At 69.6% G+C, this 226,204-nt stretch carries 194 protein-coding genes, 17 pseudogenes and 4 riboswitches (2 of these 215 only partly in view); of the genes and pseudogenes, 116 read left to right on the forward strand and 95 right to left on the reverse strand.

Annotated elements, in window-relative coordinates:
• The 13 genes from PKO50_RS16690 to PKO50_RS16750 form a co-directional block, all read left to right on the forward strand.
• Positions 1–296, forward strand: the 3' end of a protein-coding gene (locus tag PKO50_RS16690) for a class II aldolase/adducin family protein (protein ID WP_275630360.1). It extends 472 nt beyond the left edge of the window; 296 of the gene's 768 nt are visible here — the last part of the coding sequence; its start codon lies off the left edge, out of view; its stop codon occupies positions 294–296.
• Positions 297–307: 11 nt separating this feature from the next.
• Positions 308–1,285 (forward strand): NAD(P)-dependent oxidoreductase, encoded by a 978-nt coding sequence (locus PKO50_RS16695; RefSeq protein ID WP_275630361.1) that lies wholly within the window; start codon positions 308–310, stop codon positions 1,283–1,285.
• On the forward strand, positions 1,282–1,584 hold the full coding sequence (locus tag PKO50_RS16700; RefSeq protein WP_275630362.1) for a Dabb family protein: 303 nt from the start codon (positions 1,282–1,284) through the stop codon (positions 1,582–1,584). The genes PKO50_RS16695 and PKO50_RS16700 overlap by 4 nt, the downstream gene beginning before the upstream one ends.
• Before the next feature lie 808 nt (positions 1,585–2,392).
• A complete protein-coding gene (locus PKO50_RS16705) occupies positions 2,393–4,093 on the forward strand; it encodes a long-chain fatty acid--CoA ligase (protein WP_275630363.1) in 1,701 nt (566 codons plus the stop codon).
• Positions 4,094–4,248: 155 nt separating this feature from the next.
• Positions 4,249–4,923, forward strand: a complete 675-nt coding sequence (locus tag PKO50_RS16710) for an alpha/beta fold hydrolase (protein WP_275630364.1) — start codon at positions 4,249–4,251, stop codon at positions 4,921–4,923.
• Positions 4,924–5,051: 128 nt separating this feature from the next.
• Positions 5,052–6,668: a wax ester/triacylglycerol synthase family O-acyltransferase gene (locus PKO50_RS16715; RefSeq protein ID WP_275630365.1), complete on the forward strand. Its 1,617-nt coding sequence runs from the start codon at positions 5,052–5,054 to the stop codon at positions 6,666–6,668.
• Positions 6,669–6,755: 87 nt separating this feature from the next.
• A complete protein-coding gene (locus PKO50_RS16720) occupies positions 6,756–8,111 on the forward strand; it encodes an MFS transporter (RefSeq protein WP_275630366.1) in 1,356 nt (451 codons plus the stop codon).
• Positions 8,112–8,128: 17 nt separating this feature from the next.
• Complete coding sequence (locus tag PKO50_RS16725) at positions 8,129–9,232, forward strand: M14 family metallopeptidase (RefSeq protein ID WP_109936954.1); 1,104 nt, start codon at positions 8,129–8,131, stop codon at positions 9,230–9,232.
• The gene (locus PKO50_RS16730; RefSeq protein WP_275630367.1) at positions 9,229–10,665 is read left to right on the forward strand and encodes an amidase; all 1,437 of its coding nucleotides are present in this window, start codon (positions 9,229–9,231) and stop codon (positions 10,663–10,665) included. The genes PKO50_RS16725 and PKO50_RS16730 overlap by 4 nt, the downstream gene beginning before the upstream one ends.
• A gap of 195 nt (positions 10,666–10,860) precedes the next feature.
• Positions 10,861–13,308, forward strand: a complete 2,448-nt coding sequence (locus PKO50_RS16735) for a LuxR C-terminal-related transcriptional regulator (protein WP_275630368.1) — start codon at positions 10,861–10,863, stop codon at positions 13,306–13,308.
• A gap of 394 nt (positions 13,309–13,702) precedes the next feature.
• A complete protein-coding gene (locus PKO50_RS16740) occupies positions 13,703–14,650 on the forward strand; it encodes an alpha/beta fold hydrolase (RefSeq protein ID WP_275630369.1) in 948 nt (315 codons plus the stop codon).
• Positions 14,651–14,801: 151 nt separating this feature from the next.
• A complete protein-coding gene (locus PKO50_RS16745; protein WP_275630370.1) occupies positions 14,802–16,469 on the forward strand; it encodes a methyl-accepting chemotaxis protein in 1,668 nt (555 codons plus the stop codon).
• Positions 16,470–17,504: 1,035 nt separating this feature from the next.
• Complete coding sequence (locus PKO50_RS16750) at positions 17,505–17,675, forward strand: hypothetical protein (protein WP_009622326.1); 171 nt, start codon at positions 17,505–17,507, stop codon at positions 17,673–17,675.
• On the opposite strand, the gene PKO50_RS16755 is transcribed toward PKO50_RS16750, so the two are convergent.
• Both PKO50_RS16755 and PKO50_RS16760 read right to left on the reverse strand, forming a co-directional pair.
• Complete coding sequence (locus PKO50_RS16755; RefSeq protein ID WP_109933471.1) at positions 17,651–18,865, reverse strand: CynX/NimT family MFS transporter; 1,215 nt, start codon at positions 18,863–18,865, stop codon at positions 17,651–17,653. The two genes, PKO50_RS16750 and PKO50_RS16755, sit on opposite strands and share 25 nt — an antisense overlap.
• A complete protein-coding gene (locus tag PKO50_RS16760; protein WP_275630371.1) occupies positions 18,862–19,317 on the reverse strand; it encodes a nucleoside deaminase in 456 nt (151 codons plus the stop codon). Before PKO50_RS16760 ends, PKO50_RS16755 begins: the two co-directional genes overlap by 4 nt.
• 116 nt (positions 19,318–19,433) lie before the next feature.
• Here PKO50_RS16760 and PKO50_RS16765 point away from each other — a divergent pair, with 116 nt between their 5' ends.
• A complete protein-coding gene (locus tag PKO50_RS16765; RefSeq protein ID WP_275630372.1) occupies positions 19,434–20,297 on the forward strand; it encodes a LysR substrate-binding domain-containing protein in 864 nt (287 codons plus the stop codon).
• Here the strand turns inward: PKO50_RS16765 and PKO50_RS16770 are convergent.
• A complete protein-coding gene (locus PKO50_RS16770; protein WP_275630373.1) occupies positions 20,281–22,347 on the reverse strand; it encodes an EAL domain-containing protein in 2,067 nt (688 codons plus the stop codon). The two genes, PKO50_RS16765 and PKO50_RS16770, sit on opposite strands and share 17 nt — an antisense overlap.
• A gap of 171 nt (positions 22,348–22,518) precedes the next feature.
• Here PKO50_RS16770 and PKO50_RS16775 point away from each other — a divergent pair, with 171 nt between their 5' ends.
• A complete protein-coding gene (locus PKO50_RS16775) occupies positions 22,519–23,616 on the forward strand; it encodes an FUSC family protein (protein ID WP_275630374.1) in 1,098 nt (365 codons plus the stop codon).
• Positions 23,617–23,628: 12 nt separating this feature from the next.
• Here PKO50_RS16775 and PKO50_RS16780 read toward each other — a convergent pair whose 3' ends face one another.
• From PKO50_RS16780 to PKO50_RS16790, 3 genes are all read right to left on the reverse strand, one after another.
• A complete protein-coding gene (locus PKO50_RS16780; RefSeq protein ID WP_275630375.1) occupies positions 23,629–23,955 on the reverse strand; it encodes a helix-turn-helix transcriptional regulator in 327 nt (108 codons plus the stop codon).
• On the reverse strand, positions 23,939–24,193 hold the full coding sequence (locus PKO50_RS16785; RefSeq protein WP_109933475.1) for a type II toxin-antitoxin system RelE/ParE family toxin: 255 nt from the start codon (positions 24,191–24,193) through the stop codon (positions 23,939–23,941). Before PKO50_RS16785 ends, PKO50_RS16780 begins: the two co-directional genes overlap by 17 nt.
• Before the next feature lie 160 nt (positions 24,194–24,353).
• Positions 24,354–25,112: a 3-oxoacyl-ACP reductase family protein gene (locus tag PKO50_RS16790; protein ID WP_275630376.1), complete on the reverse strand. Its 759-nt coding sequence runs from the start codon at positions 25,110–25,112 to the stop codon at positions 24,354–24,356.
• Positions 25,113–25,232: 120 nt separating this feature from the next.
• Between PKO50_RS16790 and PKO50_RS16795 the strand changes: the two genes are divergently transcribed.
• Both PKO50_RS16795 and PKO50_RS16800 read left to right on the forward strand, forming a co-directional pair.
• Entirely contained in the window at positions 25,233–26,159 is a 927-nt protein-coding gene (locus PKO50_RS16795) for a LysR family transcriptional regulator (RefSeq protein WP_275630377.1), read from the forward strand.
• A 230-nt stretch (positions 26,160–26,389) separates the two neighbouring features.
• Complete coding sequence (locus tag PKO50_RS16800; protein WP_275630378.1) at positions 26,390–26,653, forward strand: hypothetical protein; 264 nt, start codon at positions 26,390–26,392, stop codon at positions 26,651–26,653.
• Positions 26,654–26,737: 84 nt separating this feature from the next.
• Here PKO50_RS16800 and PKO50_RS16805 read toward each other — a convergent pair whose 3' ends face one another.
• Positions 26,738–27,049, reverse strand: a complete 312-nt coding sequence (locus PKO50_RS16805) for an I78 family peptidase inhibitor (RefSeq protein ID WP_109933479.1) — start codon at positions 27,047–27,049, stop codon at positions 26,738–26,740.
• A gap of 212 nt (positions 27,050–27,261) precedes the next feature.
• Here PKO50_RS16805 and PKO50_RS16810 point away from each other — a divergent pair, with 212 nt between their 5' ends.
• The 4 genes and pseudogenes from PKO50_RS16810 (at position 27,262) to PKO50_RS16825 (ending at position 31,862) form a co-directional block, all read left to right on the forward strand.
• Entirely contained in the window at positions 27,262–27,624 is a 363-nt protein-coding gene (locus PKO50_RS16810) for a hypothetical protein (protein WP_089394318.1), read from the forward strand.
• Positions 27,625–28,844: 1,220 nt separating this feature from the next.
• Positions 28,845–30,181, forward strand: a pseudogene (gene potE / locus PKO50_RS16815) (putrescine-ornithine antiporter).
• Entirely contained in the window at positions 30,178–31,068 is an 891-nt protein-coding gene (locus PKO50_RS16820; protein ID WP_275630379.1) for an amino acid ABC transporter substrate-binding protein, read from the forward strand. The pseudogene potE and the gene PKO50_RS16820 overlap by 4 nt, the downstream one beginning before the upstream one ends.
• Positions 31,069–31,151: 83 nt before the next feature.
• Positions 31,152–31,862 (forward strand): TetR/AcrR family transcriptional regulator, encoded by a 711-nt coding sequence (locus PKO50_RS16825; RefSeq protein ID WP_275630380.1) that lies wholly within the window; start codon positions 31,152–31,154, stop codon positions 31,860–31,862.
• Between the two features lie 362 nt (positions 31,863–32,224).
• On the opposite strand, the gene PKO50_RS16830 is transcribed toward PKO50_RS16825, so the two are convergent.
• Positions 32,225–33,907 carry a 2-isopropylmalate synthase gene (locus PKO50_RS16830; protein ID WP_275630381.1) on the reverse strand — a complete coding sequence of 561 codons (1,683 nt, stop codon included), beginning with the start codon at positions 33,905–33,907 and terminating at the stop codon, positions 32,225–32,227.
• Between the two features lie 135 nt (positions 33,908–34,042).
• Here PKO50_RS16830 and PKO50_RS16835 point away from each other — a divergent pair, with 135 nt between their 5' ends.
• The 3 genes from PKO50_RS16835 to PKO50_RS16845 all read left to right on the forward strand — a co-directional run bounded on the left by PKO50_RS16835 (position 34,043) and on the right by PKO50_RS16845 (position 37,553).
• Complete coding sequence (locus PKO50_RS16835; RefSeq protein ID WP_275630382.1) at positions 34,043–34,807, forward strand: helix-turn-helix transcriptional regulator; 765 nt, start codon at positions 34,043–34,045, stop codon at positions 34,805–34,807.
• 238 nt (positions 34,808–35,045) lie between these two features.
• Positions 35,046–35,426 carry a RidA family protein gene (locus tag PKO50_RS16840; protein WP_109932232.1) on the forward strand — a complete coding sequence of 127 codons (381 nt, stop codon included), beginning with the start codon at positions 35,046–35,048 and terminating at the stop codon, positions 35,424–35,426.
• Positions 35,427–35,552: 126 nt separating this feature from the next.
• The gene (locus PKO50_RS16845) at positions 35,553–37,553 is read left to right on the forward strand and encodes a U32 family peptidase (protein WP_275630383.1); all 2,001 of its coding nucleotides are present in this window, start codon (positions 35,553–35,555) and stop codon (positions 37,551–37,553) included.
• A 54-nt stretch (positions 37,554–37,607) separates the two neighbouring features.
• Here the strand turns inward: PKO50_RS16845 and PKO50_RS16850 are convergent, their stop codons facing one another.
• Both PKO50_RS16850 and PKO50_RS16855 read right to left on the reverse strand, forming a co-directional pair.
• Positions 37,608–38,813: a cytochrome c biogenesis protein DipZ gene (locus PKO50_RS16850; RefSeq protein WP_275630384.1), complete on the reverse strand. Its 1,206-nt coding sequence runs from the start codon at positions 38,811–38,813 to the stop codon at positions 37,608–37,610.
• A 61-nt stretch (positions 38,814–38,874) separates the two neighbouring features.
• Positions 38,875–39,129 carry a DUF2790 domain-containing protein gene (locus PKO50_RS16855; RefSeq protein WP_089394325.1) on the reverse strand — a complete coding sequence of 85 codons (255 nt, stop codon included), beginning with the start codon at positions 39,127–39,129 and terminating at the stop codon, positions 38,875–38,877.
• Positions 39,130–39,352: 223 nt separating this feature from the next.
• Between PKO50_RS16855 and PKO50_RS16860 the strand changes: the two genes are divergently transcribed.
• The 4 genes and pseudogenes from PKO50_RS16860 (at position 39,353) to PKO50_RS16875 (ending at position 42,665) form a co-directional block, all read left to right on the forward strand.
• A complete protein-coding gene (locus PKO50_RS16860) occupies positions 39,353–40,093 on the forward strand; it encodes a response regulator (RefSeq protein ID WP_275630385.1) in 741 nt (246 codons plus the stop codon).
• A gap of 5 nt (positions 40,094–40,098) precedes the next feature.
• Positions 40,099–41,390: pseudogene (locus PKO50_RS16865) on the forward strand (HAMP domain-containing sensor histidine kinase).
• Positions 41,391–41,513: 123 nt separating this feature from the next.
• Complete coding sequence (locus PKO50_RS16870) at positions 41,514–42,155, forward strand: ferric reductase-like transmembrane domain-containing protein (RefSeq protein WP_275630386.1); 642 nt, start codon at positions 41,514–41,516, stop codon at positions 42,153–42,155.
• A 21-nt stretch (positions 42,156–42,176) separates the two neighbouring features.
• The gene (locus PKO50_RS16875) at positions 42,177–42,665 is read left to right on the forward strand and encodes a DoxX family protein (RefSeq protein ID WP_275630387.1); all 489 of its coding nucleotides are present in this window, start codon (positions 42,177–42,179) and stop codon (positions 42,663–42,665) included.
• Between the two features lie 806 nt (positions 42,666–43,471).
• Here the strand turns inward: PKO50_RS16875 and PKO50_RS16880 are convergent.
• The 7 genes from PKO50_RS16880 to PKO50_RS16910 form a co-directional block, all read right to left on the reverse strand.
• Positions 43,472–44,263: a putative DNA-binding domain-containing protein gene (locus PKO50_RS16880; protein WP_275630388.1), complete on the reverse strand. Its 792-nt coding sequence runs from the start codon at positions 44,261–44,263 to the stop codon at positions 43,472–43,474.
• The gene (locus PKO50_RS16885) at positions 44,256–45,101 is read right to left on the reverse strand and encodes a DUF692 domain-containing protein (protein WP_275630389.1); all 846 of its coding nucleotides are present in this window, start codon (positions 45,099–45,101) and stop codon (positions 44,256–44,258) included. Before PKO50_RS16885 ends, PKO50_RS16880 begins: the two co-directional genes overlap by 8 nt.
• A gap of 60 nt (positions 45,102–45,161) precedes the next feature.
• Complete coding sequence (locus PKO50_RS16890; protein WP_275630390.1) at positions 45,162–45,620, reverse strand: hypothetical protein; 459 nt, start codon at positions 45,618–45,620, stop codon at positions 45,162–45,164.
• A gap of 1,208 nt (positions 45,621–46,828) precedes the next feature.
• Positions 46,829–49,273, reverse strand: a complete 2,445-nt coding sequence (locus PKO50_RS16895) for a TonB-dependent siderophore receptor (protein WP_275630391.1) — start codon at positions 49,271–49,273, stop codon at positions 46,829–46,831.
• A gap of 121 nt (positions 49,274–49,394) precedes the next feature.
• Positions 49,395–50,369 (reverse strand): FecR domain-containing protein, encoded by a 975-nt coding sequence (locus PKO50_RS16900; RefSeq protein WP_275630392.1) that lies wholly within the window; start codon positions 50,367–50,369, stop codon positions 49,395–49,397.
• The gene (locus PKO50_RS16905) at positions 50,366–50,881 is read right to left on the reverse strand and encodes a sigma-70 family RNA polymerase sigma factor (protein ID WP_109936968.1); all 516 of its coding nucleotides are present in this window, start codon (positions 50,879–50,881) and stop codon (positions 50,366–50,368) included. The genes PKO50_RS16900 and PKO50_RS16905 overlap by 4 nt, the downstream gene beginning before the upstream one ends.
• A 114-nt stretch (positions 50,882–50,995) precedes the next feature.
• Positions 50,996–51,313: a DUF2388 domain-containing protein gene (locus tag PKO50_RS16910; RefSeq protein WP_275630393.1), complete on the reverse strand. Its 318-nt coding sequence runs from the start codon at positions 51,311–51,313 to the stop codon at positions 50,996–50,998.
• Positions 51,314–51,470: 157 nt separating this feature from the next.
• On the opposite strand from PKO50_RS16910, the gene PKO50_RS16915 reads away from it, so the two are divergent.
• The gene (locus tag PKO50_RS16915) at positions 51,471–51,731 is read left to right on the forward strand and encodes a hypothetical protein (RefSeq protein ID WP_109936966.1); all 261 of its coding nucleotides are present in this window, start codon (positions 51,471–51,473) and stop codon (positions 51,729–51,731) included.
• Positions 51,728–52,052, forward strand: a pseudogene (locus tag PKO50_RS16920) (hypothetical protein); the annotation flags it as partial. The gene PKO50_RS16915 and the pseudogene PKO50_RS16920, both read left to right, overlap by 4 nt.
• A 5-nt stretch (positions 52,053–52,057) precedes the next feature.
• Here the strand turns inward: PKO50_RS16920 and PKO50_RS16925 are convergent.
• From PKO50_RS16925 to PKO50_RS16935, 3 genes are all read right to left on the reverse strand, one after another.
• On the reverse strand, positions 52,058–52,549 hold the full coding sequence (locus PKO50_RS16925; protein WP_275630394.1) for a BCAM0308 family protein: 492 nt from the start codon (positions 52,547–52,549) through the stop codon (positions 52,058–52,060).
• 91 nt (positions 52,550–52,640) lie between these two features.
• Complete coding sequence (locus tag PKO50_RS16930; protein WP_275630395.1) at positions 52,641–53,174, reverse strand: hypothetical protein; 534 nt, start codon at positions 53,172–53,174, stop codon at positions 52,641–52,643.
• A gap of 48 nt (positions 53,175–53,222) precedes the next feature.
• On the reverse strand, positions 53,223–54,122 hold the full coding sequence (locus tag PKO50_RS16935) for a universal stress protein (RefSeq protein ID WP_109936964.1): 900 nt from the start codon (positions 54,120–54,122) through the stop codon (positions 53,223–53,225).
• Positions 54,123–54,326: 204 nt separating this feature from the next.
• On the opposite strand from PKO50_RS16935, the gene PKO50_RS16940 reads away from it, so the two are divergent.
• Entirely contained in the window at positions 54,327–54,896 is a 570-nt protein-coding gene (locus PKO50_RS16940) for a phosphoribosyltransferase family protein (protein ID WP_275630396.1), read from the forward strand.
• 6 nt (positions 54,897–54,902) lie between these two features.
• Here the strand turns inward: PKO50_RS16940 and PKO50_RS16945 are convergent, their stop codons facing one another.
• From PKO50_RS16945 to PKO50_RS16960, 4 genes are all read right to left on the reverse strand, one after another.
• Positions 54,903–55,574, reverse strand: coding sequence for a phosphoribosyltransferase (locus PKO50_RS16945; RefSeq protein ID WP_275630397.1), 672 nt, complete (start codon positions 55,572–55,574; stop codon positions 54,903–54,905).
• Positions 55,575–55,598: 24 nt separating this feature from the next.
• Positions 55,599–56,063 (reverse strand): CBS domain-containing protein, encoded by a 465-nt coding sequence (locus PKO50_RS16950; RefSeq protein WP_109936961.1) that lies wholly within the window; start codon positions 56,061–56,063, stop codon positions 55,599–55,601.
• Positions 56,064–56,199: 136 nt separating this feature from the next.
• A complete protein-coding gene (gene fnr / locus PKO50_RS16955) occupies positions 56,200–56,946 on the reverse strand; it encodes a fumarate/nitrate reduction transcriptional regulator Fnr (RefSeq protein WP_275630398.1) in 747 nt (248 codons plus the stop codon).
• A gap of 108 nt (positions 56,947–57,054) precedes the next feature.
• Positions 57,055–57,597 (reverse strand): Hsp20/alpha crystallin family protein, encoded by a 543-nt coding sequence (locus PKO50_RS16960; protein WP_109936959.1) that lies wholly within the window; start codon positions 57,595–57,597, stop codon positions 57,055–57,057.
• A 206-nt stretch (positions 57,598–57,803) separates the two neighbouring features.
• Here PKO50_RS16960 and PKO50_RS16965 point away from each other — a divergent pair, with 206 nt between their 5' ends.
• Complete coding sequence (locus tag PKO50_RS16965; protein ID WP_275630399.1) at positions 57,804–58,517, forward strand: hypothetical protein; 714 nt, start codon at positions 57,804–57,806, stop codon at positions 58,515–58,517.
• Positions 58,518–58,608: 91 nt separating this feature from the next.
• Positions 58,609–59,505 (forward strand): universal stress protein, encoded by an 897-nt coding sequence (locus PKO50_RS16970; protein ID WP_109936957.1) that lies wholly within the window; start codon positions 58,609–58,611, stop codon positions 59,503–59,505.
• A 75-nt stretch (positions 59,506–59,580) separates the two neighbouring features.
• On the opposite strand, the gene PKO50_RS16975 is transcribed toward PKO50_RS16970, so the two are convergent.
• Both PKO50_RS16975 and PKO50_RS16980 read right to left on the reverse strand, forming a co-directional pair.
• Positions 59,581–59,766 carry a hypothetical protein gene (locus PKO50_RS16975; RefSeq protein ID WP_109936956.1) on the reverse strand — a complete coding sequence of 62 codons (186 nt, stop codon included), beginning with the start codon at positions 59,764–59,766 and terminating at the stop codon, positions 59,581–59,583.
• 15 nt (positions 59,767–59,781) lie between these two features.
• Positions 59,782–60,342, reverse strand: coding sequence for a GNAT family N-acetyltransferase (locus PKO50_RS16980; RefSeq protein WP_275630400.1), 561 nt, complete (start codon positions 60,340–60,342; stop codon positions 59,782–59,784).
• A 267-nt stretch (positions 60,343–60,609) separates the two neighbouring features.
• Between PKO50_RS16980 and PKO50_RS16985 the strand changes: the two are divergent.
• The 3 genes and pseudogenes from PKO50_RS16985 to PKO50_RS16995 all read left to right on the forward strand — a co-directional run bounded on the left by PKO50_RS16985 (position 60,610) and on the right by PKO50_RS16995 (position 64,405).
• Positions 60,610–61,967 (forward strand): annotated as a pseudogene (locus PKO50_RS16985) (glutamine synthetase family protein).
• A 42-nt stretch (positions 61,968–62,009) separates the two neighbouring features.
• The gene (locus PKO50_RS16990) at positions 62,010–63,095 is read left to right on the forward strand and encodes a polyamine ABC transporter substrate-binding protein (RefSeq protein ID WP_275630401.1); all 1,086 of its coding nucleotides are present in this window, start codon (positions 62,010–62,012) and stop codon (positions 63,093–63,095) included.
• 14 nt (positions 63,096–63,109) lie between these two features.
• Positions 63,110–64,405, forward strand: a complete 1,296-nt coding sequence (locus PKO50_RS16995; protein ID WP_275630402.1) for an FAD-binding oxidoreductase — start codon at positions 63,110–63,112, stop codon at positions 64,403–64,405.
• 281 nt (positions 64,406–64,686) lie between these two features.
• Here the strand turns inward: PKO50_RS16995 and PKO50_RS17000 are convergent, their stop codons facing one another.
• From PKO50_RS17000 to PKO50_RS17030, 7 genes and pseudogenes are all read right to left on the reverse strand, one after another.
• Positions 64,687–65,568, reverse strand: coding sequence for a helix-turn-helix domain-containing protein (locus PKO50_RS17000; protein ID WP_275630403.1), 882 nt, complete (start codon positions 65,566–65,568; stop codon positions 64,687–64,689).
• Positions 65,569–65,703: 135 nt separating this feature from the next.
• A pseudogene (locus PKO50_RS17005) lies at positions 65,704–66,380 on the reverse strand (DUF2931 family protein).
• On the reverse strand, positions 66,367–67,020 hold the full coding sequence (locus PKO50_RS17010; protein ID WP_275630404.1) for a DUF2931 family protein: 654 nt from the start codon (positions 67,018–67,020) through the stop codon (positions 66,367–66,369). The pseudogene PKO50_RS17005 and the gene PKO50_RS17010 overlap by 14 nt, the downstream one beginning before the upstream one ends.
• On the reverse strand, positions 67,013–68,911 hold the full coding sequence (locus PKO50_RS17015; protein ID WP_275630490.1) for a PAAR domain-containing protein: 1,899 nt from the start codon (positions 68,909–68,911) through the stop codon (positions 67,013–67,015). The genes PKO50_RS17010 and PKO50_RS17015 overlap by 8 nt, the downstream gene beginning before the upstream one ends.
• A gap of 258 nt (positions 68,912–69,169) precedes the next feature.
• Positions 69,170–70,366, reverse strand: coding sequence for an MFS transporter (locus PKO50_RS17020; protein WP_275630405.1), 1,197 nt, complete (start codon positions 70,364–70,366; stop codon positions 69,170–69,172).
• A 96-nt stretch (positions 70,367–70,462) separates the two neighbouring features.
• Positions 70,463–70,891 (reverse strand): nuclear transport factor 2 family protein, encoded by a 429-nt coding sequence (locus PKO50_RS17025; RefSeq protein ID WP_109936449.1) that lies wholly within the window; start codon positions 70,889–70,891, stop codon positions 70,463–70,465.
• A 136-nt stretch (positions 70,892–71,027) separates the two neighbouring features.
• Positions 71,028–71,531, reverse strand: a complete 504-nt coding sequence (locus PKO50_RS17030) for a GNAT family N-acetyltransferase (protein ID WP_109936448.1) — start codon at positions 71,529–71,531, stop codon at positions 71,028–71,030.
• Between the two features lie 155 nt (positions 71,532–71,686).
• Here PKO50_RS17030 and PKO50_RS17035 point away from each other — a divergent pair, with 155 nt between their 5' ends.
• Positions 71,687–72,118 (forward strand): GNAT family N-acetyltransferase, encoded by a 432-nt coding sequence (locus PKO50_RS17035; RefSeq protein WP_275630406.1) that lies wholly within the window; start codon positions 71,687–71,689, stop codon positions 72,116–72,118.
• Positions 72,119–72,349: 231 nt separating this feature from the next.
• On the opposite strand, the gene PKO50_RS17040 is transcribed toward PKO50_RS17035, so the two are convergent.
• From PKO50_RS17040 to PKO50_RS17055, 4 genes and pseudogenes are all read right to left on the reverse strand, one after another.
• Positions 72,350–72,874: a thioredoxin family protein gene (locus tag PKO50_RS17040; RefSeq protein ID WP_275630407.1), complete on the reverse strand. Its 525-nt coding sequence runs from the start codon at positions 72,872–72,874 to the stop codon at positions 72,350–72,352.
• A gap of 62 nt (positions 72,875–72,936) precedes the next feature.
• A complete protein-coding gene (locus PKO50_RS17045) occupies positions 72,937–73,350 on the reverse strand; it encodes a cupin domain-containing protein (RefSeq protein ID WP_275630408.1) in 414 nt (137 codons plus the stop codon).
• Positions 73,351–73,460: 110 nt separating this feature from the next.
• Positions 73,461–74,974, reverse strand: a pseudogene (gene ilvA, locus PKO50_RS17050) (threonine ammonia-lyase, biosynthetic).
• 11 nt (positions 74,975–74,985) lie between these two features.
• The gene (locus tag PKO50_RS17055) at positions 74,986–75,414 is read right to left on the reverse strand and encodes an SgcJ/EcaC family oxidoreductase (RefSeq protein ID WP_089394356.1); all 429 of its coding nucleotides are present in this window, start codon (positions 75,412–75,414) and stop codon (positions 74,986–74,988) included.
• A 537-nt stretch (positions 75,415–75,951) separates the two neighbouring features.
• Between PKO50_RS17055 and PKO50_RS17060 the strand changes: the two genes are divergently transcribed.
• Entirely contained in the window at positions 75,952–76,116 is a 165-nt protein-coding gene (locus tag PKO50_RS17060) for a hypothetical protein (protein WP_158546406.1), read from the forward strand.
• A gap of 37 nt (positions 76,117–76,153) precedes the next feature.
• On the opposite strand, the gene PKO50_RS17065 is transcribed toward PKO50_RS17060, so the two are convergent.
• Positions 76,154–77,038, reverse strand: coding sequence for a Dyp-type peroxidase (locus PKO50_RS17065; RefSeq protein WP_275630409.1), 885 nt, complete (start codon positions 77,036–77,038; stop codon positions 76,154–76,156).
• 488 nt (positions 77,039–77,526) lie between these two features.
• Here PKO50_RS17065 and PKO50_RS17070 point away from each other — a divergent pair.
• From PKO50_RS17070 to PKO50_RS17085, 4 genes and pseudogenes are all read left to right on the forward strand, one after another.
• A pseudogene (locus PKO50_RS17070) lies at positions 77,527–78,992 on the forward strand (sodium:solute symporter family protein).
• A 315-nt stretch (positions 78,993–79,307) separates the two neighbouring features.
• Entirely contained in the window at positions 79,308–80,111 is an 804-nt protein-coding gene (dkgB, locus tag PKO50_RS17075; protein WP_275630410.1) for a 2,5-didehydrogluconate reductase DkgB, read from the forward strand.
• Between the two features lie 76 nt (positions 80,112–80,187).
• Positions 80,188–80,952 (forward strand): SDR family oxidoreductase, encoded by a 765-nt coding sequence (locus tag PKO50_RS17080; protein WP_275630411.1) that lies wholly within the window; start codon positions 80,188–80,190, stop codon positions 80,950–80,952.
• 314 nt (positions 80,953–81,266) lie between these two features.
• A complete protein-coding gene (locus tag PKO50_RS17085) occupies positions 81,267–82,166 on the forward strand; it encodes a LysR family transcriptional regulator (RefSeq protein WP_275626697.1) in 900 nt (299 codons plus the stop codon).
• Here the strand turns inward: PKO50_RS17085 and rhtA are convergent, their stop codons facing one another.
• Positions 82,167–83,051 (reverse strand): threonine/homoserine exporter RhtA, encoded by an 885-nt coding sequence (gene rhtA / locus PKO50_RS17090; RefSeq protein WP_109933349.1) that lies wholly within the window; start codon positions 83,049–83,051, stop codon positions 82,167–82,169.
• 50 nt (positions 83,052–83,101) lie between these two features.
• Between rhtA and PKO50_RS17095 the strand changes: the two genes are divergently transcribed.
• Positions 83,102–83,704, forward strand: coding sequence for an XRE family transcriptional regulator (locus PKO50_RS17095; protein ID WP_275626698.1), 603 nt, complete (start codon positions 83,102–83,104; stop codon positions 83,702–83,704).
• 539 nt (positions 83,705–84,243) lie between these two features.
• Here PKO50_RS17095 and phnX read toward each other — a convergent pair.
• The gene (gene phnX, locus PKO50_RS17100) at positions 84,244–85,071 is read right to left on the reverse strand and encodes a phosphonoacetaldehyde hydrolase (protein WP_109932070.1); all 828 of its coding nucleotides are present in this window, start codon (positions 85,069–85,071) and stop codon (positions 84,244–84,246) included.
• Positions 85,072–85,123: 52 nt separating this feature from the next.
• Complete coding sequence (locus tag PKO50_RS17105) at positions 85,124–86,239, reverse strand: 2-aminoethylphosphonate--pyruvate transaminase (RefSeq protein WP_275626699.1); 1,116 nt, start codon at positions 86,237–86,239, stop codon at positions 85,124–85,126.
• A 144-nt stretch (positions 86,240–86,383) separates the two neighbouring features.
• Between PKO50_RS17105 and PKO50_RS17110 the strand changes: the two genes are divergently transcribed.
• Positions 86,384–87,253 (forward strand): LysR substrate-binding domain-containing protein, encoded by an 870-nt coding sequence (locus PKO50_RS17110; RefSeq protein WP_275626700.1) that lies wholly within the window; start codon positions 86,384–86,386, stop codon positions 87,251–87,253.
• Positions 87,254–87,421: 168 nt separating this feature from the next.
• On the opposite strand, the gene PKO50_RS17115 is transcribed toward PKO50_RS17110, so the two are convergent.
• The gene (locus tag PKO50_RS17115; protein ID WP_275626701.1) at positions 87,422–88,306 is read right to left on the reverse strand and encodes a LysR substrate-binding domain-containing protein; all 885 of its coding nucleotides are present in this window, start codon (positions 88,304–88,306) and stop codon (positions 87,422–87,424) included.
• A gap of 269 nt (positions 88,307–88,575) precedes the next feature.
• On the opposite strand from PKO50_RS17115, the gene PKO50_RS17120 reads away from it, so the two are divergent.
• The 4 genes from PKO50_RS17120 to PKO50_RS17135 all read left to right on the forward strand — a co-directional run bounded on the left by PKO50_RS17120 (position 88,576) and on the right by PKO50_RS17135 (position 93,096).
• Entirely contained in the window at positions 88,576–89,934 is a 1,359-nt protein-coding gene (locus PKO50_RS17120; RefSeq protein ID WP_275626702.1) for an MFS transporter, read from the forward strand.
• A 99-nt stretch (positions 89,935–90,033) separates the two neighbouring features.
• Complete coding sequence (locus PKO50_RS17125) at positions 90,034–91,422, forward strand: FAD-dependent oxidoreductase (RefSeq protein ID WP_275626703.1); 1,389 nt, start codon at positions 90,034–90,036, stop codon at positions 91,420–91,422.
• Positions 91,423–91,577: 155 nt separating this feature from the next.
• The gene (locus PKO50_RS17130) at positions 91,578–92,099 is read left to right on the forward strand and encodes a sigma-70 family RNA polymerase sigma factor (protein WP_275626704.1); all 522 of its coding nucleotides are present in this window, start codon (positions 91,578–91,580) and stop codon (positions 92,097–92,099) included.
• 61 nt (positions 92,100–92,160) lie between these two features.
• A complete protein-coding gene (locus PKO50_RS17135) occupies positions 92,161–93,096 on the forward strand; it encodes a FecR domain-containing protein (protein WP_275626705.1) in 936 nt (311 codons plus the stop codon).
• Here the strand turns inward: PKO50_RS17135 and PKO50_RS17140 are convergent.
• The 7 genes and pseudogenes from PKO50_RS17140 to paaY all read right to left on the reverse strand — a co-directional run bounded on the left by PKO50_RS17140 (position 93,093) and on the right by paaY (position 99,467).
• On the reverse strand, positions 93,093–93,470 hold the full coding sequence (locus PKO50_RS17140; RefSeq protein WP_109932086.1) for a cytochrome c3 family protein: 378 nt from the start codon (positions 93,468–93,470) through the stop codon (positions 93,093–93,095). The genes PKO50_RS17135 and PKO50_RS17140 overlap by 4 nt on opposite strands.
• On the reverse strand, positions 93,467–94,180 hold the full coding sequence (locus PKO50_RS17145; RefSeq protein WP_109932088.1) for a ferric reductase like transmembrane component: 714 nt from the start codon (positions 94,178–94,180) through the stop codon (positions 93,467–93,469). The genes PKO50_RS17140 and PKO50_RS17145 overlap by 4 nt, the downstream gene beginning before the upstream one ends.
• A gap of 78 nt (positions 94,181–94,258) precedes the next feature.
• Positions 94,259–95,749 carry an aldehyde dehydrogenase family protein gene (locus tag PKO50_RS17150; protein ID WP_275626706.1) on the reverse strand — a complete coding sequence of 497 codons (1,491 nt, stop codon included), beginning with the start codon at positions 95,747–95,749 and terminating at the stop codon, positions 94,259–94,261.
• 67 nt (positions 95,750–95,816) lie between these two features.
• Positions 95,817–96,218: a c-type cytochrome gene (locus PKO50_RS17155; protein ID WP_275626707.1), complete on the reverse strand. Its 402-nt coding sequence runs from the start codon at positions 96,216–96,218 to the stop codon at positions 95,817–95,819.
• Between the two features lie 593 nt (positions 96,219–96,811).
• On the reverse strand, positions 96,812–97,729 hold the full coding sequence (feaR, locus tag PKO50_RS17160) for a transcriptional regulator FeaR (RefSeq protein ID WP_109933810.1): 918 nt from the start codon (positions 97,727–97,729) through the stop codon (positions 96,812–96,814).
• Positions 97,730–97,875: 146 nt separating this feature from the next.
• A pseudogene (gene paaX, locus PKO50_RS17165) lies at positions 97,876–98,790 on the reverse strand (phenylacetic acid degradation operon negative regulatory protein PaaX); the annotation flags it as partial.
• A gap of 80 nt (positions 98,791–98,870) precedes the next feature.
• A complete protein-coding gene (gene paaY, locus PKO50_RS17170; RefSeq protein WP_275626708.1) occupies positions 98,871–99,467 on the reverse strand; it encodes a phenylacetic acid degradation protein PaaY in 597 nt (198 codons plus the stop codon).
• 512 nt (positions 99,468–99,979) lie between these two features.
• Between paaY and paaF the strand changes: the two genes are divergently transcribed.
• The 15 genes and pseudogenes from paaF (at position 99,980) to paaZ (ending at position 115,628) form a co-directional block, all read left to right on the forward strand.
• Positions 99,980–100,753: a 2,3-dehydroadipyl-CoA hydratase PaaF gene (gene paaF, locus PKO50_RS17175; RefSeq protein ID WP_275626709.1), complete on the forward strand. Its 774-nt coding sequence runs from the start codon at positions 99,980–99,982 to the stop codon at positions 100,751–100,753.
• Between the two features lie 42 nt (positions 100,754–100,795).
• Positions 100,796–101,587 (forward strand): 2-(1,2-epoxy-1,2-dihydrophenyl)acetyl-CoA isomerase PaaG, encoded by a 792-nt coding sequence (gene paaG, locus PKO50_RS17180; RefSeq protein WP_089394729.1) that lies wholly within the window; start codon positions 100,796–100,798, stop codon positions 101,585–101,587.
• A gap of 1 nt (position 101,588) precedes the next feature.
• The gene (gene paaH / locus PKO50_RS17185; RefSeq protein ID WP_275626710.1) at positions 101,589–103,106 is read left to right on the forward strand and encodes a 3-hydroxyacyl-CoA dehydrogenase PaaH; all 1,518 of its coding nucleotides are present in this window, start codon (positions 101,589–101,591) and stop codon (positions 103,104–103,106) included.
• Positions 103,099–103,548: a hydroxyphenylacetyl-CoA thioesterase PaaI gene (paaI, locus tag PKO50_RS17190; protein WP_275626711.1), complete on the forward strand. Its 450-nt coding sequence runs from the start codon at positions 103,099–103,101 to the stop codon at positions 103,546–103,548. The genes paaH and paaI overlap by 8 nt, the downstream gene beginning before the upstream one ends.
• Positions 103,541–104,767 carry a 3-oxoadipyl-CoA thiolase gene (pcaF, locus tag PKO50_RS17195; protein ID WP_275626712.1) on the forward strand — a complete coding sequence of 409 codons (1,227 nt, stop codon included), beginning with the start codon at positions 103,541–103,543 and terminating at the stop codon, positions 104,765–104,767. The genes paaI and pcaF overlap by 8 nt, the downstream gene beginning before the upstream one ends.
• A gap of 128 nt (positions 104,768–104,895) precedes the next feature.
• Positions 104,896–106,212, forward strand: coding sequence for a phenylacetate--CoA ligase PaaK (gene paaK / locus PKO50_RS17200; protein ID WP_109933804.1), 1,317 nt, complete (start codon positions 104,896–104,898; stop codon positions 106,210–106,212).
• A gap of 310 nt (positions 106,213–106,522) precedes the next feature.
• Positions 106,523–106,828: a DUF485 domain-containing protein gene (locus tag PKO50_RS17205; protein ID WP_275626713.1), complete on the forward strand. Its 306-nt coding sequence runs from the start codon at positions 106,523–106,525 to the stop codon at positions 106,826–106,828.
• Positions 106,825–108,458: pseudogene (locus tag PKO50_RS17210) on the forward strand (cation acetate symporter). Before PKO50_RS17205 ends, PKO50_RS17210 begins: the two are co-directional and overlap by 4 nt.
• A gap of 345 nt (positions 108,459–108,803) precedes the next feature.
• The gene (locus PKO50_RS17215) at positions 108,804–109,157 is read left to right on the forward strand and encodes a DUF1428 domain-containing protein (RefSeq protein WP_043271751.1); all 354 of its coding nucleotides are present in this window, start codon (positions 108,804–108,806) and stop codon (positions 109,155–109,157) included.
• A gap of 373 nt (positions 109,158–109,530) precedes the next feature.
• Positions 109,531–110,522 (forward strand): annotated as a pseudogene (paaA, locus tag PKO50_RS17220) (1,2-phenylacetyl-CoA epoxidase subunit PaaA).
• A 20-nt stretch (positions 110,523–110,542) separates the two neighbouring features.
• The gene (paaB, locus tag PKO50_RS17225; RefSeq protein WP_009622486.1) at positions 110,543–110,824 is read left to right on the forward strand and encodes a 1,2-phenylacetyl-CoA epoxidase subunit PaaB; all 282 of its coding nucleotides are present in this window, start codon (positions 110,543–110,545) and stop codon (positions 110,822–110,824) included.
• Positions 110,825–110,834: 10 nt separating this feature from the next.
• Positions 110,835–111,608 (forward strand): 1,2-phenylacetyl-CoA epoxidase subunit PaaC, encoded by a 774-nt coding sequence (paaC, locus tag PKO50_RS17230; protein ID WP_275626714.1) that lies wholly within the window; start codon positions 110,835–110,837, stop codon positions 111,606–111,608.
• Positions 111,595–112,128, forward strand: coding sequence for a 1,2-phenylacetyl-CoA epoxidase subunit PaaD (gene paaD / locus PKO50_RS17235; protein ID WP_109937254.1), 534 nt, complete (start codon positions 111,595–111,597; stop codon positions 112,126–112,128). Before paaC ends, paaD begins: the two co-directional genes overlap by 14 nt.
• Before the next feature lie 25 nt (positions 112,129–112,153).
• On the forward strand, positions 112,154–113,230 hold the full coding sequence (gene paaE / locus PKO50_RS17240) for a 1,2-phenylacetyl-CoA epoxidase subunit PaaE (protein ID WP_275626715.1): 1,077 nt from the start codon (positions 112,154–112,156) through the stop codon (positions 113,228–113,230).
• Between the two features lie 346 nt (positions 113,231–113,576).
• The gene (gene paaZ / locus PKO50_RS17245; protein ID WP_275626716.1) at positions 113,577–115,628 is read left to right on the forward strand and encodes a phenylacetic acid degradation bifunctional protein PaaZ; all 2,052 of its coding nucleotides are present in this window, start codon (positions 113,577–113,579) and stop codon (positions 115,626–115,628) included.
• A gap of 414 nt (positions 115,629–116,042) precedes the next feature.
• On the opposite strand, the gene PKO50_RS17250 is transcribed toward paaZ, so the two are convergent.
• The 7 genes and pseudogenes from PKO50_RS17250 to PKO50_RS17280 form a co-directional block, all read right to left on the reverse strand.
• Positions 116,043–116,657 carry an START domain-containing protein gene (locus tag PKO50_RS17250; protein ID WP_089394742.1) on the reverse strand — a complete coding sequence of 205 codons (615 nt, stop codon included), beginning with the start codon at positions 116,655–116,657 and terminating at the stop codon, positions 116,043–116,045.
• Entirely contained in the window at positions 116,575–117,447 is an 873-nt protein-coding gene (locus tag PKO50_RS17255; protein ID WP_275626717.1) for a transcriptional regulator, read from the reverse strand. The genes PKO50_RS17250 and PKO50_RS17255 overlap by 83 nt, the downstream gene beginning before the upstream one ends.
• Positions 117,444–117,935: a sigma-70 family RNA polymerase sigma factor gene (locus PKO50_RS17260; RefSeq protein WP_275630491.1), complete on the reverse strand. Its 492-nt coding sequence runs from the start codon at positions 117,933–117,935 to the stop codon at positions 117,444–117,446. The genes PKO50_RS17255 and PKO50_RS17260 overlap by 4 nt, the downstream gene beginning before the upstream one ends.
• A gap of 152 nt (positions 117,936–118,087) precedes the next feature.
• A complete protein-coding gene (locus PKO50_RS17265; protein ID WP_275626718.1) occupies positions 118,088–118,648 on the reverse strand; it encodes a tetratricopeptide repeat protein in 561 nt (186 codons plus the stop codon).
• A gap of 1,037 nt (positions 118,649–119,685) precedes the next feature.
• Positions 119,686–119,972: pseudogene (locus PKO50_RS17270) on the reverse strand (hypothetical protein).
• A 69-nt stretch (positions 119,973–120,041) separates the two neighbouring features.
• Positions 120,042–120,494: a GNAT family N-acetyltransferase gene (locus PKO50_RS17275; protein WP_158546438.1), complete on the reverse strand. Its 453-nt coding sequence runs from the start codon at positions 120,492–120,494 to the stop codon at positions 120,042–120,044.
• A 70-nt stretch (positions 120,495–120,564) separates the two neighbouring features.
• Complete coding sequence (locus PKO50_RS17280; RefSeq protein ID WP_275630492.1) at positions 120,565–122,229, reverse strand: sensor domain-containing diguanylate cyclase; 1,665 nt, start codon at positions 122,227–122,229, stop codon at positions 120,565–120,567.
• A gap of 278 nt (positions 122,230–122,507) precedes the next feature.
• Between PKO50_RS17280 and PKO50_RS17285 the strand changes: the two genes are divergently transcribed.
• The 4 genes and pseudogenes from PKO50_RS17285 (at position 122,508) to PKO50_RS17300 (ending at position 131,386) form a co-directional block, all read left to right on the forward strand.
• On the forward strand, positions 122,508–124,199 hold the full coding sequence (locus tag PKO50_RS17285) for an EAL domain-containing protein (RefSeq protein ID WP_089392335.1): 1,692 nt from the start codon (positions 122,508–122,510) through the stop codon (positions 124,197–124,199).
• Between the two features lie 31 nt (positions 124,200–124,230).
• Positions 124,231–128,711 (forward strand): annotated as a pseudogene (locus PKO50_RS17290) (CHASE domain-containing protein).
• Between the two features lie 126 nt (positions 128,712–128,837).
• The gene (locus PKO50_RS17295; protein WP_109935951.1) at positions 128,838–130,013 is read left to right on the forward strand and encodes a GGDEF domain-containing protein; all 1,176 of its coding nucleotides are present in this window, start codon (positions 128,838–128,840) and stop codon (positions 130,011–130,013) included.
• Positions 130,014–130,510: 497 nt separating this feature from the next.
• Positions 130,511–131,386, forward strand: coding sequence for a bestrophin family protein (locus PKO50_RS17300; RefSeq protein ID WP_275626720.1), 876 nt, complete (start codon positions 130,511–130,513; stop codon positions 131,384–131,386).
• A gap of 15 nt (positions 131,387–131,401) precedes the next feature.
• Here the strand turns inward: PKO50_RS17300 and moaB are convergent, their stop codons facing one another.
• Entirely contained in the window at positions 131,402–131,941 is a 540-nt protein-coding gene (moaB, locus tag PKO50_RS17305; protein ID WP_089392340.1) for a molybdenum cofactor biosynthesis protein B, read from the reverse strand.
• A gap of 325 nt (positions 131,942–132,266) precedes the next feature.
• Between moaB and PKO50_RS17310 the strand changes: the two are divergent.
• Positions 132,267–133,165: pseudogene (locus tag PKO50_RS17310) on the forward strand (LysR family transcriptional regulator).
• Positions 133,166–133,206: 41 nt separating this feature from the next.
• Positions 133,207–133,386 (forward strand): DUF2474 family protein, encoded by a 180-nt coding sequence (locus PKO50_RS17315; RefSeq protein WP_275626721.1) that lies wholly within the window; start codon positions 133,207–133,209, stop codon positions 133,384–133,386.
• Between the two features lie 7 nt (positions 133,387–133,393).
• Here PKO50_RS17315 and PKO50_RS17320 read toward each other — a convergent pair whose 3' ends face one another.
• From PKO50_RS17320 to PKO50_RS17335, 4 genes are all read right to left on the reverse strand, one after another.
• Positions 133,394–133,780 carry a DUF1801 domain-containing protein gene (locus PKO50_RS17320; protein WP_109935289.1) on the reverse strand — a complete coding sequence of 129 codons (387 nt, stop codon included), beginning with the start codon at positions 133,778–133,780 and terminating at the stop codon, positions 133,394–133,396.
• Positions 133,781–133,864: 84 nt separating this feature from the next.
• Complete coding sequence (locus PKO50_RS17325; RefSeq protein ID WP_275626722.1) at positions 133,865–134,608, reverse strand: PAS domain-containing protein; 744 nt, start codon at positions 134,606–134,608, stop codon at positions 133,865–133,867.
• Positions 134,609–134,619: 11 nt separating this feature from the next.
• On the reverse strand, positions 134,620–135,252 hold the full coding sequence (locus tag PKO50_RS17330) for a response regulator (protein ID WP_089392344.1): 633 nt from the start codon (positions 135,250–135,252) through the stop codon (positions 134,620–134,622).
• On the reverse strand, positions 135,221–136,351 hold the full coding sequence (locus PKO50_RS17335) for an ATP-binding protein (protein WP_275626723.1): 1,131 nt from the start codon (positions 136,349–136,351) through the stop codon (positions 135,221–135,223). Before PKO50_RS17335 ends, PKO50_RS17330 begins: the two co-directional genes overlap by 32 nt.
• 244 nt (positions 136,352–136,595) lie before the next feature.
• Between PKO50_RS17335 and PKO50_RS17340 the strand changes: the two genes are divergently transcribed.
• From PKO50_RS17340 to PKO50_RS17375, 8 genes are all read left to right on the forward strand, one after another.
• Complete coding sequence (locus PKO50_RS17340) at positions 136,596–137,126, forward strand: dimethylamine monooxygenase subunit DmmA family protein (RefSeq protein ID WP_089392346.1); 531 nt, start codon at positions 136,596–136,598, stop codon at positions 137,124–137,126.
• Positions 137,123–138,049, forward strand: a complete 927-nt coding sequence (locus PKO50_RS17345; RefSeq protein WP_275626724.1) for a PDR/VanB family oxidoreductase — start codon at positions 137,123–137,125, stop codon at positions 138,047–138,049. The genes PKO50_RS17340 and PKO50_RS17345 overlap by 4 nt, the downstream gene beginning before the upstream one ends.
• Positions 138,050–138,062: 13 nt before the next feature.
• The gene (locus PKO50_RS17350; RefSeq protein ID WP_275626725.1) at positions 138,063–139,079 is read left to right on the forward strand and encodes a DUF3445 domain-containing protein; all 1,017 of its coding nucleotides are present in this window, start codon (positions 138,063–138,065) and stop codon (positions 139,077–139,079) included.
• 32 nt (positions 139,080–139,111) lie between these two features.
• On the forward strand, positions 139,112–140,242 hold the full coding sequence (locus PKO50_RS17355) for an aminomethyltransferase family protein (protein WP_275626726.1): 1,131 nt from the start codon (positions 139,112–139,114) through the stop codon (positions 140,240–140,242).
• A 52-nt stretch (positions 140,243–140,294) separates the two neighbouring features.
• Entirely contained in the window at positions 140,295–141,152 is an 858-nt protein-coding gene (purU, locus tag PKO50_RS17360; RefSeq protein ID WP_089392350.1) for a formyltetrahydrofolate deformylase, read from the forward strand.
• A 25-nt stretch (positions 141,153–141,177) separates the two neighbouring features.
• A complete protein-coding gene (locus PKO50_RS17365) occupies positions 141,178–142,548 on the forward strand; it encodes an NAD(P)/FAD-dependent oxidoreductase (protein WP_275626727.1) in 1,371 nt (456 codons plus the stop codon).
• A 49-nt stretch (positions 142,549–142,597) separates the two neighbouring features.
• Positions 142,598–144,943, forward strand: coding sequence for an aminomethyltransferase family protein (locus PKO50_RS17370; RefSeq protein WP_275626728.1), 2,346 nt, complete (start codon positions 142,598–142,600; stop codon positions 144,941–144,943).
• Positions 144,944–145,014: 71 nt separating this feature from the next.
• The gene (locus PKO50_RS17375; RefSeq protein WP_109934971.1) at positions 145,015–145,989 is read left to right on the forward strand and encodes a methyl-accepting chemotaxis protein; all 975 of its coding nucleotides are present in this window, start codon (positions 145,015–145,017) and stop codon (positions 145,987–145,989) included.
• A gap of 281 nt (positions 145,990–146,270) precedes the next feature.
• Here PKO50_RS17375 and PKO50_RS17380 read toward each other — a convergent pair.
• The 7 genes and pseudogenes from PKO50_RS17380 to glnT form a co-directional block, all read right to left on the reverse strand.
• A pseudogene (locus PKO50_RS17380) lies at positions 146,271–146,594 on the reverse strand (multidrug efflux SMR transporter); the annotation flags it as partial.
• Positions 146,595–146,660: 66 nt separating this feature from the next.
• Entirely contained in the window at positions 146,661–146,999 is a 339-nt protein-coding gene (locus PKO50_RS17385; RefSeq protein WP_089392355.1) for a P-II family nitrogen regulator, read from the reverse strand.
• Between the two features lie 11 nt (positions 147,000–147,010).
• Complete coding sequence (locus PKO50_RS17390) at positions 147,011–148,300, reverse strand: ammonium transporter (protein WP_256595902.1); 1,290 nt, start codon at positions 148,298–148,300, stop codon at positions 147,011–147,013.
• Between the two features lie 711 nt (positions 148,301–149,011).
• A complete protein-coding gene (locus PKO50_RS17395; protein WP_275626729.1) occupies positions 149,012–150,337 on the reverse strand; it encodes an FMN-binding glutamate synthase family protein in 1,326 nt (441 codons plus the stop codon).
• Between the two features lie 20 nt (positions 150,338–150,357).
• Complete coding sequence (locus tag PKO50_RS17400) at positions 150,358–151,032, reverse strand: protein glxC (RefSeq protein WP_089392358.1); 675 nt, start codon at positions 151,030–151,032, stop codon at positions 150,358–150,360.
• 34 nt (positions 151,033–151,066) lie between these two features.
• A complete protein-coding gene (locus PKO50_RS17405) occupies positions 151,067–151,972 on the reverse strand; it encodes a glutamine amidotransferase family protein (RefSeq protein ID WP_109934974.1) in 906 nt (301 codons plus the stop codon).
• Between the two features lie 91 nt (positions 151,973–152,063).
• Positions 152,064–153,398, reverse strand: coding sequence for a type III glutamate--ammonia ligase (gene glnT / locus PKO50_RS17410; RefSeq protein ID WP_109934975.1), 1,335 nt, complete (start codon positions 153,396–153,398; stop codon positions 152,064–152,066).
• A 286-nt stretch (positions 153,399–153,684) separates the two neighbouring features.
• On the opposite strand from glnT, the gene PKO50_RS17415 reads away from it, so the two are divergent.
• The 10 genes from PKO50_RS17415 (at position 153,685) to PKO50_RS17460 (ending at position 163,792) form a co-directional block, all read left to right on the forward strand.
• Positions 153,685–154,278 carry a cupin domain-containing protein gene (locus PKO50_RS17415; RefSeq protein ID WP_009622552.1) on the forward strand — a complete coding sequence of 198 codons (594 nt, stop codon included), beginning with the start codon at positions 153,685–153,687 and terminating at the stop codon, positions 154,276–154,278.
• A gap of 453 nt (positions 154,279–154,731) precedes the next feature.
• The gene (gene purU / locus PKO50_RS17420) at positions 154,732–155,598 is read left to right on the forward strand and encodes a formyltetrahydrofolate deformylase (RefSeq protein ID WP_275626730.1); all 867 of its coding nucleotides are present in this window, start codon (positions 154,732–154,734) and stop codon (positions 155,596–155,598) included.
• The gene (folD, locus tag PKO50_RS17425; RefSeq protein ID WP_109935281.1) at positions 155,595–156,482 is read left to right on the forward strand and encodes a bifunctional methylenetetrahydrofolate dehydrogenase/methenyltetrahydrofolate cyclohydrolase FolD; all 888 of its coding nucleotides are present in this window, start codon (positions 155,595–155,597) and stop codon (positions 156,480–156,482) included. The genes purU (PKO50_RS17420) and folD overlap by 4 nt, the downstream gene beginning before the upstream one ends.
• Positions 156,483–156,487: 5 nt before the next feature.
• Positions 156,488–157,729, forward strand: a complete 1,242-nt coding sequence (locus PKO50_RS17430) for an FAD-dependent oxidoreductase (RefSeq protein ID WP_089392363.1) — start codon at positions 156,488–156,490, stop codon at positions 157,727–157,729.
• Between the two features lie 10 nt (positions 157,730–157,739).
• Positions 157,740–158,042: a sarcosine oxidase subunit delta gene (locus PKO50_RS17435; protein WP_089392364.1), complete on the forward strand. Its 303-nt coding sequence runs from the start codon at positions 157,740–157,742 to the stop codon at positions 158,040–158,042.
• Positions 158,039–160,942, forward strand: a complete 2,904-nt coding sequence (locus PKO50_RS17440; protein ID WP_275626731.1) for a 2Fe-2S iron-sulfur cluster-binding protein — start codon at positions 158,039–158,041, stop codon at positions 160,940–160,942. The genes PKO50_RS17435 and PKO50_RS17440 overlap by 4 nt, the downstream gene beginning before the upstream one ends.
• Positions 160,943–160,945: 3 nt before the next feature.
• Positions 160,946–161,629: a sarcosine oxidase gene (locus PKO50_RS17445; protein ID WP_275626732.1), complete on the forward strand. Its 684-nt coding sequence runs from the start codon at positions 160,946–160,948 to the stop codon at positions 161,627–161,629.
• Positions 161,630–161,672: 43 nt separating this feature from the next.
• A complete protein-coding gene (locus PKO50_RS17450; protein WP_275626733.1) occupies positions 161,673–162,428 on the forward strand; it encodes an IclR family transcriptional regulator in 756 nt (251 codons plus the stop codon).
• Positions 162,429–162,549: 121 nt separating this feature from the next.
• Complete coding sequence (locus tag PKO50_RS17455; protein WP_275626734.1) at positions 162,550–163,041, forward strand: MarR family transcriptional regulator; 492 nt, start codon at positions 162,550–162,552, stop codon at positions 163,039–163,041.
• On the forward strand, positions 163,034–163,792 hold the full coding sequence (locus tag PKO50_RS17460) for a class I SAM-dependent methyltransferase (RefSeq protein ID WP_275626735.1): 759 nt from the start codon (positions 163,034–163,036) through the stop codon (positions 163,790–163,792). The genes PKO50_RS17455 and PKO50_RS17460 overlap by 8 nt, the downstream gene beginning before the upstream one ends.
• Positions 163,793–163,798: 6 nt before the next feature.
• Here PKO50_RS17460 and PKO50_RS17465 read toward each other — a convergent pair whose 3' ends face one another.
• From PKO50_RS17465 to PKO50_RS17475, 3 genes are all read right to left on the reverse strand, one after another.
• Positions 163,799–164,425, reverse strand: a complete 627-nt coding sequence (locus PKO50_RS17465) for a DUF502 domain-containing protein (RefSeq protein WP_275626736.1) — start codon at positions 164,423–164,425, stop codon at positions 163,799–163,801.
• A 135-nt stretch (positions 164,426–164,560) separates the two neighbouring features.
• Positions 164,561–165,448, reverse strand: a complete 888-nt coding sequence (locus PKO50_RS17470) for a hypothetical protein (protein WP_275626737.1) — start codon at positions 165,446–165,448, stop codon at positions 164,561–164,563.
• A 227-nt stretch (positions 165,449–165,675) separates the two neighbouring features.
• The gene (locus PKO50_RS17475) at positions 165,676–166,341 is read right to left on the reverse strand and encodes a TIGR04211 family SH3 domain-containing protein (protein WP_275626738.1); all 666 of its coding nucleotides are present in this window, start codon (positions 166,339–166,341) and stop codon (positions 165,676–165,678) included.
• 308 nt (positions 166,342–166,649) lie between these two features.
• Between PKO50_RS17475 and PKO50_RS17480 the strand changes: the two genes are divergently transcribed.
• Positions 166,650–166,829 (forward strand): hypothetical protein, encoded by a 180-nt coding sequence (locus PKO50_RS17480; protein ID WP_089392371.1) that lies wholly within the window; start codon positions 166,650–166,652, stop codon positions 166,827–166,829.
• Positions 166,830–167,157: 328 nt separating this feature from the next.
• Here PKO50_RS17480 and PKO50_RS17485 read toward each other — a convergent pair whose 3' ends face one another.
• From PKO50_RS17485 to PKO50_RS17525, 9 genes are all read right to left on the reverse strand, one after another.
• On the reverse strand, positions 167,158–168,465 hold the full coding sequence (locus PKO50_RS17485) for a cytochrome c (protein ID WP_275626739.1): 1,308 nt from the start codon (positions 168,463–168,465) through the stop codon (positions 167,158–167,160).
• A gap of 11 nt (positions 168,466–168,476) precedes the next feature.
• Positions 168,477–170,264, reverse strand: coding sequence for a GMC family oxidoreductase (locus PKO50_RS17490; protein WP_275626740.1), 1,788 nt, complete (start codon positions 170,262–170,264; stop codon positions 168,477–168,479).
• A 4-nt stretch (positions 170,265–170,268) separates the two neighbouring features.
• A complete protein-coding gene (locus PKO50_RS17495; RefSeq protein ID WP_275626741.1) occupies positions 170,269–171,027 on the reverse strand; it encodes a gluconate 2-dehydrogenase subunit 3 family protein in 759 nt (252 codons plus the stop codon).
• A 366-nt stretch (positions 171,028–171,393) separates the two neighbouring features.
• Positions 171,394–172,560, reverse strand: a complete 1,167-nt coding sequence (locus PKO50_RS17500) for a lactonase family protein (RefSeq protein WP_275626742.1) — start codon at positions 172,558–172,560, stop codon at positions 171,394–171,396.
• 60 nt (positions 172,561–172,620) lie between these two features.
• The gene (locus tag PKO50_RS17505) at positions 172,621–173,607 is read right to left on the reverse strand and encodes a D-glycerate dehydrogenase (protein ID WP_275626743.1); all 987 of its coding nucleotides are present in this window, start codon (positions 173,605–173,607) and stop codon (positions 172,621–172,623) included.
• A 12-nt stretch (positions 173,608–173,619) separates the two neighbouring features.
• Complete coding sequence (locus PKO50_RS17510; RefSeq protein WP_275626744.1) at positions 173,620–174,897, reverse strand: MFS transporter; 1,278 nt, start codon at positions 174,895–174,897, stop codon at positions 173,620–173,622.
• Positions 174,898–174,963: 66 nt separating this feature from the next.
• Complete coding sequence (locus PKO50_RS17515; protein ID WP_275626745.1) at positions 174,964–175,917, reverse strand: sugar kinase; 954 nt, start codon at positions 175,915–175,917, stop codon at positions 174,964–174,966.
• Positions 175,910–176,686 carry an AP endonuclease gene (locus PKO50_RS17520; RefSeq protein WP_109936267.1) on the reverse strand — a complete coding sequence of 259 codons (777 nt, stop codon included), beginning with the start codon at positions 176,684–176,686 and terminating at the stop codon, positions 175,910–175,912. The genes PKO50_RS17515 and PKO50_RS17520 overlap by 8 nt, the downstream gene beginning before the upstream one ends.
• Positions 176,687–176,768: 82 nt before the next feature.
• Entirely contained in the window at positions 176,769–177,791 is a 1,023-nt protein-coding gene (locus PKO50_RS17525; RefSeq protein ID WP_109936266.1) for a LacI family DNA-binding transcriptional regulator, read from the reverse strand.
• A gap of 125 nt (positions 177,792–177,916) precedes the next feature.
• Positions 177,917–177,978, forward strand: a riboswitch (Fluoride riboswitch).
• A gap of 32 nt (positions 177,979–178,010) precedes the next feature.
• On the opposite strand from PKO50_RS17525, the gene PKO50_RS17530 reads away from it, so the two are divergent.
• Together PKO50_RS17530 and PKO50_RS17535 are read left to right on the forward strand one after the other, a co-directional pair.
• On the forward strand, positions 178,011–179,615 hold the full coding sequence (locus PKO50_RS17530; protein ID WP_275626746.1) for a DNA mismatch repair protein MutS: 1,605 nt from the start codon (positions 178,011–178,013) through the stop codon (positions 179,613–179,615).
• A complete protein-coding gene (locus PKO50_RS17535; protein WP_275626747.1) occupies positions 179,612–181,123 on the forward strand; it encodes a DNA mismatch repair protein MutS in 1,512 nt (503 codons plus the stop codon). Before PKO50_RS17530 ends, PKO50_RS17535 begins: the two co-directional genes overlap by 4 nt.
• Here PKO50_RS17535 and PKO50_RS17540 read toward each other — a convergent pair.
• On the reverse strand, positions 181,120–182,385 hold the full coding sequence (locus PKO50_RS17540; RefSeq protein ID WP_275626748.1) for an MFS transporter: 1,266 nt from the start codon (positions 182,383–182,385) through the stop codon (positions 181,120–181,122). The two genes, PKO50_RS17535 and PKO50_RS17540, sit on opposite strands and share 4 nt — an antisense overlap.
• A 69-nt stretch (positions 182,386–182,454) precedes the next feature.
• Positions 182,455–182,907, reverse strand: coding sequence for a Chromate resistance protein ChrB (locus PKO50_RS17545; protein ID WP_275626749.1), 453 nt, complete (start codon positions 182,905–182,907; stop codon positions 182,455–182,457).
• Between the two features lie 240 nt (positions 182,908–183,147).
• A riboswitch (Fluoride riboswitch) is annotated at positions 183,148–183,209 on the forward strand.
• Positions 183,210–183,333: 124 nt separating this feature from the next.
• Between PKO50_RS17545 and crcB the strand changes: the two genes are divergently transcribed.
• The 8 genes from crcB (at position 183,334) to zapE (ending at position 190,804) form a co-directional block, all read left to right on the forward strand.
• A complete protein-coding gene (crcB, locus tag PKO50_RS17550) occupies positions 183,334–183,717 on the forward strand; it encodes a fluoride efflux transporter CrcB (RefSeq protein ID WP_275626750.1) in 384 nt (127 codons plus the stop codon).
• Between the two features lie 13 nt (positions 183,718–183,730).
• Entirely contained in the window at positions 183,731–184,075 is a 345-nt protein-coding gene (locus tag PKO50_RS17555) for a DUF190 domain-containing protein (RefSeq protein WP_275626751.1), read from the forward strand.
• A 20-nt stretch (positions 184,076–184,095) separates the two neighbouring features.
• Positions 184,096–184,635 carry an inorganic diphosphatase gene (gene ppa, locus PKO50_RS17560; RefSeq protein WP_275626752.1) on the forward strand — a complete coding sequence of 180 codons (540 nt, stop codon included), beginning with the start codon at positions 184,096–184,098 and terminating at the stop codon, positions 184,633–184,635.
• A gap of 47 nt (positions 184,636–184,682) precedes the next feature.
• On the forward strand, positions 184,683–186,521 hold the full coding sequence (gene ilvD / locus PKO50_RS17565; RefSeq protein WP_275626753.1) for a dihydroxy-acid dehydratase: 1,839 nt from the start codon (positions 184,683–184,685) through the stop codon (positions 186,519–186,521).
• Positions 186,522–186,564: 43 nt separating this feature from the next.
• A riboswitch (Fluoride riboswitch) is annotated at positions 186,565–186,630 on the forward strand.
• Positions 186,631–186,760: 130 nt separating this feature from the next.
• Entirely contained in the window at positions 186,761–187,183 is a 423-nt protein-coding gene (locus PKO50_RS17570; RefSeq protein WP_275626754.1) for a hypothetical protein, read from the forward strand.
• Entirely contained in the window at positions 187,180–188,340 is a 1,161-nt protein-coding gene (gene cfa, locus PKO50_RS17575; RefSeq protein WP_275626755.1) for a cyclopropane fatty acyl phospholipid synthase, read from the forward strand. Before PKO50_RS17570 ends, cfa begins: the two co-directional genes overlap by 4 nt.
• Before the next feature lie 40 nt (positions 188,341–188,380).
• Positions 188,381–189,664, forward strand: coding sequence for a phosphopyruvate hydratase (gene eno, locus PKO50_RS17580; RefSeq protein WP_109935497.1), 1,284 nt, complete (start codon positions 188,381–188,383; stop codon positions 189,662–189,664).
• Between the two features lie 51 nt (positions 189,665–189,715).
• Complete coding sequence (gene zapE, locus PKO50_RS17585) at positions 189,716–190,804, forward strand: cell division protein ZapE (protein WP_275626756.1); 1,089 nt, start codon at positions 189,716–189,718, stop codon at positions 190,802–190,804.
• Between the two features lie 1,022 nt (positions 190,805–191,826).
• On the opposite strand, the gene PKO50_RS17590 is transcribed toward zapE, so the two are convergent.
• From PKO50_RS17590 to PKO50_RS17615, 6 genes are all read right to left on the reverse strand, one after another.
• Positions 191,827–192,453 (reverse strand): histidine phosphatase family protein, encoded by a 627-nt coding sequence (locus PKO50_RS17590; RefSeq protein WP_275626757.1) that lies wholly within the window; start codon positions 192,451–192,453, stop codon positions 191,827–191,829.
• Between the two features lie 19 nt (positions 192,454–192,472).
• On the reverse strand, positions 192,473–192,943 hold the full coding sequence (locus PKO50_RS17595) for an HAD family hydrolase (protein WP_109936948.1): 471 nt from the start codon (positions 192,941–192,943) through the stop codon (positions 192,473–192,475).
• Positions 192,944–192,964: 21 nt separating this feature from the next.
• The gene (locus PKO50_RS17600) at positions 192,965–193,384 is read right to left on the reverse strand and encodes a universal stress protein (RefSeq protein WP_275626758.1); all 420 of its coding nucleotides are present in this window, start codon (positions 193,382–193,384) and stop codon (positions 192,965–192,967) included.
• Entirely contained in the window at positions 193,381–194,631 is a 1,251-nt protein-coding gene (locus PKO50_RS17605; protein ID WP_109936946.1) for a cation:proton antiporter, read from the reverse strand. The genes PKO50_RS17600 and PKO50_RS17605 overlap by 4 nt, the downstream gene beginning before the upstream one ends.
• On the reverse strand, positions 194,624–194,971 hold the full coding sequence (locus PKO50_RS17610) for a DUF190 domain-containing protein (RefSeq protein WP_275626759.1): 348 nt from the start codon (positions 194,969–194,971) through the stop codon (positions 194,624–194,626). Before PKO50_RS17610 ends, PKO50_RS17605 begins: the two co-directional genes overlap by 8 nt.
• A 158-nt stretch (positions 194,972–195,129) precedes the next feature.
• Positions 195,130–195,190: riboswitch (Fluoride riboswitch) on the reverse strand.
• 57 nt (positions 195,191–195,247) lie between these two features.
• Positions 195,248–195,652 carry a hypothetical protein gene (locus tag PKO50_RS17615; RefSeq protein WP_275626760.1) on the reverse strand — a complete coding sequence of 135 codons (405 nt, stop codon included), beginning with the start codon at positions 195,650–195,652 and terminating at the stop codon, positions 195,248–195,250.
• A gap of 375 nt (positions 195,653–196,027) precedes the next feature.
• On the opposite strand from PKO50_RS17615, the gene PKO50_RS17620 reads away from it, so the two are divergent.
• Complete coding sequence (locus tag PKO50_RS17620) at positions 196,028–196,285, forward strand: hypothetical protein (RefSeq protein ID WP_275626761.1); 258 nt, start codon at positions 196,028–196,030, stop codon at positions 196,283–196,285.
• Positions 196,286–196,337: 52 nt separating this feature from the next.
• Here PKO50_RS17620 and PKO50_RS17625 read toward each other — a convergent pair whose 3' ends face one another.
• Together PKO50_RS17625 and PKO50_RS17630 are read right to left on the reverse strand one after the other, a co-directional pair.
• Positions 196,338–197,084 (reverse strand): CatB-related O-acetyltransferase, encoded by a 747-nt coding sequence (locus PKO50_RS17625; RefSeq protein WP_275626762.1) that lies wholly within the window; start codon positions 197,082–197,084, stop codon positions 196,338–196,340.
• A gap of 422 nt (positions 197,085–197,506) precedes the next feature.
• Entirely contained in the window at positions 197,507–198,283 is a 777-nt protein-coding gene (locus tag PKO50_RS17630) for an NAD(P)H-dependent oxidoreductase (RefSeq protein ID WP_275626763.1), read from the reverse strand.
• Between the two features lie 84 nt (positions 198,284–198,367).
• On the opposite strand from PKO50_RS17630, the gene PKO50_RS17635 reads away from it, so the two are divergent.
• Together PKO50_RS17635 and PKO50_RS17640 are read left to right on the forward strand one after the other, a co-directional pair.
• Positions 198,368–199,261, forward strand: coding sequence for a LysR family transcriptional regulator (locus PKO50_RS17635; RefSeq protein WP_275626764.1), 894 nt, complete (start codon positions 198,368–198,370; stop codon positions 199,259–199,261).
• 80 nt (positions 199,262–199,341) lie between these two features.
• The gene (locus PKO50_RS17640; RefSeq protein WP_089392393.1) at positions 199,342–199,605 is read left to right on the forward strand and encodes a hypothetical protein; all 264 of its coding nucleotides are present in this window, start codon (positions 199,342–199,344) and stop codon (positions 199,603–199,605) included.
• Here the strand turns inward: PKO50_RS17640 and PKO50_RS17645 are convergent.
• Positions 199,602–200,705 (reverse strand): exo-alpha-sialidase, encoded by a 1,104-nt coding sequence (locus PKO50_RS17645; protein WP_275626765.1) that lies wholly within the window; start codon positions 200,703–200,705, stop codon positions 199,602–199,604. The genes PKO50_RS17640 and PKO50_RS17645 overlap by 4 nt on opposite strands.
• 10 nt (positions 200,706–200,715) lie before the next feature.
• Positions 200,716–200,985, reverse strand: a complete 270-nt coding sequence (locus tag PKO50_RS17650; protein ID WP_275630493.1) for a MoaD/ThiS family protein — start codon at positions 200,983–200,985, stop codon at positions 200,716–200,718.
• A gap of 513 nt (positions 200,986–201,498) precedes the next feature.
• Between PKO50_RS17650 and PKO50_RS17655 the strand changes: the two genes are divergently transcribed.
• The 3 genes and pseudogenes from PKO50_RS17655 (at position 201,499) to PKO50_RS17665 (ending at position 205,214) form a co-directional block, all read left to right on the forward strand.
• The gene (locus PKO50_RS17655) at positions 201,499–202,863 is read left to right on the forward strand and encodes a glutamine synthetase family protein (RefSeq protein WP_275626766.1); all 1,365 of its coding nucleotides are present in this window, start codon (positions 201,499–201,501) and stop codon (positions 202,861–202,863) included.
• Positions 202,864–203,069: 206 nt separating this feature from the next.
• A pseudogene (locus tag PKO50_RS17660) lies at positions 203,070–204,382 on the forward strand (FAD-binding oxidoreductase).
• A gap of 454 nt (positions 204,383–204,836) precedes the next feature.
• Positions 204,837–205,214, forward strand: coding sequence for an NUDIX domain-containing protein (locus PKO50_RS17665; RefSeq protein ID WP_089392399.1), 378 nt, complete (start codon positions 204,837–204,839; stop codon positions 205,212–205,214).
• Between the two features lie 380 nt (positions 205,215–205,594).
• Here PKO50_RS17665 and PKO50_RS17670 read toward each other — a convergent pair whose 3' ends face one another.
• Together PKO50_RS17670 and PKO50_RS17675 are read right to left on the reverse strand one after the other, a co-directional pair.
• Positions 205,595–206,446, reverse strand: coding sequence for a CAP domain-containing protein (locus tag PKO50_RS17670; RefSeq protein ID WP_275626767.1), 852 nt, complete (start codon positions 206,444–206,446; stop codon positions 205,595–205,597).
• Between the two features lie 111 nt (positions 206,447–206,557).
• Positions 206,558–207,616, reverse strand: coding sequence for an AraC family transcriptional regulator (locus PKO50_RS17675; RefSeq protein ID WP_275626768.1), 1,059 nt, complete (start codon positions 207,614–207,616; stop codon positions 206,558–206,560).
• 101 nt (positions 207,617–207,717) lie between these two features.
• Between PKO50_RS17675 and PKO50_RS17680 the strand changes: the two genes are divergently transcribed.
• Both PKO50_RS17680 and PKO50_RS17685 read left to right on the forward strand, forming a co-directional pair.
• Positions 207,718–208,902 (forward strand): acetyl-CoA C-acyltransferase family protein, encoded by a 1,185-nt coding sequence (locus tag PKO50_RS17680; protein WP_275626769.1) that lies wholly within the window; start codon positions 207,718–207,720, stop codon positions 208,900–208,902.
• Positions 208,903–209,032: 130 nt separating this feature from the next.
• Positions 209,033–209,593: a TetR/AcrR family transcriptional regulator gene (locus PKO50_RS17685; protein ID WP_089392401.1), complete on the forward strand. Its 561-nt coding sequence runs from the start codon at positions 209,033–209,035 to the stop codon at positions 209,591–209,593.
• Between the two features lie 48 nt (positions 209,594–209,641).
• Here PKO50_RS17685 and PKO50_RS17690 read toward each other — a convergent pair whose 3' ends face one another.
• Entirely contained in the window at positions 209,642–211,765 is a 2,124-nt protein-coding gene (locus PKO50_RS17690) for a TonB-dependent receptor (RefSeq protein WP_275626770.1), read from the reverse strand.
• Between the two features lie 422 nt (positions 211,766–212,187).
• On the opposite strand from PKO50_RS17690, the gene PKO50_RS17695 reads away from it, so the two are divergent.
• The 10 genes and pseudogenes from PKO50_RS17695 to PKO50_RS17740 all read left to right on the forward strand — a co-directional run.
• Positions 212,188–213,786, forward strand: a complete 1,599-nt coding sequence (locus PKO50_RS17695; RefSeq protein WP_275630494.1) for an ABC transporter substrate-binding protein — start codon at positions 212,188–212,190, stop codon at positions 213,784–213,786.
• Positions 213,783–214,759 (forward strand): annotated as a pseudogene (locus PKO50_RS17700) (ABC transporter permease). The gene PKO50_RS17695 and the pseudogene PKO50_RS17700 overlap by 4 nt, the downstream one beginning before the upstream one ends.
• Positions 214,756–215,613, forward strand: coding sequence for an ABC transporter permease (locus tag PKO50_RS17705; protein WP_275626771.1), 858 nt, complete (start codon positions 214,756–214,758; stop codon positions 215,611–215,613). Before PKO50_RS17700 ends, PKO50_RS17705 begins: the two are co-directional and overlap by 4 nt.
• Positions 215,613–217,325 (forward strand): ABC transporter ATP-binding protein, encoded by a 1,713-nt coding sequence (locus tag PKO50_RS17710; RefSeq protein WP_275626772.1) that lies wholly within the window; start codon positions 215,613–215,615, stop codon positions 217,323–217,325. Before PKO50_RS17705 ends, PKO50_RS17710 begins: the two co-directional genes overlap by 1 nt.
• Positions 217,326–218,008: 683 nt before the next feature.
• A complete protein-coding gene (locus PKO50_RS17715; RefSeq protein WP_275626773.1) occupies positions 218,009–220,072 on the forward strand; it encodes a TonB-dependent receptor in 2,064 nt (687 codons plus the stop codon).
• Between the two features lie 129 nt (positions 220,073–220,201).
• Entirely contained in the window at positions 220,202–221,923 is a 1,722-nt protein-coding gene (locus tag PKO50_RS17720; protein ID WP_275626774.1) for an ABC transporter substrate-binding protein, read from the forward strand.
• Positions 221,920–222,852, forward strand: a complete 933-nt coding sequence (locus PKO50_RS17725; protein ID WP_109935574.1) for an ABC transporter permease — start codon at positions 221,920–221,922, stop codon at positions 222,850–222,852. The genes PKO50_RS17720 and PKO50_RS17725 overlap by 4 nt, the downstream gene beginning before the upstream one ends.
• A gap of 2 nt (positions 222,853–222,854) precedes the next feature.
• Positions 222,855–224,231, forward strand: a complete 1,377-nt coding sequence (locus PKO50_RS17730) for an acyl-CoA dehydrogenase family protein (RefSeq protein ID WP_275630495.1) — start codon at positions 222,855–222,857, stop codon at positions 224,229–224,231.
• Positions 224,228–225,573 (forward strand): annotated as a pseudogene (locus PKO50_RS17735) (LLM class flavin-dependent oxidoreductase). The gene PKO50_RS17730 and the pseudogene PKO50_RS17735 overlap by 4 nt, the downstream one beginning before the upstream one ends.
• Before the next feature lie 21 nt (positions 225,574–225,594).
• Positions 225,595–226,204: the 5' portion of an NADP(H)-dependent aldo-keto reductase gene (locus PKO50_RS17740; RefSeq protein WP_275626775.1), read on the forward strand. It continues 449 nt past the right edge of the window; only the first 610 of its 1,059 coding nucleotides appear in the window; the start codon lies at positions 225,595–225,597; its stop codon lies beyond the right edge, outside the window.

A 226,204-nucleotide genomic window follows, 5' to 3' on the forward strand; every position in this document is an offset into this window, starting at 1 on the left:
AGCCGCGCCTGCAGGCCGACCTCGGCGACAAGCTGTTCTTCATGCTGCGCAACCATGGCCTGCTCACCGTCGGCCGTAGCATCGCCGACGCCTTCCTCAACATGTACACCTTCGAGACCACCTGCCAGATCCAGCTGGCGGCCCAGGCCGGCGGCAAGCTGATCGAGGTAGACCCGCGGATCATCGAGGGCGTGGCCGAGGTGGCGCACAAGCAGACCGGCGGCCAGGGCGGCGACTTCGTCTGGCCGGCGCTGCTGCGCAAGCTCGACCGCATCGACACCAGCTACCGCGACTGAAGGAACGAGCGATGAGCGAAAAACCCTGCATCGCCCTGTCGCGCCAGGTGCCCGATGCGCTGTTGGGCAACCTGCGCGCCCATGCCGACATCCGCATGCCGGACCAGGGCATCCCCGAGGACCTCGCCGGGCTGCTGGGCGAGGCCGACTACGCCCTGGTGGTGCCCGGCGACCGCATCGACGCCGCGCTGCTGGCGCGCTGCCCGCGGCTGAAGGTGCTGAGCACCGTCAGCGCCGGCTTCGACCACATCGACGTGGCCGCCTGCACCGCCCACGGCACCCGCGTCTGCAACACGCCCAAGGCCGTCGCCGCGGCCACCGCCGACCTCGCCTTCGGCCTGCTGCTGGCCGCGGCCAGGCGCATCGTCGAGGCCGACACCTTCGTCCGCGGCGGCGGTTGGCGCGCCGACTCCTCGCCGTTGTTCGGCCAGGACGTGCACCACAAGCAGTTGGGCATCCTCGGCCTGGGCGGCATCGGCAGGGAGCTGGCCAAGCGCGCCCGCGGCTTCGACATGGACGTCACCTACTGCAACCGGCGCCGCCTGCCGGAAGCGGAGGAGGCCCGGCTGGGCGTGCGCTACCTGGACTTCGACAACCTGCTGGAACAGAGCGACGCGCTCATCCTGCAACTGCCCTACAACGCCGCCACCCACCACATCATCGACGCGAAAGCGCTGGCGCGGATGAAGCCCCAGGCCATCCTGATCAACACCGCCCGCGGCGGCCTGGTGGACGAGAACGCACTGGCCACGGCCCTGCGCGAAGGCCGCCTGGCGGCAGCCGGGCTGGACGTCGCCGAGGACGAACCGGCGGTGAACCCGGCGCTGCTGCCCCTGAGCAACCTGGTGCTGTCGCCGCACAACGGCGCCTCCACCCGCGAGACCCACCGGCGCATGACCCTCGAGGCCTTCGACAACCTGCTCGACGCCCTGCGCGGCGAACCGCTGCGCAACTGCATCAACCCCCTGCCAGAGGAACATTGCGCATGAGCGTGCAGAGCGTAGTCATCACCTGGCTGAAGGAGCCGGGCAACCTCGAACACATCGCCCGGCTGACCGCCGCCTGCGAAAACCTGCGGCAGATCCCGGGGGTGCGCGAGGTCCGCTTCGGCCCCCGCGCCAGCCTGGGCCGCAATGGGCCGGACGAGAGCTTCGACTTCGGCACCATAGTCACCTTCGAGTCACTGCAGGCGGCCCAGGACTACGGCCCCCATCCCATGCACCTGCAGGCGGCGCAGCTCACCCTGCAACTGGCCGAGCGCTTCCAGAGCTTCTATTTCGAAACCTGAGTTGGGGCTAGAAAATCGCGGACGGAGTCCCACACCGCCACCGCTGTCCCACCTGTAGGAGCGCGCCCTGCGCGCGATTCGCGGGCAGGGCCCGCTCCTACAATGGGGCGACATGGGAGACGCGAATTTCGATCCAGTCACTCCCGCGAACGACGGAGCCCAGAAGACAGTTGCTCCTACGTCCGCGCTCGACCGTAGGGCGAATAACCGTTCGCGGTTATCCGCCGCTCGCTGGCGCACCGGTACCCGGCGGCGGCGGATAACGCCGTAGGCGTTATGCGCCCTACGGGTTGGAAAGAGGCGGCGCAGCCTGCAAGACAGTTGCTCCTACCCCACGCCCACCTCCTGCAGGTTGACGCTGAACGTCTCATTCATGCCGGGCAGCCCCCTCTCCCGCTTGCGGGAGAGGGTTGGGGAGAGGGAGCGGAGCCAAGCCGATACGCCGAAGTCACGGGTGAATCCAATTCGCGAGCAAGCTCGCCCCTACGGGTGGCACCCGCTCTTGCCTGCCGCCTGCCGCCTGCAATGACGTAGGCGTTATCCGCCCTACGGTGCCTCCCCGGACTCCGTCCGCGATACCGCCGGCCAGGCCGACGCCAAGCGCCATCAGCCCCATGAATCCCCCGCCCTCCATTCCGCTGATTGCGCCACAAGGCCCGTCCCAGAGCCTCTCCGGCGCCCATCCATCAGCCTTTGGTACGAATCTCCAGCGCCCTCGCCGGCAGTTTCTCCACGCCGCAAATTCCGGACAGTTCATACCCCGGTACCAGCCTCACCATGCCTGCAAAACAATAAGGAGACACTTGCAGTGCAAACCCCCTGGACCCGCTCATACCCTGCCGGCGTACGCTGGGACAACGACCTCTCCGGCCTCAGCGTGCTGGACATGCTCGACGATTCCGTGCGCCGCTGGCCGGACCGCCCGGCCATCGACTTCATGGGGCGCAAGGTCGCCTACCGCGAGTTCGCCTCGCTGATCGACCACGCCGCCAAGGGCCTGCAGGACCTGGGGGTCGGCCCCGGCGTCCACGTCGGCCTCTACCTGCCCAACGTGCCGCAGTACGCCATCGCCTTCTTCGCCATCCTGCGCGCCGGCGGCACCGTGGTGAACTACTCGCCGCTGGATGCCGGCGACGTGCTGGCGCACAAGATCGAGGACAGCCGCACCGACATCCTCGTCACCCTCGACCTGGACAGCCTCTACCCGCTGATGGAGCGCCTGCTCCAGAGCACCCGCCTGCACACCCTGGTGGTGGGCTCGCTGGGCGACTTCGGCGCGCAGCCGCGGGAGACCCGCGCCCGCCTGCAGCAGGAGGGCCAGCTCGCCCAGGTGCTCTACAGCGAACAGTGCCTGCCCTTCGAGCAACTGCTGGACAACGACGGCAACTGGCAGCCCCACCCGCTGCCGCCGCTGGACCAGGCCCTGGCCGTGCTGCAGTACACCGGCGGCACCACCGGCCTGCCCAAGGGCGCCATGCTGACCCACGCCAACCTCGGCGCCGCCGCGGCCCAGGTGGCGATGATCAACGTCGACAACGACCAGCGCCTGCACGAGGGCCGCGAAAGCATCCTGGTGGTGCTGCCGCTGTTCCACATCTATGCCCTGGTCGGCTGCCTGCTGTTCCCGGTGGCGGTCGGCGCCGAGATGCGCCTGCACGTGCGCTTCGACGCCGGCGCGGTGCTGCGCGACATCCACGACAACCGGGTGAGCTGCTTCCCCGGCGTGCCGACCATGTTCACCGCCCTGCTCAGCCACCCGCAGGTGGGCGAGTACGACCTGCGCTGCCTGAAGATCTGCGCCTCGGGCGGCGCGCCGCTGCCGGTGGAGCTGATGCAGCAGTTCAAGGCCCTGACCGGTTGCCAGATCACCGAGGGCTGGGGCATGACCGAGACCTGCACCGGCGGCACCTTCACCCCGGCCGAGCGGCCCAGGGCCGGCTCCTGCGGCATCCCGCACATCGGCGTGGACATCTGCTTCCTCGACCTCGACGCCCCCGAACGCAAGGTGCCGCTGGGGCAGAACGGCGAGCTGGCCATCCGCGGGCCGAACATCATGCGCGGCTACTGGAACGCCCCCCAGGCCAGCGCCGAAGCCTTCACCGCCGACGGCTACTTCCGCACCGGCGACGTCGGCTACATGGACGAGGACGGCTACATCCACATCGTCGACCGTACCAAGGACATGCTCCTGTGCGGCGGCTACAACGTCTACCCGCGGGTGATCGAGGAAGCCATCTACGCCCACCCGGCGGTGGAGGAAGTCATGGTCCTGGGCATTCCCGACGCCTACCGCGGCCAGTCGCCCAAGGCCTACGTCAAGCTGCGCGCCGGCCATGCCCCCTTCGACCTCGACGGGCTCAAGGCCTTCCTCAAGGACCGCCTGGGCAAGCACGAGATGGTGCAGGCCCTGGAAATCCGCGCCGAACTGCCCAAGACCGCCGTGGGCAAGCTCTCCAAGAAGCTGCTGAAGGACGAGATCGCAGCTGCCCAATCACCCAGCAACACCTGACCCGTACCCCCGTACAAGGACACCGTCATGCCCTCGATCTTCCCCGCCTCCATCACCGCGCCCTTCCGCCGGCACCCCGTGGAGCGCCGCCCGTCCCCCTGCTCTGGGCGCTGGAATCGCGCGCCCTGCTGGAATGGGCCTCGATCCCGGCCGCCATGCCCTGGCTGCTGCTCAACGTGCCGCGCGGCGATGGCCACAGCGTGCTGGTGCTGCCCGGGCTGATGGCCAACGACTACTCCACGCTGCCGCTGCGGCGCTTCCTCGCCAGCCGCGGCTACGACGTCCATGGCTGGGGCCAGGGCCTCAACCGCGGGCCCGGCGAAGGCGTGGTGGACAGGCTGCTGGCCCAGCTGCAGCAGTTGCACGAGGATTCGGGACGCAAGGTCAGCCTCGTCGGCTGGAGCCTGGGCGGCATCTTCGCCCGCGAGCTCGCCCGCGCCCTGCCGGGCAACGTGCGCCAGGTGATCACCCTCGGCAGCCCGCTGTACGGCCCGCCGCAGAGCAGCACCAACGCCTGGGAGCTGTACCGCCTGGTGCGCAGCTTCAAGCGCGATGCCGAGGAACGCGGCGAGGAGGCGCCGCCGGTGCCCACCACCTCCATCTACAGCCGTGGCGACGGCATCGTCGGCTGGGGCGGCAGCGTGGAACGGCGCGGCCGCCTGACCGACAACATCGAGGTCAACTGCGCCAGCCACATCGGCCTGGGCGTGCACCCGCTGGTCTGGTACGCCATCGGCGACCGCCTGGCGCAACCGGAGGACCAGTGGCGGCAGTTCCGCCCGCGCGGCCTCAAGCGCGCCCTGTTCCCCTTCCGCGCGCCGAAACGATGAGGAACTGAACCGCCCGCCGCAACGGGCCTTGCGAGCAATTTCCCAGCAACGACAAGAACAAGGTTGGTGACGCGATGAAACATCTGAGCGGGATGGACGCCATATTCCTGCATATGGAATCGGCCGAGATGCCCACGCACATTGGTTCGCTCCATGTGCTGCAACTGCCTGAAGGCTACGAAGGCGACTTCTACGAAGAGGTCAAGCGGTACCTGGCCGGGCGCCTGCACCTGGCGACGGTCTTCACCCGCAAGCTGGCGTTCATGCCCTTCGACTTGTCGGACCCGGTCTGGGTCGAGGACGAACACCTGGACCTGGAGCACCACATCCGCCACATCACCCTGCCCAAGCCGGGCAGCAACCGCCAGTTGCAGCAGGTGGTCGCCCGCGCCCACTCGAGCCTGATGGACCGCAGCCGGCCGCTGTGGGAAATCACCATCATCGACGGCCTGCGCAGCGGCGAGGTGGCGCTGTACGCCAAGGTCCACCACGCCAACGTCGACGGCCAGGCCGGCATCGAGCTGGTCCGCGCGCTGTTCGACGACGTGCCCAGCGGCCGCGTCATCCCGCCGGCGCCGCCGCGGCTGCGGCGCAACCCGTACCAGCTCGGCGTCGCCGAACTGGCCGGGGCGGCCATCGGCAACGCCGGCCGCCAGTACGTCAAGCTGGCCCGGATGCTGCCGGACATGCTGCGCGCCGGCCGCAGCCTGCTGCCGGTGGTGGGCGACAGCAGCCTGCGCAACTGGCGCAACCTCGACCCGCGCAAGCTGCTGGCCCCGCGCACCCCGCTGAACGTGGCCATCACCAACCAGCGCAGCTTCGCCGGGCGCACCGTGCCCCTGGCGGAGATCAAGGAAATGGCGCGCCAGCTGGAGGTGAGCTTCAACGACGTGGTCATGGCCACCGTCTCCGGCGCCCTGCGCCGCTACCTCAAGGCCAGCGGCGAGCTGCCGGAGAAGCCCCTGACCGCCGCGGCGCCGGTGAGCCTGCGCGCCCCCGGCGACGACACCGCCAACAACCAGGTGAGCATGCTGGCCATCGACCTGGCCACCAACGCGGCCGACCCGCTGGAGCGCCTGCGCCGCATCAACGCCTCCTCGACGCAGCGCAAGGAGGCGATGAACCGCTTCCGCTCGGCCATCCCCATGGACTTCCCGATCTTCGCCGCGCCCTGGCTGCTCTCCGGCCTGGCCGCCATGTACGGCCGCTCGCGCCTGGCCAACTGGATGCCGCCGCCGGCCAACCTGGTGATCTCCAACGTCACCGGCATTCCCATGCAGCTGTACTTCGCCGGCGCCAAGGTGCTGTGCTACTACCCGGTGTCCATCCCCAGCCATGGCATGGCCCTGAACGTCACCGTGACCAGCTACCACGACCGCCTGGACTACGGCCTGATAGCCTGCCGCCGCGCCCTGCCCGACCTCAACGACCTGGGCGACCACCTGCTGGCCGAGCACCGCCGCCTGCTCGAACTGGCGCGCGACAAGGCCGCCGTGGCGACGCCGCAGGGCAAGGCAAGCGACACTCCCGCCGGGCCGAAACGCCCCCGCAGCGCCCCCAGGGCCGCCACCGCCAAGCAGGGCGACGCCCGGGGCAAACCGGCCGCCAAGGCCGGCCACCCCGTCAAGGCGCTGCCCAAGGCCAGGCCGGCCACCCCGCCGCGGCGCAAGGTGAACGGCGCCGCGGCGCAACAGCCCAGCCCCGCGCCGCAGCCGGCAGCGGTCGAAACCACCCAGGTCCAGTAGTCCCGGCGCCGGTCCGCCGCGCGGCGGCCCCACAAGGGCCAGGCGCGGCGGCCGGCACCCCGTGGTCGACCTCCCCCGGAGCCTCGCATGTCCACACTCATCAGCGCGCCCGCGGCGGCGCAAAGCGGCCTGGCGCCCCACGGCAACGTCGAAGCCGTCTACGCCAGGATCACCCGCCGCCTCATCCCCTTCCTGTTCATCTGCTACCTGCTGAACTTCATCGACCGTGCGAACATCGGCTTCGCCCAGCTGCAGATGAAGACCTCGCTGGGCTTCAGCGATGCCGTCTACGGCCTGGGCGCGGCCATGTTCTTCGTCGGCTACGTGCTCTTCGAAGTGCCCAGCAACATGCTCCTGCAGCGTATCGGCGCGCGCCTGACCATCATGCGCATCATGCTGCTCTGGGGCCTGGCCTCCAGCGCCACGCTGCTGGTCACCACGCCCACCCAGTTCTACCTGGTGCGCTTCCTGCTCGGGGTGTTCGAGGCCGGCTTCTTCCCCGGCATCGTCCTCTACCTCACCTTCTGGTACCCGCCGCAGCGCCGCGCCCGGGTGCTGGCGCTGTTCTGCATGGCCCAGGTGGCCGCGGCCTTCATCACCAGCCCGGTGTCGGGCTGGATACTGAAGAACATGCACGGGCTGCACGGCTGGGAAGGCTGGCAGTGGATGTTCTTCATCGAAGGCATGCCCACGGTGCTGCTCGGCCTGCTGGTGCTGTGGCTGCTGCCCAACGGCCCGCAGGACGCCAGGTGGCTGAGCGCGGACGAGCGCGAGCTGCTGCGCCAGGGCCTGCAGGGCACGGCCAGCGACAGCGAGGCCAGCGGCGGCCACGGCAAGGGCGCGCTGGCCGCGGTGCTGCGCGACCCGCGCATCTACCTGCTGGCCTTCGGCGCCTTCGTCTCCGGCTGCGCCGGCTACTTCCTGGCCTTCTGGACACCGACCATCATCCGCGAGCTGGGCGTGGCCGACCTGCAGATGGTCGGCCTGTACGCGGTCATCCCCAACGTCTTCGCGCTGTTCGCCATGTTCTGGTACGGCCGCCGCTCCGACCGCCGCAACGAACAGCGCCTGCACTGGACCGCAGCCTTCATGGCCGCCAGCGCCGGCTTCCTGCTGCTGGCCTGGGCCATCGGCAACGGCAGCCTGGCCTGGACGCTGGTCGCCATCACCGCCGGCGGCTCGGCCCTGGTGGCGGCCACCCCGGTGTTCTGGGCCATGGTCACCCGCTACCTGGAGCGCGAGCGCGCCGCCGTCGGCATCGCCCTGGTCAACACCCTGGCCAGCGTCGCCGGCATCAGCCCGGCCGTGGTCGGCGCCATCAAGGCCCGCACCGGCAGCCTGGACGACGCCATCTACCTGCTCTGCGCGCTGTTCGTGATCGCCGCCCTGGCCATGGCGCTGGGCATGCGCAAGGCCCTGGCGAACACCGAACAGCCGGCCTGAACCCCGAGGAGACACCCGTGAGCAACCCTTCCGAATACTTCGCCCAGGACTATCGCCAGGCCCGCCGGCAGTTCCTCGCCCGCGCCCACGCCGCGGGCCTCGAGGCCAGCAGCCACGTCCACCCGCTGCCCGGCCGCGACGGCGAGCAACTGGCCATGGACGTGGCCCGCTTCGGCGCCGCCGACGCCCAGGCCCTGCTCATCGTCAGCAGCGCCTGCCATGGCGTCGAGGGCTTCTGCGGCTCCGGCGTGCAGAACGCCCTGCTCGACGACCCGGGCTTCCACCAGCGGGCGAAGGCCGCCGGCGTGGCGGTGCTGTACATCCACGGAATCAACCCCTGGGGCTTCTCCTGGTGGCGCCGCTGGACCCACGAGAACGTCGACCTGAACCGCAACTTCCAGGACTTCGCCGGGCCCCTGCCCGCCAACCCGGGCTACGACGCACTCGCCCGGGCCCTGGTGCCGGACACCTGGCCGGCCCCCGAGGCCGACGAAGCGCTCTACGCCTACCTCGCCGAACACGGCCCGCGGGCCATACAGCAGGCCGTCAGCGGCGGCCAGTACAAGCACCCCGACGGCCTGTTCTACGGCGGCAACGCGCCAACCTGGAGCAACCTCGCCCTGCGCGCGATACTGGGTGAACACGCCAGCCGCTGCGCGCGCCTGGGCTGGATCGACCTGCACACCGCCCTGGGCCCCTGCGGCCACGGCGAGCGCATCGCCCACGCCCGCCCCGGCGACGCCGCCGGCCTGGCCCGGGCCCGCGCCTGGTGGGGCGCGGACGTGACCTCGCTGTACGAGGACGGCTGCGTGTCCGCCGAACTGGCCGGCAACATGTGGCACCTGGCCTACCAGGCATGCCCCCAGGCCGAATACACCGGCATCGGCCTGGAGTACGGCACCCTGCCGTCGGAGGACGTGCTGATGGCCCTGCGCGCCGACCAGTGGCTGAGCAACCACCCCGAAACCGACGCCGCCACCGCCGCGGCCATCAAGCAGCGCCTGCGCGACGCCTTCTACGTCGACACCGACCACTGGAAGCGGCGCGTCGTCGAACAGGCGCTGGACGCCGCCTTCCAGGCCCTGGACGGCCTGGCCGGCCAACCGGGAGCCCGCCCATGAACGATTCGCTGCACCTGCTCGACGCCACCGCCCAGGCGCAACTGGTCACCCGTGGCGAAGTCTCCCCGCTGGAACTGGTGGACGCCGCCATCGCCCGCATCGAACGGCACGACCCGGCGCTCAACGCGGTGATCTGGCGCCAGTTCGAACAGGCCCGCGCACGGGCCCGCGGCCCGTTGCCCGGCGGCCCCTTCCGCGGCGTGCCCTTCCTGCTCAAGGACCTGGCCGGCGGCGCCGAGGCCGGCCAGCCGCTGTCCTACGGCAGCCGCCTGGGCGTGCACAACCGCGCCGACCACGACACCGAGCTGGTGCGCCGCTACCGCGCCGCCGGCCTGATCACCGTCGGCCGCAGCAACACCCCGGAATTCGGCATCACCCCCACCACCGAGCCGGCGGCGTTCGGCCCCTGCCTCAACCCCTGGAACCTCGCCCTCTCCGCCGGCGGCTCCAGCGGCGGGGCCGCCGCCGCGGTGGCCGCGCGCCTGGTGCCCATGGCCCATGCCAGCGACATCGGCGGCTCCATCCGCATTCCCGCCTCGGCCTGCGGGGTGTTCGGCCTCAAGCCCAGCCGCGGGCGCAACCCGGTGGGGCCCAAGGTCGGCGAAGGCACCGGCGGCCTGCCCGCCGAGCACTGCTGCTCGATCTCGGTGCGCGACAGCGCCGCCCTGCTGGACGCCACCTCGGCGCCGGACTACGGCGCCCCCTACCTGGCCCCGCCCAGGAGCCGCCCCTACCTGCAGGAAGTCGACGCCCCGCACCGCCGCCTGCGCATCGGCCTGCTGCGCACGCCGCTCACCGGCGTCGCGGTGCACCCGGACTGCCAGGCCGCGCTGGAATCGGCCGCCCGGCTCTGCCGCGAGCTGGGCCACGAGGTCAACGACGAGGCGCCGACGGTGTCCGACGTGCCCGCCCTCGGCCAGGCCTTCGCCCGCCTCTTCGTGGTCTCCGCGGCGCTGCACCTGCGCAGCCTGGAGCAGCAGGTGGGCCACTCGGCCGGGGCCACCGACATCGAGCCGCTGACCCGCGTGCTGGTCGGGCTCGCCGGCCAGGTCAGCGCCACCGACTACGTCCTGGCCCAGCGCACCCTGCAGCGCATGGCGCGGGAAATCGCCGCCTTCCACGAGCACTACGACCTGATCCTCAGCCCGACCCTGGCCTGCCCGCCGGGCGCCATCGGCGAGCTGGCCTACCGGGAGGGCGAGCCCATCGACAGCTACTTCGGCCGTTCCGCGCCCCTTGCGGCCTTCACCTCGATCTACAACGCCACCGGCCAGCCGGCCATGAGCGTGCCGCTGTACTGGACCGAGGGCGGCACGCCCATCGGCGTGCAGTTCGCCGCGCGCCTGGGCGACGAAGGCACCCTGTTCCGCCTCGCCGCGGAACTCGAACGGGCCCGCCCCTGGGCCTCCCGACTGCCGCCGCTGCGCGGCTGAGCCGGCCACCGTACCCGCAATGCCGCCCCGGCCAGGTCCGGGGCCAGGAGCCTCGCAGATGAACCCGCACCCCAGCGTCCACGCCATCGCCAGCCGCGCCGCCCCCGCCCCCTGAGCGGGGCGCTGCCGCTGCTGCCGGCCCGCCACCTGGCGCGGCCGCGCCTGCTGCAGCGCCTGCTCGGCGGACGCCAGCGGGTGAACCTGCTGCACGCCCCCGCCGGCTTCGGCAAGAGCGTGCTGCTCAACGAGTGCGCGCGCCAGGCCGGCCCCCGCGGGCGCGTCGCCTGGCTCGACCTGCGCGGCCGACCGCTGCGCCCGGACGACTTCCTCCGCCGCCTGGCCATAGTGCTGGACCTCGACCCCGCCGCGCGAAACTGGCAGGACGACCTGCAGCGCCTGCTGGAAGGCGGCCCGCAGCCGCTCTGGATAGTGCTGGACGACTACCCGCGCCAGGCCGATGCCGAACTGGACGCCTGCGTGGCCGGGCTGCTGGAGAACAGCGCCGCCGACATCCGCTGGTGGATCGGCGCCCGCCGCCGCCCGGACTGGAACCTGCCGCGCCTGCTGCTGCAGGGCGAGCTGCTGGAACTGGGCGCCGCCGACCTGGCGCTGGACCGCGACGAACTGGAACAGCTGCTGCGCAAGCAGCCGGCCGACGCGGCCGAGGACGACGCCGACGAGTTGCTCGGCCGCAGCGCCGGCTGGCCGGCCCTGCTCGGCCTGCTAGCCCTGCAGGGCCGCCTGCGCTGGCCCGAGGCCGGCGGCGGCCTGCTGCACGACTACCTGCGCCGCGAAGTGCTCGCCCCGCTGCCGGCGCCGCTGCGCGAGGCCCTGCGGGTGCTGGCCCACCTGCCCCGCTTCAAGGCCGGCCTGTGCCGGCACCTGGCGCCGGTGGGCGAAGCGGCCTTCGCCCAGCTGGAGCAGATGCAGCTGCTCCGGCGCCTGGACGAAGGCAGCGGCTGGTTCGCGCTCTGGCCGCCGCTCGCCGAGCTGCTGCGCCAGGCCCACGACGAAGCGCCGCCCGCCGACGCCCTGCTGGCCGCCAGCCAGTGGTTCGCCGAGCACGGCGACCTGCGCCAGGCCACCCAGCTGGCCCTGGCCGCCGGCTCCATCGAGCGGGCCGTGGCGCTGCTGCAGGACGCCAACAGCGACCAGATGATGGTCGAGCACAGCGCCGTGCAACTGCTGCGCTGGCGCGACGAGCTGCCCGAGGGCCTGCTGCAGTCCAGCCCCAAGCTGATCCTCCTGGAAACCTGGGCGCTGATCCTCTGTGCCCGCCTGGACGAGGCCATGGCCTGCCTGCAGGGGCTCTCGCGCTTCCTGCCACGGCCGGACGCCCACCGCCAGCGGCTCTGCCTGGCGCACTACCAGGCCACCCTCGGCGTGCTGCAGCGCCAGTTCGCCCTGCCCGATGCGCGGCGCAACTGCAGCGACGCCCTGCAGCACCTGGAGGAACGCTTCTGGGGCCAGCACATCCTCTGCCACCAGGCCCTGGCCCAGCAGGCCATGGTCGAAGGCGACCTGACCGTCGCCCGCCAGCACTGCCAGGCCGGCCTGCGCCTGTCGCGGCGCCACGCCAACCTGTGCTTCGAGGCCCTGCTCAGCGTCGAGCACATCCACCTGCTGGCCCTTTCCGGCGAACACCGCCACGCCCTGGACTATGCCGAGCAGATGCTCGCCGAGTTGCGCAAGCACGCCCACGGCGGCCCCATGAGCGCCCGCCTGTACGTGCTGCGCGGCGAGCTGCTGGCCCTGCGCGGCGACGACGCCGGCGCCGAGGCCGGGCTCCAGCGCGGCCTGCGCGAAGCCGAGGAAAGCCAGGACGCCTACCTGCTGTACGCCTACCACGCGCTGATCAGCCTGGCCTGCGAGCGCGGCGAGGTGGAGCGCGCCCACCAGCTGCTGCTGGCCGCCGAGCGGCGCATGCAGCGCCTGTGCATCCCCGAGATCCGCTACCGCGAAGTGCTGCGCCTGGCCCGCGCCCGGCTGTGCCTGGCCAGCGGCGAACCGGCCAGGGCCCGCGACGAACTGTTCGGCGTGCTCGCCGAGCTGGGGCTCAACCCGCTGCTGGCCCCCACCGGCTTCTACGACCTGCAGTACCGCGTACGCCTGCTGCTGGCCCAGGCCCACGACGAGCTGGGCGAAACCACCCGCGCCAGCCACGAACTGCAGGCCCTGCAGCGCGACTGCCAGCGCCTGGGCCTGCGCAGCCTGGCCTGCGAAACCCAGCTGCGCCTGGCCGAGACCCTCCACGCCCTGGACCAGGCGGCCGCCGAGGAACACCTGCGCGAAGCCCTGCAGGACTGCCGCAGGCTGTCCCTGCTGCGGCCCCTGGCCCGGCTGCAGCGCAACGACGCCAGCTGGTCGCGGCAACTGCTGGCGCAACTCCCCGCCCTCGCCCCGGCCAACCGCGCGCCAGGCACCGCAGAGGCCCAGCCGGCGCCAGCGGAAATGCTCAGCCAGCGCGAACTGGAAGTGCTGGAACTGATCGCCCAGGGCTGCTCCAACCAGGAAATCGCCGAGCAACTGGAAATCTCGCTGCACACGGTGAAGACCCACGCCCGGCGCATCAACATCAAGCTCGAAGTGGAAAGACGCACCCAGGCCGTGGCCCGGGCCAAGGCGAGTGGGTTGTTGGCTTGATGGGGGTCTTGGTGGGTGTTTTTCCTGTGGTATCGGTGTACTGGGGCGAGTCCGCTCCCTCTCCCCAGCCCTCTCCCTGAAGGGAGAGGGGGCTTGTTCGTGCCGAGAGAAGGAATGGTTTCAGCCGGTAATCTCTGTGCTAGCCGGCTAACGCCGAAACACCCCTCTGCACCGCTTTTTCCCACCCCACCTGAACCTACCCCCAACCCCACTCCAGCGCACACTATCAACCGGATCAGCGAGGCCAACCGCCCCGCTGCCGATCTGCAGCCTCCGCCGCCCCAACCCCGGTCGCACCCGGGATGGGTGCGGCGGTTTTTTCCCGCAACTGTACTGGTAGCGCCCCATCGCCCGGCGCTAGAGTGCCTGCTGCACAACGGGAAAAGAGAACGCCATGGGCCAGCCACTGACCTTCGACGCCGCCGACGGCTACCCGCTCCAGGGCCGCCTCTGGCGCCATGCCGACGCGGCCGCGCAGCCGCGCCCGCTGGTGATCGTCAACCCGGCCACCTCGGTGCGCGGCGACTACTACGCGCGCTTCGCCGACTACCTGCACGGCCAGGGCTTCGACGTGCTCTGCTACGACTACCGCGGTATCGGCGGCTCGCGCCCGGCCTCGCTGCGCGGCTTTTCCGCCAGTTGGCTGGACTGGGGCCGCCTGGACTTCGAGGGTGCCCTGCGCTGGGCCGCGGCCAACGCCCCGCGGCAGCCGATCCTGGTGGTGGCCCACAGCGTCGGCGGCTTCCTGGTCGGCCTGGCCCCCTCCAACCATCTCGTCCAGCGCGTGTTCAGCATGGGCGCGCAGTTCGCCCACTGGCGCGACTATGCCCCGCGGCGGCGCCTGCGCATGCTGCTCAAGTGGCACCTGGCGATGCCGGTGCTCAGCGGCCTGTTCGGCTACTTCCCGGCCAAGCGCCTGGGCTGGATGGAAGACACCCCCCACGGCGTGGTGCGTGACTGGACGCACCCCGGCCCGCGCTTCGAAGACGCCTACCGGCGCGGCCCGCAGGCCATGAGCGCGGAAGAACGCTCGCGCCTGGCCGAGGGCTTCGCCGGCCTGCGCGGCGCCACCCTGGCCCTGAGCGTGACCGACGACGAATTCGGCACCGGCCCGGCCATCCAGCGCCTGCTGGCCTACTACCGCAACAGCCGCTGCCTGCACCTGCGCCTGCCGCCCCAGGCGCTGGGCCTGCAGGGCATCGGCCACTTCGCCTTCTTCCACAGCCGCTTCCAGGACAGCCTCTGGCCCATCGCCCTGCGCTGGCTGCGCGACGGCGAGCTGGACGACAGCCTCGCCGCCTACCTGGTGGCCCCCGCGCGGCAGCAGCCCGCACCGGCCTGAACGGCCTTTTTCCCAGGTGAATCAATGATCTGCCCGGCCGCAGGCAGTGATATCCCCTGGCCATTACACAAGACTGTCACACGGCTTTCATATGCTCTGCGCGTCCGAAACCCGCTCGCCAGAGCATCACAGCAGCCCGTGGTAGCCCGTGATGAAGAAACCCCAAGCCCTCCTCGGCCGATTCGCCCGCTGGGAGCCCCTGCGGCGCCTGCGCATCGGCCAGCGCACCCTGCTCTGCTTCCTGTTCAGCGCCGCGCTGCTGGGCGGCGTCGGCGCCTATTGCCTGTACCAGATGGCCGCCATCCGCGCCCAGGGCGAGGCCATCGACGGCGACCAGCTGCCGAGCATCGCCCTGGCCGACAGCATCGCCCTCAACCTCGCCCAGCTGCGCGTGCGCTCCATGCAGCAGGTGGCCAACCCCGAGCCCATGGTGCGCAGCGGCAACAAGGTGATCATCGAGCAGCTGGCCCTGGACATCGAAGAGGAATTCCGCGCCTACCAGGCGCTGATCAGCGACGACACCGAGCGTGGCGCCATCGAGGCGCTGCACCAGGCCTTCGGCCAGTTCATCCAGACCATCCGCGAGGAACAGCAGCTGCTGGAGCAGCAGAAGCTGGACGAGGCGCGCACCCTGCTGGTCGCCAACATCGACCAGCAGGGCGAAGCCATCGACACCCAGGTGCAACTGCTGCGCGAGCTCAACCGCCAGGCCGCGGACAGCGCCACCAGCGCGGCCGCCAGCGCCTACGCCCAGGCCCTGCGCATCGTCTGGGCGGCCCTGGGCGGCGCCCTGCTGGTCACCCTGCTGCTGGCCTGGCGCCTGACGCGCAGCCTGGTGCGGCCGCTGGCCGAGGCGCTGCAGGTGGCCGAGCGCATCGCCGCCGGCGACCTCAGCCAGGGCGTGCACAGCCAGGGCCGCGACGAGGCGGCGATGCTGCTGGAGCGCCTGGGGCGCATGCGCGACAACCTGCAGGGCACCATTCGCCAGATCGGCGAAGCCGCCGAGCAGCTGGCCACCTCCAGCGAGCAGATGAGCGCGGTGATGGACGAAGGCAGCCGCGGCCTGCACCAGCAGCACGGCGAGATCGACGACGTCAGCCGCGCCATGAGCCAGATGAGCGCGGCGGTGGGCGACGTCGCCGAGCACGCGCAGAGCACCGCCGAAGTGGCCCGGCGCTCCAACGACGAGGCCCTGGACGGCCAGCGCCAGCTGGCCACCACCCTGGGCTCGCTGCGCGAACTGGGCGAAGGCGTGCGCCACGCGGCGCAGCAGGCCCGCGGCCTGGCCGAGCAGACGCTGAACATCAGCAAGGTGCTGGACGTGATCCGCAACGTCGCCGAGCAGACCAACCTGCTGGCGCTCAACGCCGCCATCGAGGCGGCCCGCGCCGGCGAGGCCGGGCGCGGCTTCTCGGTGGTGGCCGACGAGGTGCGCGCGCTGGCCAAGCGCACCGGCGACTCCACCCGCGAGATCGAACAGCTGATCGGCGCCATCCAGCAGGGCACCGGGCGCACCGTCGAGGCGCTGCAGCACAGCGCCGAGCAGGCCGACCACACCCAGGGCCAGGCCAGCGCCGCCGACCGTGCCCTGGCGCAGATCATCGAGGCCGCCCGCAGCATCGACGAACGCAACCAGCGCATCGCCGAGTCGGTGGAACACCAGGCCACCATGGCCCGCGACATCGAGACCAACCTGGGCAACATCCGCGACCTGTCCAACCAGAGCGCCGCCGGCTCGCAGCAGACCAGCACCGCCAGCCACGAACTGTCGCGCCTGGCCGTGGACCTCAGCGGCCTCGTGCAGCGGTTCCGCCTGTAGGACCGGGGCGAAGCCCTACAGTTGCAGGAAAAGCGCCGGCGTAGGGCGCATAACCGTTCGCGGTTATCCGCCGTTGGCCATGCCACCGGGGCGTCCGGCGTGGCCGGTGAGTACATGGGAATCCGGGAGCTTCATGGTTCCGCATCGCACCGAACGGTCCCCTCTCCCGCTTGCGGGGGAGGGTTAGGGAGGGGGTGCGGCGTCAGGGTTGGCAGAGGTGCGCGAGCGAAGTCCGTCCCCTCTCCCCAACCCTCTCCCTGAAGGGAGAGGGGGCCGTTCGGCGTGCACGGATAACGCAGCGTCAGCCGGCAAACTCGTAGGGCGAATAACCGTTCGCGGTTATCCGCCGTTGGCCGATGCGCGACGCAAATGGCGGATAACGCCGTAGGCGTTATGCGCCCTACGAGCTATCGCGAACGCGGAAAACCAGGTTCGCGAGCAAGCTCGCTCCTACGAAGAGCATGCCCGCTCTTGCTCTGGTTTTTTTGGACTTCCAGAGAAACCTCCGCGCGCACCGGAACGCCCCTTCAGAAGGCCGAGCGAAACCGGCGCTCAGGAGGTCATGCGACATGGATGTCGCGAGAGCCCCGATGGGCTACAGGGACGTACCCTCGGGGCGGGCCTCCGTGGCGGGGGAATTCGCGAGGGTAGCCCGGCTTTATCGGGCCCGTATGCGGGGCAAGCCTTTTTGGTTCCTTTTTGCGGGGGTGGCCTTCCACCGTTTGACAAAAGGGACTCGCCCGAGGGGGCGAAACAAGAAGGTCGGGCAGACTCGGAGCGGCGCAGAAATACCCAAGCCGAGGCAGCTGGGTTTCCGCATTCGCGGGAATGGCAAGGTTGAAGCGCGGGAACCCAAGGTTCGCGAGCAAGCTCGCTCCTACAAGAGCGTTTCCAGCGAAACATCGGTGCGTGTTCGCGGTTATCCGCCCCACGGGGAAAACCCCGGCCATCACGCCGATTTTGCCCCGGATCAACCCCTTTCGAGCCGCGTCTGGCCTAGACTTGCCTTATCGACAGAATGGACAAGGACCCACCATGGATTCCTTCGGCGTCACGCTCGCAGTCATCATCTTCGGCATGTTCATGCTCGGCATCGGCTTCACCATCCGCGAGCGGGGGGCGGGCGTGCTGCTCATGTGGGTCGGCGTGCTGAGCATGCTGTCGATCATCACCTACCGCATCTACCTCGCCACCTCGGCGGTCTGAGCGCCGCGCCAGCCGTGCATCGCCCGGGCGTAGCCGGCCGGGGCGAAGCGCAGGGTCACCCCCAGCATCAGCAGCACCGACAGCGCCAGCAGCGTCCAGGAGGCCTGGAAGCTGCCGGTGGTGTCGCGCAGCCAGCCGGTGACGTAGGGGATGATGCCGGTGATGATGAAGCCGATGCCCTGCACGAAGGCCGCCAGGCTCCCCGCCGGGCCGGGTTCGGCCAGGTGGTCGAGGGTCAGCGTCAGGCTCAGCGCGAAGCAGGCGCCCAGGCCGTAGCCGATCAGCGCCACCCAGGCCGCCGGCAGCCCCAGGGGCGCCAGCAGCAGGCCGGCGAAGCCGCCGAGCTGGATCAGCAGGCACAGGCACAGCCAGGGCCGGCGGTCCGCCGAGCCGCGGCTCAGGGCCGGCATGCTCAGGGCGCCGAGGACCTGGAAGATGGTCATCAGGCCGATCAACTGGCCGCTGCCCTGGGCACTCCAGCCCAGTTGCCGGTAGAACATCGGCAGCCAGGCCACCATGCTGGTGTAGCCGCCGTTGATCAGCCCGAAGTACAGCGCCAGCAGCCAGGCCCGGCGGCTGCCGAAGAAGTGTTCGCCACGCCGCGCCACGCTGGGCACCGCCGCCTCGCGCGGGCGCGCCAGGGCCCACAGCAGCAGCCCCAGCACCGCCAGCGCCACCCAGGCGCCCAGGCCCAGCTGCCAGTGGCCGGAGCCGCCGGACAACACTGGCGCCAGCACCGCCGCAGTGCCGCCGCCGGCCATCAGCGAGGCCGAGTACAGGCCCATGGCCGCCGGCACCCGCTGCGGGAACCAACGCTTGACCACCCCCGGCACCAGGGCCTGGATGATCGCCACGCCGGTGCCGGCCAGCACCGCGCTGGCGATCAGCGCCAGGCCGCTGTCCAGCAGCAGGCGCCAGGCGCAGGCCACGGCGATGGCCAGCAGGCCGCCGAGCATGCCGCGGCTCTCGCCCAGGCGCGGGCCCACCCAGGGCAGCGCCAGGGCGAACAGGCCCATGCACAGCACCGGCAGCACCGTCAGCAGCGACGCGCCCTGGAAGCCCAGGCCGGTGGCCTGGCGGATCTCCGCGAGCAAGGGGCCGATGGAGGTGAGGATCGGCCGCAGGTTGATGCCCAGGGCGACGATCACCAGCAGGCCGATCCAGCCGACCCGCGCCTTGCCGGTGCTCATGGGCGGCGCTCCTGCCAGAAGCCGTACAGCCCCTCCTCGTCTTCCGGGCGCAGCGCCTGCAGGGGCAGCGACTGCCACTCCACGGGCTGCGCCATCTGCGCATAGACCGCCGCGGTGGACAGCCCGTAGGGCTCGCCGTCGGCGTTGGAATAGGCGTAGTAGGCGGCGCTGACGCCGCTCAGGTGCATGGCCGCCAGGCACATCGGGCACGGGTGGCCGCTGGCGTAGACCACGCAGCCGCCCAGGCGCGGGCTGCCCAGGGCGCGGCCGGCCGCGCGCAGCGCCAGCAGTTCGGCGTGGGCGGTGGGGTCGTGGTCCAGGTGGGTGCCGTTGGCGGCGCGGGCGATGACCTCGCCGTCGCGCACCAGCACGGCGCCGAACGGGCGGCCGCCAGCCTCGACGTTGGCCCGCGCCAGGGCCAGGGCTTCGCGCATGTATGCCAGGTGTTGCATGGGGGAATCCTCTTCGGCAGGGCCCATTGCGGCGCCCCCTTCGTCGAAAGGGATTATCCCGGCGCGGCCTTCCATGGTGAAATTAAATGGAAAAATGACTTCCAGTGGATTTCCGAATGCTAGACCCGACCCTGCTGCGCAGCTTCGTCATGGTGGTGGACGCCGGCAACTTCACCCGCGCCGGCGAGTGGCTGCACCTCACCCAGTCCACCGTCAGCCAGCAGATCCTGCGCCTGGAGGAACAACTCGGCTGCCGCCTGCTGGAACGCGGCCGCCGCCAGGTGCTGCCCACCGAGGCCGGCGAGCGCCTGCTGGGCTATGCCCGGCGCATCCTCCAGCTCGGCGAGGAAGCCCGCGCCGCCCTCGGCGAGGAACACAGCGAGGGCGTGCTGCGCCTGGGCATGCCCGAGGACTTCGCCGGCGAGCGCATGATGCCGCTGCTGGCGGCCTTCGCCTCCCAGCGCCCACGCCTGCGCCTGGAGGTGGCCAGCGGGCTCAGCCACGAGTTGCTGCGCCAGTACCGCAACGGCGAGCTGGACCTGGCCCTGGTCAAGCAATGGGGCGCCGACAGCGACTGCCTGGCGCGCTGGCCGGAGCCGTTGTGCTGGCTGGACAGCGCCGCCAACCCGGCGGCCGCCCGCGAGCCGCTGCCGCTGGTGGCCTTCCCGCTCGGCGCGCTGTACCGCCAGGAGATGATCCACGCCCTGGAAGCCCAGGGCCGGCGCTGGCGCGTCGCCTACGGCAGCGCCGCCCTGGCCAGCCTGTCGGCGGCGGTGGCGGCGGGCCTGGGCGTCAGCCTGCTGCCGCAGCGCTGCCGGTTGCCGGCGCACCGAGTGCTCGGCGCTGCCGAGGGCTTCCCGGAGATCACCGGCCTGGAACTGGCGCTCTACGCCCGCGCCGACCTGCCCAGCGCCGGCCGTAGCCTGTGCGAGCAACTGCGCGAGCTGTGCGCACAACTGAGCCTCACACCGGCTGGGTGAGGCAGCCGAGGAACTGCTCGGCCGGGCACGGCTGGCCAAGCAGGTAGCCCTGCAGCGAGTCGCAGCCCAGGCGAGTGAGGAAATCCTGCTGGCGCGGCGTCTCCACGCCCTCGGCGACGATGCGCAGGTCCAGCGCCTGGCCGAGGGCGACGATGGCCGAGACGATGGCGGCGTCGTCGCTGTCCTGCTCCAGGTCGCGGACGAAGCCGCGGTCGATCTTCAGCTCGTTGGCCGGCAGGCGCTTGAGGTAGAGCAGGCTGGAATAGCCGGTGCCGAAGTCGTCGATGGACAGGTCCACGCCCATGTCGGCCAGCTGGCGGAGGATCGCCAGGCTGTTGTCGGCATCGCGCATGGCGGTGGTCTCGGTGATCTCCAGGGTCAGGCAGTTGGCCGGCAGGGCGTGGCGTCGCAGGGTCGCGGCGACGCTCTCCACCAGCGCGGCATGGCAGAACTGCAGCGCCGAGAGGTTCACCGCCACGCGCCAGTCGACATGGCCCTGCCCGTACCACTGGCGCATCTGCCGGCAGGCCTCGTCCAGCACCCAGTCGCCGATGGGGATGATCAGCCCGGTGCGCTCGGCCAGGCCGATGAACTCGTCGGGCATCAGCAGGCCGCGCTGCGGGTGCTGCCAGCGCAGCAGCGCCTCGGCGCCGATCAGGCGCTGGCTGGCGGCGTCGAACTTGGGCTGGTAGTGCAGCACGAACTGGCCCAGGCCCAGGGCCGCGCGCAGGTCCTGGAGCATCTGCAGGTGGTTGCGCGCGTTGGTGTTCATCGACTGCTCGAAGAAGCTGTAGGCGTTCTTGCCGGCGCCCTTGGCGTGGTACATGGCGGCGTCGGCGTTCATCAGCAGTTCCTGCTGGGTGGCGCCGTTGCCCGGGTAGAGGGCGATGCCGATGCTGCCGGAGATGCGCAGCTCCTGCTCGCCGACGCGGAACGGCTCGGCCAGCAGGCCGATCTGCTGCCCGGCCAGGGCCGCGGCGTCTTCCGGCGCCTTCAGCTCCACCAGCAGGACGAACTCGTCGCCGCCGATGCGCGCCAGGGTGTCCTCGCCGCGCAGGCTCTCGCGCAGGCGCCGGGCCACGGCCTGCAGCAGCTGGTCGCCGATGTGGTGGCCGAAGGCGTCGTTGACCGGCTTGAAACCGTCCAGGTCGAGGAACATCAGCGCGAAGCAGCCGCCATGGCGCTGCACCTTGGCGATCAGCTGGCCGATGCGGTCCTCCAGCAGCAGGCGGTTGGGCAGGCGCGTCAGGTTGTCGTGCAGGGCCAGCTGGGTGAGCTCCTGGTTGGCCTGCGCCAGGGAGTCGGTGAGCTGCGCGGTGCGCGCCTCCAGGCGGGCGTCGAGCACCGAGGTGAGCAGCGCGATGGCGAGGATGGCCAGGGTCACGAGGATCACCAGCAGCGCCAGCCAGCCATTGTCCAGCCCGGCCGGCGCGGCGCCGCAGAAGCTGCCCAGGGGGAAGCGCGCGGCGGCCATGCCGGTGTAGTGCATGCCGACGATGGCCAGGCCCATCAGCAGCGCCGCGCCACCGCGCACCAGGCGCACGTAGGGGGTGTTGCGGCGCAGGCGGAAGGCGATCCACAGCGCGGCGCCGGAGGCCAGCGCGGCGACCACCAGGGACAGGCCGAACAGCAGCGGGTCGTAGTCGATGCCCGGCTGCATGAGCATGGCGTACATGCCCAGGTAGTGCATGCCGGCGATGCCGCAGCCCATCACCAGGGCGCCGGCCAGCAGCTGCCAGCCGGGCAGGTGCGGCTGGCCGACCAGGGCCAGGGCGAAGCCGGAGCTGAGCACCGCCAGGGCCAGGGACAGCAGCGTCAGGCTCAGGTCGTAGCCCAGCGGGATGGGCAGGCTGAAGGCGAGCATGCCGATGAAGTGCATGGACCAGACGCCGATGCCCATGGCCACGGCGCCACCGCCGATCCACAGCAGGGCCCCGGCGCCCCGGGCCCTGGCGATGCGCCCGGCCAGGTCCAGGGCGGTGTAGGAAGCCAGGACGGCAACGAAGAGGGAAATCAGCACCAGCGCAAGGTCGTAACGGCCTGTCAGCATCTCGAATCTCTGGAGCGCGGCCCGTAGCGCGCGCAAAAAGCGCAGATTCTAGCCAAGCGCCAGCACCTCGAACCAGATGCATTTTCATTGCGCGACAGCCGCGGGTTTGCCGCTCGTCGGCCACAGCACCTAAGCTGAGCGGGTCCGCCCCCGCGAGGAGAGCGCAGCGCCTTGGCGAAAGTCCTGCAATTCCTGGCCCGGCCCTGGCGCCGCCTGGCCAACCCCTACACCCGCTACCGCTACGCCGCGTGGATCCACTGCGTGCGCGTGGGCCTGGCGCTGCTGGCCTCCATCCTGCTCACCACCGGCATCGACATCCCCCACGGGCTCTGGGCCTCGGTCACGGTGCTGGTGGTGATGGGCGGCCTGGTGCACCAGGGCACCATCCGCGGCAAGTCCCGCGAGCGCACCCTGGGCACCCTGCTGGGCGCCGCGGTGGGCCTGGCGATCATCCTGGTGCACAACCTCACCGGCTCCGATCCGCTGGTCTATGTGCTGATGTCGGTGGCCGGCGCGGTCTCGGCCTTCTACGCCATCCGCCGCCCCGGCTACGTGGCGCTGCTGGCGGGGATCACCATGTGCACGGTGGCCGGGCATGGCGACAACAGCATGACCGAGGGCCTCTGGCGCATGCTCAACGTGCTGGTCGGCGTGGCCCTGGCGCTGGTCTTCGCGCAGATCTACCCGCTGCGCGCGGTCTACGTCTGGCGCTACCTGCTGTCGGACAACCTGCGCGCCTGCGCCCGCCTGTTCGGCCAGCTGAGCAGCAGCACCGACCTGCGCGCCGAGCACTTCGCCAGCCAGCTGGAGGAACTGGACCAGCGCCTGGTGGCGTCCCGCGCGCACCTGGCGCCGGTGGCGCGGGAAACCGGCATGCCGCTGCGCGAGCTGGAGCTGATCCAGCGCGCCCACCGGGCCATCATGGGCACCCTGGAATCGCTGCTGGCCTCGCGCCAGTTCGCCGCCCAGGCCGGCGGGATCGCCCCGCTGCCGGCAGACCTGGAACCGCTGCGGCAGGCCATCGGCCGCCTGCTGCTGCAATCGGCCCATGCCCTGAAGTTCAGCCGCACCTCGCGCCTGGTCCAGGAATGCCAGGGCACCGCCCACCTGCCGCCACGCCCGCAGAGCCTGGCCGGCGCCTTCGAGACGCAGGGCTTCTACTGGCTGACCCTGCGCCTGTACGAGCAGGTGGAGCAGCTTTCCGCGCAACTGGCCGGCAGCGCCGCGCACTGGAACATCCAGAGCCGGGAGCGGCCGGCGGCGCGGTGAGGTTTCGGGAACTCAAAGCTCCAATTGCGCCGGCGCAATGCCGAGTGCCCCGGCGATGCGCGCGCGGGAGGCTTTCCTCGGCCGTGTCGAGGCCTCCTGCTGCGCATAGGCGGACTGCGTCACCCCCAGGCGCTCGGCCACCTCCAGCTGCGTCAGCCCCAGGTGCTCCCGCCAGGCCCTGATCGCGCTTGCACCATCCACCATGCGGCTGACCACGTCATGGGGAATCAGGTTCTCGTCCAGGCGGTGCTGCGCCACGTAATCGGCATAGGGAATCACCACGAAGGCCGGTTTACCGTCTGCGTCATTGATGATCTGCACCTTAGTAGGTTCGCTCATCGCGCTTCCTCACTTCTTGCACCGCAACGATCCTGATTTCACCGTCCCAATCGAACAGTACCCGGTAGTTGCCGACGCGAAGCCGGTAACCGTAGGCGTGATCGCTCAGTGCCTTCACTTGCCGGCAGTCGGGCATCCGCCTCAGCTCGCCAACGGCGTCGCGAACCTGCACCTGGTGACGCCTGTCCAGCCTGAGCAACTGCTTGACCGCCTTCCGCGTCCAGTTGACGGAGTTCATCGGATATTAGCCTTTTATTAGAGTTCCGATAAATACCTTATATCCATGCCAATCCCCGGGACTGCACTCCTCGAAAGCGACTCATGCCTTGGGCATTGGTGGGATGACGGGCAAGGCAGGTGGCGGTATTGCTTGCCGCCACCTGCCTCCGCGAAAGGTCTCAGGCCGCGAAGCCGCCGTCGATCAGCAGGTTGGCACCGGTGATGTAGGCCGCTTCCGGGCCTGCCAGGTAGGCCACGAAGGAGGCGATTTCCTCCGCGCGGCCGTAGCGGTCCAGGGCCATCAGGCCTTTCAGCGACTCGGCGAAGTCGCCGCTGTCCGGGTTCATATCGGTGTCCACCGGGCCGGGCTGCACGTTGTTCACGGTGATGCCGCGCGGGCCCAGGTCGCGGGCGAAGCCGCGGGTCAGGCCGGTCACCGCGGCCTTGCTCATGGCGTAGACGCCGCCGCCGGCGAAGGGCATGCGCTCGGCGTTGGTGCTGCCGATGGTGATGATGCGGCCGCCCTCGCCCATGTGCCGGGCCGCGGCCTGGGTGGCGACGAATACGCTGCGCACGTTGACCGCCAGGGTGCGGTCGAAGTCTTCCAGGGTGAATTCGTCCAGCGGCGCCACGGCCAGCACGCCGGCGTTGTTCACCAGGATGTCGAGGCGGCCGAAGTGCGCGGCGGCGCGCTCGATGGCGGCCTTCAGCGAGTCGGCGTCGGCGCTGTCGGCCTGGATGGCCAGGGCGCGGCCACCGGCGGCCTGCACGGTGGCGGCCAGGTCCTCGGCCTTCTGCGCCGAGCTGACGTAGGTGAAGGCCACGGCGGCGCCGTCGCGGGCCAGGCGCTGGACGATGGCCGCGCCTATGCCGCGCGAGCCGCCCTGGACGAAGGCGACCTTGCTGGCGAGGGGAGTGTTGGGGGTGCTGTTGCTCATGTCGGTGCTCCGGGAATGGGGGAAGGTGAAGCGACGGGCACAGTCTCCTCCCGCGATTCATTACCCGGTAGCCGGTAATCGCTATATTCAGTCGATCCATCCGGTTTACACGAGCGCGCCATGGAAACCCTCAACAGCCTCGAATGCTTCGTCCGCAGCGCCGAGGCCGGCAGCTTCGCCGCCGCGGCCCGGCGCCTGGGCCTGACGCCGGCGGCGGTGGGCAAGAACGTCGCCCGCCTGGAGGCCGGCCTGGGCGTGCGCCTGTTCCAGCGCAGCACCCGCAACCTCAGCCTGACCGAGGCTGGCGAACGCTTCCTGGCCGAAGTGGCGCCCGGCCTGGGCAGCATCCGCAACGCCCTGGCCAACCTGGCCAGCGCCGACGGCCAGCCCGGCGGCACCCTGAAGGTCAGCATGGGGCTGGTGTTCGGCCGCGACTACATCCTGCCGCTGCTGGGCGAGTTCCTCGGCCGCTACCCGGCGATCCGCCCGGACTGGCACTTCGACAACCGCCAGGTGGACCTCATCGCCGAGGGTTTCGACGCCGCCATCGGCGGTGGCTTCGAGTTGCCGCCGGGGGTGGTGGCGCGGCGCCTGTCGCCGGCGCACCTGGTGTTGCTGGCCAGCCCCGCCTACCTCGACGGCCGCCGGCCGATCCGCACGCCCGCGGACCTGGCGCAGCACGACGGCATCCGCATCCGCTCGCCACAGACCGGCCGCGTGCGCCCCTGGGGGCTGAGCCACCGCGGCGACAAGGGCCAGGCGCCCATCGCGCTGGGCGAGCGCATGTTCATGAGCGACCCGGAGGCGGCCTGCCATGCCGCCCTGCAGGGCCTGGGCATCACCCTGGTGAGCATGCAGCACGCCCTGCCCTACCTGGAGTCGGGCCAACTGCGGCGGGTGCTGCCGGACTGGTACGTGGACGCCGGCATCACCAGTGTCTACTACACCGCCCACAAGCTGCTGCCGGCCAAGACCCGCGCCTTCGTCGACTTCGTCCTCGAGCACTTCCGTGCGCAGCAGCTGGAGCGGCGGTTTTCCGCGCTGTAGCGAAAAACGGCGGATAACGCCTGGGGCGTTATGCGCCCTACGGGATGGACGCGCGGATGGCGGGGGCGAAAAAAATGACACGAACGGCGCGGGGGCCGGTCGAAACAGGCGTCAGGTATTCCTGGCCACCTTGATCGACATCAGGTGAAGCGGCATCCACGGGCCCGCGGGCTTGCTCGCGCACGGCCCCGCCCCCAGGTTCACGATGAACCCGTTCAGGAGACAACCCCATGAAGAAGATCGTCCTCGTCCTCGCCGCCACCCTGGCCCTGCCGATGGCAGCCATGGCCGACAGCAAGCTCTGCGACGCCAACCTGACTCAGTTGAAGGACTTTCTCGCCACGGCCAGCAAGAACGCCACCGGCGTGAAGGTCAACGTGGTCCAGGACCATGTCGACCAGGCCGAGAAGGCCCGCGCCGCCGGCGACTACGAGTCCTGCGTGAACCACACCACCCAGGCGCTGCGCATCATCCGCAAACCGGCCAACCGCTGACCGGGCCCCGCCCGTGCGGGAGCCCGCGCCGGGCTCCCGTCACCCCGCACCCGGGCATTGCACGCCGGGCGCAGTTCTCCCACCTCAACCGCAGTTGAGCCCGCGCACCAGTTCGCGGTCGTCGACATTGATGTTCAGCCGCTGCGAGTTGTACTCCAGGGTCACCGCGTCATGGGGATGCAGCACGCGTGCGTTCTGCGCGCCGGCGTCGCGCCGGGCCTGCTCCACCAGCGCCTGGGACAGCGGCTTGCCGACCAGCGACTGCACCGCCCCGGCATTGCAGCGGCCGGCTTCGGGCGCGGCGGCCGGGGATTCGGCGGGCTTGTCGGCACTGCTGCAACCGGCCAGCAGGATGGCGCCGAACAGCATGGCCGGCAGGGCTCGATTCAAGGGCATAAAGCCTCCTTGGCTTGAGGGAAAACCCCAACCATAACAAGCCGCGCCGCCGCAGGCCCGGTTTTTGTGTTGCCGGCTGCATCGAAGAAACCCCGGAACGACCGTATGGCGCCCTTTACACAGGATTTACACAGCGCCGGTTACACTTTGCCTGAACAGAATGTCTTAGAAGTATCCGACCTCAAGGCCGGAACTTTCAGGAGGTAAGACAGATGATTCGCCGGATTCCGCAACTCGCCCTGGTGTTGTGCGCATCCTTCGCCCTGGCCGGGCAGGCATCGGCCAACAGCAACACCGATGCCGCGGCCATAGGCGCGGTGGTCGGCGCCGTCGTGGGTGGCGCTGTCGTCGCCGGCGCCTCCGCGCCGCCGGCACCGGTCTACGTGCAACCCGCCCCGCCGCCGGCCTACTACTACCCGCCGGCGCCGGTGTACTACGCCCCGCCGCCGCCAGTGGCCGTGGTGGTGCCGCCGCCGGTGCGCTACTACCGGCCGGTGTACTACGGGCCGGCGTACTATGGCCCGCGCTACTACGGGCCGCCGCATGGCTACTATCGTGGGTATCGCCACTGGTGATGGTGCGCGGGTCATGAGGAAACGCCGTTTTCTTTAGTAAGGGGAACGGCGTTTTTCATTTCCAACGAGGGGGCGAGGCTGTTGTAGGAGCGTGGGGGATGCCTGGTTCTTGCTCGCGAAGCTTGGGCCCGCACACCTCACTTCAACCTCGTCATTCTCGCGAACGCGGGAACCCAGTGGCTTGGGGCTCGGTGTAGCGCGCCGCTCCGAGTGCGTTGATATCTCTCGTTTCGCCCCCTCGGGCGAGTCCCTTTTGTCAAACGCCACAAAAGGAACCAAAAAGGCTTGCCCCGCATACGGGCCCGATGGAGCCGGGCTACCCTCGCGAATTCCCCCGCCACGGAGGCCCGCCCCGAGGGTACGTCCCTGTAGCCCATCGGGGCTCTCGCGACATCCATGTCGCATGACCTCCTGAGCGCCGGTTTCGCTCGGCCTTCTGAAGGGGCGTTCCGGTGCGCTCGGTTGTTTCTCTGGAAGTCCAAACGCCAGAGCAAAAGCGCTTTTGCTTTTCGTAGGATCGAGGGGGACGCCTAGTTCTTGCTCGCGAACCCTGGCTTCCCGCGTTCGCGGGAATGAGGACGGCGGTGAGGACTATCAGAATGACTCCGGACGCTCCGGCAGCTCGGGACAGCCCCTCTCCCTTCAGGGAGAGGGTTGGGGAGAGGGGACGGACTTCGCCCACGACCTCTGCCAACCCTGACGCCGCACCCCCTCCCTAACCCTCCCCCGCAAGCGGGAGAGGGGACCGTTCGGCGCAATGCGGAACCGCGAAGTTCCCGGGCTCCCCGTAGGGCGCATAACGCCTACGGCGTTATCCGCCAGATCGCGGACAGAGTCCGCTCCTACGGTTCCAGGAAGCACGGACGTAGGGGCCCTGCCCGCGATTCGCGCGCAGGGCGCGCTCCTACAGGGGATTGGCATGGCTCGGACGTAGGAGCGGACTCCGTCCGCGATTGGGCTCACCGGCCGCGCCAGACGCTCCGGTGGCGTGGCCGACGGCGGATAACCGCGAACGGTTATTCGCCCTACGGTAGCGGGGTGTGAGGATGACGCCGGGCTCTCCGCCTGCACAGGACAGCCCCCCAAAATGCCACTCCAGTCCCATTCCCGAAAAATCGCCCCCCGCGCCATGGCCGCTCCGCCGGGCCGTGCCTATCCTTTGAGCATTCCACCGCCGTAAACCACAGCGTCGCCACCGGTCACCGACCCAGGAGCCCTGCATGGCCGCGACCAGGAAGATGGGCCTCACCGGGCTGACCACCCTGGTGATGGTCAACATGATGGGCTCGGGGATCATCATGCTGCCCTCCAGCATGGCCCAGCTGGGTGCGGTCTCGCTGCTGTCGTGGGTGTTCACCGCCGTGGGCTCCATGGCCATCGCCTACTGCTTCGCCCAGTGCGGCATCTACTGCCCGCGCTCCGGCGGCATGTCCGCCTACAGCGAGGAGGCCCATGGCAAGTCGGCGTTCTTCCTCTGCTCGTACCTGTACTTCCTGTCCCTGGTGATCAGCAACGTGGCCATCAGCCTGTCCGCGGTGGGCTACCTGACGCCCTTCTTCCCCTGGCTGGGCAGCGGCTCGGTGCCCCTGTTCCTCGGGACCCTGGGGCTGATCTGGCTGACCACCCTGGCCAACTTCGGCGGCCCGCGGATCACCGGGCGGCTGGGCTCGGTCACCGTCTGGGGGTGATCATCCCGGTGGCCGGGCTGGGCTTCTTCGGCTGGTTCCGCTTCAGCCCGGAAACCTTCGCCGCCGCCTGGAACCCCAACAACCTGCCGGTCAGCCAGGCGATCACCGACAGCATCCCGCTGACGCTCTGGGCCTTCCTCGGCATGGAGTCGGCGGCGCAGAACTCCGACGCGGTGGACAACCCCAAGCGCAACGTGCCGCTGGCCTGCCTGCTGGGCACCCTGGGCGCCGCGGTGGTGTACGTGCTGTCCACCACCGTGATCCAGGGCCTGGTGCCGAACCCGGAACTGGCCAACTCCAGCGCGCCCTTCGCCCTGGCCTATGCGCACCTGTTCAACGACGGGGTGGGCAACCTGGTGATGGCCCTGGCGGTGATGGCCTGCGTCGGCTCGCTGCTGGGCTGGCAGTTCACCCTGGCCGAGACGGCCAAGGTCACCGCCGCCCAGGGCCTGTTCCCGCAGTTGTTCACCCGCGTCACCGGGCGCGGCGCGCCTTTGGCCGGGCTGGTCACCTGCGCGGTGCTGCAGAGCCTGATCGCCCTCTCGACCATCTCGCCCAACGCCACCGCCCAGTTCACCAAACTGGTGAGCCTGGCCGCGGTCACCAACATCATCCCCTACATCACCTCGCTGACCGGGCTGGTGGTGATCCTCTACAAGGCCGGCGTCGGCCTGGAGCTGGTGCGCCGCAACACCGCCGTGATGCTGGTCGCCGCCTGCTACTGCTTCTACGCGCTCTATGCCTCGGGGCTGGAGGCGGTGTTCGGCGCGGCCCTGGTGATGGTGGTCGGCTACCTGCTGTTCGGCTTCATCGCCAAACGCTTCGTCAAGGCCTACGAGCGCCTCGCCGCGCCGCCGGAGTCGCCATGAACCGCCTGTTCGCCGCCCTGTTCCTGCTGCCGCTGCTGCTGGCCCCCGGCGCCCGGGCCGACAGCCTGGCGCGCATTCACGCCAGCCATACCCTGGTGCTGGGCTTCCTGGCCGACAACGCGCCCTTCTCCGAGGGCGACGAGCACACCGCCAGCGGCTACGCCATCGACCTGTGCCAGGCGCTGGCCGCCCGCCTGCGCAGCGCGCCGGGCCTGGCCGACCTGCAGGTGCGCTACCAGCCGCTGCCCCTGGAACAGGCCCTGGCGGCCGTGAGCGGCGGCCAGGTCGACCTGTTCTGCAGCCCGCTGGTGGAAACCCTGCAGCGCCGCGAAAGCGTCAGCTTCTCGCTGCCGGTGTTCACCGCCGGGCTCGGGGTAATCCTGCGCCGCGACGCCGACGCCACCCTGCAGGCCGCGCTCAGCGGCGCCCCGCGCGAGCGCACGCCGACCTGGCGGGGGACCGTCAACCAGGGCCTGAACAAACGCAGCTTCGCCGTGCTCAAGGGCACCACCAATGTCCAGTGGGCGCAGCAGAGGGTGCGCGAGCTGGGGCTGCAATCGCGCCTGGTGGAGGTGGCCAGCTACCAGGACGGCGTCGACCGTGTGCTGCGCCGCGAGGTGGACGCCTTCTTCGGTGAACGCCTGTCGCTGCTCAACTACCAGGCCCGCTCGGCCCAGGCCGACCGCTTGCAGGTGTCCGACCACCTGTTCGAGATGGCCAGCGTCGCCCTGCCCCTGCCCCGCAACGACGACGCCTTCCGCCTGGAAGTGGACCATGCCCTCAGCGACGCGCTGCGCGGTGCCGCGGGCGAGGCGCTGTACAGCCGCTACTTCGGCCCGCCTTCGCCACAGCAGCGCCTGCTGCTGCGCCTCTACTCCCTGCCCTGAACCCGGGAAGCCCCCGCGGGACAAGCCCGCCCCTACCGCTATATACTTTTGTAAATAGCGATAGCCGTCTCCCCGGATTCCCCATGAGCGACCAGGCCACCCGCCCTGCCCGTACCCCCGCCAACCGCCGCAAGGCCAGCGTCGACGACAGAGAACCGCTGGGCATCCGCGAGCGCAACCAGCGCCTGATCCTCGGGGCCGCCAGCCAGGAGTTCGCCGCCAAGGGCTTCCAGGCCGCGCGCACCGAAGACATCGCCGCCCGCGTGGGGCTGCCCAAGGCCAACGTCTACTACTACTTCCAGAACAAGCGGAACCTCTACGCGCGGGTGCTGGAAACCCTGGTCGAGCCCCTGCTGCAAGCCGCCGCCCTGCTGCGCGCCGAACTGCCCCCGGAGCAGGCCCTGCCCGCCTACATCCAGGCGCGGATGCGCGTGGCCCACGAGCACCCGCACACCTACAAGGCCGTGCTCGGGGAAATGCTGCTGGGCGCCCGGCAACTGCCGGCCCCCTGTGGCGAACGCCTGCGCCAGGCCGCGCAGGACAACCTCGCCTGCCTGCGCAGCTGGATGGAACGCGGCCTGATCGCCCCGGCCGACCCGCAGCACCTGCTGCTGTTCCTCTGGTCGGCCACCCAGGCCCACAGCCACTTCGGCTGGCAGGCCTCGCTGATCACCGGCAAGGCCCGGCCGGTGGAGGCCGACTACCGCGCCGTGGCCGAAAGCGTCAGCCGCCTGGTGCTGGGTGCCCTTGAGGTGGATGGTGCGCGGGGGCGGTTGCGGCCTTTTCCGCTTTAGTGGGCAGCGGGCTTTCGTAGGCCGCTCCGGGGCGCTCTTCGTAGGAGCGAGCTTGCTCGCGAACCGGCTTCACTGGTGATTTCAGTGCACTCGGTTGACTCTGCTCCCTCTCCCTAACCCTCTCCCTGAAGGGAGAGGGGACCGTTCGGAGCGCTTGGGTGTTCTGGAGTTAGCTGGCAGCACCGAAAGTTTCCGACTGAACCATCACCTCTCTCGGCACGGACAAGCCCCCTCTCCCTTCAGGGCGGGGCGCGCAGCCGAGGGCTGGGGAGAGGGTGCTCTTGAACCCGACACCACAGCCACCCCGTTCGCGAGCAAGAACTAGGCGTCCCCCTCGCTCCTACGAAAAGCCACTCCAGTCGCTACACGTCCCCCAGCAACTCACCACTCCCAGCAAAGCGCGACACGGCGCAGAGCACGGCCTGGATCGAGGCACTGACGATGTTGGCGTGGCTGCCGGCGCCGAAGCGCGTGCCGGCCTCGCCCGGCCAGGCCACCTCCACCAGCGCCAGGGCCTGGGCGTCGGCGCCGCCGCCCAGGCTGCGCTCCTCGTAGCCGTCGACGCGTATCGGCAGGCCCAGGGCGGCCACGCAGGCGTCGATCGGGCCGTTGCCCACGCCCTGCAGGTGGCGCCGGCGGCCATCGGCCAGTTCCACCTCCAGCACCATGCCCTGCCCGCCATCGGCCTCGAACAGCCGGTGGCCGACGTAGGCCAGCTCACCGCCGGGCCGCGCCGGGGCCAGGTAGGTGCGTTCGAACAGCCGCCAGAGTTCCCCGCTGCTCAACTCGGTCTCGCTGCTGTCGGCCTGCTTCTGCACGATGGCGCTGAACTCCACCTGCATCCGCCTGGGCATCACCACCCCATGGTCGCGCTGCAGCAGGTAGGCAATGCCGCCCTTGCCCGACTGGCTGTTGACCCGCACGATGCTGTCGTAGGTGCGGCCCAGGTCCCTGGGGTCGACCGGCAGGTAGGGCACCTCCCAGAAGCCGTGCGGGTCCTGGGCGGCGAAGCCCTTGGCGATGGCGTCCTGGTGCGAGCCGGAGAAGGCCGTGAACACCAGATCGCCGACGTAGGGATGGCGCGGGTGGATCGGCAGCCCGGTGCAGGCCTCGGCCACCCGCGCCACGCCGGCGATGTCGCTGAAGTCCAGGCCCGGGTGGATGCCCTGGGTGTAGAGGTTCAGCGCCAGGGTCACCAGGTCGAGGTTGCCGCTGCGCTCGCCGTTGCCGAACAGGCAGCCCTCCACCCGCTGGGCGCCGGCCAGCAACGCCTGCTCGGCGCAGGCCACGCCGGTGCCGCGGTCGTTGTGCGGGTGCACGGACAGCACCACGTGCTCGCGGCGCTCCAGGCGTTCGTGCATCCATTCGATCTGGTCGGCGAAGACGTTGGGCGTAGCCACTTCCACGGTGGTCGGCAGGTTGACGATGATCGGCCGGCCGGGCCCGGCGTCCCAGGTGCGGATGGCGGCGTTGCACATGCGCAGCGACACGTCCAGCTCGGCCATGCAGAAGGTTTCCGGCGAGTACTGCAGCACCCATTCGGTCTGCGGGTGCGCGGCCACCCTGTCCTTCAGCAACTGCACGTGGCGCACTACCAGTTGCTCCACCTCGTCCAACGACAGGCCGAACACCACCCGCCGCCACACCGGGGCGATGGCGTTGTACAGGTGCACTATCACCCGCCGCGCGCCGGCCACGGCGCGCACGGTCTCGTCGATCAGGTCCTCGCGCAGCTGGGTCATCACCATGGGCGTGACGTCGTCGGGAATGCCGCCCTCGTCGATCAGTTGGCGGATGATCTCGAAGTCGGTGCGCGAGGCGGCCGGGAAGCCCACCTCGATCTCCTTGAAGCCCAGCCGCACCAGCTCGCCGAACAGGCGCAGCTTGCGCTCGCGGTTCATGGGTTCGAACAGCGCCTGGTTGCCGTCGCGCAGGTCGGTGGACAGCCACACCGGGGCCTGGGCGATGGTCTGCGACGGCCAGCGGCGGTTGGGCAGGTCAATGGTGGGGAACGGGCGGTACTTGGTTTGCGGGTTCGCTTGCATGGTCTGGCCTCGAACGGGTGTCCGGGCCCAGCATAGGCGGGGCGTAGCCGTCCAACTCGCGCCAAAGGGTCCATCGTTGTCGCAAAAGGGTCATCCTGCGCTAAGCTCGCCCTTCCCCCGCAACGGACGCGCCCCATGGTCGACCACGCCTGCCTGCCCTACGAATCCCTGGAGATGCCGGTCACCGGCGTCGCCATCGACTACCCCAGCGGCCACGTGGTGCCGCCCCACAGCCACCCGCGGGCGCAGCTGATCTACGCCATCGAGGGCGTGCTGGTGGTGGAGACCCCGGCCGGGCGCTGGGTGACGCCACCGACCCGCGGCGTCTGGCTGCAGGCGGGCGTCGAACACTCGCTGCGCATGCGCGGCGTGACGCGGGTGCGCAGCCTGTTCGTCAACCCCGATGCCATCGACGGCCTGCCCGCCGGGGACTGCGTGATCGACGTGTCGCCGCTGCTGCGCGAGCTCATCCAGGCGTCCACCCAGGTGCCCGCGCGCTATGCCGGCGACAGCCGCGACGGCCGCCTGATGCGCTTCCTCCTCGACGAACTGCGCAGCCTGCCGGTACTGCCCTTCCACCTGCCCTGGCCGGACGACGAGCGCATCGCCCGGGTCTGCCGCGCCCTGGCGGAAAACCCCGCCCGGGGCGGCAGCGCCGAGCACTGGGCCGGGCAACTGGCGATGAGCCCGAAGACCTTCCACCGCCGCTTCCAGCGCAGCACCGGCATCACCTTCGGCCGCTGGCGCCAGCAGGCGCGCCTGCTGCTCTCCCTGGAGGCCCTGGCCCAGGGCCTGCCGGTGCTGCAGGTGGCGCTGCAGCACGGCTACGACAGCCAGAGCGCCTTCGCCGCGGCCTTCCGCCGGCAGTTCGGCGTGGCGCCCTCGGCGTTCTACCACTGACCTGGGCGTAGGGCGAATAACCGTTCGCGGTTATCCGCCGCTACACCGCGGCCACAGTCAACGCCAAGGTCGGCCCCGGAGCCGCCGGGCATCAAGGCCAAACGGCGGATAACGCCGTAGGCGTCATGCGCCCTACGTCCCGCCCGGCGTTGTCCGGTGTGCGGGCCCGCGCGGGTGACGCCGCGGGCCCCGGCGGGTAAGCTGCCGCCCCTCGTATCACCCGCACAAGGAGGCCCCCATGGCTGACAACGACCTCACCTTCCTCCCCGACGCCGATCCCGAGTCGATCTCCTCCGACGTGTCCGGCTTCGGCGGCCTGCTGGTCTCCACCCAGATTCCCACCCGCGAAGACGGCAGCCTGGAGCTGGGCGGCATCGTCGAGCAGAGCGAATGCACCCTGCGCGCGCTGAAGGCCGCCCTGGAGCGCGCCGGCAGCTCCATGGATCGCGTGCTGCACCTGACCATCTACCTCACCGACATGGCCGATCGCGCCGCCTTCAACGAGGTGTACCAGCGCTTCTTCGCCAGGCCCTGGCCGGTGCGCGCCGCCGTCGGCGTGGCCGCCCTGGCCGTGGAAGGCATGCGCGTGGAAGTCACCGCGCTGGCCGCCAGGGCCTGACCGGGCCCCTTCGCCGTCCGGCGCCCCGCCGGGCGGCGCCACCACCGGGCAGCGCACGGGTGCCCGGCGGGCGTTTCGCCGCTACAATGCGCGCCTTGCCGTGCCACGCCTGATGAAGAAGAAACCATGTCCCTGCCCAAGAACCATCTGGAACTGCTCAGCCCTGCCCGCGATGTAAGCATCGCCCGCGAGGCCATCCTGCATGGAGCCGATGCCGTGTACATCGGCGGCCCGAGCTTCGGCGCCCGGCACAACGCCTGCAACGAGGTGAGCGACATCGCCCGGCTGGTGGAATTCGCCCACCGCTACCACGCGCGGGTTTTCACCACCATCAACACCATCCTCCACGACGACGAGCTGGAGCCGGCCCGCGCGCTGATCCACCAGCTCCACGACGCCGGCGTCGACGCGCTGATCGTGCAGGACCTGGGCGTGCTCGACCTGGACATCCCGCCGATCGAGCTGCACGCCAGCACCCAGACCGACATCCGCACCCTGGGCCGGGCCAAGTTCCTCGACCAGGCCGGCTTCTCCCAGCTGGTGCTGGCCCGCGAGCTGAACCTGAAGGAAATCCGCGCCATCGCCGACGAAACCGACGCGGCCATCGAGTTCTTCATCCACGGCGCGCTCTGCGTAGCCTTCTCCGGCCAGTGCAACATCTCCCATGCGCAGACCGGGCGCAGCGCCAACCGCGGCGACTGCTCCCAGGCCTGCCGCCTGCCCTACACCCTGAAGGACGACCAGGGCCGCGTGGTGGCCTTCGAGAAACACCTGCTGTCGATGAAGGACAACAACCAGAGCGCCAACCTCAGCGCCCTGGTCGACGCCGGCGTGCGCTCCTTCAAGATCGAGGGGCGCTACAAGGACATGGGCTACGTGAAGAACATCACCGCCTACTACCGCCAACGCCTGGACGGCATCCTCGCCGAGCGCCCGGACCTGGCCCGCGCCTCCAGCGGCCGCACCGAGCACTTCTTCCTGCCCGACCCGGACAAGACCTTCCACCGCGGCAGCACCGACTACTTCGTCAGCGAGCGCAAGATCGACATCGGCGCCTTCGACTCGCCGACCTTCACCGGCCTGCCGGTGGGCGTGGTGGAGAAGGTCGGCAAGCGCGACCTGATCGTCGCCACCGAGCAGCCGCTGTCCAACGGCGACGGCCTGAACGTGCTGGTCAAGCGCGAGGTGGTGGGTTTCCGCGCCAACATCGCCGAGCTGAAAAGCGAGTTCGAAGAAGATGGCCAGAAGCGCTACCGCTACCGCGTCGAGCCCAACGAGATGCCCGAGGGCATGTACCGCCTGCGGCCGAACCACCCGCTGTCGCGCAACCTCGACCACAACTGGCAGCAGGCCCTGCTGAAGACCTCCGCCGAGCGCCGCGTCGGCCTCTCCTGGGTGGCCCGCCTGCGCGAGGAACGCCTGGAGCTGAGCGCCACCAGCGAGGAAGGCGTCAGCGCCAGCGTCGCCCTGGATGGCCCCTTCGGCCTGGCCAACAAGCCGGAGCAAGCGCTGGAGCAACTGCACGACCTGCTCGGCCAACTGGGCACCACCCAGTACCACGCCGAAAGCATCGAGCTGGACGCGCCGCAGGCCTTCTTCATCCCCAACTCGCAGCTCAAGGCTCTGCGCCGCGAGGCCATCGATGCGCTCACCGCCGCGCGCATCGCCGCCCACCCGCGCGGCAGCCGCAAGGCCGAGACGAACCCACCGCCGGTGTACCCCGAGGCGCACCTATCGTTCCTGGCCAACGTGTACAACCACAAGGCCCGCGAGTTCTACCACCGCCACGGCGTGCAACTGATCGACGCGGCCTACGAGGCCCACGAGGAGGCCGGCGAAGTGCCGGTGATGATCACCAAGCACTGCCTGCGCTTCTCCTTCAACCTGTGCCCGAAGCAGGCCAAGGGCGTCACCGGCGTGCGCACCAAGGTCGCGCCCATGCAGCTGGTGCACGGCGACGAGGTGCTAACGCTGAAGTTCGACTGCAAGCCCTGCGAGATGCACGTGATCGGCAAGATGAAGGGCCACATCCTCGACCTGCCGCAGCCGGGCAGCGCGGTGGAGCAGATCGTCGGCCAGATCAGCCCGGAAGACCTGCTCAAGACCATCCGCCGCGCGCCGCACTAAGGCGCGACAGCCAGACAGGGCGGCCGCCACGGCCGCCCTGCCCGTCCTTCCCGGTCAGCCCGCCGGCTGCGCACGCTCCCCGAGCAACTGGCGGATGATCGCCTCCTGCCCTTCGTAGTCGCCCTCGCCCACGTGCAGGTGGCGGACGCGGCCCTTCGCATCGATGAAGTAGTGCGCCGGCCAGTACTGGTTGGCGAAGGCGTTCCAGATGCGGTACTGGTTGTCCAGCGCCACCGGGTAGTGGATGTCGTGCCGTTCCACGGCCTTCTGCACGTTCGCCGGGATGCGCTCGTAGGGGTATTCCGGCGTGTGCACGCCTATCACCACCAGCCCCTGGTCGGCATAGCGCTTCGCCCACTGGTTCACGTACGGCAGGCTGTGCTGGCAGTTGATGCAGTCGTAGGTCCAGAAGTCCACCAGCACCACCTTGCCGCGCAGGTCCGCGCTGGCCAGGGGCGCGCTGTTGAGCCACTGCACGGCGCCGTCCAGGCTGGGCATGGCGCCCATATCGGCCAGGTCAGCGGCGCTTGCAGTGGGCATCAGTCTGTCGAGCAGCTTCGGCACGCCGTCCAGCACCTTGTGCTCCAGGCCGGCCAGCACCCGCGAAGAACCCGGGCCGACCAGCTGCGCACTGGCGCCGCTGCCGATCACCACCACCGCCAGCAAGGCCAGGACCCCGGCCCCGCGGCGCAGCCATTCCAGCGCCCCCAGCGACGGGCGCAGGCGCTGGTACAGGCCGCGCCCGAGGAACAGCGCGGCGCCCAGGGCGACGGCGCTGCCCAACCCGTAGGCCAACAGCAGCAGGCTGGTGGAGGCGCTGGGCCCCTGGAGCATGGCCCCGGAGAGGATCAGCCCGAGGATGGGCCCGGCGCAGGGCGCCCACAGCAGGCCGGCGGCGAAGCCCAGCAGCCAGGCCGACAGCGCCGGCGGCAGGCCACGGGCCTGGCCGTGCAAACGGTCGCCGAGCCAGGCCCAGGGCCGCGACAGCCAGGTGCCGAAGCGCGGCGACAGCAACGCCACGGCGGACAGCCCGAGCAAGCCCAGCACCAGGTAGCGGCCGACCTCGCTGGCCTCCACCACCCAGGCGCTGGAAACCGCGGCCAGGCTGGCCAGCACGGCGAAACCGCTGGCCAGGCCGGCGAGGGTCAGCAGCGGCGACCAGGCCGGCCCGCCGGCGCGCTGCAACAACAACGGCAATACGGGAAGGATGCAGGGGCTGAGCAGGGTCAGCACCCCGCCGAGAAAGGCGATGAGCAGCATGGCGACCTCGTCTGCAGGGGGATCGGGGCGTTATGGCCATCCCTGGCCAGGGCACGGTGCATCAACCGCCTTCGTTGCAGTCGCTGGAGAACTTCTGGTAGGCCAGGCTGTGGGGCTGGCCGTTGGAGTCCAGGTAGTCCATGCGCGCCTGCACCACCTGGCAGCTGCCGGGCTCCTCGTGCAGGGCCAGGACCTTCTTCACGTCCAGGTGCTGGCCGTAGTGGTACTGCTCCACCGGTGCGGGGGCGCTGGCGGCGAAGCTGGCCAGGGGCGCGGCGAAGGCGAACAGGGCGGCGGCAAGGGTCAGGGTTTTCATGGCGGTATCCTCGGTGGTGGGTTCGTGGCACGGAGGCCTTGTGCCTTCCGCTTGGTGCCCATTTCACCGGCCGCGGGTATCGCGCCTGTGTCCGCCACGCCCGGCGAATGCCGCCCCAGGTATCCAGGTACCTCGCAGATACAGTGGAATACAAAGCCCGGCAGGCAAGCGCCGCCCCGCCCTATACACTCAGCCTCACGAGCGAAGCCCACGAGGAAGCCCCATGGAACACGTCGATCACGTCCTGATCGTCGACGACGACCGCGAGATCCGCGAGCTGGTCGGCAACTACCTGAAGAAGAACGGCCTGCGCGTCAGCCTGGCCGCGGACGGGCGGCAGATGCGCACCTTCCTGGACGCCAACGCCGTGGACCTGATAGTGCTGGACATCATGATGCCCGGCGACGACGGCCTGAAGCTGTGCCGCGAGCTGCGGGTGGGCAAGCACAAGGCCACCCCGGTGCTGATGCTCACCGCGCGCAACGACGAGACCGACCGCATCATCGGCCTGGAAATGGGCGCCGACGACTACCTGACCAAGCCCTTCTCGGCTCGCGAGCTGCTGGCGCGGATCAATGCCGTGCTGCGGCGCACGCGCATGCTGCCGCCGAACCTGTCGATCACCGAGAGCAGCCGGCTGATCGGCTTCGGCCAGTGGCGCCTGGACACCAGCGCGCGCCACCTGCTGGACACCGAGGGCACCCTGGTCGCCCTGAGCGGCGCCGAGTACCGCCTGCTGCGGGTGTTCCTCGACCACCCGCAGCGGGTGCTCAGCCGCGAGCAGCTGCTGAACCTGACCCAGGGCCGCGAGGCGGACGTGTTCGACCGCTCCATCGACCTGCTGGTCAGCCGCCTGCGCCAGCGCCTGCGCGACGACGCCCGCGAGCCGGACTGCATCAAGACGGTACGCAACGAAGGCTACGTCTTCTCGCTGCCGGTGCAGCTCATCGAACCCGCCGGGTGACCGCCATGCCCCGCACCCTGGCAGCGCGCCTGGCGCTGATCTTCCTCACCGGGCTGGTGCTGGCCTACGGCCTGTCCTTCAGCTCGCAATTCTACGAGCGCTACGTCAGCGCGCGGAGCATGATGCTCGGCAACCTGGAAAGCGACGTGAGCACCGCCGTCGCCCTGCTCGACCGCCTGCCGGCGAACGAGCGCGAGCAGTGGCTGCCCATGGTCGAGCGCCCCAACTACCGCTACCGCCTGGACGAAGGCGAACCCGGCCAGGCCATGGACATGGCCCGGGCGCCCATGGCCGCGACCAGCATCGAGAGCGCCATCGGCTCGCGCTACGCCCTGCGCTTCGAAACCCTCCCCGGCCCCGCCGCGCACTTCCAGGCGCACCTGCGCCTGGCCGACGGCAGGCCGCTAACCATCGACGTCACCCCCGCGGGGTGGCGGCGGTGGCGCGCTGGCTGCCGGTGGTGCTGGTGCTGCAGCTGGCCGTGCTGCTGGCCTGCACCTGGCTGGCGGTGCGCACCGCGATCCGCCCGCTGACGCGCCTGGCCCAGGCCGTCGACCACCTCGACCCGGACACCCCGGCCGCGCCGCTGGACGAGAACGGCCCGAACGAAGTGGCCTACGCCGCCCGCGCCTTCAACGCCCTGCAGGGCCGCATCGGCGACTACCTGAAGGAACGCATGCAACTGCTGGCGGCCATCTCCCACGACCTGCAGACGCCGATCACGCGCATGAAGCTGCGCGTCGAGCAGATGGACCCGTCGCCGGAAAGCGAGCGCCTGTGGAGCGACCTGGAGGAAATGCAGCACCTGGTCCGCGAAGGCGTGGCCTATGCCCGCAGCATGGACGGCGCCAGCGAGGCGCAGCGTCGCGTCGACCTCGACGCCTTCCTCGACAGCCTGGTGCTCGACTACCAGGACGCCGGCCAGCAGGTCAGCCTGCAAGGCCGCGCCGGCGTGCCCCTGGAAACCCGCCCGCATGCCCTGCGCCGGGTGCTGGGCAACCTGCTGGACAACGCGCTGAAGTTCTCCGGCGCCGCGCAACTGGAAGTGCGGCGCGACGGCGGCACCTTGTGTATCCGTGTACTGGACCGCGGCCCGGGCATCGCCGAAGCCGAGCTGGAAGAAGTGTTCAAGCCCTTCTACCGCGTGGAAAGCTCGCGCAACCGCAGCACCGGCGGCACCGGCCTGGGCCTGGCCATCGCCCGCCAGCTGAGCCAGGCCCTGGGCGGCCGCCTGAGCCTGGCCAACCGCGACGGCGGCGGCCTGTGCGCGCAGCTGGAGCTGCCGCTTTCGGCCTGAGGGCCTGTACACGGGGATACAAGGCGGCCCCGGCGGGACACATCCGGGACAAGCCGCCTTGCCAGCATGGCTCCACCGGCAGCGACGGCACCCCGCCGCTCGCGCCGGCCCCTGGAGCCCACCATGAACCCCACCGCACCCACTGCCAGCCTGCACGGCTGGCGCCTGTTCACCGCCCTAGCCGTCGCCGTGCTGGCGGTCACCGCCCTCTGCCTGCTCTGGCAGCCGCAGCTGGTGGAGGCCCTGCGCAGCGCCATCCGCGCCACCGCGCGGACCTCCTTCGCCCTGTTCCTGGCGACCTTCCTCGCCTCCGCCCTGGCCACCCTGGTGCCCAGCCCCGGCAGCCGAGCCCTGCTGCGCGAGCGGCGCTTCCTCGGCCTGGCCTTCGCCTTCTCGCACCTGGTGCACGGCGTGCTGATCATCGCCTACGTCAAGCTGTTCCCGGAGACCTTCTGGGCCGGCCGCACGGCGGCGGCGAACATCCCGGGCTCGGTGGGCTACCTGTTCATCCTGGCGCTGGCCCTGACCAGCTTCCCGGCCGCGGTGAAGGCCCTGGGCGCCCGCACCTGGAAGCTGCTGCATGGCACCGGCACCTGGGTGATCGCCGGCATCTTCTGCCTGTCGTTCTTCAAGCGCATCCCCATGGGGCCCTGGTACGTCCTGGGCTTCGCGCTGATCTTCAGCGCCATCGTCCTGAAACTCACCGCCAAGCTCGCCACCCGCCAACGCCGCGCCACCCCGGCCCTGCGCGGCGCCACCCGCTGAACGCCCCCAGGAGACACCGCCATGCAAAGCACCCTCGCAACCACCCTGCGTCCCCTCGACCGCCTCGGCGCCTGGGGCGCCGACATCCCCCTGCGGCTGTTCCTGGCCTGGGAATTCCTCGAATCCGGCCTGGAGAAATGGAACGGCGAGAACTGGTTCGCGCAGATCCACGGCGCCTTCCCCTTCCCCTTCGACCGCCTGCCGGCGAGCCTGGACTGGCAGGTCTCCATGTGGGCCGAACTGATAGCCCCGCTGCTCCTGCTGCTGGGCCTGGGCACCCGCTTCGCCTCGGCGGTGCTGATGGTACTGACGGTGGTAGCCATCGCCGCCGTGCACTGGCCGGCGCACTGGTCGAGCCTGGGCGAACTGGCCATGGGCTATTCCATCAGCGACAACGGCTTCGGCAACTACAAGCTGCCGCTGATCTACCTGGTGGCGCTGGTGCCGCTGCTGCTCAAGGGCGCCGGGCGGCTGAGCCTGGATGCGCTGCTGCGGCGGCGCCTTGCGTAGGTAAGTGCACCGTCCTGACGAACCCGCCGCATGGCGGGTTCTTCTTTTTCGTCCCCCTCGAACACAGGCGCCCTGGCCCACGTTGGGCACGTGCGCAGGAGCGGACTCCGTCCGCGCTTGGTCCCGTAGGGCGCATAACGCCTACGGCGTTATCCGCCGTCGCCCCCGAACACCGGTGCTTCGGCTTGTTTATTACGTAGGAGCGAGCTTGCTCGCGAACAGATATCGCCTGCCCCTCCGCTGCCTTGGCTTGAGTCCGTCCCTCTCCCCAACCCTCTCCCGCAAGCGGGAGAGGGGGCCGTCCTGAGCGGCGTCGAGATCAGGCGCCATCCTCCAGGCCAACCTGTATGGCGCTCTCCGTCATCGCCCCGAACACCGGCGCTCCGCCCCACGTTGGGCGCGTGCGTAGGAGCAACTGTCTTGCAGGCCGCGCCAGGGTGCTCTTCGTAGGAGCGAGCTTGCTCGCGAATGAGCCCCGCAGCGAAGTGTGTTCGCGAGCAAGCTCGCTCCTACGAGAAGCCATGTCCACCGGCATGGTAGGAGCGGACTCCGTCCGCGATTGGTCCCGTAGGGCGCATAACGCCTACGGCGTTATCCGCCATCGCCCCCGAACACCGGCGCTCCGGCCGGCGGCGGATAACCGCGAACGGTTATTCGCCCTACGCTGCCCCACCCGCACCGATTGCCCATCCGTTCGCCATCGTGCACTGCTTCCTCAACGAAAAAGCCCGCGCACCTGGCCAGGCATGCGGGCTTCTCGAACATCACCTCACTGCATCACGGAATGGTGCTGTCCGGTATGTCGGTCATCGCGGTGTCACCCTGGGGGCTGAGGAATGCTGTCGACGGTGGGTGGCGCACAGGTTGCGCGTGCCGAGCACCACGCCCTGTGCGTGGAGGGCCTGCAACAGGGCCAGGCCCTGCCGCAGGATGGGTTCGGGGTCGGCGCCAATGGCCTCGGCCAGCGCCTGCAGGTGTTCCCGGCCGCTCAACTGGCGGTCGCGCACGGACTCCAGCAACGCGTGGGCCAGCGGCGCCAGGCGGGCGAAATGCACCTGCTGGTCGTCGCCGCGGCGGGCCAGCAGCAGCGTCGGCTGCTCTGGCGGCTGCCCGGGCAGGTGGCCGGGGCCCAGGTCGCTCACCGGCCAGGCGTAGGCCAGTGGCCAGGCCAGGGACGACAGCAGCGGCACGCCCTCCAGCAGGTCGCCCTGCGGGTCGTGGGCCGGCTCCCGGCTGTCGCTGAGCGACAGGGCGGTCTCCACCCACTCGTAGTGCGCCAGTTCGACGGCCCAGGCCGGCGCGTCGGTCCCGCGCTGTTCGAGGAAGGCGACGAACTCGCCGGCCAGCTCGGTGAACAGCGGCGTCTGGCAACGGTAGTCAGCGTAGAAGCGCTCCGTCAGGGCACTCCACTGGTTGTCGGCCAGGCTGGCGCGCAGCACCGGGAAGCTGCCGGCCAGCAACGACTGCACATTGCCCAGGAACAGTTGGCGATACACCGCCAGGCGCCGTGCCTCGATGCCTGGCGGCGGCGCGTTGCGCTGCGGGTCGCGGATGTGCCGGGCCAGTTGCAGTTGCTGCTCGCGCAAGGTCTCAGCCATGGCTCACCTCCCGCGGCGCGGCGGCCTGCTGCAGGGTGCGGATGCAGTCCACTTCCGCCAGCAGCTCGGCCAGCGGCGGGAAGTTGAAGTCGCGTTCCAGCAGCGTCGGCACCACGCCGCAGCGGGCATAGGCCTGCGCCAGCAGGTGCCAGACCGGTTGTTGCACGCTAGCGCCGTGGGTATCGACCTTCAGGTCCGGCGCCTCGTCGTAGTGCCCCGCCACGTGGATGCAGGCCACCCGCTCGGCGGGCACCCGGGCCAGGAAGGCAGCGGCGTCGTAGCCGTGGTTGCAGGCATTGACCACCAGGTTGTTGACGTCCAGCAGCAGGTCGCAGTCGGCTTCCGCCAGCACGGCCCGGAGGAAATCTATCTCGCTCAGCGCCTGGTAGGGCGCGGCGTAGTAGGAAATGTTCTCCACCGCGATGCGCCGCCCCAGCACGTCCTGGGCCTGGCGGATGCGCGCGGCGACGTGGTGCACCGCCTCGTCGGTGAAGGGCAGCGGCAGCAGATCGTAGAGCTGGCCGTCGTCGGCGCAGTAGCTCAGGTGCTCGCTGAACAGGCCGACGCGGTGGCGGTCGAGGAACTGCCGGGTGCGCCGCAGCAGCTCGAGGTCCAGCGGCCCGGGGCCGCCGAGGGACAGCGACAGGCCGTGGCAGGCCAGCGGGAAGCGCTCGGCGAGCTGCGCCAGGCCATCGCCATAGGCACCGCCGACGCCGATCCAGTTGTCCGGCGCGCATTCGAGGAAGTCCACGGCTTCGGCGGGCATCGCCAGCAGCTCGGGCAGCAGCGCGCGGCGCAGGCCGAGGCCGGCCCCGCGCGGTAGGGAATGGGCATTCATGGCAAGGCTCCACGGGGGAGGAATGCCCTCCCCGCAGGGAGGGCCGGGTTGGCGGATGACTCAGTGGCGGTCGCCCTGGAACCTGGCGAACAGGCCGGCCGGCATCGGCTTGCCATGGGCCTCGAAGACGCTCTTCAGGTGCTGGTAGGCCTCGGCCTCGGAGATGAAGCCGTCGTGGTCGGCGTCGATCCTGTCGAAGTCGCCAGCGCGGTCCCTGGCCACGGCCAGGAACTCGTCGCGCGAAACCTTGCCGTCGTGGTCGCTGTCGGTACGCGAGAAGGAGGCGTCGCCGCACTTGCCCTCCCCGCACTTGCCTTCGGCCTGGGTCGCCTTGGCCTTGCTGGCGCCGCACTTGCCTTCGCCACACTTGCCCTCCCCGGCCTTTTCGGCGGCGGCGAGCTGGTAGCCCTGGGGCAGCGCCTCGACGGCGAAGGCCGAGGTGGCCAGGTTGGCGCCGCCCACCAGGGCGATGGCGAGCAGGCCGAGGCGGGTCTTGGTCTGGATCGGGTTACGGGACATGGGTGTTTCTCCGATGCTGGGCGCTTGGCGCGCGGGTCTGGGTTCTGGTCGAACCCGGACGAGCGGGGGGCCGGCTTTCGAAGCCCGCCGGGTCTCTCGTCCGGGTGTGGCCATTTGGCCCGCGCCATGTATCGGCGACGTATCGGAGGGTGGCCGGGTTTGTATGCCTGCCTCGTGCAGGGGCTGGCTGGATACATTGGGATACAGCGCCAGGATGCCCAATGGCTCATGCGGCCGGAGGCCATCGCGGACGGAGTCCGCTCCTACAGTTACCCTGAGGCGTGACATTCCCACCCGGAGCGGACCTTGTCCGCGATAGCCGGAGGTTCAGGCGCGATTCGCGGATAAGATCCGCTCCTACGCTGCCCCACCACTCCGTGCCCATGTAGGAGCGCGCCCTGCGCGCGATTTCGCGGGCAGGGCCCTACAACATCACCGGTTGGCAGCGCTTTTCGTAGGAGCGAGCTTGCTCGCGAACCGCATGGCACCGCGTTTGTTCGCGAGCAAGCTCGCTCCTACGAAGAGCATCTCGGCGCAGGCTGCAAGACAGTTGCTCCTACAATCCGCCATGACGCATGGCATCCCCCGTAGGAGCGGACCTTGTCCGCGATAGCCGGAGGTTCAGGCTCGATTCGCGGATAAGATCCGCTCCTACACTGCCCCACCACACCGTGCCCATGTAGGAGCGCGCCCTGCGCGCGATTTCGCGGGCAGGGCCCTACAACATCACCGGTTGGCAGCGCTTTTCGTAGGAGCGAGCTTGCTCGCGAACCGCATGGCACCGCGTTTGTTCGCGAGCAAGCTCGCTCCTACGAAGAGCATCTCGGCGCAGGCTGCAAGACAGTTGCTCCTACAATCCGCCATGACGCACAGCATCCCCCGCAGGAGCGGACCTTGTCCGCGATAGCCGGAGGTTCAGGTGCGATTCGCGGATGAGATCCGCTCCTACGCTGCCCCACCACACCGTGCCCATGTAGGAGCGCGCCCTGCGCGCGATTTCGCGGGCAGGGTCCGCCATGACGCACGGCATCCCCCGTAGGAGCGGACCTTGTCCGCGATGGCCGGAGGTTCAGGCGCGATTCGCGGATGAGATCCGCTCCTACGCTGCCCCACCACTCCGTGCCCATGTAGGAGCGCGCCCTGCGCGCGATTTCGCGGGCAGGGCCCGCTCCTACAGGTTTTCGTGAGGTACCTGGCCCTACGGCTCCTCAGAAGTTGTAGCTCAGCGAAGCCGTCACGTTGCGCGACGGGCCGTAGAAGCCGGAACCCCCGCTGTACAGGCTCATCAGGTACTTGCGGTCGGTGACGTTGTTCAGGTTCAGCGACGTGCTCCAGTGCTTGTCGATGTCGTAGCTGGCCATCAGGTCCACCAGGGCGTAGGCGTTTTGCCGCACGCGGCTGTCGTCGTCGAGCTGGATGGCGCTCTGCCAGGCCACGCGGGTGCCGAGCTTGGCCCGGGGCAGGCCCGGCAGCTGGTAGGTCAGGCTGCTGCGCAGGCTGTGGCTGGGCACGTACTGGCGCGCCTTGTGGCCGTCCGGGTCCTCGATGTGCACGTAGGTGTAGCCGCCCTGCAGTTGCAGGCCGGGGGCCAGTTGGCCGCTGGCTTCCAGTTCCACGCCATGGCTCTTGAAGTCCTCGCCGTTGTAGATGGTCTCGCCGCCGGGTAGGCTCTGGTCGGTGGCTTCGGCGACGTTGCGCTGGTCGGTCTTGAACAGCGCAGCCGACACGCTCAACTGATCGTCGAGCAGGCTGCCCTTGATGCCGGCCTCGTAGCTCTTGCCTTCCAGCGGGTCGAGCACCTTGCCCTGGGCGTCCATCACGTACTGCGGGTTGAAGATCTTGGTGTAGCTGGCGTACAGCGAGTACTGCTCGTTCAGGTCGTAGACCACGCCGGTGTAGGGCGTCACCTCGCCATGGATGCGCACGTCGCGGGCGCTGCCGTAGTCGGTGCCGTCGCTGTCGACGCTGAGCATGCGCGCGCCGAGGATCCAGTGCAGCCGGTCGGTGAGGTTCAGGCGGGTGCCGGCGTAGACGCTCTTCTGCCGGTCGGTGAAGCGCGCCATCTCGATGGTGTCGTTGGTGTAGGTCAGGCTCGGCCTGGGTACGGCGCCGCCCAGGGTCTGGCCCAGGTCGGCGTCCATGAACTCGTCTTCATTGTTGTAATAGCCACGGTCGCTGTGCCGCGAGCGGCCGTAATCCACGCCCAGTGTCAGGTCGTGCTGGCGCCCGCCGAGGCTGAACGGGCCGCTCAGCTGGGCCTCGCCCAGCAGCTGCTTCTCGCCGGAGTGGCTGTGGCTGGGGTCGGCCAGCCAGGGCGTGTCGGCGTCGTTGGCCATCAGGTAGTACATGTTCGCCTGCTGGCTCTGGTCCACGCCGGTGACGTTGAGCTTGCCCTTCCAGCCGGCGCCGAAGTCGTGGGCCAGCTCGACGAAGGCGCGCTGGGTGTGCACGTCCCAGTAGGTCCAGTCCTGGCCGATGTTGGCGCCGCGGCGGCTGTAGTGGATCAGGTTGCCGGCGTAGTCGGTCAGCGGCAGCGCGCCCCAGCTGCTGCCGTTGGAATTGCTCTTGTTGTCCGAGAAGCCGACGGTGAGGGTGTCCGCCGCCGAGAGGTCGAAGGCCAGCATGCCGCTGAGCACGTTCTTCTCGTGGGAGTAGCGGTCCAGGTAGGAATTGCCGGTCTCGTTGGCGTAGATGAAGCGGCCGCGCACGGTGCCCGAGTCGGTGAGCGGGCCGGCGGCGTCGAGGTCGACGCGGCGGGTGCCCCAGGAGCCCACCGACAGCTTCACCTGGGCCTGCGGGGTGTAGGTCGGGCGCTTGCGGATGAAGTTGACGGTGGCCGAGGGGTTGCCGGTACCGCTCATCAGGCCGTTGGCGCCATGGAGAATGTCCACCTGCTCGTACTCGGCCAGGTCCAGGTCGCCGCTGAGCAGGCCGGCGCTGAACGGCGAGCCGATGCCGTCGTACTCGAAGTTGTTGATGTCGAAGCCGCGGGAGGTGAAGTTGGTGCGGTCGGTCTCGTACTGCTCGACCGTCACCGAGGGCGCGCTGCGCAGCGCGTCCTTCACGCTGTTCATGTTGAAGTCGTCCAGTTGCTGGCGCGACAGCGTGGTGACGCCCTGGGGCGTTTCCCGCGGCGTCAGGCCCAGGCGCGTGGTGCTGCTGTCGCTCAGTTGCTGGTAGCCGCCCGGGGTGCCGGCAGCGCCGGCACTCGCCTGGATCACCGTCTCGGGCATGGCCAGGGCATCACGGCCCTTGCCGAGCACGGTTTCGGCCGGCATCTGCAGCGCGGTGCCGGAATCCTCCAGCGCGTAGATGCCCGCGCCGCGCTGCACCGGTTGCAGGCCGCTGCCGCGCAGCAGGCGCTGGAAGCCTTCGTCGACCGTGTAGCGGCCCTTCAGGCCCGGGCTGCTGCGCCCGGCCAGCTTCGCCGGGTCGAACACCAGTTGCACCCCGGCGCGCGCGGCGAAACGGGCCAGCACGTCGCTCAGGGCGCCGGCGCCGATGGCGTAGTCGCGCGCGTCCTCGGCGGCCATGGCCACGGATGGGGCCAGGGCCAGGCCGGCGCAACCCAGGGCCACGCCATGGATCGCCGCCGCCAGGGCCAGGTGGGTGATTCGGCCAGTGCCGGAATGCCGTCGGTGCTTCGAAGCCATGCTCATTGCCATCCTTCAAGCCGCGCGTCGCGCGGGCTGCCCACCCCTCCCCACGAGGCGTGTTCAGCCTCTTTCCCGGACGAGACGGAAAAAGTGCTCAGGGGACGTGAAATTTTTTTCGCTAGCGGGCGGAAACCGTCACCCAGTAGCGGCTCAGGCGCGACACCCGCACCGGCAGCGTCAGCTCCAGGGCGTTCAGCGCCTGGTCGGTGTCCGCCACCGACAGCGCGCCGGAGACACGCAACCCGGCCACCTCCGGGTCGCAACGCAGCAGGCCGTGGCGATAGCGCCCCAGCTCCGCCAGCACCTCCGCCAGCGGCTGGTCGCGGGCCACCAGCATGCCCTGCTCCCAGAGCGCGGCGCTGTCGTCCACCGCCACGGTGCGCAGCACGCCGCGGGCGTCGAACCAGGCCTGCTGGCCGGCGGCCAGGCGCAGCACGGCGCCGGCATGCGGGCGAATCTCCACCTGGTGCTCGAACACCGCCACCTGGCACTGCTCGCCCAGCTGGCGCACGCTGAAACGCGTGCCCAGCGCCTCGACCACGCCCTGCCGGGCATCGACCAGGAACGGCCGGCGCGGCGCCACCGGGTCGGCGTGGGTGGTCACCAGCACCTCGCCATTGCGCAGGCGCAGGCGGCGCGCCGTGGCGTCGAAGCGAACGTCCAGCCCCGATGCCGTGTTGAGCACCACCTGGCTGCCATCGGCCAGCGTCAGCGCCCTGCGTTCGCCGGTGCCGGTGCTGGCATCGGCCAGCCAGCCGTCCCAGGGGGCGCTGCGCGCCACCAGCCAGCCGGCCGGCGCGGCCATCAGCAGCGCGCTCAGCAGGCGCAGCGCGCGGCGCCGGCTCAGGCCCTTGAGCCCCTCCAGGCCATGCAGCGCCTGGCGGCCCAGTTCCGTGGGCACCGCGTCGAAGGTGCCGAACACCCGCTCGGCGCGCGCCCAGGCCTCGCGGTGCGCGTCGCTCTGCCCGCGCCAACGCTCGAAGGCTTGCCACTGCGCCTCGCCGGGGGCGTCGAAGCGCAGCGTCATGATCCACTCGGCCGCCTCTTCCAGCAGCCTGGCCGCGGGCGCGGCCCGGGCATCCCCGCGGCTCATGGGTCGCAGGCCGCCATGCAGGCCACCAGCGCCTTGTGGATGTGCCGGCGCACGGTGATCAGCGCCATGCCGGTGCGCTCGGCGATCTGCTGCAGGGTGAGTTCGTGGAACTGCGCCAGCAGGAACACCTCCCGCGTCTGGCGCGGCAGCCCGTCCAGCATCGCGTCGATGCGCAGCAGCGACTCGACGATCAGCCAGTGGGTTTCCGGCGCCGGCACCTGCGCCTCGGGCAGGTGCGCGATGGCCTCGCGGTAGGCGCGCTCCACGTCCTGGCGGCGCCACAGGTCGATGACCAGGCCCTTGGCCACCTGCACCAGGTAGCGCCGCGAATCGTCCGGCGGCGGCGTGCGCCCGGAGGTGAGGATGCGCAGGTAGGTGTCATGGGCGATGTCCGCCGCATCCGGGGCATTGCCCAGGCGCTGGCGCAACCAGCCGAACAGCCAGCCGTGATGGTCGCCGTAGAGGCGCTCCAGCGCGGCTGCCGGCGAAGCGTGGGACGAAGCGGGAAACATGCGCGGGCATCCTTGGCGGGACCGCCGAAAGGGTGAAAATGAGAAAGCGTCTCATTTTATTTCAACGCGACAGGTTTCCACAATGCGCGTCAACGCCCTGCCCCGGCACCGGGCTCAGCCCGGGCTGGCGATGGCCAGGGCCAGCTGCATGTCGCTCAATCCTGAGCGCGGATGCGCCTGCCGGTAGAGGCGCAGCGCCTGCTCCAGTTGCGCGCCATGGATGCGCCCGGCGGAGGCGACGTAGGCCAGCGCGTCGTCGCGGGCGGCCCGGTAGGTCCGCAGCGGCTGGCTGGAGGACTCGCTGGCCGCCGCGGTGCCCAGGCTGGTGGCGACGGTGAAGTGGTCGGACGAGTTGCCTTTTCCGTCCATGGCCCCCGCCTGGCCGGCAGCGGCCAGGAGCGTGGCGATCAGCAATGGGCTTGCGCGTTTCAAGGTGGGGGCTCCGGCAGCGGGCGACCGCTCCTTTTACCCCGCCCTGGCGTTGGCGGCCATAGGTGCCCCCAGATTCTCCTGGCCTCACGCTGATCGACAGCACCGGCGCGGGCCGGGCAGGCTTTGATGCTATGTTGCGAAAATGAATGGAGGGTTTATGAGCAAAGCCGCCACCAGTGTCGCCAGCCAGGTCCGCAAGCTTGCCAAGGCTCACGAGGTCACCGCAGAGCGCGACGAAATGAGCCGCATGGCGATGACCATCACCCGTCTGGCCGGCGACGTGGTCGAACTGGACAGCGTTGAGCAGTTGCTCGTCAACCTGAAGAAGAAAGGCATTCTGAGCAAGACGGAAACGCTTGCCCTCCAGGGGCGGTACCTCCAGGAAAAGAGGGGCTCGAAAAAGAAACTCAGTGCATGAGTTTCGACCCTTTCGGCGATTTCGAAACCGCCGGCTATCTGCGGAATCTTCAAGGCCTCAAGGACCCAGTCGAAGTCAAGGAGTCCGAGCACTTCATCTTCGAGCTGAGTATCGACGAGGCCTTTTCGTACCTGGCCCAGAAGAAGCCACTCGATTACCGGGCCGTCCTCGAGGTTCACAAGATCCTGTTTGGCGGTTTCTATCCGTGGGCTGGCCAGGATCGGAACGAACTCGTTCCGCACCTTCATGGAGCTCTGCTACCGCTCCGGGTTCGCGATCGACTGGTCCGCAACGGGCAAGGACGATTATCTCAGGGCGGTCGGCAGTCAATCCCGGTGCCAGTCGACGCTCAGGTAGTACTCGCTATCACTGTGGCGATAGCTGCTTTGCCCATCGTAGGCGGCTTCCAGGGCATGCCCGATGCGGTTGACCAGGTGAGTGCCGGTGGTGGTGGCCAGCAGTTCCTCGCCGTCCCTGACGATGGTGATCAACCGCTCGAGGGCGTGGTCGTGCTTCGCCCGCTCCTCTTCGTTGCGCATAAGGCGGATGATCTCGTCTTCATGGGCCTTCAGGAAGTTGCCGGATACCCGCACCTGCCCCGCCGGGGCCTGGTCGTCCACGCGGCGGCATGCCGGGCAGACGAAAGCCTCGACCGACTGCGCAGGCAGGTCGAGGTGCCAGGTCCACTGCCCCGCATGGTACTTGGCGCCGCAGCGTGGGCATTGCGCGAGGCCGCGGGGGCGATGGGCCTCGGCATAGGCATCGGGCCGGTCCGGCTTGAACAGCTTGTCTTTGTGGCTTTGCTGGTACTTGTCCATCTTCGCTCACCTGCTGCGTGAAACTGTCGAAGGTACGCCGCGCCTTTCCATGCCGGCGCATTCAGGCCCCCTGGCGGATGACCGAGGCCGGCTAGGGCTTCTGCGCCGGCACGCCGCTGCGGAAATGCTGCTGCCACATCATCTGGTCCATCATCTGCTGCTGCATCTCCAGGTACTGGTCCATCCGGTACTGGTGGTGGCGCATCTGCTCGGGCGTGAGGTGCGCGTAGTACCCACGCATGTGCTTCCAGCCGCCGTTGCCGCCCATCATGCCCGGGCCCATGCCCATCGCCCCACCGCCCATGCCCCCATGGGGCATGCCACCCCACAGGTCGTGCATCGCCGCCATGGTGTCGCGCATGTTGCGCCAATGCTCGTCCAGCAACTGCTGCCTTTGCTGCGGGTCCTGGGTTCGCTGGATCTTCTGCATCTGTTCCTGCATGGCGTTCATCTGTTGCCGGATCTTGTCCAACTGCTCGTCGAACCCGCTGCCATCCGGCGACTTTTCCGTAGGTTGCGCGGCCGGGCCCTGGCTGTTGCCGGCGGCGGCCTGGGCCCCCAAGACCGATGCCAAGGGCATGCTTGCCAGCAGGACCGTGGCCACTGTCAGTGCGATTCTGTTCATGCTGCCTCTCCAGTGAACGATGGGTTGGCCGGCAGGTTCGGCGCGGGATCATTCGCCCGGGCGCACGGCCAGCACGCTGCCCTCGACGTGCTCGATCAGGTGTTCGGTGGTGCTGCCGATCAGCCGGTCCACGGCCCGGCGGTGGATGCGGCCCATCACGGTCACGTCGATGGCGTTCTGCTCGACGAAGTTCGCGATGCCGCGCACCGCCGTGCCCATCAGGAAGTGGCGGCGCTCCTCGGGGACGCCGTACTGGTCCGCCAGGGCGAGGAAGGGCTTGTGCAGCGCGCCGCGCATCTCTTCGACCAGGTCGACCCAGGCCACGCCGCCCTCGCCGCCATTGGCCATGTAGGCCGGCATGCAGTCGTAGATGAACAGCAGGTGCAGCTCCGCGTTGCATTGCAGGGCCAGGCCATTGGCGGCCGAGATGACCCTGTCGTTGATGTCGCTGAGCTGGGTCTGCGGGTCGGACGGGTCGACCGCCGCGACTATCCGGCGCGGCAGGGGCTGGCGGATGTCGTTGACCAGCAGCAGCGGCGCCGGGCACTCCCGCAGCAGATGCCAGTCCAGGGGGGTGACGAAGGAACGCTTGAGCGCCGGCTCGTGCCGCACGTCCTTGATCACCATGTCCGGCTGCATCTCACGGATGTCCTGGAGCATCTCCTCGCGCAGGTTGCCCGCTGCCACGACCGAGGCCGTGACCTCCAGCCCACGCCCCCGCTGGGCCGCGCATTCGCTTTCCCAGGCTTGGCGCTGGGCCTGCAGCATGCTTTCGCGTGCCTGCTCCATGACCTTGCGGTCCAGCAGGAAGGTCGCGAAGGGCTCCACGTAGACGAGCACGTGAAGGGCCGCGTCGCAGGCCGATGCCAGGGCGAGCGCGCGCTGCAGGCCGGGAGAATGATGTTGCTCGGGATGGGTCACGAACAGGAGCTTGCGTAGCTGACTCATATCGCACCTCGTGATTGTCCGGCCGCGCGCCGGAAGGCAGGGGCAACCGCTTCCGGCTCGATGGAAGCGCCAGCAACGAGTTTCCGGCGCCCGGCAGGCGCAGGATTTGCGTTGGATCAAATTCGTCCATCGTCCGACGCGGGATGGTGGATGCCATGGCAGCCCCAGCCCATGGGCCCTGCCCCACTATTGCCCGGAGGCCCCATGGCGAACCCGAACGATGCGCAACGCCTGACCCTGTACGACGCCCGGGAGCTGGATGCGGTGCTCCTGGAAATGGCGCGCAGGGCCGCCCCGCTGCTGCCCCCGGGCGACAGCGCCCTGGTCGGCATCCTGCGGCGTGGCGAACCCCTGGCGCGGCGGCTGCAGGAACACCTGGTGCAGCACTGCGGGCACGCACCGCTGCCCGTCCACGCCCTGAAGGTGAAACGCTACGCCGACGACCTGAGCCTGCTGCACCCGGAGACGGCGCTCACGGAAAACCCGCAACTGGCCGGCATGGACCTCGGCCGCACCACGCTGCTGGTCGTGGACGACGTGCTCTACGAGGGGCACTCGCTGCTGCGCGCCTGCGCGTACCTTGCGCAACTCGGCGCGCGCCACGTCCTGGCCGCCGTGCTGGTCGACCGCTGCGTGAGCCGCCAGCCGGTGCATGCCGACGTGGTGGGGGTGCATCTGCAGGTGGCGCCGGACGACATCGTCGAATGCAACGTGCCGCCCTACGAGGCGGAGCTGCGCATCGACGTGCTCCGCCATGGCCGGCGCCGCACCTGACGGACGCTAGGCTCCGCCCGCCTCCCGCTGCCAGGCCCGCTGCAGCAGGTCCACCACCTCGGCGTCGCTGGTCTGGGAGAAGTCCAGGTACCAGCGGCCGATGGCGCTGAACGGCTCCGGGGTGAACGGGCAGACCACCTCGTCGACCTCCTCGCGCAGCTCCGCCAGCACCTCCGCCGGCGCCACGGGAACGGCGACGACTATGCCCGCGGGCGCCTGGCGGCGTACCGCCCGCACGGCGGACAGCATGGTGGCGCCCGTGGCCAGGCCGTCGTCGACCAATATCACCTGCCGGCCACGCAGTTGCGGCACGGGCCGCTGCCCGCGGTAGGCGCGCTCGCGCCTGTGCAGCTCGGCGCTTTCCCGGTGCTCCACCGCCTCCAGGGCACGCGCGTCGACGCCATATGTCCGCAGCACGTCCTCATTCAGCACCCGCACGCCGCCGCTGGCGATGGCGCCCATGGCCAGTTCCGGGTACGAAGGCACGCCGAGCTTGCGCACGATCAGCAGGTCCAGGGCCACATCCAGTTCATTGGCCACCTCATAGCCGACTGGCACCCCACCACGCGGCAGGGCCAGCACTATCACCCCGGGGTCGCCCCGGCGGGCCTGCAGCAGCCGCGCCAGGGCCCGGCCGGCATCGGCGCGGTCGACGAAGGGAAGTCTTGCGTCACTCATGGCAGCCACCTGGCCCGGGAGGGCCTAGTAATCCTCTTCGCGCTCGCCCTCTTCGCGCAGGTTCTGGAACCCCACCAGCCGCGAGAGGTCGCGCAGGTTGTCGGCCAGCACGCCGAGCAGGTCGTCCGCCGAGACGATCCCCACCAGCATCCCCTCGTCGTCGACCACCGGCATCCGCCGTACGCCGGCCTGGCGCATGCGGGTGATGACATCGAACAGGTCGTCGCTTTCCTTCACGGTGATCAGGTTGCGCAACTGGATGTCGCCGGCCTGGATGCTGCCCGGCTCCGGTTCGTTGTTGGCGACGACCTCCAGCACGATGTCGCGGTCGGTGATGATGCCCACGGGCCGGTAGCGCTCGCGCTCGACCTGCTCGGCGAGCACCAGGTCGCCGACGTGGTACTGGCTCATCAACTGGGCGGCGGTCAGGATGGATACGGTGGGCGCCGCGATGACGACGTCGCGGTTGCAGTATTCGCCGATGGCCATGGTGCGTCTCCTCTGCGGGCAAGCGGACATTCGCTTGCCTTGCACCATGGGCGCGGCGCAACGGCCTCACCTTGATCTCGATCAGATTGGCGCCGCCCCCGGCCCCCGCGCCCCGGCCAGCGGATGAACGGCCCGGTCAGCGCGATGCGCGTTCCTGCTGCGTTTCCAGGCCGCTCATCCGGCACAGGCCCTGGCGATCCAGCAGGCGCACCTCGCGGCCGTGGCATTCGATCAGGCCGGTCTGGACGAAACGGGTGAACAGCCGGCTGACCGTCTCCATGGTGAGGTCCAGGTAGTTGCCGATGTCGCCGCGGCTCATCGGCAGGGTGAAGCGCTCCTGCGACAGGCCGCGCTGGTGGTAGCGGGCCGACAGGCCGAGGAGGAAGCCGGCCAGGCGCTGTTCGGCGCGCTCGCGGCTGCAGCGGATGTGCGCGTGCTCGCCCTGGATGCTCTGGCTGAGGATATGCAGCAGTTGGTGGCGCAGGCCGGGGATGCGCCCGGAAAGGTCCTCCAGCTGTTCCAGGCCGATGCTGCACACCAGGGAAACCTCCAGCGCCACCGCATAGCCCGGAAAACGCGGCGAGCCGATGGCATCCAGCCCCAGCATCTCGCCGGGCAGCACGAAGCCGGTCACCTGTTCGCCGCCGTTGGCGTCGAGCAGGTAGCTCTTCAGCGCCCCGGAACGCACGGCGAACACGTGCTGCATCGGCTCGTCGGCGCGGAACAGGTACTCGCCCTTCTGCAGCGGGCGGCTGCGCCGGACGATGCGGTCCAGCTCCTCGACTTCGCCGTCGCTGAGGCTGGCCGGCAGGCACAGACGGCTCAGCGAGCACGCCTGGCAGTTGACCTGCGGGTGCGGCGTGGAGCGATGAGCGTCGGACATGGCGGGACCTCCGACAGGAAGGGGATTTTCCCACTATAGCCGTTTCGCCATGCCGCGCTTCGCCCCTCGACGAAGGGGCGCGCCTGCCGCCAGGCGCGCCCGGATGCGTCAATCGTTGGCCTTCACCGGGATGATTTTCTCCGGATGGACCGCCTCGGCGCGCTTGGGCAGGTGCACCTGCAGCACGCCCTTGGCGAACTGCGCGTGGACCTTCTCGGGGTCGACCTCCCGGGGCAGCCGGAACACCCGCTCGAAACTGCCGTAGTGGCGTTCCGACAAGTGGTATTCCTTGCGCTGCTCGTCCTTCTCTTCCTTCTTCTCGCCCTTGATGACCAGGTTGCCATTGGCCAGCTTGACCTCGATGTCCTTCTCATCCATGCCGGGCAGCTCGGCGCTGATGCGGTATTCCTCGGCCTGCTCGCTGACGTCCACCGCGGGCAGGCCGCGGGCGAAGGGCTCGCGCCGCCAGAACGGCTCCACGTCGAAGGCGCTGTGGCCGAAGGGCAGGCGCAGCGGCGTGCGGCCGAAGTCGTCGAACAGGCTGTCGATCTGCCGTCGCAGGGTGTCGAAGGGCCCGGCAGCGGGGGCTGGCGCCTTGGCGGGCTGGTTGGCGGACGGCGTGATGGGGACTTGCTTGGCGGGGTCGGACATGGGGAATTCCTCCGCAAGATGAAAACGCCTCGGAAATGGGGCGAATCGATTCTGCGACTGCCGCGGGCGCTGTCCTTGATCCCGGTCAAAACGCCGGCCGCGGCCCCCGCGGCGCAGAACTTGATGGCGGTCAAGGCGGCGCGGCCCGCGACGCCTAGCCTGGACCGGGAAGCCACGCGTCATCGACCTCGGCAAGGGGGCGCGCAATGGAACGGGTACGGCTACTGGAGGTGCTTTGCGTGCCGGGCACGGGGCAATGCCTGCGCCTGGCGCTTGAGGATGACGAAGGCAGCGCCGTCATTCCCGGCCAGTACTGCCTGCTCGGCCCCCATGGCGGGACGCTGCAGCCGTACAGCTACATCAGCCTGCCGGAGCACCACGGACCTTTCATCGTCAGCGCCAGCCATCCCGGCCGGTTCACCGCCACCGAGGGCTGGCTGGACTACCAGGGCCCGCTGGGCATCGGCTGGCCCCTCCCCCTGCGCGCCGGCCAGGTGCTGGTGCTGGCCAGCGGCAGCGGCCTGCTGTCGGTAGTCGCGGCGATCGACGAGCTGGCCTGCTGGATGCCCGGGCTGCACCTGGACCTGATCGCGGATGCGGCCAGCCTGGCAGGCCTGCCCCCGGAGTGCCGCCGCTCGTTGCACTCCCTGGGCCTGCTCGACGAAAAGGTGCACGGGGCCTGCCTGTTGGAGCGCCTGCACCGACAGTTGCTGGAGCGGCTGCCCGACGTGGTGTTCTGCGCCACCTCCGACTTTCTCGGCCGCAGCGCGGCACAGGCCTGCCTGCGCAGCGGGGTACCGGCAACGCGCATCTGGCTGCGCAGCGAGCGCCTGCCGTCGCCGCCCCCGGGGCAGGTGCCCGCGGAAGGGCCGGTGGTCCGTTTCGACCGGCTGCCGGCCCCTCTCCACCACCGTTCTTGATACGCATCAAAGTACCCCTGCCGGCCCCGGCCCAGGCTCACACCCACCCAGCCCGCGCCCGGTAGGCGCGGGCGCCGCTGCGGAGACTGCCATGAACGCCTACTCGCGCCTGCTCCTGATCTGCGACACCCACCTGCACTATTCCGCCGCCATGGCCCGCGCCCAGGCCCTGGCCGGCTCCGCCGGCGCCAGCCTGCACATGCTGATGCCGGACAGCCTGGCGCCGGCCCTGAACACCCTCGACTACGAACTGCAGCAACGCGCCCGGCGGACGATCCAGGAGCACCACCAGGGCTGGCTCGACGACCAGGTGGCGTTGCTGCGCGGCCGCGGCATCGAGGCCAGCGCCGAGGCGATCTGGAGCGACGACCCGCTGCAGGAAATCCTGCGCCTGGTGCGCGAGCGCGGTTTCGACCTGCTGGTCAAGGACGTGCACTACGAAACGGCAGTCAGCCGGGCGCTGATGACGCCGCTGGACTGGCAACTGCTGCGCCAGTGCCCGGTGCCGCTGCACCTGGTGAGCCACGCCGAGCATCCGCTGCCGCGCAAGGTGGCGGCGGCGCTGGACCTGTCCCAGGACGACACCCGGGTCGACGAGCTGAACGCGCGCATCGTCGAGTCGGCCCAGCAGTTGGCGCGGCAATGCGATGCCGAGCTGCACCTGCTGCAGGCCTACGACCTGAGCAGCAGCTTCCTCGCCTATGCCGTGGGGCCGGTGGCCTGGACCAGCGAGATCCAGGAACAGATGAGCGGCCGCGCCACCGAGCGCATGCAGCGCCTGGGTGAGCGCTTCGGCATCGAGCAGAAGTGCCTGCACCTGATCAAGGGCGCGGCCAACCGGGTCATCGCCGAGTTCGCCGACGACTACCGGATCGACGTCGTGGTCATGGGCACCCTCTACCACGCCGGGCTGGCGAAGATCGTCGGCAGCACCACCGAGCAGGCGCTGTACCGGGTGCACTCCAGCATCCTGGCGATACGCCCCTGAAGGCCAGGCGCATGGCCGCCCCGCGTGGGCGGCCGGGAGGGCCCAGGGCACAGTGCCCGTGGGCCGCGGGCAGGCTCAGCCGGCCTGGCGCTTCTCGGCGTCGCGGCGTTGCGCCTCGGCCAGCACGTGGGGCGCAGCGATGCGCTGCTGCAGGCACGCCAGGTAATCCCGGGCCTGCTCCGCGCCCTGGAAAGGCACGCGGATCTGGTCGAGCTGGACATAGCAGCGCCCGTCGCTGGTGCACAGCAGTTGGATGTGCATGGCTGCCTCCCCGCCTCAGGTCGCCGGCTGCAGTTGCAGGGTGTGGATCGTCTGCGTCGGGTCGTCCGGGTCCTGGTGGCTGTTGAAGCCGAGGAAGCGCACCAGCTCGTGCATCGGGGCGTTGGCCGCCGAATCGATCGAGTACATCTGCGTCATGCCGTTGCGCCGGGCGGTCTCGATCAGGTGGCGCATCAGGGCCGCCGCCAGGCCGCGGTGCCGCCAGTCGTCGGCCACCGTTACCGCGCACTCGCACTGGCCGGCGTCGGCGCCGCGGGCGTAGCGGCTGACGCCCACCTCCACCAGCTCGCCATCCTGGTGCACCAGGGCGACGTAGGCGACGCTGTCGTGGAAGTCCACCGCCATCAACTGGTCGAGCAGCGCCGGGCTGACCTCGCGCATGCTGCAGAGGAAGCGGAAGTGCCGCGCTTCCGGCGACAGCCGGGCGATGAAGTCCGCCTCGCGCTGGCGGTCCTCCGCGCGCAACGGCCGGATCAGCACGTGGCTGCCGTCGGGCAGGGCCTCGACCCAGTGCTCGTCGGTGGCTTGGGTGGGCTGTGAAGGCTGGGCGATGGGCATGGAAACCTCCTGGCGTGGCGCCGGCATGGGAAGGAACCGCCGGGTCACTTGTACGCCGCGGGGCGAACGGAAGTTTGACCCCGATCAAATCACACCGACGCCACCGCCCCCGGCGGTCGAACGGTACCCCACCCTGCCGCCTGAAGCCTGAAGCCTGCGGAAAATGGATAGAACGCCCCCCGCCCTACGGACGAAACTAGCCCCGCGGCCAGGCAGCGGCACGCTGCCGGCGCACCCACCAGAACCCATGGACCATCCGAGGCTTGTATGAGCACCCCCGCCGAGCAACTGGAGCAACGGCTGAAGCAACAGAAAATCACCGAAGTCGAATGCGTGGTCAGCGACCTGACCGGCATCGCCCGCGGCAAGATTTCCCCCACCAACAAGTTCCTCGGCGAAGGGGGCATGCGGCTCCCGGAAAGTGTGTTGCTGCAGACCGTCACCGGCGATTTCGTCGATGACGACGTCTATTACGACCTGCTGGACGAAGCCGACATCGACATGGTCTGCCGGCCCGACCCGAACGCCATCTTCCTGGTGCCCTGGGCGCTGGAACCGACCGCGATGGTCATCCACGACACCTTCGACAAGTACGGCAACCCCATCGAGCTGTCGCCGCGCAACGTGCTCAAGCGCGTCCTCGGGCTCTATGCGGACAAGGGCTGGAGCCCGGTGGTGGCGCCGGAGATGGAGTTCTACCTGACCAAGCGCAGCAGCGACCCGGACTTCCCCTGGAGGCCCCGGTAGGCCGCTCGGGCCGCGCCGAGAGCGGCCGGCAGAGCTTCTCCATCGACGCCGCCAACGAATTCGACCCGCTGTTCGAGGACGTCTACGACTGGTGCGAGCTGCAGGGCCTGGACCTGGACACGCTGATCCACGAGGACGGCCCGGCGCAGATGGAGATCAACTTCCGCCACGGCGACGCGCTGAGCCTGGCCGACCAGATCACCGTGTTCAAGCGCACCATGCGCGAGGCCGCGCTCAAGCACGACGTGAGCGCCACCTTCATGGCCAAGCCGATCACCGACGAGCCGGGCAGCGCCATGCACATCCACCAGAGCGTGCTGGACATCGCCACCGGCAGGAACATCTTCGCCAACGAGGACGGCTCCATGAGCGAGCTGTTCCGGCACTTCATCGGCGGCTTGCAGAAGTACATCCCCAAGGTGCTGCCGATGTTCGCGCCGAACGTGAACTCCTTCCGCCGCTTCCTGCCGGACACCTCCGCGCCGGTGAACGTCGAGTGGGGCGAAGAGAACCGCACCGTGGGCCTGCGCGTGCCGGCCGCCCCGCCCGCGGCCATGCGCGTGGAGAACCGCCTGCCCGGTGCCGATGCCAACCCCTACCTGGCGCTGGCCGCCAGCCTGCTCTGCGGCTACCTGGGCATGCTCGAGCGGCTCGAACCCAGTGCCCCGGTGCAGGGGCGCGCCTACGAGCGCCGCAACCTGCGCCTGCCGATCACCATCGAGGACGCCCTGGCGCAGATGGAAGACTGCGAGGTGCTCGGCGAATACCTGGGCCGCAAGTTCGTCCAGGGCTACGTCGCGGTGAAACGCACCGAGCACGAGAACTACAAGCGCGTGATCAGCTCCTGGGAGCGCGAGTTCCTGCTGCTGAGCGTCTGATCCGCCCTTCACGTCGATCACAACAACAATTCAGGAGCCGTCATGAGACTGCTGCGCTACCTTGCGCCCTTCGCCCTGGCCACGCTGGCCGCGGGCGCCCACGCCGAACCGACCGTCAGCGTCTACAACTGGACCGACTACATCGCCCCCGACACCCTCGGCGGCTTCCAGAAGGCCACCGGCATCAAGCCGGTCTACGACGTCTTCGACTCCAACGAGACCCTGGAAGGCAAGCTGCTGGCCGGCCGTTCCGGCTACGACGTGGTGGTGCCCTCCAACCACTTCCTCACCCGCCAGGTGCAGGCCGGGGTGTTCCTGGAGCTGGACCGCAGCAAGCTGCCGAACTGGCAGCACCTGGACCCGAAACTGCTCAAGCTGCTGGAGCAGAACGACCCGGGCAACAAGCACTCGGTGCCCTACCTGTGGGGCACCAACGGCATCGGCTACAACGTCGCCAAGGTCAAGCAGGTGCTGGGCGTCGACCACATCGACTCCTGGTCGGCGCTGTTCGAGCCGGAGAACATCAAGAAGCTCAGCGCGTGCGGCGTCGCCTTCATGGACTCGCCCGACGAGATGATCCCCTCGGTGCTCAACTACCTGGGCCTGGACCCCAACAGCACCAACCCGGCGGACTATCCCAAGGCCGAGGCCAAGCTGGTGGCGGTGCGCCCCTACGTCACCTACTTCCATTCCTCGAAGTACATCTCGGACCTGGCCAACGGCAACATCTGCGTGGCCTTCGGCTACTCCGGCGACGTATTCCAGGCCGCGGCGCGGGCCAAGGAAGCCGGGAACGGCATCGAGATCGCCTACGCCATTCCCAAGGAAGGCGCCAACCTGTGGTTCGACCTGATGGCCATTCCCTCGGACGCGACCCACCCCGAACAGGCCCTGGCGTTCATCAACTACATCCTCGACCCGAAGGTGATCGCCAGCATCAGCGAGTACGTCGGCTACCCGAGCGCCAACGGCGACGCCAAGGCGCTGCTGCCTGCCCGGATGCAGAACGACCCCGAGGTCTACCCGAGCCAGGAAGTGCTCGACAAGCTGTACATCGCCAAGGCGCCGCCGCCCAAGATCATGCGCCTGATGACCCGCAGCTGGAGCAAGATCAAGTTCAACCAATGAAGCGAGAGCGAGCCATGCGCCACACCGACGAGCAGGTCGCGTCCTACTACGCCGCGACCGCCCGGGACAAACAGCCGTATCCCTCGCTGGAAGGGGACGTCCGCGCGGACGTCTGCGTCGTCGGCGGCGGGCTCACCGGCGTCAACACCGCCCTGGAGCTGGCCCAGCGCGGCCACTCCGTGGTGCTGCTGGAGGCCCGGCGCATCGGCTGGGGCGCCAGCGGGCGCAACGGCGGCCAGCTGATCCGCGGCATCGGCCACGACGTCAGCGGCTTCGCCAGGTACGTCGGTGATGAAGGGGTGCGCTACCTGGAGCGGGCCGGGATCGACTCGGTGGCCCTGGTCGCCGAGCGCATCCGCGACCTGAACATCGAATGCGACCTGCGCTGGGGCTTCTGCGAGCTGGCCAACACCCCGGCCCAGTTCGCCGCCATGGCCGAGGAGCAGCAAGCCCTGAACGCGTCCGGCTACCCGCACCAGACCCGCCTTGTCGAGGCGAGCCGGATCCACGAGGTGGTGGCCAGCGACCAGTACGCCGGCGGCCTGGTGGACATGGGCTCGGGGCACCTGCACCCGCTGGACCTGGTGCGCGCCGAGGCCCGCGCGGCAGCCGCCCTCGGCGCCAGGGTCTTCGAGCGCAGCCCCGCCCTGCGCATCGAGCATGGCAGGCAGGTGGTGGTGCACTGCACGCAAGGCCGGGTGCTGGCGGACAACCTGGTGCTCGGCTGCAATGCGCACCTCGACGACCTGGAACCGCGGCTGACCGGCAAGGTGCTGCCCGCCGGCAGCTACGTGGTGGCCAGCGAACCGCTGCCCGAGGCGCTGGCGGCGCGGCTGATCCCGCAGAACATGGCGCTGTGCGACCAGAAGGTGGGGCTGGACTACTACCGCCTGACGGCCGACCGCCGCCTACTGTTCGGCGGCGCCTGCCACTATTCCGGGCGCGACCCGAAGGACATCGGCGCCTACATGCGGCCGAAGGTGCTCAAGGTGTTCCCGCAGCTGGCGGACGTGAGGCTCGACTACCAGTGGGGCGGCATGATCGGCATCACCGCCAACCGCTTCCCCCAGGTCGGGCGGCTCAAGGCACAGCCGAACGTGTTCTTCGCCCAGGGCTACTCCGGCCACGGGCTGAACGTCACGCACTGGTCGGCGAAGCTGCTGGCGGAAGCCATCCACACCGGCCACAGCCAGGGCCTGGACCTGTTCAGCGCGGTGCCGCACCTGACCTTCCCCGGCGGCAAGCTGCTGCGCTCGCCGCTGCTGGCCCTGGGCATGGCCTGGTACCGGCTGCGCGAGATGCTGGGCTGAGGACGCGCCGAAATGCTCTTCGTAGGAGCGAGGGGGACGCCTGGTTCTTGCTCGCGAACAGACTCCGCTGCGGGCTCATTCGCGAGCAAGCTCGCTTGCCGCTCCTACTAGTAAGAGCACCCTCTCCCCAACCCTCTCCCGCAAGCGGGAGAGGGGGCTGTCCTGAGTGCGCTGGTAGTTCGGCGCCATCCTCGCACTCCACCTTTCCCATACCGTAGGGCGCATAACCGTTCGCGGTTATCCGCCGCAGGCCGAAACGCCGATACCCAGGGTTAACGGTACTAAGGCCGTGCCCCCTGCCGGACAGTGGCCTTGGGGTACTCGCCGAACAGCGCGTGATAGGACTGGGAGAAGCGCCCCAGGTGCCAGAACGACCACTTCATGGCCACCTCGGCGACGCTCACGCCCGACCCGGCGGCGCCCAGCAGGTCGCGGCGGGCGGCGTTCAGGCGGCGGTTGCGCAGCCAGACGATGGGCGGCATGCCGGCGTAGCGCAGGAAGGATTGCTGCAGGGTGCGCGGCGAGACGCCCGCCTTCGCGGCCAGCTCGGCCATCGCGAAGTTCTCCTCGGGGCAGTCGTTCACCAGGTCCCGGACGCGCTGCACCACGCGCTTGGCCTGGACGATGGAGCGCGCGCGGTGCTCGTCGCCGGCCGGCGCCTCGCAGAGCAGGGAGAAGCAGTTGGCGACTATGGCCTGCACCACACCGGGGGCGTCCACCGGCTGCGCCCCGGCGCCCGAGCCGGTGAGCATGCTGCTCAGCGAAGCCGCCAGCGCGCGGAAGCCGTCGGAGCGCAGGGGCGTCAGCACCAGGTCGGCGAAGTCGTCCAGCGCCTGGTCCCACTGCCCCGCCTGCTTGATCACCACCGCCACCTCGCGGTAGTTCTCCGGCGTGACCCAGGCGTTGCGCGTCTCGCCATCGAGCAGGTAGAGGCTGTTCTCCGACATGTCGAAGCTGAACACCAGCGCGCCGGGCGGCGCATGGAACTCCTGTTCCACGCGCAGGTTCATCTGCTCCTCGTAGAGCTCGATGCCCTCGACCTCGGCATGCAGGATGCGCCCGGCGAACCGCCCGGCGGACATCTGCGTGTACTGCTGCTCCCAACCCGGAATGGCTATCCGCTGCTGATCGACTTCCTGCGCTTCGACAACCCTGATCACCATACCCGGGGCCTGTGTTCTTCTTAGGCCGCGAAGGCTACCAATGGCCGCGAACGCGACGCAAGCGGCAACGCCGGCCGGTGGCCCGGGATGGCTTCCCTGCGGGTCCGGGGGTGGTGTCACGCCGGGCCGGAGGGCTCACCAGGAGCCATAGGGAATCCCGTATTTCTCGATATAGGCTTTGGACTCCGGCTCAAGGGGTAAAGCATATTGACCGCCGCTCAGCCCACCGTCGGGTCCTTTCCTCACCACGGTGCCCTGCACCCGCGTGACATCGATCGGCGCCAAACACCCTCCCATAAGCCAGACCTTGGCGATGCCTCCCGGCGCCAAGCCTACCGTCAGCATGTCGCGATAGTCTTCGCGCCAAATCCCCTGGCCGGGCAATAGCCTGTCTCCGGTTTCACCATCGCTCTTCGGGTGGCCTCAGGGATTACGATATAGGCCTCGTAGGTCTGCGGCTCGGCCAGGGACTGCCAGCGCACGTAGATCAGGCGCGGCAGGTCGGCCCCCAGTACCTGTTTGCCTGCCCCGGCTCCAGGCCGGGTCGGCCAGCCCCGTGGATCACCCTTGAGGTTCTTCGGGGTATTGATCGCGGCAACCCCGTTCATGGCACGGCGAAAGACGCGATCCTGCACATCCACCGCATCGGCGGTTTCGATCCACACTTCCATGTAGTTGGGCGCGAACAAACCCAGGCGCCACGAGTCATAGGGCAGCCGGTGGGCGCCACCGGCGCAGCCGGCCAGCCCGAGCAGCAAGCCCAGCAGCACCAGCGTTCGGAGCCTGCGGTCAATGGGATCACCACGAACCATAGGGAATCCCATACTTCTCGATATAGGCTTTGGACGTCGCGGATAGTGGCCGGTGCTGGCCACCCGACTTGCCTCCATAGGGACCTTTCTTCACGACGGTACCCTGCACCCGCGTGACATTGATCGGCGCCAAGCACCCTCCCATGAGCCATACCTTGGCGATACCTCCCGGTGCCAGGCCTACAGTCAGCATGTCGCGATAGCCCGTGATCCACTTGGCATCGGCTCGGCAGAATGCCTTTTCCCCTATAACCATCAATTGCCGGGTGGCTTCGGGGATCACGATATAGGCCTCATAGGTCTGCGGCTCGACCAGGGACTGCCAGCGCACGTAGATCAGGCGCGGCAGGTCGGCGCCCACCACCTGTTTACCCGCTCCGGCTCCAGGCCGCTCTGGCCAGCCCCGTGGATCGCTTTTGAGATCTTTCGGCCTCTGGGTCGAGGCAATCCCACTCATGGCGCGATGGAAGACACGATCCTGCACATCCACTGCATCGGCGGTCTCGATCCACACCTCCATGTAATTTGGGGTACCGAAACCCAGGCGCCACGAGTCATAGGGCAGCCGGTGGGCTCCGCCGGCACAGCCGGCCAGCCCGAGCACCAAGCCCAGCAGTACCAGGATTCTGAATCTACTCATTGGGGTGCTCCTTGCGCTGCATACCCTCGGCTGGGCGATGGATGAACGCCACGTCCAGGGCGCTGTTGTTCCAGCCCTTGGCGGCATTCCAGTTGGCCGAGAGGTGGATGTAGCGACGGCGCAGCAAGGCGGTTTCCTCGGCGGTGAGGGGCGTGAAGGCTTCGCCCAGGGCGAAAGCCTGCAACTTGGCGGCGATGGGCTGCAGTTCTTGCGGCAAGGCCATGCGGTCGTCGTTCGGGTCTATCGGATCGAATGCCACCCCGGCACGCACCGCCCATTCCCGCATGATGCGCAGGTACACCAGCGACAGTTCGCCGCGCACCTCTCGCTCGCTGGCGATGGCGGCGTACACCCGCTTTTCCGCCACCGTGTCCCGTGCGCGATGGCGAACCTGTACCGACCAAGTGGCGACGCTCAACCCCTCGGGCGGTACATAGGCCGACCAGTGGCGCAACTCCCGGTCGAAGCGCTGCCTGGTGCGCCAGTGGGCCCCGCTGCGCTCGGTGGCGAGCGAGGCGATCTCGAGGCTGCTGTCGGGCTTGCTCAGCAACAGCTTCTCCCTGGCCAGGGGCAGGTAACCGCCACCGATGTCCGAATGGCAACCCGGGAGCACGATGTCCAGCTCGGCCTGGGTCAGGGAGAAGTTGTGGCGGTATTCATGATCGGCCACCAGGTGAACCACCTGGCGGGCCGTGCCCGGTGCGAGCCGCAGCTGCAACCCGGAATTCCTGGCATTGTGCGGGCTGAAATCGAGGGTCTGCGGCGAGACGATGCCGGCCACGGTATCGAACAACCCGATGAAGTTGAGGATGACGTCGCTGCGATGGCGCCAGACGAACCCGGGTACCAACAAGGACGAGCCGGCGGGCAGCGAGCGGGCCAGCAGGCTGTTCGCGCCCTTGAGCAGGTCGTTGGCGCAGTGCCGCGCCGCCGCCGCGCCCCGGCTGAAGCCGAACAGGTCGATCTCGATCCGACGAATTTTGAGGCCGGGGTTAGTATCTTGCAGTAACCGTAATTGCTTCAGAGTCAGCGCCGGCATCTGTTCGACCCGTGCCACCACACCGGTATCCCCGTGGCCAGTGCCCTGGCTATAGAGGGAGTCAGCCAGGCCACTGCTGGTGCCGATGCCTTCAAGATAAACCTTGATGTGAGCTTCTTCAGCTCCTGGAGGCAATTGCACGAGCGTATCGTCCGGATAGAGGCCATAGAGACGCGCGACATTACTGAGGTCATTGCCATAACTGTTGTCCGGCGCCCCGCCCTGGCCGTCATACCCCAGGGCCGCGCAATACTGGCGAATGTCCTCGGCGACTTCCGCAGCCAGCCCCACATCGGCGGCGAAGCAGCCGGCAGCGGCCGCGCTGTTGGCCTCGTTGTTGCCGGTGCCGTCGAAGAACAGGCCCAGGCGCAGCACGATGCCGGCCTCCTCCAGCTCTTCCTCTTCTTCCTCCTCTTCCTGAAAGTTGTTGACGAGCGGTTTTGGGGGCTTCAATGAAGCTGCGGCTAGCGGCATCGCGACAACGGGGGATGGCGGTGCGGCTGTCGCGGCCCTGAGGTCACCCTGGGCCGATCGGTAGGTAGCGCTGAACAACGATGGGATCAGCCTGGCCTTGCAGGGGCAGCCACTGATGCTGTCCAGAGAGCCCGCCACGAGTTTGCCGTGGCTGCGGATATGTGGAATCCCTCCGAGGATTCGGTAGGTCTTGCCGTCCTTGCCACAGGAAACCCGGTCGCCCTCACGCGCACGGGCAACGCCGAACATCATGACGCGCGTATCGGCTTCCAGCACCACACCACCACAGCTGGTCTTGTCCCCACAACGAATGAAATATCCGATAGCCACTGAGGCCCCTCTATTGGGAGCCCCACGCGAGCAGAGCGCCCTTCCCATTGACGATGGATGGCACCGGTCCGCCAGCCGAAGGCTGTCGGGCAACGCCAGGTCCAAGGTTCAGGGGGTGGGGCGTCACTAATAAATGGGAAAGGTCTGAGTTGTTCCCGGAAAGGACCAGAACTCGTCGGAAAGAGCCCTGCCCGATGCTCGCCAATACCGGGACATCACCACGCCGGAGGTCCGCCGATGACCCAGACCGCCCATGCCGAACGATTGCCGAAGGCCCTGGCCATCGTCGACCGCCCCGCCGATGCCTCAGGGTTGCCGGGGCGCCGCCGGCAGCGCCGCGCCCAGGCGGTAGAACACCCCGCCGGCGACGACGAAGGCGCCCAGCATCACGAACATCCAGTGCGCCGGCAGGCTCGCCAGCACCCAGCCGCAGAGCACCGGCCCCAGGGCGCCGCCGAGGTTGGAGAGGTTCTGCGCGCCGTAGTACATGCCGCGCAGCCGCGGCGGGGCGATGCGGTCGATGAACATGTATTCGGCGGGGAACACGATGATCTCGCCCAGGGTGAACACGGCCATCGCCAGCACCCAGTGCAGCACGCTGGTGGACAGCGCGAAGCCGATCACCCCGGCCAGGAACAGCGCCAGCCCGGCCAGCAGCCAGGTCTCCAGGCGGCGCTCGTCGATGCGCCGGCCCAGCGGATATTGCAGGGCGATCACCACCAGGGCGTTGACCGCCACCACGCTGCTGATGACCTGGTAGGCCGCCTCGGCGCCGCGGGTGGTGACCAGGTACTGCGAGAGGTAGGCGGTGAACTGGCCGAACACCACCGCGCTGAGCACGCCGCCGAAGGTGAAGCAGACCAGGCGCCGGTCATCCAGCAGCACACGGCCCAGGGCGAGGAAAGCCACCGGCGCCTGCCCGGTCGGGGCCGGGCGCTGGCTGCGCTCGCCATGGACCAGGTAGAGCAGCAGGAAGCCGCCGCCGAGCAGCGCGGAGACCACGAATGGCAGCTTCGGCGCCCAGTGGGCCAGCCCGGCGCCGAGGAAGGGGCCGACGGCATAGCCGATATTGATGAAGGTGTAGCGGATGGAAAAGGCGCGGCCCTGTTCCTGCGCCGGCAGCAGGCGGCCGAAGCTCGCCTTCACCACCACGTCCACCGCCGAGTAGGCGAAGTTGAAGGCCACCAGGAAGCCGAAGAACAGCCAGAGGTCGGCGGCCAGGCACATGCCGACGAAGCCGGCGATGAAGCACGCGGTATAGCCCAGGATGAGCCCGCGGCTGGAGAGGCGGTCGGTCAGGTAGCCGCCGTACAGGCTCAGCACGGAGCCGGCGATCAGCGCGCCGCCGACGATGGCGCCGATGCGGGCGATCGGCAGGCCGAAGGTCGAGGACAGGTAGACGACCAGGAACGGCAGGCTGATGGCCCGCCCCAGGGTCAGGACGAAGGTGGCGCAGAACAGCAGGTTCACCGACCGCGGGTAACGCTTGAGTGCAGCGAGCATCCCTGTTCACTCGGCTGGGGAGGACAACCGCCTCAGCCTAGCACAGGGCGCCGGCGCCCCGTGCGTTCGGCCCGGCTCGGCGCCGGGCCGTGTGGCTCAGGCCTTGGTTGCCGCCAGGTAGGCGCCCAGGCGCCGGCCCATTTCCTCGCCGAGGGCCTGCAGGCCGCTCATGGGGCGGACCATGACTTCGAACTCGACGATGCGGCCCTGCTCGTCGAAGCGGATCATGTCGATGCCCTTGAGCTCGCGGCCGTTGACCTTGGCGCTGAACTCCAGCACCACGCTCAGGCCGTCGGCGGTGGCCAGCTCGCGGTGGTAGGTGAAGTCGGCGAAGACCTGCAGCACGGTGTTGAGGATGGTCGCCGCCACCTTCGCCCCCGGGTAGGGCGTGTGGGCCATGGGCGAGCGGAACACCACGTCCTCGGCCAGCAGCTCAGGCAGCGCGCCGAAGTCGCGCCGCTCGATCATGCGGTGCCAGTGCTGGAGGGAAGCGGCAGCCTGGGGGTGCAGTTGCAATTCGCTCATCATCGGTTCCTCTGTCTTCTTGTCATGGAGAACCATCCGGCAGCGCCGGACGCCGTGGTCAGAGGAACCATAAGACCGGCCCCGGCGCGGCTCAATGATCGGAAATGACAGACCTATGACCCGGGCGCACAGTGCCTCAGTGGGTGACCGGCGTCACCAGGTAGCTCAGCAACTGCTCGTCGTCGACCGACTCGATGGGCCGCGCTGGCCGCGGCAGTTCGGCCAGCACCGCCTGCCAGAAGGCCCGGGCCGTTTCGTCCTGGCGGTAGAAATGCACCAGCCAGGCGCCCTCCCCGCGGGTCAGCACCTGGGTCGCCACGGCGCGGCCGATGCCCTGGTGGCGGTACTTCTTCAGGATGAACAGGTCGGCCAGCTCCAGGGCGTCGATGCCCGGCAGCTCGCTGCGCTCGATGAGCACGAAGCCGGCGATGAAGCCGTCGACCAGCACCAGCTCGGCGCTCCACTGCGACGCCTGCCAGTAGCGCGCCAGGTGTTCCTCGTGGATGTAGAAGCGGCCGTCGGCCTCGACGTCCTCCTGCTCCCAGTCCGAGGACTCGTAGGCATAGAACTGGTAGAGGTTGCGGATCAGCTCGCTGTGTTCGGGGCCGGTACGCACCAGCTCGACGGTGGCGGTGCTCATGGGCGGTGCTCGCGGATGGCGGTCATGGGAAAGCTCGGTATGGGGCGGCGGGCGCGCATTCTTCCCCAAAGCGCGCGCCGGTGCCAGCGCGGGGCACCGGACACGGGCCCCGCTTAACCTCTAGACTAGGCGCTTTCCATCCGCCAGGAGGCGCCATGTCGCAAGCCAGCTACCAGTTCACCCCGGGCGCCGATCCCCAGGCCCGGGCCGTCGTGGAGGAAGGCCTGCGCGCCTACAACATCGAGCAGATGGGCGAGGCCTACGGCTACGAGGACTTCGAGCTGTACGCCCGCGACGCCGGGGACCGGGTGGTGGGCGGGATGTTCGGGCATTCGGGGATGGGGTGGTTGTACGTGGACTATCTGTGGCTGGATGCGAGGCAGCGCGGCGCAGGGTTGGGTGCGCAGTTGCTGGCGCTGGCCGAGGAGGAAGCGCGGCGCCGCGGCTGCGTGGGGGTGTTCCTCTATACCTACAGCTTCCAGGCGCCGGAGTTCTATCGGAAGCAGGGGTTCGAGCCGATGGGGGTGCTGGAGGATTGCCCGCCGGGGCATCAGCGGTTTTATTTGAAGAAGCGGTTGGTGGGGTGATGCTGGTAGGGGGGTGTTTGCCGGGGGGTCCGGTGCGGGAGTTCAAGGCCGCCCCTCTCCCTAGCCCTCTCCCTGAAGGGAGAGGGGACCGTTCGGCATCAAGCGCACCTGCAGTGCTCGTCGGAAACTACGGCGTTGCCGGCTGGCACGGAAATAGCCGCCGGCACGGAAAGCCCCCTCTCCCTTCAGGGAGAGGGCTGGGGAGAGGGTGCGGAGCCAACCCGGCACACCTCACTCGCCGGCAAACTCCCGCCCCTCCACCCCCTCGAACACCCCCAGCAAATCCAGCACCGTGCTCTCCAGGTAATCCCCCGCCCGGTACGCCGGCTTCACCCTATCCCACCCCGCAACCACCGCCTGCGGCCGCTCGACGAAACGCCCCACCAGCTCGAACCCGGCGTCCAGCACCGCCACCACCGGGATGGCGATGCGCTCCAGGCCCAGGCGCTGCCGCAGGTCGTCCTCGGCGCGGCCCTTGGAGATCACCGCCAGGTCGATGCGCGGCTGCCGGCGGCACAGCCAGTCCAGCGCGGTGACGTTGAGCTGGCAGTCCGGGCACCACATCTCGCCGGCCACCAGCAGGTGGTAGCGGCCTTGCACCGCGGCCAGGCGTTCGCCGGTGGCCGCGCCGATCAGGCCCGGTTCGTCGAGCCTTCGCTGCACCACCCGCACCGCGGCGATTTCCGCCGGCAGGCCGTGGGCGACGAAGGCGTCGAAGTTTTCGCCGATGGCGAAGAGTTCCTGGTAGCTGGCCATGGCGGGCCCCTCGTTGACGGTCGACCGGGGCATCCCAGCAGAAATGGCCGGCGGCGGCAATCTCACTGTTTCAGCGGGGTCAGCACCGGGGCCTGCTCGTCCAGCAGCATCCACACCAGCAGCCTGGCCGGCTGCGTGGCGCTGGCGTTGCGCGAGACCAGGTGCGGCGTGTTGGCCGCTTCGTACCAGGACTGGCCGGCCTTGTAGGTCACTGGCGCCTGGCCCTGCAGCTGCGACACCACCGCGCCCTCCAGCACGTAGGCGAACACCGCGCCGGCATGCACGTGGGGCCCCGACGCCTCGCCGGGCTTGTAGCTGACCTCGATCAGCAAGCCCTTCTTGCCGGGGGCGTCGGGCAGCGCGTGTTCCTGCAGGGTGGCGATCTTCTCGTGGCCGCCGGCAAGGGCCAGCGCGGGCAGCGCCAGCACCAGGGCCAGGCCGGCGAGCAGCAGGTGGCGGGGGTTGCGGATGGACATGGGACGGCTCCTCGGGCCACGGGCCCCTTGGGTTGTGCCCCCAAGCTACCCCGGCCCGGGGCCGGCCCAAGGGCCAATCGCGGCGAAGTTCGCCAGTCCACTGCCCTGCCCTAGCCGATGAACAGCCGGTACGCCGGGTTCTCGCTCTCGTCCCAGTAGCGGTAGCCGATGGCGTCCAGCACCGCGCCCAGCTCGCCACGCTCGTGCTCGGGCACCTGCAGGCCGGCCAGCACGCGGCCGTCGGCGGCGCCGTGGTTGCGGTAGTGGAACAGGCTGATGTTCCAGCGCCCGCCGAGCTTGCTGAGGAAGTTGAACAGCGCGCCCGGCCGCTCGGGGAACTCGAAGCGGAACAGCCGCTCCTGCTCCACCTGCGGCGCGCGGCCGCCGACCATGTGGCGGATGTGCAGCTTGGCGGCCTCGTTGTCGGTCAGGTCCAGCACCGGGAAGCCCTGCTCGCGCAGGCGCTCCACCAGGGCCGGGCGCGGGTCGTTCTGCGGGTGGGTCTGGATGCCGACGAAGATCTGCGCTTCCTCGCTGCGGTCGTAGCGGTAGTTGAACTCGGTGATCTGGCGCTTGCCCACCGCCTCGCAGAAGGCCTTGAAGCTGCCCGGGCGCTCGGGGATGGTCACCGCCAGGATGGCCTCGCGGCGCTCGCCCAGCTCGGCGCGCTCGGCCACGTGGCGCAGGCGGTCGAAGTTGATGTTGGCGCCGGAATCGATGGCCACCAGGGTCTGCCCCGCCGCGTCGTCGCGCTCGACGTAGCGCTTGATCCCGGCCACCGCCAGGGCGCCGGCGGGTTCGGTGATGGAGCGGGTGTCGTCGTAGATGTCCTTGATCGCCGCGCAGATTTCGTCGCTGCTGACGGTGATCACCTCGTCCACGTAATGGCGACACACCTCGAAGTTGTGCGCACCTATCTGCGCCACCGCCACGCCATCGGCGAAGATGCCCACCTGCGGCAGCACCACGCGCTCGCCGGCCACCAGGGCGGCCTGCAGGCAGTTGGAGTCGTCCGGCTCGACGCCGATGACCTTCACCTCCGGGCGCAGGTACTTCACGTAGGCGGCGATGCCGGCGATCAGGCTGCCGCCGCCCACCGGCACGAAGATGGCGTCCAGGCGCCCGGGGTGCTGGCGGAGGATTTCCATGGCCACGGTGCCCTGGCCGGCGATCACGTCCGGGTCGTCGTAGGGCGGCACGAAGGTATAGCCGTGGGCCTCGGCCAGTTGCAGGGCGTGGGCCAGGGCCTCGGGGAAGGCGTCGCCGTGCAGCAACACCTCGCCGCCGCGGGACAGCACGCCCTGGACCTTCAGCTCGGGGTGGTGCGCGGCATGACGATGGTCGCGCTCACGCCCAGTTCCTTCGCCGCCAGCGCCAGGCCCTGGGCATGGTTGCCGGCGGAAGCGGCGATCACCCCGCGCGCCCGCTCCGCCGCGCTCAGCTGCGCCAGCTTGTTGTAGGCGCCGCGCAGCTTGAAGGAGAACACCGGTTGCAGGTCCTCGCGCTTGAGCAGCACCTGGCAGCCCAGGCGCTCGGAAAGCTGCCGCGCGCCCTGCAGCGGGGTTTCGATGGCCACGTCGTAGACCGGCGCGGCGAGGATCTTGCGCACGTATTCCTTGAGCAGCGCGTCCTGGCTCATGCCCGCGCCTCCCGGGTTCGGCCGCCGGCCGGCAGGCCGTCGAGCAGGTCGGCGCCGTAGGAATTGTCGACCGCGCAGCGCCACTGGCCGTCGGCCTCGCGGCGGAACACGTAGGTGGCCTTGCGCGCCTGCACCTGCGGGCCCTCGTCGGTCTCGCCGGCCACCAGGGTGCGCGCCAGCACCAGCGCGGTGTCGCCCGCCTCCAGCACCTCCATGGCGGCCTGGCGTACCTGCAGGCTGCCGTGGAAGTACTGGTCGATGGTCTCGAAGGCGCGGCGGATCTGCGCCTTGCCGCAGACGCTCAGGCCCGGACGCAACACCAGGGTGGCGTCGTCGGTGTAGAAGTCCATGAGGGGCTCGAACTGCCGGGCGTTGATCAGTCGATCCGCCTGTTCGATGGCCTGGGTCACACGGTGGGGGCTCATTGCCTGTCTCCTGCTGGGCTCTTTTTCGGCGCCCTGGAGACAGTCATGAAAAACCCGCCTCTAGGGCGGGTTCGGTGGACGTCGGCTAACCCGCCAATTGCGTAATGGCGGTAATAATGATTCGGCCGAGGTTCAGGGATGTGCGGGTCATGGCGGCCAACTTAGGCGAAGCCGGGGGCGGCCGTCAAGCGCCGGTCGCAGTGACGGGCCAGCGGCGTCGCCGGGGCTAGCGCGGCCGGGTGGGCGATCAGACGTCTGACAGACAGGGCTGCGTCAATTTCAAGCGTGACGGGAACGGTCGCGATCTTCTGCGGTCTTTCGGGGATAGGACTGGAAAACGGCCTGGACGAAATCAGATTGCCAGCGTCGCCGCGCCATAGTCAGATTTACGACGCCGAATTGGAGCGAAATGCATCGTTCGCCGGATGTCGCCATAAGTTTGACGAACCGGCGACTGGCAGGCTCTCCAGGCCCAACCATACTGTCGATACCGCTCAACGCAGGGATCGCCCAGACACGAACAGGGAGAAGTCCTTCGTGCAGAACTTCCTTCATCACTATCGAAACGCCTACCGCAAGCTGCGCAACCTGCATTGCAACGGCCTCACCGCCATGCACCGGGCCTTCCGCTACGCGGCCTTCGGCAGCACCGGCCGCTTCGTCAACGGCTACACGCAGATGCGCATCCACCTCAGCCGCTGAGCAGGCGGGCACCCGCCGCGGCGGGTGCCCGGGCGCCTCAACCCAGCAGCGCGCTCAGGTCCAGACCGGCCGCGCCGCGCGGGGGGCACCAGTAGTAGCCGCCGCTGAGCGGGCGGCTGAAGCGGTACAGGGCATCGACGATGCCGTCCTCCAGGCCGCTCATGCGCCGCAGCTGCACCTCGAAGGCATCCAGGGTACGGCCGAAGGCCAGGAACATCAGGCCGGCGTCGCTGCCCGCGGTCCAGGGCATGGAGCGGCGCACCACGAAGGCCTCGGGCTCGAAGCTCTCCTGGGCGGTGCGCTTGACGTGGGCGGACTCGGGCGCCTCGTCCAGTTCCTCGTTGTCGCGCTTGCGCCGGCCGATGATGTCGTCCTGCTCGGCCTGGGGCAGCGCGGCGAAGACCTGCAGCTGGTGGCGCCACTGCTGGAGGGCGGCGAAGCTGCCGCCGTCCAGGCCGGCACCGGCGCCGGCGACCACCGCCGCGGCCACTGCGTCGTCGTCCCGGGGGTTCTCGGTGCCGTCCTCGTAGCCGGTCAGGTCCAGGCCGGCGCCGTGGCGGAAGGCCTCGACCCTGTCTGCGAGAACCAGCGCCGGCGCCAGCTCGCGCTCCAGCTCATGGGTGCGCAGCAGCAGCTCGCCGCGTTCCTCGCCGCGCAGCCACAGCCACAGGGCGTGCTGGGTGGAAGGGTTGTCGACGCCGACGCCGGCCAGCGCCGGGAACTCGCGCAGCCCCGCGACCTGGCGGCCCAGCGCGCGCACCAGCGATTCGCCGAAGCCGACCACCACGGCCTCGCCATCGGCCAGGCGCAGCAGGCGGTCGAGGGCGGCCGGCAGGTGCTCGGCAGCCTGCAGGTCGAAGAACAGGTGGCGGGCGTGGGCGGGCACCGGGGTGGCGAGAATGCCGGGCTGGTAGAGGCTCATGGGGCGTCCTTGTGCGAAAAAGCCGCGATTCTACTGGCTGGCGGCGGTTTTCCATACCCGCCGGGTCAATGCGCGGCGCGGCCGGCGCCCCCTGGACGAAAGCGGGAGGCCCCGGGGCGCGGGCATGATCTGGACGCAACAGTCACGAAACGCCTCCCAGGTCACGCCGACCGGCACGAGCGTTGTTCTTATCGAACACCAGCTGTCAAATATTTCTGACTACCGGCACAGAGCAACCGCACTAAATCAAACAGTTGGGTGAATCAAGACAGCACGCCTGTCATTTTTTTCATTCAATTGCTCTGTAATTGTTTGACATATTTTACGTCTTTGGCAGACTGCTCGCCCGTTGCGTCCCGGCCGGCAGCCCCTCCTGCCGACCGGGCCTGGCGCAAGCCGGGCCGCCAAGTCCAAAAACAAAAACCTGCCAGTCTGCGCCTCCCTACCCCGCCGCGCGCACCTGGCCAGCCAATGGAAAGAACGAACAAATGCTGATCTGGTTTGTCGGGATCTACCTGCTGATTACGGTCATCGTCGGCTTCTACGCCGCGACCCGCGTGCACAACTCCTCGGACTACGCAGCGGCCGGCCGCAGCATGTCCTTCCCCTGGTCGTGACCATGGTGTTCGCCACCTGGTTCGGCTCCGAAGCCGTCCTGGGCATTCCCGCCACCTTCCTCCAGGAAGGCTTCGCCGGGATCATCGAAGACCCCTTCGGCTCCTTCGGCTGCCTGATGCTGGTGGGCCTGGTGTTCGCCCGCCCGCTGTACCGCATGAACCTGATGACCATCGGTGACTTCTTCCGCAAGCGCTTCGGCCAGCACGTGGAAATCTTCACCAGCCTGGTGATCATCATTTCCTACATGGGCTGGGTCGCCGCCCAGCTGACCGCGCTGGGCGTGTGCTTCAGCGTGCTCTCCGACGGCGCCATCACCACCACCCAGGGCATGCTGCTGGGCACCGTGATCGTGCTGCTGCACACCCTGTTCGGCGGCATGTGGTCCGTGGCCCTGACCGACTTCCTGCAGATGATCATCATCGTCTGCGGCCTGTGCTACCTGGTCTGGCTGATCGGCGACATGGCCGGCGGCCCGCAGGTGGTGATCAGCCACGCCGCGGCCGAAGGCAAGTTCCACTTCCTGCAGGGCACCTCGGCCAAGGACATAGTCGCCTTCCTCGGCGCGGCGGTGACCATGATGTTCGGCTCCATCCCGCAGCAGGACGTGTACGCCCGGGTGATGTCGGCCAAGACCGAGAAGATCGCCTCGCGCGCCACCATGACCGGTGCCTGCTGCTACCTGGTGTTCTGCATGCTGCCGATCTTCCTGACCTACGCCGCGTCGATGATCGACCCGCAGATGGTCCAGCACTGGCTGAACGAGGACGCCCAGCAGATCCTGCCGCACCTGATCATGGAGCGCACCCCGATGTTCGCCCAGATCATGTTCTTCGGCGCCCTGCTCTCGGCGATCATGTCCTCGGCCTCCGGCGCCCTGCTGGCCCCCTCGGTGACCCTCACCGAGAACATCCTCAAGCCCATGCTGCCGCACCTGAACGACCACCAGGCGCTGAAGCTGATGCGCGCCAGCGTGCTGGCCATGACCATCGCCACCTGCGTGTTCGCCCTGTACTCCAACGCCAGCATCTACGAGATGGTCGGCAACGCCTACAAGGTGACCCTGGTCGCCGCCGTGGTGCCGCTGTTCTTCGGCCTGTTCTGGAAGCGCGCCACCACCCAGGGCGCCCTGACCGCCATCGCCTGTGGCCTGATCGGCTGGATCTCGCTGGAAATGGGCCACCAGGAAGGCGACTTCTGGCCGCCGCAGCTGGTGGGCCTGATCTGCAGCGCCTTCGGCATGATCATCGGCTCCCTGGCCCCGCAGTTCAGCAAGAACCACGGCGACCACACCGAGACCCTGACCGAGCAGGCCGCCGCGGCCGCCGCCGGCAACTGAGCCTCGCGCTTTTCTTTTGCGCGCTCTTCGTAGGAGCGAGCTTGCTCGCGAACAAACGCGGTGCCATGCGGTTCGCGAGCAAGCTCGCTCCTACGAAAAGCCGTGCGATAGCCGGAATCACCGGCGCGATCGCGGATGAGATCCCCGCACCATTCCCCTGCAGGAGCGCGCCCTGCGCGCGAAATCGCGGGCAGGGCCCGCTCCTACAATTCGTGAATCCACGGCAACTATCCTTTGCCGCTACCGGCGTTTTTCTCAGCAGTGCCTCCCGGGATACTAAGCTCCAGTACAACCCATCCCCCACTGGAGATTCCCATGAGCATTCCCGACCTCGGCCTCGGCACCTTCCGCCTCAAGGACCAGGTGGTCATCGACTCGGTGTCCACCGCGCTGGAGCTGGGCTACCGCGCCATCGACACCGCGCAGATCTACGGCAACGAGGCCGAGGTCGGCCGGGCCGTGCTGGCCAGCGGCGTGCCCCGCGGCGAGCTGTACCTGACCACCAAGGTGTGGACCGAGAACCTCTCCCGCGACCGGCTGGTCCCCAGCCTGGAGGAGAGCCTGTGCAAGCTGAAGACCGACTACGTCGACCTCTGCCTGATCCACTGGCCCTCGCCGGGCGGCGCGGTGCCGGTCGCCGAGTACATGGAGGCCCTGGCCGAAGCCAAGTCGAGCGGCCTGGCCCGCGAGATCGGCGTGTCCAACTTCACCCTGGCGCTGATGCAGCAGGCCATCGACGTGGTCGGCGCCGGCGAGATCGCCACCAACCAGGTGGAGCTGCACCCCTACCTGCAGAACCACAAGGTCGCCGACTTCGCCAAGCGCCACGGCATCCGCATCACCTCCTACATGACCCTGGGCTACGGCAGGGTGCTGGGCGACGCGGTGATCGGCGAGATCGCCCAGCGCCATGGCGCCAGCCCAGCGCAGGTGGCGCTGGCCTGGGCCATGCAGCTGGGCTACGCGGTGATCCCCTCCTCCACCAGGCGCGCCAACCTGGCGAGCAACCTCGCCGCCCGCGAGCTGAGCCTGAGCGAGGCGGACATGGCCGCCATCGCCGGCCTGGAGCGCAACGAGCGCATCACCAGCCCGGCCGGCCTGGCCCCGGCCTGGGACTGAAAGCGGCGGCTTGCGCCTCGGCCACGGCACGGGTAAATGTCGTGGCCGCCACTTTCGCTTCGAACAGGAGAACACCATGGATCTTGGAATCGCAGGACGCTGGGCACTGGTCTGCGCCGCCAGCAAGGGCCTGGGCAAGGGCTGCGCCAGGGCGCTGGCCGGCGAAGGCGTGAACCTGGTGATCAACGCCCGCGGCGCCGAGGCCCTGGAGGCCACCGCCGCGGAACTGCGCCGGCACGCGCCGGGCGTGGAGGTGCGCTGCGTGCCCGGCGACGTGGGCCAGGCGGAGGTCCGCGCGGCGCTGCTGGCGGCCTGCCCGCAGGTAGACATCCTGGTCAACAACGCCGGCGGCCCGCCGCCCGGCGATTTCCGCGCCTGGGGCCGCGAGGAATGGCTGGGCGCCCTGGAGCTGAACATGCTCACCCCCATCGAGCTGATCAAGGCCACGGTGGACGGCATGGCCGAGCGCGGCTTCGGCCGGGTGGTGAACATCACCTCCTCGGCGGTGAAGGCACCCATCGACATCCTCGGCCTGTCCAACGGCGCGCGCAGCGGCCTCACCGGCTTCGTCGCAGGCCTTGCCCGCCAGCCGCACCTGGCCTCGCGCAACGTCACGCTCAACGCGCTGCTGCCCGGCTCCTTCGACACCGACCGCCTGCGCAAGGGCCTGGGCGACGACCAGGGCAAGGTCGAGCAGTGGCTGCAGGCGATCCCCGCCGGGCGCTTCGGCACGGCGGAGGAGTTCGGGGCTTTCTGCGCCTTCATCTGTAGCGCCCACGCCGGCTACCTCACCGGGCAGAACCTGTTGCTGGATGGCGGGGCTTATCCGGGGACGTTCTGAGCGGCGGCTTTACTTGTGGGAGCGAGCTTGCTCGCGAACGGGGCTTCGCCGGCAATCTCGGTACTTGGCCTGAAGAACACCCTCTCCCTAACCCTCTCCCTGAAGGGAGAGGGGACCGTTGGGCAGAGCTGGGTATTCTGGCGTTAGCCGGCAACACCAAAGGTTCCCAGCTGAAACCATCACCTCTCTCGGCACGGACAAGCCCCCTCTCCCTTCAGGGAGAGGGCTGGGGAGAGGGAACGCAGTCAACCCAATGCACCGCGCCCACCGGAAAGTGCCACTCACAAACAACCTCGCCAGCCCCAAGGCCCCCAATGAAAGTCCAATCCGACGAACTGCGCACCTTCACCACCGTCATCGACAGCGGCTCCATCACCGCCGCCGCCGACCAGCTCGGCCTCACCGCCTCGGCGGTGAGCCGCACCCTGGCTCGCCTGGAGGACAAGCTCGGCACCACCCTGCTCAACCGCACCACGCGGCGCATGAAGCTCACCGAGGAGGGCCAGCTCTTCCTCGACAGCGCGCGGCACATCCTGGCGCAGATGGAGGACCTGGAGGAACGCCTGGCGCTGCGCCGGCAACGGCCGGCCGGGCGCCTGCGGATCAATGCTGCCTCGCCCTTCATGCTGCACGCCGTGGTGCCGCACATTGGCACCTTCCGCGAGCAGTACCCGGACATCGAGCTGCAGCTGAACACCAACGACCTGAACATCGACCTGCTGGAACAGAGCACCGACATCGCCATCCGCATCGGCACCCTCAGCGACTCGACGCTGCATGCCCGGCCGCTGGGCAGCAGCCGCCTGAACCTGCTGGCCAGCCCGGCCTACCTGGCGCGGCACGGCGCGCCGCAGAGCGTGGAGGACCTGGCGCGACACAGCCTGCTCGGCTTCACCCAGCCGGAGAGCCTGAACATCTGGCCGCTGCGCCACGCCGGCGGCGAGAGCCTGGCCATCACCCCCAATCTCTCCGCCTCCAGCGGCGAGACGCTGCGCCAGCTGGCCCTGGCCGGCCAGGGCATCGCCTGCCTGGCGGGCTTCATGACCTGCCACGACATCGCCGCCGGGCGCCTGGTCAAGGTGCTGCCGGAGTGGGTGCGCGAGCAGCACCAGCCGATCAACGCGGTGTACTACCGCAACTCGCAGCTGGCGCTGCGCATCCAGTGCTTCCTGGACTTCATCCAGGAACGGCTGGCGGCGACGCTCGGCGCCTGATCAGTCCGCCGCCACGCTGGCGGCCGCCGGCTTCGGCTGGCTGGTCAGGGTGGTGCCCACCGAGGCGACCATGATCGCGGCGATGGCCAGCCACTGCAGCGAGGTCAGCTGCTCGCCGAGGAACACCAGGCCGGACAGCGCGGCGAAGGCCGGCTCGATGCTCATCAGGGTGCCGAAGGTGCGCGCCGGCAGGCGCGTCAGGGCGATCATCTCCAGGGTGTAGGGCAAGGCGCTGGAGAGCACCGCCACGCCCAGCAGCGCCGGGATCAGTTGCAGGTCGAAGAGCGCGGCGCCCGAATGCGCCAGGCCGACGGGGAAGATGCACAGCGCCGCGATGGTCACGCCCATGGCCGCCGTCTGGGTACCGTGGTCGTTGCCGGCGCGCTGGCCGAACAGGATGTACATCGCCCAGCAGGCCCCGGCGCCCAGCGCCAGCGCGGCGCCCAGCGGGTCGACGCCGTGGCCGAGGTCGCCGACGGGCAGCAGCAGCCACAGGCCGAGCACGGCGATGGCGATCCACAGGAAGTCGATGGGCTTGCGCGAGAAGTACAGTGCCACCGCCAGCGGCCCGGTGAACTCCAGGGCCACGCCGACGCCCAGGGGGATGGTGCGCAGGGCCATGTAGAACATCAGGTTCATGCAGCCCAGGGTGATGCCGTAGGCCAGCAGCGGGCCCCAGGAGCCGCGCGCGACGGGCTTGCGCCAGGGGCGCAGCACGGCGAGCAGGATGATGGCGGCGAACAGCAGGCGCATGGCCGTCACGCCCTGGGCGCCGAGCACCGGGAACAGGCTCTTGGCCAGGGCCGCGCCGCCCTGGATCGAGGCCATGGCGACCAGCAGCAGGGCGACCGGGAAGAACAGCGTGGCGAAACGGGAACGCGGCATGGGGGCAGACCAAAAGGGTTGAAATGTGGCCAGGGACCTGGCGTATGCTTATGTGCAACATAATGCGCAAAACCGGTCGAATGAGCAATATATTGCCCAACACCAATGAACGCCCCAGCGTGCTCGTCCACGTCGCCGACAACGTCAAGACCCTGCGCCGCGCCGCGGGGCTGAGCCAGGACGCCCTGGCCAAGGCCAGCGGCGTCAGCCGACGCATGCTGGTCGGCATCGAGAGCGGCGACACCAACGTCAGCCTGGCCACCCTCGACCGCATCGCCGCGGCCCTCGCGGTGACCTTCGCCGACCTGGTGCGCGCGCCCCAGGCCGGCGACCTCGCCCGCGTCGACGTGGTGGCCTGGGCCGGCCGCCAGGCCGACAGCCGCGGCACCCTGCTGGCCAGCACCCCGGCCAGGGGCCAGGCCGAGCTGTGGCACTGGGCCCTGGCCCCGGGCGACAGCTACGACGCCGAACCCGACGCCGAAGGCTGGTACGACATGGTCTACGTCATCGAGGGCCACCTGACCCTGGAGATCGACGGCCAGCGCTGGGAAGTGGCCAGCGGCGGCTTCCACGTGTTCAAGAGCAACCAGCGGTTCTCCTACCGGAACCTGGGCGACAGCCTGTTGCGCTTCGTGCGCAATGTGGTGAATTGAGGGGCTTTTCGTAGGAGCGAGCTTGCTCTCGAACAGAGTTGGCTGGGGATTGCAGGTGCTGGGGTTGAGAGCGCCCTCTCCCTAACCCTCTCCCTGAAGGGAGAGGGGACCGTTCGGAGCGGTTGGGTTTTCCAGAGTCAGCCGGTAACTCTGGAGTTGCCGGCTGACATCAAATCCTCTCTCGGCACGGACTAGCCCCCTCTCCCTTCAGGGCGGGGCGCGCAGCCGAGGGCTGGGGAGAGGGTTGCGGGGCCAACCCAATACGCCATAACCGCCGGTGAGCACCGTTCGCGAGCAAGCTCGCTCCTACGAAAAGCCCCCACCCAGCAACGAAAAAGGCCCGCCGAGCAGGCTGTGTGAAAAACCGAGCGGCTCTTCGAAGAGCGCGTTCTTACGTGAAATCTGAAGAGGCTTGGCTATTCAGCCAATCCAGAATCCACGTAGAAACGCGAAATCCAGGTTGTTTTTTAACCAGTGGGACCGATCCTGAGGTTTTCACACAGCCTGCGAGGCGGGCCTTTGTCTCACACCGGAAAACCTCAGAAGCTCTGCGGCATCTCCCCGCGCGCCAGGCGGGCGTTGATGTCGGCCACCACCGCCGGCAGCTCGGCGATGGTGTCGATCAGGTAGTGCGGGCGCGAGCCCTCGAACATCTGCCCGATGCGCCGGCGCTCCTGCTCCAGCTTGTCCGCCGGCAGCGCCTTGTACTGCTCATAGGTCAGGCCCAGGGCATTGCCCGAGCAGGTCAGCGCCACCGTCCACATGCCGGCGCGGCGGCCTTCGAGGATGCCCGGCCAGGTGTCGTCGACCTTCACGCAGGCGGCCACGTCGTCGATGCCCAGGGCGATCACGTTGGCCAGGGCCTGGGCCGGGTGCGGGCGGCCGTTGGGCACTTCGTCGGTGGCCACCACGTGGTCGGCGACGTAGCCCTTGGTGGCGGCCAGCTTGACCACCTTCTCCATCACCACCGCCGGGTAGCCGGAGCAGGAGCCGATCTTCAGGCCCTGTTCGCGCAGTTGCTCGATGGCTTCCAGGGCGCCGGGGATCAGCGCCGAGTGCTCGGCGATCTTCTCGATCTGCAGCGGCATGAAGCGCTCGTAGATGGCGGTGACGTCGTCGTCGCTCGGGACGCGGCCGAACCTGGCCTTGTAGCGCTCGGCGATGGCCGGGATGTCGCACAGGGTGCGGATGTGGTCCCACTTGCCCATGCCCATGGGGCCGCGGGCTTCCTCCAGGCTGACCTGCACGCCGAACTCGGCGAAGGCCTCGACGAAGATCTGCGTCGGCGCGAAGGAGCCGAAGTCGACCACGGTGCCGGCCCAGTCCAGAACGGCGGCTTGCAGTTGCTTGGGTTGTTCGTAGTTCATCGCTTCCATCCTGTTTGTCGGGCGCAGGCCGGGCCTGCGCCGGGAAAGGGGTTCAGACTTCGAAGACTTCCATCTCGCGCAGGGTCTCGGCGATGGCGGCGACCGCCTCGCGCATGCCCTGGGCGTCGACCTGGCCGATGCAGCCGACGCGGAAGGTTTCCACCTGGGTCAGCTTGCCCGGGTAGAGGATGTAGCCCTTCTCGCGCACCCGGTTGTAGAACTCGGTGAAGTTGTAGCGGGCATCGCGCGGGGCGTGGAAGGTGACGATGATCGGCGCCTGGATGGCCGCCGGCAGGAAGCTGCGCAAACCGAGCTTGGCCATCTCGTCCAGCAGAGTCTGGCAGTTGTCCGCGTAACGTTTGTGACGGGCCGCCAGGCCGCCCTCCTCCTCGTACTGCGTCAGCGCCTCGTGCAGCGCGGCGACCACGTGGGTGGGCGGGGTGAAGCGCCACTGGCCGGTCTTGGCCATGTAGGCGTGCTGGTCCTGCAGGTCCATGGCCAGGGAGTGGCAGTTGCCGGCGCTGGCCGCCAGCGAGGCGTTGCGGGCGAACACGAAGCCCATGCCGGGCACGCCTTCCAGGCACTTGCCGGAGGCGGCGATCAGCGCGTCGAAGGGCACCTTGCGGGCGTCGATGTCCAGCGCGCCGAAGGAACTCATGGCATCGATGATCAGGCGCTTGCCATGGGCCTCGATGACCTTGGCGATGGCCTCGAGCGGGTTGAGGATGCCGGTGCTGGTCTCGCAGTGGATCAGCGCCACGTGGGTCACGGCCGGGTCGGCGGCGAGCAGGCGGTCGACGTCCTCGGCGGTGGTGGGCACGTCTTCCTCAGTCTCGAAGGTGGAGAACTCGCGGCCGATCACCTGGCAGATCTTCGCCAGGCGCTTGCCGTAGGCGCCGTTGATCAGCACCAGCACCTTGCCGTCGCGCGGCACCAGGGTGCCCACCGCGGCCTCGACGGAAAAGGTGCCGCTGCCCTGCAGCGGAACGCAGGTGTGGCTGCCTTCGCCGTGGATGATGGCCAGCAGGCGGGAACAGACGCTGGCGGTCAGGGCGTTGAAGTCGTTGTCCCAGGAGCCCCAGTCGACCAGCATCGCGCGGCGGGTCCGCGGGGAGGTGGTCAGGGGGCCGGGGGTCAGCAGGATGGGCGCGCGCTCGGCAGTGCTCATGCTCGGTTCCTCTTCAGGGGAAAACCTGTGCGGGGTGAGGTTCTTGTCACGGCCCGTCGACCGGGCCTGGGCATACGTTGCCAAGCGGCGAGTTATCGCTCAAATTGTTTGTCATGATCCCAGGCATAAGTCGGACCTATACCCATGAACCTGTTCCAGCTCCGCGCCTTCGACGCCGTCGCCCGCGAAGGCAGCTTCACCCGCGCCGCCGAGCGCCTGTTCATCAGCCAGCCGGCGGTGACCGGGCACGTCAAGGCGCTGGAGGAGCACTACCAGGTCAACCTGTTCCGGCGCACCGCCCGCGCCGTCGAGCTGACCGAGGAAGGCCGCCGCCTGGCGGCCATCAGCCGTACCCTGTTCGCCCTGGAGGAAGAGGCCGAGACGCTGCTCGACGCCAACCGCAAGCTGCTCAGCGGGCGCCTGGAGGTGGCGGCCGACGGCCCGCACCTGGTCATGCCCCTGCTCGCCCGCCTGCGCGCGCGCTACCCGGGCATCACCGTCAACCTGCGCCTGGGCAACGCCCACGAGACGCTGAGCGCCCTGCTCAGCGAGCACGTGGACGTCGCCGTGGTGACCGAGGTGGACGAGCGCCCCGGGCTGTACCTGCGCGAGCTGGTGGAATCGCACCTGTGCGCCCTGCTGCCGGCGGAGCACCCCTGGTGCGGGCGCGGCGAGGGCGTGCCGCTGGCGGAGCTGGATGGGCAGATCATGGTGCTGCGCGAGGCGGACTCCATCACCCGGCGCACCTTCGACCGCGCCTGCGGCGCCCTGCCGATACAACCGCGGGTGCTGATGGAGCTGAGCAGCCGCGAGGCGGTCACCGAGGCGGTGGCGGCGGAACTGGGCATCGGCATCGTCTCCTCGCTGGAAGTGAGCCGCGACCCGCGGGTGCGCGCCGTGCCGCTGGTCGGCGAGGAACTGGTGAACCGCCATTCCATCGGCTGCCTGGAGCGGCGCCGCGGGTTGCGGGTGGTGAGCGCGTTCCTGGAGTTGGCGGAGGATGGTGTGGCCTGACCCGCCGTTGCCAACCACGGACAGAGTCCGCGGTTCCAGGAAGCACGATCGTAGGAGCGGGCCCTGCCCGCGATTCGCGCGCAGGGCGCGCTCCTACAGGGGAATGACATGGCTCGGCCTGCGTAGGAGCGGACTCCGTCCGCGATTGAACGCCCAGGCCGCGCCGGCCTACCCGGTGGTCCCCTCCAGATCCTCCCGCACCACATCGAGGAAGGTCGCCACTATCCGCCGCGAACTCTGCTCGCGCAGGCACACCAGCGTCTCGCTCATGCGCCTTTCGCAATCGACGATCGGCAACGCGTGCACGCGGCTGTCGGCACCGAACTCGGCGGCCGACACCACACCCAGGCCGATGCCCGCCACCACCGCCTCGCGGGCGGCCTCGCGGCCTTCCACCTCGATGGCCGGGCGGATGCGCAGGCCGGCGCGGTGCATTTCCTCCTCGAGGGTCTGGCGCGTCACCGAGCCCTGCTCGCGCAGCACCAGCGGCGTGTCGTCCAGGTCCGCCAGGCGGATGGATTCGCGCTGCGCCCAGGGGTGGCCGCTGGCGACGAAGGCGACGATGGGGTCGCTGCGCAGGGTCACCGACAGCAGGCGCTCGTCCTCCACCGCGCGGCCCAGCAGCGCCAGGTCGGCCCGGTAGTTGAACAGCGATTGCAGCGACTCGTCGGTGTTGCCGCTCTCGATGCGCACGTGGATGCCCGGGTAGCGCTGGCAGAAGCGCGCCACCTGCGGCAGCAGGTGCACCGCGGCGTCCACCGCCAGGGTCAGGTTGCCGGTCTGCAGGGCGCTGGAGGCCGCCAGCAGCTCGTGGGCCTCGGCCTCGATGACGAACAGCCGCTGGGTCACCGCCAGCAGGCGCTCGCCCAGGTCGGTCAGGCGCACCGAGCGCTTGTTGCGGTGGAACAGCAGCACGCCGTAGCGCTCCTCCAGCTTGCGCACCTGGTCGGAAACCGCCGGCTGGGTGAGGAACAGGCGCTCGGCGGCGCGGGTGAAGCTGCCGGTCAGGGCCACGGCGTGGAAGGCCTTCAGTTGCGCGTGGGAAACCTGCATGGGCCTGGCTCCGCGGGGATCGGGAAGCCGCCACTCTGTCACCGGGCTGTGTGACTTACAAGTCAGACTTATTTTTAAAATTTGATAAATCGATTTTATTTATTTATCCGAAGTTGCTTCCATTCGTTTCACCGCGCGCCCCAGGCCCACGGCAACCTCACCCGCATTGGCTCTGACCCGTCACCTCCGGAAAGGGACGGCCCGCTCATATAACAACAACAAGTTTTTCCCTGACTGCCGGCACTCCTACAACAACGAGGTCAGATCAGATGAGCAACCCCACCGGTACCGCAGCCCGCGCGGGCAAAGGTTCCATGCAACGCTGGCGCGTGCAGATCTTCGCGATCACCTGGCTCGCCTACGCCGCCTTCTACTTCACCCGCAAGGCCTTCTCCGTGGCCAAGCTCGGCATCGCCGAGGACACGAGTTTCGAACTGGACAAGGCGATGATGGCCGACATGGACGCCATCTACCTGGCCGCCTACGCCGTGGGCCAGTTCACCTGGGGCGTCTTCGCCGACCGCTTCGGCCCCCGCGTGGTGGTGTTCGGCGGCCTGGTGATCTCCACCCTCGCCGCCCTGGTCATGGGCACCTTCGCCACCGTGCCGATCTTCGCCAGTTGCATGGTCATCCAGGGCCTGGCGCAGTCCACCGGCTGGTCCGGCCTGTGCAAGAACATGGGCAGCTTCTTCGCCGCCCACGAGCGCGGCCGCATCCTCGGCCTGTGGAGCACCTGCTACGCCTTCGGCGGCCTGGTCGCCTCGCCCTTCGCCGGCTGGTGGGCCTACAGCGTGTTCGGCACCTGGCACGCGGCCTTCTATTCGTCCGCCGCGGTGGTCGGCGGCGTCGCCCTGCTGTTCCTGCTGCTGCAGCGCAACCGCCCGCAGGACGTCGGCCTGCCGCCGATCGAGGAAGACGAGCCACAGGCCGTGCACTATGCCGGCTTCCACGAGCAGGGCAGGAACCCCGGTTTCTGGGAAACCCTGGGCGCCGTGCTGCGCAACCGCACCGTGATGACCCTCGGCCTGGCCTACTTCCTGCTCAAGCCCGCGCGCTACGCCATCCTGCTGTGGGGCCCGGTGATCGTCTACGAGCGCATGCCGGCCCTGGGCAAGGTGGGCGCCGCGGTGCTGCCGACCTCCTTCGAGATCGCCGGGTTGCTCGGCCCCATCCTCATCGGCCTGGCCTCGGACAAGCTGTTCGGCGCCCGGCGCATGCCCGCCTGCGTCATCAGCCTGATCGGCCTGACCGCCTGCCTGGCGCTGTTCGTCCCGGCCATGCAGACCGGCAGCGCAATGCTGGTGTTCGCCCTGCTGTTCATGATGGGCCTGACCCTCTACGGCCCGGACTCGATGATCAGCGGCGCCGCCGCCATCGACTTCGGCACCGGCAAGGCCGCCGGCACCGCGGCCGGCTTCGTCAACGGCTGCGGCTCGGTGGGCGCCATCCTCGGCGGCCTGCTGCCCGGCTACTTCGACACCTACAGCGTGTTCATCGGCTTCACCATCACCGCGCTGATCGCCGCCGCCATCCTGCTGCCGCACTGGAACAGCCTGCCCGAAGGCGCGCGCCAGAGCGCCCCGGCCACCCCCAACCGGCCCCTGCGGGTACGCCCGGCGCGCACCTGAAGCCCAGGGCACAAGGACGTGCCCAGCCCACGACACCAGACGCACGCCGGCCGCCCCGGCGCGGCGAACCCTGCCCGAAATCCGACACGGAGCTTCCCCATGCGCCCCTTCTGGCTCGACCAGGCCCTGCAGCACGACAGCGACAGGGCCGCCCCGCTGCAACAGGACACCCGCGCCGACGTGTGCATCGTCGGCGGCGGCTACACCGGCCTGTGGACCGCCATCCAGCTCAAGGAACAGAACCCCGGGCTCGACGTGGTGATCGTCGAAGCCGACATCTGCGGCGCCGGCGCCAGCGGGCGCAACGGCGGCTGCGCGCTGTCCTGGTCGGCGAAGTTCTTCACCCTGGAGCGGCTGTTCGGGCTGGCCGAGGCGATCCGCCTGGTGAAGGCCTCCGAGCGCAGCATCCACGCCATCGGCGAGTTCTGCGAGAAGTACGGGGTGGATGCCGACTACCGCCTGGACGGCACCCTCTACACCGCGACCAACGCCGCCCAGGTCGGCGCCACCGACGGGGTGATAGCCGCGCTGGAGAAGCACGGCATCAACTCCTTCAGCAAGCGCCCGCTGGAGGACGTGCGGCGCATGGCCGGCTCGGACAGGCACCTGGAAGGCTGGTTCTCCCCCGCCGCCGCCAGCGTGCAGCCGGGCAAGCTGGTACGCGGCCTGCGCCGGGTGGCGCTGCAGCTGGGCGTGCGGCTGTACGAGGGCACGCCCATGACCGGCCTGGAGGAAGGCCGCCCGGCCAGCGTGCACTCGCCCCACGGCAAGGTGGCGGCGGACCGCGTGGTGCTGGCGATCAACGCCTGGATGGCGCGGGCCTTCCCGCAGTTCGAGCGCACCGTGGCCATCGTCTCCAGCGACATGGTCATCACCGAGCCGCGCCCGCAGCTGCTGCAGCGCATCGGCCTGACCTCGGGGGTGACGGTGCTCGACTCGCGCATCTTCGTGCACTACTACCACAACACCCCGGACGGCCGGATCATGCTCGGCAAGGGCGGCAACACCTTCGCCTACGGCGGGCGCATGCTGCCGGTGTTCGACCAGCCCTCGCCCTACCTGGAACTGCTGCGGCGCAGCCTCGGCGAGTTCTTCCCGGCCTTCGCCGAGGTGCCCATCGCGGCGAGCTGGAACGGCCCCTCCGACCGCTCGGTGACCGGCCTGCCGTTCTTCGGCCGGCTCGGCGCCGACGGCAACATCTTCTATGGCTTCGGCTACTCCGGCAGCGGCGTCGGCCCCTGCCACATGGGCGGGCAACTCCTCGCCTCGCTGGTGCTGGGCCTGGACAACGAGTGGACGCGCTCGCCGCTGGCCCTGGGCCCGCTCGGCCACTTCCCGCCCGAGCCGGTGCGCTACCTGGGCTCGCTGATGGTGCGCAACGCCATCCGCCGCAAGGAACAGGCCGAGGACCACGGCCGCCGCCCGCGGCGCCTGGACGTGCGCCTGGCGAAGTTCGCCGCGGCCGCCGGCAAGGCCGACAAGGCCTGAGCCCTCCCTCCCCCTTTTCCCTCACAAGCCGGCTGAGGGACGAGCGAGGCCGTGCCCGCGGCCTCGCTCTTTTTTTCTGCACGGCCCGGCTTGTGCCGGCCACCCCTCGCGAACAATAATAATTCTCATCCGAAAACGACTTGCATGGACGTCGCGTGAGCCTTTCCCACCTCGACACCGTGTTCCTCGCCCAGCGCACCCCGCTCCTGCGCACCCTGGCGAGAATGGTGAAGAACCCCAGCATTGCCGAAGAACTGGTCCAGGAGACCTACCTGCGGGTGGCCCGCACCCTGCGCGAACGCCCGGTGGAACACCTGGAGCCGTTCCTCTTCCAGACCGGCCGCAACCTCGCCCTGGACCACCTGCGCCACCTGCGCATGCAATCGCGCACCCTGCTCGACGACGTGCCCCAGGAGGTGCTCCAGGCGGTGCCCTCCAGCCAGAGCTCGGCCGAGGACGGCCTGCACGCCGAGCAACTGCTGGAGCGCCTGGGCTCGGCCCTGGAACGCCTCACCCCGCGCCAGCAGCGGATCTTCATCCTCAGCCGGCTGCACGGCTGCGGCTACGGGGAAATCGCCGAGCAGCTGGGGGTGTCGCCCAGCACGGTGCAGAAGGAACTCAAGCTCATCATGGCCATCTGCATCGACGTGCTCGGGCGCCTGGAGGCCCCGGCATGACGGGCTACCCATCGGCCCGCGGCTGGCCCACAATGTGCGCCCCCGATTCGAGGAACGCCGCGTGACCGCCCCGGACCCGCACCTGGCCGAAGCGCTGGACTGGCTGATCCAGCTGGAAGACGCCGACGCCGCCACCCGCGCGCGCTTCGACGCCTGGCTGGCCGCGCACCCGGCCAACGCCCGCGCCTTCCAGCACGCCAGCAGCCTGTGGGACTCGCCGCTGCTCGACCTGGCCGCCACGGGCCTGGAGGCCCAGGCGCAGCACCGCGCCCGCCACGGCAAGCGCCGGCGCTGGCGTTCCTTCGCCGCCGCCGCGGGCCTGCTGCTGGCCGTGGGCGTGGCCCTGCAGGGCGACCTGCTGACGCACATCCGCGCCGACCACTACACCGCCGTCGGCCAGCGCCAGAGCCTGCAGCTGGCCGACGGTTCGCGCATCCTGCTGAACACCGACACCGCGCTGTCCAGCCACCTCGACGAGCAGCGCCGCAGCGCCCGGCTGTACCGCGGCGAGGCCTACTTCGACGTGGCCCACGACCGCAGCCGCCCCTTCGAGGTGGACGCCGGCCCCGTGCAGGTCAGCGTGCGCGGCACCGCCTTCGCCGTGCGCTACCTGGGCGACGAGGCGGAAGTCAGCGTGCAGCACGGCGAGGTGGACCTGCGCAGCGCCGGCGACGACACCCGCGTCAGCCTAGGCGCCGGCGACAGCATCCGCGTCGGCCCCGGCGGCTTCGGCGAGCGCCGCCACAACGGCGAGAGCCAGCGCCTGCTGGCCTGGGTGCAGGGCCGCCTGGTGTTCGAGAACTGCCCGCTGGGCCAGGTGCTGGCCGAGCTGCGGCGCTACTACCCGGGCTGGATCGTCAACGCCGACGAGCGCCTGAAGGACGTCAGCATCACCGCCAACTACCGCCTGGACGACCCACTGGGGGCCATGCGCTCGCTGGCCCAGATCACCTCGTCGCACCTGCGCGAATACCCGCGCCTGCTGATCCTCAACTAAGGCGCGCCGGCTACCGCGGGTGGCGTGTGGCAGCCCTTGCAGGAGCGCACCGGGCCGGCCTGCTGGAACGCCTGCAGGCGCTTCAGGTGGCAGCCTTCGCAGAACTGGTGGAACTCGTGCTCGATGTTCACCGCCAGCTGCGGCGACTCCTTGTGGCAGAGCACGCAGGTGCGGCTGCCGCTGGGCGAGGCCGAGGTCGACCTGTCGACGAAGTCGTGATGGCAGGTGACGCAGTTGATGCTGCCATGGTTGGTGTGGTCGAAGTTCATCGGCAGCAGCGGGTGCTGGCGCACCAGGTGGTCGTGGCCATGCCGCGCGCCGATGACGAAGGCCGCCAGCAGCGGGATGGCCAACAGCAGGTACCAGCGCTTCATAGCAGCGGCAGGTCCACGCTGCCGAGCAGCGCGTAGAGCCCGGCCAGGGCCAGGCCGGCGCAGAGCACGGCAAGGCTCAGGCGGCTGGCCAGGTAGGCGCTGTGCCGCCGGCGCCCGCCCTCGGCGTAGTGCGGCGTGGGCCGCGGCAGCAGCGGCCAGGCCAGCGCGGCGAGGCTCAGCGCACCCCAGAGCACGGCCTTCCAGGTGGCGCCGCTGTAGTAGCCGGCGCCGATCATGTGCACCGCGGCCAGGGCGACTATGGCTGCGCTCCAGCCGTAGTGCCAGCGGCGGAAATCGACGTGCCTGCGCCAGATGCGCCGGCGCACGGCGGTCAGGCTCACCGGCAGGATCAGCAGCAGGAGCAGGGTCGCGCCATCGGCGGCGAGCATGTGCCAGGGCGCGCCGGGCAGCAGTTCGTCGAGCACCAGCGGCTCCTCCACCAGCAGCACCGCCACGTGGACGGCCAGCAGCACGGCGGCGACGAACGACAGGTCGCGGTGCAGCACCATGAAGAACTTGCCGTCGTGCCGCGGCCGGGCCATCGGCTTGCCGGTATAGGCGAACAGCAACAGGAACAGCGCCCCGGCGACGAAGCCGGCGACGTTGGCGAAGTCCCAGGCCGGGTGCACGCCGGGCATGGCCTGGAACAGGAAGATGGCGGCGAACGGCAGCAGGCAGGCCAGCGCCACGCGCAGGGTCAGTGCGAACATGCGGTCAGCCTCCTCTGCGGCCTCGCCCGGGAAAAGCGGCGTAGCGTGCCGCCACGCGGCACGCTACGCAAGCCGGCATCAGTGGGCGATGCACACCGACTTGATCTCGGTGTAGGCCTCGACCACCGCGCGGCCGAACTCGCGGCCCATGCCGGACTGCTTGACGCCGCCGAAGGGCATGCTCGGGTCCAGCAGCACGTGGGCATTGACCCAGACGGTGCCGGACTCGATGCGCGGCACCAGGTTCATCGCGCGGGTCAGGTCGTTGGTCCACAGGCTGGCGCCCAGGCCGTACTCGCTGTCGTTGGCCATCTCGATGGCCTGGTCCTCGGTCTTGAACGAAAGCACCGCCAGCACCGGGCCGAAGACTTCATTGTGGGCCACGGCCATGTCCTGGGTGACGTCGGCCAGCACGGTGGGGCGGACGAAGTAGCCGTCGCAGTCCATCGGCTCGCCGCCGCAGACCACGCGGGCGCCTTCGCGGCGGGCGGTCTCGATGTGCTTGAGCACCGAGGCCTGCTGCTTGCGCGAGACCAGCGGGGTGATCTGCGAAGTATCGTCCATGCCCTCGCCGATGCTCATGCCGGCGACCACCGCGCCGAGCTTGTCGACGAACTCGGCATAGCGCGACTCGTGCACGTAGAAGCGCGAGGCCGCGGCGCACACCTGGCCGCTGTTGAGCAGGCCGCCCAGCAGCGCGCCCTGCACGGCCTTGTCGATGTCGGCGTCGGCCAGGATGATCATCGGGTTCTTGCCGCCCAGCTCCAGGGCGAAGCGCGTCATGTTCTGCATGGCCGCGATGCCGACGCTGCGGCCCACCGCGGTGGAGCCGGTGAAGGACACCTTGCTGACCAGCTTGTGCGCGGCCAGGCCGCCGCCGATGCGCGCGCCGTCACCGGTCACCAGGTTGAACACGCCGGCCGGCACGCCCGCCTCGAAGGCCAGCTCGGCCAGGCGCAGGGCGGTCAGCGGGGTTTCCGAAGCGGGCTTGATGACCACGGTGTTGCCGGTGGCCAGGGCCGGCATCAGCTTCCACACGGCGATCATCAGCGGGAAGTTCCAGGGCACGATGCCGGCGACCACGCCCACCGGCTCTCGGCGGGTGAAGGCGGTGAACTTCGTCCCCGGCGGCAGCGGGATGGAGACGTCCAGCGACTGGCCCTCGATCTTGGTCGCCCAGCCGGCCATGTAGCGCATGAACTCGACCGTGGCGCCCACGTCGAGCATGCGCGTCAGGTTGATCGACTTGCCCTGGCTCAGGGTTTCCAGCTGGGCCAGTTCCTCGGCGTGCTGCTCCACCAGGTCGGCGAAGCGCAGCAGGATGCGCTCGCGGTCGGCCGGGCGCAGGTCGGACCAGACGCGCGCCTTGAAGGCGGCATGGGCGGACTTCACCGCGCGGTCGAGCATGTCCGTATCGATATCGGCGATCCGCGCGATGACCTCGCTGGTGGCCGGGTTGAGCACGTCGCTGGTGGGGCCGTCGTAGGCCACCCAGGCGCCGTCGATGAAGCAGCCGTGGCGGCGCTGGAGGAACTCGGCGACCTGCGGCAGGGTTGCGGTGATGCTCATGGTGACTCCTGTTCTTGCGGCCCGCGGGCCAGGCAGGGAACCGCTCGCCGGGAGCGGCCGGGAAAGGTCAGTGCTGCTGGCTGAGCCACAGGCTCAGGGCCTTGCGCTCGTCGGCGTCGGCCAGGCCCTGGTAAGGCATGTAGGTGCCCGGCACGGCGGCCTGGGGCTGGGTGACGAAGGCTTCGAGGCTCTCGCGGCTCCAGGCCGCGCCCTTGTCCTTCATCGCCTGGGAATAGCTGAAGCCGGCCAGGGAGCCGGCGTTGCGGCCGATCACCCCATGCAGGTTGGGGCCCATGATGTTGGCGCCGCCGGCATTGGCGGTGTGGCAAACCGAGCAGTCGCGCTCGAACACGGCCTGGCCCCTGGCGGCCAGGTCATCGGCCAGGGCCAGGCCGGACTGCGCGAAGCCTGCGGCCAGCAGCAGGCCGCAGAGGCCGGTCTTGATTCGGGTTTTCACGGTGAAAAGCATGCAGGGGCACTCTTGATCGATTCTTATCGGCCGCGTCTATGCACGGTCGGTCGAGGACGATTGTCGCCAGGGGCGGGAGTGCGGGTGTTTTTCTGTGTGCCAGTTGTGTTGGTGGGGGTGCCAATAAGGCGGCTGCAAGCGGCAGGCTGCAAGCTGCAAGCAAGAGCGGCAAGAGCGGATCGTGCCGGGGCGGCACGGTCGTAGGAGCGGACTCCGTCCGCGATTGGCATCGGCCACGCCGGACGCCCCGGAGGCACGGCCAACGGCGGATAACCGCGAACGGTTATTCGCCCTACGTCATGGGAGGGCTTGGCGTAGGGCGCATAACGCCTACGGCGTTATCCGCCGCCGCCGTTGGGCACCGGCATGGGGTTTGAGAGCGCCCTCCCCCTAACCCTCTCCCTGAAGGGAGAGGGGACCGTTCGGAGTGTTTGGCTGTTTTGGAGTTAGCCGGCTAGCACAGGGATTGCCGTCTGGAGCCAGGCCCCCTCTCGGCACGGACAAGCCCCCTCTCCCGCTTGCGGGAGAGGGTTGGGGAGAGGGGCTCTTGCCGCTCTCGCTTGCAGCCTGCAGCCTGCCGCTTGCAGCCGCCCCTAATGCACATACCGCTTCCGATACTCCCCCGGCGAAACCCCGAAGCGCGACTTGAACGCCGTGGAGAAGTAGCTGGAGTCCGAGAACCCCCAGGCGTACCCCAGCGCCGAGAGCTTCTGCTCGCCGGCCGCGTTGCGCAGGGACTCGGCGCAGAAGTCCAGGCGGCGGTTCTTGATGTACTGCGCCACCACCAGGCCCTTCTTGGCGAACATGCGGTACAGGCCACGCACCGACACGCCCACTTCGCGGGCGATCAGTTCCGGGCAGAGTTCCTCGGCGCCGATGTGCTCGTCGATGAAGGCCACTGACTTGCGGAACAGCCTTTCGTGGCTGTCGCCGTCGGCCTCCGCGCAGGCCAGGGCCGGGCGCAGCAGGCTGACCAGGGCGTCGAGGGTGGCCTCGCTCTCCTGCATGCCCAGGCCGTCCTGGCGGGTGGTTTCGAGGATCAGCGTGTTGGCCAGCACCGCCACCGGCGAGGTGGCCGGGATGCGCCGCGCGCAGTCGATGCCGGAGAAGCGCAGGCCGCGCTCCAGCACCTGGCGCGGGAGGATCAGCGACAGCTGCCGCGAATCGGCCTCGTAGTTCATGTCGCAGGGGCGGTTGGCGTCGATCAGGGTGATGTCGCCGCGCCCCAGCTGGACGCGGTTGCCGTTCTGCTCCATGTGCGCGCGCCCTTCGAGCTGGAATACCGCGAAGAAGTGGCCGTTGCCGCTGGAGCTGATCTCCTTGCTGGTCCGGTACAGGCGCACCTGGGCCATGTCGACGACGCTGAGCTTGATGGCACCGCCCTGGTACTCCCTCAGCTTCCCATGGAAGGCCGGCCCCAGGGTGCGCGCGTCGAAACGCCCGCAGGCCCGGTTGACCTGGCCCAGCCATGCCTCGAAAGCCTCATCCCTGGAAATCGATGAAGGGTTCATGACCTAAAGCCTCATGCACGCATTGTTGTTATCAGCGGACGCTCAGGCCGGCGCCCGTCATGGTCCGGCCCTGGGCCGGCGGTCCCGCAGCGCCGCCTCGGTCCGGCGCTTGTGAAGCATGTTTCGAGCCAACCCGGCTCAGGCCAGCCCCCGAAGCGCCGGTAGAAGCTCTCGCCGGCATCCGGCAAGGGACCGTCGGCGGTCTCCAGGGCGCTGTTCAGCCACACCTCGGCCCTGGCGTACACCAGGCGGTAGAGGTTGCGGCACAGCTGCCGCGCCGCGCGCCCTTCCCAGTCGCCGGGGAGCAGTTCGTCCGGCAGCTGCGGGTCGCGCAGTAGCAATTTGCGATATTCGTGGATCAACAGGGTGCGCGCCAGGAAACAGTCCTGGGCATCCGGCTCGCCCTGCTCGCGCAGCGCCTGCCACAACGGGCGGAACAGGCGGATGAATTCGCTGTAGTGGCGGCCCAGCTCGTCGATCTTCCAGCTCTCGCGCACCTGCAGGCGCATGGCCTTGGAGGCCAGCACCTCCTGGGCGTGGGTCTCGAAGACGATGCTGTCGTCCAGCGCGTCCAGGTCCAGCAGGGTCGCGGTGAGGTCGGCGCGGTCGCAGCGCGGGCAGGCCAGCACGCTCGGGGCGATGGCGCCGAAGCCCTGCCATTCCAGTTCCTCGCGCACCTGCTTGCGCTTGTCCGCCGCCAGTTGCGACAGCAGCACCAGCGTCCAGGCGCCGTCCCAGGCCGGCAAGCCGGGGCTGTAGACGCGCTTGAAGGCCTTCTCGAAACGCCGCCGGCCGGTGCCGGTGAGGCTGTAGTAGCTGCGCCGGCCGACCTTCTCGGCGGTCAGCCAGCCTTCCTTGGTCAGGCGGAAGATCGAGGTGCGGATCAGCCGCTCGTTGATCCCCATGGGCTCCAGCAGGCCGATCAGGCTGCCCAGCCAGACGGTGCCGCCATGGGGTTCGATGGCGTCGCCGTAGAGGGTGATGATCAGCGAACTGGCGCGGATCGGCGTCTGTTCCTGGAAGCGGGTGATCAGTTGGTTCAACGGGGCGAGACTGCTCATGGCTCGGTCGGGCGCGGATAAAGCGCCGACTATACCTGCCCGCCGGGCCGCCTGGCCATTGGAGCGAACCCCTACGAGGCTCATGCGCCCTGCCCCTTCGGGCGGAACCCGGAATCGCCCAGGCGCGGGCGCCCCGCCTCCACCGCCGCCAGCGGCTGGCATTCCACCAGGCTGGCCAGGCAGCGCCTGCTCAGTTGCTGGTACTCGGCGGTGCCGCGCTGCTTCCAGGCGACCTCCTGCTCGCTCAGCTCGCGCCTGACCGTGGCCGGCGAGCCCATCACCAGGCTCTGCGGCGGGCACTCGAAGCCGGCCTTGACGAAGGCGGTGGCGGCGACGATGCAGCGCTCGCCGATGTGCGCCTTGTCCATCACCACGGCGTTCATGCCCACCAGCGCGTCGGCGCCGATGCGGCAGCCGTGCAGCACGGCGCCATGGCCGATGTGGCCGTTGCGCTCGACCACGGTGTCGCTGTCCGGGAAGCCGTGCATGACGCAGGTGTCCTGCAGGTTGGCGCCCTCCTCCAGGATGATCCGCCCGAAGTCGCCGCGCAGCGCCGCCAGCGGCCCGACGTAGCAGCCGGGGCCGACGATGACGTCGCCGATCAGCACCGCCGTGGGATGCACGTAGGCGGTCGGGTCGACCACCGGGGTCAGGCCTTCGAGGCTGTAGCAGGGCATCTCAGGCCTCCTCTTCGGGCAGGCGAAGGGGGCGCTGCACCCCGGGAGGGCATCCGGCTTCGGCGAGGGATTCCAGCGCGCAGGCGCAGGGGGCGGACGGCATCGAGGCGACTCCTTGTGCACGGCGGCGCCAGGGGCGCCGGCAAGGCGGGACGGGAAAGGACCCGTCGTGATTCGTTGTCTGGAAAATCTTGTATCACAACAAATCCGATCGTCAATGCACTCAATGCTGTATCACTTCCCGCAACGACGATCGGCACCCCGCCACCCTCCAAGGAGGTACGGCCCCGGACCATCGTTTCCACGGGCCTCGAGGCCGCCTGACAACCTCCGTGCCTGGCATGCGCAGCAAGTCATAAGACACACAAATCAATTTTAGACTTGTTGTATTGTATCACTTTAGGCATATACTGGGGGCAAGCCAGGTTCCCTCCACGCCCCGGGCGCGGCGAACCGCAGAACAATTCCAATAAGCCGGCCCCCGGCCGTGCGTGCAGCCTGAGGAGCTTTACATGCCTCGTACCCTCGCCGTGCAGGCGCCGGAGGACGGCGTCCGCCTGATCACCCTGCAGCGCCCCGAGGCGCTCAACGCCCTGAACACCGAACTGCTGGGCGAACTGGCGGCGGAACTGGACGCCGCCGAACGCGACGCCGAGACCCGCGTGGTGGTCCTCACCGGCAGCCGCAAGGCCTTCGCCGCCGGCGCCGACATCAAGGAAATGGCCGAGCGCGACCTGGTCGGCATCCTCGATGACCCGCGCGTGGCCCACTGGCAGCGCATCACCGCCTTCGCCAAGCCGCTGGTCGCCGCGGTCAACGGCTTCGCCCTGGGCGGCGGCTGCGAACTGGCGATGCACGCCGACATCCTCATCGCCGGCGAGGACGCCCGCTTCGGCCAGCCGGAAATCAACCTCGGCATCATCCCCGGCGCCGGTGGCACCCAGCGCCTGCTGCGCGCGGTGGGCAAGTCCCTGGCCATGCAGATGGTCCTCACCGGCGAGGCCATAGACGCCCGCCACGCCCTGCGCGCCGGCCTGGTCAGCGAAGTCACCCAGCCCGAATTCACCGTCGAGCGCGCCCTGCAGGTCGCCCGCGTCATCGCGCGCAAAGCGCCGCTGGCCGTGCGCATGGCCAAGGAAGCGCTGCTCAAGGCCCAGGACACGGACCTGGCCAGCGGCCTGCGCTTCGAGCGCCACGCCTTCACCCTGCTGGCCGGCACCGCCGACCGCGAGGAAGGCATCCGCGCCTTCCAGGAAAAACGCCCGGCCCGCTTCCTCGGCCGCTGAGCCCCTTCTTTATATAGACCGATTGATGGAGCGAGCCCGCCCATGACCTTCGAGCACATCCTGTTTTCCATCGAGGACGGCGTCGCCCTCCTCAGCCTGAACCGCCCGGAGCAGCTGAACAGCTTCAACGCCACGATGCACGGCGAGGTGCGCGAGGCGCTCAAGTTGGTGCGCCAGAGCGAGGAAGCCCGCGTGCTGCTGCTGACCGGCGAAGGCCGCGGCTTCTGCGCCGGCCAGGACCTGTCCGACCGCAACGTCGCCCCGGGCGCCGAGATGCCCGACCTGGGCGAGTCCATCGAGAAGTTCTACAACCCGCTGATCCGCGCCCTGCGCGACCTGCCGCTGCCGGTGATCTGCGCGGTCAACGGCGTGGCCGCCGGCGCCGGGGCCAACATCCCGCTGGCCTGCGACCTGGTCCTGGCGGCGCGCTCGGCCAGCTTCATCCAGGCCTTCTGCAAGATCGGCCTGATCCCCGACTCCGGCGGCACCTGGACGCTGCCGCGGCTGGTCGGCCTGGCCCGCGCCAAGGCCCTGGCCCTGCTGGGCGAGCGCCTGAGCGCGGAACAGGCCGAGCAATGGGGCCTGATCTACCGCGTGGTGGACGACGCCGCCCTGCGCGAGGAAGCCCTCAAGCTGGCCCGCCACCTGGCCACCCAGCCGACCTACGGCCTGGCCCTGATCAAGCGCAGCCTCAACGCCAGCCTGAACAACAGCTTCGACGAGCAGCTGGAGCTGGAGCGCGACCTGCAGCGCCTGGCCGGGCGCAGCGAGGACTACCGCGAAGGCGTCGGCGCCTTCATGGAAAAACGCACCCCCAGCTTCAAGGGCCGCTGACATGCACGCACTGGATAGCAACGCGCAGGTCGCGGTGATCGGCGCCGGCGCCATGGGCGCCGGCATCGCCCAGGTGGCGGCCCAGGCCGGCCACCCGGTGAAGCTCTACGACAACCGCCCCGGCGCCGCCGCCCAGGCCATCGACGGCATCGACCGCCAGCTCGGTCGCCTGGTGGAGAAAGGCAAGCTCGGCGCCGGGCAGCGCGCCACCACCATCGCGCGCCTGCAGCCGGTGGAAGCCATCGAGGCCCTGGCCGATGCGCGCCTGGTGATCGAGGCCATCGTCGAGAACCTGGAGGTCAAGCGCGGCCTGCTGGGCCAGCTGGAAGCGCTGTGCGCGGCCGACTGCATCCTGGCCAGCAACACCTCCTCGCTGTCCATCACCAGCCTCGCCGCCGGCCTCAAGCACCCCGAGCGGGTGATCGGCATGCACTTCTTCAACCCGGCACCGCTGATGGCCCTGGTGGAAATCGTCTCGGGCCTGGCCACCTGCCCGGAACTGGCCAAGGCCCTGCACGCCACCGCGAAGCACTGGGGCAAGCAGCCGGTGTACGCCCGCTCCACCCCGGGCTTCATCGTCAACCGCGTGGCCCGCCCCTTCTATGCCGAGAGCCTGCGCCTGCTGCAGGAAGGCGCCGCCGACTGCGCCAGCCTCGACGCCCTGCTGCGCGACGCCGGCGGCTTCCGCATGGGCGCCTTCGAACTGACCGACCTGATCGGCCACGACGTCAACTACGCGGTGACCTGCTCGGTGTTCGCCGCCTACTACGGCGACTTCCGCTTCCAGCCCTCGCTGATCCAGAAGGAACTGGTGGACGCCGGCCGCCTGGGCCGCAAGACCGGCCGCGGCTTCTACGACTACGCCGAAGGCGCCGAGCGCCCGCAGGCGGCGGAACTGGACAGCGCTGCCGAAGTCGGCAGCTGTGTCGTCGAAGGCGACCTGGGCGTGGCCCAGCCGCTGGTGCAGCGCCTGAAGGACGCCGGGGTGAACGTGATCGAGCGCGCCGGCAGCGGCCTGCTGCGCGTCGGCGACGCCGTGCTGGCCCTTTCCGACGGCCGCCTGGCCAGCCAGCGCGCCCGGGAGGACGGCCTGCGCAACCTGGTGCTGTTCGACCTGGCCCTGGACTACGCCAAGGCCTCGCGCATCGCCATTGGTTGGTCCGCCGATACCACCGGCGAAGCCCGCGACCAGGCCGTGGCCCTGCTGCGCCGCGCCGGCCTCAAGGTCACCGCCCTGGCCGACCTGCCGGGCCTGGCCGTGCTGCGCACCGTGGCCATGCTCGCCAACGAAGCGGCGGACGCAGTGCTGCAGGGCGTGGGCTCGGCGGCCGACATCGACCTGGCCATGCGCGCCGGCGTCAACTACCCGCGCGGCCCGCTGGCCTGGGCCGAGGCCATCGGCACCGGCTACCTGCTGCGCACCCTGGACAACCTGCAGCGCAGCTACGGTGAGGAGCGCTACCGCCCCTCCCTGCTGCTGCGCCGCAAGCACGCCGAAGGGAGCCGCCTGCATGACTGAACGCCCCCCCGAACAACTGGCCCGCGCCTGCGCCGACGCCATGTTCAGCCGCGACCAGGCCACCCAGCGCCTGGGCATCGTCCTGCTCGACGCCGGCCCCGGCAGCGCGCAGCTGCGCATGCCGGTGCGCGAGGACATGATCCAGGGCCACGGCACCTGCCACGGCGGTTTCCTCTTCGCCCTGGCCGACTCGGCCTTCGCCTTCGCCTGCAACAGCTACGACGAGGCCACCGTGGCCATCGGCTGCAGCATCGACTACGTGGCCCCGGCGCGCCTGGGCGACGAGCTGACCGCCAGCGCTATCGAGCAGAGCCGCAGCGGCCGCACCGGCAACTACGACGTACGGGTGGTGAACCAGCATGGAGCGCTGGTCGCCCTGTTCCACGGCAAATCCTACAAAGTGCGCGGCACCGTGCTGGCGCAGGAGACCCCGAATGACTAACGCCATTCCCAGCGACGCCCTGATCATCGACGCGCTGCGCACGCCCATCGGCCGCTACGCCGGCGCCCTTTCCGCGGTACGCGCCGACGACCTCGCCGCCATCCCGCTGCGGGCCCTGGTGCAGCGCCACCCGGAACTGGACTGGAGCGCCATCGACGACGTCATCCTCGGCTGCGCCAACCAGGCCGGCGAAGACAACCGCAACGTCGCGCACATGGCCTCGCTGCTGGCCGGCCTGCCGACCAGCGTGCCCGGCACGACGATCAACCGCCTGTGCGGCTCGAGCCTGGACGCCATCGGCAACGCCGCCCGCGCCCTGCGCTGCGGCGAGGCCGGGCTGATGCTCGCCGGCGGCGTCGAGTCCATGTCCCGCGCGCCCTTCGTGATGGGCAAGGCCGAGCAGGCCTTCGGCCGGACCGCGGAAATCTTCGACACCACCATCGGCTGGCGCTTCGTCAACAAGCTGATGAAGGCGCAGTTCGGCATCGACTCCATGCCGGAAACCGCGGAGAACGTCGCCGAGCAATTCAACATCTCCCGGGCTGACCAGGACGCCTTCGCCCTGCGCAGCCAGCACAAGGCCGCCGCCGCCCAGGCCCGCGGCCGCCTGGCGAAGGAGATCGTCCCGGTGGAGATCCCGCAGCGCAAGGGCCCGGCGAAGATCGTCGAGCACGACGAGCACCCGCGCGGCGACACCACCCTGGAGCAGCTGGCCAGGCTCGGCACGCCCTTCCGCGAAGGCGGCAGCGTCACCGCCGGCAACGCCTCGGGGGTCAACGACGGCGCCTGCGCCCTGCTCCTGGCCAGCCCGGCGGCCGCCCAGCGCCACGGCCTTAAGGCCCGCGGCCGGGTGGTCGGCATGGCGGTGGCCGGCGTCGAGCCGCGGATCATGGGCATCGGCCCGGTGCCGGCGACGCGCAAGGTGCTGGAGCTGACCGGCCTGTCGCTGAACGACATGGACGTGATCGAACTCAACGAGGCCTTCGCCGCCCAGGGCCTGGCCGTGCTGCGCGAACTGGGCCTGGCCGACGACGACGCGCGGGTCAACCCCAACGGCGGCGCCATCGCCCTGGGCCACCCGCTGGGCATGAGCGGCGCGCGCCTGGTCACCACCGCCCTGCACGAGCTGGAGGAACGCGGCGGCCGCTACGCCCTGTGCACCATGTGCATCGGCGTCGGCCAGGGCATCGCCATGGTCATCGAACGGCTCGGCGGCTGAGCCGGGCAGGCAGAACAAAGATTCTGGCCAAGGCCACAAAGACCGGAACCGGCGGGGGCGGTATGCTGCCCCCATGACACTCGCAGCCCGCACGCGGGCTGGCGTACAAGAACAAATCGAGTGAAACCATGAATATGTACCATGATGCCGAACGTGCCCTGCTCGACCCGCTGGAGACCGCCAGCGTCGATGAACTGCGCCAGCACCAGCTGCAGCGCCTGCGCTGGAGCCTGAAGCACGCCTACGAGAACGTCCCGCTGTACCGCAAGCGCTTCGACGAGGCCGGCGTGCACCCCGACGACCTGAAAACCCTCGACGACCTGGCGAAGTTCCCCTTCACCGGCAAGAACGACCTTCGCGACAACTACCCCTACGGCATGTTCGCCGTGCCCCAGAGCGAGATCGTGCGCCTGCACGCCTCCAGCGGCACCACCGGCAAGCCCACGGTGGTCGGCTACACGCAGAACGACATCGACACCTGGGCCAACGTGGTGGCGCGCTCGATCCGCGCCGCCGGCGGGCGCAAGGGCGACAAGGTCCACGTGTCCTACGGCTATGGCCTGTTCACCGGCGGCCTGGGCGCCCACTACGGCGCCGAACGCCTGGGCTGCACCGTGATCCCGATGTCCGGCGGCCAGACCGAGAAGCAGGTCCAGCTGATCCGCGACTTCCAGCCGGACATCATCATGGTCACCCCGTCCTACATGCTCAACCTGGCCGACGAGATCGAGCGCCAGGGCATCGACCCGCACAGCCTGCGGCTGCGCCTGGGCATCTTCGGCGCCGAGCCCTGGACCGCCGAGCTGCGCCGCGCCGTGGAAGAGCGCCTGGGCATCACCGCCCTGGACATCTACGGGCTGTCCGAGATCATGGGCCCGGGCGTGGCCATGGAATGCGCCGAGACCAAGGACGGCCCGACCGTCTGGGAAGACCACTTCTACCCGGAGATCATCGACCCGGCCACCGGGCAAGTGCTGCCCGACGGCGAATACGGCGAGCTGGTGTTCACCTCGCTGTCCAAGGAAGCGCTGCCGATGATCCGCTACCGCACCCGCGACCTGACCCGCCTGCTGCCGGGCACCGCGCGACCGATGCGGCGCATCGACAAGATCACCGGGCGCAGCGACGACATGCTGATCATCCGCGGGGTGAACGTGTTCCCCACGCAGATCGAGGAGCAGGTGCTGAAAGTGAAACAGCTCGCCGAAGTCTACGAGATACACCTGTATCGCAATGGCAATATGGACAGCATGGACGTGCACGTGGAGCTCAAGCACGACCTGCAGCTCGACGCCGAACAGCAGAAGCAGGTGGCCAACGAGCTGAGCAAGCAGGTCAAGACGCACATCGGCATCAGCGCGCGCATCCTGATCCAGCCCTTCCACAGCCTCAAGCGCTCCGAAGGCAAGGCCTGCCACGTGTTCGACAAGCGCAACCAGGGCTGATCGCCCGTTCCACGAAAACCCCGCTGCGGCGGGGTTTTTCGTTTGCACACGACGCCACACCCTGTAGGAGCGAGCTTGCTCGCGAACGCTCTTAAGCGGCCCAGGTTCGCGAGCAAGAACTAGGCGTCCCCCCTCGCTCCCACGAAAAGCGCAGCCTCCTGCAACATCCCGTCACGAACTCCCGCCGCTCCACCCTCCCCAGTCCGCGCGCCCTGGGGACAATCCATTCGTGACACGTAATTTTCTATTTAATTAGAATTTACGTATCACACAAACGCCTCGACAACCTCACAACAACAGAGAGCGCGCCATGACCCTGCCCCTGGAACGGCTCCGGGAACACCCGGACTTCCTCCTTCTCGTCCGCCGCAAGCAACGCCTCACCTGGACCCTCACCGCCACCCTGCTGCTGGCCTACTACGGCTTCGTCCTGCTGGTGGCCTTCGCCCCCGGCCTGCTGGGCCGCCCGCTCACCGGCGGGGTGACCAGCGTGGGCATGCTGGCCGGCGTCGGCCTGATCCTGCTCTCGGTGCTGCTCACCGGCCTCTACGTGCACCGGACCAACAAGGTGCTGGACCCGCTGAACGACAGGCTCAAGCAGGAGGCCCAGGCATGAAGGCGCTGCTCCTGCTCGCCGGCGTGACGCTGGCCGAACCGGCCCTGGCCGCCGGCGCCGAACGGCCGCTGAACTGGCACGCCATCGGCCTGTTCCTGGCGTTCGTCCTGTCCACCCTGGCCATCACCCGCTGGGCCGCCCTGCGCACCCGCTCGGCGGCCGACTTCTACACCGCCGGCGGCGGCCTGAGCGGCATGCAGAACGGCCTGGCGATCGCCGGCGACATGATCTCCGCGGCCTCCTTCCTGGGCATCTCGGCGATGATGTTCGCCAGCGGCTACGACGGCCTGCTCTACGCCCTGGGCGTGCTCGCCGGCTGGCCGATCATCCTGTTCCTGATCGCCGAGCGCCTGCGCAACCTGGGCAAGTACACCTTCGCCGACGTGGTCTCCTACCGCCTGGAGCAGGCGCCGATCCGCATCACCGCAGCCTTCGGCACGCTGATCGTGGCGCTGCTGTACCTGGTGGCGCAGATGGTCGGCGCCGGCAAGCTGATCGAGCTGCTGTTCGGCCTGAGCTACCTGCAGGCGGTACTGGTGGTGGGCGCGCTGATGGTCTGCTACGTGACCTTCGGCGGCATGCTGGCCACCACCTGGGTGCAGATCATCAAGGCGGTGCTGCTGCTCTCGGGCACCAGCTTCATGGCCTTCATGGTGCTGCGCCATTTCGGCTTCAGCAGCGAGGCGATGTTCGCCGCCGCCACCCAGGTGCACGCCAAGGGCGTGGCCATCATGGCCCCCGGCGGCCTGCTGGCGAACCCGGTGGACGCCATCTCCCTGGCCCTGGGCATGATGTTCGGCACCGCCGGCCTGCCGCACATCCTGATGCGCTTCTTCACCGTCAGCGACGCCCGCGAGGCGCGCAAGAGCGTGTTCTACGCCACCGGCTTCATCGGCTACTTCTACCTGCTGCTGATCGCCGTGGGCTTCGGCGCCATCGTCATGGTCGGCAACGACCCGGCCTTCCGCACCGCCGAGGGCGCCCTGATCGGCGGCGGCAACATGGTCGCCGTGCACCTGGCCCAGGCGGTGGGCGGCAACCTGTTCCTCGGCTTCATCTGCGCGGTGACCTTCGCCACCATCCTCGCGGTGGTCGCGGGCCTGGCGCTGTCCGCCGCCTCGGCGGTGTCCCACGACCTCTACGCCTGCGTGCTGCGCAAGGGCCAGGCCAGCGAGGCCGAGGAAATGCGCGTGTCGCGCCTGGCCACCCTGGGCATCGGCGTGCTGGCGGTGATCCTCGGCGTGCTCTTCGAGTCGCAGAACATCGCCTTCCTCTCCGGCCTGGTGCTGGCCATCGCCGCCTCGGTGAACTTCCCGGTGCTGTTCCTCTCGATGTTCTGGAAGGGCCTGACCACCCGCGGCGCCGTGGCCGGCAGCCTGGCCGGGCTGTGCAGCGCCATCGCCCTGCTGGTGCTCGGCCCGCCGGTGTGGGTGGCGGTGCTGGGCAACGCCGAGGCGGTGTTCCCCTACAGCAACCCGGCGCTGTTCTCCATGAGCGCGGCCTTCCTCGCCGCCTGGGGTTCTCCGTGAGCGACCGCTCGGCGCGGGCGGAGGCGGAGCGCGGGCGCTACCTGGGGCAGTTCATCCGCTCGATGACGGGAATTGGGGCGGCGGTGGCCAGTCGGCATTGAGTGGCCAGGTTCAACTTTTTCATCAAGCTGACCTCCGTCCCCTCTCCCTAACCCTCTCCCTGAAGGGAGAGGGGACTGTCCTCTGCCTGTTGAGGCATCCGAGTACTCCTGTAGCCTCCGGCTGACGCATGACTTCCCATCCACGCCGAACGGCCCCCTCTCCCTTCAGGGAGAGGGCTGGGGAGAGGGAACCCAACTCCCATCAAACACCAAAAACATCCAGTTCACTCCCCGACCACTCATCACCTCTCTCCCCACCCCCGTCGATCCTCCCCCACCCTGAACGACTATCAATCGACCCCACGGGAGACCCACCTCCCCTCAGACAGCAAAGGGAGCCCCACCATGAACTACATCGACGGCTTCATCGTCCCCGTCCCCACCGCCAACCGCGAGGCCTACACCGAGCTGGCCCGCAAGGCGGCGGTGGTCTTCAAGGAGTATGGCGCGCTCAGCGTGGTCGAGTGCTGGGGCGACGACGTCCCCGAAGGCAAGGTGACTTCCTTCCCCATGGCGGTGAAACGCAAGGACGACGAGGCCGTGGTGTTCTCCTGGATCACCTGGCCGTCCCGCGAGGTACGTGACGCCGGGATGAAGAAGGTCATGGAGGACCCACGCCTGAAGGACAACTTCCAGTCCATGCCCTTCGACGGCCAGCGCATGATCTTCGGCGGCTTCCAGGTGATAGTCGACGCCTGAACCGACAGCGGCGCCCGCCCCGGCGGGCGCCATCGGAAACATTCAATACAGAACGCTCCATATTTTACGTATCGCTTTACCAGCCTCCGCTCGTCACTCCAGCATTGCGCCGACACACTGGGAAGCCCCGGCCTCTCAGACGACCAATAACGCCACGAAACCCCAATTTTCCAGCCAGATAGCGGCATATTCCTACGCTCATCCACTCCAAACCGCCCATCGACGATCGCTCCCCTCCCCGCGCCTACTCCCAAAGCGATACAAAAAACACATTCGACACACTATTTAGTGTTAGACATTGGTTTCTGTATCATTTAAAAATAGCGCCATGGCCAAGGCCTCCCCACAACAGAACAAAGGCTGGAGACACAGCATGTACGCACAACTGGTCGAGACTGGCGTCAAGCGAGTCAAGTCGCTCGAGGAAATGTCCCCGAGGAACGCGCCTTCCAGGAGAAGATCGACGCCGAGATCAAGATCGAGGCGAAGAACTGGATGCCCGACGCCTACCGCCAGACCCTGATCCGCCAGATTTCCCAGCACGCCCACTCGGAGATCGTCGGCATGCTGCCGGAGGGCAACTGGGTGACCCGCGCACCGACCCTCAAGCGCAAGCTGCAACTGATGGCGAAGATCCAGGACGAGGCCGGCCACGGCCTGTACCTGTACAGCGCCATGGAAACCCTCGGCGCCGACCGTGACGAGGAAGTCGCCAAGCTGCACTCGGGCCGCGCCAAGTACTCCAGCATCTTCAACTACCCGACGCTGAACTGGGCCGACATGGGCGCGGTGGGCTGGCTGGTGGACGGCGCCGCCATCGTCAACCAGGTGGTGCTGCAGCGCACCTCCTACGGCCCCTACTCCCGCGCGATGATCCGTATCTGCAAGGAAGAAAGCTTCCACCAGCGCCAGGGCTACGAAATCCTCCTGACCATGATGCGCCACGGCACCCAGGCGCAGAAGGACATGGTCCAGGACGCCATCAACCGCCTCTGGTGGCCGGCGCTGATGATGTTCGGCCCCAGCGACGAGCACTCCCCCAACAGCGCCCAGTCCATGGCCTGGAAGATCAAGCGGCAGAGCAACGACGAGCTGCGCCAGCGCTTCATCGACCAGACCGTGCCGCAACTGGAACTGCTCGGCTGCACCGCCCCCGACCCGCACCTGAAGTGGAACGACGCGCGCGGCCACTACGACTTCGGCGAAATCCAGTGGGAAGAGTTCTACGAAGTGCTCAAGGGCAATGGCCCGTGCAACGCCGAGCGCATCGCCACCCGCCGCAACGCCATCGAGAGTGGCGCCTGGGTCCGCGAAGCCGCGGTCGCCCATGCCCGGAAAAAACAACAGAAACGCGACGCCGCCTGAGCCGCGAGGAGATAACCGCCATGGCTGAATGGACCCTTTTCGAAGTCTTCGTGCGCAGCAAGCACGGCCTGAACCACAAGCATGTCGGCAGCGTGCATGCCGCCGATGCCGCGATGGCCATCGAGAACGCCCGCGAGCTCTACACCCGCCGCAACGAAGGCGTGAGCCTCTGGGTGGTGCCCTCGGCGCTGATCACCGCCTCCTCCCCCGACGAGAAGGACCCGCTGTTCGACCCGGCGCAGGACAAGGTCTACCGCCACGCCAGCTTCTACGAGCTGCCGCCCGAAGTCGGCCACATGTGAGATCGCGTGCATGAACCCGCATAACGACAAGATCGAATACCTGCTGCGCCTCGCCGACAGCGCCCTGATCCAGGGCCAGCGCCTGTGCGAATGGTGCGGCCGCGCCCCGGCCCTGGAAGAAGAGCTGGCGCTGATGAACGTCGGCCTCGACCTGGTCGGCCAGGCGCGCAACTGGTACGAGTACGCAGTGGAACTGCTGGACGACGGCCGCGACGCCGACCAGCTGGCCTTCCGCCGCGACGAGCGCGCCTTCCGCAACCTGCTGCTGGTCGAGCAGCCCAACGGCGACTTCGCCGTGACCATGACCAAGCAGTTCCTCTACGACGCCTGGCACTTCCACGTGCTGCGCGCCCTCAGCGACTCCAGCGACGCGCGCATCGCCGCCATCGCCGCCAAGGCGCTGAAGGAAGTCACCTACCACCTGCGCCGCTCCGGCGAGTGGGTCGAGCGCCTGGGCGACGGCACCGAGGAAAGCCACGCGCGCATGCTCGCGGCCATCCCGCAGGTGTGGCGCTTCACCGTCGAACTGTGCCCTTCTCAAGAGCAGGCCGACGAAGTCGAGCAGCGCCTGTTCGCCGCAGGCGTGGCGCCGAACCCCGAGGAACTGGCCGCTGCCTGGCGCGCCAAGGTCGCCGACATCTTCGCCAGCGCCACTCTGCCGCTGCCGGAACCGGCGGTGAACTTCTACCTCAGCGGCCGCCGCGGCCTGCACACCGAGCACCTGGGCATCCTCCTGGCCGAGATGCAGTTCCTCCAGCGGGCCTACCCCGATGCGACCTGGTGAGCTGATCGCCAGCGACCGCGGCGCGCGCCCGGGCTCCGCCGACGACCTCGGCCAGGCCTGGCGCGTGCTGGGCCAGGTGATGGACCCGGAGGTGCCGGTGGTCAGCGTGGTCGACCTGGGCATCGTCCGCGGCCTGGACTGGCAGGACGGGCACCTGCACGTGGTGGTCACCCCCACCTACTCTGGCTGCCCGGCCACCGAGGTCATCGAGCAGGACATCCAGCACGCCCTGGAGCATGCCGGCTTCGCCGCGCCGCTTCTGGAACGGCGCCTGGACCCGGCCTGGACCACCGACTGGATCAGCGACGCCGGGCGCCAGGCGCTGCGCGAGTACGGCATCGCCCCGCCGGCCGGCAGCACCAGCAAGCGCAGCCTGCTCGGCGAGACGCCGGAAGTGCGCTGCCCGCAGTGCGGCAGCCTGCACACCGAGCAGCTCAGCCAGTTCGGCTCCACCGCCTGCAAGGCGCTGTACCGCTGCGTCGATTGCCGCGAGCCCTTCGACTACTTCAAGTGCATCTGAGCGGCGCCGCCGCCGGAGAAGAACAATGAGCAAGTTCCACAGCCTGAAAATCAAGGAAGTGCGCCCGGAGACCCGCGACGCCGTGTCCATCGCCTTCGACGTCCCCCGGGACCTGCAGGACAGCTTCCGCTTCGAGCAGGGCCAGCACCTGGTGGTGCGCGCCCAGCTGGACGGCGAGGAAGTGCGCCGCTCCTACTCCATCTGCAGCGGCGTCAACGACGGCGAGCTGCGCGTGGCCATCAAGCGCGTGCCCGGCGGGCGTTTCTCGGCCTACGCCAACGAAGCGCTGAAGGCCGGCGCCAGCCTGGAAGTGATGCCCCCGGCCGGCCACTTCAACGTGCCGCTGGATGCGGCGCGCCACGGCAACTACCTGGCGGTGGCCGCCGGCAGCGGCATCACGCCGATCCTGTCGATCGTCAAGACCACCCTGGGAGCCGAGCCGCACAGCCGCGTCACCGTGCTCTACGGCAACCGCTCCAGCAACGCCGCGATGTTCCGCGAGCAGCTGGAGGACCTGAAGAACCGCTACCTGCAGCGCCTCAACCTGATCTTCGTGTTCAGCCGCGAGCAGCAGGACGTGGACCTGTACAACGGCCGCATCGACGCCGACAAGTGCGGCCAGCTGTTCAGCCGCTGGCTGGACGTGAAGCACCTCGACGCCGCCTTCATCTGCGGCCCGCAGGCGATGACCGAGACCGTGCGCGACCAGCTCAAGGCCAACGGCATGCCGGCCGAGCGCATCCACTTCGAACTGTTCGCCGCCGCCGGCAGCGAAAGCAAGCGCGAAGCCCGCCAGGCCGCCGCCGCGACCGACAGCGGCAAGAGCCAGGTCACGGTGATCAGCGACGGCCGCGAGCTGTCCTTCGAACTGGCGCGCAACAGCGTCAGCGTGCTCGACGCCGGCAACGCCCAGGGCGCCGAACTGCCCTACTCGTGCAAGGCCGGCGTGTGCTCGACCTGCAAGTGCAAGGTGATCGAAGGCGAGGTGGAGATGGACAGCAACTTCGCCCTGGAAGACTACGAGGTGGCGGCCGGCTACGTGCTGAGCTGCCAGAGCTTCCCCCTGACCGACAAGGTAGTCCTCGACTTCGACCAGCTCTGACCCGCTCTTCGTAGGAGCGAGCTTGCTCGCGAACCGCACTCTGCCGCTGTTTCGTTGCGCACGGAGACATCGATCGCGGACAAGGTCCGCTCCTACAGGGGAGGCACGGCTCTCGTAGGAGCGGACCTTGTCCGCGATTCGCCGGCAGGGCCGGCGCTGGGTGGGTTCGCGAGCAAGCTCGCTCCTACACAGGCAAAGATTCAACCGCCCCGGGCCCACAAGGCCCCCGGCGTCCCTATCCGGCGGCTTCGTACCGCCACTGTTCCAACGCGCCGCCGCGGCCCACCCGGCGCGGCGGTCACCGGCCCCGGCCGGCACCCTTGCGTACCTTTTGGAGGATAGAGTGATGGCCCAAGAGCCCACCCTGCAGAGTTTCATCGGCGGCCGCTGGATCGGCCAGCATGGCGCCCAGGCGCTGCGTAGCGCCCTCGACGGCCAACTGATCGCGCGCACCCACGAAGAGGCCCTGGACTTCGCCGAAGCCGTGGCCCACGCCCGCCAGCAGGGCCTGGCCGAACTCATGGCCATGGACTTCCAGCAGCGCGCCCAGCGCCTCAAGGCCCTGGCCCTGTACCTGACCGAGCGCAAGGAGCAGCTCTACGAGATTTCCCGGCACACCGGCGCCACCCGCGCCGACAGCTGGATCGACATCGAGGGCGGCGCCGGCACCCTGTTCGCCTACGCCGGCGTCGGCGGCCGCGAGCTGCCCTCCGGCAACGTGGTCCACGAAGGCCCGGCCATGCAGCTGGGCAAGACCGGCAAGTTCGCCGGCAGCCACATCCTGGTGCCGCGCGGCGGCATCGCCGTGCACATCAACGCCTTCAACTTCCCGATCTGGGGCATGCTGGAGAAATTCGCGCCGAGCTTCCTGGCAGGCATGCCCTGCATCGTCAAGCCGGCTACCGCCACCAGCTACGTGACCGAAGCCGCCGTGCGCCTGATGCACGAATCCGGCCTGCTCCCGGCCGGCAGCCTGCAGCTGATCATCGGCGGCACCGGCGACCTGCTGGACCGCCTGCAGGGCCAGGACATCGTCACCTTCACCGGCTCGGCCGACACCGCCGCCAAGCTGCGGGTGAACCCCAACCTGATCCGCAACTCGGTGCCGTTCAACGCCGAGGCCGACTCGCTGAACTGCGCCATCCTGGCCCCGGACGTGACCCCGGACGACGAGGAATTCGACCTCTTCGTCAAGGAAGTGGCCCGCGAGATGACCGTCAAGGCCGGGCAGAAATGCACCGCCATCCGCCGCGCCATCGTCCCCGCCAGGCACATCGACACGGTGGCCGAGCGCCTGCGTGAGCGCCTGGCCAAGGTGGTGGTCGGCGACCCGGCGGTGGAGGGCGTGAAGATGGGTGCCCTGGCCTCCCACGCCCAGCAGGCCGACGTCGCCGAGCGCGTGGAAGCCCTGCTGAAATCCAGCGAGCTTCTATTTGGTTCGAAAGATGGCTTCGCCCCGCGCGGCGAAGGCGTCAGCGAAGGCGCCTTCTTCGCCCCGACCCTGCTGCGCAGCCGCGACCCGCACGCCGAGGGCGGCGCCCACGACATCGAGGCCTTCGGCCCGGTCAGCACCCTGATGGCCTACGACGACCTCGACGAAGCCATCGCCCTGGCCGCCCGCGGCAAGGGCAGCCTGGTGGCCAGCCTGATCACCCGCGATCCGCTGGTGGCGGCCAAGGTGGTCCCGGCCATGGGCGCCCTGCACGGCCGCCTGCACATCCTCGACCGCGAATCCGCGGCCGAGTCCACCGGCCACGGCTCGCCGCTGCCGGTGCTCAAGCACGGCGGCCCCGGCCGCGCCGGCGGCGGCGAGGAGCTGGGCGGCCTGCGCGCGGTCAAGCACTACCTGCAGCGCACCGCGGTACAGGGCTCGCCGACCATGCTGATGGCGGTCACCGGCGAATACGTGCGCGGCGCCAAGGTCTACGAGAGCGAGGTACACCCGTTCCGCCGCTACTTCGACGAGTTGAAGATCGGCGAATCCCTGCTGACCCACCGCCGCACCGTCACCGAGGCCGACCTGGTCAACTTCGGCTGCCTGTCGGGCGACCACTTCTACATGCACTTCGACGAACTGGCGGCCAAGGACTCGCAGTTCGGCAAGCGCATCGCCCACGGCTACTTCGTGCTCTCGGCGGCCGCCGGCCTGTTCGTCTCCCCCGGCGTCGGCCCGGTGCTGGCCAACTACGGCCTGGACACCCTGCGCTTCATCAACCCGGTGGGCATCGGCGACACCATCCAGGCCCGCCTGACCTGCAAGCGCAAGATCGACCAGGGCAAGAAGAGCCCCAAGGGCGAGCCCCAGGGCGTGGTGGCCTGGGACGTGGAAGTCACCAACCAGCTCGGCGAGCTGGTGGCCAGCTACGACATCCTCACCCTGGTGCTCAAGCGCGCCTGATCGTCGCCAACTCCGGTGTCACCCTCGACCGGCCTGTGGGCCGGTCTTTTTTTGCGTTCGCGCGGGTGTCCGTGCCACCGGGGCGACAATCGCGGACGTAGTCCGCTCCTACAACCGTGCTTCCCTGGAACTGTAGGAGCGGGCCCTGCCCGCGATTCGCGCGCAGGGCGCGCTCCTACAGGGGCACGGTGTTAGGGCATGGCGTAGGAGCGGATCTCATCCGCGAATCGCGCCGGAACCTCCGGCTATCGCGGACAAGGTCCGCTCCTACGACCGTGCTTCCTGGAACTGTAGGAGCGGGCCCTGCCCGCGATTCGCGCGCAGGGCGCGCTCCTACAGGGGCACGGTGTTGGGGCATGGCGTAGGAGCGGACTCCGTCCGCGATCATCCGTCGCGTTATTCACCACCGCCCACCTAGGGCTGCCGCGGCGCCTGCCGTTCGGCCACGGCGCGGAGGGTGCGCAGGGTATCCAGCGGCGCGTCGACGACGAAGCTGTCGGCCAGCCAGGACGGTACGCTGCCGCCGGGTTCCGCGCGCATCTGGTAGGTCACCCGGGTGCGCCCGTCGCCCAGCGGCGCCAGGCTCCAGATGCCGCTCAGCTGGCGCACGCGGATCTGCCCCGGCACGGCCGGCAGGTAGTCCGGCAGCGCGCGGATGTCCCGCAGCAGGCCGCCGTCGGCGGTGCGCCGGGTGGTCACCTGCAGCACCATGTCGCGCGGCTGCACCGGCCAGGGCAGCTGGGTTCGCATGTACAGCCACACGTCGTCGCCGCTGGCCTTCAGCAAGCGCAGTTCGGCGCAGGCGTACAGCCACTTGCAGGCCACCCGCAGGTTCTCCTGCAGGTCGGCCAGCGTGCCCACGTCGGCGCGCATGTCCGCCACGCCGCGGTAGCTCTGGTAGCGCGAGCCGGGCACCGCGGTCAGGTAGACGCGGATGCCGTCCTCGTCACGGGCCAGGCGCCAGTGTTCCCGGGGCGCCGCCTGCAGCGCGGTGGCGACCAGCAGCAGCCCCGCCAGCCAGGCTTTCACACCCCACCCCCGCCCCCAGGCGCTGGCGCAGGCCAGCGGCCATGGACTGCAGGGCCTCCGGCGGGTTGTGGCCGATCAGCAGGTAGGCGTGGCCGGAGTCCTGCCAGTACACCAGGTTCATGCCTTCGCGGCGCTCCTGCTGCGGCGCGGCGGCGCGGCCGTCGCTGCGGGTGATGCACAGCGCCATGGGGCCGTAGCGCTCGTCCAGGTAGGTGAGCTGGGCGATGGGGATGCCGTCGTACTCCAGTATCTGCGCGCGGCGCAGCTGGGCGCCCTCCAGGGCCAGGTCCGGCGCCGGCAGCGCCAGGCCCAGGCGCTCGCCCACCGTGGCCAGTTGGGCCTGGTGGATGGCCTGATCGCCGGGCAGGTGGTCGAGGGTCTGCACGGTGTACAGCGACATGTAGTCGGCCACCCGCTGGCGCCAATTGAAGTCTTCCTCGTGGTGCAGCGGCAGGCCGCCGAGCAGCAGGCGGTCCAGGGCCATGCCCAGCACCAGGCAGGCCGCCGCGGCCAGCGCCAGGCCACGGCGGCGCGGCGCCCGTGGCTGCGCCAGCGGCAGGCTGGCCAGGCCGGCGCCCAGGCGCTCCAGCGGGGCGCGCTCCAGCAGCGCGTCGAAGGCCTCGGCCAGGCCCTGGCCACCGCAGCAGAGGCTGTCGAAACGCTGGGCCAGCTCGGCGTCGGCGGCTATCCGCGCCTCGACTTCGCGGGCCTGTTCGGCGTCCAGCTCGCCGTCGATGAAGGCGACCAGGGTCTCGTCGGAAACCCGCGGGCCTGTGCCATGTTCGTTCATCGCCGTCCTCCCCTGGCCGGTTCCGCGTCCGGCACCGCGGCTTGCGCCAGTTTCAAGCGTGCCGCCGCCAGGCGGCTCATCACCGTGCCCACCGGCACCCCGAGGATGTCCGCCACCTCGCGGTAGCTGAGCCCCTCGACATAGGCCAGGAACAGCGTCTCGCGCTGCGCTTCCGGCAGCGCCGCCACGTACCGCAGCACCTGGCTGGCGAGCACCTCGGCCTGGGCCTGGCGCTCGCCGTCGAACACCAGTTCGCTCTCCGCGTCCACCACCCCGTGGCCACTGCGCACCCGCCGCGCGCGCACCTCGTTGAGCCAGATCGAACGCAGGATGGTGAACAGCCAGCGATCCAGGCGGCTGCCGGCGCTGAACTGGGCGGCGCGCTCCAGCGCCCTCACGCAGGTGGCCTGCACCAGGTCGTCGGCGACGTGGGGCTGGTGCGCCAGGACCATGGCGTAGCGCCACAGGCGCGCCAGGTACTGGCCGATCTCGGCGCGAATATCCGCAGGTTGTGCGATGGTCGCCTCCGCTGGGCTGCGCGGCCGCCGCGACGGCGGGCCGGGTGGATGACGCTCGGGCACGACGACCGGGGTCCGCGGGTGCTCCCATGCCAGCGGCCGCAGCGTCTGGCTAGGCTCGTTCATAGGGGCGCGGCCCCGGCTATCGCCCGGGCCAGGTCGCGGTATTCCTCGCACCCCGTGCCGCAGAGCCCCTGGATGCTGCGCAACTGCTCGCGGGCCAGGTCCAGGCGCCCCTGGGTCACGTAGGCCTCGCCCAGGTACTCGCGTACCTTGGCGTACTTCGGATCGAGGCGTACTGATTGCAGATAGTAGCCGATGCCTTCGTCCACGCGACCCAGCTTGCGCGTGGCATAGCCGCGGTAGTTGAGGGCCTCGGCGGTGTCGGGCCGGCGCAGGGTGTCCAGCAGCGCCAGGGCCTCCTGGTAGCGCCCGGCCTTGGCCAGGCGGTAGGCGTAGGCGGTGCGGTCGGCGTCGCCCAGGCGGGCGCTGGTCTGCTCGACGCAGCGTTCCTCGGCGCGGTCGCGGACCTGGCCGGCCGGGCAGTCGGGCGCGGCCTGGGACCTGTCGTCATCGTCGCCGCCGCCACCACCATCGGCACGCAGCGGGCCGCCGGAAAGCGCGGCACCCAGGCAGGCCAGCAACAGCAGCAGTGGTAGGCGGAAGGCGGGGCGCGGGGTCATTTCGGCAATCTCCTGGCAATCACGAAGGTGGCCAGGAGTGAACACCCAAGGGTGGGGCGTTATTCGGTGCGCACGGCGATTTTCCGGCCGCTCGTCGGTGGTGGCGCGGGTCAGCGTCGGGGAAGAGTGTTCGCGAGCAAGCTCGCTCCTACGAAAATGCAGGGTGCATAACACCCCGCCGGGAAAGCCGTTGACCCGGGCACCGATGCCTGACGACTGGCGCGGCCGGGGGCCAATCGCGGACGGAGTCCGCTCCTACGACCGTGCTTCCTGGAACCGTAGGAGCGGACTCTGTCCGCGATTCGGCGGATAACGCCGTAGGCGTTATGCGCCCTACGGGGAGCCCGGGAGCTTCGCGGTTTTGCATCACGCCGAACGGTCCCCTCTCCCGCTTGCGGGGGAGGGTTAGGGAGGGGGACGGAGTCAGGGTTCGCGAGCAAGCTCGCTCCTACGAAGAGCCGTGTCGCTCTTGATTTTGGACTTCCAGAGAAACATCCGCGCGCACCGGAACGCCCCTTCAGAAGGCCGAGCGAAACCGGCGCTCAGGAGGTCATGCGACATGGATGTCGCGAGAGCCCCGATGGGCTACAGGGACGTACCCTCGGGGCGGGCCTCCGTGGCGGGGGAATTCGCGAGGGTAGCCCGGCTCCATCGGGCCCGTATGTCGGGGCAAGCCTTTTTGGTTACTTTTGTGGCGACTGACAAAAGTGACTCGCCCGAGGGGCGAAACAAGAAACATCAACGCACTCGGAGCGGCGCGCTACACCAAGCCCCCAAGTTTTTGGGTTATTCCCCTTCGGGCCAGCGCAAGCGCTGTTCGCGATGGAGCCGCGTCCCGCGTTCGCGGGAATGACGGGGTTGAGGTTAGGGGTAGAAGGATGGCGCCTAACCGACGCATCGCTCAGGACAGCCCCCTCTCCCTTCAGGGCGGGCCGCGTAGGCGAGGGTTGGGGAGAGGGAACGGAGTTGACCTCAAGCGCCGAAGCCACCGGCAAACTCCGTTCGCGAGCAAGCTCGCTCCTACAGGGGTGAAGCGATCAGACCAGCAGCTCCGGCTCGACCATGTCGCATTCGAAGCTGATCCGCCCCCCTTCTCGTCCGCACTGCCACCAGTGATCGGCCCGTAGTAGTTGAGGCCATTATCCAGGCTCACACAGACGTGAGTCGGCTCGTCCGGCGCATCCAGCTGCCCCTGGAACACCAGCTCCATCACCCCCGGCTCCAGGGTACGCAACTCGACGGCAATGGCCGGATTGTCCACGGCCTCGGTTTCACGCCCCCGGTGCTCGGCGCTGACGGTGACAGTGGCGGTGAAGTGCGGCATGAAGTGCTCCAGGGCTGGGGAAAGGAATGCGGGCGCCAATCTGCCCGGCGCGGCGGCGCCTGGCAAGGGTCAGCCGACGTGAAAGCGAAAGCGCAGGTGCGGCCAGGCGTCGGGGTCGTCCACCGGCAGCGGCACGGTGCCGCGCGGCACCACCCGCAGCCAGAACGCCAGGGCGTCGCGGTTGCCGGTCAGCACGTTGAGCTGCCAGTCGCCGGGCTGGCGGGCGAACAACGCCCGGGCTGCGGCACGGCCCACGCCCCGGCGGCGGAACGCCTGGCCGACGTAGAACTCGGCCAGCTCGTGCAGGCCCGGCCGTTCCAGGGCGCGCACCAGGGCGAAGCCGGCGACCTGGCCGTCGACGCGGATCAGGTAGGGCCGGCGGCCGGGCTCCACCCAGTACAGCGCCAGGTAGGGGTACAGGTCCGACTCGACGCCGAGCTCGCGCAGGTAGCCCGGCAGCATGGCCGACAGCAGCGGCTCCTCGTCCATGCCGGCGACCTGTACTTCGACTTGCGGGTTCACGGTGGCCTCCCTTGGGCAGTGGTCCATGCACCATAGCCCATCGGGCCGTCATCCGGCCCGCCGTGGCCCCCTAGAGGTACTCGATGCGGTTGCGCCCGGCCTGCTTGGCGCGGTACAGCGCCAGGTCGCTGCGCGACAGCACCGCCTCGGCCGTGGCGTCGCCGGCGAGCATGTCGGCGACGCCGATGCTCAGCGTCAGCGGGATGCGCTCGCCGGCGTGCACCAGCGGGGTCTGCGCCAGATGCTCCTGCAGGCGCTGGGCGAAGGCCACCGCGTTCTCGCGGCTGGCGTCGCTGAGCAGCACGGCGAATTCCTCGCCGCCCATGCGCCCGACGCTGTCGCTGCGCCGCACGAGGCCTGCGAGGATGTCGGCGAAGTGGCGCAGGGCCAGGTCGCCCACCGCGTGGCCCCAGCGGTCGTTGATGGCCTTGAAGTGGTCCAGGTCGCACATCAGTACCGCGGCGCTGCGTTCGCCGCCGCGCTGCACACGGCCCAGCTCGGCCTGCAGCTGGTGCATGAAGCAGCGCCGGTTGGGCAGCTGGGTGAGGAAGTCGGTGGTGGCCAGCACCTGCAGCTCGGCCTCGATGCGCTTGCGCTCGGTGATGTCGGTGATGAAGCCGTGCCAGAGCACGCTGCCGTCGGCCTGCAGGCGCGGGTGGGCATGGCCCTGGCGCCAACGCACGCCCTGCCCCGGCAACTGCACCCGGTACTCCATCTCCCAGGGCACCAGGGTCCGCGCCGAGACCTCCAGGGCGGCCAGGTAGCGCGGCAGGTCCTCGGCATGGATGATCCCGCGGATGCGCTCGACGGGGCCGTCGGCCAGGTCCTCCGGGGCCATGCCGTAGATTTCCCGGCTGCCGGCGCTGACGTAGGGGAAGCGCGCCGAGCCGTCGGGCAGGCGGCGGAACTGGAAGACCATGCCGGGAATCTCGTTGGTCAGGTTGGTGAGCAGCTCCAGGTTCTGCCGCAGGCGCTCGGCCAGCACGCGCTGGGCGGTGATGTCGGTGGTGGTGCCGAGCATGCGCAGCGGCCGCCCCTGGTCGTCGCGCTCGACCACCTTGCCGCGGCTGCACACCCACATGTAGCTGCCGTCCTTGCGGCGCAGGCGGTGCTCCACCTCGTAGGCCGGGGTCCGCCCGGCGAAGTGCGCCTCCAGGGTCGCCCTGACGTAGGCCAGGTCATCGGGGTGCACCCGCGTGTAGCTTTCCTCGATACGCTCGCCGATCTCCTCCTCGGCGTAGCCGAGCAGGGCCTTCCAGCCGCGGGAATAGTGGATGGTGCCGCTGGGCACGTGGCGGTCCCAGATGCCGGTGCCGCTGCCCTCCACCGCCAGCGCCAGGCGCCGCTCGGTGGCGCGGGTGCGCTCGGCGCCGCGCTCCAGCTCCAGCAGCGCGGCGGCCATGCCGGCGTACTCGGCCAGGGCCTCGCCCTGCCGGGCGTCCAGTTCACGCGGGCGCTCGCCCAGCAGCCAGAGCTGCCCCAGCAACTGGCCGCCGGCCGAGCGCACCGGGCAGATGCGCAGGAACGCCCAGCGCGCAGCCAACCCCGCCACGCCGCCGTCGAAAGGCCCGCCCAGGCATTCGAGCCAGGCCCTGTCCTCCGCGCCCAGGCCCAGGCAGGCGCACAGCCGCCAGGTGCCGCCGCCGTCGCAGGTCAACGCCGCCGCGTCCAGGGCCAGGTGCCCCAGCGCCAGACGCAGCAGCCCGGCATGATGTCGCTCGCCCACACTCTCCATCGCGCACCCAGTACTCACGGACTGCATCTGCACACTGCTCGCTCAGGCATCCACGGATGCCACCAGGAAAGTCGGCCATTGCCCTGATGAGTCTATCCATAATGGCGTTCTGACGTCATGGCTACCCATCGGCTGGCAGGCACAGCTCATCGCCCGCCGGCCACGGGGCGCCCCCGACAAGGAATATCAATTTGACATCATGCAGGGGTGGGCCCTCATGATCTAGGCTAGCCTCATGCCAGAATTCTCCTACAGAAGTTTTCCGCTGGAGCAAGGGAATGCCGGAAGATCCGCGTAACTTCGACTCGGTCATCCTGATCGTCGACGACCAGGTCAGCGACATACAGCTGCTGGGCGAGGCGGCCAGGGGGCTGGGCGTGACGCACTTCGCCGCCGACGGCCGCCAGGCCCTCGAGCTGGCCCGGCGCATCCGTCCGGACGTGGTCCTGCTGGACATCGAGATGCCCGGCATGGACGGCTTCGAGGTGTGCCAGGCGCTGATGGCCGACGCCAAGCTCAGCGACGCCGCGGTGATCTTCGTCACCGCCTACGACCAGGTGGCCCACGAACTGCGCGCCCTGCAGATGGGCGGCGTGGACTTCATCACCAAGCCGATGAACCTGCCGGTGGCCCGTGCGCGCATCCGCACCCACGCGCGCCTGCGGCACATGGCGAAGATCCTCGCCAACCAGGACCCGCTGACCAACCTGCCCAACCGCGCCCTGCTCGGCGACCGCATGGCCCAGGCCATCGAGGGCGCGCGCTGCAACCAGCAGCGCGTCGGCCTGCTGTTGCTGGACCTGGACAACTTCAAGGCGATCAACGACGCCGAGGGCCACTCCCTGGGCGACGCCATCCTGCAGGAGACCGCGCTGCGCCTCAGCCGGCACTGCCGGGCCATGGACACCGTGTGCCGGCCCGGCGGCGACGAGTTCGCCGTGCTGCTGCCGGAAGTGCACAGCCTGGAGGCCATCGGCGATTTCGCCGCGCGGGTGCAGGCGGCCCTCGGCGAGCCCTACGTCATCCGCGGCACCAGCTACCACCTCACCGCCAGCATCGGCATCAGCCTCTACCCCGACGACAGCGACGGCGCCGAGGACCTCTACCGCCACGCCGACGCCGCCATGTACCAGGCCAAGGCCGCCGGGCGCAACGGCTACAGCTTCTTCTCGGCGGACATCGAGAGCCGCATGCGCGCCCGCCACCTGCTCGAGCGGCACATGCGCCTGGCCCTGGAGATGGGCGTGTTCGAGGTGTTCTACCAGGCCAAGGTGCACGCCGCCACGCGCGCCATCGTCGGCGTCGAGGCGCTGATCCGCTGGCGCGACGGCGAGGGCCGCCTGGTGCCGCCGGCGGAGTTCATCCCCCTGGCCGAGGAAACCGGGCTGATCGTGCCCATCGGCCAGCAGATCCTCCTGCGCGCCTGCCAGGACGCCCGCGCCTGGAACGACGCCGGCCACCCGCTGACGGTCAGCGTGAACATCTCGGCGGTGCAGTTCCGCAACGAGAACTTCGTCGGCCAGGTGGCCGAGATCCTCGCCCAGACGCGCATGCAGCCGGGCAACCTGGAGCTGGAGATCACCGAGGGCGTGCTGGCCAGCGACCGCTACGCCTCGCGCCAGACCCTGGCGGCGCTACGCGACCTGGGGGTGCGCATCGCCATCGACGACTTCGGCACCGGCTACTCCAGCCTGGCCTACCTCAAGCGCTTCCCGGTGAACGTCCTGAAGATCGACCAGAGCTTCGTCCGCGACATGCTCCAGGACCGCAGCGACTCGGCGATCATCGAGGCCATCATCAAGCTCGCCCAGGCCCTGGACCTGGAGCTGGTGGCCGAAGGGGTGGAATGCCCGAACCAGGAGAGCGCGCTGGTGGCGCTGGGCTGCCCGGTGATGCAGGGCTACCTCTACTGCCGCCCGGTGCCCCGCGACGACATGAGCCGCCTGCTGGCCGACGGCCTGCAGCCATGACCACAGGCACGAGCGCAACGGGAAGGATCGGGTGAAGACGACACCGGGCAACCTCAGGTTCAACCGCTGGTCCTGGGCCGTCCTGGCCCTGGGCGTGTTCTGCTCGGCGCTGGGCGCCTGGCTGGTGCAGCGCGGCAACGAGCAGCAGGCCAGCGCCGCCGTGGCGCAGGAGGCCAGGCGCCTGGCCGACACCGTGCTGGCGCGCATCGAGCTGTACCAGTACGGCCTGCGCGGCGCCCGCGGGGCGGTGCTGACCGCGGGCGAGGCGCACATCAGCCGCGAGGTCTTCCACCGCTACGCCCAGACCCGCGACATCGCCAGCGAATTCCCCGGCGCGCGCGGCTTCGGCTTCATCCGCCGGGTGCCGGCCGAGGCGCTGGACGACTTCCTGCGCAGCGCCCGCGCCGAGGGCCGGCCGGACTTCGCCGTGCGCGAGGTGACGCCCAACCCCGGCGAGCGCTACGTCATCCAGTACCTGGAGCCGGAGCCGGCGAACCTGGCCGCCATCGGCCTGGACGTGGCCTCCGAGCCGCGCCGCCGCCAGGCCGCCCAGGCCGCGCTGCGCACCGGGCTGCCGCGGCTGAGCGCGCCCATCACCCTGGTGCAGGCCTCGGGCGCCTCGCAGCAGTCCTTCCTCATGCTGCTGCCCATCTACCGCGGTGGCGCGACGCCCGCCGACATCGAGCAGCGCCAGGCCGAGGCCATCGGCCTGAGCTACGCGCCGCTGCTGATGCGCGACGTGCTGGACGACCTGCACCTGGACGACCCCGCGGTGCACTTCCAGCTCGCCGACGTGACCGACGGCATCCCCGGCGACACCTTCTACAGCAGCGGCGACGACGCCAAGGCGCCGCGGCTGTACCCGCAGAGCCTGCAGCGCGACGTGTTCGGCCGCCGCTGGCAGATCGACTTCAGCGCCCACCCGGCCTTCGTCCAGCGCCTGCACCCGCTCTCCCCGCCCCTGGTGTTCGGCGCCGGCTGCCTGGGCAGCCTGCTGCTGGCCGCGCTGCTGGGGCCATGGCGGTCAGCCGCCAGCGCCGCGGCCAGGTGCTGGAGCAGCAGGCGCGGCTGGCGGCGATCGTCGAATCCTCCGCCGACGCCATCGCCGGCAAGAACCTGCAGGGCGAGATCACCAGCTGGAACGCCGGCGCGCAGAAGCTGTTCGGCTACGCCGCCGAGGAGGTGCTCGGGCGCCAGGCCAACGGGCTGCTGGTGCCCGCCGAGCGGGCGGCGGAAGAGGAGCCCCTGCTCAGGCGCGTGGCCCGGGGCGAACGCCTGCCGCCCTTCGACACCCAGCGCCGGCACAAGGACGGCCGGCTGATCGAGGTGTCGCTGAGCGCCTCGCCCATCCTCGGCCCGCGCGGCGAGGTGGTGGGCACCTCGACCACGGTGCGCGACATCTCCGCGCAGAAGGCCGCCGAGGCGCGCATCCGCGAGCTCAACAGCGGCCTGGAGCGCCAGGTGGCCGAGCGCACCGCGGAACTGGCCGAGGCGAACCGCCTGCTGACCAACGTGCTGCGCTCGGCCTCGGAGGTGTCGATCATCGCCACCGACGCCGGCGGCGTCATCCGCATCTTCAACCGCGGCGCCGAGCGCCTGCTCGGCTACCGTGCCGAGGAGGTGGTCGGCCAGGTCACGCCGCAGCACCTGCACCTGGAGGAAGAACTGGCCACCCGCGCCGCCCAGCTGAGCGAGGAATACGGCCGCCCGGTGCCGGGCTTCCGCGCCCTGGTGCAGAAGGCCGAGGACCAGGGCGCCGAGACCCGCGAGTGGACCTACGTGCGCAAGGACGGCAGCCGGGTGCCGATGAGCCTGGTGGTCACCGCCATCCGCGACGAGGCCGGCCAGGTCACCGGCTACCTCGGCATCGCCGTCGACATCACCGAGCGCAGGGCCGCCGAGGACCGCCTGCGCCTGGCCCACGACCAGCTCGCCCTGGCCGCCGAGGCGGCCGGCCTGGGCATCTGGTGGTGGCGCCCGGCGGACGACACCCTGCACTGGAACGAGCGCATGTTCGAACTGTACCAGCAGCCGCCGGCGCTGAACGGCAACGGCCTGTGCCTGGAACACTGGCGCGAGCGCCTGCACCCGGAGGACCTCGACACCACCCTCGCCAGCCTGGCGGACGCGGTGGAAGGCCGCGGCCACTACGAGCCGACCTTCCGCATCAATCGCCCCGACGGCCAGGTGCGCTACATCCAGGCCGCCGCCCGCGTCGAGTACGACGCCGACGGCACGCCGCTGCGCGTCACCGGCATCAACCTGGACATCACCCGCGAGCGCGAGATGCAGGCCTCGCTGCGCCAGGCCAAGGAACAGGCCGACGCCGCCAGCGCGGCCAAGTCCAGCTTCCTGGCCAACATGAGCCACGAGATCCGCACGCCGATGAACGCCGTGCTGGGCATGCTCTTCCTCGCCCGCCAGACCGAGCTGAACCCGCGCCAGCGCGACTACATCGACAAGGCCCACTCCGCCGCCAACGCCCTGCTCGGCCTGCTCAACGACATCCTCGACTACTCCAAGATCGAGGCCGGCAAGCTGCTGCTGGAGGAACACCCCTTCGAGCTGGAGGCGCTGATGCGCGACCTCGCCGTGGTGCTCTCCGGCAACCTCGGCAGCAAGGACGTCGAGATGCTCTTCGACATCGACCCCAACCTGCCCGGCAGCCTGCTCGGCGATCCGCTGCGCCTGCAGCAGATCCTCATCAACCTGGCCGGCAACGCCATCAAGTTCACCGACCACGGCCAGGTGGTGGTCAGCGTCCAGCAGCTGGGCCGCACGGGCGAGCGCCTGCGCCTGCGCATCGGCGTGCGCGACAGCGGCATCGGCATCGGCCCGGCGCAGTTGCAGAGCATCTTCGACAGCTTCACCCAGGCCGAGGCCTCCACCACCCGGCGCTTCGGCGGCACCGGCCTGGGCCTGTTCATCTGCAAGCGCCTGGTGGAACTGATGGGCGGCCGGCTGCAGGTGGAGAGCCGGCTGGGCAACGGCAGCCACTTCTGGTTCGACCTGGACCTGTCGGTGGTCGGCGAGCGCCCGCTGAAAGCCGGCTGCGCCGTCATCGACCGGCCGCTGCGGCTGCTGGTGGTGGACGACAACCCCAGCGCCGCCGAGCTGCTGCTGCGCACCTGCGAGTCCCTGGGCTGGCACGCCGACCAGGTCAGCGGCGGCATGCAGGCGGTGGCGCGCTACCGCGAGGCGACGCGCCAGGGCCAGCACTACGACGTGGTGCTGATGGACTGGCGCATGCCCGACCTCGACGGCCTGCGCGCCGCGCGCCTGATCCAGCGCGAGGCCGGGGCGCGCACGCCGCCGACCATCATCATGATCACCGCCTACGGCCGCGAGGTGCTGGCCGACGTGCGCGACGGCGACACCCCGCCCTTCATCGACTTCCTGACCAAGCCGGTCACCCCGCGGCAGCTCGCCGACAGCGTACAGCAGGCCCTGGGCGGCGAACCCGCCGAAGCGCCCGCCGCCCCCGTGGCCAGCGCCCGCCGCCTGGCCGGGCGGCGCCTGCTGGTGGTGGAGGACAACGCGCTGAACCGCCAGGTGGCCGCCGAGCTGCTGGCCAGCGAGGGCGCCGAGGTGCTGCTGGCCGAGGGCGGCCTGGAGGGCGTCGAGCAGGTGTGCCACGGCGGCGTGCCCCTGGACGCGGTGCTGATGGACGTGCAGATGCCGGACATCGACGGCCTGGAAGCCACCCGGCGGATCCGCGCCGACGGCCGCTTCGCCGCCCTGCCGATCCTCGCCATGACCGCCAACGCCGCCCAGTCCGACCGCGAGGCCTGCCTGCTGGCGGGCATGGACGACCACATCGCCAAGCCGATCGACAAGGAACGCCTGGTCAGTTGCCTGCTGGCCCACCTGGAAGCGCGGCAGCCCGTCCGCGAAGCGCCGCCGCAGGCACCAGCGGCGGACGCCATCGTCGAGAGCCGCGACAGCGTGCTGGGGCGCTTCGGCGGCGAGGAGAAGCTGATCCACCGCGTGCTGCGCAGCTTCGAGCCGGAGATGGACAAGCTGCTGGAGCGCCTCGACCGGCTGCGCGGCAGCGGTGACGTAAAGGCCGGCGCCGGCCTGCTGCACACCCTCAAGGGCAGCGCCGGGACCATGGGCGCCAGCGCCCTGGCCGAACGCTGCGCAGCCCTGGAGGCCGAGCTGCTGCGCGCCCCGGCCGAGGCCCAGGCGGACGCGCTGGCCACCCTGCCGGTGGACGAGCTGCGCCAACTGCTGGCGGTGACATTGGGCGAACTGCAGGCGCTGTTCGCCGAACCGCCGGGCCTGGCCGAAGGCACGGCCGCGCAGCTCAGCCGCCCGCAGGTGCGCGAACGGCTGGAGGAAATCCTCGCCCTGCTGGAATCGGGCAACCTCGACGCCCTCGACCGCCTGGAGGCGCTGGCCCGCCACCAGCACGCCTGGCCGCGGCATTTCCTGCGCTTCAACGACCTGGTCCAGGCCCTGGACTTCAAGGGTGCGCTGCAGGTGGGCCGGGAGATGCTCGATGAACTGTGAGCCGCACGGCAGCCCACGCGCACGCCCGCTCAAGCCGCCGCACGGGCTGCCGACACATTCCTGCGACAACTTGTCGGGCGTGGCCCTGCGTGCGACATACCGATGGAACGGCCACAGGCGGGAACCATGAGCCTACCCGAGTACCCCACGGCCAGCGGCGAACGGCAGATCCCCGCGCACCTGCAGCCGGCCCTGCGCGCCTACGTGCTGCAGCACTACCGCGGCTTCCTGCTGGCGATCAACTTCATCGCCATGGCGGCCTACGACGCCTACGTCTTCGCCGACGCCGCGCTGATCCCGGACATGGCGCTGCAGTCGCTGCTGGTGCGCGGCCTGCTCAGCCTGGTCGGCCTGCTGAACATCTACCTGGTGTTCCGCCACAGCCGCAGCGTGCTGCTGATGGACCTGCTGATGCCGCTGCACGACATCGTCTCGGCCATCGCCTGGTTCGAACTGCTCAAGCGCAGCGCCTCGCCGGACGTGCCCACCTTCCTCTACGCCTCGGTGGTGTTCATCGTGCTCGCCAACCTGGGCGTGCGCTATTCCTTCGCCGGCATCCTCGCCTGCTCCCTGGCGATCTCGGCGGTGATCCTCGGCAACGTGGCGCTGATCCACGCCGGCGATCCCAAGGCGGTGCTGGTGTTCACCCTGGTCTACCTGCCGGTGCTGGTGTTCAGCCTGTTCATCAGCTGGACCAACATCCATGGCGTGCGCCGGGCCTTCCTCGCCGACCTGGAAGGCCAGCGCCAGCGCGCCGAGCTGGCCGAGCTGAACCAGCGCCTGCAGGAACTGGCCGCCACCGACGCCCTCACCGGCATCGGCAACCGCCGCGCCTTCGACCTGCGCCTGGAGCAAAGCTGGCGGCAGATGCGCAGCCACGGCCGGCCCTTCGCCCTGCTGCTGGCCGACATCGACTACTTCAAGCCCTACAACGACCACTACGGCCACCCGGCCGGCGACCGCTGCCTGTGCGAGGTGGCCACCTGCATGGCCGAGGCCCTGCGCAGCGGCCAGGCGCAACTGTTCCGCTACGGCGGCGAGGAATTCGTCATCCTCCTCCAGGTGGCCAGCCCGCAGGAACTGCGCCAGGTCGCCGAACGCCTGCGCGAGCGGGTGGCGGAACTGGACATCGAGCACCTGCACCGCCCCGACCGCCTCTGCCGCCTGACCATCAGCCTGGGCGGCGGGCTGCCCGACAGCGGCGGCTTCACCGAACCGGGCGAGCTGCTCGCCCACTGCGACCGCCTGCTCTACCAGGCCAAGCAGCAGGGCCGCGACCGGGTGTGCCTGGCCGAGGGTTAGGCGGCGCAGGTGGAAGTGCTCGCGCAGGGAAAATACTGGCCGGGATAATCCGGAACAATAGGTTCAAGCTGAACTTTCCAGAACTCCAATTCGGACAACTTCAATTAACGGAATGCCGTTTTCGAAAGAACTTTCGATCCGCATCATCGCCGTACGCAACATAGAGTTCGCCCGAAATCGCCCTTCCCCTGAAACCCCCGTCGCAAAGGCTTCCGATCTAATCGGGAGAGACCGATAGAGCACACTTATCGGTTGGTAATCAAAAGCGATTTGACGCATCTGGAGCGGCTCTCTAGCCTCGGCGCAACGCTGTAGCCACGGCCTTGGAAACGAACTTCCGACTCTTCCAGAGATGCCCCGGCAGACGAGCCGTACCGCATGGCGGAGCGCTTCGTCGCCCCAGGCACGCGCAAGTCCTGCGCTGCATGAACATGACCGGCGGCCTACCGCCCTCCCCCTGTCCACGGACGTACCATGATCGTTCACCCCACCCCAACATGTTCAGCGTGCTGTTCACGCTCAAGGGGTCCATTGCCAGGCGCATCGCCTGGCGCAGCCTGATGGTCACCCTGCTGGCGTCGCTGATCGTGCTGGTCGAGACCCGTCACCCGGCGTTCTTCGCGCGGGTCAACGCCACGCCCTTCACCCTGCTGGGGCTGTCGCTGTCGATCTTCATGAGCTTCCGCAACAACGCCTGCTACGACCGCTGGTGGGAGGGCCGCAAGGCCTGGGGCAAGGTGGTCATCGAGATGCGCTCGTTCATCCGCGAGAGCGTCGCCATCGGCGACCAGGCGCTGCGCGAGAAGCTGCTGCGCGCGCTCTGCGGCTACGCCCATGCGCTCAACGCGCGGCTGCGGGGCGAGGACGAGTTGCAGGCGGCGCGGCCGTGGCTGGCGGCCGATGCGCCGGTGGCGCTGCACAACGTCAGCGACGGCATTCTCCAGCAGGTCGGCGAGGCCTGCTCGGCGCAGGCCCGCTGCAACGCCCTCGGCGAGTGGCGCTACGTCACCCTGGAACAGCGCCTGGTGGGGCTCAGCGAGGCGCAGGCGGTGTGCGAGCGGATCAAGGGCACGCCGCTGCCCTTCCCCTACACCCTGCTGCTGCACCGCACCATCTACATCTTCTGTATCCTGCTGCCCTTCGCCATGGCCGAGCCGCTGGGCTGGATGGCGCCGCTGTTCACCACCATCGTCAGCTACACCTTCTTCGGCCTGGACGCCATCAGCAACGAGCTGGAAGACCCCTTCGGCCGCGACGAGAACGACCTGCCCACCGACGCCATGGTCCGCGTCATCGAGCGCGACATCCTCGGCGCCCTGGGCGAGCGCTCGCTGCCGCCGCCGCTGGCGCCGGTGGACTGTATCCTCAGCTGAAGGGCGAGGGGCGGTTCATTGCCGCGATTCGCAGGGCTTGCCGGGCTTGAGGTGGGCGACGAAGTTGCAGGGCCGGTGGCGGGCGTCGAGCTGCTCGGCGAGGATGCCTTCCCAGGCGGTGCGGCAGGCATTGGTGGAGCCCGGCAGGCAGCACACCAGGGTGCCGTTGGCCAGGCCGGCCAGGGCGCGGGTCTGCACGGTGGAGGTGCCGATGTCGAGGATCGACAGCGCGCGGAACAGCTCGCCGAAGCCTTCGACCTGCTTGTCCAGCAGGCAGGCGACCGCCTCGGGGGTGCTGTCGCGGGCGGTGAAGCCGGTGCCGCCGGTGACCAGCACCACCTGGACGTCATCGTCGGCGATCCAGGTGGCGACCTGGGCGCGGATCCTGTACAGGTCGTCCTTGAGCAGCACGCGGGCGGCCAGGCGGTGGCCGATCTCCACCGAGCGGCTCGCCAGCAGCTCGCCGGACGTGTCGTTGTCGAACGTGCGGGTATCGCTGACGGTCAGCACGGCGATATTCAGCGGAACGAATTCCGCATTGGGTTTGACGCTCACGCCTTCATCTCCGAACAGGGAATTCGCAGCCACGCTAGAGACAAACCCATACCCCGTCCAATCGATATGGCAGACTGAGCGATCGACGCCCTCTATCGGCGATTCCGGCCTTTCGCGGCCTGCTTTCACGCATGATAGGACCGGCCTATCGGGCGGTCGGCAGCAACGATTGGACGCCGTCCGCAACGCCCGGTAACGTGCCGTTCATCCGGGCCGGACGAGCAGCCCCACGACAAGACCGACGGCGCAGCGCCGCACGTTCGGCTACACACTAATGAACGACGCCGGCCAGGCCTTCGCCCCCACTACCCGACAGGCAGCTCCCATGGACATCAAGCAGCTCAAGTTCCTCATCGCCCTGGACCAGACCCGGCACTTCGGGCAGGCTGCCGCGCTCTGCCACATCACCCAGCCCACGCTGTCCATGCGCCTGCGCAACCTCGAGGACGAGCTGGACCTGGTGCTGGTGACCCGCGGCCAGCGCTTCGAGGGCTTCACCGAGGCCGGCGAGCGCATCCTGGCCTGGGCCCGCACCCTGCTGGCCGCCTACGACGGCCTGCTGGCCGAGGCCGCCAGCTGCCGCGGGCAACTGGTGGGCAGCCTGCGCCTGGGCCTGGTGCCGCTGTCCAGCTTCAACCCCATGCAGGTGCTCAAGCCGCTGTCCCAGCGCTACCCGGAGCTGCAGTTCCAGCTGTCCTCGCTGAGCTCGGAGCAGATCATCGACGGCCTCAGCCGCAACCAGCTCGACCTCGGCATCTGCTACCTCGACCAGGTCAACACCAGCTACTTCGAGGTGCTGGAACTGGCCACCACCACCATGGGCCTGCTGCACGACGTGCGGCACTTCCAGTTCGAAGACGGCGAACTGCGCTGGGACAGGCTCAACGACATCCCCCTGGGGCTGCTGAGCAAGGGCATGCACTACCGCCAGTCCGTCGACCTGAGCTTCCGCAGCCGCGGCATGGACCCGCTGCCGGTGCTGGAGAGCGACTCCAGCTTCCAGCTGATCCAGGCCATCGGCGAAGGCATGTGCTGCGCCATCATGCCGCTGAACTGCGGCCTGGAAACCCTCAGCGAGCACCTGAAGATCACCCCATCGCCGGCGCCAGCATCCACAGCCCCATCGGCCTGCTGCAGCGGCGCACCGAGCCGCGCTCGGCCCTGGCGGAAAAATGCTTCGCCGAGGCGCGCACCATCCTCGCCGGGGAAGACCCGAGCGCATGAGCCACTGAAACCCAGGTGCCGCCCGGCACCCCGGAGCCCGCATGAACCCCACCCCGAACCCCACGCTGCCGACGCAGCAGCCGAACGCCGAACCCAGCCGGCCCCTGCGCCGACAACTGCTGTGGCTGGCCGCCCTGTGGCTGGGCGGCGTCGGCAGCGTCCTGCTGGCCGCCGAGCTGATCCGCCTGGCCATGGCCGCCGCCGGCATGAAGAGCCACTGACGCGCCGCTAGCCGCGGCGCTTCGCCAGGTTCAGCGCCACGGCCGCGCGGATCAGCGCGCGCAGCGCCGCCTCGTCCAGCACGTCGCCCTGGTGGATGTCGATGGCCCGCCGCGTCGTGCCTTCGAGGCTGGCATTGAACAGCCCCGCCGGGTCCTCCAGCGCCGCGCCCCTGGCGAAGGTCAGCTTCACCACCTGCCTGTAGGTCTCGCCGGTGCAGAGGATGCCGGCCCGGGACCACACCGGCACGCCCCGCCACTTCCACTGCTCGACCACCTCCGGCTCGGCCTCGTGCACCAGCGCCCGCACCCGCGCCAGCACCTCGCCGCGCCAGTCGCCCAGCTCGGCGATCCGCGCCGTGATCAGGGCAGCGGCGTCGTCCGTCTCTTTCGTCATCGCACTCGTCCTCCCGCGCGCCGGCGGTTGCCGGCATGACCGCTTGAGTATCGACCAGGCGCGCGGTCGCGGCAGGACAGATCGTCAGGGGAGCGTTGCCGGCGGCTCCGCCCCCACCTCGAAGATGGCCCCCTCGATGCCGAGCACCTCGCCGGTGTCGGCATAGATGCCCACGCCCTTCTCCCAGACGTTCTTAATGCGCCCGTCGGCGCAGCGGATGCGGTAGGTCAGCTCGTAGGGCTCGCGGCGCAGCAGCGCCTGCTGCACGCCGGCCCAGACGTATTCGGCGTATTCCTCGAGGATCAGCGTGCTGTAGCTGTGCTCGTAGGTGTCGGTCAGGTACTGCGCCGGGTAGCCGGTGAGCTGCAGGCAGCCGGCGCTGACGAATTCCATGGTCCACTGGCGGTTGTTGCGCCCGCGGTAGATCAGCCCGGGCAGGCCGTCGAGCAGGCTGGCGGCGCCGCGCCGGCTGGCCTCCAGGCGGGCGTCCTGGCGGCGCTGGCTGGTGGCGTCGCTGAGCGACAGGTAGAGCGCCTCGGCGTCACCGTCCAGCTGCACGTCGAACCAGCGCAGGCGCCCGTGGGCGTCGATGAAGCGCAGGCACTGCCGCGCGCCTTGGCCCTGGCGGGCCTGGCTCAGCACCGCGCGCCAGCCGGGCAGGTCCTCCTGGTGCAGGCAGGCGGCCAGTTCCTCGCCCAGGCCGCTGTCGCCCATCAGCGTGCGCCAGGCGCGGTTGGCCCGGCGGATGCGGCCGCGGCCGTCCAGGTGCAGCAGCGCCACCGGGTAGCGGTCGCCGTCGTCGCGGGTGTCGGCGGGCGGGGTCGCCATGCTCGTCCTCCTCATTGCAGGCCGCCGCCGCGGTGGACCCAGGCGGCCAGTTCCAGGCGCGAGCCCAGGTGGAACTTGCGCAGCAGGTTCTTCACGTAGATCTTCACGGTGCCGTCGCTGATGCCCAGCTCGCGGGCGATGCGCTTGTTGCTCAGGCCCTGGGCGATCAGCGCCAGGGTCTGGCCCTCGCGGGCGGTGAGCTCGTCCGCTGCCGGCGCCGCGGCCGGCGCGGGCTCGGCGAGCAGCGCCACCAGGCTGTCGTCCAGCTGCACCGAGCCGCGGCTGCAGCCACGCACGTAGGCCAGCAGCGCCTCCGGCTCGGTGTCCTTGAGCAGGTAGCCCTCGGCACCCAGGCGCAGGGCGGCGGCCAGCTCGGTGCGCTCGGCCGAGGCGGTGAGCACTATCACCTGGCTGTCCAGCTCCAGCTGGCGCAGCTCGTCGAGCACCTGCAGGCCGCCCAGGCCGGGCATGTGCAGGTCCAGCAGGATCAGCTCCGGGCTCAGCTGGCAGGCCAGGCTGATGCCCTCGCGGCCGCTGGAGGCCTGGCCGACCACGGTGAACTCGCCGCTTTCGCCGAACAGCTCGGCCAGGCCGCGGCGGAACAGCGGGTGGTCATCGATCAGCAGCAAGGTGGCGTTGTGCATCGGCTTTCTCCTCCGGTTGGGCGGCCACGCCGGGTAGCCGCAACGCGACCCGCGTGCCCCGTGGCGGGATGGTCTTCACGCTCAGGCTGGCGCCGATGGCCAGGGCCCGCTCGCGCATGATCGACAGGCCGAAGTGGCCGGTCTCGCCGCTGGCCTGCAGGCCGATGCCGTCGTCCTCGACCGCCACCCGCAGCTCGCCCCGGGCCAGGCGCAGGTCGATGCGCGCGGTGCGCGCGTGGGAGTGGCGGACGATGTTGGCCAGCGCCTCGCGGACGATCTGCAGCACCTGCAGGGCCTGCTCGTCGTCGAGCAGGCCGTCGGGCAGGCGGTTGTCCAGCTCGAAGACGATGGTGCTGCGCCGGCCGAACTCCTCCACCGAATCCAGCAGCGACTGGCGCAGGCTGCGCCCGTCCAGGCTCAGGCGGGCGTTGCCGATCAGCTCGCGGACCTGGCGCTGCACCGCCTGCAGGCCGTGGCGCAGTTCCTCCAGCAGCGGCGCGGCTTGCTGCGGGCGTTGCAGCTGGCCCTGCAGGCGGTTCGCCTGGAAGGCCAGGAAGCCCAGCTGCTGGGCCACCGAATCGTGCAGCTCGCGGGCCAGCAGGGTGTCCTGGCCGTGGCGCTCCAGGCGCAGCCGCGCACGCTGCCGGGCGATGCCGTGGACGCTGGCGGCCAGCAGCGGCAGCCAGGCCAGCAGCGCCCGGTGCTGGCGGCCGGTGAAGTCCTGCAGCGCCAGCGCGGCCTGGCCGCCCTGCTCCAGCGGCCAGAGCTGGCGCGGCTCGCCGCGCGCCCGGCAGGGGCGGCACGGGCCGGCGCGCAGGGCCGGCAGGTCGCGCAGCGGGCAGTCGGCCTCGGCGCAGAAGGCCGCCGGGCGCCGCAGCGGCTCCGCCAGGCCGGGCTCGTCCAGCAGCAGGCACGGCGCCGCCCCCGGGTGGGCCGCCGCCAGGTCGGCGAGCAGGCGCGCCAGCGGCGCCCAACTGCCCGGTTCCTCCAGCAGGCCCCGCAGCAGCTCGGCCTCAGCGCGCCGCGGCGCGGCCGCGACGGCGCCTGCAAGCCATCGTTGCCGCCAGCGATCCAGCCACCCCGCACGCCGTGCGCCCATGCCCAGCCCTCGTTCGCAAGTGCCATACAGGCAGCAACTTTCATGCCCCCGGCGGGGCCTCCCCGCGACCCTTACCCCTTTGGAGATATCACCTCCTGCGGATTGAGCGGTTATTCGCATCAGGAAAATATCTTCCCCAACGCGAAACACGAAAGTTCGCCGCCGCCAGCGCCCGGATGCGCACCAACTCAAGGCCCCGCGCCTCAGGATCGGGCACGGCGGCGGCCCACCCAGCGAGGAAGCCATGACCGATACCGCTCTCTCCGGCAGCGCCCCGCCGCTGCCCAGCCTGCCCCGCTACGACGCCCTGCCGCGCCTGGCCGGCGGCCACGCGTTGCTGGTGATGCAGCGGGCCGACGCCGACTACGCCCATGCCCTGGCCAGCCGCCTCGGCCTGGCCCCCGGCGAGCTGGAGCTGCTGGCCAGCGGCCCGCAGGGCCCGCAGCGCGCCCTGCTGGAACGCCTGGACAGCGCCAGCGTCGGCCTGCAGTTGCTGCTGTGCGGCGACGAGGCCTTCCTCTGGCCGCTGCACGCCCTGGCCCGCCAGGCCGGCCTGCGCCCCGACGAGATCCACCTGCTGCGCCGCGGCGAGGACACCCGCACGCTGTACTGCGTGCACTGCGGCACCTTGCAGGGCACCGGCAGCGGCGACCGCCACGACTGCCAGCACTGCGGCGTGCATCTCGAAGTACGGCGGCATTTCTCCCAGCGCCTGGGCGCCTACCTGGGCGTGTGCGCCGACGCCGACCAGCCCTATGCGGAGGCCCGCCCATGAGCGCCTTCTTCGACGTGCGGGTGAGCGCCGTGCGCGCCATCACCCCGGTGATCCGCGAATTCACCTTCGAGGCCATGGACGGCGCGCTGCCCGGCTTCTCCGCCGGCAGCCACGTGCAGCTGTGCCTGCCCAACGGCCTGCGCAACGCCTACTCGCTGCTGGGCGACCCGGCGGACAGCAGCCACTACCGCATCGCCGTGCGCCGCCAGGAGAAGTCCCGCGGCGGCTCGCACTACCTGCACGAACAGCTCCGGGTGGGCGACCGGCTGCGCGTCGGCGCGCCGGCCAACCTGTTCGCCCTGCACGGCGAGGCGCGCCGGCACATCCTGGTGGCCGGCGGCATCGGCATCACGCCCTTCCTCGCCCACTGCCGCGAGCTGCTGCGCCGCGGCGCGGACTTCGAACTGCACTACGCCTACCGCGCCGGCCTGAGCGACGCCTACCTGGGCGAGTTGCGCGAGCTGCTGGGCGAGCGCCTGCACGAATACGACGGCGTGCAGCGCGCGCTGGACCTCAACCAGGTGCTGCGCCACCGCCCGCTGGGCAGCCACGTCTACGCCTGCGGCCCGCAGCGCCTGCTGCTGGCCCTGCGCGAGCAGGCCGCGGCGCTGGGCTGGAGCGACTCGCGAGTGCACTGGGAAGCCTTCGCCGCCCCCGAACCCGGCCAGCCGTTCCGCGTGGAGCTGGCGCGCAGCGGCCGCCAGCTGGACGTGGGCGCCGAGCAGAGCCTGCTCGAAGCCCTGGAAGGCGCCGGCGTGGAAGTGCCCAGCCTGTGCCGCGGCGGAGTCTGCGGGCAGTGCCAGACGCGCTACCTCAAGGGCGAGGTGGAGCACCGCGACCACTTCCTCGACAGCCGCGAACGCGAAGGCAGCCTGATGCCCTGCGTATCCCGCGGCTGCGGCCCGATCCTGCTCGACCTCTAGGAGACCCGACGCCATGCCCACGACCCTCAAGCCGGTGGAGCGCTACCGCGAGGCCTTCAGCTTCGCCAACAGCCCGGAGGCCATCCGCCGCTTCCCGTTCCCCTTCCCGGAAGACCAGTACCAGTACTCGGTGAACATCGAGCCGGCGGTCTCCCGCGACCCGGGCTCGGTGTTCGAGCACCTGTTCGACATCGACGAGCACTACCGCTCCGAGGTGGCCGAGCGCGCCCTGGTGCTGCAGCGCGACCCGACGCGCTGCCTGGTGATGCCGCACATGCAGCCGGCCGCCTGGGACGCCCTGGCGCTGCTGATGGAGCGCCTGGCCGCCGACTACCCGCAGTACTTCCAACTGCGCCGCGAGGGCGCGCAGTGGGAGTGGCGCAACCTGGCGCTGGGCATCCACCAGCACTTCACCTTCGGCGACGCCGCCACCCTGCCCTGCGAGCCGCTGGAATACATCACCCGCCAGGTGCAGGGCGACTTCGCCCTGCTCGACCAGCGCGACGGCGACCTGTTCATGGACGCCGGCATGGTCACCGGGCCGGCCGACTGGTCGCTGGCCTTCGACGCCGGCATGAGCTTCAAGCAGTGGCACTCGCCGGTGCCCATGGCGCACCAGATGGGCATTTTCGACCGCGCCCTGAAGTACCTGCTGAACCTGCAGGTGGGCCAGCCGATGCGCCGGCTGAACTGGACCATGACCATCAACCCGCGCCTGGATACTTCGCCCGAGACCTACCACGAATGGGGCGCCGACCGCGGCACCGTCACCGCGCAGAACGCAGGCGAGCTGGTGCACCTGCGCGTGGAGCTGCAGGTGATGGCGCGCCTGCCGCGCAGCCATGCGCTGATGTTCAGCATCCGCACCTACCTGATCGGCATGAACGAGCTGGCCACCCAGCCGCACTGGGCCCGGCGCCTGTACCGCGTGCTGCGCGACCTGCCCGAGCCGATCGCCGACTACAAGGGCCTGACCCGCTACCGCGGCGCCCTGCTCGACTGGCTGCGGCCGTTCGATCCGCAAGCCTGAAGAACCGCCACCCACTACAAGAGGATCACCCCATGGCCAATTCCTGGCGCATCAGCGCCCTGCGTGAACGCCACCTGGCACTTGGCTCCAAACTCGAGGACTGGAACGGCATGGGCACCGCCTGGACCTACGCCAGCGACCTCGCCGACCACCACGAGGCGATCCGCACCCGCGCGGGCCTCATGGACGTGTCCGGGCTGAAGAAGGTGCACTACGTCGGCCCCCACGCCGAGAGCCTGCTGGACTGGGCCACCACCCGCGACATTTCCAAGCTGTACCCGGGCAAGTCGGTGTACGCCTGCATGCTCGACGAGGACGGCAAGTTCGCCGACGACTGCATCGTCTACCGCACCGGCCCCAACGCCTTCATGGTGGTGCACGGCGCCGGCGTCGGCCACGAGATGCTCATCCGCTCGGCCCAGGGCCGGCAGGTCGCGGTGCTGTTCGACGACGACCTGCACGACCTGTCGCTGCAGGGCCCGCTGGCGGTGGACTTCCTCGCCGAGCACGTGCCGGGCATCCGCGAGCTGCCCTACTTCCACCACCTGCAGGGCAAGCTGTTCGGGCACCCGGTGATGATCTCGCGCACCGGCTACACCGGCGAGCGCGGCTACGAGATCTTCTGCAAGGCCGCCGACGCCCCGGCGATCTGGGACGGCATCCTGGAAAAGGGCAAGGACCTGGGCATCATCCCCTGCGCCTTCACCGCCCTGGACTGGCTGCGGGTGGAGAGCTACCTGCTGTTCTACCCCTACGACAACTCGCAGATGTACCCCTTCGCCGACGAGAAGGCCGGCGACAGCCTCTGGGAGCTGGGCCTGGACTTCACCGTGTCGCCCGGCAAGCAGGACTTCCGCGGCGCCGGCGAGCACTACCGGCTCAAGGGCCAGGAGCGCTTCCGCATCTTCGGCGTGCTGCTCGACGGCGAGCAGGCGGCCCAGGCCGGCGACACCCTGTGGCACGCCGGCCAGGAGGTGGGGCTGATCACCTGCGCCATGTACTCGCGCCTCACCGGCCGTTCCATGGCCATCGCCCGCCTGAGCACCGACTGCGCCGAGCAGGGCGTGCCGCTGCAGGTGCGCGGCAGCCTGCAGACCAGCGCCATCGCCCACACCCTGCCCTTCGACGACCCCGAGAAGAAGAAGCGCACCGCCAAGGGCTGAGCGCCTCCGCCCGGCCCGCCGGGCGGCCTTCCACCACGCCGCGAGAACGCAAATGGACACCCACTACATCCTCACCATCGACTGCCCGGCGCGCTCCGGGATAGTCGCCGCCGTCAGCACGTACCTGGCCGGGCGACAGTGCTACATCAGCGAGCTGTCGCAGTTCGACGACGAGATCACCGGGCGCTTCTTCATGCGCGCCGTGTTCCGCTTCGACGCCGACGCCAAGGGCGACATCCAGGCCCTGCGCGACGGCTTCGAGGACGTCGCCGTGCCCTTCGACATGCACTGGCAGCTGTTCGACAGCCAGCGGCCGATGCGCGTGCTGCTGATGGTCAGCAAGTTCGACCACTGCCTGGCCGACCTGCTCTACCGCCACGCCAAGGGCGAGCTGGACATGCAGATCACCGCCATCGTTTCCAACCACCTCGACCTGCGCCCCATGGCCGAACGCGAGGGCATCCGCTTCATCTACCTGCCGGTGACGAAAGACACCAAGGCCCAGCAGGAAGCCGAGCTGCTGAAGATAGTCGCCGAGACCGGCACCGAACTGGTGGTGCTCGCCCGCTACATGCAGATCCTCTCCGACGACCTGTGCAGGCAGCTCTCCGGCAAGGCCATCAACATCCACCACTCCTTCCTCCCCGGCTTCAAGGGCGCCAAGCCCTACCACCAGGCCTACGAGCGTGGCGTGAAGCTGATCGGCGCCACCGCGCACTACGTCACCAGCGACCTCGACGAGGGCCCGATCATCGAGCAGGAAGTACAGCGCGTGGACCACGCCTACAGCCCCGAGGCGCTGGTCGCCATCGGCCGCGCCACCGAGACCGTCGCCCTCTCCCGGGCGCTCAAGTACCACCTGCAGCACCGCGTGTTCATCAACCGCGACAAGACCGTGATCTTCTCCTGACAACTACGAACGTGGAGCACCGGACATGAAGCAAAGAGTCGCCATCATCGGCGCCGGCCCCAGCGGCCTGGCCCAGCTGCGCGCCTTCCAGTCGGCGAAGGAAAAAGGCGCCGACATTCCCGAACTGGTCTGCTTCGAGAAGCAGGCCGACTGGGGCGGCATGTGGAACTACACTTGGCGCACCGGCCTGGACGAGCACGGCGAGCCGGTGCACGGCAGCATGTACCGCTACCTCTGGTCCAACGGGCCGAAGGAATGCCTGGAGTTCGCCGACTACAGCTTCGACGAGCACTTCGGCCGGCCCATGGGCTCCTACCCGCCGCGCGAGGTGCTCTGGGACTACATCAAGGGCCGCGTGGTCAAGGCCGGCGTGCGCCCCTACATCCGCTTCAACACCACGGTGCGCAACGTCACCTGGGACGAGGCCAGCGGCACCTTCGAGGTCACCGCCCACAGCTACGACGACGACCGCACCTACAGCGAAACCTTCGACTACGTGGTGGTCGCCAGCGGCCACTTCTCCACGCCCAACGTGCCCTACTTCGACGGCTTCGAGAGCTTCGCCGGGCGCGTGCTGCACGCCCACGACTTCCGCGACGCCCTGGAATTCCAGGGCAAGGACGTGCTCATCGTCGGCGGCAGCTACTCGGCCGAGGACATCGGCTCGCAGTGCTTCAAGTACGGCGCGCGCTCCATCACCAGCTGCTACCGCAGCGCGCCGATGGGCTACAAGTGGCCGGAGAACTGGGAGGAAAAGCCGCTGCTCACCCGCGTCAAGGGCAGCACCGCCTTCTTCGCCGACGGCAGCAGCAAGCGCGTCGACGCCATCATCCTGTGCACCGGCTACAAGCACCACTTCCCCTTCCTGCCCGAGGAGCTGCGGCTGAAGACCGACAACCGCCTGTGGCCGCTGAACCTCTACAAGGGCGTGTTCTGGGAGCAGAACACGCGGCTGATCTACCTCGGCATGCAGGACCAGTGGTACAGCTTCAACATGTTCGACGCCCAGGCCTGGTACGCCCGCGACGTCATCCTCGGGCGCATCGCCCTGCCGGAGCCGGCGCTGATGCGCGCCGAGGACCTGGCCTGGCGCCAGGAGGAGGAAACCCTGGAGAACGCCCGGCAGATGTTCGAGTTCCAGGGCGAGTACATCCGCCAGCTGATCGAGGCCACCGACTACCCCAGCTTCGACATCGCCGAGGTGAACAACACCTTCCTGCAATGGAAGCAGGACAAGTACGAAAACATCATGGGCTACCGCGACAAGTGCCACCGCTCGCTGATCACCGGCACCCTCGCCACGCCGCACCACACGCCCTGGCTGCAGGCCCTGGACGATTCGCTGGAGGCCTACCTGGCCGACCAGCCGGTGGACCAGCTCAGGAAAGCCCTCTGAGCCTTCTCCCGGGGCGGCCCCGCCGCCCCGCCTTGCGTGGAGCACGAGAATGAACCTGCCCGTGACGAGCCGGCCCTTCGAGCCGGCCCTGTTCGCCCGCGCCCCGGCGCTGGAGCGCCACCGCGTCGCCCCCGGCGGGCTGACCGTGCTGGCCCTGGAAGCCGGCGACCGGCTGCAGGTCGTCGACCTGGAAGGCGACCAGGCCGCCGAGCTGCTGGCCTTCACCACCGACGGCCGGCCGGCGCTGGCCGAACTCGGCCTGGCGCCCAGCCCCGGCGCCGCCTTCATCCACCACCTGCTGCACGACGGCAGCCGCGAGGCCGCCCACGTCAGCGCCGGCCTGGCGCGGCGCGGCGTCGACTGCCGCCACTTGCCGAGCCCCGCGCGGCTGTGGGAGAGCGGCACGCCGGCCGGCTTCAGCCGCACCCTCGACGCCGGTGCGGCGCTGCTGGTGCTGGTCGCCGCCCCCGGCGGACGCACGGCGGTGGACAGCCAGGCGCGGGCCAGCGAGCTGCGCCTGCTGGTGCACCGCGCCAACCCGCGCCAGGCGCTCGCCCCGCCGCTGCCGGCGCCGCTGGCCGAGGTGCTGGACGAGTTCACCATCAGGCCCGGTACCGCCAACGCCTACACAGTCGCCGCCGGCCAGTACATCCAGGTGCTGGACGTGGCCGGCCGCCAGTGCTCGGACTTCGTCGCCTTCGACCGCCGCGGCCTCGATGCCGGCCGCGAGGTCGACCTGGACCCCACCGTCACCCGCACCCTGAACGGCAACGCCTACCCCGGCCCGGGCCTGTACAGCCGCTTCTACGACCGCGACCTGCAGCCGATGCTGGAGGTGCTGCGCGACACCGTGGGCCGCCACGACACCTTCGCCCTGGCCTGCACCGCGCGCTACTACGAGGCCCAGGGCTACTTCGGCCACGCCAACTGCAGCGACAACCTCAGCCGCGCCCTCGCCGCCCACGGCGTGCGCGGCCGCGCCGGCTGGCCGGCGATCAACTTCTTCTTCAACACCGGGGTGGACGCGCACCAGCAGCTGACTCTCGACGAGCCCTGGTCGCGCCCCGGCGACTACGTGCTGCTGCGCGCCATGACCGACCTGGTCTGCGCCAGCAGCTCCTGCCCCGACGACATCGACCCGGCCAACGGCTGGCAGCCCACCGACATCCACGTCCGCGTGTACAGCGAAAAGGAGCGTTTCAGTATCGCCATGGCCAACCGCAAGACGCCCGACGCCGACCCGGTGCTGACCCGCGAAAGCGGCTTCCACCCCGGCACCTCCGCCCTCACCCGGCAGTTCGTCGACTACCGCGGCTTCTGGACGCCGACCCATTTCGACGGCTACGGCGCCATCGAGGAGTACCACGGCTGCCGCGAGAAGGTGGCGGTGATGGACCTTTCCGCCCTGCGCAAGTTCGAGGTGCTGGGCCCCGACGCCGAAGCGCTGCTGGACTACTGCCTGACCCGCGACGTGCGCAAGCTCGCGGTGGGCCAGGTGGTCTACTCGGCCATGTGCTACGAGCACGGCGGCATGCTCGACGACGGCACCCTGCTGCGCCTGGGGCCGGACGCCTTCCGCTGGATCGGCGGCGAGGACTACGCCGGCGACTGGCTGCGCGAGCAGGCGCAGAAGCTGGGCATGAAGGTGTGGGTGAAGAGCGCTTCCGAGCAGATCCACAACATCGCCGTGCAGGGCCCGCTGGCCCGCGAACTGCTCAAGGGCATGGTGTGGACGCCGGGCACCCAGCCGAAGCTGGAGGACCTGGGCTGGTTCCGCTTCCTCAGCGGCCGCCTGGACGACTACAACGGCCCGCCGCTGATGGTCTCGCGCACCGGCTACACCGGCGAGCTGGGCTACGAGCTGTGGTGCCACCCGAGCGACGCCATGGCCGTGTGGAACCGCCTGTGGCAACTGGGCGAGCCCCTGGGCCTGGTGCCCCTGGGCCTGCATGCGCTGGACACGCTGCGCATCGAGGCCGGGCTGGTGTTCGCCGGCTACGAGTTCGACGACCAGACCGACCCCTTCGAGGCCGGCATCGGCTTCTGCGTGCCGCTGAAGACCAAGCAGGCCGACTTCATCGGCAAGGATGCCCTGCTAAGGCGCAGCGCCAACCCGCAACGCCGCCTGGTGGGGCTGGAACTGGAGGGTAACGAGACGGCGCACCACGGCGACTGCGTGCACGTCGGCCGCGCCCAGGTGGGCGTAATCACCAGCGCCACCCGCTCGCCGCTGCTGGGCAGGAACATCGCCCTGTGCCGGCTGGACGTGGGTTACTGCGAGCCGGGCACGCCGGTGCAGGTCGGCAAGCTCGACGGCCAGCAGAAGCGCATCCCCGCGCGGGTGGCCGCCGGCACCGTGGCCTACGACCCGCAGAAGAGCCGCGTGCGCGCCTGAGGCGCTTTCTGGATTGGCTTTTGCAAGGCTGCAGCCAGACACGTCGCTCGCAGCCCCAGGAGGAAAGGCCGATGTGGTTCAGCAAGGCATCCCGCAACCTGGCCGAGGAACTCGGCCAGTGGCTCGACCAGCTTCCCAGCGCACCGGACACGGCGCCCCCGCGGCACTGCGAACCGCGCCTGCGTAGCAGCCTGGAGCGCCTGCAGAGCGGCTGGCACGAACTGTTGAGCTTCCGCCAGCACGCCGAACGCCAGGCGCCGCCGCCCTGCAGCGCCGAGGAATACGCCGCGCTGACGAAACGCCTGGCCCAGGCCGAACAGCAGAACCTGCAATTGCGCGGCGAGCTGGAACAGCAGCAGGGCCAGTTGACGGCCCTGGAGGCCGAGCGCCGCCAATGGCAGGAGGAACGCGAGGTCTGGGAGCTGACCCAGCGCACCCTCACCGAGGGCTGCTGGGCGATGAACGTGGTCAACGGCGACCCCGACCACCCGCACAACCTGATCCGCTGGTCCGAGCAGTTCCGCGAGCTGATCGGCTACAGGCGCGAGGAATTCCCCGACGGCTGGGACAGCTACTTCGGCGTGGTCAACCCGGACGACCTGAAGACGGTCATGCAGACCTTCAACGCCGCCATGGCCGACGCCAGCGGCGACGGTTCCTACGCAGTGGAATACCGCATGCGCCACAAGACCCGCGGCGAGGTCTGGTTCCGCGAACGCGGCCGCTGCCTGCGCGACGGCCGCGGCCGGCTGGTGTACGTCACCGGCGCGGTGCGCGAGATCAGCGACGAGAAAGCCGCCGCGGCCCTGCACGAACGCGAGCAGGCGAACATCCAGGCCACCTACGGGCAGATCGCCCAGGTGGCCGGGGTGATCCGCGGCATCGCCGAACAGACCAACCTGCTGGCCCTCAACGCCGCCATCGAAGCCGCCCGCGCCGGCGACCAGGGCCGCGGCTTCGCCGTGGTGGCCGACGAGGTGCGCAACCTGGCGCGGCGCACCCAGGAGTCGGTGCAGCAGATCCAGGCGATGCTGCAGCAGCACTGAACTGGCAGGGCGCACGCTTTTCGTAGGATCGAGGGGGCGCCTAGCTCTTGCTCGCGAACGGTGCTCGCCGGCAGCAGCTGTGCTTGAGATGAACGCCGTCCCCTCTCCCCAGCCCTCTCCCTTCAGGGAGAGGGCTGGGGAGAGGGCGCTCTCAACCCCAACACCTCTGTCCCCCTGTAGGAGCGGGCCCTGCCCGCGATTTCGCGCGCAGGGCGCGCTCCTACATGGCAATGGCGCGAATGGGACAGCATCCACGATGGCCTCCTACACCACCTCCCCCCGCCCACCAGCTTCAGCCCGACGATCCCACCCACGATCATCACCAGGCACAGCGCCTTCAGCGCCCCCAGCGGTTCGCCGAGGAACAGGCTGCCGTAGGCCACCGTGCCCAGGGTGCCGATACCCACCCAGACGGCGTAGGCCAGGCCCAGCGGCAGCTCGCGCACGGACAGGCTCAGCAGGTAGATGCTCAGCGCCAGGAACACCCCGCAGTACAGGCTCGGCCCTAGCCGGGTGAAGCCTTCGGTGCGGGGGATGATCGAGGCGTAGAGCACTTCGCAGAGCCCCGCCAGGACCAGGTAGCCCCAGCCGTTCAACCAGGCCATCGGTCATTTCTCCTTTCCCAAAAAGAACGCCGACGCGGGGCGTCGGCGCAGGGTGTCGCGAGGGGCTCAGACGGCGTCTTCGCCCAGCTCGCCGGTGCGGATGCGCACGATGCTCTCCAGGTCCTGGACGAACACCTTGCCGTCGCCGATCTTGCCGGTGCGCGCCGCCTTGAGGATGGCGTCGACGGCGGCCTGGCACAGGGCGTCGGCGACCACCACTTCCAGCTTCACCTTGGGCAGCAGCTCCACGACGTACTCGGCGCCCCGGTAGACCTCCGAATGGCCCTTCTGCCGGCCGTAGCCCTTGACCTCGGTGGCGGTCACGCCATGCACGCCGGCCTCGGTCAGCGCCAGGCGCACGTCGTCCAGGCGGAACGGCTTGATGATCGCGGTGATGAGTTTCATGGCAGCGATCCTCAGTTGGAGTACTTGTAGCCGACTTCGCCGTGGGCGGAGAGGTCCAGCCCGTCCACCTCGGCTTCCTCGTCCACGCGCAGCCCGCCGCACAGCGCCGCGGCCACCTTGAAGGCGACCAGGCTGGTGATGGCCGAGAAGCCGATGCTGAACAGCAGCACGCCGCCATTGACCAGCAACTGGTCGAACAGCCCGCGGCCCTCGGGGAAGCCCTGGCCGCCGATGGCGCTGAGGGCGAACACCGGGGTCAGCAGGCCGCCGAGGATGCCGGCCACGCCGTGCACGCCGAACACGTCGAAGGCGTCGTCCAGGCCGATCATCGGCTTGAGCTTGTCCACCGACCAGACGCACACCGGGCCTGCGATCAGGCCGAGCAGGATGGCGCCCATGGGGCCGACGTAGCCGCAGGCCGGGGTGATCGCCACCAGCCCGGCGATGGCGCCGGAGACCGCGCCGAACAGGCTCGGCCGGCCCTTGTGCTGCCACTCCACCAGCATCCAGGCCAGGGCGCCGGCGCAGCTGGCGAGCATGGTGTTGACCATCACCAGCATGGCGAAGCCGCTGGCGGCCAGCGCGCAGCCGCCGCAGAAGCCCAGCCAGCCCACCCACAGCAGCGAGCCGCCGGTGAGCGTCATGGTCATGTTGTGCGGCGCCAGGGTGGCGGTGCCGAAGCCGCGGCGGCGGCCCAGCAGCCAGGCGCCCACCAGCGAGGCGATGCCGACGTTGAGGTGCACCACGTTGCCGCCGGCGAAGTCCTGCACGCCCAGGTTGAACACCCAGCCGCCGCCCCAGGCCATGTGCGCCATGGGGATGTAGTTGATGGTCAGCCACACCGCCATGAACACCATGACCGCACCGAACTTCATGCGCTCGGCGAAGGCGCCGACGATGATCGCCGGGGTGATGGCGGCGAACAGCAGCATGAACAGGAAGTACAGGTACTCGGGGATGGTGCCGACCACCGAGTCCTTGGTGATGCCGACCATGAACAGCTTGTCCAGGCCGCCGATCACCGACTGCAGCGCGCCGCCGTCGGTGAAGGTCAGGCTGTAGCCGTAGACGGCGAACAGCACCGACATCAGCGACGCGGTGCAGAACACCTGCATGAGGATCGACAGCACGTTCTTGGTCCGCGCCATGCCGCCGTAGAACAGCGCCAGGCCCGGCAGGGTCATCAGCAGCACCACCAGCGAGCAGAGCGCGACGAAGGCGGTGTCGCCGCTGTTGATCGCCGGCGGCGCCTCGTCCGCCAGGGCGGCGACACTGCCGAACAGCAGGGAAAGGCCCAACATACTGCGGCTCACATGTGAAAACCGGATCATTGCCTGTTGCCTCCAACCGACGGGGACGGGGCCGGCCCGCGGTCGGATGCACGGGCCGGCGTTTCGAGCGCCCTGGGCAGGTGGACGGGCCGCAGCCAGTGCCTTCCTGTAGGGCAACTTTATTTCCTTGTAGGCATAGCAATTGGCCTGCCAAGGCCCGTCGGGGGCGGCCAATTTTTGCTATGTGGTTGAATGGAAAGGGTTTGTTTTGGCAGGCGGGTAAGCGGGCCGAGGCCCTGATCGGCAGGTCGCGCATTTTCTTGGTGCGAATTTGAATTTCCTGCCAGGCAATATGGCAGCCCTGTCTGGCGTTGGTGCGGGGCTCGGCAAATCGCGGATAAGATCCGCTCCGCCACCCCACCGCACCATCCCCCTGTAGGAGCGCGCCCTGCGCGCGATTTCGCGGGCAGGGCCCGCTCCTACAATTGCCATGAGGCACGCTACCCCGTAGGGCGCATAACCGTTCGCGGTTATCCGCCGTTGACCGGAACACCGGTGCCCGGGGCTGCCGACGAATACGGCTCCTCGCAGGATGGGTGGAGCGAAGCGATACCCATCCTGCGGAAGACGCCACCGAGCGCCCAGGAACCGTAGGAGCGGACTCCGTCCGCGATGTCCCCTGCCGGAGAAAACAAAAAGGCCGGCGATCGCTCGCCGGCCTTCGGTATCACCCGCTGGGGCTCAGTACTGCACCTGCCCCGGCACCCAGCTGGTGCCGGCCAGCGGCACGCGGGCCATGGCCGCAGCTTCCACGGTCAGGGCCACCAGGTCCTCGGGGTCGAGGTTGTGCAGGTGCGACTTGCCGCAGGCGCGGGCCATGGTCTGGGCCTCCAGCACCAGCACCCGCAGGTAGTTGGCCAGGCGGCGGCCGGCTTCCACCGGGTCCAGGCGCTTGGACAGCTCCGGGTCCTGGGTGGTAATGCCGGCCGGGTCGCGGCCGTTCTGCCAGTCGTCGTAGTAGCCGGCGGCCGAGCCGATCTTCTTCAGCTCCTCGTCCAGGCGCGGGTGGTTGTCGCCCAGGGCCACCAGCGCGGCGGTGCCGATGGCCACCGCGTCGGCCCCTAGGGCCATGGCCTTGGCCACGTCGGCGCCGTTGCGGATGCCGCCGGAGACGATCAGCTGCACCTGGCGGTGCATGCCCATCTCCTGCAGCGCCTGCACCGCCTGGGGAATGGCCGGCAGAATGGGAATGCCGACGTGCTCGATGAACACTTCCTGGGTGGCCGCGGTGCCGCCCTGCATGCCGTCGAGGACGATCACGTCGGCGCCGGCCTTCACCGCCAGCTTGACGTCGTAGTACGGGCGGCTGGCGCCGATCTTCACGTAGATGGGCTTCTCCCAGTCGGTGATCTCGCGCAGCTCGGCGATCTTGATCGCCAGGTCGTCCGGGCCGGTCCAGTCCGGGTGGCGGCAGGCGCTGCGCTGGTCGACGCCGATCGGCAGGGTGCGCATGCCGGCGACGCGCTCGGTGACCTTCATGCCCAGCAGCATGCCGCCACCGCCCGGCTTGGCGCCCTGCCCCAGGACGATCTCGATGGCGTCGGCCTTGCGCAGGTCGTCGGGGTTCATGCCGTAGCGCGAGGGCAGGTACTGGTACACCAGGTGCCGGGACTGGCCACGCTCTTCCGGGGTCATGCCGCCGTCGCCGGTGGTGGTGCTGGTGCCGGCGATGCTGGCGCCGCGGCCCAGGGCTTCCTTGGCGTTGGCCGAGAGCGCGCCGAAGCTCATGCCGGCGATGGTCACCGGGATCTTCAGGTGGATCGGCTTCTTGGCGAAGCGGGTGCCCAGCACCACGTCGGTGCCGCATTTCTCGCGGTAGCCTTCCAGCGGGTAGCGCGAGACGCTGGCGCCCAGCAGCAGCAGGTCGTCGAAGTGCGGCAGCTTGCGCTTGGTGCCGCCGCCGCGGATGTCGTAGATGCCGGTCTCGGCGGCGCGCTGGATTTCCTGGATGGTCAGGCGGTCGAAGGTGGCGGACTCGCGCAGCACCGGGGTGTTCTTCTCGCTCATGGGGGATTCCTCGCTGCGGATCAGTACGCGGATGCGTTGTCGACTTTGAAGTTGTACAGCTGGCGGGCCGAGCCGTAGCGCTTGAAGGCGGCTGGGTCCTCGTCGAAGCCGGCGCGGTTGAGCAGTTCCCTGAGTTCTTCCAGGTGCTCGGCGCGCATTTCCTTCTCGATGCAGTCCGAGCCCAGGGACTTCACCTCACCCTTGACGTAGATGCGCACCTCGTACAGCGAGTCGCCCAGGGCGTCGCCGGCGTCGCCGCAGACCACCAGGCGCCCGGCCTGGCCCATGAAGCAGCTCATGTGGCCGATGCTGCCGCCGACCACGATGTCCACGCCCTTCATCGAGATGCCGCAGCGCGCGCCGGCGTCGCCCTCGATCACCAGCAGCCCGCCATGGGCGGTGGCGCCGGCGGCCTGGGAGGCGCTGCCCTTCACCCGCACGCTGCCGGACATCATGTTCTCCGCCACGCCCACGCCGACGTTGCCGTGCACGGTGACGCTGGCCTTCTGGTTCATGCCCGCGCAGTAGTAGCCGGCGTGGCCCTGGATATCCACGGACACCGCCTGGTCGATGCCCACGGCGAGGTTGTGCTTGCCGTCGGGGTGGGTCACCAGCCATTCGCGGTCCTGCACTTCGCCGTGCAGGGCCTGGTTCAGTTCGCGCACCGAGGCGCTGGAAAGGTCGATGGTCTTCATGCAAAGGTCTCCAGAATGTTCTGCTCGGTGCGGATCAGGCGCTTTCGCGCTCCCAGACGTAGAGGGTGGCCGGCTCCGGCTCCCAGACCCGCGCCTTGTCGATGCCCGGCAGGCTGGCCAGGGCCTGGTATTCCGAAGCCATGGCCACGTAGTCGTCGGTCTCGGCCAGCACCGCCGGCTTGCAGGCGATCGGGTCGCGGATTACGGCGAAGCCGTTGCGGGTGCCGATGGCGAAGGTGAAGAAACCGTCCAGGTCGTTCAGCGCGCCGTCCAGGGCCTGGGCCAGGCTGTCGCCCTGGCGCAGGCGCCAGGTCAGGTAGCCGGCGGCCACTTCGCTGTCGTTGTCGGTCTCGAAGGCGATGCCCTGGCGCTTGAGTTCCTGGCGCAGGCGGAAGTGGTTGGACAGCGAGCCGTTGTGCACCAGGCACAGGTCGGCGCCGGTGGAGAACGGGTGGCTGCCCTCCATGGTCACCGCGCTCTCGGTGGCCATGCGGGTGTGGCCGATGATGTGGCTGCCCTTCATGCCGGCCAGGCCGAAGCGCTGGGAGATTTCCTGCGGCAGGCCCATGCCCTTGAGGATCTCGATGCTCTGCCCGGCGCTCATGATGCGCACCGCCGGGGCCAGCTCGGCCAGAGCCTCGCGCACCGCGGCTTCGTCGCAGTGGATCTTCAGCACCGCGGCGCTGGCGTTCTGGAACCAGTCCAGCGAGCAGCCCAGGCGCGCTTCCAGGGCGCCCATCAGCTCGGCCCAGGGGTAGCCGGCGTCGCTGGCCTGCAGGGTCAGCTTGACCCAGCCGTCGGCCACCTCGTCACCGTAGATGGCGAAGCCGGCGCTGTCCGGGCCGCGGTCGGTCATGGCTTGCAGCATGGGTTCGAAGAGCTTGCCGAGCTGGCTCTCCAGCTCGGGTTTCTTCAGGTAGAGGCCTACGATTCCGCACATGGTTCGTCTCCTTCGAGGCAGCAGGCGACCGCCGCGTGGTGTTCACGGTCGCCCAGAGGGGTAAATGAGGTGCGCCCGGCGGGCGCGGCGGTCAGAAGAATTCGGTGTAGCGCTGAATCTCCCAGTCGGAGACGTGGCGGCTGTACTCCACCCACTCCATGCGCTTGAGCTTGATGAACTCGTCGACGATCTCGGCGCCGAGCACCTCGCGGAACAGCGGGTCGGCCTCCAGGGCGTCGGTGGCTTCCTTCAGCGACTGCGGCAGGGTCTTGATGCCGCGCGCGGCGATCGCCTCCAGGCTCAGGTTGTAGAGGTTCTCGTTGCACATCTCGCCCGGTTCCAGCTGGCGGTCGATGCCATCCAGGCCCGCGGCGATGATGGCGGCGGTCACCAGGTAAGGGTTGCAGCCGGCGTCGGGCAGGCGGAACTCCAGGCGGCCGTAGGGGATGCGCACCATCGCCGAGCGGTTGTTGGCGCCGTAGGCGATGAACGCCGGGGCCCAGGTGGCGCCGGACAGCGAGCGGCCCACCACCAGGCGCTTGTAGGAGTTGACCGTGGGCGCGGCGAAGGCGCACAGGGCCGGGCCGTGGGCCAGCAGGCCGGCGGCGAAGTGGTAGGCCAGCTTCGACAGGCCCATGCCGCTGGGGTCGGACGGGTCGTGGAAGAGGTTCTTGTTGGTCGCGCTGGCGATCGACAGGTGGAAGTGCATGCCGTTGCCGGCGCGCTTGGGATCGGGCTTGGGCATGAACGAGCAGATCATGCCCAGGTCGTTGGCGATCTCGCCGGCGGCCATGCGGAAGAAGGTGAAGCGGTCGGCCGACTCCATGGCGTCACTGTAGGTGTAGTTGATCTCGAACTGGCCGTTGGCGTCCTCGTGGTCGATCTGGTAGATGTCGAAGCCCACCGGCTGCAGGGCCTCGGTCAGGCGTTCGAGGAACTCACGGGAGCGCGACAGGCCCTTGTAGTCGTAGCAGGGCTTGTCGAGGTTGTCCGAGGCGTCCACCAGCTGCAGCTTGCCCTGGGCGTCGCGGCGGAACAGGCTGAATTCCGGCTCCAGCCCGGTGTTCAGCACCCAGCCCTTGTCGGCCAGGCGCTGCACCTGCTGCTGCAGCACGAAGCGGCTGTCGTAGGGGTGCGGCTTGCCGTCGACGTGGCCGATGCAGACCACCCGGCCGTAGCCCGGCTGCCAGGGCACCGGGATCAGCGTGGCAAGGTCGCCGCGGGCCATGAAGTCCGGGCCGTGGGGCTCCATGCCCATGCCGCAGATGGCGAACCCGGCGAACCCGGCGCCCTCCTCGGCCACCGCCTTGAGGCCGGACACCGGCACCGACTTGGTCTTCGCGGCGCCGTGGATGTCGACGAACTGCGCCAGCACGTACTTGATGCCGTGCTGGTCGATGGTGCGCTGGGTTTCGGGTGGCAACATGGGGGAGCTCTCCGGTTGAATGGGCAAGGCGTTGTCGATGCCTGGGGCGGTTTGCGCCGGGGCTTTCGCCCGTCGAATTCCGCTCAGGAAACTTACTTTCCCATTAGGAATGCAATGCCAGTGCCAAGTCCGGTGCACCATGATGGATGGCAGCCACGGCGGTTTTTCTTCTGTATATATGGGAAACTAGCTTTCACTGTGGGAAAGTGGCAACGCACCACTCGCCCTCCGCACTTTCTCAGTGCGAAACTAATATTCTTGAACCTAAACCGTGCAGGAACCCTGAATGTCGACCGAGACCCAACCGCGCCTCCGCCTGGAGCAGTACCTGGGCATGCAGATCAAGCGCCAGCGCCAGGCGCAGGAGCTCAAGCTGGCGGACGTGGCGCGCATCGCGGGGATCAGCCAGGGCATGCTGAGCAAGATCGAGAACGCCCAGGTCTCCACCAGCCTCGACACCCTGAGCCGCCTGTGCGACGTGCTCGGCATGCCGATGTCGAAACTCTTCAGCCAGTACGACCAGCCCGACGGCAACGCCCTGCTGGTGAAGGCCGGCGACGGCCTGGAAGTGGTGCGCCGGGGCACCGAGAAAGGTCACACCTACCAGTTGCTCAACCACACCCGCGGGCCGAAGAAGAACTTCGAGGCCTACATGGTCAGCATGGACGACGCCAGCGAGGAGTTCCCGACCTTCTCCCACCCCGGCACCGAGTTCCTCCACCTGCTCGAGGGCGAGCTGGTGTACCGCCACGGCAACCAGCTCTACCCCATGCAGGCCGGCGACAGCCTGACCTTCGACGGCGAGACGCCCCACGGCCCGGAGAAGCTGGTGCAGGTGCCGATACGGCTGTTGTCGATCATGAACTACGGCAACGACTGAGGCGCCGGGAAGCCGGGAACGGCCTTCCTCCGCAGGAGCGGATTCATCGGCGATTTCCCAGCGGGGCTCGGCCTATCGCGGATAAGACCCCATCGCACCATCCCCTGTAGGAGCGCGCCCTGCGCGCGATTTCGCGGGCAGGGCCCGCTCCTACAATTGCCATGAAGCACGGTATCCCGTAGGGCGCATAACCGTTCGCGGTTATCCGCCGATGGCCGTGGCACCAATGCCCTGCGTCCTTCCTTCCCCTCGACCATTCGGCCGAAAACTTTCCTGACAGGATAAAAATTTTCCCAAGGGTATGGACCCACGGATTCGCTTCGCCTATAAAAGCGCGAAAGGAAATTTATATTCCCAACAGTAAAAAATCCTTCGCCGGCGAAAGCCCCTTTCACCGGCGAACCTTCCGCCCTTGCGCGCCGAGCTGCCTCCCACTCACTTCGAGGACCCGACATGCACCACGCCCCCAGCCACTTCATCATCCGCATCAGTTGCCCGGCGGTGTCCGGGATAGTCGCGGCGGTGACCACCTACCTGGCCGAGCAGGGTTGCTACATCAGCGAGATGGCGCAGTTCGACGACGAAGGCAACGGCCGCTTCTTCATGCGCGCCGTGTTCCGCTTCAACCAGGGCCTGGATGGCGACATCGGCAATATCGAATCCGGTTTCGCCGACGTGGCCAGCCGCTTCGACATGGACTGGAGCCTGCACAGCAGCGCCAAGCCCATGCGCGTGCTGCTGATGGTCAGCAAGTTCGACCATTGCCTGGCCGACCTGCTCTACCGCCACGCCAAGGGCGAGCTGGACATGCAGATCACCGCCATCGTTTCCAACCACCTCGACCTGCGCCCCATGGCCGAACGCGAGGGCATCCGCTTCATCTACCTGCCGGTGACGAAAGACACCAAGGCCCAGCAGGAAGCCGAGCTGCTGAAGATAGTCGCGGAGACCGGCACCGAACTGGTGGTGCTCGCCCGCTACATGCAGATCCTCTCCGACGACCTGTGCAGGCAGCTCTCCGGCAAGGCCATCAACATCCACCACTCCTTCCTGCCCGGCTTCAAGGGCGCCAAGCCCTACCACCAGGCCTACGAGCGCGGGGTGAAGCTGATCGGCGCCACCGCCCACTACGTCACCAGCGACCTCGACGAGGGCCCGATCATCGAGCAGGAAGTGCAGCGCGTGGACCACGCCTACACCCCCGACGACCTGGTGGCCATCGGCCGTGACACCGAGACCATCGCCCTCTCCCGCGCGGTGAAGTACCACCTGGAACACCGCGTCTTCCTCAACCACGACCGCACGGTGATCTTCAAATGAATGCCATTCCCAGCGTCAAGCTCATCGACGGCAAGGCCACCTCGGCACGGGTGCTCGCCGAGGTCCGCGAGGAAGTCCTGGCCCTGCGCGAGCACGGCATCCAGCCGGGCCTGGCCGTGGTGCTGGTGGGCAGCGACCCGGCCAGCCAGGTCTACGTGCGCAATAAAGTGCTGCGCGCCGAGGAGGTCGGCATCCGCTCGCTGGAGCACAAGCTGCCGGCCGACACCGGCGAAAGCGCCCTGCTCCAGCTCATCGCCGAGCTGAACGACGACCCGGCGGTGAACGGCATCCTCGTGCAACTGCCGCTGCCCAAGCACATCGACGAAAACCGCGTGCTCCAGGCCATCGACCCGCTGAAGGACGTCGACGGCTTCCACAGCGAGAACGTCGGCGGCCTCAGCCAGGGCCGCGACGTGCTCACGCCCTGCACCCCGGCCGGCTGCATGCGCCTGCTGCACGACACCTGCGGCGACCTGACCGGCAAGCACGCGGTGGTGATCGGCCGCTCCAACATCGTCGGCAAGCCCATGGCCGCGCTGCTGCTCAAGGCCCACTGCACGGTGACCGTGGTGCATTCGCGCAGCGCCAACCTGCGTGAGCTGTGCCGCCAGGCCGACATCGTGGTCGCCGCGGTGGGCAAGCCGCGGCTGGTCGACGCCAGCTGGCTGAAGCCCGGCGCGGTGGTGATCGACGTGGGCATCAACCGCATCGACGAAGGCGGCCGCAGCAAGCTGGTCGGCGACGTCGACTTCGACAGCGCCCTGGCCCAGGCCGCGGCCATCACCCCGGTGCCCGGCGGCGTCGGGCCGATGACCATCGCCTACCTGATGAAGAACACCCTGGCCGCCGCGCGCCTGCAACGCGCCGGCGCCACTGCGGAGTAAGCAGCATGCCTTTCGCCCTCCTGAAATACGGCCTGAGCGCCGACTACCCGGTGGAAGTCGACCTGCCGCCGCCCTGCGAGCTGAAGCCGCGCTACGACGTGGTGATCATCGGCGGCGGCGGCCACGGCCTGGCCACCGCCTACTACCTGGCCAAGTACCACGGCGTGACCAACGTGGCGGTGCTGGAGAAGGCCTACCTGGGCGGCGGCAACACCGCGCGCAACACCGCGGTGATCCGCTCCAACTACCTCACCAGCGAGGGCGTGAAGTTCTACGCCGAGTCGGTGCGGATGTTCCAGGGCCTGTCCAACGAGTTCGACTTCAACATCATGTACTCCGAGCGCGGCCAGCTGACCCTGGCGCACACCGACGCCACGGTGCGCGCCTTCCGCCAGCGCGCAGAGGTGAACAGGCACTTCGGCGGGCGCACCGAGATGATCGACCGCCAGCAGATCCGCGAGCTGGTGCCCACGCTCAACCTCGACCCCGGCCACCTGCCGGTGCTCGCCGGCCTGTGGCACATCGACGGCGCCACCGCGCGCCACGACGCCGTGGCCTGGGGCTACGCCAAGCAGGCGGCCAAGCGCGGCGTGGAAATCCACCAGCTCACCGAAGTGCAGGACCTGGTGGTGCGCGACGGCCGCATCGAGGCGGTGAAGACCAACCGCGGCACCGTGCAGTGCGGCTGCGTGGTCCAGGCCATCGCCGGGGCCAGCTCGCTGCTGATGGCCAAGGCCGGCATCCGCGCGCCCATCCACACCTACCCGCTGCAAGCCATGGTCACCCAGCCGTTCAAGCCGTTCCTCGACCCGCTGGTGAGCTCCTCGGCGCTGCACTGCTACGTGCAGCAGACCAGCCGCGGCGAGATCGTCTTCGGCGGCGGCTCCGACCCCTACCCGCTGTACAACACCCGCTCCACCCTGGACCTGAAGGAAAGCCTGCTGGCCCACGCCATCGAGATGTTCCCGTTCATGGCCAACGCCAAGTTGATGCGCCAGTGGGCCGGGATCACCGACATGACCCCCGACTACAGCCCGATCATGGGCCTGTCGCCGGTGGAGAACTACTACCTCGACGCCGGCTGGGGCACCTGGGGCTTCAAGGCCACGCCCATCTGCGGCAAGACCATGGCGGAACTGGTGGCCAGCGGCGGCAAGGTGCCGGCGCTGATCGCGCCCTTCGCCCTGGAGCGCTTCAGCCGCTTCCAGCAGGTCAACGAGATGGGCGCCACCGCGGCCAGCCACTGAGGAACCAGCGATGAAGATCCTGACCTGCCCGCTCAACGGGCCGCGCAACATCAGCGAATTCACCTACGGCGGCGAGTTCAAGCGCATGCCCGACCCGGCCAGCTGCTCCGATGCCGAGTGGGCCGACTACGTGTTCAACAGCGACAACGCCGCCGGCATCGTGCTCGAGTGGTGGCTGCACAACGCCTCCAGCTACTGGTTCCTGGCCGAGCGCCACACGGTCACCGACCAGGTGATCCGCACCTTCGACCCGAAGGAAATCTTCGACCGCCGCATCGACTTCGCCGTCGCCCCGCAGGAGACCGCCCAATGAGCGCCCTCAACCGCCTGCCCGCCCCCATGGGCCTGCTGATCGACCGCGAGAAGCCGCTGCGCTTCTCCTTCGACGGCCGCGACTACCAGGGCTTCGAGGGCGACAGCATCGCCAGCGCCCTGCTCGGCAACGGCCGCTGGCTGCTCTCGCGCTCGTTCAAGTACCACCGCCCGCGCGGCCCCCTGACCCTCGCCGGGCAGGACGCCAACACCCTGGTGCAACTGCCCGACGAACCCAACGTGCTGGCCGACATGCACCCCGCCCGCGAAGGCCTGGCGGTGGAAGGCCAGAACTTCTCCGGCAGCCTCGAGCACGACCGCGACGCCTACCTGGGCAAGTTCTCGCGCTTCATGCCGGTGGGCTTCTACTACCGCTCCTTCTACAAGCCCAAGGGCATGTGGAAGGTCTGGGAACCGCTGATCCGCAAGAAGGCCGGCCTCGGCGTGCTCGACTTGGAATTCAGGCCGCAGTACTACGACAAGGCCTACCTGTTCGTCGACCTGGCGGTGATCGGCGCCGGCCCCGCCGGCCTGCGCGCCGCGCTGGACGCCGCCAACGCCGGGGCCAAGGTGCTGCTGGTGGAGCAACAGCCGGTGCTCGGCGGCTCGCTGAACTACGCGCGCTTCGACATCGCCGGCAAGCGCGCCGGCGAACTGCGCGCCGAACTGGTGGCCGCCGTCGAGGGCCACCCGAACATCCAGGTGCTGACCCAGGCCACCTGCAACGCCTGGTTCACCGACAACTACCTGCCGGTGATCCAGCACAAGCGCCTGTACAAGGTGCGCGCCACCCGCTGCCTGGTGGCCGCCGGCTCCTTCGACCAGCCGGTGGTGTTCCGCAACAACGACCTGCCCGGCGTGCTGCTGACCAGCGCCGCGCAACGGGCGATGAAGCTCTACGCGGTGAAACCGGGCAACCGCGCCGTGGTCCTGACCGGCAACGACGACGGCTACCTGGCCGCCCTAGACCTGCAGGAACAGGGCGTGAGCGTGGCCGCCGTGGTCGACATGCGCGACGCCCCGGCCGACGCCCGGCTGGCGGACGAGCTGAAGTACCGCGGCATTGCGCTGCACACCGGCAGCACCGTCTACGAAGCCCTGCACGAGCCCGGCCTGCGCCACGTCAGCGGCGTCGACATCCGCCGCATCAGCGGCCAGGGCAGCGTCGCCGGCGAAGGCACCCAACTGGCCTGCGACCTGCTGTGCATGTCCGCCGGCTACATGCCGGTCTACCAGCTGCTGTGCCAGGCCGGCGGCAAGCTGGCCTACGAGGAGGAACGCGCCGAGTTCGCCATCAGCGGCCTGCCCGCCGGGCTGGACATCGCCGGCTCGGTGAATGGCCGCCACGCCCTGGTCAACGTGCTCGCCGACGGCGCCCGCGCGGCCGCCGCCGCCCTCGCCGCCCTGGGCCTGGAAGCGCCGGCGCCGCGGACCTTCACCAGCGAGGCACGGGTGAACTTCGCCTGGCCGATCTTCCCCCACCCCAAGGGCAAGGACTTCGTCGACTTCGACGAGGACCTGCAGGTGCGCGACATCGTCAACGCCACCCGCAGCGGCTACCGCGACGTGCAGCTGGTCAAGCGCTTCTCCACCGTCGGCATGGGCCCGTCCCAGGGCCGCCACTCGGCGCTGCCCACCGCGCGCCTGGTGGCCCAGGCCACCGGCCGCGGCATCGGCGAAACCGGCGTGACCACCGCGCGCCCGCCGTTCGAGGCGGAGAAGCTGGCCCACGTCGCCGGCCGCGCCTTCGACCCCTACCGGCAGACGCCCATGCACCGCCGCCACCTGGAAGCCGGGGCGAAAATGATGCCCGCCGGCATCTGGCAGCGCCCGGCCTTCTACGGCAAGGCCGAGGACCGCGAGCGCTGCATGCAGGAAGAGGCCCGCCACGTACGCGAGAAGGTCGGCCTGATCGACGTCTCCACCCTCGGCGGCCTGGACGTGCGCGGCCCGGACGCCGCCGAGCTGCTCGAACGCCTGTACACCTTCGGCTTCGCCAAGCTGGCCATCGGCCGCACCCGCTACGCGCTGATGACCAACGAGCACGGCGTGGTGATCGACGACGGCGTCTGCGCGCGCCTGGGCGAGCGGCACTTCTATGTCACCGCCACCACCAGCGGCGTCGACCGCATCTACCAGCAGATGCTCAAGTGGAACGCGCAGTGGCGGCTCAACGTCGACATCACCAACGTCACCGCCGCCCTGGCCGCGGTGAACCTCGCCGGCCCGCTGTCGCGCCTGGTGCTGGAAAAGCTCTGCGACGACGTCGAGCTGTCCGCCGCAGCCTTCCCCTACCTGGGCGTGCGCAGCGGCAAGGTGGCGGGGATTCCGGCGCGCATCCTGCGCGTGGGCTTCGTCGGCGAACTGGGCTACGAAGTCCACGTGCCGGCGCGCTTCGCCGAACGCCTGTGGGACGCGCTGATGGAAGCCGGCGCCGAGCACGGCATCCGCCCGTTCGGCGTGGAGACCCAGCGCCTGCTGCGCCTGGAGAAAGGCCACGTGATCATCAGCCAGGACACCGACGGCATGACCCACCCGGCGGAGATCGACATGCAGTGGGCCATCGGCCGCAAGAAGCCGTTCTTCGTCGGCAAGCGCTCGATCGAGATCCTCGAGGCGCAGCCGCTCAAGCGCAAGCTGGTGGGCTTCACCCTGCCCAGGGGCAGCACCCAGCCGCTGGAGGGCCACCTGGTGCTGGACGGCGCCGACATCAGCGGCAACGTCACCTCCTGCGAGTACTCGCAGAGCCTCGGCCTGATCGTCGGCCTGGCCTACGCCGGCGCCCACCAGGCCACCCCGGGGATGCAGATCCCGATCCGCGTGGAGGGCGGCGAGATGGTGCGCGCCACCGTCGTCCAGCTGCCCTTCTACGACCCGCAGAACCTGCGCCAGGAGCTCTGAGCCATGTCCAGCCTGAAAGCCGAAGACTTCATCGAACGCAGCCCGCTGTACCCGCTGCACCGGGGCGCGCGCCTGGCTGCCCTGGGCAGCGCCGCCATAGTCGCCCGCTACGGCGAGCAGGAAGAACACGCGCAACTGCGCAGCTGCGCGCTGATCGACCTGAGCAACCTGCCGCGCGCCGGTTTCCGCGGGGCCGATGCCGCCGCCTACCTGCAAGCCCGCGGCTACGCCTTGCCGGAAGCGCCCAACCGCGCCCTGCGCCAGGCCGACGGCGGCCTGGTGGCGCGCCTGTCGCAGACCGAGTACCTGCTGCTGGGCAGCCTCCACGACGGCGGCGCGCGCGTCGCCGGCGAAGAGGCCGCCTGGCTGCTGGACGACAGCGCCAACTACCTGCTGCCGCGCCAGGACAGCCACGCCTGGCTGCAGCTGAGCGGCGAGCACTACGCGGCGGTGATGGCCAAGCTCTGCGGCGTCGACCTGCGCCCGCAGGCCTTCGGCCCCGGCGCGGTGGCGCAGACCTCGGCGGCGCGGATCAACGTCATCGTCATCAACGCCGGCGGCGACGACCTGCCCAACCTGCAGATCCTCTGCGACCGCGCCTCGGTGCAGTACTTCTGGGAAGCGCTGCTCGACGCCATGGCCGAGTTCGACGGCCGCCCGGTGGGCATCGACGCCCTGCTCGACTGACCGGCCGGCGGCGCCCCGCGAGGGGCGCCGCCGTGGAGGCCCCATGAGTGAAAGCGACTACCGCGTACCGGCCCTGGAACGCGGCCTGAACCTGCTCGGGCTGTTCAACGCCCGCCAGCGCAGCCTGGGCATGAACGAGATGGCCGAACGCCTGGGGGTGAGCCCCTCGGCGCTCTACCGCATCGTCCAGACGCTGCAGGGCATGGGCTACCTGAACCGCCTGGAGCGCAACCAGTACGAGCTGGGCGCGCGGGTGATCTCCGACGGCTTCGCCTACCTGTGCAGCCGCGACATCGTGGAAATCGCCCTGCCCCACCTCAACGCCCTGCGCGACAGCACCTCGCTGTCGTGCCACCTGAGCATCCGCGAGCAGACCGACAGCCTCTACATCTACCGCGCCTTCGCCCCGCAGCGGCTGACGGTGAACATCCCCGTGGGCACCCGCCTGCCCTGCCACGTCACTGCCCTGGGCCGGGTGCTGCTCACCGCCCTGGACGAGGAAGGCCTGGCCCAGCTCTACCAGCAGGTGCGCCTGGACGACTACCCGCCACCGGCGCCGCGCACCCTGCTGGAGCTGCAGCACACCATCGCCGAGGACCGCGAACGCGGCTGGGTGCTGCACCGCTCGGACTACTCCACGGCCATCGCCACCGGCATCCGCGACCGCAGCGGCCAGGTGGTCGCCGCCATCAACCTGTCCGGGCCGGAAGCGGTGCTGGAGTCCCCCGGAGCCGAAGGCCGCTACCTGCGGCTGCTGCAGGAAACCGCGACGGCCATTTCCGGCGAGCTGATGCCCTAGGAAAACCGGGCGGCAGGGCGGCGGCGAAGCTCCGGATAACGACTCCCTCCAACGGGCAGGCCGGCTTGCAAATTCCATTAGCGCTAATGTAATTTGCCGCCAACCTCCAGGGAGACCCGTCATGAGCGGAAAGAACGAGCCCGGCCTGGGCGAACTGCTGCGCCATGTGTCGGAGCTGGTGGAGCTGGGCGCCGAGGAACACTACCGGCAGATGGGCCTGGACTACCGGGCGCGCTACACCCCAGTGCTGCGCGCCCTGCGTGCCGGCGCGCAGACGGTCACGGAGATCACCGCGCGCAGCCACCTGACCCAGGGCGCCATCAGCCAGACGGTCGGCCACATGGAGGCCGACGGGGTGATCTTCCGCCAGCGCGGCGAGGATGGCCGCAAGAGCGTCATCCGCCTGACGCCAGCCGGCAAGACGCTGCTGGGCAAGCTGGACTCGCACTGGGCCGCGACCTTCGAGGCCATCGAACAGCTCGAAGAGGAGATCGGCCACCCACTGCGCCGCGTGCTGGAAGACGCGGCCAGGGCACTGCAGCGCCAGGGCTTTTCGCAACGCCTGAGCCACATCAAGCAAAACCTCGCGACGGGAGCCTCCCACGATGAATGACGCCACCACGGAACCGAAGAACTGGTTCGACCATGGCGGCCAGGCCTACGCGCAGTTCAGGCCGGAGTACCCGCCGGAGCTTGCCGCCTACCTGGCCTCGGTGGCGCCCGACCGGCTTCTCGCGGTCGATGTCGGCTGTGGCAACGGCCAGTTGACCCGCCGGCTTGCCGCGCATTTCAGCACGGTGGTCGGGTTCGACCCGAGCGAAGACCAGATCGCCCACGCCACGCCCCAGGCGAACGTCAGCTACGGCTGCGCCCGGGCCGAGGAGCTGCCGCTGCCGAACCATGGCGCGAGCCTGATCAGCGCAGCCCAGGCGGCGCACTGGTTCGACCTGCCCCGCTTCTATGCCGAGGTTCGCCGGGTGGCGCGGCCGAACGCGATCCTCGCGCTGATCAGCTACGGCGTACTGCGCCTGGAGGGCGAACTGGGGGCGCGCTTCGAACAGTTCTACTGGAACGAGATCGGCCCCTACTGGCCCGCCGAACGCAAGCTGGTGGACAGCGGCTACGCCACCCTCGACTTTCCCTTCGCGGAGCTGGAGGGCCCTTCGATAGCCATCCGGCTGGAATGGAACCTCGACGCGTTCCTCGGCTACGTCTCCACCTGGTCGGCGGTGCGTAGCGCCAGGGAGGCCGGGCGGGAGGAGCTGCTCCAGCGGTTCGCGGCCGACCTCGCCGAGCGCTGGGGCGACCCCGCCAGCCTGCAGCCGGTGGCCTGGCCCATCAACATGCGGATCGGGCGTCTGTAAGCGAAATCAGCGCTCGCCTGGCGCGGCCGTCGGGGCGCCGTCGCGGCCGCGGGCGGACTCCATGGCCAGCACCAGGTCGCGGGCGCCCGAGCCCCATTTGGTGATGACCTTGACCGCCTGGGTGAAGGGCACGTCGATGGGGTGCACCCGGGGCCCGTCCAGCACGTAGACGGCACCGGCGAAGGGCGTCGGCACCGAGGGCACGAACACGGTGTAGCGGCCGTCCTCGAACGCCTCGATGATGAACCCGGGCACCAGCGCCTCCTCGATCTCCACCAGCGCCGGCTTCCAGATGCCGTCGTTCTTCTCGCCCGCCACCTGCAGCGTCAGGTTGCGCAGCAGCTCGTAGCCCGGGATCCTGCCGAACACCGACGTCTCCAGCCGGCCACGGGCCGCCCGCCCCAACCGGGTGCGCACGGCCAGCCCCAGGACGAAGCAGACCACCAGCACCAGCAGGACGGACAGAATCTCCTGGGCCGGCAGGCTCTCCGGCAGCAGCCGGGTGAAGGGCCGCACCAACTGGCCGGCCGAAGCCATGCCCTTGAGCAGCAGCAGGAGCGCCAGGTAGATCGGCAGGACGACCAGCAGGCCGGCCAGCACGCACCTGCCGATGAAAACGACGGCGTTTTTCACGGGAGAGTCTCCTTGCAGTGCTGGTCGCGGTCTGTGCCTGACCCCCTATGGGGAGACGACAGGGCCTGCAGACAGCCTAGACGACGGCGGGCCGTTTCTCCGCGGCCGCGCAGAGGGAGGCGCTGCGATGCTCCGTCAGCCGTCGGGCGGCAACGGCCCTTCGTCCGCCAGGCTGAACTCGCCCAATTCCTGGAAGGGCGCGGCAAGCGGGAATGCCTTGAACAGCGCGTAGGCCCGCCGGCCACGGTGGCCGAGCCCGTCCTCGGACAACTCCGCCCCGGCGACGAAGCCCCTGGCCAGCAGCTCGCCATCTTTCGGGCCCGGGTGCGGGTCCGTCTCCACATAGTGCTGCAGCAGGCGCCTGGCGACGGCCAGCTCGCCCGAGTCCCCGAGGTCCGCCTGATGCTCGATGGCCTGCTGCAATGCCGAGCGCATCCCGCCGGCCCCCAGGCTGTTGGCCAGGCCGATCATGCAGCCCAGGGTGAACTGCAGCTTGAAGCCCCGGTGCTGGAAGGCCTCGAAGCTGGGGTCGATCTTGCCGTGCCTGAAGTTGGCCAGTTGCACGCCACGGATGTGCGGATCGGTCAGGATGCGGTCCAACCCCTGGCGCAACCAGGGGAAGCGGATCAGCCCCTGGTCGTTGGCCGCGGCGCCCTTGCCGCCGGCGTTGTTCTGCTTGATCCAGGCCAGGCTCAGCAGGTCGTGCGCATGGTCGGCGAAGGCCGCGGCGAATTCATCGGGGAAGTGCTGGTTGACCCGTTGCATGAACTCGGCGACACCGCCATCGGTGGCGAAGTCGGTGATGCCGAAGGTCAGCCCATCCTGGCCGGAGAGGGTTTCGAAGTTCTTCGACTGGCCGTTGCGGGTGATCACCCGCAGGCAGGTGGAGATGAACGAGCCATTGGCCGAGGCGTCCAGCACGTCCCGCCGTACCCACTCGGCCGGCTGCGGTGCGTACAGGGTGTAGTTGGGGGTCCCCGGATGCAGCGGGGGCGTTTCCAGGCTCGGGATGCGCGGGGGCATGGGGGTCTCCAGTGCTGGCGTTGCGGGGCGTCGGCCAGCCCCTGCGCGGCACCGCCCCGGCATGGCCGGAGGCGGCATCGCATTGGCGCAGAAGGCGTTGCGAACGGACTCGGAGCAAGCCTAGGCCAGGGCGCTGGCCGCCCCCTGCCGGCCTTGAGACGGCTTTCGCATAGCCGTTATCGCGGCCGGTTCCAGCGCCTCAACGCAGCGTGCGCGGCGCCGCCGCCTCAGATCCACTGGTCGTTGCGCTTGCGCCGCACCCGCAGCAGGGTGGGCAGGATCAGCCCGACCAGCAGGCCGGCGCCGGCGATGCTGCCGCCGTAGGCCATGTAGCGCATCAGCACCTGCTTGTTCTCGTCGCCCAGCTGCGCCTGCGCCGCGCGCAGCTCGGAGCGGGCCTTGGTGAGCTCGTCGTCGAGGCCGGCGCGGGCCGCCTGCAGCTCGTCGATGAGTTTCTTGCGCGAGTCCAGGGTTTCCTGCATGCCCTGCACGCGGCGCTTCCAGCTGTCGTCGATGCCCGCCAGCTCGGTGCTCAGCTCGCTCACCTTCTGTTCCAGCTGCGGCAGGCGCTCGGCCTGGCCGGGCTTGTCCTGCAGGTCGCGGCTGGGAATCCAGACGCTGTTGCCGCTCTCGGCGCGCACCTGGCTGTAGTCGCCCTGGGTGTTCAGCAGCTCGACCTTCTGCCCCGAGGTCAGGGTGCCGACGATGCGATAGCCGTCGGTGGGGCCGCTGCGCACGTAGGTCGTCAGGCTGTCGCTCACCCAGCGCGCATTGCCGGCGCCCTCCTCGGCCTGCGCCGCGGCGCCGGCCGCCAGCAGGCCACCCAGCAGGCAGGCGCCCAGGGCGCGGGTGGGAAGGGATACGGAGGCGGGGAAATGACGGGATAGGGACATGGGCAATCTTCACATGGCGATAAACGAACCCCGGCGAGCGGGCGCGGTAAAAAGCCGGCCAGGCAAATGGTCAGGGACGCTACGAACTGGGAAATCAGGGCAGCGCAGTCACCCGGGTGGCGCAGGCCCTGGCCCGCCGCCCGGGTGGGCCGACAGCAGACAGACAGCGCAACGGCACGATGAGTTCACCGGCCACGGCGACAGGGGGATGGGTGGTCGGCCGGGCCGGCCCTCCGCTCGTCGCCTGCTTAGGCGCCGGCGGGTATTCGCGTGTTTGCTGTAAGCACCACCTTCGCGGAGGGCTCGCCATGCGACGGCAGTTCCTTTTCCCGCTTGCCACGCTGATCACCCTGGCCCTGGGAACGGCCGCCTGCAGCAGCCAGGACTGTACCCCCGGGCAGCAGACGGACAGCAAGGACCGCACCAGCCGCCAGCAGATACCCCGGCAGCAGATCGATCCGCGGGTGCAGTCGTTGCCCAGGTATTGAGGGGCGGTTTGGCTGGAGTGCGAGGGGTAGTCCGCTTGCCCTCTCCCCCCGCCCTCTCCCGCAAGCGGGAGAGGGAGCCGTTCGGCATGAGGCGCAATCGTAGAGCCCGCCGGTTACGCCGGAGTTGCCGGCGAACGCGATGATTTCCGCTGGCACGGATAGCCCCATCGCGGACGGAGTCCGCTCCTACGCGGCCCCACCGCTGCACTCCCCTGTAGGAGCGCGCCCTGCGCGCGAAATCGCGGGCAGGGCCCGCTCCTACATCACCGGCTGGCAGCGCTTTTCGTAGGAGCGGACTCCGTCCGCGATTGGCCCCACCGGTGGCGCCCTACGGTTCCTCCTGCGCCCCCGTGGTATCGCGGATCAGCGTCGCCGCCTTCAACTCCGGCCTGGGCTGGCTGCGCAGGGCCTTCACCTGGCCGGCGTCCACCGCTTCGGCCTGGTTGCCCCAGCTGCTGCGGATGAAGTTGACCACCTCGGCCACCTGCTGGTCCGACAGCCGCCAGGCGAAGCCGGGCATGCTGAAGGTGGACGGCGCCGTCGCCGTGGCCGGCAGGGTGTGGCCGTCGAGCACGATGTGGATCAGCGAGGTGGCGTCCGCGCTCTGCAGCACCGGGTTGCCGGCCAGCGCCGGGAACACCCGGGCGTAACCCTTGCCGTCGGTGCGGTGGCAGGCGGCGCAGTTGTCGACGTAGAGCGCGGCGCCGGCCTTGCCGTCGTCGCCCTTCCACAGCGCCTCGGCGACCTGGCGGTCCTCCTGGAACGGCTTGTCGTCCGGGTTCACCGGCGGCAGCGTCTTGAGGTAGCGGGCGATGGCCGTGAGGTCGGCATCGGTCATGTACTGCATGCTGTGCTCCACCACGTCGCCCATGCCGCCGAACACCGCCGTGCGCTCGGTGCGCCCGGTCTTGAGGAAGGCGACGATCTCCGCCTCGCTCCAGCTGCCCAGGCCGTCCTTGTGGTCGCCGCGCAGGTTCTTGGCGATCCAGCCCTCCAGCGGCGCGCTGCCGGCCAGGTAGGCCGGGCCGTCGGCGGCGCTCAGCGCCTTCTCCTGCATGGTCGGCGCCCGTGGCGTATGGCAGGCGCCGCAGTGGCCCAGGCCCTCCACCAGGTAGGCGCCGCGGGCCACGGCCGGGTCGTTGCCGGCGGCCGCGAAGGGCTTCACCTCCGGGGCGAACAGGTTGCGCCAGATCGCCAGCGGCCAGCGCATGCTCAGCGGCCAAGGGATGTCGCTGTCCTTGTTCTCCTGCACCACCGGCGCCACGCCGTGCATGAAGTAGGCATAGAGCGCGCGCATGTCCTCGTCGCTGACGCGGGCGTAGGACGGGTACGGCATGGCCGGGTACAGGGTGCTGCCACCCTTGCCGATACCCTGGCGCACCGCACGCTCGAAGTCCTCGTAGCTGTAGTTGCCGATGCCGGTCTTGTCCGGGGTGATGTTGGTCGAGTAAATGGTGCCGATGGGCGTCGCCATCGGCAGGCCGCCGGCGAACGGCTGGCCGCCCTTGGCGGTGTGGCAGGCCACGCAGTCGCCGGCGCGGGCCAGATATTCGCCCTGCTTCACCTGCGCCGGGTCGGCGGCGTGCAGCGCGGTGCTGGCGGCCAGGGCCAGGGCGGCGATGGGGAATCTCTTCATGCTCCAGCCTCCTATGCCTGCACCAGCGGGCCCGGGTTCTTCAGGTAGACCTCGCGGATGGCCCGCGCCGACCAGTAGGTCAGCGCCGCCACCAGCCCGGTGGGGTTGTAGCCCAGGCCCTGGGGGAAGGCCGAGGCGCCGGGCACGAACACGTTGTGCACGTCCCACACCTGCAGGTAGCGGTTCAGCGCGCTGGTCTTGGGGTCGGTGCCCATGATCGCCCCGCCGTTGAGATGGGTGGTCTGGTACACGGTGGCGTCGAAGTGCTGGCCGAATTCCTTCATCGGCGCGGTGACCACCTTGGCGCCCATGGCATCGGCGATCTTGCGCATCTGCGCGACCATGAAGCGGTTCATCTTCACGTCGTTGTCCTTCCAGTCGAAGGTCATGCGCAGCAGCGGCTGGCCGTAGGCGTCCTTGTAGACCGGGTCGAGGTCCAGGTAGTTGTCGCGGTAGGACTGGTGCGCGCCGTGGGTGTCCATCGCCAGCATGTGCCGGTAGCTGTCGGCCAGGGCGGCCTTCCAGGCGCTGCCCCACTTGGGCGTGCCCGGCGGCACCTTGGCCCCGGCGATGGGCTTGGTGCCGGCCTGGTTGACCCAGAACGGCGAGCCGCCGACGAAGCCGTGGGGGCCGTGGTCGAAGTTGTCGGCGTTGAAGTCGTCCACCGCCACGCCGTTGCCGCCGGCGCCGATGAAGGGGTTGGTGTGGTGGCTGGCCTTGTCGAAGAAGGCGCTCACCGTGGAGATGTTCTGGAAGGCGAAGTTGCGCCCCACCACGCCTTCGTTCTTCAGCGGGTCGTAGGGCTTGCCGATGCCCGAGAGCAGCATCAGGCGCACGTTGTTGAACTGGAAGGCGCCGAGGATCACCAGGTCCGCCGGCTGCTCCACTTCGCGGCCCTGGGCGTCGACGTAGGTCACGCCGGTGGCCAGGTCCTTCTCGGCGTTGAGGTTCACCCGCAGCACGTGGGCGTTGTTGCGCAGCTCGAAGTTCGGCACCTGGCGCAGCGCCGGCAGGATGTTCACGTTGGGCGAGGCCTTGGAGTACATGTAGCAGGCGTAGCCGCTGCAGAAGCCGCAGAAGTTGCACGGCCCCATCTGCACGCCGTAGGGGTTGGTGTAGGGCCCGGAGGTGTTGGCCGACGGCAGGTTGTAGGGGTGGTAGCCGACCTCGCGGGCGGCCTTCTCGAACAGCTGCGCGGACACGGTGTTCTTCTGCGCCGGCAGCGGGAAGTCGCTGGAGCGGTCGGCGGCGAAGGGGTTGCCGCCCTTGTCGCGGCCCACCACCTGGCCCTTGACCGACCAGGCCGTGCCGGAGGTGCCGAAGACCTTCTCGGCGAAGTCGAAGTACGGCTCCAGCTCGTCGTAGCCGACGCCGAAGTCCTGGATGGTCATGCCCTCGGGGATGAAGGCCTTGCCGTAGCGTTCCTCGTAGTGGCTGCGCAGGCGCAGCTCCACCGGGTCGACGCGGAAATGCACGCCCGACCAGTGCAGCCCCGCCCCGCCGGTGCCGGTGCCGGGCAGGAAGGCGCCGAACTGCCGGTAGGGCACGGCCATGTCGTTCAGGCCGTGGCGCAGGGTCACGGTCTCGCGGGAGATGTCCATGAACAGCTTCTTGCGCGAGTTGTAGGTCAGCTCGTCCATGGTCTGCGGGTAGACGCCGTCGGGGTAGGTGTCGCGGGCCGGGCCGCGCTCCAGGGCCACCACCTGCAGGCCCGCCTCGGTCAGTTCCTTGGCCATGATGGCGCCGGTCCAGCCGAACCCGACGATGACCGCGTCGACTTTCTTCAATACCTGGGCCATCGCCTCAACCTCGCTCGCCGCTGATGGAAACCGGGGGGAAGGGATAGCGCTCGTCGCGCTCCACCCAGTCCATGAAATCGGCGCGGGCGCCGGGGAAGCCGATCAGCTTCCAGCCGGCCAGGCCCTGGTTGCCGCCGTGGAGCGGGTCGCTGAAGAAGCCTTCGCGGGTGTTCAGCCAGAGCATGGCGAAGAAGGTCGCCGCCGGCACCGACTGGAACGCGGCCTTGCCGGCGTCCAGGGTCTCCAGCGCCTGCTGTTGCTGCGCGGCGTCCAGTTCGGCGAAGGGCTTGCCCCACTGCGCCTGGCACCAGGCGTCGGTTTCCTGGATGCCCAGGCGGTAGATCTCCTGCGGGCTGAGCTTGAGCTGGTAGCCCAGTTCCGCCGGGGCGTCCGGGTGGAAGGGCCCCTGCATGTACCAGAGCCCGCCGCTGCCGTAGCGGGTGTTCAGCTGGCGGTCGATGAACTCCGGCACGCCGGCGTCCGCCGCCCCCGGCCCCAGCCCGTCGGTGGGGATGAGCACGGCCACGGCGGCCTGGACGAAGGCCCATTCCTGGGCGGTGAAGAAGGTCGGCTGGTAGGCGCGCGCCCCACCCTGCCCCGGCTCGGCGGCGGGTTGCGGGGCAGGCGCGGGCTGGGCCTGCTCGCCGAGCACCACGTTGCCCACCCCGGCGCCGGCCAGGGTGGCCACCGGGATCAGCGTCAGGGACTTGCGCAGGAACTCGCGCCGCGCCGGTTGCGCGGCGCTGGGGTCTTCGTTGGACATGGCTGGGTATCTCCTTTTTCCAACAGGTCAATCAGGTCGTGTAGGTCTTCTCGCCCCTTTTGCGGCCGGTGGTGCTGGGCGCGCGGGGCTGTTGTTCGTGTCGGTAAGCATAGGTGGCTATCGAAAGCTCACCGGCGGATATGTCTACATAGGACGCATAACGCCTACGGCGTTACCCGCCGAATCGCGGACGGAGTCCGCTCCTACGGTTACAGGGGAGCACGGACGTAGGAGACTTTGTCCGCGATTGGATTCACCGGCCACGCCGGACGTCCCGGTGGCACGGCCGACGGCGGATAACCGCGAACGGTTATACGCCCTACGCACCCGGGATGACGCCGGATTAACGTCATCACCACCCCAACCTCACCGCAGGAATTTCAGATCGGAAGGCGCATCGATGGCGAGCTTCTGCAGCGTCTCGCCCAGCTTGCCGCTGGCCGGGTCGCGGCGCATGACCACGACCTGGTTGCTCTTCTGGTTGGCCACCAGCAGGAAGCGGCCGCTGGGGTCCAGGCTGAACTCGCGCGGCTCGACGCCTTCCACCGGGCGCCGCTGCAGTTCCTTCAACTGGCCGCTGGCCGGGTCCACCGCGTACACCAGCAGTTCGCTGGCCTTGCCGCGGTTGCTGGCGTAGAGGAAGCGCCCGTCCGGCGACAGGTGCACGGCGGCGGCGGCCTTGTGCGCGGCGTCCTGGCCGGCGGCCATGTCCACCAGTTGCTTGCGCTGCAGCTGGCCGTCGCGCACCTCGAACATGGCGATCTGCCCCGCCATCTCCAGGGTCAGGTAGGCGTAGCGGCCGTCGCGGCTGAACAGCAGGTGGCGCGGGCCGCTGCCCGGCGGCAGGTCCACCGCCGGCGGCTGCGCCGGGCTCAGCGGGTGCTCGCGGTTGGCGGCGTCGTAGCGGTAGACAAAGACCTTGTCCGCCCCCAGGTCCTGCACGTACACATGACGCCCGTCCACCCCGGACACCACCGAGTGCACGTGGCTGCTGGCCTGGCGCTCGGGGTTGACGCGGGAGGCGCCGTGGCGCTCCTGCTGCACCACCCCGGTCAGCTGGCCCTGCTCGTCGATGCCCAGCACCGCGAGGTTGCCGCCGGGGTCGGGGTGCACCGCGTAGTTGGCCACGAACAGGTGCCTTCCGCCGGCCGCCAGGCTGGAATGGGTGGGCTCGTCGCCGCGGCTTTCCACCTGGTTCAGCGGGCTCAGCTGGTGGCTGGCCGGGTCGATGGCGAAGGCGCTGACCTTGCCGACCACGTCCCTGCCACCGGGGCCGTTCTCGTTGACGGCGTACAGGCGCGTCTGGTCGGGGCCCAGGGTCAGCCAGGAGGGGTTCTCGCTGGGCACCACCTGCAGCGGCCTGGCCTGGATCCGGCCACTGGCGCTGTCGAAGCGGTAACGGTAGATGCCCTGGCTGCCGGCACCGGTGTAGGTGCCGACCAGCAGGTCGTAGTACTGGGCGGCGCCGGCCGGGCCGGCGAACAGGCCGGTGCTGGCGCACAGTAGCAGGGTCAGGGCGGCAGGTTTGAACATGGCAGTGTGTCCTTGGCAACGGGGGTCCATCTGGGTGGGACCGGCCTCATGGGGGGTGGTTCAGCCGGATCGACGGGCCCAGGCACCGGGGTTGACCAGGTTCGCCGGGCGCTCGCCGGCCAGCGCGGCCAGCAGGTTGTCGACCGCGCAGCGGGCCATGGCCTCGCGGGTATCCTCGGTGGCCGAGCCGATGTGCGGCGTCGCCACCAGGTTGTCCAGTTTCAGCAGCGGCGAATCCGCCGGCAGCGGCTCGCGGACGAACACGTCCAGCCCGGCGCCGCGGATGCGCCGCTCGCGCAGGGCCCGCAACAGCGCCTCTTCGTCCACCACGCGGCCGCGGGAGATGTTCACCAGGATGGCCGAGGGCTTCATCAGCGCCAGCTCGCGTTCGCCGATCAGCCCTTCCGTTTCAGCACTCAGCGGCACGCACAGGCAGACGAAGTCGGCCTCGCCCAGCAGCGCCTCCAGCGGCAGGTGGCGCGCGCCGTAGCGGGCCTCCACTTCCGGCCGCGGCCGCCGCGCGCTGTACAGCACGCGCATGCCGAAGCCGGCCTGGGCGCGGCGCGCCAGGGCCTCGCCGATGCGGCCCATGCCGACGATGCCGAGGGTCTTGCCGTGCACGTCGCAGCCGAACTGCGCCGGGCCTATGCCGGCCTGCCAGTGGCCGGCGCGGATCCAGCGGTCCAGCTCGGCCACCCGCCGGGCGCTGGCCAGCAGCAGGGCGAAGCCGGTGTCGGCGGTGGTCTCGGTCAGCACGTCGGGGGTGTTGGTGAGCAGCACGCCGCGGCGGTCCAGCTCGGCGATGTCGTAGTTGTCCACGCCCACCGAGACGCTGGACACCACCTCCAGCTGCGGCGCCAGGTCCAGCAGCCCGGCGTCCAGGCGCAGGCTGGCGCCCAGCAGGCCCCGGGCGCCGGGCAGCGCCGCGCGCAGGCGGGCCAGGCCGTCGGCGGCCGGGTCCTCGACCAGGGTCACGTCGGCGTGGGCCTGCAGGCGCTGCATCAGTGCGTCGGACAGGCGCTTGTAAAGGACGATGCGTTTCTTCATGGTCGTATCTTCCTAGTGGCCCAGCGCCGGTCGAAGGCGCTCGGCTTTCTGCGAGGGGTTGAGGACGGCGGTCAGGGCCACGGCCGCCAGCAGCGAGCCGCACATGAACAGGTAGGAGGCGCCGGGCCCGCCGGTGGCGCCGTTGAGGTAGCCCACCAGCCAGGAGCCGGAGAACGAGCCCAGCGCGCCCATGCTGTTGATCAGCGCCATGGCGCCGCCGGCGACGTTGCTCGGCAGCACCTCCGGGACGATGGCGAAGAACGGCCCGTAGGGCGCGTACATGCAGGCCCCGGCGAGCACCAGCAGCGCGTAGGAGGCCCAGAAGTGCTGGCTGCCCAAGGCGTAGGAGCCGTAGAAGGCCAGCGCGGCGACCAGCAGCGGCGGCCAGACGAAGCGCTTGCGCTTCTGCAGGCGGTCCGAGGCCCAGGACACCCCGAGCATGGCCAGCACCGCCACCAGGTACGGCAGCGCCGACAGCCAGCCGGCGCTGACGATGTCCAGGCCCGAGGCCTGCTTGAGGATCGACGGCAGCCAGAGCACGAAGCCGTAGACGCCGATGCTCCAGCAGAAGTACTGCAGGCAGAGGATGATCACCTTCGGCGAGCGGAATGCCTCGCGGTAGTTCTTCATCGGCTTGATGCCCTGCTGCTCGGCGGCCAGGGCGCGCTGCAGCGCGGCCTTCTCGGCCTCGTCGAGCCACTTGGCCTGGGCCGGGCGATCATCCACCAGGCGCCACCAGATGAAGGCCCAGAGCACCGCCGGCAGGCCCTCGATGATGAACATCCAGCGCCAGTCGAACTGGCTCACCAGGTAGCCGGAGAGCACCGACATCCAGAGGATGGTCACCGGGTTGCCGAGGATCAGGAAGGTATTGGCCCGCGAGCGTTCGGCGCGGGTGAACCAGTGGCAGAGGTAGATGAGCATGGCCGGCATCACCGCCGCCTCGACCACGCCGAGCAGGAAGCGGATGCCCACCAACAGGTAGACGTCGCGGACCATGCCGGTCAGCGTGGCCAGGCCGCCCCAGAGGATCAGGCTGGCGAAGATCAGCTTCTTCACGCTGCGCTTCTCGGCGTAGATGGCCCCGGGCACCTGGAAGAAGAAGTAGCCGAGGAAGAACAGCGCGCCCAGCAGCGACGACAGCGCCGGGGTGATGTTCAGGTCCTCGGCCATCCCGGAGGCGGCGGCGAAGCCGTAGTTGGCGCGGTCCAGGTAGGCCAGGCTGTAGGTGACGAAGACGATGGGCATGATGTGCCACCAGCGGCGTGGGGCGAGTCGGTCGATCTGCATGGCGTTTCTCCTGAGCTTGTTGTTCTTGTCGCAACAGGTGCCGGCCGGGCCGGCGGGTTTCGGGGTTCAGGCACGCAGGCGCGCGTCGTGGGCTTCCAGTTCGTGGCGCTGCGGCAGGCCCTCCATGTCGCCGCGCGACTGCACCGCGCGGCTGCCGCACCAGTTGCCGCGGGCCACCGCCTGGCGCAGGTCGCGGCCTTCCAGCAGGGCACTGATCACGCCGACGGCGAAGGCGTCGCCGGCGCCCACGGTGTCCACCACCCGCGCCACCGGCTGCGGCGGCACCACGCCTTCGCGGCCGTCGGCGTCGCGGAAGTAGGCGCCCTCGGCGCCGAGCTTGATGGCCACGCATTCCACGCCCTGCTCAAGGTAGAAGCCGGCGATGGCCTCGGGCGACTGGCGCCCGCTCAGCAGGCGGCCCTCCTCCAGGCCCGGCAGCACCCAGTGGGCCTTGAACGCCAGGGCGTTGACCTCGCGCACCATGGTCGCGCGGTCCGGCCACAGCGAGGGGCGCAGGTTGGGGTCGAAGGAGACGCTGCGGCCGGCGGCGCGCATGGCGTCCAGCAATTGCCGGGAGAGTTCGCGGCAGCTCGCCGACAGCGCCGGCGGGATGCCCGTGGCGTGCAGGTGGCGCGCCCGCAGCAGGCCCGGGCGCAGCAGCGCCGGGGACAGGCGGCTGGCCGCCGAGTTGCGGCGGAAGTACTCCACCCGCGGGTCGCTGCCGTCGTCGCAGCGGGCCTTGAGCTGGAAGCCGGTGGGGTGCTCGGCGTCGATCTCGACGCCGTCGCAGTCCAGCCCCTCGCGGCGCAGGCTGGCGAGCACGAAGCGGCCCAGGGAGTCGTCGCCCACCCGGCTCAGCCAGTTCACCCGCAAGCCCAGGCGCGCCAGGCCGATGGCCACGTTGCTGTCGGCGCCGGCGATGCGCTTGCCGAAGCCCTCCACCTCGGCCAGGTCGCCGCACTGCTCGGCGACGAACATGGCCATGGTCTCGCCGAAGCAGAGCACGTCGTGTTCAGCCATGGCGCACCTCCGGGGCGCGGCCCAGCTGCGCCAGTTGCTCGACCTGCTCGCGGGTCAGGCTGGCCAGGTCGTCGCCGGCCAGCGGGTATTCGATGGCGCGCGGCACCCCGGGGGCGAAGCGCGCCAGCAGCGCCTCCCACTCGTCGAGGTCGGCGGCCTGCGGCGGCACCGCCACCAGGCGCCCGTCCTCGCGGCGGCGCACCGCCTTGCAGTGCACGTAGCGCACCCAGGGCCCGAGCAGGCGCGCCGCCTGCTGCGGCGACTCGCCCTGCCAGTGCCAGTTGCCGATGTCGAAGGTCATGGCCAGCGGCAGGCCCAGCTCGCCGGCGCGGCGGAAGAAGCGCAGCAGCGGCTCGACGCGGCCGCCCTGGGCGGTCTGGTCGTTCTCCACCAGCAGCACCGGCCCCTGCCCGAGCAGGGGGCGCAGGGCTTCGAGGTCGCACTCGTCACGGTAGTGGCCGAGGGAAACCTTCAGCGCCACTGCACCGGCCTCCCCTGCCAGGCGCAGGCGCCCGGCCAGCGCCGGCTCCAGGCGGCCATCGGCGCGCCACAGCTCCAGCGGCGCCGAGTACAGGCTTTCCAGGCCCTGGGCGGCGCTGGCCGCGGCCAGGGCGGCGGCGTCGGGCAGCGCGTCGAAGAGTTCTTCGCGCCATTCGACGCGGCTCGCGCCGGCCTCGGCCAGCAGTTCCAGGTAGGCGGCCTGGCCCCGCTGCCGCACGGCATCGGCGCCGAAGCTGGACAGGCTGATGGATACGGGGTTCGCGTGCATTGTTCTTGTCCTTCTCGTTCAGCCGGGATGAAACCGGTTTCATTTCTAGCCGAAAACCGCTGCGGCCTGGGCCGCAGCGGCTTCAGCCGCGTACTGGGGTGGAACCTCGGACGATGAGTTCGGCGCGCAGGTCCAGGCGCCGCGCCGGTTGCGTGACGCCCTGCAGGCGTTCCAGCAGGCACTGGAAGGCCGCTTGGCCGATGCGTTCGGTGGGTTGGGCCAGGGCGGTGATGCCGCCGCCGACCAGGGGGTACCAGTCCAGTTCGTCGAGGGCGACCAGGCCCAGGTCGTCGAACAGGCGCACGCCCATCTGGTGCAGGGTGCGGGTGGCGCACAGGGTGGCCACGCCGTTGCAGGTAAACAGGGCCTGGGGGCCGTGCCCGGCGCTGGCGAGGAAGGCGGCCAGGCGTTCGCGCAGGTCGTCGCCGGTCTCCAGCACCTGGCCGCGCAGGCCGGGCCGGCGGGCGATGGAAGCCTGGAAGGCGACCACCCGCTCCTGCCGCGAACTGGTGCCGTCCAGCGGCTCGCTGACCGCCAGGATGTCGCGGTAGCCGCGGGCCTGCAGGTGGTCCAGGGCCTGCTCCACGGCATCGGCGTTGTCCAGGCCCACCAGGTCCGAGCGCAGCTCTTCCAGCTGGCGGTCCACCAGCACCATGGGCAGCTCGCGCGCCAGGCTGGCCAGCTCGCCGGCGTGGTGGCCGAGGGTGTTCACGATCAGGCCTTCGACGTTGTACGACTGCAGCGCCTGCAGGTGCAGGCGCTCCTGCTCGTCGTCGCGGTCGGTGTTGCACACCACCAGGCTGTAGCCGTGCTGGCGGCAAGCGGTCTCCACGCCATGCATCACGGCGACGGAGTAAGGGTTGCGGATGTCCGCCAGGAGCATGCCCACCAGGCGCGTGCGGCCGCGCTTGAGGCCGCTGGCCATGCGGCTGGGGCGGTAGCCGAGCTGCTCGATCACCGCCTCGATGCGCTGGGCGGTGGCATCGGCGAGCAGCTGCCGGTCGCCGCCGATGTAGCGCGACACCGTGGCCTTGGAGACGCCGGCGGCCCGGGCCACCTCGCTGATGGTGACCCGCCCGCGGGCAGGCGGAAGCATGTCGTTCACCCTGTCGATCCTTTTGTATTCACTTGTGCCGGAGGGCTATGAAACCGGTTTCAATAAATCAGGGATGGAGCATGCCGTCAAGCACCGGCGGACGCAATGGGCCTTCCGCGGATATTCTGCTAGGGTAGGAACCAGGAGATGGCATTCCTCCTTTAACCGCCCCCGTGCTGATGATGCCTGCATGACCCCGGACGACATCCGCCCCCGGAGGAATGGATCATGTCATCAGCCATGCAGCCGCTTTCCGGCACCGCCGCGCTCGATCCGCACGTCGCGGACACCACGACCGGCGACTTCCACAGCATCCTCTTCCCCGGCGCCCGCCGGCCAACCCTGGCCAGCGCGCCGCCGCCCTGCTTCAGGGACCTGAACCTCGACCAGGTGGTCGACGCCATCACCGCGGACCGCCACGAGTACGACCTGGAGCCGTTCTTCTACACCCACCTGGACGACCTCGACGCCATCGTCTACCGCCAGGAAGTGATGCACGACCTGCTCGACCCCGGCCTGCTCGCCGACCTCCAGGCCTTCGCCGCCGGCATGCGCGCCGTGCGCCGGCACCTGGTGCCGGAAGAGAAGCTCTACTACGCGCGCCAGCAGCAGCGCAGCTTCGTCGAGGCGGTGCGGGTGTATTGCGATACGCTCACGCAACTGGCGCGGGCCCTGGCCGCCCGCCCCTTCGCGTCGCGCGGCCTGCGCGGGCTGCTGGCGTACCTGGGGCGCTACCTGGCCTCGGAGCGCTTCGTCGGCCTGGCCGGGGACACCCGCCACCTGCTCGACGGGCTCGGCGCCGTCACCTACTCGATGCTGATCAGGGACAACCAGGTCCGCGTCCAGCGCTACGAGCCGACCGAGGACATCAGCGAGGCCATCGACAGGACCTTCGCGAAATTCCGCCAGGGCGACGTGCGCGACTACCACGCCAAGTTCAACGAATGGCCGGGCATGAACCACGTCGAGGCGGCCGTGCTGGACATGGTGGCGCAGCTCTACCCGGAGGTCTTCGCCGAGCAGGCCGGATTCTGCGAGAAGCACGCGGACTTCATCGACGCGACCGTCCAGGACTTCGACCGTGAGGTGCAGTTCTACCTGGCCTACCTGGCCTACATCCAGCCGCTGGTGGACGCCGGCATGCCCTTCTGCTTCCCCGGCGTGCGCACCGACAGCAAGGCCGTGTTCGCCCGCAACGCCTTCGACCTCGCCCTGGCCAGCCGCCTGGTGCGCAACAGCAACCGCCTGGACGTGGTGTGCAACGACTTCGAGCTGGCCGGGCGCGAGCGCATCCTGGTGGTCTCCGGCCCCAACCAGGGCGGCAAGACCACCTTCGCCCGCCTGGTCGGCCAGCTGCACTACCTGGCCTGCATCGGCTGCCGGGTGCCGGCCGAGGCCGCCGAGCTGTTCCTCTTCGACCGCCTCTACACCCTGTTCGAGAAACAGGAGCGCCCCGGCGACCTGCGCGGCAAGCTGCAGGACGACCTGCTCCGCGCCCGCGGGATACTCGAGGGCGCCAGCGGCCGCAGCCTGATCCTGATCAACGAGATCTTCTCCTCGACCACCGCCAGCGACGCCGCCTTCCTCGGCCAGAAGATCCTCGCGCGGATCATCGCCCTGGACGCCCTCTGCGTGTGCGTCACCTTCATCCACGAGCTGACGCAGATGGGCCAGAGCATCGTCAGCATGATGAGCTGCGTCGACCCCGACGACCCGTCCCGGCGCACCTTCAAGGTCCTGCGCAAGCCCGCGGACCGGCTGTCCTACGCCCTCTCCATCGCCCGCAAGCACCGCCTCACCTACGACAGCGTGAAGGAGCGCATCCGGCCATGAAAGCCCACCTCATGTACCCGCAGGCCGACTTCGACCTGGACAAGCCGCCGCCGCTGCACGCCGAGGACCTGGTCCAGGACCTGGCCCTGGACACCCTGTTCGACGCCATGGCCGGCGACGACAAGTACCTCCGCCAGGTCGCCCGCTGCGCGCTGCTGACCGCCTTCGACAGCACCCCGGAGGTGGTCCGCTACCGCCAGGCGGTGCTGCGCGACTGCCTGGCCAACCAGGCGGTGGTGCGCGACCTGTACCGCCTCGCCCTGGACGTGCTGGGGCTGGAGCAGAACATCTACCTGAGCTTCATGACCAAGTACCCCAGCAGCATCATGCACCGCTCGCTGAAGCTGCTGCACCTGCAGATCGACCTGCTCCGACGCCTGCGGCGGATGGCCGACGAGCAGGCCGGGCACTTCGCCTCGGAGGGCTTCGGCAAGCTGTTCGCCCTGATCCGCGAGGAGATCAGCGACCAGTACTTCGCCGAACTGCAGGACCACTTCGAGCAGCTCAAGCTGCGCAAGGGTTTTCTCGTCAGCGCCCGCCTGGGCCCGCTGAACCGCGGCGTGGCCTACTGCCTGCGGCGCTACCCCAGGCCCCAGGGCTCCTGGCTCAAGCGCCTGCTGGGCAAGAAGCCGGAGAGCTACGTCTACGAGATCGCCGAGCGCGACGAGACCGGCGCCACGGCGCTGTCGGAGCTGCAGGACAGGGGCGCCAACGAGGTGGCCAACGCCCTCGCCCAGGCCGCCGAGCACATCACCGGCTTCTTCGCCATGCTGCGCACCGAGCTGGCGTTCTACATCGGCTGCCTCAACCTGCGCGAGCACCTGAGCGAGCTGCGCGGCGACATCTGCTTCGCCGACGTCAGCCCCGCCGGGCAGTACCGGCAGGCCTTCGAAGGCCTCTACGACATCTGCCTGGCGCTGAACATGCGGCGCGCGGTGGTCGGCAACGACCTGGCCGGCGACGACCGACAGCTGTTCGTCATCACCGGCGCCAACCAGGGCGGCAAGTCGACCTTCCTGCGCAGCATCGGCATCGCCCAGCTGATGCTGCAGTGCGGCCTGTTCGTGCCGGCGCGGCAGCTGCGCGCCAACCTCTGCGACGGCCTGTACACCCACTACAAGCGCGAGGAGGACGCCAGCATGAAGCGCGGCAAGCTGGACGAGGAACTCGCCCGCATGAGCGACATCGTCGACCACCTGAGCCCGCGCTCCATCCTGCTGTGCAACGAATCCGTCGCCGCCACCAACGAGCGCGAGGGCTCGGAAATCGCCCGCCAGGTGGTGCGTGCGCTGGCCGAGGCCGGGGTGAAGACCTTCTTCGTCACCCACCTCCACGACTTCGCCCACAGCCTTTACGAAGCGCCGCCACCGGGCAGCCTGTTCCTCCGCGCCGAGCGCCGCGACGACGGCGGGCGGACCTTCCGCATCACCGAGGACGCCCCGCTGGCCACCGCGTTCGGCACCGACCTGTACGCGCAGGTCTTCGCCGAGCCCGCGGCCGCCGGCTAGCCGCCGCGGGCCTGCAACCGGGCCAGCGCGGCGGTGCCCGCGGCCATCAGCACGGCGGCGCAGACGAACGCCAGCACCGGCGAGACGGCGCTCCAGAGCAGGCCGACCGTCGCGCTGGAAACGAACTTGGCGGTGCCGTTCACGGTGCCGAGCGCGCCATAGCTCAGGGCCAGCGTCTGCGGCTGCACCATGTCGGCGGTCACGGTGGACTCCAGGGCCTCCTGCACCGACACGTACAGGCCGGCGACGGTGAACAGCAGCGCCAGCAGCGGCAGGCTGTCCACCCGCAGCCAGAAGGCCAGGGCCGCCAGCAGCGCCGTCAGGGCGCCCAGGGCATAGCCGGCGACCAGCACCGGCAGGGAGCCCAGGCGGTCGGCCAGCGCGCCGACGGGATAGGACGTCAGCACCTGCACCAGGTTGCGCCAGACGTACAGCAGGCCGGCGACCTGCGCCGCCTGGACCACGCCCAGGCTGCCGGCCAGCAGCTGCGTGGCGGCGAGGATGAGCAGGCTGTGGCTGAAATCGCCGATGCCGAACAGCCCGACGGCCCCCAGGTAGCGCTTGAAGCGCAGCGGCAGGCCCTTCAGCGTCTGGAAGAACTTCAGCCCGGGGTTCGCCGAGTGCTGCGGGTCCCTGACCAGGGTCAGGAACGCCAGCACGGCCAGCACGCCGGGAATCACGCTCAGCCACAGCACCAGGCGGAACGGCCCGCTGGCATCATCCCAGGGCAGCCGCTGGGCCCAGCCCAGCAGCGCGACGCCCAGCAGGGGCCCGGCCACGGCGCCCAGGGTGTCCATCGCGCGGTGGAAACCGAAGGCCCGGCCGCGGCTCTCGGCCGTCACCGCCTGGACCACGATGGCGTCGCGCAGCGGGCCGCGCAGCCCCTTGCCGAACCAGGAGACCAGCCGCCCGAGGAGGATCAGCGGCCAGCCCAGGGCAAGGGCCAGCAGCACCTGCCCGACCGGCGTCAACCCGTAGCCGATCACCACCAGCAGCTTGCGATGCCCCAGCTTGTCGGCGATGTAGCCGGAGAACATCTTGGTGTAGGCGGCCAGGGCGTCGGCGATCCCCTCGATGATGCCCAGCGCGGCGGCGGGAATCCCCAGCACCGCGAGGAACCCGGGCAGTATCACGGTGGTGGTCTCGTAGCAGAAATCGCCCAGGGCGCTGGTCACCCCCGCCCCCACCACCGTGCCGTTGAGCCAGGCCGTGCGGCCCGCCTTGCCGGCCGTTTCCGGCGCCTGCTGCTGCGATGGGTGCATCATGCCTCCTCGGTGGCGGAGCACGCGCGCCGGACCGCCGCTACGCGGCGCGGCGGGTGGCTCGCGGGTTCAGCGGTTCTCGTCCTGTGCCTCGAATACCCGCTGGGCGTAGGTGTCCAGCAGGGCCTCGCACGCCTGCAGGCGCTGCTGCGCCTCGGCCAGCAGCGGTGCGCCGTAGAAATCCAGCCTGCGGATCTTCTCCAGCCAGTTCTGCAGCTTCTTCAGGTCGACGTCGTTCTCTTCCAGCTCGGCGTAGGTGAAGTGGGAAGCCGCGGTCTCCTTGGCGATCTCCGCCTCGAAGTCGTCGCACTTGTCGAGCAGCTCGCGGTATTCCTCGTCGCGGTCGGCCCGGAAGCGGGCCACCACCTTGTCCTCCTGCAGGCGGTCCAGGGCGACGGTCTCGAGGATCACCGAGTCGCCTCCCATGGCGCCGATCTCGTGCTCCAGCATCTTCAGCTGGCGCACGTGCTCGTCGTTCTTGGGCAGCAGGCAGACGCCATTCTGCAGGTACACCGCGCCCATGCCCTTGAGCCTGCGCCACAGCGCGATGCGCTTCTTGGCCGGTTCGGAGGGACCTTGTAGGTAAGCAGGAGCCAGTTCTGGTTCGTCATGCGTGCAACTCTAATGTAACCGTCGTTACATTTTAAAAGAATCAAAACTCATAAGCTTATTGTTGCAGGCAACGCTGGCGATATGAAACAGGGGGCAACGCCGCCAGGGAGAGGCCGGGGGCTTTTCCCCGGTGCGGCAAAAGTGCTAGCTTTCGCCGCAGGAGATGGCATTCCTCCTTTAACCGCCCTCGTGCTGATGATGCCTACGTGAACCCTGGACAGGGTGCGTAGGCGTGCGTCCTGTCCTTTTGCAAAAGGACCGGACCGTGACCGCGACACCCCACCCACTCCCCTCCCCGGCATCGCCCGTACCCTCCTCCGACGGGGGCCCGCCGGCATGCTGAAATCCATCCTCGCCATTGCCCTGGGGGCCTCGCTGGGCGCCCTGCTGCGCTGGTTCCTCGGCCTGCAGCTCAACGCCCTGTTCCCCACCATCCCGCCGGGCACCTGGGCCGCCAACGTCATCGGTGGCTACGTCATCGGCCTGGCCGTGGCCCTGTTCGCCGCCAACCCCGGCCTCAGCCCGGAATGGCGCCTGCTGCTGGTCACCGGCTTCTGCGGCGGCCTGACCACCTTCTCGACCTTCTCCGCGGAAACCTTCTCGCTGCTACAGACCGGCCGCGTGGCCTGGGCACTGGGGGAAATCGCGGTGCACGTCGTAGGTTCGCTGCTGGCGACGGCCGCGGGCGTTCTAACCTACACATTGCTGGGCGCACGCTGACGGAGGCGTAATCATGAAAGGCTACCTGGTGACCTTCTTCACCCAACAGAGCCGCCGCCACGGCGGCAAGCTGATCACCGACTGGATGGTCGACCTGGCCCGCGGCATGAAGCTCAAGGGCGCCACCCTGGTCGTCGGCGCGGAAGGCTTCGGCCATGCCGGGCGGGTGCACTCCTACCACTTCTTCGAACTGGCCGACCAGCCGGTGGAAATCTGCCTGGCCGTCTCCGAGGAGGAGTGCGAGCGCCTGTTCGAGCGCCTGGAAGCCGAGGACCTGGCGCTGTTCTACGTGAAGACGCCCGTGGAGATGGGCACCGTCGGCAAGCGCAAGGCCGACCGCGACACCCCCACCACCTGACGACCACGGAGACCCGCGCCATGAGCTTCACCGACCTCCCCGCCGGCAAGGGCATCCCGGACGACCTCTACGCCGTGATCGAGATCCCGGCCAACCACGCGCCCATCAAGTACGAACTGGACAAGGCCAGCGGCCAGCTGTTCGTCGACCGCTTCCTCAGCACGCCGATGTTCTACCCGGCCAACTACGGCTTCATTCCCTCCACCCTCAGCGAGGACGGCGACCCGCTGGACATCCTCGTCGTCGCCCCCTGCCCGGTCGCGCCCGGCACCGTGCTGCGCTGCCGCCCGCTGGGGGTGATGTACATGACCGACGAGGCCGGGCCGGACGCCAAGATCATCGCCGTGCCCCACGACAAGCTCAGCACCCTGTACGCCGGCCTGCACCAGTGCAGCGACCTGAGCGACCTGCTGCTCAGGCAGATCCAGCACTTCTTCGAGAACTACAAGACCCTCGAACCCGGCAAGTGGGTGCGCATGGAACGCTGGGGCAGCCTGGACGACGCGCGCGAGGAAATCCGCAAGTCGGTGGCTGCCTACGAAGCGGCGCACCGGGCCTGAACCCCACAAGACAAGAAAACGCCACGATCAGCCGATCAGGAACCCCCATGCCAGACTACCGCTCGAAAACCTCCACCCACGGCCGCAACATGGCCGGCGCCCGCGCCCTCTGGCGCGCCACCGGGATGAAGGACGAAGACTTCAAGAAGCCGATCATCGCCATCGCCAACTCCTTCACCCAGTTCGTGCCCGGCCACGTGCACCTGAAGGACCTGGGCCAACTGGTCGCCCGCGAGATCGAGAAGGCCGGCGGCGTGGCCAAGGAATTCAACACCATCGCCGTGGACGACGGCATCGCCATGGGCCACGACGGCATGCTCTATTCGCTGCCCAGCCGCGAGATCATCGCCGACTCAGTCGAATACATGGTCAACGCCCACTGCGCCGACGCCATCGTCTGCATCTCCAACTGCGACAAGATCACCCCCGGCATGCTGATGGCCGCCCTGCGCCTGAACATCCCGGTGGTGTTCGTCTCCGGCGGGCCGATGGAAGCCGGCAAGACCAAGCTGGCCAACCACGGCCTGGACCTGATCGACGCCATGGTCGCGGCCGCCGACGACAGCTGCTCCGACGAGAAGGTCGCCGAATACGAGCGCAGCGCCTGCCCCACCTGCGGTTCCTGCTCCGGCATGTTCACCGCCAACTCGATGAACTGCCTGGTGGAGGCCCTGGGCCTGGCCCTGCCGGGCAACGGCACCACCCTGGCCACCCACGCCGACCGCGAGCAGCTGTTCCTGCGCGCCGGGCGCCTGGCCGTGGAGCTGTGCCAGCGCTACTACGGCGAAGGCGACACCTCGGTGCTGCCGCGCAGCATCGCCAACGTGCTCGCCTTCGAGAACGCCATGAGCCTGGACATCGCCATGGGCGGCTCGACCAACACCATCCTGCACCTGCTGGCCGCCGCCCAGGAAGGCGCGGTGCCCTTCGACCTGCGCGACATCGACCGCCTGTCGCGCAAGGTGCCGCAGCTGTGCAAGGTGGCGCCGAACATCCAGAAGTACCACCTGGAAGACGTGCACCGCGCCGGCGGCATCTTCTCCATCCTCGGCGAACTGGCCCGCGGCGGCCTGCTGCACACCGAGGTGCCGACCGTGCACAGCCCTTCGATGAAGGACGCCATCGCCGAGTGGGACATCACCCAGACCTGCGACGAGCGGGTGCACACCTTCTTCCAGGCCGGCCCGGCCGGCATCCCCACCCAGACCGCGTTCAGCCAGAACACCCGCTGGCCGAGCCTGGACGACGACCGCGAGAACGGCTGCATCCGCAGCGTCGAGCACGCCTACTCCGCCGAGGGCGGCCTGGCCATGCTGTACGGCAACATCGCCCTGGACGGCTGCGTGGTGAAGACCGCCGGCGTGGACGAATCCCTCTACGTGTTCGAAGGCAGCGCGAGGATATTCGAAAGCCAGGACGCGGCGGTGAAGGGCATCCTCGCCGACGAAGTGAAGCCGGGCGACATCGTCATCATCCGCTACGAAGGCCCGAAAGGCGGCCCGGGCATGCAGGAGATGCTCTACCCCACCAGCTACCTGAAGTCCAAGGGCCTGGGCAAGCAGTGCGCCCTGCTCACCGACGGCCGCTTCTCCGGCGGCACCTCGGGCCTGTCCATCGGCCACGCCTCGCCGGAAGCCGCTGCCGGCGGCGCCATCGGCCTGGTGCGGGACGGCGACCGCATCCTCATCGACATCCCCAACCGCAGCATCGACCTGCTGGTCGGCGACGAAGAACTGGCCGCCCGCCGCGTCGAGCAGGACGGCAAGGGCTGGAAGCCGACGCAGCCCCGCGCGCGCAAGGTCAGCAGCGCGCTAAAGGCCTACGCGCTGCTGGCAACCAGTGCCGACAAGGGCGCAGTACGCAACAGGGCGCTACTGGAGGACTGAACATCCACCCCGGCGCCTTGCAAGCCTGGAAGCCGGTGATAGAGTTCTCTCAGGAGATGGCATTCTCCGTTAACCGCTGACACGTTCAGCTGATGATGCCTACCGAACCCGCGAAGGCGGGGGCGGTAGGCATTTTCGTATCTACCGCCCCACCTCGCTCAGGTCGTTTCCCCGCCAGCCTCGCTTCGCCGTACGGCACCGGCTGGCTCCGTCACCTGGAGGTACAAGTGGGCACTCCCATGCATGAAGACGCAGCGTGGTCATCGTCGGTGACCAGCCTGGTTTCCGATGACCTGGACGCATTTCTCCAGGCGCTTCCGGCGCACCACGTACTGCTGAAGATCACCTATCCCGCCGCAGCGCAGATCGCCCGCGAGCAACAAGAGCACGTGGCACGGCTGCTGTTCACCCAGGGGCTGAAGCGCTCCGCCCTGCTGGTCGAAAGCGGCGCGCAATGCCTGGTTTTCTCCGAGCCCCGCGAGGCCTGGGATACCTACTGCTGCCTGCGCTTCGCCAGCCTGGCCCTGGAGGTGCGCATCTATCGTGTCGGCTTCTATCGGGAGGCATTGGCCGAGCGACGTGCCCGGGATACGGCACTGTCCCCGCCCGCGCCCTACCGCCTGCCCGCATCGATCGTCGACGGCACGGGGAGCCCGACATGAGCGAGACACTGGGAACCCCGTCGACGGATTCGCAGCCCGGCCCGGACCCGGAGCTGCAGCGGCTCGCCGCCGGCCTGCTGCACAAGGCCGGCATCCAGATCAACGGCCAGCGCCCCTGGGACATGCAGGTGCTGCGCCCGCGCGTGTTCGAGCGCGCGCTGGCCCAGGGCAGCCTGGGCCTGGGCGAAAGCTACATGGACGGCGACTGGGACGCGCAGCACCTGGACGAGTTCTTCCACCGCCTGCTGCGCGCCCGCCTGGACCAGGAGGTCCGGCCCTGGCGCCTGCTCGCCCACGTCCTGCGCTACCGCCTGCTGAACCTGCAGAACAGCCGCCGCGCCTGGCAGGTGGGCCGGCGCCACTACGACCTGGGCAACGAACTCTACCGGGCCATGCTCGACTCGCGCATGACCTACAGCTGCGGCTACTGGGAAACCGCCAGCACCCTGGAGCAGGCCCAGGAAGCCAAGCTGGAGCTGATCTGCCGCAAGCTGCGGCTGGAGCCGGGCATGCGCCTGCTGGACATCGGCTGCGGCTGGGGCAGCCTGATGGCCTATGCCGCCCAGCACCACGGCGTGGAATGCGTGGGCGTGACCGTGTCCCAGGAGCAGGCGAACTGGGCCAGCGACCGCTACCGCGACCTGCCGGTGGAGTTCCGCCTGCAGGACTACCGCACCCTGACCGGCAGGTTCGACCGCATCGCCAGCGTCGGCATGTTCGAGCACGTCGGCCACAAGAACCACCGCGCCTTCATGCAGGTGGCCCAGCGCTGCCTGGCCGACGACGGCCTGTTCCTGCTGCACACCATCGGCAAGAACACCCGCCACGGGCGGCCCGACCCATGGATCGACCGCTACATCTTCCCCAACGGCGACCTGCCCTCCATCGGCCAGCTCGGCGACGCCGCCGACGGCCTCTTCGTGGTCGAGGACCTGCACAACTTCGGCGCCTGCTACGACCGCACGCTCATGGCCTGGCACGCCAACTTCGAAGCGGCCTGGCCGCGCTTCTCGGCGCTGGGCGAGCGCTTCCGGCGCATGTGGCGCTACTACCTGCTGTCCTGCGCCGGCGCCTTCCGCGCCCGCGACATCCAGCTGTGGCAGTGGGTGCTGTCCAGGCGCGGGATGGCCGGCGGCTACCTGCGCCCGCAGTTGTGAGGGGCCCCCTCATGCATTCGAACGAACCAAGGAGAGCGGCATGGCCATCCTGATCCAGCAGATAGACGCCCGGGAAATCCTCGACTCCCGCGGCAACCCCACGGTGGAAGTCGACGTGACCCTGGAGGACGGCGCCCGCGGACGCGCCTCGGTGCCCTCGGGGGCCTCCACCGGCAAGCACGAGGCGGCGGAACTGCGCGACTGCGACCCGGCGCGCTACGCCGGCAAGGGCGTGCTGCGCGCGGTGCACAACATCCGCAGCGAAATCGCCCCGCTGCTGCGCGGCCACGACGCCAGCGAGCAAACGGCGGTCGACCTGGCGATGCTGCAGTGCGACGGCACGCCGAACAAGGCGCGCCTGGGCAGCAACGCCATCCTCGGCGTCAGCCTGGCGGTGGCCCGCGCCGCGGCGGCGGCCGCCGGCATGCCGCTGTTCCGCTACCTCGGCGGCGACCAGGCCAGGCGCATGCCGGTGCCCATGTTCAACGTGCTCAACGGCGGCGTGCACGCCCACTGGCAGGGCACCGACTTCCAGGAATTCATGATCGTCCCCTCCGGCGCCGGCAGCTTCCGCGAGGCACTGCGCTGGGGCGCGGAAATCTACCGGCAGCTGCGCACCCTGCTGGAGGCCAGGGGCTTCTCCACCTCGGTGGGCGACGAAGGCGGCTTCGCCCCGCCGCTGAAGTACAACGCCGAGGCCCTCGACCTGCTGATGAAAGCCATCGAGGCCGCCGGCTACCGCCCCGGCGAGCAGGTCCAGCTGGCCATCGACCCGGCGCCCAGCGCCCTCTACGAGAACGGCTTCTACCGCCTGCACAGCGAAGGCCGCCTGCTGGACGCCGACGAGATGATCGGGCTGTACGCCGACTGGGTGGAACGCTACCCCATCGTGGTGCTGGAAGACGGCCTGGCCGAGGACGACTGGGAAGGCTGGAAGCGCCTGACCGAGGCGCTGGGCCAGCGCATCGAGCTGGTCGGCGACGACCTCTTCGTGACCAGCGCCGAACGCATCCGCCGCGGCATCCGCGAACGCACCGCCAATGCCGTGCTGATCAAGCCCAACCAGATCGGCACCCTCAGCGAAACCCGCACCACCGTGCTGCTGGCCCACAACAACGGCTGGGGCGCGATGGTCTCGCACCGCAGCGGCGAGACCGTCGACAGCTTCATCGCCGACCTCACCGTGGCCTTCGGCACCGGCCACCTGAAGGCCGGCGCGCCCTGCCGCGGCGAGCGGGTGGAGAAGTACAACCAGTTGCTGCGCATCGAGGAAATGCTCGGCGGCACGGCCCACTACGCCGGCCGCCAGGCCTTCGTCCACTAAAGGGGCAAAGGGGCGCCTCGCGCCCCCGCGCCACCCGAGCAGAGGTGAAGCATGAGCGCCGCCGACCGTCTGGCCGCCCCGGAATCGATCGCCGAACGCATCCTCCGGCATTTCCGGGTGGCCCTGGAGGAGCGCGGCTACAGCGCCGACCCTCAGCAGCAACACGCCATCGAGCACCTGGCCAACTGGCTGGAACACTTCCTCCAGGCCCGCCACGCCTGGTTCCACAAGCCCACCGCCGGCGTCTACCTGTGGGGCGACGTGGGCCGCGGCAAGAGCTTCGTGATGGACGCCTTCTTCGCCGCGGCCCCGCTGCAGGCCAAGCGGCGCGTGCACTTCCACGCCTTCCTGGACGAAATGCAGGCGCGCCTGCAGGCCTTCGCCGGCCAGGCCGAACCGCTGGCGAAGAGCGCCCGCTGCATCGCCGGGGAAACCCGCCTGCTGTGCTTCGACGAATTCCACGTGCACGACATCGGTGACGCCATGCTGCTGGGGCCGATGCTGCAACAGTTGGTGGACCGCGGCGTCGGCCTGGTGTGCACCTCCAACTACCCGCCGGCCGGGCTGTGCGCGGACCCGCTGTACGGCGAGCGCCTGCGCCCCGTGGTCGGCTTGATCGAAAGCCGCTTCGAGGTGCTGGCGCTGGACAACGGCGAGGACTACCGGCGCCGGCTGACGCCGCTGGACGCCTGGGGCAGCTACCTGTGGCCCGCCACCGCCGACGACCCGACGCCGCTGCGCGAGCGCTTCGGCCTGGGCCCGCAGGCCCGCTTCGACCAGGTGCTGCAGGTCAACCACCACCCGCTGTGCGTGCGCGCCCACGACGACGACCACGCCTGGCTCGACTTCGCCGAACTGTTCGAACGCCCGCACTCGGCGGCCGACTACCTGTGGCTGATCGAACGCTTCCCGTACCTGGCGGTCAGCGGCCTGGAACCGCTGCAGGACTACCCCGACGACGTCGCCAGGCGCTTCCTGAACTTCATCGACATCGCCTACGACAAGCGCCTGAAGCTGCAGCTCTACGCCACGGTGCCGCTGGAACGGCTGGCCGGCGGCAGCACCACCCTGGACTTCGAGCGCACCCTCAGCCGCCTGCGGCAGATGACGCCGGTGCCGCTGGCGGCGGCTGCACCGTAGGGCGGATAACCGTTCGCGGTTATCCGCCGTTGGCCGTGCCACCGGGGCGTCCGGCGTGGCCGATGCCAATCGCGGACGGAGTCCGCTCCTACGCCCGTGCTTCCTGGAACCGCCGAGGTGCTCTTCGTAGGAGCGAGCTTGCTCGCGAACGGTGTTTCCCGGTGCCGTAGGTGCCGGGTTTAAGAGCCCCTCTCCCCAGCCCTCTCCCTGAAGGGAGAGGGAGCTAGTCCGTGCCGAGATAAGGAATGGTTTCAGCCGGAAACCACCTTGCTTGCCGGCTGACTCGGGAAAACCAGACCGCTCCGAACAGTCCCCTCTCCCTTCGGGACGGGGCGCGCAGCCGAGGGTTAGGGAGAGGGAAAGGCGTCCAGCCAAAACACCGCAGTCACAGGTGAGCACCGTTCGCGAGCAAGCTCGCTCCTACGAAAAGCCGTGCGTCCTGGAACCGTAGGAGCGGACTCCGTCCGCGATCATGGCGGATAACGCCGTAGGCGTTATGCGCCCTACGCCAAGCCCTCCCATACCGTAGGGCGAATAACCGTTCGCGGTTATCCGCCGTTGGCCGTGCCACCGGGGCGTCCGGCGTGGCCGATGCCAATCGCGGACGGAGTCCGCTCCTACGCCCGAGGCTCCCTGGAACCGCCGAGGTGCTCTTCGTAGGAGCGAGCTTGCTCGCGAACGGTGTTTCCCGGTGCCGTAGGTGCCGGGTTTAAGAGCCCCTCTCCCCAGCCCTCTCCCTGAAGGGAGAGGGGGCTAGTCCGTGCCGAGATAAGGAATGGTTTCAGCCGGAAACCACCTTGCTTGCCGGCTGACTCGGGAAAACCAGACCGCTCCGAACAGTCCCCTCTCCCTTCGGGGCGGGGCGCGCAGCCGAGGGTTAGGGAGAGGGAAAGGCGTCCAGCCAAAACACCGCAGTCACAGGTGAGCACCGTTCGCGAGCAAGCTCGCTCCTACGAAAAGCCGTGCGTCCTGGAACCGTAGGAGCGGACTCCGTCCGCGATCATCCGTCGTTGAAAACAGCCTCAACCCTCAGCCTTCACCCCGGCCAGATGGTAGGTCTCGTTGAGCCGGTGCAGCGTGAAGACGTCATTCTCCACGACCAACTCGTTGACGCAGCAAGGCTCCTGCTTCAGCCGCCAGTAGCGCGCCAGCGGCAGGCCCAGGGCCTGCAGCAGCAGGACGCGGTTGATGCTGTCGTGCCCCACCAGCACCAGGGTCTGCCCGGCATGCTGCCGCAGCACCTCGCGCAGCACGCGGGTGCCGCGGGCCAGCACGTCGGCCAGGCTCTCGCCATCGGGGATGGCCGCCAGGTCCGGCGCCTCCAGCCAGATGCGGTGCTCCTCCGGCCAGCGGGCGCGCACTTCGTCGTGGGTCAGGCCCTGCCACTGGCCGTAGTCGGTGTCGGCCAGGCCTTCCAGGGCCTGCGCCGGGGCGCCGGTGGCGCGAGCGATGGCGGCGCCGGTGTCGATGCAGCGCGACAGCGGGCTGGTGTAGATCGCCACCGGCTGCCAGCTTTCGGCGATGCGCCGGGCCACCGCCTCGGCCTGGCGCCGGCCCAGCGCCGACAGCGGCAGTTCGGCGCGGCCGCGGAAGCGCTCCGGGGCGATCCAGTCCACGTGGCCGTGGCGGGTCAGAATGATCCTTGTCATCGTCCTGCTCCTGTCAGGTTCAGCAGCGCAGGCTGGCAATGATGCGCTGCGGGTGGCTCAGCATATCCAGGGCGCTGAGGATGTCCAGGGCGACCAGGTCCGCCGAGCCGATGGCCACCGAGGAAGCGCCCTCCGGGCCGATCACCGCGATGCCCAGGGCCGACTGCTGCAACATGTAGCGGTCGTTGCTGCCGTTGCCGATGGCCACCACGCCGTGCAGGCCCAGGGTGCGCAGGTAGTCCTCCTTGGAAATGGCCTGGTCCTTCTCGGACAGCACCAGCAGGTTCACCTCCAGCGCCGCCAGTTCCGCCTCGGCGCTGCCGAAGGTGTCGCCGGTGACCACGTGCAGGGCCAGCTTCCGGCCCAGCACCTCCAGGCGCTCGGCCACCCCGTCGATCAGCCGGCCATCCACGGCCAGGGTGCCGTTGTAGTCGCAGATCATGTGTTTCAACTGCAAGCTGCCCACGCCGGGAATGTCGATCTGCAGCATGTCGTTTCCTCCTCCTGCCGCTCAGCCGCGGATGACCGTGACCGCGCAGGGCGCGTGGTCGATCACCTGGCGCGCCACCGAGCCCAGCAGCCAGCGCTCGAACCCCGAGTGGCCGCGGTGGCCGATGACGATGTGGTCGATGTGGTGCTCCTCGGCGTAGCGCACGATCTGCTCGGCCGGGCGCCCCACCGAGACGTGGGTGGTCGGCCGCTCCTCCACCGGCATGCGGCTGTAGCCCAGCAGCTTGAAGGCGTGGTGGAAGTGCGTGCGGGAGCGCTCGATCACCGCCTCGGTCTCCACCTCGTCGCCGAACTCCGGCGGTTGCGCCACCGAGAGGATGTGCAGGCTGGCGCCGAAGCGCTCGGCCAGTTCGTTGGCGAAGTTCAGGGCCAGCTCCGCCGCCGTGGAAGCGTCGTAGGCCACCAGGATGCGCTTGATCATGCTTCACCTCCTCTGCGCCGCGTCTGCGGGCGCAAGTCGTCTTGGTGCGCAGGTTGCGGGGCTTGCGCCGGCGGGCCGGCGGCCTCCTCCGGGTCGTCCCTGGGCAGCAGGTGCCGGGGCAGGAAGAAGGCGTTGGCGATCAGCGTCGGCACCACCGCGCTGCCGATCACCGCGGCCACCAGCGCCGAGTACTGGCCCTGGTCGATCAGCCCGTGGGCCAGGCCGAACAGCGCCGAGATGGTGCCGAAGGTCAGCCCGGTGGACATCAGCAGGGTGGTGTAGGCCCCTTCCCGGCGCGGCGAGCCGTAGAACAGGCAGGTGGGGTACACGCCCACCAGCTTGGTGAGCATCTTCACCAGCAGCAGCAACACGAAGGCCGCGGGCGCCGCGGCCAGCGCCGGCAGTGACACCAGCGAGCCGGCGCGGATGAAGTAGAACGGCGTCAGCAGGCCGAAGGTCAGGGTGCGCAGGCGGCGGATCAGCGCGTGGTCCTTGCCCACGGTGCCGGCCAGCACCATGCCGATCAGGTAGGCCGGCAGCACCGCCTCGCTGTCGGCCCAGGTCGCCGCCGCGCCCAGGGCGAACAGGCAGAACATGAGGAACTTGGCTTCCAGTTCCGAGGGGCGGCCGCCGAAGCGCCGGAAGAAGCGCGGGGTGATCCACGGCAGCAGCAGCGCCGCCAGGACCAGGATGCCGGCGAAACCGGCGGTCCTCAGGGTGAAGGGGGCGAAGATCAGCCCCAGGGCGATCACCGTGGCCAGGTCGTTGACGAAGCAGGCCGCCAGCACGATCTTGCCGTACTCGCTGGTGTTCAGCCCCAGCTCCAGCATCACCGCGTAGACCACCGCCACCGAGGTGGTGGACATGGCGATGCCGGCCAGCCAGCTGGCCTGCGCATCCCAGCCCAGGCCCCAGCGCGCCAGCGCCGCGCAGCCGATGAAGGGCACCACGAAGCCGACCAGGCCGATCACCGTGGCCTGCTTCCAGTGGCTGCGGAACACCTTCGGGTCCAGCTCGGCGCCGGCCAGGAAGGTCAGCAGGATGGCCCCGGCGCCGGAGAGGAACTTGATCCAGCTGGCGTCGCCCTGCAGCACCGCCATGCCCAGCAACGCCCCGATGATCAGCTGGGCGATGGTCCCGACGACGATCTCCGACAGCGCCGTGGCGATGCGCAGGAAGATCGACACCAGCGTCGCCAGCAACGCCAGCCCCAGCCACAGGGCGGCCTGGGCCCATATCTCAGTCATGGCGGCCTCCGTTGGCGGGCTCGTCGTCCTCGCCCAGTACGCCGAACTCGACGGGGGTCTTCACGTACACCAGCTTCAGGTGTTCCTCGGCCAGGCGCGTGAAGATCCGCTGCATTTCCGCCTCGGTGACCATCATCACCACTTCCAGGGGCTGGTCGGCCAGCTCGAAGAAGCGCGCGGCATGCATCCGGTGGTGGTGGCCGAACCCCTCCCTGGCGGCCAGCAGGGTGGCGCCATGCACGCCCAGGCGCAGCGCCTCGGCCATCAGCCACTCGGCAACGGGCTGGTGGTGGACCTTGCGGTCCTGCTGGGTGAAGAAGGTCAGCTGGTAGCCCTTCATGGCGCACCCTCCCCCGCCGGCGAGCGGCGGCGCAGCACGGCGTACCGGCTTGCGGGAAGCAGGGTGCGGAAGGCGGCGGAACGGGACGGGTCGGGCATGTGCGCTGTCCATGGGCAGACCATGGACAGCAGAACAATGCCTACGCCGCCCATGGAGGGTTATGCGTAGGCATCATCAGCCGGGGGCGGTTAGAGGAGGAATGCCATCTCCTGGTTAACGACATTAGCAAAGCCTTGGAAAAATGCACGCGGTCGGCGACGGCCGCGCAGGCCTGGCCTAGTGGCTGCCGCCCAGCAGGTCGAAGGAATCCAGCAGGCGCCAGGCGATTTCCGGGGTGCGCTCCAGGCCCCGGCGGATGGCCGCGGGGATGGCCTGGCGGGTCTTGCGGCACAGGCCGGGCTGCCCGGCGATGCGGATGTCCAGGCCGCGCATGCTGCGCACCTCGTTGAAACCGGGGGCGATGCTCAGGCGCAGGCCGAGCTGCTCGTACATGCGCTGCTGCATGTGCTGCAGGTCGGCCAGGTCCTTGAGCTGCTCCAGGCGCTGCAGCAGGCGCTGCTCTTCCTGGCGGGTGAGCAGGAGGATGCGGATGTCGCCGTGGGGGTCGGCCAGCAATGCCTCGCGCCCGCAATCGCAGGCGCCCGGCGGGCAGGGTTGGCGGAGGGGGAGCTGGCCGTTCATGGCCCCGAGCATAGCGATTCGCCGCGGGCGGCGCCCCTGCCCCGCGTAAAAATTCCCACGCTGAATTCGCCTTGAGGTCCTACGAGGGCGCTGGATAGATTCCGCCCTGCCGCAGCCTTGCTGTGGCCGGGGGTAGGATCCCGTTGCGGAGGGTGGTGCGTCATAGCCGTGAGCGCAGTCGGTCCATCGTTGTGTGCACTCACGTTCCGTGGCGGGCCGTCCGGGGAGGCCTTCGGGCCTGCCGTCTTCTTTCGCAACGGTATCCTACCCCCGTACGGTCCGCCTCCCTTTTCCGGGAGGCGGCTCTTGATCCCGCTCAGGAGCAATGGAACATGCACTCTCCGCACTTCGCCCTCCACACCCAGGAGGCGCGCCATGTCTGATCTGCAACCCCTCACCAACCTGGCCCAGCCCCACGACGACGTACTGTTCGTCGACGCCGGAGCCCCCGCCCAGCACCTGTTCGAAGCCGCCGAGCGCCGCCTGGTGGCCCTGGAGGACCTGCTGTGCCTGCTGGCGGACTGCCCCGACGAAATGCCGCTGGTGCAGGGCCAGGCCCGCCTGGTCTCGGCCCTGCTGCCGATGGCGGCGGAAGCGCGGCAGCTCTACCAGTTGGCCCAGGACCGGCGCTGAGCGCCCCGGGCGTTCCGTACGGGGCGGCGCAGCGCTGCCGCTCCGTACCGGGCTAGCCGGCGCCCTCGGACAGCAGGCGGCAGCCCTGGCGGCGGATTTCGATGTTCGGGTAGACCGGCGGGCGCGCCTCGCCGCTGGCGCGCAGGGCCTCGACGCGCTCCAGCGCCGCCTCGATGCGTTGCAGCGGCAAGGCGGCGATCTGCGCCGGCGCCAGGTCCCACCAGCGGCTGGCCAGCAGGCGCTCGCGGATTTCCGCCGGGAAGCGGTAGCGCACCACCTTCGCCGGCGAGCCGGCGACTATGGCGTAGGGCGGCACGTCGCGGGTCACCACGGACATGGCCGCCACCACGGCGCCATCGTGGACCTTCACCCCGCTCATCACCACCGCCCCCTCGCCGATGAAGGCGTCGTTGCCGATCCAGGTGTCGGCGTCGGTGTCCTCGTAGCGCTGGCGCGGCGTGTCGTAGCGGTCGAACACCCCTGGCTCGTACTGCACCGAGCTGGTGCTCAGCCAGTCCATCGGGTGCGCACGGGCAGCCAGGCCGACACGGCAGTGCTGGCCGGTGGAGCTGAAGCGGCCGATGTGCGAGATGCGGTGGAAGCTGGTGGCGCGGATGGTGGAGAAGGCGCCGATATGCATCTCGTCGCGGTAGATCTTGAACTCCGCCTCGCCGATGCTGCCGGGCGCCTCGACCAGCAGGCGCTTCCCGCGCCCCAGGCGGCTGACGCCGCTGCGGAATTCGATGTCGTGCTCTTCCAGCCAGTGCTTCCAGCGGCTGTTGCGCCAGCTCTTCAACATGGGTCCGTGGTCCTTTTGTATTTTTTCCGATACGGACCTCTGACAGGCGGGATACGTGCAAGGTTCGGTTGAAGTGAATTGCGGGGGTGTGAGTTGCTTTTCGTAGGAGCGAGCTTGCTCGCGAACGGTGCTCACCGGTGACTTCGGTGTTTCGGTCTGGCGCCTTTCCCTCTCCCTAACCCTCTCCCTGAAGGGAGAGGGGACCGTTCGGTGCGGTCTGCTTTTCCCGAGTCAGCCGGCAGGCAAGGTGGTTTCCGGCTGAAACCATTCCTTATCTCGGCACGGTCTAGCCCCTCTCCCTTCAGGGAGAGGGCTGGGGAGAGGGGACCGTGGTCAAGCCCATGCAGCGAAGTGGCCGGTTCACGCCGTTCGCGAGCAAGCTCGCTCCTACGAAAAGCGGTGCACCGCCCCCATCGAGACTGTCACCCCAGATGCGCAGCAAAGCCAGTCAACTGCGGTGCAATATCCTCACGCAAGGTCAGCGCGGGTATCTCGTAGTCCCCAGCGTTCTGCCGGCGGAACGGGAGGGGCGCGGCGCTGAACAGCCTGTCCAGGCGCTCGCCATAGGCCTGCTCGATGGCGGCATAGCGGGCCTCGTCCATGCGCCCGGCGCGGTACACCAGGAACGCCGGCAGCACCTCGAAGCCCGGGTAGTAGAGGATGCCGTGGTGGATGGGGAACAGCAGGTCGTCGATCGGCCCGTTGATGCCACGGGCGCTGTAGTGCGACTCCCAGCCGCCGGTGGTGACCACCAGCATGGCCCGCTTGCCGGCCAGGCTGCCCTCGCCGTAGCGGTCGCCCCAGCGCGCATCGGAGTGCTCGCCCACGCCGTAGGCGAAGCCATAGGCGTACACGCGCTCGACCCAGCCCTTGAGGATGGCCGGCATGGAGAACCACCACAGCGGGAACTGCAGGATCAGCGCGTCGGCCCAGCGCAGCTTGGCCTGCTCGGCGGCGATGTCGGCGCTCTGCCGGCCGCCGGCGTAGGCGCGGCGGGAATCCTCGGAGGGGTCGAAGCGCCCGGCGGCCGCGCCGTCCAGGCTGTCGGCTGCATCCAGCGGGGCCTTCCAGCCCATGGCGTAGAGGTCGGACACCTGCACCTGGTGGCCGGCGGCCTGCAGGCGGCGCACGGCGAAGTCCTTGAGCGAGCCGTTGAGCGAGCGGGGTTCGGGGTGGGCATAGACGATGAGGATGTTCATGGCGGTCTCCAAAAAGTGGATGGCCGCAGCATGGCGTTGCCCACGGTATAGTGGAAATGAATATCCATTACACCAGGTATAGTCATGACCAATCTGCGCACCCTGGACCTGAACCTGCTGGTGACCCTCGACGTGCTGCTGGCCGAGCACAACGTCACCCGCGCCGCGCAGCGCCTGCACTTCTCCCAGCCCTCGGTGAGCGTGCAACTGGCCAGGCTGCGCGAGCTGTTCGACGACCCGCTGCTGCTGCCCGGCCCCCGCGGCATGCGTCCCACCGCCCGCGCCGAGGCGCTGCGCGAGCCCCTGCGCCAGGCCCTGGCGGCACTGGAGCGGGCGGTGGCGCCGAGCGAGCCGTTCAACCCCGGCACCGCGAACAACACCTGGCGCCTGGTGGCCTCCGACTACAGCGAGGCCACCGTGATGCTGCCGGCCCTGCGCGGCCTGCGCGAGGCGGCCCCGGGCACGCGCCTGGCGCTGTTGCCGCTGCAGCCGGCGCTGATCGTCAGGCAACTGGAACAGGGCGACGCCGACCTGGTGTTCCACACCACCGAGGACGCTCCCGAAGGGCTGCGCCGGCGCCCGCTGTTCCAGGAACGCTACGTGCTGGTCGGCCGCGCCGGCCACCCGCGGCTGAAACGCCGGCCCAGCCTGGATCGGTTCTGCCAGCTGGAGCAGGTGATCGTCTCGCCGGACGGCGGCGGCTTCCACGGCCCCACCGACAAGACCCTGGCCGGGCTGGGCCGCGAGCGCCGGGTGGTGCTGTCGGTGCCGCACTTCCAGTTCGTCGCCCCGGTGCTGGCCAGCACCGACCTGGTGGCCATGCTGCCGCAACGCCTGGTGCGCCCGGACAGCGGCCTGCGCATGGTGGAAGCGCCGCTGGAGGTGCCGGGGTACGAGATGTCGATGCTCTGGCACGAACGCGCGCACCGCGACCCGGCGCACCAGTGGCTGCGGGGGTTCATCGCCGCGGCGGTGTGACGGCCTACCGCTCGGCCGGCCGCCGCCGCCGACGCCCTCAGCGGCGTAGGCTGGTGCGAGAACAGGAGGAGGACACGAGCATGCGGCAGCACAGCCACCCGGATTTCCACCTGCACGAGGCGCGCCGCGCCATGCTGCTGCGCTGGGCGCAGATGGCGCAATGGTTCGGCCTGGTGATGATCCTGCTGACCATTGGCCTGGCGGCCCTGGGCGACAGCCTGGACGACCCCACCGGCACGAGCATCATCACCCTTTGCGGGGTATTGGGCCTGGCGGCGCTGATCCCGGCGCGGATGGTCCTGGCGCACTACCAGAAGCAGGACGAACGCGACGGCCGGCCCTAGCCGAAACGCACGCAGTAGATCGGCGGCAGGTGCGCGGACAGGCATTCCCAGCGCTCGCCGCCATCCTCCGACAGCCACAGGCCGCCGGTGGTCGAACCCATGGCCAGGCGTTCGCCGTCGTCGTCCACGGCCAGGCCGTGGCGGTACACCAGGTCGTAGCACGGGCCCTGGGGCAGGCCATGGTCCAGGGCCTGGAAGCTCTTGCCGCCATCCTCCGTGCGGTTGACCAGCAGGCGCCCGGCCACCGGGATGCGGCAGACGTCCCTGACCGCCGGGACGAACCAGGCGGTGTCCGGCCGGGTGGGATGCACGGCCACGGCGAAGCCGAAGCTGGAAGGCCGGGCCGGCACGTCGCGCCAGTGAACGCCGCCATCGCTGGAGGTGAAGATGCCGTTGTGGTGCTGCACCCACAGCCGGTCCGGCTGCGCCGGGCAATGCACCAGGCGGTGCGGATCCTGGATGGCGCCGTCCTCGCGCAGCTCCGGCGGCATGTAGTCGGCGTACATGCCGGCGGTGGTGTTGCGCCAGCTGGCGCCTTCGTCGTGGCTCTGCCAGACGCCGCCGCAGGACACGCCGACGGTGAGGTGGCGGCTGTCACGCGGGTCGACGCTGACGGAGTGGATGCCCGGCCAGTCGTAGCCGCCGCCGAACCAGCGGGCGCGCTCGGGGCGGTCCCACAGCGGGCGGTTGAGCGTCCAGCTGTCGCCACGGTCGTCGCTGCGGAACAGGCCGCCGGGAATGGTCCCGGCCCAGAGGGTGCCGGCCTGGTCGGTGCCGCCGGTCTCCAGGCACCAGATCAGTTGCAGGCTCCAGGGCGCCTGGGGAGCATCGCCTTCGGCCGGCTCGGGCAAGGCGTCCGGCTGCGGCGGGTAGACCGGCACCGCGCACTCCTGCCAGTCGGCGCCGCTGGGCTTGCGCCACAGCTTGCAGCCGAAGTGGCCCAGGTCCAGCGCCGCGTAGAGGGTGTCGTCGCGGGGGTCGGCCAGCAGCATGTTCACCGGCTCGCCGAGGAAGTCCTGGCCCGCCTCGTGCCAGGCGCCACGGTCGTTGAGAAAGGTGAACAGGCCCTTGCGCGTGGCCACCAGCAGTCGATCGTCCATGCTTCCTCCTTCAGCCACCCGACAGCGCCTGCACCACGTACACCTCGCTGTCGGCCGCCAGGGCATCGCCCAGGCCATGGCGGTCGCGCAGGCGCAGGCCGTCGATGAACACGGTGACATGCCGGCGCAGGCCGCCCTGGTCGTCCAGCAGGTAGCCGCGCAGGCGCGGGTGCCGAGCGAACACGCCTTCCAGCAGGCCGCCAAGGGTGGCGCCGGGCAGGTCCTGCTCGGGTACCTCGACGTGGCGCTGGATGGACGGGGCGAAGACGATGTGGGCCATGGGCTGCGCGGCTTGACGGGTTTCGCTCAGTTTAGGCGGCATGGCCGACGCCGGCGGCGCGGATCGACCGGGCGGCAATCAGTTTCGATTTCGCTCAACTGAGTTCCACTAGATTCACATTTAAAGCACCCATCGCCTGTGCCAGTCTCCGGGCATCGTCCTCCACGCAGCCACCCATGCACCTTCTGCAACAGCACTTCGCCGCCGCCAGCGCCTCCGCCCCCGGGCAGAGCCCCTGCGCCTGCCGCGCGAACGCTGCCGCTGGCTACGCCTGCAACCCCTCTCGCTGCCGCTGGAGCTGGCCTTCTGGGCGCTCTGGCACTGCCGCCACGCGCGTCCACCGGATAGCGCCGCACGCTGACGGGCGCCCCGCGCCCGGCCCTTCGCCGGCACTACGCTGAACGCAAGCGACACACGCTCCGCGGTCCAGCCGTAGCCATAGCATCGCCTGCCCCGCCGCAGCCCGGCCGTGCAGGTCATCAGCGCGCCCATCGGCGCTATGCGAGAACAACAATGAAATTCGCTCCCGAGCAAGAGGCCCAGGCCTTCCTGGCCGCCAACCCCGACATCGAGATGGTCGAGCTGTTCATCCTCGACGCCAACGGCGTGCCCCGCGGCAAGCTGCTGCACCGCGAGGAACTGCTGGCGGTGTACGAGTCCGGCCGGCCCTTGCCGAGCACCATCCTCGGCCTCACCCTGCATGGCGAGGACGTGGAGGATTCCGGGCTGGTGTGGGACGTCGGCGACATCGACTGCCGCGCCTACCCGCTGGAAGGCAGCCTGGTGCGCCTGCCCTGGCGGCAGATCCCCACCGCCGCGGTGCAGGTCAGCATGCACCCGGTCGAAGGCAAGCCGGCCGACATCGCCGACCCGCGCCACGTGCTGGTCAAGGTGATCGACGAGCTGAAGGCCGCCGGCTACCACCCGGTGATGGCCTGCGAGCTGGAGTTCTACCTGCTGGACGCCAGGCGCGACGCCAACGGCCGCCCGCAACCGGCGCTGGACGCCGACGGCGGCCGGCCGCGCTCCACCCAGGTCTACGGCCTGCGCGAGCTGGAGCAGATCGAACCCTTCCTCGCCGACCTCTATGCCGCCTGCAAGGCCCAGGGCATCCCGGCGCGCACCGCCATCTCCGAGTACGCCCCCGGCCAGGTGGAGATCACCCTGGAGCATGGCGACGCCCTCACCGCCATGGACCAGGCCGTGCGCTACAAGCGCCTGGTGAAAGGCGTGGCGCACAAGCACGGGATGCAGGCCTGCTTCATGGCCAAGCCCTTCGACGACCTGGCCGGCACCGGCATGCACATGCACGTGTCCCTGGCCGATGCCGAGGGCGAAAACCTCTTCGCCAGCGAAGACCCGGCCGGCACGCCGCTGCTGCGCCAGGCGGTGGGCGGCATGCTCGAGAGCCTGCTCGACTCGCTGCTGCTGTTCTGCCCCAACGCCAATTCCTACCGGCGCTTCCAGGCCAACAGCTACGCGCCGCTGGCGCCGACCTGGGGTTGCGACAACCGCACCGTCAGCCTGCGCGTACCGGGCGGGCCGGCCCACACCCGGCACATCGAGCACCGCATCTGCGGTGCCGACGCCAACCCCTACCTGGCGGCGGCGGCCATCCTCGCCGGCATCCACCGCGGCATCCGCGAAGACATCGACCCGGGCGCGCCGGTGGAAGGCAACGGCTACGCCCAGGCCAAGGAACTGCTGCCCACCGACTGGCTCACCTCGCTGCGCGCGCTGGAGCGCTCCAGCTGGGCGCGGGACGCGCTGGGGCGTGAGTTCCTGGGCGTGTACCTCAAGGTGAAGCAGGCGGAGTACCGCCAGTTCATGGGCGAGGTCGGGGAGCAGGATTGGCGGTGGTATCTGCACCAGGCTTGAGCATGAAGCTGAGAGCCAAGAGCCCCTCTCCCCAGCCCTCTCCCTGAAGGGAGAGGGAGCATCCGTGCCGAGATGGGAATCGTGCCCTCCGGAAACACCAGCGCAACCGGCTGAAACCGAATCAAAAGCCCGCTCCGATCCAGTCCCCTCTCCCTTCAGGGAGAGGGCTAGGGAGAGGGAACCCAGACAACAGGAAAAACACAAAAATGAACGCCGCACTGAAACCCGCCAGGCCCGCCCCGAGCGCGCGCCTTCCTACTACTCCGCCAGCCTCGCCGTGGAAACCGACTACCCCACCCTGCAAGGCGAGGTGAACGTCGACATCGCCATCATCGGCGGCGGCTTCACCGGCGTGACCACCGCCGTGGAGCTGGCCGAGCGCGGCTACAAGGTGGCCCTCGTCGAGACCAACAAGGTCGGCTGGGGCGCCAGCGGGCGCAACGGCGGCCAGGTCACCGGCAGCCTCTCCGGCGACGCCGCCATGCGCAAGCAGATGCAGCAGTGGCTGGGCCAGGACGTCGACGACTTCATCTGGCACCTGCGCTGGCGCGGCCACGAGATCATCCGCAACCGCGTGGAAAAATACGGCATCGCCTGCGACCTCAAGTTCGGCCACCTGCACGCGGCCATGAAGCCCTCGCACATGGCCGAGCTGGAGACCTCCTATGAAGAAGCCGTGCGCCGCGGCATGGGCGACGAAGTCAGCCTGCTCGACGCCGCCGGCGTGCGCCAGCACCTGGAAAGCGACCTCTACTGCGGCGCCATCAAGAATATGCGCAACATGCACCTGCACCCGCTCAACCTGTGCATCGGCGAGGCCAAGGCCCTGGAAAGCCTGGGCGGGCTGATCTTCGAGCATTCAGAGGTGCTGGACATCGTCCACGGCCCGCGCCCGGCCGTGGTCACCAACGGCGGGCGGATCAACGCCGCCCAGGTGCTGCTGGCCGGCGACGTCTACCACAAGCTGGAGCGCAAGCGGCTCAAGGGCATGATCTTCCCGGCCATGGGCGGCATCGTCACCACGAGGCCGCTGGGCGAGCTGGCCAGGCGCATCAACCCGCAGGACCTGGCGGTGTACGACTGCCGCTTCGTGCTCGACTACTACCGCCTGACCGCCGACGGCCGCCTGCTGTTCGGCGGCGGCGCCAACTACTCCGGGCGCGACTCGCGGGACATCGCCGGCGAACTGCGCCCGTGCATCGAGCGCACCTTCCCGGTGCTCAAGGGCGTGGAGATCGAGTTCCAGTGGAGCTGCGCCATGGGCATCGTGATGAACCGCATCCCGCAGCTGGGCAAGCTCTCGGACAACGTCTGGTACTGCCAGGGCTACTCCGGCCACGGCGTGGCCACCACCCACATCATGGGCGAGATCATGGCCACGGCCATGAGCGGCGACCTGGAGAAATTCGACACCTTCGCCCAGTGCAAGCACGTGAAGGTGCCCCTGGGCGACGTCTTCGGCAACCCGATGCTGGCGGCCGGCATGTGGTACTACCAGATGCTGGAGAAATTCCGCTGAGCCCCGCGGCTGCGGGCCCCGCCTCGCGGAAGGACGGCTTTTCGTAGGAGCGAGCTTGCTCGCGAACGGATTCCGCAGCGTGGCTCATTCACGCGCAAGAGCCAGGCGCCCCCTCCATCCTACGAAGAGCTCCCACGCCGTCGCCCCCGGGCACCGGCATGCCGGCCGGCGGCGGATAACCGTGAACGGTTATCCGCCCTACGCGATGCACGCCCCAAAGCCACTCATCTTTCCTGCCGATCAATCAGAAATTTCCATTGCCGGATTCAATAGTTCCAACTGGAGCGGTGCGTACCCGGCCACGTATCCTGCGCGCCCGCAGCGGCCGGCACCGGTGCCCGCAGGGCCCGGCTGCAACTGGCGTCGTTCTTGCTTCATCTTTTTTGTGACAAATTCATGACAAGCGTTGTCTGCTATTACAGGTATATGCGGCAAGCAGTATCAGGGGGTGCCCATGGGTAGTGCGATCAAGGAACGGGCGACAATCATCTGCCGCCAGGACGACAAGATCCTTTTCGTGCGCAAGGCCCGGCGCAAATGGAACCTGCCCGGCGGCCGCATCGAGGCCGACGAGGCACCGAGCCAGGCAGCACAGCGCGAACTGGCCGAAGAGACCGGCCTGCAGGTGGAGGCCATGGCCTACCTCGCCCCGCTGGAGCTGTACCAGACCCTCCACTACGTGTTCGAGGCCGCCCTGCCCGAGCCGCAGAACCCCCGCCCGCAGAACGAGATCGCCGATTGCCGCTGGTTCTCCCTGGACGAACTGGCCAAGCGCAACGTCAACAAGGCCATCAAGCGCCTGCTCAAGGACTGCCAGCGCCCGCCGCAGTGACGCGGCGGGCCCCTCCCCCCGGAACGGCAGCGTCAGTTTCAGCCAATAGGCGTCACCGCCGAGGCGGGGCTCATCGCGGACGGAGTCCGCTCCTACGTCCGTGCTTCCTGGAACCGTAGGGCGAATAACCGTTCGCGGTTATCCGCCGTTGACCAATGCACCCATGCCCACGAACGATGGCGGATAACGCCGTAGGCGTTATGCGCCCTACGAACGGCGCAGTTCCGTGCAACTGGAGGCCGGCGCCTACAGCCCACCACGAGGCACGGTATCTCCCGTAGGAGCGGGCCCTGCCCGCGATTTCGCGCGCAGGGCGCGCTCCTACAGGGGAATGCAGCGGTGGGCCGCGCAGTAGCAAGCGCGCCCTACCGCCCACTCTCTCAAGGCGCGCCGAACAGCATGGTCCAGTACACCCCCTGGTCGCTGCGCGCCTCGCTGGCGTAGGCCGCGCCGACCTGGGTGAACATCGGGTTCATCAGGTTGGCGCAATGCCCGGGGCTGGCCAGCCAGCTCGCCATGGCCTGGCTCGTCGAGCCCTGCCCGGCGGCGATGTTCTCGCCGATCTGGCGGCCGCGGTAGCCGGCGGCGCGGGCGCGGTCGGCCGGGGTGTCGCCGTCGGGGTCGCGGTGGGCGAAGTAGTTGCCGCGCGCCATGGCCCGGCTGTGCGCCTGCGCCGCCGCGCCCAGCGCCGGGCTCCAGCTCAGCGGGCGGGCCGCGGCGAAGCGCCGGCCGCCGCACAGCCTTGCCCGCGAGCGCGCCGCGTTGACCTCGGCCAGCAGCGCCCGGCCTGCCGCGCGCGGGTCCTCCAGGGTGCCGCCGCCCGTCGAGCGCGCCAGCACCAGGCGCCACTCGCCGCGGGCGCGGCTTACGCCGGCGTCGGCGAACTGCGGGTCCAGCAGCGCCGAGCAATAGCGCTCGCGCAGCATGCCGAAGGCTTCATCGGCATCGGCCGCGCCCACCAGGCGGACGCTGCGCACCACCTGCGCCTGGTAGCCGGCTGCCCGTACTTCCTCGCGCAGGCCGCCGCCAAAGCCCACCGGCAGCGCCAGGCTGGCCTGCGCCCTCAGCGGCGGCAGGCGCCGCGGCGTGCTCCCGGCGCACCCCGAGGGGTGCGCGCGGTAGGCGTTGATGGCCGCCAGCAGGCGGCTTTCCTCGCCGGCGTGGGCCAGCAGGGGCGAAAGGCAGAACAGGAACGACAGACACGACGGCAGACGGCGGGCGATGGGGCGCATGAGCAACGCTGGACTCGGGCTGGGTGGACGACACGGGCGGCGCCCACTGGGGCACCGCGGCCAGCCTCAGACTGCCGCCGCCGGCCAAGGTTCAGCGCCGCCGGGAGCCGCTCAGCCCCCATCCTTGGCGCGGGCCGCGCGGTAGCGCCCGGGGCTCATGCCCGTCCATTGGCGGAACGCCCGGTGGAACGCGCTGGGCTCCTGGAAGCCGCAGCGCGCGGCGATCTCGGCGATGCTCAGGCGCGCGTCGTCGAGGCACTCGAAGGCCAGCGCCCGGCGCACCTCGTGCTTGATGGTCTGGTAGGAGAAGCCTTCGCGCTCCAGCTGGCGGCGGAAGGCCGACTCGCTCAGCGCCAGCTGCGCGGCCATCTGCGCCTGGGATGGCCAGTCCAGGTCACTGCAGGCCTTCAGCCGGCGGTAGACCTTGGCCGACAGCCCGGAGCGGTTGCGGAAGCGCACCACCACGCCCTCCGGGGCCTGGCGCAGGAACTGCTTGAGGCTGGCGAAGTTGCGGATCACCGGCAGCGCCAGCTGCTGGGCGTTGAACTCCAGTTCGGTGCGCTCGGCGTCGAAGCGGATCCACGGCCCCCACAGCAGCGGCTCGGCGCCGTGGGGCGGTTGCGGGTGGCCGAAGCGGGCGCGGTCGGGGTTGATGCGCCGCCCCACCAGCCAGCAGGCCACGCCGATGACCATGCTCAGGTAGATTTCCTCGGCGACGCCGCGCAAGGTGGCGTCGTCGATGCGCGTCTGCAGCACGATGGCCTCGCGGTTGCCGCGCAGCTCCAGGTGCGCGCGGATATCGCGCAGGAACAGGTTGAAGCCGGCCAGGCACTGGCGCAGGGCGTGGCCCAGGTCCGGCTCGTGCAGCACGCTGCGGCAGACCAGGGCGAAGGCGCCGCGCGGCAGGCCGGCGGAATCGAAGGCGAAGAACTCGTCGCCCAGCTCCTCGGTGAGCAGCAGCCACAGGCGCGTCACCGCGTCCGCCGGCACGCGGTGCAGCGGGTCGTCCAGCCAGTGCGGCTCGATGCCGGCCTGCGCCAGCAGTTCGCCGGCGCGTTGCGGGCGGTCGGCCAGGCGGTGCAGCGCGGCCTTCACGAAGTAGGCCGCCACCGAGTCGCGCCGGCGCCGGGTGCCGGTCTCTTCCGCAGGGCCCTGGGCGGTTTTCATCATCCGATATGTCCAAATCCGTCAGCCGGGACTGCGCAATTCTGGCATAGGACGCCGTGGCATCGCCTTCTAGACTGCTCGCCATTCTGCCAGGAGCCCTTCCCATGAACAGACCTGAAGTCTTCGTCATCAGCGCGGTGCGCACCGCCATCGGTACCTTCGGCGGCACCCTCAAGGACACCCCGCCCGCCCAGCTCGCCACCCTGGTCGCCCAGGCCGCGCTGGCGCGCGCCAACTGCGACGCGCAGCGGGTCGAGCACGTGGTGTTCGGCCACGTCATCCCCACCACGCCCAAGGACGCCTACATCAGCCGCGTGGCGGCGCTGCAGGCCGGCATTCCCAAGGAGGCCCCGGCCTTCACCGTCAACCGCCTGTGCGGCTCGGGCCTGCAGGCCATCGTCAGCGCCGCCCAGGGCCTGATGCTGGGCGACTCGCGCATCGCCCTCGCCGGCGGCGCCGAGTGCATGAGCCAGTCCGGCTACCTGGTGCCCAGCGCCCGCTGGGGCGCGCGCATGGGCGACGTGAAGATGCTCGACTACATGCTCGGCGCCCTGCAGGACCCGCTGCACGGCATCCACATGGGCATCACCGCCGAGAACATCGCCAAGCAGCACGGCATCACCCGCGAGGACCAGGACGCCCTGGCCCTGCAGAGCCAGCAGCGCGCCGCCCGGGCCATCGCCGAAGGCCGCTTCGCCGGGCAGATCGTGCCGGTGGAGATCCGCAGCCGCAAGGGCACCAGCCTGTTCGAGGTGGACGAGCACGTGCGCGCCGAGGCCAGCCTGGAGCAACTGGCGAAGATGAAGCCGGCTTTCATCGAGGACGGCAGCGTCACCGCCGGCAACGCCTCGGGCCTGAACGACGGCGCCGGCGCCCTGCTGCTGGCCACCGCCGAGGCCGTGAAGAGCGAGAACCTGCAGCCCATGGCGCGGGTGGTGGCCTATGCCCACGCCGGCGTCGAGCCCACCCTGATGGGCCTGGGCCCCATCCCGGCCACCCGCCTGGCCCTGCAGCGCGCCGGCCTGAGCGTGGCCGACCTGGACGTGATCGAGTCCAACGAAGCCTTCGCCGCCCAGGCCTGCGCGGTCAGCCGCGAGCTGGGCTTCGACCCGCAGAAGGTGAACCCCAATGGTTCCGGCATCTCCCTGGGCCACCCCATCGGCGCCTCCGGCGCCATCATCGCCACCAAGGCCATCCACGAGCTGCAGCGCATCAAGGGCCGCTACGCGCTGGCCACCATGTGCATCGGCGGCGGCCAGGGCATCGCCGTGATCTTCGAACGCGTCTGATCGGGCCGGCCGGCCAGGGGCGGGGCCCAACCCACGAAGCGGGCCCCGCGCCGGCCGGCCGCCCTTTCGGCGCGCCTTCCCGGCGAGCGGCCGCCACACCGCCCGCCAGCCACGACGTACAGGTGCCCAGATGACCGCCACTTCCGGCTCGCGTTTCGCGCGCAACCGCCCCAAGGCCCTGGAACTCTTCGCCCGGCGCGGCTTCGCCCAGGTCAGCCTGCGCGAACTGGCGCGCCACCTGGAGCTGACCGCGGGCTCGCTCTACAGCCATTGCGCAAGCAAGGAAGAGCTGCTGCTGGAGTTCATCGAGGAACACTACCTGGCGCTGCTTTCGCTGTTCGACCGGCGCCAGCTGCGCGGCTGCCCCAGGGCAGCCCTGCAACGGGTGGTCGAAGGGCTGCTGGCGTTGTACGAGAGCAACCCCCTGCACTTCCAGTTGGCAACCCGCGACGCCGGCTGCCTCACCGACGAGCAGCGCCAGTGCGTCGAGCGGCTGCGCCGGCAGCTCGGCCAGAAGCTCGATGCGCTGCTGGGCGCGGCCGGCTACGCCAGCCCCGGCCAGGCCTGCCAGCCCACCCTGGAGCTGTTCGAGCACCTGCCCCTGTGGCTCGCCCGCTACCCGCAGGACCGCGAGCAGCGCTGCGCCACCCTGCTGCGCTCGCTGACCGCCGCGCTGGCGCCTGCCGGTTGAAGCCTCGGGGCCGGCAGGGTGCCGGCCCCTCGGCGGCTCAGAAGCGCATCAGAAGCGCACGGCCACCCCGGCGGTGACGTTGAACGGGTCGCCCGGGTAGAAGTTGGCCGAGTCCCGGCCCTTGGCGTCGTAGGCGGTGTTGGCCGCGGTGGCGTAGTGCTCGTTGGTCAGGTTGCGCAGGTCGAGGAAGACTTCCCAGCGCCGGCCCGGCGCCTGGTAGCCCAGCTTGGCGCCCCACAGCGTGTACGACGGCGCGCCCAGGGTGTTGGCGTAGTCCACGTAGTAGCTGGAGGCCGCCCGCGCGTTGAGTTCGGCGTAGTAGCCGTCGTGCCGCTGGTAGTTCAGCTGCGCCTGGTACACCTGGCGCGGCAGGCTGGGCAGCTCGTTGTCGCCGAAGGTGCTGTCGCCGCGGTAGTGGAAGTCGTTCAGCGTCCAGGCCTGGCGCAGGTCCAGGCGGTCGCCGTTGGCGCCTTCCCAGAGCTGGATGCCCAGCCCCGCCTCGATGCCCTGGTGGATGGTCGGGCTGGCGTTGGAGTTGGCCACCAGCGCGTCCGCCGTGGCGGTGGCCTGGCGCACCACCACCGAGAGCAGCTCGTCCTTCACCCAGGAGCGGTACAGCGCCAGGCTGCCGTCCACCACGCCGACGCTGCCGCGGATGCCCACCTCCAGGGTGTCGGCCTTCTGCGGGGTGAGCGGGCGGACGTAGGGCACGCCGGTGCTGCCCAGTTGCCAGGTCACCGGCGGATCGATGGAGCGGCTGGCGTTGCCGAACAGCTGGACGTCCGGCGTCAGCTGGTAGCGCAGGCCCAGGCGTGGCGCCGCGTACCACTTGTTGTAGCTGACCTCGCCGGGGAACTCGCTGGTGTTGGCGCTGGTGCTGTACTCGATGCTCACGTCGCGGTCGATGTTGATCGCCGAGAGCCCGCTCACCAGCCACAGCCGCTCGTCCAGCTGCAGCTCGTTGCCGAAGGCGAACACGCTATCCCGCGAGCCGGTGTAGTCGGTGTGCTGCAGCTGCTGGCCGGTGGCCCGGCTGTGGGACTTCACGTCGGCGAACTGCGAGCGGGTGCTGCTGAAGGTCAGGGTGGTGTCGCTGGGCAGGCCGAACAGGCGGTCCTGGCGGCGCAGGTAGCGCAGCGTCAGGTTGGTGTCGGTGGAGCGCCAGTCCTGCGGCGTGGCCGAGTAGCGCCAGCCGTTGAGCAGCGGGTAGTCGTTGACGCTCAGGCCCACCTGCAGCCGCGAGTCGTCGTCGAAGCGGTAGGTGGTGGTGCTGCCCACCCAGGTGGAACCGTCCTTCTTGCGCCCGGTGGGCACCTTGTTGGAGTCGGAGTCGTGCTTGATCTGCTCGCGGGTCAGGGTGTTGCCCTGGGTCAGCGTCTCCTCGCGGTAGCGCACGATCAGCCGGGTATCCAGCCTGTCGTTGAAGCGGTGGCCGAGGTTGGCCACCAGCTCCTGGCCCTTGTTCGGGGTGTCGTGCTGGTAGCCGTCGCGCTCGTTGTGGAAGATCGACACGTAGTAGTCGCTGTCGTCCACTACCCCGCCGGTGCTCAGCTGCTGCTTGCGGTAGCCGAAGCTGCCGGCCTCCAGGCGCAGGTAGTTGCCCGGCGCGGTGTAGCCGCTGTGGGTGACGAAGTTGATGGCGCCGCCCAGGCTGGTGGCCGCGTAGTCGAAGGCGTTGGCACCGTAGAGCACCTCGGTGTGATCGATGCCGTTCATGCTCAGGTAGTCTTCCTGGGTGCCGCCCGGACCGGTGATGGGCAGGCCGTCGAACAGGTATTTGATGCCCAGCGCGTAGCCCTGGTAGAAGGTGTTCAGGCCCGAGCCGCGGATGGAAATCTTGTTCGCCCCGCTGCCGCTGGTGGCCTGGGCGAATATCCCCGGCTGCAGCGCGAAGACGTCCTCGGCGTTGGTCGCGCGGCCCTTCTCCACCTCCTTGTTGTCCACCACCACGGCTGCGCCGGGCACCTTCTTCAATTGCTCCGCGGCCTTCTGCGCCTCGCTGCGCGCGGCGCCCTCGACCACCACGGTGGCCAGGCGGGCGTCGGCCGCCCCGTCCTCCGCCTGGGCGGCCCACAACGGGCCGCCGGCCAGGCACAGGCCGGCGCCGAGGCTCAGCAGCCGGCCCCCCAGGCCGGCGGGGGTGACATGGGTTCTGGTTTTTTTCGAATGCACGGCAAGGCTCCTATGGTCCTCCGATGAGTGGCTGAGCCTCTATGCGCATAGTCGTGCTCCACAGCGCCCGCGCAGAATCCATGCCAAGCGGTAAATCCTTGTGAATCAGCAAGTTACGGAATGACAGCGGTGTACTCGAACGAACATCTGTTGCCAAGCTGTTGATCGCTCCACAACCGCCCCGACCGCCAACTGCTCAGCCAGCAACAGCGAATCGACAAACTGCCCGCGCAGCAGCGCGAAACCGGGGCGAAACCCCACTGGAATGCGCCTTCCAGGCCGGGCATGGCTTGTGCAACGCAGCCTGGGCGGCCGTGCTCGGCGAGCGCAGGCCGCCCCGTCTTCCACCTGCAGAAGGCTGCCCACGCTTGAAGCCCAGACGCCCTACCCCACATTCCCTGGCCCTCGCCCTGTCCCTGCTGCTGGCCGCGCTGCTCGGCGGCTGCCGCGAGGCGCAGGAGCACCAGACCCACGGCGACACCCCGGTCAGCGGCGGCACCCTGACCTACGCCACCGACCGCGAACCCATCTGCCTCGACCCCCACGTCGCCGGCGACATGCCCCAGGTGTTCCTCGCCCGGCAGTTCCTCGACTCGCTGGTGTCCATGGACGCCAACGGCCGCATCGGCCCCTGGCTGGCGAAAAGCTGGGAAGTCTCCGCCGACGGCCTGAGCTACACCTTCCACCTGCGCGACGACGTGCGCTTCAGCGACGGCACCCCGTTCGACGCCAGCGCGGTGAAGGCCAACCTCGACCACATGGTCGACCCGCGCACCCAGTCCAGCACCGCCGGCGGCTACGTGCGCCAGTACCGCGGCACCGACGTGGTGGACGCGCATACCGCGGTGGTGCACCTGGCCACGCCCTACGCGGCCTTCCTCGAAGTGCTGGCCCAGGGTTTCCTCGGCATCCAGTCGCCCGCCGCGCTGCGCCGCCCACGCGACGAGAACTGCGAAAGCCCGGTGGGCAGCGGCCCGTTCAAGGTGCTGCGCTGGGACCGGCAGAACCAGGTGCTGCTGGAGCGCAACCCCGACTACCACTGGGCGCCGCCCACCGCGGCGCACCAGGGCCCGGCGTACCTCGAGCGCATCGTCTGGAAGTTCATCCAGGAGCCCTCGGTGCGCTTCGCCTCGCTGCAGGCCGGCGAGGTGGACGTGATCGAAAGCGTGCCGCCCGAATCCCACGCCGCCGCGCGGGCCAACCCGGAGGTGTCGCTGCTGGTCGCCCAGCGCCCCGGCAACCCCACCAACGGCACCCTCAACATGACCCGCGCGCCCTTCGACGATATCCGCGTGCGCGAGGCCTTCATCCGCTCGGCCGACATAGACGCGGCGCTCAGGAGCGTGTACTTCGGCGAGTTCCCCCGCGCCGGCGGCCCGCTCAGCCCGGCCACGCCCTTCTACAGCGCGGACTTCGAGCACGCCCAGGACTACGACCCGCTGCGCGCCGAGCAGCTGCTCGACGCCGCCGGCTGGACCGGCCACGACGCCGAGGGCTACCGCACCCGCGACGGCAGGCGCCTGCAGGTCCACGTGATCATGGGCAACCGCACGCCGCCCTCGGAGTTCAGCCTGTGGGAGCAGGTGCAGGCCACCGCCCGCAGCGCCGGCTTCGAGGTGATCATCGAGCAGATGAGCGACGTGCTCGCCCAGCAGCGCCAGGCCGACTGGGACTACGACATCCGCATCGGCTACTGGAACACCAACACCCCGGACGTGCTGCGGATCATCTTCGGCTCGGCCTTCCTGCGCCCGGCCGGCGTGCGCGGCTACCACCAGAACACCGCCGGCTTCGACGACCCGCGCTTCGACGCCCTGATGGAACAGGCCCTGGCCACCCAGGACGCGGCGCGCCGCCGCGAGCTGTACCACCAGGCCCAGGCCCTCGCCTCCAGCCAGTACCTGCAGCTGACCACCTACCCGCAGAGCACCCGCCTGGGCATCTACAAGCGCGCCCACGGGGTGCGCCTGGAGCCGTCGCTGGCGGTCACTTCCCTCTATGACGCCTGGGTGAACCCATGACACTTTCCGCACCCGATCCACGCCGCGAACGCCTGCTGCGCCTGGCCCGCCATGCCGCCTGGCGCCTGCTCGGCGGCCTGCTGGTGCTGTGGGCCGCCGCCAGCCTGACCTTCTTCGCCCTGCGCCTGATGCCCGGCGACCCGGTGCTGGCGATCCTCGGCGGCCCCAGCGGCAACCCCACGCCCGAAACCATCGCCGAGGCCACCCGCGAATACGGCCTGGACCGGCCCCTGGCGGTGCAGTACGCGATCCACCTGGGCCACCTGCTGCGCGGCGACCTCGGCACCTCCTACTCGCAGCACCTGCCGGTGACGCGCATCCTCGCCGAGCAGACCGGCGCCACCCTGCAGCTGACCTTCGCCGCCCTGGCCCTGGCCTGGCTGATGGTGCTGGGCTGGACGCTGCTCAGCGCCGGCCGCCGCCACTGGTTCGGCGGCCTGGCCTCGCTGCTGGAGACACTCGCCGCGGCGCTGCCACAGTTCTGGCTGGCGATCCTGCTGCTGGCCGCCTTCGCCTTCGGCCTGCAGTTGTTCCCCCGGCCGGCAGCGATGGCCTGCGCAGCCTGGTGCTGCCGGCCCTGGCGCTGGCGGTGCCGCTGGCCGGGTTCATCGGCCAGGTCACCCGCGAGGCGCTGGAGATCACCCTGGAGCAGCCCTTCATCCTTTCCGCGCGCACCCGCGGCCTGAGCGACCGCGCCGTGCGCTACCGCCACGCCCTGCGCCATTCGGTGCTGCCGGCCATCTCGCTGTCGGGCTGGGCGCTGGGCGCGCTGCTCAGCGGCTCGGTGGTGGTGGAAGTGATCTTTTCCCGCAAGGGCCTGGGCCGCCAGCTGTTCCAGGCCGTGCAGAGCCAGGACCTACCGCTGGTGCTGGGCATCACCCTGGTGGTCGCCGCCGGCTACGTGCTGGCCAACATCCTGATCGACCTGCTGTACGAGCTGGTCGACCCCCGCCTGCAAAGGAGTGCGCCATGAGCGAACTGGCCCCGCCCCTCGAGCTGCCCCTGGCGCCACGCCGCCAGGCCCGCCCGCTACCCTGGCCGGCGCTGCTGGCCACGACCTTCCTGGCGCTGCTGGTGGCCGCGGCGCTGTTCCCGCAGCTGTTCGCCCACGGCGACCCCCTGGCCATCCAGCCGCGCGAGGCGTTCAGCGCGCCGGGCTGGGCCCACTGGTTCGGCACCGACCAGTCCGGCCGCGACATCTACGCACGGGTCATCCACGGCGCGCGCCAGTCGCTGACCATCGGCCTGGCCGCCACCGCCCTGGCGATGAGCATCGCCATCGGCCTGGGGCTGGCGGCAGGGTTGGCCGGCGGCGCCGTGGACCGCGGCATCGGCTGGCTGCTGGAAGTGCTGTTCGCCTTCCCCAGCCTGATCCTCGCCCTGCTCTTCGTCGCCATCTTCGGCAGCGGCATCGGCCCGCTGATCATCGCCACCGGCATCGGCAGCGCGCCGGGCTACGCGCGCATGGTCCGCGGCCAGGTGCTGGCGGTGCGCAACGCCGGCTACATCGAGGCGGCCCGGGCGCTGGGCCACGGCCCCTGGCGCACCATCGTCCGGCAGATACTGCCCAACGCCATGCGCCCGCTGATCGTCACCCTGACCATGGGCGTGGGCCACGCCATCGTCTGGGCCTCGGCGCTGAGCTTCCTCGGCCTGGGCGCGCGGCCGCCGGCGCCGGAATGGGGGACCATGCTGTCCATGGGCCGCGACTTCATCGTCAACGCCTGGTGGCTGACCTTCTTCCCCGGCCTGTTCATCGTCCTCACCACCCTGTCGACCACGGTCGCCGGGCGCTACCTGCAACGACGCCTGGAGGGCCGCCGCTGATGCCGCGCCAACCGCTGATAGTCGAAGACCTGTCCGTGCATTTCGGCGAGCACCGCGTGCTCGACCGCCTGTCCTTCACCCTGCAGCCAGGCCGCGCGCTGGCCCTGGTCGGCGAGTCCGGCTCGGGCAAGAGCGTGCTGGCGCGCAGCCTGGTCGGCCTGGCCGGGGTTGGCGCGCGCGTCCAGGCGCGGCGCCTGGAATACGCCGGGCGCGACCTGCTGGCCCTGGACGAGCGGCGCTGGCGCGAGCTGCGCGGCCGCGAGATCGGTTTCGTGCTGCAGGATGCCCTGGTGTCGCTGGACCCGCTGCGCCCGGTGGGCCAGGAAATCCTCGAAGTGCTGGCCACCCACCGCTGGGGCGACCGCCACAGCCGCCAGCAGCGGGTGCTGGAGCTGCTGGAGAAGGTCGGCGTGCCGGAACCGGCGCTGCGCGCCCGGCAGCGTTCCGAACAGCTCTCCGGCGGCCTGCGCCAGCGCGCGCTGATCGCCAGCGCCCTGGCCCTGGACCCGGGCCTGGTGATCGCCGACGAGCCGACCACCGCGCTGGACGCCACCGTGCAGGCGCAGATCCTCGGCGTGCTGCAGCAGGTCAAGGAGCGCGGCGACTCGCTGCTGCTGATCAGCCACGACCTGGCGGTGGTCGCCCAGCTCGCCGACGAGGTGCTGGTGCTGCGCCACGGCGAGGTGGTGGAACAGGGCCCGATCGAGCAGATCCTCCACGCCCCGCGCCACCCGTACACCCGCAGCCTGCTGGAGGCGATCCCCGCCAACCGCCCGCGCGGCACCCGGCTGACGCCCGGCGCGGCGCCGGCCGCACGCCGCGAGGCTGCCGCGGCCCCCGAGGTGCTGCTGGAGGCCCGCGGCCTGGGCAAGCGCTATCGCGGCCCCGACCAGCAGTGGAGGCAGGTGCTCGACGACGTCAGCTTCCGCCTGCACGCCGGGCACACCCTGGGCATCGTCGGCGAATCCGGCTCGGGCAAGAGCACCGCCGCGCGCATCGCCCTCGGCCTGCTGGAGCCGGACGCCGGCAGCGTCGAATTCGCCGGCCAGCCCTGGAACGCCGCGCCCGCGCAACGCGTGAGCGAGCGCGAACGGCGCCCGCGGCGACGCGACATCAGCGTGATCTACCAGGACCCGCTGAGCTCCTTCGACCCGCGCTGGAGCGTCGGCCAGGTGCTCGACGACGCACTCCAGGCCGGCGGCCTGGACACCGCCCTGCGCCCGGCGCGCATCGCCGAACTGCTGCGCCAGGTGCGCCTGCCGGCGGAACTGGTGCAGCGCCGCCCGCTGCAGCTCTCCGGCGGGCAGCGGCAACGGGTGGCCATCGCCCGCGCCCTGGCCAGCCAGCCGAAGGTGATCATCTGCGACGAGCCGGTGTCGGCGCTGGACGTCTCGGTGCAGGCCCAGGTGCTCGACCTGCTGGCCGACCTGCAGGACGAGCTGGGCCTGGCCTACCTGTTCATCTCCCACGACCTGGGGGTGATTCGCCACCTCAGCGACGAGGTGCTGGTGATGCTGCAGGGCAAGGTCGTCGAATCCGGCCCCACCGAAGCGCTGCTGCAGGCCCCGCAACACCCCTACACCCGGCGCCTGCTGGCCTCGGTGCCGCAGCTGCCGGCCGAGGGCCGCCCGCTGCCGCCACGCCTGGCGCCCGCCAGCGTCGACCTGGCGCCGCCGTTCGAGGAGCGCTGGCTGTGGGGGCTGGCGGTCTGAAGGGCGCGCGGGGGCGGGCACTGCTGTTGTAGGAGCGAGCTTGCTCGCGAACGGGGTTTGCCGGTCGGAGGCGGTGCCTGTCCTGAAGAGCACCCTCTCCCTGAAGGGAGAGGGGACTGTCCTCTGCCTGCCGAGGCCTCCGCGTAATCCTGTAGCTTCCGGCTAACGCCTGACTTCTCAGCCATGCCGAACGGCCCCCTCTCCCGCTTGCGGGAGAGGGCTGGGGAGAGGGTACGGCGTCAACCTCCCACGCCAGCCCCACCGGCTGAAGCCGTTCGCGAGCAAGCTCGCTCCTACGAAAAAACACCCCAACTTTCCCCGCCCGGCGCAATACAACTTTCCGCCATCCAACATCACGTTATTTGCATATAACCCAAGCACTGCGCACAAACCAACAGAACATCAGCACCTGTTGATCCAGCGCAAGCAGACAGAAAATTCAAACAAACTACAACTCATTGAATTTAAACAAATTATTGAATTGGCACGACTTCTGCTCAAGTAGAAACGGAGCATGACTATACGAATAGAAAGCTGAACATCTTGTCTATCCCACGAGGACTTTGAAGTTGGCTGTTAATTATGTTGGGGGTGAATGGGGGAAACTTGCCTTGGCGATCCGTCGGGCAACGTTCTGGTCGGCAAGCATAGGTTCGGCGGTATTGCTGGTGGGGAGCCAGGCAATGGCCGAAACGTCGGGCGGCGACGCCAGCGACGGCGACAAGCAAAGCAGCGGCACCCGCCTGCAGACGGTGGTGGTGCAGGCGCAGAAGGAAAGCCCGGTGGAGGCGGCGCGCAGCCAGCTCGCCGACGTCCCCGGCGGCGTCAGCGTGGTGGACAGCGAGCAGCTCTCCAAGGGCCGCACCGCCAACCTGCAGGACACCCTGGCCTACCAGCCCGGCGTGTTCGTGCAGTCCACCGGCGGCAACGACGCGGCGAAGATTTCCATCCGCGGTTCGGGCGCCAACACCTCGCCGGGCTACTTCCGCGAGGGCATCAAGTTCCTCTTCGACGGCCTGCCGCTGACCGGCCCGGGGGGCACGCCCTACGAGTTCCTCAACGGCTCGGGGGTGAACTACACCGAGATCCTGCGCGGCGCCAACGCCTTCCAGTACGGCGCACTGACGCTCGGCGGCGCGGTGAACTTCGTCAACCAGACCGGCTACACCGCGCCCGGCACCCGCCTGCGGGTAGAGGCCGGCAGCTACGGCTACCAGAAGGAGGTGCTGAGCGCCGGCGGCGTGGCCGGCGGCTTCGACTACTACGCCAACGTCGACAACTACCGCAACGACGGCTACCGCGACTACAGCCTGTCGAAGAGCCAGGGCGTGGTGCTCAACCTCGGCTACAGCTTCAACCCGAAGCTGCAGACGCGCCTGCTGGTGCGCTACCGCGACGAGTACCACAACGACCCCAGCGCCATCACCCTCAAGCAGCTCAAGCACGACCCGGACAAGGCCAGCCCCACCGCCGCCAGCAGCGGCGCCGGCAGCCGCCGGCCGGGCAGCACCTGGGTCGGCAGCAAGACCACCTATACCTTCGACGACGACGCCAAGCTGGACGTCGGCCTGGTCTACTACGACTACCCGCACAACAACAGCCCGGACAGCCCGACCAACCCCAGCTACTGGGACTGGCACGACCTGAGCTTCGTCCTCAACTACTCGCGCACCGACCAGTGGTTCGGCCATGAAAGCCGCTCCAGCGCGGCCTTCACCTCCACCGAACACCTCAAGGGCGGAGTCGACTCGACACGGGCCAACAAGCAGCCGGTGAAGGTAGTGGACTACGGCTCGTCCTTCGACCATGTCTTCTCCTTCGGCAACGACCTGGAGCTGACCGAGGACCTCTGGCTGACCACCGGCCTGTCCTTCATCAACGTGCGCCGCAGCACCGACATCAAGTACGTGAACACCGCCAACACCAGCGGCTACCCGAGCAAGGACACCTACGAGAACTGGAGCGCCGCGCCGCGCATCGGCCTGCGCTACCAGTTGACCCCGGACCTGCAGCTGTTCGGCAACTTCAGCCGTTCCATCGACCCGCCGGCGTCCTGGCAGTACTCCAACTCGGCGGCCGCCACGCCTTTCGTCAAGCCGCTGGTGGAACAGAAGGCCAACACCCTGGAAGTCGGCATCAAGGGCTCCCACGGCATCTTCGACGGCAGCCTGGCGCTGTACCGCTCGTGGATCCGCGACGAGCTGCTGAACGTGCAGATCATTCCCGCCACCGCCACCACCGCCGCGGTCACCTCGGCCTTCAACGCCGAGAGCCCGACCATCCACCAGGGCGTCGAGGCCGGGCTGAACACCCTGCTCTGGGAGAACAGCGTCGGCGAGAAGATCAGCTGGCGCCAGGCGTACACCTACAACGACTTCTACTACCGCCACGACGACACCTTCGGCGACAACCAGCTGCCGGGCATTCCCAAGCACGTCTACCAGGGCGAGCTGCAGTACCAGCACCCCAGCGGCTTCTATGGCGGCGTCAACGTGACCTCCGCCTCGCGCACCGCGGTGGACTACGCCAACAGCTTCTACGCCCCCTCCTACACCATCTTCGGTGCGGGGGTCGGCTACGAGGCACCGAAGAAGGACTGGAAGGTCTCCCTCGACCTCAAGAACCTCGCCAACGAGAAGTACGTGACCGCCGTGTCGCCGCAGTACGACGCCAAGGGCAAGGACGTCGCCGCCCTCTACCCGGGCGACGGCATCGGCGCCTACGTCGGCCTCGAACTGCGCTACTGACCGGCCGCGCCGCCCGACCGGGGCGGCGCGCACTGACGCGGGCGGTGCGATCCGCCGCCCGCCTGGCAACAGGACCCCGTAGATGCCATCGACACTGCAAGCCCCACCGGCCGCCTCGCGGAGGCCGGCATGATCGACAGACTCCTGCCCCTGGCGGCCGGCGCCCTGCTGGCCGCTGTTCTGGCCGGCTGCTCGCCGGCCGCCGACGACACGCCCGGCGCCAGCGGCGCCGCCCTCGACACCGGCACCCTCAAGGACGGCCAGCTCAGCTACCCGGCCGAGGACTTCCACGAGCAGGCTCCCGGCCAGCCCGGCGGCACCCTGCGCGTCACCGCGGCGCTGGACACCTACTCCTTCGACATCCACGCCCTGTCCCACGGCAACGTGCAGTGGCTGGGGCGCATCCTCTACGACTGCCTGGTGTACCAGGACGAACAGGGCAAGGTGTCGCCCTGGCTGGCCAGGTCCTGGGAGATTTCCCCCGACGGCCTGACCTACACCTTCCACCTGCGCGACGACGTCACCTTCAGCGACGGCACGAAATTCAACGCCGAGGCCGTGCGCATCAACCTCGAACACATGCGCGACCCGGCCACCAAGTCGCCGCTGGCCGCGGCCTACATCGCGCCCTACCAGTCGGGCAAGGTGCTCGACGAGTACACCTTCCAGGCCACCCTGCGCGAACCCTACTCGCCCTTCCTCGACGTGCTGGCGCAGTCCTGGCTGGGGATGATCTCGCCGAAGCAGATCCTCGAAGACCCGAAATCCATCGCCGCCCACCCGGTGGGCTCCGGCCCCTTCGTGCTGGAAAGCTACACCCGCGACCAGGGCGCCGCCTTCGTCCGCCGCGCCGGCTACCACTGGGCGCCGCCGGTGCTGCGGCACCAGGGCCCGGCCTACCTGGAGCGCCTGGAGCTGAGCTTCGTGCCCGAGGCGCTGATCCGCTACAGCTCGCTGGTCTCCGGGCAGTACGACTTCACCCTGGACGCGCCGACGCAGAACGCCCAGGCCATCCGCAAGGACCCGCAACTGGTGCTGCGCAGCCGCATCCGCAAGGGCAACCCGGTGCGCAGCCTGACCTTCAACGTCGAGCGCTTCCCCTTCGACGACGTGCGCGTGCGCAAGGCCCTGGCCCGCGCCATCGACCGCGACGGCCTGGCCTGGATCACCGGCTTCGGCGAGTTCCAGGTCAAGGCCGACTTCCTCGCCGCCAACACCCGCTTCTACGACCCGGCCTACCGCGACGCGCTGAGCTACGACGTGGCCGCGGCCAACGCCCTGCTCGACGAGGCCGGCTGGACCGGGCGCGATGCCGGGGGCTACCGCACCCGCGACGGCCAGCGCCTGGCCGCCACCCTGCTGATGATCGACAGCCCGGCGCTGCCGGCGAGCGTGGCGGTGGCCATGCAGGCCGACGCGAAGAAGGTCGGCATCGACCTGGGCCTGCGCGTGCTGCCCCAGGCCCAGGTCAACGACCTGCGCTACGCCGGCGACTACCAGGCGCTGGTGGGCGGCTACTGGCACACCAACACCCCGGACGGCCTGTACATCCTCTACCACAGCAACTCCATCGCCACGCCGAAGCTGATCGGGCAGAACAGCGCGCGCCTGCGCGACGCCCAGCTCGACGACCTGCTCGCCCGCGCCCGCCGCAGCACCGACGCCGCCGAGCAGCAGCGCCTGTACAGCGCCGCCCAGCAGCGCCTCACCGAGGTGGTGCCGGCGGTGCCGGTGTACGAAAGCCAGCTGACCATCGCCTACCGCCGCAACGTCAAGGGCGTGGTGTTCGACAGCTCGCACAACGTGCCCTTCTTCACCAGCGTCTGGCTGGACCGGGAGCCGCAACCATGAAAGCCCTGCGCCGCGTGCTCTGGCGTTTCCTCGGCGGCCTGGCGGTGCTCTGGGGCGCCGCCAGCCTGACCTTCGTCGCCCTCAACGTCAGCGGCGGCGACCCGGCCCTGGCGATCCTCGGCGGGCCCGACGCCATGCCCACCGCCGAGGCCATCGCCCAGGTGCGCCGCGACTACGGCCTGGACCAGCCGCTGCCGGTGCAGTACGCCCACTACCTGGGGCGCCTGGTCCAGGGCGACCTGGGCGAGTCCTACCGCCTGCGCATCCCGGTGGCCCAGGCCATCGCCGGGCAGATCGGCGCCACCGCCCAGCTGGCCCTGTGGGCGGCGCTGGCGGCGGTGCTGCTGGCGGTGGCCGCGGCGGTGCTGACCGCCAACCGCGCGCCCTGGGCCCGCGGCCTGGCCTCCGGCGGCGAGCTGCTGCTGTCGTCGATGCCCAGCTTCGTGCTCGGCATCCTCCTGCTGCTGGTGTTCTCCTTCCAGCTGCACTGGCTGCCGCCCACCGGCTCGCGGGGCTGGAAGAGCCTGGTGCTGCCGATCCTCACCCTGGCCCTGCCGGTGGCCGCGGTGCTGGCCCAGGTGCTGCGCCAGGAGCTGGAGGAAATCCTCGAGCAGCCCTTCATCGCCATGGCCCGCGCCCGCGGCCTGTCCGAGGCCGGCGTGCGCCTGGGCCACGCCCTGCGCCATGCGCTGACGCCGCTGATCACCCTGTCCGGCTTCGTCTTCGCCGCGTTGCTGGGCGGCGCGGTGATCACCGAGAACCTGTTCGCCCGCCAGGGCATCGGCCGCCTGATGCTCAACGCGGTGAACGACAAGGACGTGCCCGTGGTGCTCGGCATCACCCTGCTGGCGGCGTTGATCTACGTGCTGGTGAACCTGGCCGTGGACCTGCTCAACGCCCTGGTCGACCCGCGGGTGAGCGAGGCATGAGCATGACCGCGAGCATCGCCCTGGCCAACCTGCGCCAACTGTTCGACGCCCGCGAGGCGCCGCTTCCTTCCATCGCCCGCCCCGAGGACACCGCGATGATCTTCCCCGACGACCTTCCCGCCGCCGCCGGCGCGCCGGCGCACCCCGACGACACCGCCCTGCTGCAGCGCTTCGAACCGGTATTCGAGCGCATCGCCGCCGGCGCCATCGACCGCGAACAGCAGCGCGAGCTGGCCTACGAGCCGGTGGCCTGGCTGCGCGAGGCCGGCTTCGGCGCGCTGCGCGTGCCGCTGGCCTACGGCGGCCTGGGCGCCAGCCTGCCGCAGCTGTTCCGCCTGGTCCGCCGGCTCGGCGCCGCCGACTCCAACCTGCCGCAGATCTTCCGCGCGCACTTCGGCTTCGTCGAAGGCCGCCTCAACGACGACGACGAGGCCAGCCGCCAGCACTGGTTCCCGCGCATCGTCGGCGGCGAGCTGTTCGGCGCGGCCATGGCCGAGCGCAGCGAAGTCACCGGCAACAGCGTCACCCTCACCCGCCAGGACGGCCACTGGCTGCTGGACGGCGAGAAGTACTACTGCACCGGCACCCTCTACGCCGACTGGATCGCCGTGTCGGCCAGCGATGGCGACGAGCACGTCGCCGTGGCCGTGTCCACCGCCGCGCCCGGCGTCACCCGCCTGGACGACTGGGACGGCTTCGGCCAGCGCCTGACCGGCAGCGGCACCACCCGCTTCGAAGGTGTGCGCGTGGAGGAGCACCAACTGTTCCGCCGCTTCAAGGTCGGCGAAGGGCGCAGCGACAGCTACATCACCGCCTTCTACCAGCAGGTGCACCTGGCCACCCTGGCCGGCATCGCCCAGGCGGTGCTGCGCGACGCCATCGAGTTCGTCCAGGGCCGCACCCGCGCCTTCGGCATCCCCGGCCGCTCCAGCCCGCGCCAGGACCCGCTGGTGCAGCGCGTGGTGGGCCGCCTGGGCAGCCTGGCGTTCTCCGCCGAGGCGCTGGTGGAGGCCGTCTCGGCCACCCTCGAACGCACCTGGCAGGCCCACCGCGCGGGCACTGCCAGCCGCGAGCTGTACGGCGAGGCGGACATCCGCGCCTACCAGGCGCAGCAGGTCGTCCTGCCCCAGGTGCTGGAGGCCGCCACCCTGCTCTTCGAGGTCGGCGGCGCCTCGGCCACCAGCAGCGGCCGGCGCCTGGACCGGCACTGGCGCAACGCCCGCACCCTGGCCTCGCACAACCCGGCGATCCTGCGCGAGGCCTACCTGGGCGACTACCACCTCAACGGCACCCTTCCCAGCGAGGCCTGGAGCGAGCGCTTCGCCGCCGCCAAGGCCACGCAACAGCAAGCCCCCAGCACCGAGGAGACCCCGGCATGAGCAACGCACAGCGGCAAATGAGCATCGGCATGAACATCCTCGGCTTCGGCGCCCACGCCGCGGCCTGGCGCACCGGCGAGGTCCCGCCCACCGCCTACCTGGACGTCGGCTACTACCAGAACATCGCGCGCATTTCCGAGCGCGGCACCCTCGACGCCATCTTCCTCGCCGACGGCCCGGCCCTGGCCGGCGACGTCGGCCGCCAGCCGGCCGGGCGCCTGGAGCCCACCGTGCTGCTCACCGCGGTGGCCGCGGCCACCCAGCGCATCGGCGTGATCGCCACCGCCTCCAGCTCCTACAACGAGCCGTTCAACCTGGCCCGGCGCATCGCCTCCCTCGACCACATCAGCGGCGGCCGCGCGGCCTGGAACGTGGTGACCAACGCCGGCGACGCCGCCGCGCAGAACTTCGGCCTGGCCGGCGCGCCGCTGCACGTGGACCGCTACGCCCGCGCCGAGGAGTTCGTCGACGTCACCCTCAAGCTGTGGGACAGCTGGGAAGACGGCGCCATCATCGGCGACGCCGCCTCCGGGCGCTTCGCCGACCCGGCCCGGGTGCACGCCATCGACCACGTCGGCAAGCACTTCTCGGTCAAGGGGCCGCTCAACGTGCCGCGCTCGCCCCAGGGCCGCCCGGTGCTGGTCCAGGCCGGCTCCTCGGAGGGCGGCAAGGCCCTGGGTTCGCGCTTCGCCGACGCCATCTTCACCACCCAGACCACCCTCGCCGACGGCCAGGCCTTCTACCGCGAGATGAAGCAACGCGCCCGCCAGTGGGGGCGCAACCCCGAGCACCTGAAGATCATGCCCGGCCTGTCGACGGTGCTCGGCAGCACCGAGGCCGAGGCGCTGGAGCGCTTCGAGCGGCTGAACAGCTACCTCGGCGAGGGCGGCCTGCTGCGCCAGATCGCCCAGCGCATCGGCGTCGACGCCAGCGAGCTGGACCCGGACGCGCCGCTGCCCTGGCAGCGCATCGGCCCGGTCAACGAGTTCGAGAAGGGCTCCCACGGCTTCCTCGAGGCCCAGCTGAACCTGGCCCGCGCCGAGAACCTCAGCGTGCGCCAGCTGTCGCGCCGCATCCTGGTCGGCCACCGGCTGCTGGTGGGCACCCCGAGCAGGTCGCCGCCAGCCTGGAGGAATGGTTCCTGGCCGGCGCCGCCGACGGCTTCAACATCATGCCCGACAGCTTCCCCTCGGGCGTGGAGATCTTCGTCGACGAAGTGGTGCCGCGCCTGCGCAAGCGCGGGCTGTTCCGCCACGAGTACCAGGGCAGCACCCTGCGCGAACACCTCGGCCTGCCCTACCCGGCCAGCCAGTACGAACACCCCGCGGCCGCCTCGGCCTGACCCCTTGCGAGAGACCTCCACATGAAATACCGCCCACTCGGCAACAGCGACCTGAAGGTCAGCGTCATCGGCCTCGGCAGCATGACCTGGGGCCACCAGAACAGCGAGGCCGACGCCCACGCCCAGCTCGACTACGCGCTTTCGCGCGGGGTCAACCTGGTGGACGCCGCCGAGATGTACCCCACCCCGTCCCGGGCCGACACCTGGGGCGACACCGAACGCTTCATCGGCACCTGGCTTGCGCGCAGCAAGCGCCGCCAAGACATCGTCCTGGCCAGCAAGATCGTCGGCCCGCCGCGCCAGAGCGGGCACATGCAGCACATCCGCGACGGCGCCACGCGCTTCGACCTGGCCACCCTGCGCAGCGCCCTGGACGGCAGCCTCGACCGCCTGCAGACCGACTACCTGGACCTCTACCAGCTGCACTGGCCCAGCCGCAGCAGCAACTTCTTCGGCACCCGCGACTACCCCTGGGTGGACGACGAGGAAAGCGACGACATCGGCGAAACCCTCGCCGCCCTGGCCGAGCTGGTGAAGTCCGGGCGGGTGCGCCATATCGGCGTGTCCAACGAAACGCCCTGGGGCGTGGCCGAGTTCCTCAGGCAGTCCGAGCGCCTGGGCCTGCCGCGCA

The organism is Pseudomonas sp. 273, assembly GCF_029201425.1.
In the GTDB taxonomy this organism is placed as follows: domain Bacteria; phylum Pseudomonadota; class Gammaproteobacteria; order Pseudomonadales; family Pseudomonadaceae; genus Pseudomonas; species Pseudomonas delhiensis.

Excerpts from the sequence above, each read along its gene's own strand:
- PKO50_RS16695 (WP_275630361.1), top strand. The coding sequence starts at position 308 with ATGAGCGAAAAACCCTGCATCGCCCTGTCGCGCCAGGTGCCCGATGCG.
- PKO50_RS16700 (WP_275630362.1), top strand. The coding sequence starts at position 1,282 with ATGAGCGTGCAGAGCGTAGTCATCACCTGGCTGAAGGAGCCGGGCAAC.
- PKO50_RS16710 (WP_275630364.1), top strand. The coding sequence starts at position 4,249 with ATGCCCTGGCTGCTGCTCAACGTGCCGCGCGGCGATGGCCACAGCGTG.
- PKO50_RS16715 (WP_275630365.1), top strand. The coding sequence starts at position 5,052 with ATGCCCACGCACATTGGTTCGCTCCATGTGCTGCAACTGCCTGAAGGC.
- PKO50_RS16720 (WP_275630366.1), top strand. The coding sequence starts at position 6,756 with ATGTCCACACTCATCAGCGCGCCCGCGGCGGCGCAAAGCGGCCTGGCG.
- PKO50_RS16730 (WP_275630367.1), top strand. The coding sequence starts at position 9,229 with ATGAACGATTCGCTGCACCTGCTCGACGCCACCGCCCAGGCGCAACTG.
- PKO50_RS16740 (WP_275630369.1), top strand. The coding sequence starts at position 13,703 with ATGGGCCAGCCACTGACCTTCGACGCCGCCGACGGCTACCCGCTCCAG.
- PKO50_RS16745 (WP_275630370.1), top strand. The coding sequence starts at position 14,802 with ATGAAGAAACCCCAAGCCCTCCTCGGCCGATTCGCCCGCTGGGAGCCC.
- PKO50_RS16750 (WP_009622326.1), top strand. The coding sequence starts at position 17,505 with ATGGATTCCTTCGGCGTCACGCTCGCAGTCATCATCTTCGGCATGTTC.
- PKO50_RS16755 (WP_109933471.1), bottom strand. The coding sequence starts at position 18,865 with ATGAGCACCGGCAAGGCGCGGGTCGGCTGGATCGGCCTGCTGGTGATC.
- PKO50_RS16760 (WP_275630371.1), bottom strand. The coding sequence starts at position 19,317 with ATGCAACACCTGGCATACATGCGCGAAGCCCTGGCCCTGGCGCGGGCC.
- PKO50_RS16765 (WP_275630372.1), top strand. The coding sequence starts at position 19,434 with ATGCTAGACCCGACCCTGCTGCGCAGCTTCGTCATGGTGGTGGACGCC.
- PKO50_RS16770 (WP_275630373.1), bottom strand. The coding sequence starts at position 22,347 with ATGCTGACAGGCCGTTACGACCTTGCGCTGGTGCTGATTTCCCTCTTC.
- PKO50_RS16780 (WP_275630375.1), bottom strand. The coding sequence starts at position 23,955 with ATGAGCGAACCTACTAAGGTGCAGATCATCAATGACGCAGACGGTAAA.
- PKO50_RS16785 (WP_109933475.1), bottom strand. The coding sequence starts at position 24,193 with ATGAACTCCGTCAACTGGACGCGGAAGGCGGTCAAGCAGTTGCTCAGG.
- PKO50_RS16790 (WP_275630376.1), bottom strand. The coding sequence starts at position 25,112 with ATGAGCAACAGCACCCCCAACACTCCCCTCGCCAGCAAGGTCGCCTTC.
- PKO50_RS16795 (WP_275630377.1), top strand. The coding sequence starts at position 25,233 with ATGGAAACCCTCAACAGCCTCGAATGCTTCGTCCGCAGCGCCGAGGCC.
- PKO50_RS16800 (WP_275630378.1), top strand. The coding sequence starts at position 26,390 with ATGAAGAAGATCGTCCTCGTCCTCGCCGCCACCCTGGCCCTGCCGATG.
- PKO50_RS16805 (WP_109933479.1), bottom strand. The coding sequence starts at position 27,049 with ATGCCCTTGAATCGAGCCCTGCCGGCCATGCTGTTCGGCGCCATCCTG.
- PKO50_RS16810 (WP_089394318.1), top strand. The coding sequence starts at position 27,262 with ATGATTCGCCGGATTCCGCAACTCGCCCTGGTGTTGTGCGCATCCTTC.
- PKO50_RS16820 (WP_275630379.1), top strand. The coding sequence starts at position 30,178 with ATGAACCGCCTGTTCGCCGCCCTGTTCCTGCTGCCGCTGCTGCTGGCC.
- PKO50_RS16825 (WP_275630380.1), top strand. The coding sequence starts at position 31,152 with ATGAGCGACCAGGCCACCCGCCCTGCCCGTACCCCCGCCAACCGCCGC.
- PKO50_RS16830 (WP_275630381.1), bottom strand. The coding sequence starts at position 33,907 with ATGCAAGCGAACCCGCAAACCAAGTACCGCCCGTTCCCCACCATTGAC.
- PKO50_RS16835 (WP_275630382.1), top strand. The coding sequence starts at position 34,043 with ATGGTCGACCACGCCTGCCTGCCCTACGAATCCCTGGAGATGCCGGTC.
- PKO50_RS16840 (WP_109932232.1), top strand. The coding sequence starts at position 35,046 with ATGGCTGACAACGACCTCACCTTCCTCCCCGACGCCGATCCCGAGTCG.
- PKO50_RS16845 (WP_275630383.1), top strand. The coding sequence starts at position 35,553 with ATGTCCCTGCCCAAGAACCATCTGGAACTGCTCAGCCCTGCCCGCGAT.
- PKO50_RS16850 (WP_275630384.1), bottom strand. The coding sequence starts at position 38,813 with ATGCTGCTCATCGCCTTTCTCGGCGGGGTGCTGACCCTGCTCAGCCCC.
- PKO50_RS16855 (WP_089394325.1), bottom strand. The coding sequence starts at position 39,129 with ATGAAAACCCTGACCCTTGCCGCCGCCCTGTTCGCCTTCGCCGCGCCC.
- PKO50_RS16860 (WP_275630385.1), top strand. The coding sequence starts at position 39,353 with ATGGAACACGTCGATCACGTCCTGATCGTCGACGACGACCGCGAGATC.
- PKO50_RS16870 (WP_275630386.1), top strand. The coding sequence starts at position 41,514 with ATGAACCCCACCGCACCCACTGCCAGCCTGCACGGCTGGCGCCTGTTC.
- PKO50_RS16875 (WP_275630387.1), top strand. The coding sequence starts at position 42,177 with ATGCAAAGCACCCTCGCAACCACCCTGCGTCCCCTCGACCGCCTCGGC.
- PKO50_RS16880 (WP_275630388.1), bottom strand. The coding sequence starts at position 44,263 with ATGGCTGAGACCTTGCGCGAGCAGCAACTGCAACTGGCCCGGCACATC.
- PKO50_RS16885 (WP_275630389.1), bottom strand. The coding sequence starts at position 45,101 with ATGAATGCCCATTCCCTACCGCGCGGGGCCGGCCTCGGCCTGCGCCGC.
- PKO50_RS16890 (WP_275630390.1), bottom strand. The coding sequence starts at position 45,620 with ATGTCCCGTAACCCGATCCAGACCAAGACCCGCCTCGGCCTGCTCGCC.
- PKO50_RS16895 (WP_275630391.1), bottom strand. The coding sequence starts at position 49,273 with ATGGCTTCGAAGCACCGACGGCATTCCGGCACTGGCCGAATCACCCAC.
- PKO50_RS16900 (WP_275630392.1), bottom strand. The coding sequence starts at position 50,369 with ATGAGCCGCGGGGATGCCCGGGCCGCGCCCGCGGCCAGGCTGCTGGAA.
- PKO50_RS16905 (WP_109936968.1), bottom strand. The coding sequence starts at position 50,881 with ATGTTTCCCGCTTCGTCCCACGCTTCGCCGGCAGCCGCGCTGGAGCGC.
- PKO50_RS16915 (WP_109936966.1), top strand. The coding sequence starts at position 51,471 with ATGAGCAAAGCCGCCACCAGTGTCGCCAGCCAGGTCCGCAAGCTTGCC.
- PKO50_RS16925 (WP_275630394.1), bottom strand. The coding sequence starts at position 52,549 with ATGGACAAGTACCAGCAAAGCCACAAAGACAAGCTGTTCAAGCCGGAC.
- PKO50_RS16930 (WP_275630395.1), bottom strand. The coding sequence starts at position 53,174 with ATGAACAGAATCGCACTGACAGTGGCCACGGTCCTGCTGGCAAGCATG.
- PKO50_RS16935 (WP_109936964.1), bottom strand. The coding sequence starts at position 54,122 with ATGAGTCAGCTACGCAAGCTCCTGTTCGTGACCCATCCCGAGCAACAT.
- PKO50_RS16940 (WP_275630396.1), top strand. The coding sequence starts at position 54,327 with ATGGCGAACCCGAACGATGCGCAACGCCTGACCCTGTACGACGCCCGG.
- PKO50_RS16945 (WP_275630397.1), bottom strand. The coding sequence starts at position 55,574 with ATGAGTGACGCAAGACTTCCCTTCGTCGACCGCGCCGATGCCGGCCGG.
- PKO50_RS16950 (WP_109936961.1), bottom strand. The coding sequence starts at position 56,063 with ATGGCCATCGGCGAATACTGCAACCGCGACGTCGTCATCGCGGCGCCC.
- fnr (WP_275630398.1), bottom strand. The coding sequence starts at position 56,946 with ATGTCCGACGCTCATCGCTCCACGCCGCACCCGCAGGTCAACTGCCAG.
- PKO50_RS16960 (WP_109936959.1), bottom strand. The coding sequence starts at position 57,597 with ATGTCCGACCCCGCCAAGCAAGTCCCCATCACGCCGTCCGCCAACCAG.
- PKO50_RS16965 (WP_275630399.1), top strand. The coding sequence starts at position 57,804 with ATGGAACGGGTACGGCTACTGGAGGTGCTTTGCGTGCCGGGCACGGGG.
- PKO50_RS16970 (WP_109936957.1), top strand. The coding sequence starts at position 58,609 with ATGAACGCCTACTCGCGCCTGCTCCTGATCTGCGACACCCACCTGCAC.
- PKO50_RS16975 (WP_109936956.1), bottom strand. The coding sequence starts at position 59,766 with ATGCACATCCAACTGCTGTGCACCAGCGACGGGCGCTGCTATGTCCAG.
- PKO50_RS16980 (WP_275630400.1), bottom strand. The coding sequence starts at position 60,342 with ATGCCCATCGCCCAGCCTTCACAGCCCACCCAAGCCACCGACGAGCAC.
- PKO50_RS16990 (WP_275630401.1), top strand. The coding sequence starts at position 62,010 with ATGAGACTGCTGCGCTACCTTGCGCCCTTCGCCCTGGCCACGCTGGCC.
- PKO50_RS16995 (WP_275630402.1), top strand. The coding sequence starts at position 63,110 with ATGCGCCACACCGACGAGCAGGTCGCGTCCTACTACGCCGCGACCGCC.
- PKO50_RS17000 (WP_275630403.1), bottom strand. The coding sequence starts at position 65,568 with ATGGTGATCAGGGTTGTCGAAGCGCAGGAAGTCGATCAGCAGCGGATA.
- PKO50_RS17010 (WP_275630404.1), bottom strand. The coding sequence starts at position 67,020 with ATGAGTAGATTCAGAATCCTGGTACTGCTGGGCTTGGTGCTCGGGCTG.
- PKO50_RS17015 (WP_275630490.1), bottom strand. The coding sequence starts at position 68,911 with ATGGGAAGGGCGCTCTGCTCGCGTGGGGCTCCCAATAGAGGGGCCTCA.
- PKO50_RS17020 (WP_275630405.1), bottom strand. The coding sequence starts at position 70,366 with ATGCTCGCTGCACTCAAGCGTTACCCGCGGTCGGTGAACCTGCTGTTC.
- PKO50_RS17025 (WP_109936449.1), bottom strand. The coding sequence starts at position 70,891 with ATGAGCGAATTGCAACTGCACCCCCAGGCTGCCGCTTCCCTCCAGCAC.
- PKO50_RS17030 (WP_109936448.1), bottom strand. The coding sequence starts at position 71,531 with ATGAGCACCGCCACCGTCGAGCTGGTGCGTACCGGCCCCGAACACAGC.
- PKO50_RS17035 (WP_275630406.1), top strand. The coding sequence starts at position 71,687 with ATGTCGCAAGCCAGCTACCAGTTCACCCCGGGCGCCGATCCCCAGGCC.
- PKO50_RS17040 (WP_275630407.1), bottom strand. The coding sequence starts at position 72,874 with ATGGCCAGCTACCAGGAACTCTTCGCCATCGGCGAAAACTTCGACGCC.
- PKO50_RS17045 (WP_275630408.1), bottom strand. The coding sequence starts at position 73,350 with ATGTCCATCCGCAACCCCCGCCACCTGCTGCTCGCCGGCCTGGCCCTG.
- PKO50_RS17055 (WP_089394356.1), bottom strand. The coding sequence starts at position 75,414 with ATGAGCCCCCACCGTGTGACCCAGGCCATCGAACAGGCGGATCGACTG.
- PKO50_RS17065 (WP_275630409.1), bottom strand. The coding sequence starts at position 77,038 with ATGAGCCTCTACCAGCCCGGCATTCTCGCCACCCCGGTGCCCGCCCAC.
- dkgB (WP_275630410.1), top strand. The coding sequence starts at position 79,308 with ATGAGCATTCCCGACCTCGGCCTCGGCACCTTCCGCCTCAAGGACCAG.
- PKO50_RS17080 (WP_275630411.1), top strand. The coding sequence starts at position 80,188 with ATGGATCTTGGAATCGCAGGACGCTGGGCACTGGTCTGCGCCGCCAGC.
- PKO50_RS17085 (WP_275626697.1), top strand. The coding sequence starts at position 81,267 with ATGAAAGTCCAATCCGACGAACTGCGCACCTTCACCACCGTCATCGAC.
- rhtA (WP_109933349.1), bottom strand. The coding sequence starts at position 83,051 with ATGCCGCGTTCCCGTTTCGCCACGCTGTTCTTCCCGGTCGCCCTGCTG.
- PKO50_RS17095 (WP_275626698.1), top strand. The coding sequence starts at position 83,102 with ATGTGCAACATAATGCGCAAAACCGGTCGAATGAGCAATATATTGCCC.
- phnX (WP_109932070.1), bottom strand. The coding sequence starts at position 85,071 with ATGAACTACGAACAACCCAAGCAACTGCAAGCCGCCGTTCTGGACTGG.
- PKO50_RS17105 (WP_275626699.1), bottom strand. The coding sequence starts at position 86,239 with ATGAGCACTGCCGAGCGCGCGCCCATCCTGCTGACCCCCGGCCCCCTG.
- PKO50_RS17110 (WP_275626700.1), top strand. The coding sequence starts at position 86,384 with ATGAACCTGTTCCAGCTCCGCGCCTTCGACGCCGTCGCCCGCGAAGGC.
- PKO50_RS17115 (WP_275626701.1), bottom strand. The coding sequence starts at position 88,306 with ATGCAGGTTTCCCACGCGCAACTGAAGGCCTTCCACGCCGTGGCCCTG.
- PKO50_RS17120 (WP_275626702.1), top strand. The coding sequence starts at position 88,576 with ATGAGCAACCCCACCGGTACCGCAGCCCGCGCGGGCAAAGGTTCCATG.
- PKO50_RS17125 (WP_275626703.1), top strand. The coding sequence starts at position 90,034 with ATGCGCCCCTTCTGGCTCGACCAGGCCCTGCAGCACGACAGCGACAGG.
- PKO50_RS17140 (WP_109932086.1), bottom strand. The coding sequence starts at position 93,470 with ATGAAGCGCTGGTACCTGCTGTTGGCCATCCCGCTGCTGGCGGCCTTC.
- PKO50_RS17145 (WP_109932088.1), bottom strand. The coding sequence starts at position 94,180 with ATGTTCGCACTGACCCTGCGCGTGGCGCTGGCCTGCCTGCTGCCGTTC.
- PKO50_RS17150 (WP_275626706.1), bottom strand. The coding sequence starts at position 95,749 with ATGAGCATCACCGCAACCCTGCCGCAGGTCGCCGAGTTCCTCCAGCGC.
- PKO50_RS17155 (WP_275626707.1), bottom strand. The coding sequence starts at position 96,218 with ATGCTTTTCACCGTGAAAACCCGAATCAAGACCGGCCTCTGCGGCCTG.
- feaR (WP_109933810.1), bottom strand. The coding sequence starts at position 97,729 with ATGAACCCTTCATCGATTTCCAGGGATGAGGCTTTCGAGGCATGGCTG.
- paaY (WP_275626708.1), bottom strand. The coding sequence starts at position 99,467 with ATGCCCTGCTACAGCCTCGAAGGCCTGACCCCGGTGGTCGACCCGACC.
- paaF (WP_275626709.1), top strand. The coding sequence starts at position 99,980 with ATGCCTCGTACCCTCGCCGTGCAGGCGCCGGAGGACGGCGTCCGCCTG.
- paaG (WP_089394729.1), top strand. The coding sequence starts at position 100,796 with ATGACCTTCGAGCACATCCTGTTTTCCATCGAGGACGGCGTCGCCCTC.
- paaH (WP_275626710.1), top strand. The coding sequence starts at position 101,589 with ATGCACGCACTGGATAGCAACGCGCAGGTCGCGGTGATCGGCGCCGGC.
- paaI (WP_275626711.1), top strand. The coding sequence starts at position 103,099 with ATGACTGAACGCCCCCCCGAACAACTGGCCCGCGCCTGCGCCGACGCC.
- pcaF (WP_275626712.1), top strand. The coding sequence starts at position 103,541 with ATGACTAACGCCATTCCCAGCGACGCCCTGATCATCGACGCGCTGCGC.
- paaK (WP_109933804.1), top strand. The coding sequence starts at position 104,896 with ATGAATATGTACCATGATGCCGAACGTGCCCTGCTCGACCCGCTGGAG.
- PKO50_RS17205 (WP_275626713.1), top strand. The coding sequence starts at position 106,523 with ATGACCCTGCCCCTGGAACGGCTCCGGGAACACCCGGACTTCCTCCTT.
- PKO50_RS17215 (WP_043271751.1), top strand. The coding sequence starts at position 108,804 with ATGAACTACATCGACGGCTTCATCGTCCCCGTCCCCACCGCCAACCGC.
- paaB (WP_009622486.1), top strand. The coding sequence starts at position 110,543 with ATGGCTGAATGGACCCTTTTCGAAGTCTTCGTGCGCAGCAAGCACGGC.
- paaC (WP_275626714.1), top strand. The coding sequence starts at position 110,835 with ATGAACCCGCATAACGACAAGATCGAATACCTGCTGCGCCTCGCCGAC.
- paaD (WP_109937254.1), top strand. The coding sequence starts at position 111,595 with ATGCGACCTGGTGAGCTGATCGCCAGCGACCGCGGCGCGCGCCCGGGC.
- paaE (WP_275626715.1), top strand. The coding sequence starts at position 112,154 with ATGAGCAAGTTCCACAGCCTGAAAATCAAGGAAGTGCGCCCGGAGACC.
- paaZ (WP_275626716.1), top strand. The coding sequence starts at position 113,577 with ATGGCCCAAGAGCCCACCCTGCAGAGTTTCATCGGCGGCCGCTGGATC.
- PKO50_RS17255 (WP_275626717.1), bottom strand. The coding sequence starts at position 117,447 with ATGAACGAACATGGCACAGGCCCGCGGGTTTCCGACGAGACCCTGGTC.
- PKO50_RS17265 (WP_275626718.1), bottom strand. The coding sequence starts at position 118,648 with ATGACCCCGCGCCCCGCCTTCCGCCTACCACTGCTGCTGTTGCTGGCC.
- PKO50_RS17280 (WP_275630492.1), bottom strand. The coding sequence starts at position 122,229 with ATGGAGAGTGTGGGCGAGCGACATCATGCCGGGCTGCTGCGTCTGGCG.
- PKO50_RS17285 (WP_089392335.1), top strand. The coding sequence starts at position 122,508 with ATGCCGGAAGATCCGCGTAACTTCGACTCGGTCATCCTGATCGTCGAC.
- PKO50_RS17295 (WP_109935951.1), top strand. The coding sequence starts at position 128,838 with ATGAGCCTACCCGAGTACCCCACGGCCAGCGGCGAACGGCAGATCCCC.
- PKO50_RS17300 (WP_275626720.1), top strand. The coding sequence starts at position 130,511 with ATGTTCAGCGTGCTGTTCACGCTCAAGGGGTCCATTGCCAGGCGCATC.
- PKO50_RS17315 (WP_275626721.1), top strand. The coding sequence starts at position 133,207 with ATGAACCCCACCCCGAACCCCACGCTGCCGACGCAGCAGCCGAACGCC.
- PKO50_RS17320 (WP_109935289.1), bottom strand. The coding sequence starts at position 133,780 with ATGACGAAAGAGACGGACGACGCCGCTGCCCTGATCACGGCGCGGATC.
- PKO50_RS17325 (WP_275626722.1), bottom strand. The coding sequence starts at position 134,608 with ATGGCGACCCCGCCCGCCGACACCCGCGACGACGGCGACCGCTACCCG.
- PKO50_RS17330 (WP_089392344.1), bottom strand. The coding sequence starts at position 135,252 with ATGCACAACGCCACCTTGCTGCTGATCGATGACCACCCGCTGTTCCGC.
- PKO50_RS17335 (WP_275626723.1), bottom strand. The coding sequence starts at position 136,351 with ATGGGCGCACGGCGTGCGGGGTGGCTGGATCGCTGGCGGCAACGATGG.
- PKO50_RS17340 (WP_089392346.1), top strand. The coding sequence starts at position 136,596 with ATGACCGATACCGCTCTCTCCGGCAGCGCCCCGCCGCTGCCCAGCCTG.
- PKO50_RS17345 (WP_275626724.1), top strand. The coding sequence starts at position 137,123 with ATGAGCGCCTTCTTCGACGTGCGGGTGAGCGCCGTGCGCGCCATCACC.
- PKO50_RS17350 (WP_275626725.1), top strand. The coding sequence starts at position 138,063 with ATGCCCACGACCCTCAAGCCGGTGGAGCGCTACCGCGAGGCCTTCAGC.
- PKO50_RS17355 (WP_275626726.1), top strand. The coding sequence starts at position 139,112 with ATGGCCAATTCCTGGCGCATCAGCGCCCTGCGTGAACGCCACCTGGCA.
- purU (WP_089392350.1), top strand. The coding sequence starts at position 140,295 with ATGGACACCCACTACATCCTCACCATCGACTGCCCGGCGCGCTCCGGG.
- PKO50_RS17365 (WP_275626727.1), top strand. The coding sequence starts at position 141,178 with ATGAAGCAAAGAGTCGCCATCATCGGCGCCGGCCCCAGCGGCCTGGCC.
- PKO50_RS17370 (WP_275626728.1), top strand. The coding sequence starts at position 142,598 with ATGAACCTGCCCGTGACGAGCCGGCCCTTCGAGCCGGCCCTGTTCGCC.
- PKO50_RS17375 (WP_109934971.1), top strand. The coding sequence starts at position 145,015 with ATGTGGTTCAGCAAGGCATCCCGCAACCTGGCCGAGGAACTCGGCCAG.
- PKO50_RS17385 (WP_089392355.1), bottom strand. The coding sequence starts at position 146,999 with ATGAAACTCATCACCGCGATCATCAAGCCGTTCCGCCTGGACGACGTG.
- PKO50_RS17390 (WP_256595902.1), bottom strand. The coding sequence starts at position 148,300 with ATGTTGGGCCTTTCCCTGCTGTTCGGCAGTGTCGCCGCCCTGGCGGAC.
- PKO50_RS17395 (WP_275626729.1), bottom strand. The coding sequence starts at position 150,337 with ATGAGCGAGAAGAACACCCCGGTGCTGCGCGAGTCCGCCACCTTCGAC.
- PKO50_RS17400 (WP_089392358.1), bottom strand. The coding sequence starts at position 151,032 with ATGAAGACCATCGACCTTTCCAGCGCCTCGGTGCGCGAACTGAACCAG.
- PKO50_RS17405 (WP_109934974.1), bottom strand. The coding sequence starts at position 151,972 with ATGTGCGGAATCGTAGGCCTCTACCTGAAGAAACCCGAGCTGGAGAGC.
- glnT (WP_109934975.1), bottom strand. The coding sequence starts at position 153,398 with ATGTTGCCACCCGAAACCCAGCGCACCATCGACCAGCACGGCATCAAG.
- PKO50_RS17415 (WP_009622552.1), top strand. The coding sequence starts at position 153,685 with ATGTCGACCGAGACCCAACCGCGCCTCCGCCTGGAGCAGTACCTGGGC.
- purU (WP_275626730.1), top strand. The coding sequence starts at position 154,732 with ATGCACCACGCCCCCAGCCACTTCATCATCCGCATCAGTTGCCCGGCG.
- folD (WP_109935281.1), top strand. The coding sequence starts at position 155,595 with ATGAATGCCATTCCCAGCGTCAAGCTCATCGACGGCAAGGCCACCTCG.
- PKO50_RS17430 (WP_089392363.1), top strand. The coding sequence starts at position 156,488 with ATGCCTTTCGCCCTCCTGAAATACGGCCTGAGCGCCGACTACCCGGTG.
- PKO50_RS17435 (WP_089392364.1), top strand. The coding sequence starts at position 157,740 with ATGAAGATCCTGACCTGCCCGCTCAACGGGCCGCGCAACATCAGCGAA.
- PKO50_RS17440 (WP_275626731.1), top strand. The coding sequence starts at position 158,039 with ATGAGCGCCCTCAACCGCCTGCCCGCCCCCATGGGCCTGCTGATCGAC.
- PKO50_RS17445 (WP_275626732.1), top strand. The coding sequence starts at position 160,946 with ATGTCCAGCCTGAAAGCCGAAGACTTCATCGAACGCAGCCCGCTGTAC.
- PKO50_RS17450 (WP_275626733.1), top strand. The coding sequence starts at position 161,673 with ATGAGTGAAAGCGACTACCGCGTACCGGCCCTGGAACGCGGCCTGAAC.
- PKO50_RS17455 (WP_275626734.1), top strand. The coding sequence starts at position 162,550 with ATGAGCGGAAAGAACGAGCCCGGCCTGGGCGAACTGCTGCGCCATGTG.
- PKO50_RS17460 (WP_275626735.1), top strand. The coding sequence starts at position 163,034 with ATGAATGACGCCACCACGGAACCGAAGAACTGGTTCGACCATGGCGGC.
- PKO50_RS17470 (WP_275626737.1), bottom strand. The coding sequence starts at position 165,448 with ATGCCCCCGCGCATCCCGAGCCTGGAAACGCCCCCGCTGCATCCGGGG.
- PKO50_RS17475 (WP_275626738.1), bottom strand. The coding sequence starts at position 166,341 with ATGTCCCTATCCCGTCATTTCCCCGCCTCCGTATCCCTTCCCACCCGC.
- PKO50_RS17480 (WP_089392371.1), top strand. The coding sequence starts at position 166,650 with ATGCGACGGCAGTTCCTTTTCCCGCTTGCCACGCTGATCACCCTGGCC.
- PKO50_RS17485 (WP_275626739.1), bottom strand. The coding sequence starts at position 168,465 with ATGAAGAGATTCCCCATCGCCGCCCTGGCCCTGGCCGCCAGCACCGCG.
- PKO50_RS17490 (WP_275626740.1), bottom strand. The coding sequence starts at position 170,264 with ATGGCCCAGGTATTGAAGAAAGTCGACGCGGTCATCGTCGGGTTCGGC.
- PKO50_RS17495 (WP_275626741.1), bottom strand. The coding sequence starts at position 171,027 with ATGTCCAACGAAGACCCCAGCGCCGCGCAACCGGCGCGGCGCGAGTTC.
- PKO50_RS17500 (WP_275626742.1), bottom strand. The coding sequence starts at position 172,560 with ATGTTCAAACCTGCCGCCCTGACCCTGCTACTGTGCGCCAGCACCGGC.
- PKO50_RS17505 (WP_275626743.1), bottom strand. The coding sequence starts at position 173,607 with ATGAAGAAACGCATCGTCCTTTACAAGCGCCTGTCCGACGCACTGATG.
- PKO50_RS17510 (WP_275626744.1), bottom strand. The coding sequence starts at position 174,897 with ATGCAGATCGACCGACTCGCCCCACGCCGCTGGTGGCACATCATGCCC.
- PKO50_RS17515 (WP_275626745.1), bottom strand. The coding sequence starts at position 175,917 with ATGGCTGAACACGACGTGCTCTGCTTCGGCGAGACCATGGCCATGTTC.
- PKO50_RS17520 (WP_109936267.1), bottom strand. The coding sequence starts at position 176,686 with ATGCACGCGAACCCCGTATCCATCAGCCTGTCCAGCTTCGGCGCCGAT.
- PKO50_RS17530 (WP_275626746.1), top strand. The coding sequence starts at position 178,011 with ATGTCATCAGCCATGCAGCCGCTTTCCGGCACCGCCGCGCTCGATCCG.
- PKO50_RS17535 (WP_275626747.1), top strand. The coding sequence starts at position 179,612 with ATGAAAGCCCACCTCATGTACCCGCAGGCCGACTTCGACCTGGACAAG.
- PKO50_RS17540 (WP_275626748.1), bottom strand. The coding sequence starts at position 182,385 with ATGCACCCATCGCAGCAGCAGGCGCCGGAAACGGCCGGCAAGGCGGGC.
- PKO50_RS17545 (WP_275626749.1), bottom strand. The coding sequence starts at position 182,907 with ATGGGCGCGGTGTACCTGCAGAATGGCGTCTGCCTGCTGCCCAAGAAC.
- crcB (WP_275626750.1), top strand. The coding sequence starts at position 183,334 with ATGCTGAAATCCATCCTCGCCATTGCCCTGGGGGCCTCGCTGGGCGCC.
- PKO50_RS17555 (WP_275626751.1), top strand. The coding sequence starts at position 183,731 with ATGAAAGGCTACCTGGTGACCTTCTTCACCCAACAGAGCCGCCGCCAC.
- ppa (WP_275626752.1), top strand. The coding sequence starts at position 184,096 with ATGAGCTTCACCGACCTCCCCGCCGGCAAGGGCATCCCGGACGACCTC.
- ilvD (WP_275626753.1), top strand. The coding sequence starts at position 184,683 with ATGCCAGACTACCGCTCGAAAACCTCCACCCACGGCCGCAACATGGCC.
- PKO50_RS17570 (WP_275626754.1), top strand. The coding sequence starts at position 186,761 with ATGCATGAAGACGCAGCGTGGTCATCGTCGGTGACCAGCCTGGTTTCC.
- cfa (WP_275626755.1), top strand. The coding sequence starts at position 187,180 with ATGAGCGAGACACTGGGAACCCCGTCGACGGATTCGCAGCCCGGCCCG.
- eno (WP_109935497.1), top strand. The coding sequence starts at position 188,381 with ATGGCCATCCTGATCCAGCAGATAGACGCCCGGGAAATCCTCGACTCC.
- zapE (WP_275626756.1), top strand. The coding sequence starts at position 189,716 with ATGAGCGCCGCCGACCGTCTGGCCGCCCCGGAATCGATCGCCGAACGC.
- PKO50_RS17590 (WP_275626757.1), bottom strand. The coding sequence starts at position 192,453 with ATGACAAGGATCATTCTGACCCGCCACGGCCACGTGGACTGGATCGCC.
- PKO50_RS17595 (WP_109936948.1), bottom strand. The coding sequence starts at position 192,943 with ATGCTGCAGATCGACATTCCCGGCGTGGGCAGCTTGCAGTTGAAACAC.
- PKO50_RS17600 (WP_275626758.1), bottom strand. The coding sequence starts at position 193,384 with ATGATCAAGCGCATCCTGGTGGCCTACGACGCTTCCACGGCGGCGGAG.
- PKO50_RS17605 (WP_109936946.1), bottom strand. The coding sequence starts at position 194,631 with ATGACTGAGATATGGGCCCAGGCCGCCCTGTGGCTGGGGCTGGCGTTG.
- PKO50_RS17610 (WP_275626759.1), bottom strand. The coding sequence starts at position 194,971 with ATGAAGGGCTACCAGCTGACCTTCTTCACCCAGCAGGACCGCAAGGTC.
- PKO50_RS17615 (WP_275626760.1), bottom strand. The coding sequence starts at position 195,652 with ATGAACGGCCAGCTCCCCCTCCGCCAACCCTGCCCGCCGGGCGCCTGC.
- PKO50_RS17620 (WP_275626761.1), top strand. The coding sequence starts at position 196,028 with ATGTCTGATCTGCAACCCCTCACCAACCTGGCCCAGCCCCACGACGAC.
- PKO50_RS17625 (WP_275626762.1), bottom strand. The coding sequence starts at position 197,084 with ATGTTGAAGAGCTGGCGCAACAGCCGCTGGAAGCACTGGCTGGAAGAG.
- PKO50_RS17630 (WP_275626763.1), bottom strand. The coding sequence starts at position 198,283 with ATGAACATCCTCATCGTCTATGCCCACCCCGAACCCCGCTCGCTCAAC.
- PKO50_RS17635 (WP_275626764.1), top strand. The coding sequence starts at position 198,368 with ATGACCAATCTGCGCACCCTGGACCTGAACCTGCTGGTGACCCTCGAC.
- PKO50_RS17640 (WP_089392393.1), top strand. The coding sequence starts at position 199,342 with ATGCGGCAGCACAGCCACCCGGATTTCCACCTGCACGAGGCGCGCCGC.
- PKO50_RS17645 (WP_275626765.1), bottom strand. The coding sequence starts at position 200,705 with ATGGACGATCGACTGCTGGTGGCCACGCGCAAGGGCCTGTTCACCTTT.
- PKO50_RS17650 (WP_275630493.1), bottom strand. The coding sequence starts at position 200,985 with ATGGCCCACATCGTCTTCGCCCCGTCCATCCAGCGCCACGTCGAGGTA.
- PKO50_RS17655 (WP_275626766.1), top strand. The coding sequence starts at position 201,499 with ATGAAATTCGCTCCCGAGCAAGAGGCCCAGGCCTTCCTGGCCGCCAAC.
- PKO50_RS17665 (WP_089392399.1), top strand. The coding sequence starts at position 204,837 with ATGGGTAGTGCGATCAAGGAACGGGCGACAATCATCTGCCGCCAGGAC.
- PKO50_RS17670 (WP_275626767.1), bottom strand. The coding sequence starts at position 206,446 with ATGCGCCCCATCGCCCGCCGTCTGCCGTCGTGTCTGTCGTTCCTGTTC.
- PKO50_RS17675 (WP_275626768.1), bottom strand. The coding sequence starts at position 207,616 with ATGATGAAAACCGCCCAGGGCCCTGCGGAAGAGACCGGCACCCGGCGC.
- PKO50_RS17680 (WP_275626769.1), top strand. The coding sequence starts at position 207,718 with ATGAACAGACCTGAAGTCTTCGTCATCAGCGCGGTGCGCACCGCCATC.
- PKO50_RS17685 (WP_089392401.1), top strand. The coding sequence starts at position 209,033 with ATGACCGCCACTTCCGGCTCGCGTTTCGCGCGCAACCGCCCCAAGGCC.
- PKO50_RS17705 (WP_275626771.1), top strand. The coding sequence starts at position 214,756 with ATGAGCGAACTGGCCCCGCCCCTCGAGCTGCCCCTGGCGCCACGCCGC.
- PKO50_RS17710 (WP_275626772.1), top strand. The coding sequence starts at position 215,613 with ATGCCGCGCCAACCGCTGATAGTCGAAGACCTGTCCGTGCATTTCGGC.
- PKO50_RS17715 (WP_275626773.1), top strand. The coding sequence starts at position 218,009 with ATGGCCGAAACGTCGGGCGGCGACGCCAGCGACGGCGACAAGCAAAGC.
- PKO50_RS17720 (WP_275626774.1), top strand. The coding sequence starts at position 220,202 with ATGATCGACAGACTCCTGCCCCTGGCGGCCGGCGCCCTGCTGGCCGCT.
- PKO50_RS17725 (WP_109935574.1), top strand. The coding sequence starts at position 221,920 with ATGAAAGCCCTGCGCCGCGTGCTCTGGCGTTTCCTCGGCGGCCTGGCG.
- PKO50_RS17730 (WP_275630495.1), top strand. The coding sequence starts at position 222,855 with ATGACCGCGAGCATCGCCCTGGCCAACCTGCGCCAACTGTTCGACGCC.